Raw genomic sequence first — 230,686 nt, forward strand, 5'->3', positions numbered from 1 at the left:
TTGGTTGTCCAATATGTCTATTAGCTGATGTCTAATGCCTTAAAAAATGACAGAAGGAAATTTCGTAGATTACGTAAAAATATATGCAGCTTCGGGTAAAGGAGGAAAAGGATCTTCTCATTTACACCGAGAAAAATTTATTGAAAAAGGAGGCCCAGATGGAGGAGATGGAGGTCGTGGAGGACATGTTATACTAGTCGGTAATAAGAATCTATGGACGTTGTTTCATTTGAAATTTTTAAGACATATTAAAGCGGGACACGGAGGAGATGGAGGCTCATCACGCTCGACAGGTCATGATGGAGAAGATAAGTTTGTAGAAGTGCCTCTAGGAACCGTTGTAAAAGACAAAGATACGGATGAAGTATTGTTTGAAATTACAGAAGATGGACAAAAAGAAATTTTAGTAAAAGGGGGTAAAGGAGGATTAGGTAACTGGCATTTTAGAAGTGCAACGAATCAAACACCCAGATATGCGCAACCAGGCATGCCTGGTAACGAAATAGATATTATTTTAGAATTAAAAGTATTAGCAGATGTAGGCTTAGTTGGTTTTCCGAATGCTGGCAAATCTACCTTATTGTCTGTATTAACTTCTGCTAAACCCAAAATTGCGGATTACCCTTTTACTACACTAAAACCTAATTTAGGAATTGTGGCATATCGTGATTTTCAGTCTTTTGTTATAGCGGATATTCCAGGAATCATTGAAGGAGCAGCAGAAGGACGTGGATTAGGGCATTATTTCTTACGTCATATAGAACGTAATTCAACATTGTTATTTTTAATACCAGCAGATACAACAGATATTAAAGCGCAATATGATATATTGATTGATGAATTACGTAGGTATAATCCAGAACTTTTAGACAAAGATCGTTTGGTAGTAATATCGAAATGTGATATGCTGGATGATGAATTAAAATCAGAAATGAAAATACAATTAGATAAAGATTTTAAAGGGATCGAATATTTATTTATTTCTTCTGTAGCTCAACAAGGTATGATGGAGTTAAAAGATAGATTATGGAGTATTCTTAACGCTGCGAATTAAATTTTTTAAAAACTAATATATTATTTAAGTGATGAAAATAATTTTTAAGTTGTTTTTAGTAATTTCTGTCTTAGGATTTGCTCAAGATAGAAAATGTGGTACACAATCCTATATGGAGGAATATTTAAAAGATCCAAAAAATAAAGCCATTCATTATGATCTACAAGAGAAATTTAAGGCAAGACTTTTAAAAGGTACAATAAACAAAGAAGAAGCAAATAAATTAGCTGATCCAATAAGAATTCCTGTAGCAGCTCACTTTCCTGCTTTAACCTCAGTTAGTAATGAAGTAAAAAAATGTATAATAAGTTTGGTACAAAGTCAATTGGATGTGTTAAATGCAGATTATAATGCTTCTAATAAAGATATTTCTAAATGGAATGAAAATGCAGGATTGTATCGGGATGTCTTTAGTGGGAAAATGGAAGTTGAATTTGTTTTAGCTACTAAAAATCATCCTAAAGAATCAGGATTAGTAGACGGAGCTCCAGCCGTTACATTTGGTACAGATTTTTTGAATAATTCGGATTCAGATCTTACATGGAAAGGGTATATGAATTTAGTAGTTCGTCAAATTCCTAAAAAAGATCCTTCTCAAGCATTTGAAACATTAGGTTATTCTGTTTTGGGAGGAAGACCTTCACAAGGTCATACTGTAGTTATAAATACTTTTTGCTTTGGTAGTGGTGTAGGGTGTCCTGGATATCAACCTTTGGAAAATAATCATTTAGGTAGAACATTGACACATGAATTAGGTCATTTTTTTAACTTAGAACATACTTTTGGTAATAATGGAGGTTGTGGAACTGCTGATGATGGGATAGCTGATACACCAAAAGTGGGTAAGTTTTCTGTAGGTTGTCCTGTACCTGGTTCCGTTTCTGGTTGTGTAGCAAACGAAAAAGCTTTGACTATGAATTATATGGATTATGTGGATGATGCTTGTATGTATATGTTTACACAAGGGCAAACGGCCGCAATGAAGGCTTATTATAATGTAATATCATCTCAATTTGTTAAAGATGTATTTGATAAGGCTCCTGTAGTGGTAACTATTCCTGTACAAAAGAAAGAATTTAATATTTATCCAGTTCCATTTGGTGATGTATTAAATATTACATTTGAAAAGGTTCCTGCTTCATGTACAATTCAAGTTATAGATCGTATAGGAAGAATTGTTTATGAAGAGAATGATACTCAAGTAAAAACAGAAGAAAAGTATGATTTATCATTTTTAGAAACAGGTGTTTATTTCTTAAACTTAAAATTTGGCAACGAAGAAATAGTTAAGAAAGTGAGTAAATTATAAAAAATATCTAAATATTAGAAAAAGAGGTAATTAATGTATTAGAATTAATTACCTCTTTTCTATTTAACCCATTTATCTTTCAAGTTTAAAGTTTTCTAATATTTGAGGTTTCTTCGGTTCATTAGCTACTTTCCATGAAGTTCTGTACATCCATTCCGTCATTTTATGTAATTTTTTAAAATTGATGTTTTCTGATTCATCTTGAGGCGTGTGATATTGATGATGTAAAACAGAAGTAAAAAAGACAGCAGGAATCCCAATTCTAGCGTAAGGAGCGTGATCACTTCTAAAATAAAAAAATTCGGGATGTTCAGGTAAATCCCAATCTTTTAAAAATTTAAATTGGGTACTTTCATTATTGGCATCAATAGCCATTTTAACTAAATCATCAGAGTTCTTGTGAGGACTTTCAGCACCCAGTAAAGCGGCTTCGTCTAAATTATTACGCCCGATCATGTCGCCATTCAGTACCGCTACTATTTGATCTTTAGGAATCATTAGGTGTTGTGTATGATAACGAGAACCTAGTAAACCGCGTTCTTCTGCCCCATGAAAAACAAATAAAAGACTGCGTTTAGAAGGTTGTTTTTTATATGCTCTGGCTATTGCAAGCATGGCAACACAAGTGCTCGCATTATCGTCAGCTCCATTATAAATGCTATCATTCATTACGACATGTCGAATACCATCGTGATCCTGATGTCCGCTAATTAAGACATATTCGTTTTTTAGTTTAGGATCTGTTCCTTCTATTTTTCCTATTAGGTTAACAGATGGATAGCGATAAGTGTTTGTTTCTAAACGAATTTGAATGGATGGATTTTGAGTTAACCATTCTTTGTTGGATTTTTTAATCCAAAACAAAGGTAAGGTGTTTTCAATTTTATCACGTAAACCTTCTATTCCGTAGACTCCTCGTGTCATTTGTGGAAGTACTTCGGACCAACTTTTTTCTGAAATATCATCTGTTATAAAAATGATACCTTTGCCACCTAATTTTTTTACTTCATTGTAATATTTAATTTTGATGAAACCAGGATAGCGACGTTCAAATAAGGTCATTTCTTTTTCAATATTAGTGTCTGAGACTTCAATTGCAACTATCTTGTCTTGAATGTTTTTTGTAGCTAATTCGTTTGGTTCCGTTTTGCCAACATATAAGATTGTTGTTTTTAAATCAGCATTAACTACATCGGCTACCAATATATCTTTCCAAAGTTTAAGATTTTTCTCTCCTATTTTTATGTAACTATTAGGACTTATTTGATGACGATACATATCGAAAAACTGATAATAAGTACCAAACTCTCCAGCAGGTTGCATACCTGTTTCTTTCATTTTATTAGTAAACCAAGTAGATACTTTTAGTTCATCTAAAGTACCTGCTTCTCTACCTAAAAATAGATCACCAGCTAATTGATACATATCAGTACGGAGATCCTTTTCTTTAATTGCTTCAATCAAAGGAGGTGAATAGTTTTGAGCTTGTGCAGTTAGAGTAGCTAAATAAAACCATAAAATTTTTTTCATTTCTGTTTGTAATTAAATTATAATACGAATTTGATATAATTATGTTTAAGTTTTTGAATATCGAAATTAAAAAATAACTTTATATAATTAGGGAAGATTTTGTAAAAGAATTTTTTACAGCAGGTACATAACAAATAATTATCACGACTTTGTTTTAAATCCAGATTATGCGCTTGAAATTTATTATAAAAGAAAAGAATTTTGAATTTTAAAAACGTCATTTTTTCTCCTTAATTAAGTTATGCTAAAAATTTGAAATCTTCTTACTTCATTAAAAAACTTATAGGGATAATCAGGGTTAAATCACTTCCGTTTAATATGTTGGAAACAAATGATTTTAAAATAATAAAACAGATTGGTTTAGTATTTTATGAATTGCTTAAAAAAGGAGTACGTATGTTGATTTTTTAGGTGAATTTACTTTTAAATAAAACTATTTGTATTTTTTTATGATTAATAATTTTTTTTGTTGGTTTTTATATTTTCTGTATAAAAAAAATCTATAACTTTTATTAATTTGTTTTTTTATTTAATTATAACTTTATGTTGTTATGTTAAAAAAAATATAAAATGAATCAAATTTTACCTAAATCTACACTACCCTTGTTTCTAGGGACTGTTTTTTCCCTTTTTGCATTCAAAAATGATTGTAAAAAAGAGATAGTTGATCCAGAGGTTCAACGTGATATACGTATTTTAAAGAACCATATTTCTGCGGTTTCAAATCCGTATTTAGCTATCGCTATTAAAGATGCTTTACTAAATATTGAATTAGTTACAACCTTAAATAGAGAAGATACAAGACAAGGAGGATCAACAATTTGTAAGTATGATACTGAAATTGGATTACCTAAAAGTTATACTATTGGTTATTCTAAAAACAGCGCAGGTACTCTTTTGCATGAATTAATTCATGTTTCAGTAAACCAAAACTTACTTCAAGATTTTGTTAATTATAAATCGCTAATAAAAGAAAATCCTGTTGTTCCACAATATGTTGCTGATGGCGTAAGATCAAATGAAAATTTGAGGCAAGCTAAATGGATGGATCCAGGCGAAAATGCAAAACGAACAGAGCAGATGCAAAAAATTGTGAGTTTAACGGATATCTGTACTAAGCTAAGACCCGAAGTTAAAATGTATATAAAAGATAAATGTAGTTACGCCTCTATAAATCCTCATATAGAATATTCGACGACTATAGTTCAACTAGCTTATTATATGTTTCTACAAGGTTTCCCTGTAAAAAATGCTCCCGTAAATACTCCAGAAAATAACTTGTATTTAGAAATTGATAAAGCATTAATAGAAGATTTAAAAGCGCGTAATGTAATAACCACTTGTCTTCTAAACTATCCCAATTAACCTAAATTTAACCTAATTTGTATGCGATTATTTTTTTATTTATTGATATCCCTTACAGGGATTTGTTTACAAGCTCAATCTAAAGTTCCAGTAGTTTATGCAACTGCTACTGTTGAAGGAGAGTCTGTTCAATCCTCCAATAATTTAGATTATGCTTATGATGATGATATAAACTCCGCGTATCATTCTAAATGGTCCGTTAGTGGAGTGCCTAATACTCTACAATTTTATTTGAGTAACACATGCTCTAGTGTTAGTAAAGTAATTTATAGACCTAGGCGTTTAGGATTAAATGGAATTTTTACCAAAGTTAATATATCCTATAGTCTTGCCAATGCTCCCACCGTTTTTATCCCTTTACCAGGCGGAAATAACGGAGAATTTACTTGGATTGCAGATAATATGGATAAAGTTATTAATTTATCACAACCTATTAATAACCCCGCCATTTTTAAATTTGAAGTAACTCAAGCATTCGGCAACTTTACAAGTTGTGGTGAAATGGAATTTCAAGGAGTAGTTATTGGTTCAGGGATTAAAACATGTAATTAAATATGAAACATAAAATTTTATTTTTTTTACTGTTTAATGGAGCTCTTTTTTCTCAAATTCAGACAAATACTTTAGAAACAGGTTTTTTCGGTCCATTCATGCCACAACAAAATGTTTTGTGGAATTCAATTCAATCTAAAAAAGAGGCTTTTGATAAAAAAATACAAAAAGAATACGATCTAATAAAAGAGGCTCCCAATAAAGCTAATTTGGATACGCTTAATGGGAAAATCATTTATGAAGAACTAATTAATAATACAATAAAAGCTAATAAAGCATCACGATTTGACGCATTAGGACACGATTATATTAATGAGCAAATAGCTAAATATATTAATGGTGTTAAATCATTTGGTTCTGTTATTATTTCTGAAATAGGTGGTTTTGCCGATATGACGCGGGATTATTTTAAAAATTTTAAAGATAATTTTCGTGAAGTAGGAGGTGTTCATGCTATAGATGAACACGCAGAGGATGTTACGGCCGTAATGATGGGTGGTGACCTTACAAAATTTCAACGAGGTGTTTTCGTTGGTAAAAACACTAATAATAATGTAATAGGTCAATATTCAATTAGTGGAGGAATAGGTTCATTAAAAGATTATAAAGATGAATTAAAAAAAGATCCAACTAAATTTTTTACTATTAATTGTTCATGGGGAGCTCCTTTTCAATGGACAGTTTCAAAAGGAATACCCTATTGGCGAGGAGGTTTTAATGGAGATGATTATCTAGATAGACTAAAAGATATTTCTTATAAAGAAAAAGAATATAATGAATTTTCTTATCTAAACAACAACAAAGCGGTTCTATTATTTGCAGCTGGAAATCACGGTCATAGAGGGGCTGATGAAATTGACTCAAAAATACAGTTGGGCTCCGATATTTATGTAGATGATCAAAAGGGGAAAAAAATTAAAATTCCCTACGGAAGTAATGGTGTTTTATATCCAAAACCTTCCCAAATAAACGGTTCTATTAATTCCTATGCAGGAGGGAAAAACCTCATAACTGTTGGTGCAACTCGTATATTGAATGATGTCGGATACTATTCTGTAACAGAATATTCTTCTATTGGGCCCACTACAGATGGACGTATTAAGCCAGATATTTGTGCAGAAGGCGAAACGATTGATTTTAATTTTCAAAAAGAAGAGGGAACATCATTTGCCACGCCATTAGTAAGTTCTATTGTTTCTGCTTTTTCAGAAGAATATAAAATAAATAATGGTCAATATCCCACGGCTACAACAATTAAAGCCGCTTTAATAAATAGCGCATTAGATATAGGCGATCCAGGCCCTGATTATATATCAGGTTGGGGGCAATGTAATGGAGAAGAATTATTTAGATACGCTGCTAAAAACGCCTTAGTTATTCAAGACATAAAAACATTAAGAGCTAGTTCTGAAACTATATATAAAATTCCTTTATACTACCCAGGTGGTGATATACCTAAAATAACAGCAGCATGGATGGATGAAGATTTTGGGTTTGGGTTGAATGCAAATATAGATTTAAGTTTACAATCCCAGCAAGGAGACATTTATCAGCCTTATATATTAGATGCTAAAAATCCTAAAAAACCAGCCGCTAATGGTGTAGATAAAATAAATACGGTAGAGCAAATTTCTCCCGAGTTTTTATCAAGAGGATATTATACACTTATTGTTAAAGGAGAATCGCTAAAAGGAAATCAGTTAGCTTGTCCTTTAAGTATTGTTATGTCTGGTTTTATTCCTTATGTTACGATTGATATGGATGTGGCCAATTTACAAGGTAATGTGGGAGACTTATTTAAAATAGGTTTTATACAAGAAGCCAACCCTCTGGACAATAAAGTACAAACGGTAGAATTTGTAAAAGCAGTTTTGACAAATAAAAAATCAGGTAATACTTATGAACTAAGTAAAGATTCAGGTTTATGCCTTTTAGGAGATGTTTGTTTTTCTAAAGGATTAAATGAAATTGGTCAATATGATGCAGAGGTCTTTGTGAAAATTATTAATACAGATGGTTTGGTAGTTGAATCTTCTCAAAAATTTAGAAGCGTATATGACGTCATTGGAAAATTTATCATGCCTACCGTAGATTTTGATGTTCCTGACTTGGAGTTAGTACCAGGGCAATTTGAACCCGCTTATATAAACATTCAAGCAGAAGATACAGCCCCCAATAATTATCCTCAAAAGTTTGATTTGGTTTTAAACTATAATGGCAAAGAAATCACATTAGGAAGTCAGGAACTAAAATGCAAAGGAGATTTTATAAGTAAAAAGATAGAAATAAACTTTCCTGGGACTTTTTATTTTACAATAAAAGATAAATTAAATAATAGAACTTTAGATTCAAATAAAGAAACTTTATCTTATGCTTTTACAGTAGCTGATAAAAAGATCTCTTTAGATTTTACACAACCTGACTGTGAGGATAACTTTAACGTTATAATTAAAAATCCTTCGCCTGATATTACGGATTATGAATGGACTAAATTTACTACTTCCGGAAGTGCTGTTACGGAGAAGACTATTGCCACAGAATTATCTCTTAAAAACAGCGACTACAAAGCCATAAAGGTTAAAGAAAATTCAAAGAATAATTATTTCATTATATCAGATCAAACTTTTAAAAAATTTTTGCGTTACAATGATAATAATGCAACAAACTTTAAACCAACTGTAGAAGAATACAAACAAGACCCAGCCGTTTTGTTACCAGGAGATTTCGCTTTTTATTATGACACAGCTAGCCGAAAAATTATATCTAAGTCTAATAAAAAATACGCTTTGAAGTTTGTTGGAAGTTCTGTTCTTTGTTCCGTAATTGATCAAGCAGATCTTTTTGAACTCACTAGAGATAGTAATAAAAATATACTATATACAGTAAAAAATGTTACAACAAATAGTTATTTAAATATAACCAAAGAAGGAACAATAGAAATATCCTCCGCCGAAAAAAAAATAATGTTATCTATGGGGTTAAAATCGACTCCTAGTAATTCAGATAAAGTAGATTTACCCAACTCAGAAATACCCGCTATTAGTTTATCAGAAAGTGTTGCAGAAGTTTGTCCTACTAAAGGAGTAGCCTCTTTTACCTTAACAGCACAAGCTACTGATCCTAGTAAACAAAATGTGCTTCAGAATTTATTGTCTTCAAATCCTAATGCTAGTATTCAATTTATAAAAGATGGAGTTGTTCAGCAAAATAGCAAATCTTTAACGGCTACAGGAACCAGTTCAGGTATCTATCAAGCAATTGTAACGACAGGAACTTGTTATAAACGTTCGGAAGCTGATTTTATAAAATCATGTAATCAAGAAGAAAATGAATCCTATGATAACACACCTAAACCAGGTCCTGGTGGTGGAGCATTGGTTGCTATTGGAGGCGCTATTGGAGGTGCAATAGGTGGAGCAGGTCAGTTTGTAGTTGGAGTATTAGGAGGTTTGGGAGGCTTATTTGCTATACCAAGTGGTTTTGTACCCATATCCAGTAATAGTGCTCTAAAAACACGTTTTAACAATGTAAGAATTGAAGAAAACACGAATATAATATTTACTAATTCATACACCGAATATAAAGATTATGATTTGGGATCTACTTCACAAATGACCTTAACCTCAGGGATAGATTACTATTTTTCAGCTGCTCAAACGAATAATGATGGAACAAATATTTACAATAAACCTAAATTTTTTATCGATTTAAATAATGATGGTGTTTTGGCAGCTAGTGAGGATGTATTGTTTAGATCGCTATTAGTTTCAGGTCGATATAAATTTACATTACCAACTAATTTTGTAGGAAATGCCTCTACTAAAGCCCTTTTTTATGCTTCATCTAATAGTGCAAAGCAAGAGATCTTATTTAAATTAAAATTAGAAGTAAAAACTAAGTTTACAAAGATAGAAGTAAAAGATGCAACAAGTGCAACATTATTTACATATAACTTCCCAACCCCGTATAATGGATATGCAAATTATGATATTAGTACAGTAGCACCCGTAGCAATTTATACAGCAGGTCAAACGTATCAATTTGTACCAAATCAAATAAATAGTGACTCCAGTACGTCCTACGGGAAACCTAGTTTTTTTATTGATTTAAACGGAGATGGTATTTTACAAAATTCTGAAGATCTATTGTTAAATAGTAATTTGATAGCAGGACGTTACGAATTCCAATTACCATTATGTTATGTAAGCAATAATAATGTTTTAGCCAAATATGTAGCAATAGCAGGTAATGCAAAACAAGAAATTTTGTTTCGAGTAAGTTTATTAAAAACTCGATTTAATCAAATTACGATTGCGGATTCTTCAGGTTTAAAAATATATGATAAACGTTTTGTTGGAACTTATGGAGAATATTCAGATTATGATTTATCAAGTCAAGGAACGTACAGTTTTTATAAAGTAGGAGAAACTTATAAGTTTGTTTCTACCCAACAAAACGGAGATGGAACTAATGCTTATGGTAAACCTAAATTCTTTATGGATTTGAATGGAGATGGTGTTTTACAAAATAATGAAGATGTTTTGCTAAATAGTAATTTTCAAAATGGAGGATATAATTTTGAACTACCTTCATCAATAACTTATGGCAATATAGTATTAGCTAAATATATAGCTATTTCAGGAAGTGCTAAACAGGAAATCAAATTGCGTGTACAGCTAGGTCTTAAAACACGATTTAATTCCGTTCGGATAAATGATTCAAATGGAATCTCTCTATTTAATTATAATTTTCCAAGTCCTTACAATGATTATGCTAATTATGATATAAGCACAGTTATTCCAATTGTAAATTACACAGCAAGTCAAACCTATCAATTTATATCAAATCAAGTTAATAATGATGGAAGTCAAGTATTTGGTAAACCTAAATTTTATATAGATCTAAACGGAGATGGTATTTTACAAAATGATGAAGATGTCTTATTGAATAGTAGTTTGGAAAACGGTCGCTATGATTTTCGATTACCAGAATGTTTTGTAGTTGGTAATTCCGTTTTGTCAAAATTTGTAGGGACATCTAGTTTAGCTAAACAAGAAATAACATTCCAAATAGGCCTTTTTAAAACTCGATTTAATCAAATTTTAATTACGGATTCTTCTGGCTCGAAAATTTATGACAAACGTTTTGTAGGGGCTTATGGATCATACTCTGATTATGATATAATGTCTAAATCTAATTACACCACATTTAAATCAGGAGAAACGTATACATTTAGTTCAACCCAAATAAATAGTAATGGATCATCTGTTTTTGGTAAACCAAAATTTTATTTAGATTTTAATAAGGATGGTAATTTTACAGAAAATGAAAATGTATTAAATAATGCAACGTTTAGAAATGGTAATTATGATTTTGTTATCAATTCAAAAAGTGCAACAGGCAATTATAATGCTATGTATGTAGCAATAAGTGGTCAAGAACAACAAAAAATCAAGTTTAATGTTGATTATAAGTTTGTACCAAATTTTTCCATTGCAATATCAGGTAATCCAAAATTATGTGTTAATGATACTCAAAGATATTTAGCTAATATTATAGGAGATACCGCTATTAATTATCAATATATATGGTATCTTAATAATATCCGTCAATCAGTCAATATTCCAGATATTACTTTTACAGGAACCGTTTTAAATAATGGTGATGTAATAAAATTAATTGTTTCCACGGATCTAGACCCTGCTACAACAAGAGAGGCATCAATAGTAATAGAAAAACAAACTCCACCTTCAGATATAACGATTAGCGGATTACGTTCTTTCTGTTCTAATGATGATAATTTAACTTTAAGTATGAATATTACAGGAGGTAGTGGAACATTTATATATAAATGGTATAAAAATGGTGTTAAATTAGTAGAAGGTACAGATATGTCGGCTTTTGCCTTGATTCCTAGAGAATGGTCAAATGGAGATCGTATTAAAGCTTCAGTATCTTATGAATGCGCATCCGGTACTCGAATAGAATTTTTTTCACAAGAACATACCGTTCTTAAAAACAGTTCACCAAATACAGTTGCAGTAAACGGTTTAAGAGCATTTTGTAATTCAGATTCTATTTCTTTATCGGCTAATGTAACAGGAGGTTCAGGAAGATTTTTTTATTATTGGACTAAAAATGGCACACGTGTATCAGAAGGATATGATAAGTCTACCTATAATTTACAAGGAAACCAATGGACTAATGGTGATAAACTAAAATTGGTTGTGAGTTATCAATGTTTGTCTGGAAATTGGATAGAAACCGCATCACAAGAGTATACGATAGACAAATATACTTCACCAAGTTCATTAGTCGTAAATGGTTTAAATCCTCTTTTAGATAGTGATAGCTTAAATTTGAGTTTGACACTAACAGGAGGTACAGGACGTTATTACTATTATTGGATTAAAAATGGAACGCGAGTTTATGAAGGTTATGATCGTGCAACCTACACACTACAAGGAACTCAATGGTCTAATGGCGATAAATTGCGAGTAGGTATAGCTTACGAATGTGTAGCAGGTAATTGGGTAGATGTCCTATCTCCAGAATATACAATAGATAAACGTAGCTATCCAACAACTACTTCTATTAATGGACTAGGCATATTAAGTGAATGTGAAACTTCCTATCGTGTATCCGCAAACACAATAGGAGGAGTAGGTTTAGATCGTTTATACTATATATGGTATAAAAATGGTCAGCGTGTTACCGAAGGATTTGATAAGATAAATTATACGGTAGATAATACAAATTGGTCTCATGGTGATAAATTAAAGTTACAAGTAGATTATTTAACTCGTATAGGAGGATCATGGGCTAACCTATATTCACAAGAATCAACAATAATAAAAAACAGTTCGCCAAGTTCCGTTATAGTGACAGGGTTAAAACCTATTTGTGACTCAGAAACTATTAATTTATCTATGAGTACAACAGGAGGATCAGGTAATTTATATTATTATTGGACTAAAAATGGAGTAAAAGTATCATCGGATAACGCATTACAATATGTCTTAAAAGGTAATGAGTGCTCTTCTGGAGATAAATTAAAAGCAGTGGTTACATACCAATGTGCTAATGGAATGTGGAAAGATGTATTTTCACAAGAGTATTTAGTTATTAAAAATCAATCGCCAAGCGTTGTTGCAGTAAATGGATTAAGGACATTCTGTAATTCAGATTCTATTTCTTTATCGGCTAATGTAACAGGAGGTTCAGGGAAATTCTTTTATTATTGGACTAAAAATGGAACGCGTGTATCCGAAGGATACGAAAATTCGACTTATACGTTACAAGGTAACCAATGGGATAATGGTGATAAACTAAAAATGATTGTGAGTTACCAATGTTTGTCTGGAAATTGGATAGAAACCGCATCGCAAGAATATACCATAAATAAAAATATTCGTCCGTCAAGTATTTTTGTAAATGGTTTGAGAACTTTAGGAAGTTGTGAATCAGGACTTGATTTGAATGTTACGACAGAAGGAGGAAACGGATCGTTTTATTATGTATGGTTAAAAAATGATGCTCGCATTGCTGAAGGATATGATAAGAGAAATTATAGATTAAATAGAAATGATTGGACTCATGGTGATAAACTAAAAGTATTAGTTCAAGTTCAGTGTGCAACAGGTTTTTTTGATGGAATTATTACCTATGATTTACCAATAACGATATCGAATATTCCGAGTACCCCTATAGTAAATAATGAAACAATACAGTTTTGTTCAAATGAACAATCTTCTGTTACAACTTCAGGTTTTGATCAAGGAGATCAAATAAGATGGTATAGAAATAATGTAATTACTCAGGAAACCAGTAAAGATTTTAATTTGCAATCTAATAATTGGAATAATGGAGATGTTCTTAGTGTTGAATTTGTACGAAATAATTGTGCCAGCCCAAGAAAAAACATCACTATTTATAAAAACAGTTCACCAAATACAGTTGCAGTAAACGGTTTAAGAGCATTTTGTAATTCAGATTCTATTTCTTTATCGGCTAATGTAACAGGAGGTTCAGGAAGATTTTTTTATTATTGGACTAAAAACGGCACACGTGTATCAGAAGGATATGATAAGTCTACCTATAATTTACAAGGAAACCAATGGACTAATGGTGATAAACTAAAATTGGTTGTGAGTTATCAATGTTTGTCTGGAAATTGGATAGAAACCGCATCACAAGAGTATACGATAGACAAATATACTTCACCAAGTTCATTAGTGGTAAATGGTTTAAATCCTCTTTTAGATAGTGATAGCTTAAATTTGAGTTTGACACTAACAGGAGGTACAGGACGTTATTACTATTATTGGATTAAAAACGGAACGCGAGTTTATGAAGGTTATGATCGTGCAACCTACACACTACAAGGAACTCAATGGTCTAATGGCGATAAATTGCGAGTAGGTATAGCTTACCAATGTGTAGCAGGTAATTGGGTAGATGTCCTATCTCCAGAATATACAATAGATGAACGAACAGCCCCTACCGCTATCACTATCTCAGGATTAGGAACTCTAAGCGGTTGTGAAACTTCGTATCGAATATCTGCAAATGTAGTAGGAGGAGTAGGTTTAGATCGTTTATACTATATATGGTATAAAAATGGTCAGCGTGTTACAGAAGGATTTGATAAATCAATTTATACAGTAGATAATACAGGCTGGTCTCATGGTGATAAATTAAAGTTACAAGTAGATTATTTAACTCGTATAGGAGGATCATGGGCTAACCTATATTCACAAGAATCAACAATAGTAAAAAACAGTTCGCCAAGTTCAATTGCTATTTCAGGATTAATACCTTTTTGTGATTCAGATGCTATTTCTTTATCTGCTAATACAACAGGAGGTTCAGGAAGATTTTTTTATTATTGGACAAAAAATGGCACACGAGTATCAGAAGGATATGATAAATCGACCTATACCTTACAAGGAAACCAATGGAGTAATGGCGATAAATTAAAAATGGTTGTGAGTTATCAATGCGCATCAGGTAATTGGATTGAAACATCCTCACAAGAATACACCATTGTTAAAAATCAATCACCAAGTATTGTTGCAGTAAATGGTTTAAGAGCATTTTGTGATTCAGAAAATATTTCTTTATCAGCTAATGTGACAGGCGGTTCAGGAAGATTTTATTATTACTGGACTAAAAATGGCACACGTGTGTCAGAAGGATATGATAAATCAGCCTATATATTACAAGGTAATCAATGGAGTAATGGTGATAAATTAAAAATGGTAGTAAGTTATCAATGCGCATCAGGTAATTGGATTGAAACGACCTCACAAGAATACACATTAAATAAATATACTTCACCAAGTTCTGTTACAATTGTAGGATTACGTTCATTATGTAGTTCAGAAGAGCTACTTCTAAGAGCTAATCTTACAGGTGGATCTGCTAACTTTTATTACTACTGGACTAAAAATGATATACGAGTTTATGAAGGATATGGAAGATCTACGTATACTCTAAAAGGATCAGAGTGGTCAAATGGAGATAATATAAGAGTAGTAGCGAGTTATCAATGTTTGTCAGGTTCTTGGATTGAAACATCTTCTCAAAATTATATTATAGAAGAGAATACCTCGCCAAGTTCAGTTGGAATATCAGGATTTCGTACACTGTATGGCTCTGGCGATTCAACAACATTAAATGCTAACTTAATAGGAGGAACAAGTAATTTTTACTATTACTGGACAAAAAACGGGGCGCGAGTTTATGAAGGATATGGGAGATCTAGTTATACCCTAAAAGGATCTGAGTGGGCTAATGGTGATAAAATAAAATTAGTAGCCAGTTACCAATGTATATCAGGAGCATGGATTGAAACTTCTTCTCAGGAATATACAATACAAAAAAGAGAAATCCCATATTTAATTTATGATTATAGCTATAATTGGCCAGGCTTTCATCAGTTTTTGTGGAAATACAACAATGGTGAAGTAGTTAAAGGAAAAGATGTATCAGAAGTAACTTGGAGTTGGGATCAAATGGGATTCCCAGATCAAAATTATGCAAGAACCTATTATCCTGGTGAAACAGATGGAATAATAGAAAGTAGAAGCACCCTTTTAATGAATTGCCTTTTTAATAAGAGAGGGAATGTAACTTCCACATTAAAAATGAGAGATGGCAGAACATACGTTACTCGAATTTATATCCCATGTTATGCTGGAGATAGTCCTATTACAACAGCATCGGCCAGATTAGATCTAAATCAACCAATTAGTACTAACGAAAAATGTAAAGTATATCCAACTTATATTTCACAAAATGAAGAAATAATTAATTTAGAATGTGAAAATTATGAGGAAATAAAAACAATTGTTTTAGTTAATACTATTGGTCAACGATTCGAATTGAAATTTGATAAAACCGCTAAGAAAATTTATTTACCAACCAATATGAAAAATGGAATGTATTATATTAATCTAGAAAAATATCAGACAGAAAATTCAGTTTACAAAATATTAGTTAAATAATTTTTTTGGAATCAGGCTTGAAATTTTTCAAGCCTGATTTGTTTTAAACCCAGATTTCAAAAAAGTATTGATTTATTCTTAAAAATATCCTTTATATTCGCAACGAAAAGATTATAATTAATATTATGAAAAAATTAGTTCTATCTCTAATTACTGCAATTATGCTTGTGCCAGCAAGTGTAAAAGCTGATGAAGGGATGTGGTTCTTAATGTTTATAGAACGTTTAAACCACCGCGATATGCAAAAAATGGGACTTCAGTTAACTTCTGAAGAAATTTACAGTATCAATAATAATAGCTTAAAAAATGCTATTGTTCAGTTTAACGGAGGTTGTACAGCAGAAATGATTTCTAAAGAAGGTTTGGTGTTAACAAACCACCATTGTGGATATGATGCTATTGCTGAATTATCCTCTTCTGAAAAAAATTACTTAAAAAATGGTTTCTGGGCTAGATCTAAAAAAGAAGAATTAAAACCTTCTAATTTATTTGTCCGCTTTTTTGTTCGTATGGATGACTGTACAAAAAGAGTTTTATCCGTTGTAAATGATAAAATGACGGAAATGGAACGTGAAAAAGCGATTAATATAGAAATTGCTAAAATTGAAAAAGAAAATAATGAAGGAGGAAAATACGTTGTATCTGTACGTCCTTTTTTTCAAGGAAATGAATACTACTATTTCGTTTATCAGGATTATAAAGATGTTCGTTTAGTAGGTACACCTCCTGAAAGCTTAGGTAAATTTGGTGGTGATACAGACAACTGGGAGTGGCCTCGTCATACAGCTGATTTTTCAATGTTTCGCGTATATGGAGATGCTAACGGAAATCCAGCCGAATATGCTGAAAATAATATCCCTTTAAAACCAAAACACTATTTACCAGTAAATTTAGGTGGTGTTAAAGAAGGTGATTTTGCAATGATTTTAGGATACCCAGGTCGTACAAATCGTTGGATGCCAGCTGGAGGAATTGAACAAAATGTAAAATTTGCTTATCCAGCTTGGGTTGAAGGAGCTAAGGTAGGTATGGATAATATGAAGAAATATATGAACCAAAGCGATGCTTTGAATTTAGTATATGCTTCTAAATTTGCTTCGACTGCTAACTACTGGAAAAACCGTCAAGGTATGATTGATGCTTTGACTAAATTTGGTACTGCCAAAACCAAAGCGGCTCAAGAAGCTAAATTCAATGCTTGGGCAAACAAAGCTGAAAACAAAGCGCAATACGGGAATGTTGTTGAAACTATCAACAATTTCTACAAAATGACGAATGAAAAATCGCGTCATGATAACTATATGATGCAAATGTTCCGTACGTCTAACTTTGCATCTATCGGTAGATCTATTGGAAAACAATTAGAAGCTTATGCAAAAGCAGATGCTACTAAACGTGCTCGAATGGCTCCTGCTATTTTAGAAATGACTGAGGAATTATACAAAGAAGTGCATATTCCTGCTGAAAAAGATATCTTAACAGCTCAATTAAAATTATATGCAACAAAATCGGTTGGTTATGCAATTGCTCCAGCTGTAGAAAAAATTAGCAAAGAGTACAACGGTGATTTTGCTAAGTATGTAAATGCAGCTTTCGAATTAAGTATCTTCACTTCTAAAGAAAGAATCAAAGCTTTCCTAGATTTACCAACAGAATCAGTATTGACTAACGACCCATTATATACGTTGTCAAACGATATGTTAACACACTATGCGTCTAAATCAGATGCTATTGCTAAAGCACAAAACGATTTTGGTGTGGCATTCCGTAAATTAGTACAAGGATTACGTGATTCACAAATTGGAGAGATAAAATATCCAGATGCTAATTCAACTTTGCGTTTAACGTATGGAAAAGTACGTGCATTACCAGCCGATAAACGAAATGATGCCATTATTAACAATTATACGACCTTAACAGGACAAGTAAAAAAATATAAAAAAGGAGATGCTGAATTCGATTTACCAACTCGTATTCTAGATATGGATAAAAATAAAGAATTCGGTCGTTATGCTGATAAAGACGGAACTTTACACGTAAATTTCTTATCTGATAATGATATTACAGGAGGTAATTCAGGTTCGCCAGTACTAAATGGTAAAGGAGAGTTAATCGGTTTAGCTTTTGACGGTAATATTGAAGCTATGGCAGGTGATGTAATCTTTGATAAAAAATTACAAAGAACTATTAATTGTGATATTCGTTATGTTTTATGGGTAATCGAGAATTTCTCAGGAGCGAAACATATTGTGGATGAAATGACATTAGTAAAATAATAAATTTAGATAAAATATTATCTAACCAGAAAAGTCGAACTTCTTGAAGTTCGACTTTTTTATTTACAATATTGTTATATTTTCAACTCAAATTCCCTATTAGACTTTATTTTGAAGAAAAATAAAGTTGAATAGATTGACTTCGTCAATTCACTTCGTTAGAGTTCAATGCAGAATTTTGATTAAAAATAAAAAGAGTATACTTTTTTAGATTCAAAATCATTTTTATTTGTTATAAATTTGCTTAGCCCGTTTACTTCATCTGGATCTAACACTTAATTGGAGTTAAAATAATTGTTTACCTATCTTAATGAATAGAAGTAATTTAATGTGGCGACTCATGATCAATAAAATGTATATAAATGAAGATATTTCAAATACTATTATTCTTTTTTTGCTGTTCATTGAATGCTCAACAACCGTTAGAGCAAGCATTGGAATTATATAAACAAAAAAAGTATTTACAAGCCAAATCCCTTTTTGAAAATATACTTAAGACCGATTCTAAAAATATAGAAGCAATTACAAAATTAGGCGAAATAGCGTTTTATTATCAAAATTGGGATTACATGGTACGTTATGGAGAAGAATTAGTCACGTTAGAACCCCAAAAAGCAGATAATTGGTTTAAATACGGAAGTGCATTAGCCATGAAAGCCAAAAATTCCAATAAGTTAAAAGCATTTACTATGATAGGAACAATAGAAGAAGCTTTTATAAAAACGTTAACTATAGAACCTAAACATATAGGAGCTCACTGGGCATTAATTATACTATACTGTGAATTGCCTAAATTTTTAGGAGGAGGACAAGAAAAAGCAAGTGAATATGCTAAAGACTTAATCTCTTTTTCCCCAGTAGACGGTTATTTAGCACAAGGATACATTGCCGTTCAGTTTGATGCTTATAAATCAGCCGAGTTTTGGTTAAAAAAAGCGTATCAATTAGGACATTCTAAGATAACGTTTGAAAAATTATATGATTTATATGTAAATAAAATTAAAGATTATAAAAAGGCAGAACAATTGAAAAATGATTTTAAGAAATAATCTTATTTAAGCTTAAGTATTGTGCCATCTTTTTTTACTTGATATTTTTCTAATATTTTTTTTGTAAATGTGTTATATTTAATATCATAAATAATTATAGATAAATCTTTTTCAAAAATAAAAGATTGATAACTCTCATTGTCAGGCATAGCGTAACCAATAGATGCACTTGAAATTATTTTGTCATTTCTTACAGATATTAATGTTTGTGAATCAGAATCACCATAGATGCAATATATGTAGTTTTTAAAGTCTAAATTTCCATTGTTGATTTTAAAAATTTTATCAGGACTATCTTCTGAATTTTCTGAAATCAACCTTTTTATGTTATCTAATTCATTACCCTCCAAAAATGGATATTTTTCTTTGCACTTTTTTTCATTGTTCCCGCATAATTTAGTCATTTCTTCAAAATCAAAAGGAAGATTTACCATTTCTGAAGCACTCATTGTATTATTTTGAATATTGTTTTCAGATTTATTTAACTCTCTCCATTCAGATAATGAAATCATATTTCCTTCTACAGGTTCTAATACTTTTATATTTTCGCAATTCCCTTTTTCAACATTAAAAGTGAAATATGTTTCAAATCTAATATCTGAATTATAACCAGCTTTAATTTGATAAAATGTTTTATTTTCTACAATTAAACTGTCAGATATTAGCGATATACCTTTTTTATGATTAGATATAGAATCAATAAAATGATTTTGTTTTATAATCTCGTCTAATCCTAAGATTTCATTTTGTACTTGATTTAAATTGCAATTATTTGAAACGGAAACTTTATTAATATTGCTTTGGTTTTTCTTTTCCGTCTTTTTGCAGTTTATGAAAAGAAGTAAAAATGAACTTAGGATAAATAGTTTTTTCATATTTTATTTTAACTTATTTAATAATTCAATGTCTTTTTTGATTTCTTCAATTTTTGATGAATATGACTGGCATTTAAGTTTGCACTCCAGCCATTTTTGATAGTCACGCACTACATTGGATTGTTGTTTGGAACTTCTTTATTAAAGCCATTTTCTTGACATCTTTGAGCGACCATATATAAGCCTTTAAATTTATTTGACTTCCCAATATTTTTTACTGTATTTATGGCTGTACTCCCAAATTCATCGTAAAATTCATATCGCTCTTTTTCAAATACTTTATATATTGTACAATTTGAATTGTTCACTTGAGGTTTATTTGTTGTGAATGAAGAAAAACAGTCACATGTGTTTTTAAAACCTAACTCTTGAGCTAAAATCATTATATTTTTCCCATTTAGTCCGTTGGAATCTTTACAAAAGTATTTATTCTCAAAATAAATAGCTTTAAATTCTCTTACATCAATATGTATCCAGCTAAATGTATGATCATATCTAACATTCCCTTTTTTATCATAAAGTAAATCAATTGACTCTATAGAAAATTTATCATCGTCTGGCCAATTTTTTTGAGCTCCCAAATATTTTATATAAAATTCATTTCTTATATCTCTTAATATTGGTAAGTTACTTTTTTTTCATATCTGATTGGGTCAGAATCTTTACTAAACTGAATATCAATTGCTTTTCCTTGATGATTTGTTGTGTTATAATTTTTGAAACGACATCTATATCCTGAAGATATTAAATCAATAGTGTAAGTTGTTTGTTTACTAAAATAAAATTTTAACGCCTTTATTCCAAATAGTAAGCTTGCTTCTATGTATACCTGGATATTCATAATTATGATTCGCTTCAACATGAGGTGTGTCTTTATAAGTGCCTTTTCCAGTATGATCTCCAAAATCATTACATTTATTTTTTTCTTTTATTTTTCTTAGTTTAGAGGTTGTCTCCTGACCTTTGGTCTTACAGCTACATTTTAATTGATTCCAAAATGTAGTTCCAATATCAAATTTTATTGAAAAATCATCAATCGCTCTCAAAACATTCCCACAAAACTTACCCGTCTCAGGAACTTTTATATAATCCCGTTGAAACTGTTTAATCATTTTTTCGGTGCGGTCTGTAAATTCATCAGTCGGGACATTTCCGCCAAAACCCGCTAAACGAATATTAATTTCTCGTATGAGTTCACTTTTATCTCCTTTTTTAAGGCAATATCTTTCACCACAGCTTGTACCTGTAGAGGAAGCCTTCTCACTCTTCGTTTTCCCCACAATAGCGGGGCTTTTTTCCTCCGGGATTTCAATGGTGTGGGGTTTGTCTCTTAGGGCGGTTCCTTGGGTTTCTACCCAATCCCATATTTCGCCTAAGGTTTCGGAAATAGGGTTTAATAAGCCACTTTCCTCTTTCTTGCTTTTTGGTTTTTCTTCAGCTGGAGAACCTTTGGCTTTTTTATTTCTATGTTTACTGTTGCGTATTTTTGTTTTGTAATATTACTTCCTTTTTTTGTACAAATCCTTGTCTTGTTTTTTGGGTTATATATAAGTGGGGCAAGGGAAATGGCAACATTTCCCTTCTTTTATATCAGATATGCCTCGTTATATATCATAGCACAACCAGAATCACAATCTATAGTAAAAGATTTATTAGAATTTGTGGTTGTTTCGTTTGATAAGATAGAATTGTTAGATGTAATACTATCATTAATAGTGCTAGTATTTATGTTTTTTATACTGCTTATTGCGTTTTCTTTTTTACAACTTATTAACAAGAAACCGGAGCTAAGAATTATCCAGTTTATTTGTTTCATTTTGTTGGAATGGTTTTACTAAGGGTTTAAAAAATGGGATTGAGTCGTTTTTTGATATTTATTTATAATGTGTTTTAATTCTCATTTTCGAAATTATTAAAATCTCTTAAAAATGTTAATTGAATTTTTCATCTTGAGGATTAAAATCACTAAAATTGATTTTTCCAATTTTGGTTAAGTCTTTTTCGGCTTTATTGCCATTTAAATTTTCTTCATATTTGATTAAAACTACTTGATTTTGTTTACATTCAAATGAATAATTTTTCTCTATAAAAGATTCATTAGGTACTTCATTAAACAATTTTATTTTTATCGTATTTTTATTTATTTCAATTGTGTCAAACAAATCATTTAAAGAATTTGGAAATATTGATGTGTTTATTAGCTTTTTAAAATTATTTTTATCGCTCAAGAAAAGAATAATTTTTGATTTTTGAGTCTCGATATTTTCAGGATTAAAATCTAATTTGTTTTTTAGAACAAAGATTTTGTCTTTAATTCCATCTGAATTTAAATCCGTTTCTTTATTAAATACTAATTCAAAACCATCGATTTTTGTTTTACTGTCATTTAGTAATTTATAATCATTGTCATCATTGTTACAATTTTCTTTTTCAAGATTCGCATTTGATAAATTCGTTTTCTCAATAGCATAAAATGAAAAATCTGTATCGATTTTATTGGTGTTAGAGTCATAGTTTTGCCAGTAACTAATTTTTTTATTTTCATCTACTGTCTTGACTAAATAATAAAAAGTCTCATTTTTTAAAAAGATCTTTATTTCATTTTGAGAAACATTGTCAATTTTCTCAATCTCATAATTAATTGGTTCAACGATTTCTAAATAAAGTGTTTTATCTGTGAGTTTTATATTGTTTGATTTTGTAGCACAGCTCAATTTAAAGATGTTATCTTGTTGTACAATTTCAGTGTATTCTTTATTCGTGAAACTAGTTTGAATTTCAGTTGTTGTATTAGTAGAATTTTTGTTTTCTTTATTCTCTTTGCAATTTGTAAATAAAAAGAGATTTAAAATAATCAGTAATAATGTTTTATTTTTCATAATTTATTTGTTTAATCTTACTTGTGCGACTTGATATGTTTTTGATGAATTATACGCGGTTTTTCCTTCGATCTTATCTGTTAAAATATATAGTTTGTTTTCATCACTAGTTCCAAGGTTTCTATGTGAAGTACCTACTTCATAAAATATGTAGTAAGCACCTTTTGTATCACATGATCTTCCAACTATGACAACAAAATGGTCACTTGTGTGATCTATATTTTTTTCACCTCTATAATTCAAATCATGATTAACACCAATTAATACTGGATGTTTACTTTCAAGTTGAGAATCAATATATTGGATACCCTTTTTTAAACCTTCTGATAAAAGTGAAAGTTTAGTATGATTTTCAATCTCTTTAGCAAGTTGAATTGCGTTTGCTGGGTATCCTGATAAGGACCCCAAACCTGATTTAGTAAGTATTTGTTGAGCTGTTTTCCAACATGCAACGTTTTGTGCATTTCTATTTCCCCACTGTGGGTCGAACTGAGTTTGCCAATTAACAGTTGCTCTTAAATCAATATGATTTTTTTTGCAAATACAATTTGAATTATTAACATTTTCCGCTTTACCTAACTTACATTCATCAATTTTAAAAACTTTTGATGTTGAGTTATCAAACACTTTCTTTTTCTCTTTATGATTCGTAGACGATTTTCCACTTTCATCTATCACCTGCGTATCACTCCCAACTTTTGGACAAATTTTTCTGACGACATCTTTAGTAAGATTTGCTTTTGTATTAAGGTTTTTCCATTTCCAAAATGCCATAGATGATAAAACAGCTATGGAAACATCACTTATTACTAAATCTGGATTTGCAATAATATCAGCTCCTTCTTTTTTTGTATAGGTATTAGCATAAGTATAAGCATTTCTACCTGTGAGTTGCAATAATCCTTTACCTCTAAAATTCCATCCGTCATTAGGTTGTGTGTTTTCAAGTTCTTTTGCTTTTTCAGCTGGTGGTGAATAGGCGTAATTAGCAATTTTTCTTTGATTTTCTTGTGTTACATCTACACATTTTGGGTCTCTCCTGTTTTTAATAGCTCTTCCCCATAGTTTTGCTTTTTGTTTTCCTTCAGATGTTTGAAATGCTCCAAATTTTTCTATGAGAATTTCCCAATAATAATTAAAATTTTCGCCGTCTTTTACATGTAATTTTGAACCTGATTCTACACGAGCTTGAGCAAAGAAATGAGCTTTGTTCCAACAAGTATTCATACCAAGCTCTTTCATATATTTATTATAGGTAGCAGCGACTTTAGTTAAAGTTGTTAAATCTGCATGCTCGAAAATTTGTCTAAGTTCAGCTACGGTTATGTCCTTGTCACAATTAGGACATTTACCTGTGGTTTTCTTTTCCTCTTTTTTCACCTCCTTCGTTTTCCCCACAATAGCGGGGCTTTTTCCCTCCGGGATTTCAATGGTGTGGGGTTTGTCTCTTAGGGCAGTTCCTTGGGTTTCTACCCAATCCCATATTTCACCTAAGGTTTCGGAAATAGGGTTTAATAAGCCACTTTCCTCTTTCTTGCTTTTTGGTTTTTCTTCAGCTGGAGAACCTTTGGCTTTTTTATTTTTACGCTTATTGTTGCATATTTTTGTTTTGTAATATTGCTTCCTTTTTTTGTACAAATCCTTGTCTTGTTTTTTGGGTTATATATAAGTGGGGCAAGGGAAATGGTAACATTTCCCTTCTTTTATAACAGATATGCCTCATTGTTTTTTAGTTTGTCAAGGAACGTGGAATATAAAACGGTTTTATGCTATTTTAAATTTGATTATTGTATTTAAAATAATTTATGTTTAACCCTTAATTTCTTGAATTTTTATAATTATTTTTTAGTTAATTTTTGCCAATCAGTATTCAAGAATCGATTACTATGTATTGAATATTTATTGCTATTTTCAATTTTTATATAAATATTACTATCTTCTTCGTTTTCCGAACAAATACCTTCATCTTTATATTCAAGTTTAAAAATATTGTTTTTCAATCTCTCTATCTTGTATTTTCCTTCACAATAAGCATCTAAAATATCTTCAGTTGAAATACTTAACAAAGCTTCGTTGTCATTTATGTTAATTATACAAGTTATATTTGTTTCTGTTTGGTCCTTAACTTTTTCTATTTTTGTTTTTATTTCATATGTACCTGAAGCTAATTTGTAATTCTCGTTCACAATTTCTTCATTTATACCTAAATCCATTTTGTTTTTAACAATGTTATTATCCAAATTCAAAAAACAATAATTATCAGTTTGTTGATAGTTTTTTGGATTTGAAGAATAATTTGCGATTAATTTTTTTTCAAACTTTAATATATAATGCTTATTTACATTTAATATACTTAAAAAATTCTTAAGTAAAGTGGTATCATTTGCTCTAGGATCTTTAATAATTGTATTCTTAATTAATTTGTTGTTTTCAAAAACCACAATATTATACCAAGCAGTACCTATTTCTGCTAAAGCCTCAAAGAGAATAATATTTACATTTTTATATTTGTCTGTTTTGTACATATATACATTAAATCCATCACCATCAAATCCATTTGAGTTAAATGTTATATCATTAGATTGATTTATCTTTTTATTTAATAAATTAAAAGAATTGTTTTCATTATTATATTTTAAATAAAATTCATTTAAAGTAAAGACATCACCACTTGTATCTGTATTAAATTGTTCTATTTTATCAAAAACTATTGTGTCCTTGATATTAGCGTTTTCAATAACTTGATTATTTTTCTTAGAAATATTTTTAGTATTTTCTTTACATTTTACAGTATTTATAACTATTAAGAGTTAAAAAAATAATTTTATTGATTTTTTCATATTTTTATCTTTTATCTTTTATCTTTTTTTGTAATTTCATATCTATTGGTTCTAATCTTACAAAACACGTAGGATTACATCGATTCGTTAAACCTTTGCCATTATTATTTTTTTTCATGGCTATTTCGAAATGAAGATGTGGATTGGGTACTCCTTTAGCATTACCTGAATCTCCAGTATAGGCAATAGTTTCACCAGCCATTACTTCACCTTTAGTTTTTACTGCGCTTTTTAGATGTGCATATCTTAAATAAAATTTATCTGCATCCAAATCAAATCCATCTCCTTTTTCTTTTTCATTTACAAATTCAAGTTTATATTCTTTTTTTGCTTTTCTTAATTCTTCTCCATTGACTTCTAACACCAATACATTACCATATCCATCATTACCTTCGTTCGTATAACTTACAATATTTCCATTTAAACACGCTTTGCAGGGAGTTCCAATATCAGCAAATAAATCTAAACCTTGATGGTTTTTTGGCAAGATTTTACCATTAACAATTTTGGTTCTTACTGGACCAAATGCTCCATTGGAAGACTTGATAACACCATTTGAATTATAATAGGTTCTTTGCGAATTATCTAATGGATTATGCCATAAAGAATTTGAAATAGTTTCCTCTTTTTTTATTTTTCCACAAGCAAAATCATTTTCTTTTTCTTTTTCTCCATTTGTCTTACTATCTTCATATCTTTTTAAAATTTCTTTTCTTTGAATCTTATCATCGTTATTTCCATCTTTTGTATCTACGCTTTCATTCGATTTGTAAGCCTTGTCACTAGCTTTTTCTTTTTTTGTAATTGGAAATAAATATTCTTCATATAAAACATAATCGGGTTGTTTCCCAATTCCTATAGGTGCAAATACTTGTAAATAAATATCCTCTGGTGATTTTATTTTTTTATGCCATTTGTAAAGCTCAAAATATTTCTTAACATAATCTAATTGTTCTATGTTAGTCATCAGAGCTAATTTTCTTTTCGTTAGAATTAATGAGTTTTCTTTATTTAATGCTTTTATAGCATCTTCAGTAAATTGAATTAAACCAACAGGACCACTAAAGTTCTCATTTAGTTTTAATATATTTTCTTTGGAAATTCCTTGATATTTCCTTTTTCTTTTTCCATTTTCATCAATATAACTAACTAGGCCTATTTTAGAAGCCGAAAATGTTTCAGCAGATTCAACAGCCATCACCGCCATTAACCCATTAGCCATTTCAATTTTTTTGCTTTCTCCCCATAATTCTGCGCAAATTTGAACCACTTTTTTCCTAAAATCACAATTTACTTTATTACCCCATATTAAATCATACTGTTTACAGATACAATTAGTTTCTGTATTGTTTTTCGGATGCTCCACTTTCGTTTTCCCCACAATAGCGGGGCTTTTTCCCTCCGGGATTTCAATGGTGTGGGGTTTGTCTCTTAGGGCGGTTCCTTGGGTTTCTACCCAATCCCATATTTCACCTAAGGTTTCGGAAATAGGGTTTAATAAGCCACTTTCCTCTTTCTTGCTTTTTGGTTTTTCTTCAGCTGGAGAACCTTTGGCTTTTATTTCTACGTTTACTGTTGCATATTTTTGTTTTGTAATATTGCTTCCTTTTTTTGTACAAATCCTTGTCTTGTTTTTTGGGTTATATATAAGTGAGGCAAGGGAAATGGCAACATTTCCCTTCTTTTATATCAGATATGCCTCGTTATATATCATAGCACAACCAGAATCACAATCTATAGTAAAAGATTTATTAGAATTTGTGGTTGTTTCGTTCGATAAGATAGAATTGTTAGATGTAATGCTTTCATTTACAATACTTTTATTTATATCTTTTTCATTGTTTGGTGTGTTTTCTTTACAACTAAATAGAAAAAGGAATAAAACTGTGGTAAAAATTATTTTTACTAACTTAAATTTTATTTTGAATTTATTATTCCATTAGAATCAATTTTGTATTTTTTAAATAGAATTCTTTTTTCCAGTAAATTTTTATGTTTAAATAGTTCTATAGAATAATCTTTCTGGATAATGAAATCTAATAACATATTGTTTTCGTTAGAAGATATTTTTAAACTAGATATAATCTTATTATCTTTTATAGTTATTAAATCAATGGTTGATAAATCATCTGATTCGTCAAAATACAAAACAGTTGGCTGAATTTCTCCAATCTTTGTTAAATAACTATAGCTACTGGGAAGTTTATATTTATTTGTAGATAAAATGTTTGTCAAAATTTTATTAGTATTCAACATTTCAACTTGGAAATGTTCTTTACAATAAGTTTCTTCAGGTTCAAAAATACACTTCTTATAATAATCGGAGTAATCAAAAGGTAGAAGAGCTAATTTAGATGAGTTCTGATTATTGTTACTTTGTTCTATTTCACAATTCTTAAAAAAAGCATCATTTAAAAAAACATTATTGAATTTTACCTCTGTTGGATTTTCAGGATCTGAGGTTATGTTTTGTAATTTTTTATCATTTGGATATAATTCAAGCCAAGCAATGGTGCTTTCTACTATTTGTTTGTTTTTAGGGTCTTCAGAAATATCATTCTCAACATAAACTTGGATTTTAATTTTTTGACCATCGTTACTTTCTATCCTTGTAAAATAATTTTTATAATCTTTAATTAAATTGGTTGATGAAACAATGTCATAGATGAGCTGTCCACAATCCGAAACTACCTTTTGATTGTTTTGGTTTTTATGAACTAGTTTTGTTGAATCTCTTTGTGTTTTTTGATCTAAATCATCATTCAGATTCTCTCCTTTTTTACAGCTTATCGAAAATGTGAATAGCGCAATAAATAAAATCAGATTTTGCATTAGCATTTAGTTAATAAATGTTTGAATTAAAAATAAATTCCTACTTTGATTTTAAAAAAATTCCGCTAGAATCAATTTTATAGTTTGTTAATTCTGTTGCTGTGATTTTCTCATTATCAAGATTTTTTTTAGTTATGGTGATTTTGTAATTTTTATCAATTGAAAAATGGGTCAATTCTTTATAAGTTTCATCACCAGGTTCATACCATTCTCCTTCGACATAAAGCTTATCAAGAAGTTTGTTTTCAAAAATTGTAGCCATGTAGAATCTATAGTTAAAGTCTCCACAATCCATAGGTATTAATATAACTTTTTTATTTTCAAAATTTGGAAGTGCTATATAACGTAAATTTGGACTGTCACATAGTAATTCATCAATACCTTCTATTTTACATTCACAGGTTTCGTAATTAATTTTTCTTACATCAATTTTCTGATTGTACGGAAGTTCTAATTCAGATTTTTTAAAACACTCTTTGTTTTCATTTGGTGTTTCAATGGAATCTTTTTGAGTAGCTATTTTTGATGGTAATATTGAAACTGTATCGGCCGTAGGTATTATAGCTTCATTATTATTTGTTTCGTTCTTTTTACAATTTGATAAAAATATAAAAGAAATTAATGTTATTGTTTTAAAAGTTTGCTTTAGAAATTTCATTGTTGTGATTTTACAAAAGATAAATATTTTTCTTGACACTGAGTAAAATGAATATATTCGTTCATAGAATTTCCATAATTCTGTATTTGAATTTTATCGTCTTCATATAGTCCTTCTATTTTTCCAAATGTCAAATAAGTTGAACCTTCAATTGTTTGTTTCTTTACTTTTCCTTTTGAAATTATTTTATTTTTATCGTAAATTAAAAATGAATAAATCCCTGATTTTTTTTCAATTTTTATTTGAAATCTTGAATTTTCACAAGATTTCAAAATATATGTTCCTATAATTTCTTGCTTAATGGTTTTAGAAATAATAGTAAACCATTTTTTTTCAATTCGTTTTTCATCTTTAAAACTTGTCAAAGACAAGAAGATTACTAAAATTATTGAACTAAACACTAATTTTTTACTTAACTTTTTCATTGGCAATTTTTCTTTTGTTTTCCATATTTTCTCTTTTTTTCTTATTTACATTACCTTTCATTGAATTCCATGTAAGATAATCATCCGTTAATTCTAAAAATCTTTTATAGGATTCTTTGGATTCAGATGTATTTAATTTTGCGTATTTATAAACTGCGTCGTATGCATCCCATGATTTACTTTTTTTAATAGAATATGAATCATAATTTTCAAATTTAGTCTTTTCACAATTGATTGATTTTATCATCTCAATTAATTTAGGTTTTCTATCGTCTAAATACCCATTATAGCCACCATTAATTCTATATGTGATATAAATAATATCATCTTTATCAGCATAGTCATTCAAATCGATAGAAAGATTTTTACTCCAATACCAACCAGCTGAATCAACACAATATGGTAATTCTCCTAATTTCTTATTGTTTGGAGTAGTAGTAAAATTTTCACCTTTATAACTACCATAATTAGTATAATTCTTTCTACCTGTTATTTGTATTAAACCTCTTCCTTTGAATTTTATACCATCACCTTTTTCTGTATTTCCTAAATCTTCTCTTCCTTCATAAGCGCTACCTGAAGCAATTTCTTCTTGATAAACAAATTCTCCTGATTCATGGCGAACTTGTGCTAAGAAATGCAGTTTTCTTTTACAACTGTTAATATTATAATTTTGCAAAGTTGAATTAATTGATTCTAAAAATTTATCTGCATTTTTTTTACTTATACCCAGTGAAACAAGGTCTTCGGTAGTAAAGTCTCTACCACAAAAGCATCCTTCCTTTTTAGTTTCATTTTTAGGAGTTGCTGTTTCCAATGTTGCGATACAATTACAAGTATTTTGAAAACCAAGCTCTTTAGCTAACTGAACAATTCCTTTTCCATTAAAATCATTGAGCGTTTTTGCAAAATATTTATCTAAAAGATATTTTGTTGGAGTAAATTCTCTAACATCGTAATGAATCCATGTAGTTGCTCCTACTGATGTAGATTCTAAGTAGAAAATATCTTTTTCATTTTTCCAATCCCATTTTGCTCCCAAATATTTATTAAAAATATCGCTCCTTATTTTTTCAATATCAGAAACAATTCTAGTCCTAGCTCCATTTTTATTAAAATGTAAATCTAATGCTTTGCCCATATGATTAGTTGTAGGTTTTTTCAGATATTCTTCATGATTTCTACATCTATAACCTGAACTAATTTTATCGAAAGTATATTTACCCTCTTTCTCCAAATAAAAAAGTACAGATCTCAATGACCATAATAATGATCTATGAATACCAGGATATTCGTATCGATGATGAGCTTCTAAATTACCTTTTAAATATTTTTCTTTATTACTATTATCTCCAAAACCAGAGCATTTACCACATTTACACTTTAATGAAGAAAAATCAAAATTATATTTAACTTGAAATTGATCTATCGCTAACAATACATTACCACAAACCTTACCCGTCTCAGGAACTTTCATATAATCCCGTTGAAACTGTTTAATCATTTTTTCGGTGCGGTCTGTAAATTCATCAGTCGGGACATTTCCACCAAAACCCGCTAAACGAATATTAATTTCTCGTATGAGTTCACTTTTATCTCCTTTTTTAAGGCAATATCTTTCACCACAGCTTGTACCTGTAGTGGAAGCCTTCTCACTCTTCGTTTTCCCCACAATAGCGGGGCTTTTTCCCTCCGGGATTTCAATGGTGTGGGGTTTGTCTCTTAGGGCAGTTCCTTGAGTTTCTACCCAATCCCATATTTCACCTAAGGTTTCGGAAATAGGGGTTAATAAGCCACTTTCCTCTTTCTTGCTTTTCGGTTTTTCTTCAGCTGGAGAACCTTTGGCTTTTTTTATTCCCGTAGACTGAGAAGGAGGGGTATTTTCTGTAGGTAATGGATTTTGTATATCTACGTTTGCTGTTGTGTGCTTTTTATTTCTGTAATATTCTACTGTTACATAAAACTCTAGTTCTCGTATATCTGCTTCTCCTTGCATGGCTTTCTTCATCAAGGCTTTGGTTAGCATAAAGTCTACTACAACATTACCATATAGATCTACTTTTGCCTTCTTTGTATCAATGAGTTTGTTAGAGGCATTGTGTCCGCTGCCTTTTGCGTCGTCTTCCCATAAGGTAAATAAAATTTCTTTGTTAAACATATTTACACAATGCGCTTTGGCTCGTAGTTTTTCTGTAAAACTAAAAACACTTCCTTTACTATCGTCTACATAGGTTAGGTCTACTTTGCATATTTTGGGGATTCTGCTGGCTTTGGGGGTTATGATTAATCCGCCTCCTTCGGGTTGGTATAAATAGGCTTCTAATCGATAGGTTTCTCCTGCCGAAGATTCGCCAAAGGTAAAACTGCTGTCTCCTTTTTTCTTAACATGGGTGGTGGTAAATCTTCCATCGCTTCTTTTTTTGAATAGTTCCCAAGTAACGTTGGCTTTTTCTCTTTCGGATAAGGGGGTATTGGGGTACCATTCGGATATGTGGTAGGTCATTTTTTCGCCTACTGTGGGCGAGGTTACGCCTGATATTACAGATATCCCTTTTTTCATTATAAATCTGTTTTTTAGTTAGTTTTCAATGTTTAAAAATATTTTGTTAAACATTTGGTTGTTTTGTCAAATTTAAATATTCTTATCAATTTTTGTACTTTTTATTTATTATTATTTTGATATTTGTGTTATTGTGTAGAAAATCAATCTCATTTTAATTGATAAGGAATCGAAGAAAATAAAATAGTGGAGGCTTTTTTTATTCATAGAATAGGAACGAGGGCCCATCATATAAATAATGCGACACCTTCCTTTGTCGGAGTGACAAACTAGCGGGGATTGTTGAAGAATAAATAATTTGACGCCCTTGTCATCCCAACCCCATAAAGAGCGTAACACATAGTTTTTAAAATGTAATACTGATTATGCGTTAGAGATTAAAAAACACAGACATTAGTGAAGAGGTAATAGTGAAGAGGTAATAGTGAAGAGGTAATAGTGAAGAGGTAATAGTGAAGAGGTAATAGTGAAGAGGTAATAGTGGAGAGGCAATAGTGAAGAGGGAATAGTGAAGAGGGAATAGTGAAGAGGGAATAGTGAAGAGGGAATAGTGAAGAGGGAATAGTGAAGAGGGAATAGTGAAGAGGGAATAGTGAAGAAGCAATAAATGACAAAATTGTGAACTTTTAAGACAGCCTAATTTAATAAAAAAGTACGCTTCTTAGATTTAGAGTTCTTCTTTGTTTGGAATAAATTTCTACCACATAATTTGCGATTAAGAAGAAATCATAGATCAAGTTTTTATTTTTTTTAGATTTTTTTATAAAAAAGCAAGCCCTATTTTTCAAATATAATTTAACGATTCCTATTTCGAATGAAAAACTGATACCTTATATTTGAACAAAAATAGGTTAAGACTTATTAAAGTAGAGTTTTAAACCGTTAACCTTCATACTTGCAGATGAGAACACACTTTATAGCCATAGGTGGTGCAGCCATGCACAATTTAGCATTAGCTTTACATAATAAAGGATACCAAGTAACAGGTAGTGATGATGCTATTTTTGAACCCTCTAAATCACGATTAGAGGCCAAAGGATTATTACCCGTTGAATTAGGATGGTTTCCTGAAAAAATTACAGCAGATATACAGGCCGTTATTTTAGGAATGCATGCTAAAGCGGATAACCCAGAATTATTAAAAGCGCAAGAATTAGGATTGAAAATATATTCTTACCCAGAGTTTTTATATGAACAATCTAAAAATAAAACACGTGTTGTAATAGGAGGGAGCCATGGAAAAACTACCATTACCTCTATGATTTTACACGTAATGAATTATCATAATATTAAGGTAGATTATATGGTAGGAGCTCTTTTAGAAGGATTTGATACCATGGTGCATTTAACAGAAGAAAATGAATTTATCGTTTTAGAAGGAGATGAATATCTAACATCTCCTATTGATTTACGTCCAAAATTTCATTTATATAACCCTAATATTGCACTAATTTCAGGTATAGCTTGGGATCATATTAATGTATTTCCAACTTATGAAAATTATGTGAATCAATTTGATATTTTTATAAAAAAGATTACTAATGGAGGGATTTTAATCTATAATGAAAATGATTTAGAAGTAAAAGAAGTAGCTGAAAAGGCAGAAAATCCAATTCGTAAGATACCTTATTCTACTCCAGAATATACAGTAGAAAATGGTATAACTTTATTGAATACTCCAGAAGGTGAAATGCCTATAGAAATTTTTGGAGCCCATAATTTAAATAACTTAGCAGGAGCTAAATGGGTTTGTCAATGTATGGGAGTAGATGAAGTAGCGTTTTATGAGGCGATAGCCTCCTTTAAAGGAGCGTCTAAACGCTTAGAAAAAATAGCAGAATCCAAAGACAAAGTAGCTTATAAAGATTTTGCCCATTCACCAAGTAAAGTGTCAGCCACAACAAAAGCTGTAAAAGCACAATATCCTAACCGTAAATTAATAGCCTGTTTAGAATTACATACCTATAGTAGTTTGAATGCTGAATTCTTAAAACAGTACGAAGGCGCTTTAGATGCAGCCGATATAGCGGTTGTATTTTATTCACCAGATGCAGTAAAAATAAAAAAATTAGAAGAAGTAACGTATGATCAAATAGCACAGTCTTTTAAACGTGATGATTTGATTATTTATACCAATCCAATGGATTTTAAAAATTATTTATTTAGCCAGCAGCTTAATGATTCCGCTTTGCTTTTGATGAGTTCTGGAAACTATGGCGGATTAAACTTTGATGAGGTTAAAGGATTGATTCAGTAATAAATCACAAAATCAATCTTTTTAAGACATTATTTCAAAAATCAAAAAAAACATTTAGTTTATTCATTCCGATAAAAGGAGGAATTTCATAATTTGTATTGTGTGATTTCTCCTTCTGATCGAAAGGAGAGGGCATGCCTTTTAACTTAAAATATACTGGGTTAAAAAGAAAATTCAAAGTTTAAATGGTATTAAATCCTTGATGTTCTGTATTATTATATTTTATTGCTCCTAAGCATAAAAGTTCCATAGATTAGTTTTTTTGGTTCAACGAAGAACCTTTTTGGTTCAAAGAAGACTCTTTTTGGTTCAAAGAAGACTCTTTTTGGTTCAAAGAAGACCCTTTTTGGTTCAAAGAAGACCCTTTTTGGTTCAAAGAAGACTCTTTTTGGTTCAAAGAAGACTCTTTTTGGTTCAAAGAAGACCCTTTTTGGTTCAAAGAAGACCCTTTTTGGTTCAAAGAAGACTCTTTTTGGTTCAAAGAAGAACCTTTTTGGTTCAATGAAGACCCTTTTTGGTTCAAAGAAGAACCTTTTTGGTTCAATGAAGAACCTTTTTGGTTCAAATAAGGACCTTTTTGGTTCTATTTTTAGTCTCTTGTTTGTCACTACGTAAGGAGGTGTCACATAATCAATATCAAAAAAAAGAATCACAATTAGAAACATTTCATAAAATAATATCATTTAAACTTAAAATATGCTGGATTAAAAAAGGAAGTTCTCGATACGCTTTTTTTTATTTTAAAAAGAACTCGAACAGAGGGTTGAGTCTATAATTGAAATCACCGCTAGTTCGAGCGCGAAGCGCATCGAGAACGAACACTCATTTTTGTTGTTTTTGTAGAGGTACTATTTTTAAAAAGAAAATTCAAATTTTAAACCCAGATTCCACATTAGACTTGGTTGTGAAACAAAATTTTTCAATAAATTCAAGTGCTCACGGAAAATTTTAGAAGAAGAAATAATGAACTATTTTGATGATTAAAATTTGAGTACGTGCTTGAATTTGAAGAAAAATAAACTGGAATAGATTTACTTCGTCTATTCGCTACGCTCGGGTCTAATGCGTAATCTGGGTTAAATGGTATTAGGTCACTTTTCAGACGGTCGCTTTAATAAATAATAACGCAAGTTTCTTTTACAAATCAATCCTGTGTTGTTATGCTATTTGCTAAATTTTTCCACAAGGCACTATAAAGCAAGCAAAGTATTGTTTCGGTAATAGGAATCAATCCAATAACATAAAAATAATTACTTTTTTGTATATCAATTAGATAATACGCAAGCGGTATCTGAAAAATCCAAAATCCAATAAAATTAACGATTGTAGGGATTTTTGTATTACCTGCACCATTAAATAAATTATTTAAAATCATTGAAATTCCATAGGAGATATAACCTAAACTGATAATTTTCATAGATTCCTTTGCTTGTGCTATAGTTTGTATGTCATTAGTGAAAAATAAGCTAATACCTTCTGCAAAAAAAATATTGATTAGTGTAATTCCTAAGCAAAGTATAATAGTATATTTAAGTACAATTTTAGTTAACACTTTTACTCTTATACTATGTTGGGCTCCTAAATATTGACCTGTAAGAGTGGCAACAGCATTACTTAAACCCCAAATAGGGAGTATAAAAAACATCATAACTCTAACCGCTATCTGAAAACCTGCTGAGCCATATTCGCCACCACTTTTAGCAATTAATTGAGCTAAATAAATCCAACTTAAAGAGGCTAATACATATTGTAATATACCAGGTATAGCAATAGAAGTAATAGATCTTATGATAGGGTAGTGAAATTGTATACCGTTCTTTTGAAAACCTATAGATTTTCGGATTCTGAAAATAGAATATAATTGATAAAAAACGCCTATTGCTCTACCGCTGACTGTTGCCCAAGCTGCTCCCTCAATCCCCATAGCAGGAAAAATTCCCCAGCCATTTATGAGTAAAGGACATAATATGAGATTAAAACCATTTGCTATCCAAAGACTTTTCATAGCGAGTAAAGGATTACCTATACCTCGAAATATTCCATTAATTAAAAACAATAAGAGTATAAAAATACTATTGCTGAAGATAATTTTAGGATAACTTATACCATAAGCAATAGCCTTTTGAGAAACATTTAAAGAAGCAAAAATATCAATAGCATAAAAATAACCTAGTATACTAATTATTAAAGAAAGTAAGCAAGAGATGATTAATGCTTGCATGATAATTTTTCCTGTTTTTTCTATTTTTTTTTCACCAATAGAAATAGAAATTAGAGCAGTAACAGCTACGCTAAAACCTACCGCTATTGAATATATTATAGTGTTGATAGATTCTGTAAAACCTATAATTTGAATGGCTAAATGACTATCTGGCAAATGCCCTACGAAGTACAAATCTACCAAAGAAAAGACTGATTCAAGGATTAACTCTAAAATCATAGGGATAGCTAATAACCAGATTCCTTCTTTAAGTCCAATAGAATTAAAATCAACAATATCATGATGCTGAAGAAATTTTAATTTTGCTTTAATAGTTTTTACCATACAGGTTTATATTGATGAATGGGATTTTCTAATGTTCCTACAAATTGTAAACTAGAAGCTGGATCAGCTAGATCTAACATTTGCTTATTGTTTTTAAGTTGTAAACGATTTAAACAACAAGAGTCAAATGTTTTGCTAAATATGTCATGTTGTATAAAAGATTCCTTAAGTTGAGGATTTTGTAGCTGATATTCAGCAATAGAAGTTCCAACACTTTTCCAAAAATCATGCTCACTTAAAATATTATATTGATCTAAAATAGCCGATAGAAAGCGAAAGAAGTGTTGGAAAATGTCATTTTGAATACTCAATATTTTTAAATTGTCTGGTAAATTCATACGTATTCTTTCTGCTTTTTCTGGTAAGGAGATTGTATGATTAAAGAGCATGATTTCTTCTGTAATGTCTTTTATTAAAACACGTTCAATAATATGGTCTTTTATTACTAGAATAAGATTTTCTCCATGTGGCATAAATACTAGTTCATGGGTATAAAAACAGTGAATGAGAGGAATTAAATAGGCTTGTAGATATTGATCAATCCATTGTTTTGAATTGATTTTAGAGGATTCAATAAGATGTTTAATAAAAGGTTGGCCTTCATAGTCTAAATGAAGTAATGCAGCCATGGTAAAACAATCTTCATCTTTTTGAAGTTTTGTAGCAGGGCTTTCTCTCCAAAGCGTAGCTAACATTTTGTTATGTGGAATGGTTTTGCCAAGATTTTCCCATAAAATATTACGATATCCTAAAGTGGCTACTTCTCCTAAAACGGTAAAACCTTTGGATTGTAAAAAAGGATCTGTTTGTACAAGATTTTCTAACCAAGTAGTAATAACGGGAGTACTTTCCATGTAATAAGGAGAAAGACCTCGCATAAATCCCATGTTAATTACAGATAAAGCCGTTTTTGTAAAATGTTTGCTTGTATTAGAAAGATTATAAAAAGTACGTATAGATTGTTGAGCCGAGTGTTTGTCAGGGGCAAATCCTAAAGGAATTAATTTTTTTTGGGCAATATCATGAGTAAAAATCAAGGTCAGTTTATTATCCCATTGCCATGGATGTACAGGAAACCAAAGGTATTCGTTAGGATCTACTTTTTCGGTTTCTAGTACTTTTTGAAATATAATTTGAGTTTCGTTATCTAATTCCGTTTTGATTAATAAGTCATAACTGAGAGAATCAATACAAGAAAATTGAGCACTACTTTTATGACCTGCCACCCATAATAATTGAATAGGACTATTGGCTTCTGGTGAAAATAAAATAAAATCAAGACTACTAAAACCATTTTTTCCGCTATTTGCTAAAAAGCAAGGATGTCCTTCGGTAACACTGTGTTCAATAGTTTGATAATCTGTATGAGGAAGTTCATTTGCGCTGAATTTTTCCTTTGAAATTTTATAAGTAGTGCTATAAAGAGTCGCATTAATTTCTTCTAGATAGGTAGGAAGTAAATCAGTTGGAATTTCAAGGAGGTCTTTAAATTCAAGAATAAAGCTAATGAGACATAGAGGAATTGTATTACCGTTAGTATCTTCTTTTATAATACTTTCATAAGGAATATGCCAGTTATTAAGAGCTTTTATATGCGCAGGAAAGGTATACGTGTACTGTTTATCTATTGTATTTAGTTGGTATTTATTTATTTTTTCATTATAAATTGGGCTAATAAGTGTTTCATGTGAAAATTCTGAAATAGCTTTTCGGGTAAGAAGTCTGTTAGCTTTTTCCCAATGGGCTAATTTTAGATGTTTTATATTTTCTGCAAGAATAGGAGCAGTAGATGTTTTTGTATCCATAAAATAGTATTTTACAAAGAGCTGTATTAAAAAGTTAAAAATGGAAGGTTAGTATTGAAAGGGGACGAAAAGAAGGGGGATCTGGTTATTTCGACTACTGGAAGAAATTACATAATATTAATAATGTAACTTCTCCAATCGTCGAACGGCTAAACTAGACGTTCATTTACGGTTTATCAGACAGCCTTATTTTAGAAAATCGAATGTTAGTTACTGTTCATAATGGCATGGTAGTACTGCTGTCTTGTGCAAAATTCTAATCGTGCTTTTTTATGTGGTAAGTCAATGAATTTTTGAAAAACAAACCCTGCTTTTTCGTTTAAAATATGTATTTTTTCATTTTTTGCATCAGGTTCTACCACTACACGATTAATGGTTGAATTGCTAAAAATAAAGTCTAATATAAATTTGAAAATTTGCCAAGTAAAACCATTTATTTTTTTGTCTGGAGGGGCAACCAAAATATGCATGCCTATATCTCCTTTTTTTACTTCATAATGTTCTTTAATGATATCTTCTTGAGGATCATAGCATTCTAATAAAAAAGCTATTTTTCCTTGAAATAAACCAATATAGATATGAGTGTTTTCTACTAGTTTTTGATAAATGGTTTTTACTTCATTGTATTGTAAACCCATCATACCCCAATAGATAGCATATTCTTTTTGAACCCATTGATAAATTATAGGTAAATCTTGGGTTAGGTTAAATTTTCTCAGTTCAAAAAAACCTATAGACTCTATTTTTTTACTAAAACAGATTTGGTTTTCTATATTTTGATTGGATTGCTGTGTACTGTTCATACTTTCTTAGATTTAAGCTATTACTTTTTTGTACGGAGCAATAGGGTTAGAAATTTTACCTTGGAATTGTAATAAAGCAACGGGATCATCTAGATCTATCATAGTTTTATTATTGTTTAGTTGTAATCTGTTTAAACAAGACAATTCAAAATCAGCAGTAAATAAATCATATTTTTCAAATTTTGTTTCTAAGTGAGGTTGTGTTTGTTGGTATTCTTGAATACTTTCGGCTACTAACTCCCAAAAGCGATTTTCGTCGTACTGTATTTGAGATACTAAAATGGCTGACATAAAACGGAAGAAACCATCAAAAATATCGATAAAGATCGAAAGTAGTTTTACGTCTTCTGGTACTTCTGCATACATTCTTTCTAAATTTGTAGGGAGCTTAATTTCTGGATTCAGAATAACGGCTTCTTCTGTAATATCTTTCATAAATGAACGTACAGGAACGTGATCTTTTAATCCTAAAATTAAGTTTTCGCCATGTGGCATAAACACTAAATCATATTCATAAAAACAATGAAGAAGAGGGGTGAGATAAATGGAGAAATAAGATTTTAACCATTTGTCGGTGGTCATTTTTGATGCTTTAATCATTTCGGTTAAAAAAGCATTTCCTTCTTTATCTATGTGTAATAATGCCGCCATAGTCATTAATTGTTCTCCTTTTTGAAGGTACTTTACAGGGCTTTCACGCCATAGTGAGGCAATCATTTTGTTGTATGGATTATGTTTTCCATAGCTCTCAAAATAAGGATTAATGTAACTAATAGATGCTACTTCGCCAAGCATACCAAATCGAACTTGTTGTAGATAATGGTCTTTTTTTAGTAAATCTTCTAGCCATTTTGCCATTTCAGGGGCACTACCTAAATAATACACAGGAAGTCCTCGCATGAATCCCATGTTTAAAATAGATAAAGAGGTTTTTGTATATAATTTTTTGGGATGGCTTATATTAAAAAGAGTTCGAATAGATTGTTGAGCTTGATGATAGTCTGTTCCATAACCTAAACAGATTAGATTTCCTTGAGCTATTTCGGGAGAAAAAATAATAGCAAGTTTATTAAACCATTGCCAAGGATGGGTTGGCATAAAGAAATAATCAGAAGGATTTTTTCCTTGTTCTTTGATCATGATGTTGAATATTTCAATGGTTTCATCTCCCAATTCCTGACGAATTAGAGTGTCATAATCGAGTTCTTGTGTGCCTGCATAAACTGTTCGGTCTTTTTTACCTGCTAACCATACGAGTTGAAAAGGATTTCCTGTTTCAGGAGTATAAGTCTTATAATCGGTACTATTGAATCCTATTCTTCCATTATTAGCAACAAAACCGGGGTGACCTTCATTCATAGATTGTTCAATGGTTTGGAAATCAGCGTATACTAGTTGATGTGAATTTAAATTATCTTTCTTTAATTTAAACATACTGCTTTGTAACGTACTAATTATTTCTTCTATATAGGAAGGAAATAATTCATCGGATATCCCTATGGTGTTCTTGTACTCATTGAAAAATAAAACAGCGTCTATTTTTTCTTCGGGATTGTAGTTTTTAATGATAGAATTTTCATTAATTAACCAGTGGTTAAGTGCTAGCTTTTTTGCTTTAAAGGAATATGATACTTCACTATTGTCACTAATGATTTGATAAATGTCTTCTTCGTTTTCTTTACTAATAAGAGTAGGAGTAAAGATGCTTTCGTGGGAAAACTCACTAATAGCTTTTTTTACCAATAATTTATTAGCCAGTCCCCAAGTATCTTCGTTTATATGGCTAGTGGCTATTTCAGGATTTTTTATTTGCGAAAATACTTCGGATAAATTTAATGTAATAGTGTTTTCTGAATCTATTTTTTTAATAAATTGTCTTCTTGTACAAAAAGATAAACGAGCCGTTTTGTGAGGTAATTCTACTATTTTGTCATCTTTGAAACCAATTCGATGGCATATTTTAAACATTTTTTCGTTTCGAATATCGGGTTCTACTACGATTCTTTCAATAGTAAGATCTGAAAAAACAAATTTCATTATTGAGGTAAAGATATTCCAAGTAAATTGATGAATAGGATTGTTTGTAGGAGCTACAATTACATGAATACCGCAATCATGATCTTTTACTTTATAATAATCAGAAATGGGATCATTTTTTGGATTGTATTTTTCTAAAAGAAAGGAAATTTCGCCATTTACTTGTCCTAAAAAAACCTCAGAATGTTGTATGATTTTTTCATATTCGTTTTTTATTTCATTACAACTTTTACCTATCATGCCCCAATATTGCGCATACTCCCTGTTTACCCAATCGTGGATAATAGGAATATGAGTTTGGATATTGAGAGGTATAAAATCGATGGTTCCTAATCCTTTTATTAAGGTAGAAAAGACAATTTCTGATGCTATATTGGTGCTGTTTTTTTTCATTTTTTAAGTGTTTATAGATTATTTTCAAATGAAATAATTCTTAGTAATTTTAATTTTCTATATAGAATATTTGTTATAAGGGTTAGTACTGTAAACAAAACTATTAATGCTAAAACACTCCACTGATGCAAGCTCCAAAATCCGAAAACATACATACCCCAGTTAATTAAGGTCCATTGAATAAAATAAATACTAGTAGTATTTTTACTTAGATAGATTATAATATTAAAAAAAGGGGAGTTAGGATTAAAGAGTTTAACTAATTGATTTGCTATCCAAAAGCAGAGCATCATAATTCCTAGTAGAATAATACTTCCTCCAGGACCTAAATGATAATAATCACCAAAATGATATTTATAATTTGTAAGAACAAGTGAAAGACCTAGTACAATTAGTCCCAAACTCTGTAATGCCAAGTTCTTAAAGAAGATTTGAGTATCATTATTGATTTCTTTTAATTGTTTACCCAAAAAGACCCCCATAAAAATAAAGGCACTCCAAGGGAATACGGGAAAATAAACATTGTACTGATTACTAAAGAATAAATGGCATATATATTCTAATCCTATGATGTTTGTTTTAAACCCACTTAGCTCCTTAGATAGGATCATAATAGAGAGTCCTAAAAGAAAGTATAGCCATTTATTATTTGATATTTGATTTATAAAAGCTATTAATAACAAACTTATTCCTGCCAATTGCAAGATGTCTCCAAGGCCTAAAAAAAATAGTGAAGTTTCAAGGGATTGTGTTTTTAAATGATAAGCATTTAAAAAACGATAAGGTAATCCACCGAATATAAATTCGGGGATTATGAATTTTACAAAATTTAATGAATATCCTATAAATAATAGATAGAAGGCTCTTTTAATGATGGTATAAAAGGATTGTCTTCTGGAAAATGTAAATGATATTCCCATAGCAATAAGGTACATAGCAGCTCCACGTCCTAGCCAAATAATAATTTGACCTATCGTTGTTTCTGTTTGAGTTTCGAGTGTTCCGTATATGAGCATGGTATGCACAATAATTAAAAAGAAAACACTTATACCTCTAGTAAAATCTATTGCAGCAATTCTATTGTTTGTCAATCCCATTATGCTTTTAGGTTTGATTTTTGTTTTTCCGTTTCGGTAATACCAAATTGTTGGAAAGCAATTTGTTTTTCAATAGGATAAATTTCTTTACCTACCATTTCTTTAATGATATAAGAGTTTCTATAACAAGCCATTCCTAAGTCAGGAGTTACAAAACCATGTGTGTGTAGCTCTGCATTTTGAACAAAAATTTCAGAACTTTCTATATCAATTGTATAGTTGCGATTCGTTGCATAACGCCCTTTCTTATCCCAGTTAATTCGGTGGTTAATGTCTTGGATAAAAGAAGGAATTGTGCTAGAATATCCAGTTGCTAGTACTAAAGCCTCAGTAGTATGTTTAAAGTGTTCGTCTTGTTCAACGTGATGTAGTTCTAATTCAAAATTTTGAGTAATTTCATTATATGTTGAATTAATGCAAGCGGCATTTGTTCTTAAATTTACATCAATAGGATGAAGGACTTTTTTGTAATATATAGTATCAAAAATGCTACCTATTAAATCTTTGTTGATTCCTTTGTATAATTCTTTTTGATTATGAATTAAATGATCTCGTTTGGCTTCTGGTAAATTATAAAAATAATCAACATACTCAGGAGAGGTCATTTCAAGCGTTAATTTACTGTAATCCATCGGGAAAAAACGAGGAGAACGTGTAATCCAGTTAAGTTGATAGCCATGAATGTCTATTTCCTGCAATAGGTCATTAAAAACTTCTGCTGCGCTCTGACCGCTTCCTAAAACAGTTATAGATTTTTTGGATTGAAGTTGTTCTTTATTAGTTAAGTATTCTGAAGAGTGAATGGCCTTGTTTTTGAGTGAATTACATGATTTAGGAATATAAGGAGTCGTTCCTGTACCTAAAACAAGTTTGCGACAAGCGTAAACATTTACTTTTTTACTTTTTGTATCTTGTACGGTAACTAAATAAATCTTTTCTTGTTCATTATAATCTATTGTTGTAACCTCTTTGCCAAAATGAACATTAGAGAGTTTACTTATAGCCCATTGGCAGTATTGATTGTATTCATTACGTAGTAGTAAGAAATTTTCACGAATGTAGAAAGAATAAATTTTTCCTTTTTCTTTAATATAGTTTAAAAAACTAAAAGAGCTTGTAGGGTCAGCTAGTGTAACTAAATCAGCTAGAAAAGGAATTTGTAAAGTAGTGTCCTGTAATAACATACCTGGATGCCAATCAAATGTGTCATTCTTATCAAAAAACAAACCATTTAATTCTTTAATAGGATTAGTTAAACAAGCTAATCCAAGATTAAATGGACCTACTCCAATTGCAATGAAGTCATATATCTTATTATTTTCCATAAAGTTTTAATTTTTAATTGAATATTGTTGACCGTGATAGATGATTAAATCAATTATTTCATCAATGTCATTTGTAGTTGTTAAAGGATTTAAAAGCGTGAATTTTAAGAAAACCTTTTCGTTTACTTTTGTGCTTGTTATGATAGCCTTACCTTCATTAAAAATGGCTTTTCTTATATAAGAGTTTAGATTACAATAAGAATTGTATTTGTCTTCAAAAGGAGTATATCTAAAAACAATTGCGCTAATTTCGGGTTGATGAATGATTTCAAAATCATTTCTGTTTTTTAATATATGAGCTGTATAAAGCGCATTTTCGATAGAAGTTTCTAAGTAAGAACTTAATCCTTTTACCCCTATACAACGAAGAGTAAACCATAGTTTAAGGGCATCAAATCGTCTGGTTGTTTGGATTGATTTTTTTACCATATTGGGAATACCTTCATCTTCTTGTTCTTTAGAATTTAGATAGTCAGCATGGTATTTTATATAATCAACAAATGATTTGTCTCGCATAAAAAAACCACTAGAACTCACTGGTTGATAAAAGGTTTTATGATAATCTATCGTAACAGAATCAGAAAATTCAATTCCTTTTAATTTGTTTTTATGAATATCACTTATTAGTAAACCACCTCCATAAGCTGCATCCACATGAAACCAAATATCGTTTTCTTTGGCTATAGCAGCTATTTCTACTAATGGATCTATAGAGCCAAAATCAGTGGTGCCTGCTGTTCCAACAATAGCTATAGGAATATCACCATTAGCTTTTAATTGAGCTATTTTGTTTTTGAGTTCGTTGATATTCATTTTAAAATTTTTATCAACAGGAACTTGAATTACAGCATTTTGGCCTAATCCTAATAAACTAAGATTCTTTTTTAAACTAAAATGACTTACTTCAGAGCAAAGTACCTTAAATTTTGAGGCTTCTGCTGGTAAACCTTCCATAACAGGATTTATATTATATCTTGTTTTGATATAATGATCTCTAGCTAATAAAAGGCCCATTAAATTGGATTGAGTACCTCCACTTGTAAAAATACCTTCCCCATTTTTAGGATAATTTAATAGTTGAAGCGTCCATTCAATTAGTTTTAATTCAATGTAAGTACCTCCTGTACTTTGATCCCAAGTATCCATAGAAGAATTTAAAGAAGAAATGAAGGCTTCAGCTACAAGGGTAGGAGTAAGGATCGGACAGTTTAGATGTGCAACATATTTTGGATGATGAAAAAGAATACAGTCATCAAGGTATATTTTTTGAATTTCGTTTAATACCTCTTTTAAAGGTAAACCATTTTCGTTATCATATAGATCTATTTGACTTATTAAATGATGTAATGACGAAATGCTTTTTCCTGTATAAGGAGTTGTTCTTTTTTCATTATTCTTAATAATTTGTTTTATAGCCCTTTTCATGCTTTTTTTGTAAAGGCTTAAGTTCTTTTTTTTATCAGAAAATATATGTATGTCATTGTTTAACAAGTGTTTATTTTCTTCTTTAGGTTTAGTTTTGATAGTTGAAACCACTTCGCTCATGATTTATTTAGATTAAATAAAAATTACAAGACAAAGTAATACTTACAAATTGGATTAATCAATACCATAAATAGGGGCTTTTTTTTAATATTATAATGGTATTGAAATACCTTATATTGGGTATTTTTAAACTTTATGATTTAAACCATATTATGCGATAGAAATTGATCATAAATATAAAAGACTTTGAATTTTAAAAAATACATCATTTTTTGTCTTTAATTAGGTTGTTTTAAAAGATCACAATTTTTCATTTCTACTAAAAAAGCGAGTTTAGAACGAAATAAGTAAGAGCAAAAAATAGATAAGGTTGATCATTTGTTTTCTCTTTTAGATATTGTTTTTATTATAAATGACTAAAGCCCTCTTATTTATATTAAGAAGGCTTTAGTTAAAAATAGATAGTTCTATTTTTTAGTTATTTGTAATATTGTTTTTTAGGCTATATAAAATTAGATCAGTAGTGGTGTTAACGCCTACTTTCTTCATGATATTTTTTCTATGTGTGCGAAAAGTATGAATACTGATACAAAGGTCATTTGAAATTTGTTCATTACTCTTACCTTCCGTAAGCATTTTTAAAATGCAACGTTCTTGTTTCGTTAAATTGAAATCAATTTGTTTGAAAATACTTTTTGAAGGGAAAAAGAATTCATTTTTGTCAATATAATGAAATAATTCAATGATTTGAGATTCAGAACAATCTTTACTAATAATAGAATCAATAAAGGTTAGAATCTTGGACTCTAGTCCTAAATTATTTCTAATATAAGTTTCGTTAGATGTTATGATAATGAGTTTTAGGATTTTATTTTCTTTTTTTAGATTAATAATTTGATTCAGTAAATCTTCATTAAAATTAGTAGGATCAAAAAAAAGGTAGTTTATTGTTGTTTTTTGTAATAAGTTTTCTAGTTGATAAAAAGTATCTAGTTCATAATTTTTAGATTTAATTAATAATTTGAGCATAAAAGAATTCAATGCCTTTCTGAATAGTGTTGGAGAATCTAGTATAGCGGTTGTTTTCAAACATTAAAGAAGTTTATAGTCTGTTTATAAAATACTTAATTCCAATTGATAGATAAAATTTGATTTTCAACTATTTTAAAAATTTGATTTTTATTCGGTTTTGTTAAAATTTGTAATTCAAATAATTCTACTCTATTGATCATAATAATAAAATTATCTTGAAGTGTTGGAATAGGAATCTTTTTTTCGTACACGGAATATTCATATTCTTTTTCCCAATATACGGGGTTCATTCTTCTTAAATATTTATAAAAAGCATTTAATTCTTCAGTAGACATGCTAAAGTTTAAATTGTTAAAAGTTAGTTGATATTTTTGGCAACCTCTTAAAAAGATAAGCATACCATTGTTTGTTTTGTTAACGATTGAATAGTTGCAACACATAATTATTTGTTTTTACGTCCCCACCAAATTAATATACCAGTAATAGGTAATGATGCTATTAAAAGACTTATTAAAAAAGCAAAAATTTTCCCTGCTAATCCAGCAATAGCACCTGTATGTATATCATAATTCATACGTAGGAGTTTATCTGCATTATCAGCATCTTTAAATTGACTCCATAAATGGTCAACTTTTTTTTCTTCCAGAGTATACTGATCAAAATAGCGATAATCTGTTTTCCAAAGAGTATAGTCGTCTGGATTTGAATTACAAGCTATAGAAGTACTGTCATTTGTTGGAGGATGAATTTCAATTGATTTAGCTTTTGGATACTCTGATTTCATAATGAACCAAGCGTTGTCTATAGGAAACAAATTGTTTTTAGTCTTAATCTTTTTATAAGAAGATAAAGGTTCTTGATAAATCATTGATTTTTCTCCTCCAACTGCTTTGTAGTACAAATAGCCAAGCAAAGGAAATCCCCAAACTAATCCTGTAATAATAAAAATTAAGGCAAATAGAGAAGTATAGAGACCTATTATATTGTGTAAATCAAAATTTTTTCTTTTCCATTTTATTCCTTCTTTCCATTGAAACCATATCCTTTTTTTTATTTCTTTACTTCTTTTAGGTAACCAAAGTACAAGGCCTGTGATAATCATAAATAAGAATACTAACGTGGCTGTTGCAACTACAATTTGACCAATAGAATGTGGCAACCATAAATACATGTGACCTTCAAATATGAAATGGAAAAAACCAGTATTAAGATCACTTATTTTAATGATTTTACCGCTATAAGGATTTAAATATAAGGTAATATGATAGTTAGGAGCGTTTTTATAGAATATGATTTCAACCGCTTTATCATTTCCATTATATTTTATAGCATGTAATTCTTTATTAGGAAATTTTTTTTTAGCTATATTTTTTAGTACGGTAGGTACTAGCAGTGGTTTGTTTTGTGTTTTAATTACAGGATGTTCTTGATTCCATGTTTGAATTTCTTCTTTAAATGTATATAGAGCACCTGTAATGGCTACTATGAAAACAATGAGACCTGAGGTTAACCCCAGCCAAAGATGTATTTTTCGCGCTTTTTGTTTAATGTCTTTTATTTTCATTTTATTTAATAAAGCTTTAAGAAACTTATGTTGATAAATTTCTTAAAGCTTTTGAAAATTTTAAAATTTATAGGTTAGCATAGTTCTCCAGTTTCTACCTGGTTCACTTTGCCAGTAAGCAACAGTTCCAGCTATTCCTCCAGAATAAAGATATTTATTTAATAAATTATTTACATTTAATGCTAAATTTAATCCTTTATATCTCCAATTAATGCCAGCATCTAATCTTAAATAATCAGGTAATATAGTTTTGTTGTCTACTCCCCAATTAGATGTAGAACGGTCTATCAAATATTGATATCCTAACATAGTTCCAAAACCTTTTAAAAAAGAATCCTCTTTAAAATTGTAGTTAATCCAACCATTGGTTGTATGTTTAGAATGGCCTTCAATTCTTTTACCAATATTTAATGGATTTATGTCTTCAATTGTTTTTACTTCTGTGAAGGCATAATTTAAAACAATATTTAACTCAGGTGATAATTGACCTTGAATGTCAAATTCTACCCCTTCTGATCGTACTTTACCCAATTGTAATTTGTTAAGAATATCATTAGGGTCAGCTACTAATACATTCTTTTTTGTAATTTGATAAACAGATAATGTTGTTTTTAATTTGTCTCTTAAAAAAGATTTTTTTAATCCTGTTTCAATATTATTAGCATATTCTGGATCAAATAATTTGCCTTCTTTATTTGTACCGTAATTAGGTATAATTGAATTGTCATATTGGGAATATATGCTAAAGTTTTTAGTAATATCAAAACTTATTCCGACCCTTGGACTTATTCTTTTTATGGTAACACTATTTTTATAATCATCATTGGTTTTTCCATTAAAATAACGTCCTGCCAGAGTTACTCTAAGGCGATCCTTTAGAAACCATATTTCATCTTGTGCATAGATAGAAGTATATTCAGTTCCACTACCAATATTTGTTAATCCCGACTCTCTGTTAAATACAGGATAGACTGCTTTGCCATAAACAGGTTGAAAAAGATTGAAAGGAATTACATCATAAGTAGCGGTATGGGACCAGTCGTATTTACTGTTGAGTTTTTTATAATCAATACCTGTTAATAATTTATGAGTTGTGCCTAAAAAAGATATTTCCCCATTTATATATACCTGAGCTAATTCATTTAATGCTTTTGTATCAAAATTATTAAGCATTCTTTGAGTATATCCTGAAGGATGTATGCCATAAACCCAATTTGTATATCCCAATTGGTTATATTGCATAATCATATATTGAGTATTGATAGACCATTTACTACTAAAGTTATGGTTAAAATCTACAAATAAATTAACTTCTTCTATATCAGAGCTAGGGTAGTTTTGATCTATATGAGAAATGTCCCTGTCTAAACTACCTAATCCCTTTTCTACGGGAGCAAATACGTATGATGCACTTAACATTTGTTTTGCTTTTTGATAAGTGAATTCTGTTGTCAAGGACGTATTATCATTAAATTCATATTTAAGAGAAGGAACAATACTGTATCTTGAATTGTTTTCAAATTGCCTATTAGTTTCTGAAAATTGATACATAGCATTAAAACGATATTGTAGTTTGCCATTTTCGGTTAATGCTCCGCCAGAATCTAAATTTCCTCTGTAAAAATTAAAACTTCCACCTGAAAAACCTATTTCATTGATTGATCTTTTAGTTGGCTTTTTAGTTACTACATTATAAATACCACTTGGAGCTCCTGCTGAAGTCATAAATCCAGATGGTCCTTTTACAAATTCAATGTTTTCTACCATTGATAAGTCGGTTGCCAACGGACCATATCCGATATCTATGTTCATACCATTTCTAAATGAAGGAAGTTTAAATCCTCTCATGTTGATATTAGCGTAATTACCAAAATGTTCGTTCATTTGAGCTCCGCTTATGTTACGTGTTACATTTTCCATCATCGTGGTAATGTTTTGACTTTTTAAGAGTTCATTTGTTACGATTTGAATATTTTGAGGGATTTTAGCAATTTCTGTTTTCAATCTTAAACTACTTGAAACCTTATTAGAGGCAAATTTGTTTGCAGTTCCAGATACCGAAATTTCTTTTAAACTATTAATAGAATCTCTTTTGATTCTCTTTTTTTGTCCGTATAGATGTATAGACATCGTGGTTAATAGAATAATAAAAATAGACTTATTCATATTTATTTAGATTTATTAAAAATAATGACAAAGTAATCTATAAAAAGTTTGATAACCAAATTTATTTAGAATAAATAAAAATAAATATTTTTTGGGTGATTTTTTTTAAAAAAGCTGTAAATTGTAAGTTATTAAAAGCCAATCAATTATGTATACGCCAATTAATAAATGGGCCAAAGATGATCGCCCACGTGAAAAATTCTTGACAAAAGGGAAAATGACACTATCTGATTCCGAACTACTTGCTATTCTTATAGGTTCAGGATCTCGTAATGAAAGTGCAGTACAATTATGTAGACGCATTTTAGCTTCCACAAACAATAATCTTCATCAATTAGGGAAGTTATCTATCCAACAACTTAGAGAGTTTAAAGGAGTTGGAGAAGCAAAGGCATTGTCTATAGCTGCCGCTTTAGAGTTAGGACGTAGGCGGAAAGAAGAAGAAGTAAGAGAATTTTTTAAAATAACAACGAGTTCACAAGTTTATTTTTTAATGCATCCCTTAATAGGGGAATTGCCACACGAAGAATTTTGGGTGCTATTTTTAAATAACTCTAATAAATTAATTTATAAAACACAAATTAGCAAAGGCGGTATTACAGGAACCATTGTAGATACTCGGTTAGTTTATAAATTAGCATTTGATTACTTTGCTACAGGTATTATTCTAATTCATAATCATCCATCAGGGAAACTAAAACCCAGTGATGCTGATATACAACTAACGAAAAAGTTGATAGAAGCAGGAAAGCATTTGGATATTTTAGTATTAGATCATTTGATAATAACAGAAAAGGCGTATTTTAGCTTTGCTGATGAAAACTTGTTATAAATGATACAAATTAAAGCGTTAGAGTATAGTTATTCTGATCATAAAATATTTCAATTTCCTGATTTTACTTGTTTAGCTTCTCAAGTATTATTACTAACAGGAAATTCAGGAGTTGGAAAAACCACTTTATTGCATTTATTAGGAGGAATGTTACTCCCTCGGTCAGGTGAAATTTTGATTGATAATTATGCTTTACAATCTCTAAGTGAAAGTGAAAGGGATCGTTTTAGAGGGAAATATATAGGTGTTGTTTTGCAACAAAATTATTTTATAGAATCCTTTAATGTATTAGAAAATGTATTGATGGCTTCCTATTTTGGAAAGGGAAAAACGGATATTATTAGAGCTAAGGAAATTTTGAAATATTTAGGTTTAGAAGATTATATTTATAAAAAAACGTATGAATTGAGTATAGGACAACAACAACGAGTGTCTATTGCAAGAGCTCTAATAAACAGACCTAAAGTAGTTTTGGCAGACGAGCCTACTTCAAGTTTGGATGATGAAAATACAATGATAGTGGCCAATCTATTAGAAAGTATTGCTAAAGAGTATCAAACAGCTATGATTGTAGTAACACATGATGTACGTTTAAAAGAACGTTTTCAAAATCAAATTCGATTGATATGATAGTAAAATTAGCTTGGCGAAATATTTGGTTTAAGCCTTTAAATACTTTTTTAAGTGTTGTGCTTTTGGCTAGTAGTGTGGCAATTATAACTCTTTTAATATTATTAGAAAAACAGTTTGAGGAACAATTTTCATCTAATGCAGATCATGTAGATTTGGTTTTAGGGGCTCAAGGTAGTCCTTTGCAATTAGTTTTGTCTTCGGTTTATCAAATAGATACCCCTACAGGGAATATAAATTATGATTCGGCTAAAGTATGGATGCAGCACCCCTTTGTAAAAAAAGCAATTCCGTTGGCTTTTGGAGATAATTATAGAGGTTATAAGATTGTAGGAACTAGTATAGATTATTTGAAAAAGTTTGATGCTGAAATAATTCAAGGGGAAATTTTTTTAAAGGATTTTGAGGTCGTTATAGGTTCTGTTGTTGCCCAAAAAATGAATTTAAAAATAGGACAAAATTTTTATAGTGTACATGGTGATGCAAAAGAAGGGGAAAAACATGAAACAAAACCTTTTAAAGTTGTGGGACTATTAAAGCCTACTGGTAAAATGATTGACAATCTAATAGTGTGCTCTATTAAAAGTATTTGGAGTGTACATGATGAATCAAACCATGAACTAAAAGAAGACCACCATCATAATGAATCTAGAGAAATTACCTCGGTGTTGTTAAAACTCAGAAATAAGATGGCTATTATGACATGGCCACGGTTGATTACATCCAATACAAAAATGCAAGCCGTTTCTCCTGCAATTGAGATTAATAGATTATTTACTCTCTTTGGAGTTGGAATTAAAACATTATCTTATTTAGGATATGGTATTATGACAATTTCAGGGCTTAGTATTTTTATAGTACTTTATAATAGACTGAAAGAACGTAGATATGAGTTTGCTTTATTACGCTTGCAAGGAGCAACAAGAAAACAGTTAATGTTGTTAGTTTTATTAGAAAGCCTACTTTTATGTTTAGTTGGCTTTTGTTTTGGAACCATAATTGGTAGATTTGCCTTGGAAATGATTTCTCAATTTTCAGAGGAAGATTTTAAAATAAGATTTAATACTTTTGAAATTATTTGGGAAAAAGAAAGTATTTTGTTACTAATGATTTTATTGTTAGGTATAATTTCTGCTTTAATTCCAGCACTTAAAGCCTACAAAATGAATTTATCAAAAATATTAGCAAATGCGTAGATGGATTATATTTATCACTTTGGTAAGTTTTACCTTCGTGAGTTTTAATAAAAAAGATAGAAAAAAAGAGAAAGTTTTTCAAAGAATAGCGATATCGAATGATACCTTGACTTGGAAAAAATTAGGGTATATTAAATTCATTAAAAAGCAGCATAAAGATTACGGTATGATTGATTATCCAGTAATCAGTCCTGAAATTAAAATGAGAAATAATAAGAAAATCATTATTTCAGGATTTATCGTACCAATTGATAATATTAATTATGCAATTAGTAAAAATGTGTTTGCCTCTTGTTTTTTTTGTGGAAAAGCAGGTCCTGAAACGATTGCAGGTTTAAAATTTAAAGAAGCCAAAAAGAAGCTTCGTACAGATCAATATGTAACGATATCTGGAACACTTAAAATAAATGAAACAGATGTTGATAATTGGATGTATAATTTAGTGGATGTAGTGATATTGAAAGGAGAATGAAGAAGTATTTTCTTTTATGAGCAATTTAATAAATCAACATTTTTAATGGGCTAAAGAAAGAATCATTAATTACTATAAGTATTTATAAAAAACGATTATAATTTTGAAATACAATCATATCCAGCATATATTTTTTGATTTAGATCATACTCTTTGGGATTTTGATCGAAATTCAGAAAAAACATTTGAAGTAATTTTAAAATCTTTATTTCCAGCATTATATATTCATGATTTTATGAAAATATATAATCCAATCAATCAAGAATGTTGGAAATTGTATCAAGTAGATACGATAACCCATAAAGAATTGCGTTATAGAAGATTAAAAGAAACCTTTGATAAATTAGAAATATTGATTTCAGATCAAATGATTGATAAAATTTCGGAAGATTATATGAATCAGTTATCTAACAATAATTATTTAATAGAAGGATGTATTGAAGTACTTCAATATCTTTATTCAAAATATAGTTTGCATATTATAACAAATGGATTTGCGGATGTACAGTTAAAGAAAATGCACAATTCAAATCTATACCCTTTTTTTAACACAATTACTAATTCAGAATTAGCAGGTGTAAAAAAACCGCATAAGATGATTTATCAATACGCGTTAGATAAAGCAAAAGCTACAAAAAGAGGAAGTATTATGATAGGAGATTGTATAGAAGCAGATGTTAAAGGTGCTCTAAATTTTGGTATTGAAGCTATTTTTTTTAATCCAAATTGTCAACAGGTCGAAAAGGAAATCAGTCAGATTAATACCTTAACTGAATTAAAAAATATATTTTAAAAATGAATAAGAAATTAATTATGGGGTTAATGAGCTTGTTTTCATTAACCAGTTTAGGACAGTCTTTAAATGACTATAAAATAGCATTAATACCATCAAAGTTTTCCTTTCAAAATGAAGATAATCAATATCGAATCAACACAACCGTTAAGATGTATTTAAAACAAAAAGGTATTGAAGCGTATCTATCTAATGAAAAATTGCCAGAAGACTTTTTAGATTATAATTGCGATAAACTTTTTATAAATGGAGTTGAGGAAAATACGATTTTTTCAACAAAGATTAAATTTGAGTTTAAAGACTGTAAGGGAAATATTTTATTTACAACAGATTTAGGAGAAAGTAGAGAAAAGGATGTTGCTACGGGATATAATTTAGCGACCATTCAATCTTTAGGTTCTTTTAACAAAGCGAATTATAAATTTTCAGGCAAAAGTTTTGATGATGAAATTATTCAAGCCAAGTTAAAAGAAATGAATAAAGAAGAAATTACTGAAACAAAAATAGTTACGGTAAAAACAGAACTTTCTTATGAATTAATTGATAAAATAACAGGAGAGAATTTAGTTTTATATAAAACGTCTACACCTTTCGTTTTTTTAACTTCGTTTAAAAATCGTAATGGTATGGTAGTTAAAAAGGATAATACTTGGTTTTTTGAATATTTAGAAGAAGGAAAAGTTAATTCAGATAGGTTAGATATTAATTTTTAAAAAAGAGTAAGAAATTATTTTTATTCAAGGATTAAATAATAAGGAGAAACTTCACTCATGATAGGTGTATGATGTTTCTCCTTTTAGGAAGCGGTATAATAAAGATAAGAATAAATAGTAATGAAATAAAATAATTCATTTTTAATAATCATATTTGTTTTTCCATCTGTTTTTTAAAAATTGACGAAGTTCACGTTCCCTAACATTTTCACCTGGTTCAAAAAATTTAGTTTCACTAATTTCGTGTGGTAAATATTCCTGTTCTGAAAAATTATTCGTGTAATCGTGTGAATATTTATATTCTTCCCCATATCCTAATTCCTTCATGAGTTTAGTAGGAGCGTTTCTTAGATGTAGAGGAACTGGTAAATTACCAGTTTGTTTTACTATTTGTTGCGCTTTACCTATAGCTATGTAACTAGCGTTACTTTTTGCTGAGGAAGCTAGATAAATGGCACATTGACTTAATATGATTCGACTTTCTGGATATCCAATAGTAGTAACTGCTTGAAATGTATTATTAGCCATAATTAATGCAGTTGGATTAGCATTGCCAATGTCTTCACTAGCTAAAATTAGCATACGTCTTGCAATAAATTTAACATCTTCACCTCCTTCAATCATTCTTGCTAACCAATATACAGCCCCGTTAGGATCACTTCCTCTTATAGATTTTATAAAAGCAGAAACTATATCATAATGTTGTTCTCCTGTTTTATCATATAAAATAGTATTCTTTTGAACTAATTGCATTACTTTTTTATTGGTGATTTCAATAGGCGATTCATCAGAAGCATTAATGACTAATTCAAATGTATTAAGGAGTTTTCTTCCGTCACCACCGGAAAGTTTTAAAAGAGCTTCTGTTTCCTTTAAAATGATGTTTTTCTTCGTTAAGATTGTGTCGGTTACCAAAGCACGTTGGAGTAAATTATCTAAATCTTCTTTGTTAAAAGCGTTTAGTATATATACCTGACAACGTGACAAAAGAGCAGGGATTACTTCAAAACTGGGATTTTCAGTAGTTGCGCCAATGAGTGTTACCCATCCTTTTTCTACAGCTCCAAGTAAAGAATCTTGTTGTGATTTGCTAAAACGATGGATCTCATCAATGAATAATATGGGATTTCTGGAGGTAAATAAACCATTACTTTGTTTTGCTTTATCTATAACATCTCGTATTTCTTTTACTCCCGAGTTTATGGCACTTAATTCATAAAAGGGACGATTACTACTTTGGGCAATAATTTGTGCTAAAGTGGTTTTTCCTGTACCTGGAGGTCCCCATAAAATAAGAGAAGGAATAATACCATTTTTTATTTGATGAGTCAAAGAGCCTTGATTGCCAACCAAATGAGATTGACTAATATATTCTTCTAATGATTTGGGGCGTATTCTTTCTGCTAGTGGTATTTCCATAGGGAGTAAAATTAATTATTTCTGACAAAAAATCATTAAAACAGTTTTGGATCTTTTTTTGATATTAAATGTTGAATGATTTTTGTTTCGAATTACAAATTTAACAATATTAAGATTGCTATTAATGATGGTTTTATAATAACCTCTATACTTAAATAGGTAATATTATGTATTACCGTTGAAAAATAAATTTTATACAAATGAAAGAAAATGAATTTAAATTTACACCATCTGTAATATTATTGCCTTTATATTTTGTTTTATGTCTTTGGATTGTTTTTTGGGTCGAGCAACAATTTAAGATTAGTTTTACAGTTTATGGGATTTATCCAAGAGTGTTATCAGGAATAAAAGGCGTTTTTTTTAGTCCTTTTTTGCATGGTGATATAGGACATTTGTTTAATAATTCATTACCATTATTATTTTTGTTAGCTAGTTTACGTTTTTTTTATAGAGAATATTCACTTAAAGTATTGTTTTATGGGATTTTGTTATCAGGTATAGGAACGTGGATGATAGGAAGAGAAAGTTATCATATAGGAGCTAGTGGTTTAGTGTATGTCTTGGCTTCTTTTATTTTTTTTAAAGGAATTCAAACGCGTTATTATCGTTTGGTAGCGTTATCTTTTACTGTTATTTTATTGTATGGAGGTATGATTTGGTATATATTTCCAAGTGCAGAAGAACATATTTCATGGGAAGCTCATTTATCAGGTTTTGTAGTAGGATTGTTTTTTAGCTGGTTATATGATACACCAATATATCAAAAACCTGTGATATACGATTGGCAAGAACAAAATTATGATTTTAAAAAAGATCCTTTTATGAAGCATTTTGATGAGGAAGGTAATTTTATTTCGAGTTCTAAAATGCGTCAGATAGAATTAGAAAAATGGATTTATTTCATTTCAAATCTTCCTGTTATTTATGAAATAAAAAAGCCCGATGAAACATCAGGCAATGATTTATAATTTAAATAAAACTTTTAAATAGGGGATTCCTAGATAATGAATATCTTAGATTTCCTTTCTTTGTCTTACTGTTTCATATAAGAAAGCACCACATGCTACAGAAACGTTCAATGAAGAGATGGTGCCAAACATAGGTAATTTAGCTTTTTCATCAATAATTTTTAGAACAGATGGGTTAACTCCTTTATCCTCGCTTCCCATAATAATTGCAAGTGGTTCTTTTAAGTCAATATCGTAAATATTATTATTAGTTTTTTCGGTAGCCGCTACTGTTTTGATACCAGAACCTTGAAGGTAGAAGACAGCATCCTTAATATGATCAACTTTGCAAATAGGAATATTGAAAACAGCACCAGCAGATGTTTTTACGGTGTCGCCATTTACAGGAGCAGAACCTTGTTTTTGAACAATAATGCCATCTACGCCAGTGCATTCTGCAGTTCGTATAATAGCACCAAAGTTACGAGCATCGCTTAATTGGTCTAAGATTAGAAAAAGAGGAGTTTTTTTATTTTCTGTTACTCTTTCTACCAAATTTTCTAAGCTAACAAAAGAAATAGGGGCAATGGTGGCAACAACGCCTTGGTGATTATTAGAAGTTAAACGATTTAATTTTTCAACGGGAACATAACTGAAATTAATATTGTTTTTTTTAAAAGCTTTAAGTAATTCTTGCATTAACTCTCCTTGTGCGTCTTTTTGTATAAAGACTTTATCGATTTCTTTTTTTGCTTGAATAGCTTCTAAAACGGCTCTAATTCCGAAAATTTGGTTATCTTTTTCCATGGGGTAAAGATAAAAAAAATCCATCAAATTCTAAATTTGATGGATTTTATTATAGATTAAAAGTTTTAATTTTTATCCCAGAAAATCTTAGTATATAATTTATCACCTCCAATAGCTTCTGCTGCTGCTGTGTAATTTGATCCATTTATGGTTGATTCTGATATCGGATAAGTATATCTGACTGGAACTTTTTTGTCAGCTGCTGCTACCGCTTTTGTAGGAGCTTTTAAAATAGGATAATCTAATCTTCTGTAAAAAGTCCAAGATTCAAAACCTCTATTATACATTGCTATCCAAGCTTGCATTCCAATTTTTTCTTTCCAATTGCCACTAGCAGTTGTATAATTAATGTTGGGTTGCGCCAAGTAATTGTTAATATCATTTGATGGGATATTCCAATAGTTCATGGATGAGGTAATAGCAGTATTGTAGTAATATTGAGCATTGTTTCCAACTGAATAACCTCGTTCAGCAGCTTCTGCTAATAAAAAGTTTATTTCTGATGCGTCAACGAGTACACCAAAAGCATCTGATTTTTTTATTGCATCTCCAACATGTGAGTAAGATGTTGCATACGGATTAGCATTTTGTGCGCCATAAACACCTCCAGTATAAGCACCTTCTAGTTTGGTAAAGAAAATACCTCTTCTAGGATCACTAAGGGAATTCATGTAATCAACAATTGTTTTTGCTGGTACAAAGTCATTTCGATTGCTGGCTACTAAATTGTCAAAAATCGGATTATAAGTAGGAGCAGATGTAGAATATCTAAAAAGAGCATTGTCTGTATTAGATGTAATTATTCCTCCTGCTACGGCTGTTTCTACTGTTTGTTTAGATAAAGCAGGATTGAAATCACTTAGATTTATACCTAATTTAACTTTTAATGAATTTGCAAATTTTAACCATTTTTCAACGTTTCCAGCGTATATTAAATCGCCACTTTTAAAACTTTCAGAATGCAGATCTAATTTGCTGATAGCATTATTTAATCTAACGATTAAATCAGAATAAATTGTTGCAGCATCATCATATTTGGGTAAAATATTAGTTTGGTTTTTTAATGATTCGCTGTATGGTATATTTCCAAAAGTGTCAACTAAATTCTGATAAGTGTAAATTTTTAAAATTTCAATTATGGCTTTTTTATTGGTTTGAATTTTTGCCCAATCAGTAGCTGAAATCCTATCTGGTCTAATTTCATTTTGAATGACTTCTTCTGCAGATTGTAAGTTGCCTAGTACATCTCTATACAAGTTATTCCAGTGAAAACCAGGAATGTTTCGATTGATTAGATTATATCGAGATTCAGCAGTATACAACGTAGCGGCCCAATATTGTGAAAAATATCTAAAAACATTTTCATTGACACTAGGGGAAGTTAATTGATCAGATATACCTTTTTGAGAGTTGCTTAGTAATGATTCGGCAGAAACATCATAAGCTTTTTTTGTGTCATCATTAAATTTTATGTCTTCGCTGATACAGCTTGTTACTAATAATGATGATATTGCTGTTAATTTTATAATTGTTTTTTTCATTTCTTAGAAGTTAATTTTCATGTTAAATGAATATGTTTTAATAGCAGGCATTACACCTGATTGAAATCCTTGGATATTTCCTGCAGAAGAACCAGCTTCAGGATCACTATACGGTGTGTTTTTATGTATTATCCACAAATTGCTTCCTAATAAACTAAAGCTAATACTTGATAAATCTAATTTTTCAATATATTTATTAGGTAAGTTGTATGTCAAGCCAACTTCTCTAAGTTTGATATATGAAGCATCATAAATATAAGCTTTATTAGGATTAGTATCAGTGCTAAAAGCAGTTCCTCCTGATGAGGAAGCATCTACTACAATGTTATTAGGTTGCCCATTTTCTAGAACGCCAGGTAATATTACCCCTCCTTTGTTTGCATCTCTGACAGGTACTCCTAAATGATTTAATCCTGTTGTTTCAGGATATATTCCTGTTTCTTTTCCGTAAGCTTGATCTAATGAATAAAGATTGCCTCCTTTTTTTACATCAATTAAGAAGTTTAAAGAGAAATCATTATAACGAATTTTGTTATTTAAACCACCTATCCAGTCAGCTTGTATTGTTCCAAGTACTTTGTTATTTTGTGTCAAATAAAATCCGTTTGATCCAACAACTTTGTTTCCATTTGCGTCATATACGTAATCTGTACCTCTTAATGTGCCATAAGCTTCACCTACAGTTGCATTTAGAGAGACTCCTCCTTGGAAGTTTGCCAAGAGTAAGTTGTCTCTTCCTTGATTTAAAGATTTAACAGTATTGATGTTTTTTGACCAGTTGATACCAATTTCCCAAGAAAATTTTTGAGTTTTTATAGGACTTCCAGATAAGGCTACTTCAATACCTTTGTTTTCCATTTCTCCAGCATTAACGCGCGCAGATGTAAAACCTGTTGCTCCAGTTTGCGGTACGTTAAATATTTGGTTGGTTATGTTGGTTTTGTAAACTGATAAGTCTAAGTTTAAACGATCGTATAATCCTAGTTCTAAACCTGCTTCTATTGATTTTTGAACTTCTGGTTTTAATTTTCCTTGTTCATAATAAGTTGAAGGATTTCCAAATAATGGATTTCCATCTATAATCCCGTTGAAAGCACGTGAACCTAATCTCCCAAAAGCCAAATCATTGCCTACCTCTGCGTAATTAACTCTTAGTTTAGCTAGGTTTAACCAGTCTTTTTTGATTACTTCTGATAATATTAAACTTGTCCCTACAGAAAAATAATTATATTTATTTTCGGCTCCAAGTAAAGCTGTACTTTCATCATGACGTACAGTTCCTTCTAAGTAAATAATTTTCTTATAATCTAATGTGCCTTGAGCGTAAATTCCACTTTTTTCGTATTTTATTTCTGATTGAAGTGGAGCAAGGAATACGTTAGAGTTTTGTAAAGAGTATAGATATGGTTTAGCAAGACCTCCTGTTGTTGATCCAAATAAACTTCTTGAGTTAGCTTTTTTAAATGTATAACCACCTAAAATTCTTGTACCAAAATCTTTACTTAAATTGAATTTATAAGTAGCTATTAAATCATAAGTTTGCTGTAAAAAATCTCTTGTAAAAATACTATAGCCAGAAGAAGCATTACCTCCTGTTGTACCAAAATTTTCAGCATGACTTCCTATTGCTTTTCTTAATTCTTGATTATCATATGAATATTCTAGTGTAGCTCTTCCTAAAATGTTTAAATTTTTTGAAATATCATAGCTAAGACTACTCCCTGTTAAAACTCTTGTTCTTGTGTCAGTTTCATAGTTTTCATATCGATCCCAATAAGGATTATTCCAGAAGTTAGGTTTTAAATCGCCATTTGTAGGATCTATTTGGTTCCAAGTAACGTTTTGTTTGGTTCTGAAATATTCATTTTCTAATTCTTTAACGTCTACGTTAACTGGCCACCATTGTCTAAATCCTGTTATAATGTTATCGCCATAGCCTGTAGCATTTCTACCTTTTGTGCTTTGATCTGTAAAAGTGATGAAAGTGTTTGATTTTAATTTACTTGTAAAATCTCTTGTGAAACTACCATTAATGGAGTTTTTGTTTAAAGTACTGTTTGGTAAGATTCCTGTTTCGTTATTATTTGTGTAAGAGAAGTTGTAAGCAGATTTTTCATCTCCACCATTAAAATTGATATTATTAACAGTAGAAAAAGCTGTTTTGAAAAAGCTATTGGGATCGTTTGAAGCTGCAACCCATGGTGTTGCTTTACCGTAATTAGGGTTTCCTATTACAAACGAGTTCCATTGATATACTAATTGATTAGGATTAAATGCGTTTCCGTAAGAAGCATCATCTCCTGTAGAGCTTACTACCGCATTCGGGTTGCCAAAAATATTAGCTGTATAGTTGCTGTTTTCGCCTGCATAACCTCCTCCATATTCTTTTTGATATGTTGGTAATGTTTGTTTATTTGCATTTGAAATGGATAGAGTTGAACTTAAACTAATTCCTAAAGCTGTTCTCTTCTTTCCTTTTTTTGTAGTAATAATAATAGCCCCATTCGCTGCTTCACTTCCGTATAGAGCAGTTGCTGAAGTACCTTTAAGCACATTTATTGATTCAATGTTATTAGGGTCTATGTCAGAAGCAGAATTACCAAAATCAAAACCTTGTCTTCCGCTTGCTGTATCTGCGTCATTTAAGTTAGCATTGTTTACAGGTACTCCGTCTATTATGATTAGAGCTTGGTTGTTACCAGTTAAGCTTTTTGTTCCTCTTAGAACAATATTACTAGAGCCTCCGAAGTTAGAATTGTTTCTAATTTCCAAACCAGCAACTTTACCAGATAAATTATTAATGAAATTACTAGTTGGAACCTGATTAATTGTTGCTGCATCAAGTTTTTGAGTTGAATAACCTAACGATTTTTTTTCTCTTGATATACCCTGAGCAGTTACAACTACCTCCCCTAATACTTTAGAGTCATTTTGCATGACTGTATTCATTACAGGAGAAGTTCCAACAACTTTTGAAATTTCTTTCATTCCCATAAATGAGAATATTAAAGTCTCTCCTTCTTTTGCTTTGATATTATATTTTCCATCAAAACCAGTTGAAGCTCCTCGTTGTGTACCCTTCACTAAAACATTTACCCCAGGCAATGGTCCAGAAGCATCTGTTACCACTCCTGTAATCGTTTTCTCTTGTGCAAAAGAAAACTGAACCGTCAACACTATTAGAAGTGTATAAATCCATTTAAATTTTGATCTCATAAAAATAATTAATTGATTAGTTCATGCAAATATGTAAAATAAATTTTAAAATTTCTTTTTTTTATTTGTTTTTTTAAAGGGTTTTATAAAATAAAAGAAATATTTATATGAAAAATAGAATTTTTAAAATCTAAATTTCGATTATTGGTCGTTCCATTGCTGTATTGTATATGTATAAGGCTTGTTTTGTTAATTAAATAAAAGCCCAGTCCAAGACTTTTTAGGTTATTTTTTGTTTTGAGTGTAGTGTCTTCGCTATAAGCATAATCTATAATGCTGTGTAGGTAAAAATTACTGTTAATTTTGTATCTGTATTCTGAAATAATTGAAGTTAGAAAGTTTGTTTGCAAACTATTTTCGTTAAAACCTCTGATTGAATTAATACCTCCAAATCGAAATAATTCGTTAGTTAGGTAGTGATTGCTGTTTAGATAGTAATTTTGACTTTTAATGAATAAGCTGTTTTGATTGTTTAAGTAGAATAAGTGCGATAACTCCGTTAATGTAAAAAATTGCGATATGTTTGTGGTGCTGTTATTTCTTTTTCCTATTCCTATTTTAAAACTAAGATTTGTTTTTTCGCTAAATAGAGTTTCGTTGGAATTGTGATTTAGATGTTGAAAACTTAAAGTGTAAAAGTGGTTCTGGTAATCCATTAAAGTTCCTGAATTTGATTTTTGGATATCACTTGATTCGGTTTCTTGATAGCCTAAGTAACAACGCGTTTTGTAGTTTAGTAAGTAACCTAATTCTATTTCTGATTTTGTTTTTTGAAAAGTCGTATCTTGTTTAAAAATATTTAATTCCCCTTTTAAAGCTAATGGTGTTTTGAAAATATAAGGAGTTTCAATATTTAGGTTAAAAGCAGTTTGGTTTTCTCCATTTTTTTTCCAGTATATATTGACTTTTTCGCCTGAGTTTAAAACGTTTGATAATTTTAAGTCTAAATAACCATTCAATTTTAGGTTGTTTTTTTGATTGCTAAAGCCAATATATCCGTCAAACGTATTTCTTTTTTGTTTTTCTAGGTAAACGTAAATTATTGTTGAGTCTTTCTTGAAAAGAATCTCAGCGTCTTTTGTGGTCTTGCAAAAAGGAAGGTTTTTAAAATCGCGATTAATTTTTTTTAATTGGGTTTCGTTAAAAGTCTTTTTCTTATACTCTATGAGTATGTTGTGTAAAAAGTTTTTTGGGAAATTGGAATAACCATTTATGTTGATTTGATCTATAGTCCTTTTTCTATCTTTACAAATAGTGATTTCTGATAGTAAAATTTGTTTGTTTCTTTTGATGTTAGAGAGGCTTATTTCTGTTAGAGAAAATCCTTTTTTTTCTAGTGTTTTGGTGAAATCAGAAAGTTGTTTATTTATGTTTTTGAAGTCTATTTTGATGGTGTCTTGTTTTTTTTCTAATAAAATTTTGTGTGAGCCCAAAAAAATATGAATTTCTTTAATGCAATCTCCAAGTTCGTATTTGATAAGATGTGTGCTGTCGTTAATCTTTTTGTTAATTAATATTTTTTGTTCTATATAGCCTTTTTGAGAGATAGTTTCGGATAATTTGTTTATTTCTTTCTGAAGAGAAATTAAGTTAATATGTTTTTTGGAAACAGAAATAGAATCTAAGACTTTATTCTGATAGTTTGAATTTCCTTCAATTTTTAAAAATAAATATTGTCCCCAGTTTTTGTGAGGTAAAATGAGAAAAAGAATGGAATAGAAGAGATGTTTCAAAAGTTTGTGATTTTTGGTAAAATTAACGTAAAAAAAAGAACTTTAAAAGGTAAGAAAATAAGAGTGCTGAAAATTAATAATTTACAGTTTGTTTTTTGAAAATTTATACATACATTTGCAACCCCGTAAATTGCGGGATTTTATAAACAAGTAAATAATTTAGTATTAATTATGCCAACAATTCAACAATTAGTAAGAACTGGAAGAGCCAAATTAACTAAGAAGAGTAAATCGGCTGCTTTAGATTCTTGTCCTCAAAGAAGAGGGGTTTGTACGCGTGTGTATACTACTACACCTAAAAAGCCAAACTCAGCAATGCGTAAAGTTGCGCGTGTGCGTTTGACTAATGGTAATGAAGTAAATGCTTACATCCCAGGTGAAGGACACAATCTACAAGAGCACTCGATAGTATTAGTTAGAGGTGGAAGGGTAAAAGATTTACCAGGAGTTAGATACCACATCGTACGTGGTGCTTTGGATACTGCCGGAGTTAACGGTCGTTTACAAAGAAGATCTAAATATGGTGCTAAACGCCCTAAAGATAAAAAGTAATTTTTAATTAAGTGATTAGTGATTAGTGATAAGTGAATAGTGATAGGCTCAAGGGCGTAAATGCTTAAACTTAAACTTTAAACTTTAAACTTTAAAAAAGTAACAAAAAGAAATGAGAAAAAGACAGGCCAAAAAAAGACCTCTTTTACCAGATCCAAAATTTAACGATCAATTAGTTACACGTTTCGTGAATAACTTAATGTGGGATGGTAAAAAATCGACAGCTTTTGCAGTATTCTACGATGCTTTAGAAATCGTTGAGAATAAAAAACAAGATGCTGAAAAAACATCATTAGAAATTTGGAAAGACGCTTTAACAAATGTTATGCCTCACGTAGAAGTTCGTTCTCGTCGTGTAGGAGGTGCTACCTTTCAAATTCCAATGCCTATTCGTCCAGATAGAAAAATTTCTATGTCGATGAAATGGTTGATTCTTTATGCTAGAAGAAGAAATGAGAAATCTATGGCGGCTCGTTTAGCGTCTGAAATTTTAGCTGCGGCTAAAGAAGAGGGTGCGGCTGTTAAGAAAAGAATGGATACTCATAAAATGGCGGAAGCTAATAAGGCATTCTCTCACTTTAGATTTTAATTCGTAAAGAAATGGCAAGAGATTTAAAATATACTAGAAATATTGGTATTGCTGCTCATATCGATGCAGGTAAAACGACCACTACAGAGCGTATCTTATTCTATACAGGTAAGTCTCACAAAATTGGTGAGGTGCACGATGGTGCTGCTACTATGGATTGGATGGCTCAGGAGCAAGAAAGAGGGATTACTATTACTTCGGCAGCTACTACTTGTACTTGGAATTTTCCAACGGAACAAGGAAAAAACATTGCAGATTCTAAGCCTTACCACTTCAATATTATCGATACTCCAGGTCACGTTGACTTTACAGTAGAGGTAAACCGTTCATTACGTGTATTAGATGGTTTAGTATTCTTGTTCTCTGCGGTTGATGGTGTTGAACCTCAATCTGAAACGAACTGGAGATTAGCTGACCAGTACAGAGTTCCTCGTATGGGATTCGTAAACAAAATGGATCGTCAAGGTTCTAACTTCCTTAATGTGTGTCAACAAGTTAAGGATATGTTACGTTCTAATGCGGTAGCTATTACTTTGCCAATTGGTGAGGAAAATGATTTTAAAGGGGTAGTTGATTTAGTGAAAAATCAAGCTATTGTATGGCATGATGAAACGCAAGGAGCTACTTTTGATATTATCGATATTCCTGCTGATATGGTGGATGAGGTAAAACAATACCGTTCTATATTAATTGAAGAAATCGCTTCTTACGATGAAAACTTACTAGATAAGTATATGGAAGATGAGAATTCAATTACTGAAGAAGAAATTAATACGGCATTACGTGCGGCTACAATTGATATGGCTATTATTCCTATGTTATGTGGATCATCATTCAAAAACAAAGGAGTTCAATTCATGTTAGATGCTGTTTGTAAATATTTGCCATCTCCTTTGGATAAAGAAGGTATCGAAGGTATTCATCCTGATGATGCTGATTTGTTAGAAGAAGATCAAAAGAAAATCTTGCGTCGTCCAGATGTAAAAGAGCCGTTTGCGGCTTTAGCATTTAAAATTGCTACGGATCCTTATGTAGGTCGTTTAGCTTTCTTCCGTGCTTATTCTGGTCGTTTAGATGCAGGTTCTTATATCTTGAACACGCGTTCAGGAAACAAAGAGCGTATTTCTCGTATCTACCAAATGCACGCTAACAAGCAAAACCCAATCGAATATATCGAGGCTGGTGATATTGGAGCTGCTGTAGGTTTTAAAGATATCAAGACGGGTGATACAATGTGTGATGAGAAAAATCCTATCATCCTTGAATCAATGAAATTCCCTGATCCGGTAATCGGTATCGCTATTGAGCCTAAAACTAAGGCTGACGTAGATAAAATGGGTATGGCTTTAGCTAAATTAGCTGAAGAAGATCCAACGTTTACAGTTAGAACTGATGAGGCTTCTGGTCAAACGATTATTTCTGGTATGGGTGAGCTTCACTTAGATATCTTAGTTGACCGTATGAAACGTGAGTTTAAGGTTGAAGTAGATCAAGGTGAGCCTCAAGTAGAATACAAAGAAGCTTTCACTAAAACTGCACAACACCGTGAGGTTTATAAAAAACAATCGGGTGGACGTGGTAAATTCGGTGATATCGTTTTCCGTTTAGAGCCTGCTGAAGCTGGTACTGTAGGATTAACGTTTGTTAACGAAGTAAAAGGTGGTAACGTTCCTAAGGAATATATCCCAGCTGTTGAAAAAGGTTTCAGGGAAGCTATGAAGCAAGGTCCTTTAGCAGGATATGTTGTAGATAGCTTAAAAGTAACTTTATTAGACGGTTCATACCACGCGGTGGATTCAGATGCTTTATCTTTCGAATTAGCTGCTAAGTTAGGGTACAAAGAAGTAGCTAAAGCTGCTGGTGCTGTAATCCTTGAACCAATCATGAAAATTGAAGTTATTACTCCAGAAGAAAACATGGGTGATATCGTAGGTGACTTAAACCGTCGTCGTGGTCAAGTAAATGATATGGGTGATAGAAACGGTGCTAAGACTATTAAAGCAAACGTTCCATTATCAGAAATGTTTGGTTATGTAACTACTTTAAGAACTTTATCTTCAGGTCGTGCTACATCAACTATGGAATTCTCTCACTACGAAGAAACTCCATCTAACATTTCAGAGGCAGTAATTAAGAAAGCTAAAGGTAACGCTTAATTTTTAAGAAAATGAGTCAAAAAATCAGAATAAAATTAAAATCTTACGATCATATGTTGGTTGATAAATCAGCAGAAAAAATCGTAAAAACTGTAAAAAGTACAGGTGCAGTAGTTACGGGTCCAATTCCATTACCTACTAACAAAAAGATTTTCACTGTGTTACGTTCTCCGCACGTAAACAAAAAATCAAGAGAGCAATTTGAAGTTAGTTCATACAAAAGATTGTTAGACATCTATTCTTCATCTTCAAAAACTATCGATGCTTTAATGAAATTAGAGCTTCCAAGTGGAGTAGAAGTTGAGATTAAAGTGTGATAAATTACTCAAATTAAAATATTTAAGCATTATGTTTTGAAATTCAAAACATAATGCTTACTTTTGCGCACTCAAAATTAGAGTTTTATATATTATTAATAATTAATTATTTAAGTATGTCTGGGTTAATCGGAAAGAAAATCGGAATGACTAGCATCTTCGACGAGAACGGGAAAAACATCCCTTGTACTGTTATTGAAGTTGGTCCTTGCGTTGTTACCCAAGTCAGAACCAATGAGGTTGACGGGTATGAGGCTCTTCAACTTGGTTTCGATGACAAATCTGCAAAGCACACAAATAAAGCTGCTGAAGGTCACTTCAAAAAAGCTGGAACGGTTGCGAAAAAGAAAGTTGTTGAATTCCAAGGATTTGAAAATGAGCACAAATTAGGTGATGTAATCACTGTAGACTTATTCGCAGAAGGTGAATTTGTAGATGTTCAAGGTGTTTCTAAAGGTAAAGGTTTTCAAGGGGTTGTAAAACGTCACGGTTTTGGTGGTGTTGGACAAGTTACTCACGGTCAACATAACCGTTTAAGAGCGCCAGGTTCAGTAGGTGCTTCATCTTATCCTTCTAGAGTATTCAAAGGAATGCGCATGGCAGGAAGAATGGGTGGAGACAATGTTAAAGTTCAAAATCTTAGAGTTTTAAAAGTAGTAGCTGAAAAGAACCTACTTGTTGTTAAAGGATGTATTCCTGGGCATAAAGACTCTTATGTAATCGTTCAGAAGTAATGGAAGTAAAAGTATTAGATATCAACGGAAAAGATACTGGAAGAAAAGTACAGCTTTCTGATTCAGTTTTCGCAATTGAGCCTAATAACCATGCTCTTTACTTAGATGTGAAACAATATTTGGCTAATCAACGTCAAGGTACACATAAAGCAAAAGAAAGAGCAGAAGTTACTGGAAGTACTCGTAAAATTAAAAAACAAAAGGGTACAGGTACCGCTCGTGCAGGAAGTGTTAAGTCTCCATTGTTTAAAGGAGGAGGGACAGTTTTCGGTCCAAGACCAAGAAATTATTCTTTTAAATTGAATAAAGCTTTAAAACGTTTAGCTCGTAAATCAGCTTTAACTTTAAAAGCGAAAGAATCTAACTTAATCGTATTAGAAGACTTCGGTTTCGAAGCTCCAAGTACTAAAAATTTTATTAACGTTTTAAAAGCGTTAGGGTTAGAAAACAAAAAATCATTGTTCGTTTTGGGAGGTGAAAACAAAAATGTTTACTTATCATCTCGTAACTTACAAAAATCTTCTGTGGTTCTTAACTCAGAATTAAGTACTTATGCGATATTAAACGCAAATAATTTAGTTCTTTTAGAGGGATCTTTAGAAGGAATCGAACAAAATTTAAGCAAATAATAGGCCATGAGTATTATTATAAAACCTATCGTTACAGAAAAAGTAACTAAAGACGGTGAAGTATTCAATCGTTTTGGTTTCGTTGTATCTAAAAAAGCAAACAAAGTAGAAATTAAGAAAGCTGTTGAGGCTGCTTATGGTGTTACTGTTGTTAATGTTAATACAATGAATGTACGTCCAGATCGCACTACTAAATATACAAAAAGTGGTATGATAGCTGGTAAAACTAATGCTTACAAAAAAGCAATCGTACAAGTTAAAGAAGGAGAAACAATTGATTTTTACAACAACTAAGTAAAGTAAGATGTCAGTAAGAAAATTAAAACCTATTACCCCAGGTCAGCGTTTTAGAGTTGTTAATGGTTTTGACGCTATTACAACTGATAAGCCGGAGCGTTCATTAATCGCACCGAAAAAATCATCTGGAGGTAGAAATAGTCAAGGAAAGATGACTATGCGCTATACAGGCGGTGGTCACAAGCAAAGATATCGTATCATCGATTTCAAAAGAACTAAAGATGGAATTCCAGCTACAGTTAAATCAATCGAATACGATCCAAACAGAACTGCTTTTATCGCGTTATTAGCTTATGCTGATGGTGAAAAAAGATATATCATTGCTCAAAATGGTTTAAAAGTAGGACAAACTGTTATTTCAGGTGCTGATGTGGCTCCAGAAATCGGGAACACTATGCCATTAAGCAAAATTCCTCTAGGAACAGTAATTTCTTGTATTGAGTTACGTCCAGGTCAAGGTGCTACTATCGCTCGTTCGGCTGGTACATTTGCTCAGTTAATGGCTCGTGATGGTAAATATGCTACTATTAAAATGCCTTCTGGAGAAACGAGATTGATCTTGTTAACTTGTACTGCAACTATCGGTGCAGTTTCTAACTCTGATCACCAGTTAATCGTTTCTGGTAAAGCGGGTAGATCAAGATGGTTAGGTAGAAGACCAAGAACAAGACCAGTAGCAATGAACCCAGTTGATCACCCAATGGGTGGTGGTGAAGGACGTTCGTCTGGAGGTCACCCACGTTCAAGAAAAGGTTTACCAGCTAAAGGTTATAGAACCCGTTCTAAACAAAACCCGAGCAACAAGTATATTGTAGAACGTAGAAAGAAATAATAAGATATGGCACGTTCATTAAAAAAAGGACCTTTCGTACACTATAAGTTAGAAAAGAAAGTATTGGAGAATGCTGAGGCAGGAAACAAGAATGTTGTTAAAACTTGGTCTAGAGCTTCAATGATTACTCCAGATTTCGTAGGACAAACAATCGCAGTTCACAACGGTCGTCAATTTGTTCCAGTATATGTTACTGAAAACATGGTAGGACACAAGTTAGGTGAGTTTTCACCAACTAGATCTTTTAGAGGTCACGCTGGAGCTAAAAATAAAGGTAAAAAATAAAAGAAGACATGGGAGTTCGTAAAAGAGAAACGGCAGAAGCAAGAAAAGAGGCTAACAAGTCTATCGCGTTTGCTAAGTTAAATAACTGCCCTACTTCACCTAGAAAAATGCGCTTAGTAGCAGACTTGGTAAGAGGTCAGAAAGTAGAATATGCACTAAATATATTAAGATTTAGTCAAAAAGAAGCTTCAAGAAAATTAGAAAAACTATTATTATCCGCAATTAATAACTGGGAGCAAAAAAATAGTGAAGGTAATGTAGCTGAAGCAGGCTTATTCGTAAAAGAGATCAGAGTGGATGGTGGTATGATGTTAAAAAGATTACGCCCAGCACCACAAGGTCGTGCACACAGAATTAGAAAACGTTCTAATCACGTAACTATCGTATTAGGATCAATTAATAACACACAAAGCAATTAATAAAGATGGGACAAAAGACTAATCCAATCGGAAATCGCCTTGGTATCATCAGAGGATGGGATTCTAACTGGTATGGTGGTAATGACTACGGTGATAAAATCGCTGAAGATTACAAAATCAGAAAGTATATCCACGCTCGTTTATCAAAAGCTAGTGTGTCTAAAGTAATTATTGAAAGAACTTTAAAACTTGTAACCGTTACTATCACTACGGCTCGTCCTGGTATCATTATTGGTAAAGGCGGTCAAGAGGTAGACAAGTTGAAAGAAGAACTTAAGAAAATTACTGACAAAGAGGTTCAAATCAACATCTTTGAAATTAAAAGACCTGAATTAGATGCTTATTTAGTAGCTAATAGTATTTGTCGTCAAATTGAAGGGCGTATTTCTTATAGAAGAGCAATCAAAATGGCTATTGCAGCTTCTATGAGAATGAATGCTGAAGGTATCAAAGTAATGATTTCTGGTCGTTTAAACGGTGCTGAAATGGCACGTTCAGAAAGTTTCAAAGAAGGACGTATTCCTCTATCAACTTTCAGAGCTGACATCGATTATGCTTTAGCAGAGGCTCACACTACTTACGGTAGAATGGGTGTTAAAGTATGGATCATGAAAGGTGAAGTTTACGGTAAAAGAGATCTTTCTCCACTTGTAGGTATGGATAAAAAAGCTGCACAAGGTGGTAAAGGTGGTGATGCTCCACGTGGTGGAAAATCAAACGGTAAACAAGGAGCTCGTAAAAGAAAGTAATTTTTAAATTAAAGAAAAATGTTACAGCCTAAAAGAACAAAATACCGTAAGGTACAGAAAGGTAGAATGAAAGGGAACTCTAATAGAGGTCACGAACTTTCAAATGGAATGTTTGGAATTAAATCTGTTCACGAAACAGGTGCTTTCTTAACTTCACGCCAAATCGAAGCGGCTCGTATTGCAGCAACTCGTTTTATGAAACGTGAAGGGCAATTATGGATCAAAATTTTCCCAGACAAACCTATCACTAAGAAGCCTCTTGAAGTACGTATGGGTAAAGGTAAAGGTGCAGTTGAATACTGGGCTGCTGTTGTTAAACCAGGAAGAATTATGTTTGAGGTAGGTGGTGTGCCACTAGCTGTTGCAAAAGAGGCCTTACGTCTTGCAGCACAAAAATTACCAGTAAAAACTAAATTCGTCGTTGCTAGAGATTTCGAAGCATAATATATAAAATTATGAAACAGTCAGAAATTAAAAATCTATCTGCAGCTGAGTTACAAGAAAAGCTAGTTCAATTAAAAAAGACCTATGCCGACTTAACAATTGCTCATGCTATTTCTCCAATCGAGAATCCACTTCAAATTAGAAGTTTAAGACGTTCAGTGGCAAGAATTGCAACTGAATTAAGCAAAAGAGAGCTTCAATAAAATTCAGCTGAAAAGATGGAAAAAAGAAATTTAAGAAAAGAAAGAATCGGTGTAGTTACGTCTAACAAAATGGATAAGTCTATTGTTGTTTCTCAAGTAACAAGAGTAAAACACCCATTATATGGTAAGTTCGTGTTAAAAACTAAAAAATATGTTGCACACGACGAAACAAACGACTGTAACATTGGTGATACAGTAAAGATCATGGAAACAAGACCTTTGTCTAAATCTAAATGTTGGAGATTAGTTGAAATTATTGAAAGAGCGAAATAATTATGGTACAACAGGAATCAAGACTAAAAGTAGCAGATAATACGGGAGCTAAAGAAGTTTTAACTATCCGTGTTTTAGGTGGAACAAAAAGACGTTACGCCTCAGTTGGTGACAAAATTGTAGTAGCTATCAAAGATGCAACTCCTAACGGAAACGTTAAGAAAGGTGCGGTTTCAACTGCAGTGGTTGTTAGAACCAAAAAAGAAGTAAGAAGAGCTGATGGATCTTATATTCGTTTCGATGATAATGCTTGTGTGTTATTAAATGCAGCAGGTGAGATGAGAGGAACTCGTGTTTTCGGTCCAGTAGCTAGAGAACTTCGTGAAAAACAATTCATGAAAATTGTATCATTAGCACCAGAAGTGCTTTAATTATTATTATGATGATGAAGCTAAAATTAAAATCAGGAGATACAGTAAAAGTTATCGCTGGTGACCACAAAGGTGCTGAAGGTAAAGTTTTACGTGTTATTCGTGAAAAAAACAAAGCGGTAGTTGAGGGTGTAAATATGGTGTCTAAGCACACTAAGCCAAGTGCTAAAAATCCTCAAGGTGGAATCGTTAAAATGGAAGCTCCTATCCACGTTTCTAACTTAATGTTAGTAGATGCTAAAGGTAATGCTACTAAAGTTGGTTTTAAAGTAGAGGGAGATAAGAAAGTAAGATTTTCAAAAAAATCTAATCAAGTATTATAGTAATGGCTTATATACCTAGACTAAAAGAAGAATATAAGAGCAGAGTAATTGCTGCTCTTACAGCTGAATACGGTTACAAAAACGTAATGCAAGTTCCTAAATTGGAAAAAATCGTTTTAAGTAAAGGAGTAGGAGCTGCAGTGTCAGATAAAAAACTTATCGATTACGCTGTTGAAGAGTTAACGAAAATTACTGGGCAAAAAGCGGTTGCTACTATCTCTAAAAAAGACGTTGCGTCTTTCAAATTGAGAAAAGGTATGCCAATCGGTGCTAAGGTAACTTTACGTGGAGAAAGAATGTATGAATTTTTAGATCGTTTAATTACGGCTTCTTTACCGCGTGTAAGAGATTTCGGTGGTATCAAATCTACAGGTTTTGACGGTAGAGGAAACTACAACCTTGGAGTTCTTGAGCAAATTATCTTCCCTGAAATTGATATTGATAAAGTAAATAAAATTACGGGTATGGATATCACTTTCGTAACATCTGCACAAACAGATAAGGAAGCAAAATCATTATTAGCTGAATTAGGTTTACCTTTTAAAAAGAATTAAGACATGGCTAAAGAATCAATGAAAGCCCGCGAGGTGAAAAGACAAAAAACGGTAGAAAAATACGCAGAGAAAAGAAAAGCTTTGTTAGAAGCTGGAGATTATGTATCTTTGCAGAAATTACCAAAAAATGCTTCGCCAGTTCGTTTACATAATCGTTGTAAATTAACAGGTAGACCAAGAGGGTATATGCGTCAATTCGGTATTTCACGTGTAACTTTCCGTGAAATGGCAAACCAAGGATTGATACCAGGAGTTAGAAAAGCTAGCTGGTAAAATTATAAAAGAGATTATTAACAGGTTATAGGTTCAACCCACGAGTGTGGGTTGAAAACCATAACCGCAATTTTGTTTATATGTATACAGATCCAATTGCGGATTTCTTAACAAGAATTAGAAATGCATCGAAGGCAAGCCATAAAGTGGTGGAAATTCCTGCGTCTAATTTAAAGAAAGAAATCACAAAAATCTTATTCGATCAAGGTTATATCCTTAGCTACAAATTCGAAAATGAGACTGTTCAAGGAACAATCAAAATCGCTTTAAAGTACGACAAAGAAACTAGAGAAGCGGTAATCAAGAACATTCAAAGAATTAGTAAACCAGGTTTACGTAAGTATGCAGGTGCCACTAAATTACCTAGAATTTTAAATGGTTTGGGTATTGCTATCGTTTCTACTTCTAAAGGAGTAATGACTGATAAGCAAGCTAGACAATTAAATGTAGGTGGTGAGGTAATTTGTTACGTATACTAAAAAAGAGTTAAGAGATGTCAAGAATAGGAAAAAGTCCAATCGCCATTCCAGCTGGTGTGACTGTTGAATTGAAAGATTCGGTTATCACTGTAAAAGGAAAATTAGGGCAACTTTCTCAAGAGATTACTGACAACGTAACAGTAACTGTTGAAGAAAATCAAGTTCTTGTTTCAAGAGCTGCCGATAGTAAAGAAGAAAGAGCTCAACATGGTTTATTTAGAGCTTTAATTAATAACATGATTACTGGTGTATCTACTGGTTTTACAAAAGAATTAGAATTAGTGGGTGTTGGATACCGTGCTTCTAATCAAGGAAATAAACTTGATTTAGCTTTAGGGTATTCTCATAATATCATTTTAGAAGTAGCTCCAGAGGTAACTGTGGAAACGGTTTCTGAAAAAGGTAAAAACCCTATTGTAAAGCTAACTTCTTTCGACAAACAATTAGTAGGGCAAGTAGCGGCTAAAATCCGTTCTTTCCGTAAGCCTGAACCTTACAAAGGAAAAGGTATCAAGTTTGTAGGTGAAATATTAAGAAGAAAAGCAGGTAAATCAGCTTAAAAAATAAGATTATGTCATTAACAAAATCTGAAAGAAGACAAAGAATACAGTACAGAATCAGAAAAATTGTAAGCGGTACAGCTGCAAGACCTCGTTTATCTGTATTCAGAAGTAACAAAGAAATCTATGCTCAGCTTATAGATGATGTAAATGGTGTTACGTTATTAGCAGCTTCTTCTCGTGAAAAAGAAGTAGATACTAAAGGTACCAAAATTGAAGTAGCAGCAGTAGTAGGTAAATTACTTGCTGAAAGAGCTTTAAAAGCAGGTATCGATACAGTAACATTTGATAGAGGTGGTTATTTATACCATGGTCGTGTTCAATCATTAGCAGAAGGCGCTAGAGCAGCTGGATTAAAATTCTAAGAAATTATGTATCATAATTATAAAAACGTAGAACTAGTAAAGCCAGGAGGTCTTGAATTGAAAGATCGTTTGGTTAGTGTAAATCGTGTTACTAAAGTTACTAAAGGTGGTAGAGCATTCGGTTTCTCTGCTATTGTAGTAGTAGGTGACGAGCACGGTGTTGTAGGACACGGATTAGGAAAATCTAAAGACGTTTCTGAAGCAATCGCAAAAGCAGTTGAGGATGCTAAGAAAAATTTAGTGCGTATTCCTTTGAGTGGACAATCAGTACCTCACGAACAAAAAGGTAAATTTGGTGGAGCTAGAGTATTATTAATGCCTGCTTCTCATGGTACTGGAGTTATTGCTGGTGGTGCTGTTCGTGCCGTACTAGAATCAGTAGGTGTACACGATGTATTGTCTAAATCTCAAGGTTCTTCTAACCCTCACAATGTGGTAAAAGCAACTTTTGATGCTTTATTGCAGATGAGAAGTGCGACTACTGTTGCTAAACAAAGAGGAGTTTCTCTAGAGAAAGTATTCAAAGGTTAATTCAAGGAAATTATGGCTAAGATATTAGTAAAACAAGTAAAAAGCGTTATTAATTGTTCTCAGGATCAAAAGAGAACAATGCAAGCTTTAGGACTTCGTAAAATAGGGCAAGTAGTTGAGCATGAGGTAAATCCTGCTATCCTTGGAATGGTAAATAAAGTTAAACACTTAGTTTCTTCTGAAGAAGCTAAATAACAAATGACTGTTATGAATTTAAGTAATTTACAGCCAGCTGAAGGTTCAACACATAACCAAAATAAAAGAGTAGGTAGAGGAGAAGGTTCTGGTAAAGGTGGTACCGCTGCACGTGGTCACAAAGGAGCTAAATCTCGTTCAGGTTATTCTAAAAAGATTGGTTTTGAAGGAGGTCAAATGCCACTTCAAAGACGTGTTCCTAAGTTTGGATTCAAAAATATCAACAGAGTGGAATATCAAGGTGTAAATTTAGACACTTTACAAGCTCTAGTTGATAATGGTGTTGTGGCAGATACAGTAGATTTTGCTACTTTGGTTGCAAACCGTTTAGCTACTAAAACTGAAGTTGTTAAAATTTTAGGTAGAGGTGAGCTTAAAGCTAAATTAAAAGTTAGTGCACATAAATTCACAGCATCTGCTAAAGCCGCTATAGAGGCAGCTGGAGGGGAAGCTATAGAATTATAAATTTTCTAGACACGATGAAAAAATTTATTGAATCGTTACAAAACGTTTGGAAAATTGAGGAACTAAGAAACAGAGTCCTATTTACTTTAGGACTCCTGTTAGTTTATCGTTTTGGAGCTCACGTAACATTACCGGGAATTGATGCAACTAAGTTGCAAGGATTAACTAATCAAACCGATAAAGGTATTGGTTGGTTAATTAACGTATTTACGGGAGGTGCTTTTTCACAAGCATCTGTTTTTGCGTTGGGTATAATGCCTTACATTTCAGCTTCTATTGTAGTGCAGTTAATGGGAATTGCTATTCCTTATTTACAAAAATTACAAAAAGAAGGTGAAAGTGGAAGAAAGAAAATGAACCAAATTACAAGATGGTTAACTATTGGTATAACGTTAATTCAGGGGCCAGGTTATATTTATAACTTGTACCGAACGTTGCCAAGTGAAGCATTTTTATTAGGGTTTAATTCATTTGCTTTCTTGTTTTCGTCTGTGTTAATACTAGCTACTGGTACTCTTTTTGCGATGTGGTTAGGTGAAAAAATAACAGATAAAGGTATTGGAAACGGTATTTCGTTGTTAATCTTAGTAGGTATTGTTGCTCGTTTACCACAAGCATTTGCTCAGGAGTTTTCATCTGCTGTTTCTCAAAACAACGGAGGTTTAATGAAGATTGTTGTAGAAATCATCGTGTGGTTACTTGTAATTATTGCCTGTGTTTTAATGACTATGGCAGTTAGAAAAGTAGCAGTGCAGTATGCACGTCGTACTGTTTCTGGAGACTTAGAACAAGACTTAATGGGAGGTAATCGTCAGTTTATTCCTTTAAAGTTAAATGCTTCAGGTGTTATGCCTATCATTTTTGCACAAGCTATTATGTTTATACCTGCTGCTGTAGCTGGTTTATCATCTTCTGAAACAGCTCAATCAATCAGTACAAGATTCCAAAATATATTTGGTTGGGAGTATAACTTGGTGTTTGCTACGTTAATTGTAATTTTTACGTATTTTTACACCGCTATTACTATGCCAACTACAAGAATGGCTGATGATTTAAAAAGGAGTGGTGGTTTTATTCCAGGTGTTAAACCAGGTTTAGAAACAGCAGACTTTTTAGATCATGTGATGTCTTTAATTACATTTCCAGGAGCTATTTTCCTAGCATTGTTAGCTGTGTTCCCAGCTATTGTTATGAATGTTTTAGGAGTGCAACAGCAATGGGCTTTGTTCTTTGGAGGTACATCACTCTTGATTTTGGTTGGGGTTGCAATCGATACAATTCAACAAATCAATTCATACTTGTTAAATCAGCATTATGATGGTTTGATGAAAACGGGTAAAAACAGAAAGGCAGTAGCTTAATATGGCAAAACAATCAGCAATTGAACAAGACGGAACCATAATTGAAGCATTATCAAATGCAATGTTCCGTGTAGAATTAGAAAACGGGCATGTTGTAATTGCTCACATTTCTGGAAAAATGCGTATGCACTACATCAAATTGTTACCTGGTGACAAAGTGAAACTAGAAATGAGCCCTTACGATTTGTCTAAAGCAAGAATTACTTATAGATACTAAAATGAAAGTAAGAGCATCAATTAAGAAAAGAAGTGCAGAATGCATTATCGTTCGCAGAAAAGGAAGATTATACGTTATTAACAAAAAGAATCCTAGATTTAAACAAAGACAAGGATAATTATGGCAAGAATAGCAGGGGTAGATATACCTAAAAACAAAAGAGGTGTCATAGCTTTGACATATATCTTTGGAATTGGAAAAAGTAGAGCTATTGAAATTTTAGAAAAAGCTCAAGTAAGCCAAGATAAAAAAGTGTCTGAATGGAATGACGATGAAATCGGTGCAATCCGTGAAGCGGTTTCTTATTACAAAATTGAAGGAGAATTACGTTCAGAAACTTCGTTAAACATCAAACGTTTAATGGATATCGGATGCTACAGAGGAATCCGTCATAGATCGGGTCTTCCTTTAAGAGGGCAAAGAACTAAGAACAATTCTAGAACAAGAAAAGGTAAAAGAAAAACTGTTGCTAATAAGAAGAAAGCAACTAAATAATAAGTAGTAATATGGCGAAAGCAAATACAAAAAAACGTAAAGTTGTTGTTGAGTCTACTGGTGAAGCACATGTAAGTTCAACTTTTAACAACATCATCATTTCTTTAACTAACAAGAAAGGTGAAGTTGTAGCTTGGTCATCTGCTGGTAAAATGGGCTTTAGAGGTTCTAAAAAGAACACTCCGTATGCAGCTCAAATGGCAGCAGAAGATTGTGCGAAAGTTGCTTTAGAAGCTGGTCTTAAAAAAGTAAAAGTGTTCGTTAAAGGACCTGGAAACGGAAGAGAATCAGCAATCCGCTCAATCCATAACTCAGGTATTGAAGTAACTGAAATTATCGACGTTACTCCACTTCCACACAACGGATGTCGTCCTCCAAAAAGACGTAGAGTTTAAGGATGTCTGAATTTTCAGCATCTTTATAATTTGATTTAATTAAGTATAACTTAGGTTGATCATAGATTATCGGAGGATAATTAGACCTGAATTCATAATCTCAACCTTTAAAAAAAATATAATGGCAAGATATACTGGTCCAAAAACTAAAATTGCTCGTAAGTTTGGCGAAGCAATATTCGGAGATGACAGAGCCTTCGAAAAAAGAAACTACCCTCCAGGGCAACACGGTTTAGCTAAAAAAAGAGGTAAAAAATCTGAATATGCTATCCAGTTAATGGAAAAGCAAAAAGCTAAATATACTTATGGTATTTTAGAAAAACAATTCAGAAATTTATTCGAAAAAGCTTCTGCTGCTTCTGGTGTAACAGGTGAAATCCTTTTACAATTATGTGAAGCTCGTTTAGATAACGTAGTTTACAGAATGGGGGTAGCACCTTCAAGAAGAGCTGCTAGACAAATTGTAACTCATAGACATATTACAGTAAATGGTGAAGTGGTTAACGTTCCTTCTTACCATTTAAAACCAGGTGACAAAGTTGCTGTTCGTGAAAAATCTAAATCTTTAGAGTCAATCGAACGTTCTTTAGCTGCTGCTTCTCAAGTATACGAGTGGATCGTATGGAATAATGATACTAAAGAAGGTACTTTTGTATCAGTTCCTCAAAGATTACAAATCCCTGAGAACATCAAAGAACAACTAATTGTCGAATTGTACAACAAATAATAATAATTGACATCAGTCGAAATTTATGGCAATATTTAATTTTCAGAAGCCCGATAAAGTTATCATGATCGATTCTACTGATTTCGAAGGTAAATTCGAATTCAGACCTCTTGAACCAGGTTACGGATTGACTGTTGGTAACGCTTTAAGAAGAGTTTTACTTTCTGCTCTTGAGGGTTATGCTATCACTTCTATTCGTATTGAAGGAGTGGATCATGAGTTCTCTACTATACCTGGTGTTGTAGAAGACGTAACTGAAATTATCCTTAACTTAAAACAAGCACGTTTTAAACGTCAAATTGAAGATATCGATAACGAATCAGTTTCTATTTCTTTATCAGGTAAAGATCAAATTACTGCTGGTGATTTTCAAAAATTTATTTCAGGTTTCCAAGTGTTAAATCCTGAATTAGTAATTTGTAATTTGGACAGCAATGTAAATTTGAACATGGAAATGACCATCGAAAAAGGTCGTGGTTATGTTCCAGCAGAGGAAAACAAAAAACAAAATGCTGCAATCGGTACTATATTTACTGATTCTATCTTTACTCCTGTAAAGAATGTGAAGTACGCTATCGAAAACTTCCGTGTTGAGCAAAAAACGGATTATGAAAAATTAGTTTTTGAAATTAAAACAGATGGTTCTATCCATCCTAAAGATGCTCTAACTGAAGCGGCTAAGGTATTAATTCACCATTTTATGTTATTCTCTGATGAGAGAATTACTCTTGAGGCTGATGAAATTGCTCAAACAGAATCATATGATGAAGAATCATTGCATATGAGACAGCTGTTGAAAACTAAGTTAGTTGATATGGACTTATCTGTAAGAGCATTAAACTGCTTAAAAGCTGCTGAAGTTGATACATTAGGAGACTTAGTATCGTTCAACAAACATGACTTAATGAAATTCCGTAATTTTGGTAAAAAATCATTAACTGAACTTGATGAGTTGGTTGCCAATAAGAACTTAACGTTCGGAATGGATTTGTCAAAATATAAGTTAGATAAAGAATAATTATATCTTCATATTTTGCTCTCCAAAGCGGATTGATGCAAGATGAAGTTTAAAAAGCAACGTCATGAGACACGGAAAAAAAGTAAACCATTTAAGCAGACAGGCTGGACATAGAAAAGCTATGTTAGCTAATATGGCATGTTCATTAATCGAACATAAACGTATTAATACAACTGTTGCTAAAGCTAAAGCGCTTAAACAATTCGTTGAGCCATTAGTAACAAAATCTAAAGAAGATACAACTCACAATCGTCGTACAGTTTTCGCTTATTTAAGAAATAAATATGCTGTAACGGAATTATTCAGAGATGTAGCTGCTAAAGTGGGTGACCGTCCAGGAGGATACACACGTATCATCAAGTTAGGTAACCGTTTAGGAGATAACGCTGATATGGCAATGATTGAATTTGTAGACTTCAACGAAATCTACAACGGTGGTAAAAAAGAAGTTAAAAAAGCAAAAAGCCGTCGTGGTGGTAAAGCTAAAAAAGCTGAAACTGCTACTGAAGCTCCTGCAACTGAAGAATCTTCTGAATCTGCTGAATAATATGATGCTCAATTCATAAATATAAAAAAGGATAAACTTTTTGGTTTATCCTTTTTTTTTTGAATAAATTTGCCAAACTTTTTTAAACAATGCAACACACAACAAAACAGTCAGCTATTTTACTCCTTGCAGACGGAACCATTTTTTACGGGAAATCAATCGGAATTTCAGGTAAAACTTTTGGAGAAGTTTGTTTTAATACAGGAACTACAGGTTATCAAGAAATTTTCACAGACCCTTCTTATTTTGGTCAGATCATGGTTACCACCAATGCACACATTGGTAACTATGGAGTAAATGCAGAAGAAATAGAATCTGATAAAATAATGATTTCAGGTCTAGTTTGTAAAAACTTCTCAACTTTTCATTCACGTCCTGATTCTGAAAGTAACCTTTTGAATTATTTCAAAAAAGAAAATCTTATTTGTATTTCTGATGTAGATACACGTGCATTGGTGAGTTATATCCGTGACAACGGAGCACAAAACGCTGTGATTTGTACAGATGGCACTTCTGTCGAAGAGTTAAAAAAAGAATTAGGGGCAATACCAGATATGAAAGGTTTGGAATTAGCTTCTAAAGTTTCAACTAAAGAACCTTATTTTTTCGGTGATGAAAATGCTACTTACAAAATTTCTGTTTTAGATTTAGGAATTAAGAAAAATATTTTACGCAATTTAGCAAAACGCGATTGTTATATAAAAGTTTATCCCTATAATACTTCTTTTGAAGACTTAAAAGAGTTTAATCCAGATGGTTATTTCTTGTCAAACGGACCTGGTGATCCAGATCCATTGCATACTGCACAAGAAGTAGCACGTCAAATTTTAGCAGCAAATAAACCACTATTTGGAATTTGTTTAGGACACCAAGTAATAGCTTTAGCTAATGGTGTGTCTACTTATAAAATGTTTAATGGACATCGGGGAATTAATCATCCTGTTAAAAATTTATTAACTGGTCGTGGAGAAATAACTTCTCAAAACCATGGTTTTGCAGTGAACAGAGAAGAGTTAGAAAAACATGCTGATTTTGAAATTACACATGTACATTTAAATGATGGTACTGTAGCAGGTATGCAAATGAAAAGTAAAAACTGTTTTTCAGTACAATACCATCCTGAGGCTAGTCCAGGTCCACATGATGCTTCCTATTTATTTGATCAATTTATTGAAAATATAAAGAATAATAATTAAATAATAACTATTTTAGAAAATTCATGATTGAATTCTAAAAATAAAAACTTAAACAAAATGGGTGTTATAATAAAAGTTCACGCAAGACAAATCCTTGATTCAAGAGGAAATCCTACAGTAGAAGTAGATGTAGTTACAGAAAATGGTATTTTAGGTCGTGCAGCGGTTCCATCAGGAGCCTCTACAGGAGAACATGAAGCAGTTGAGCTACGTGATGGAGGGAATAGTTTCTTGGGGAAAGGAGTTTTGAAAGCCGTTGAAAATGTAAATATAACAATAGCAGAAGCCTTAGTAGGTATTTCAGTATTTGAACAAAATATGATAGATAAAATCATGATCGATTTAGATGCTACACCTAATAAATCCAAATTAGGAGCTAATGCTATTTTGGGTGTTTCTTTGGCAGTAGCTAAAGCAGCAGCTAATGAATTAGGTTTGCCTTTATATCGTTATGTAGGTGGTGTGTCTGGAAATACTTTACCAGTGCCGATGATGAATATTATTAATGGAGGTTCACACTCAGATGCACCCATTGCTTTTCAAGAATTTATGATTATGCCTGTAAAAGCTACTTCATTTACACATGCAATGCAAATGGGAACTGAAATTTTCCATAACTTAAAGAAGGTATTACATGATAGAAATTTATCTACTGCTGTAGGTGATGAAGGTGGTTTTGCTCCTAACTTAGCTGGAGGTACAGAAGATGCTTTAGATTCAATCAAATTGGCTGTTGAAAAAGCAGGTTATGTGTTTGGTGAAGATATTATGATTGCTTTAGACTGTGCAGCATCTGAATTTTATGTTAACGGAAACTACGATTACACGAAGTTTGAAGGAGCTACTGGTAAAGTGAGATCATCTGAAGAACAAGCAGTCTATTTAGCTGAATTATGTGCCAAATATCCTATTGTTTCTATCGAAGACGGTATGTATGAAGACGATTGGAACGGTTGGAAATTGTTGACCGATAAAATAGGAAACAAAGTACAGTTAGTAGGTGACGATTTATTTGTAACCAATGTAGAACGTTTATCAACAGGAATTGAAAAAGGAATTGCAAATTCGATTTTGATCAAAGTAAATCAAATTGGAACTTTAACAGAGACAATTGCGGCTGTAAATATGGCACATAATGCGGGATATACTTCGGTAATGTCACACCGTTCAGGAGAAACAGAAGATAATACGATTGCGGATTTAGCAGTAGCATTAAACTGTGGTCAAATCAAAACAGGTTCGGCATCTCGTTCTGATCGTATGGCAAAATACAATCAATTATTACGTATAGAAGAAGAATTAGGAGATGTAGCTTATTTTCCAGGAAAAAATGCTTTTAAAGTAAAATAAAAAATATTTTTTAATCAATTTAAAAAAACGATTCCCTTTTTTAGGTAATCGTTTTTTTTATAAAAAGAAATTTAAAATATAAAATATTGGTTTTTGTAAAAAAATAGGTGGAATTGTGAATAAAAAACAATTTTAAGGGTGGAAATTTGTTTGATTGTTTGAAATAGTATTACTTTTGTTTTAAAAAACAAACACTATCTCATGCGATTTAAAATAGCAGTTCTTATTTTATTTACATCCCTTTTATCCTATTCCAATGTTACTTTAATAGAAAAAGATACATTAAAAATTTCCAAAATAGCGTCTAATTTTTCTAAGCTAGATTCCAAAATTGCGATCCAACAAATATTAGAATCAAGTGTTCAAAGACAATGGATTTCACCTTTTTTTTCTAGATTAGACAAAAACACACCAGAATATATAAAACAGTTTTTTAAAACAGATCAATTCGCATTCGAGGATAAGTTTTTAGATAAAATTGGGAAATTATTCAATGATAAAAATCTAAAATACGTCCAAAATATATCAAAAGAAGAACTAATCAAGTTACCCATAGGTTTAAAAGGTTTGACAAATGATGGTTTTAAAGCTGAAATGGTTATAGTGAATGCAAAGGTTACTGCAGAATATTTACAATTAACAGCCTTTGCACGTTTGGAGACCCAATTTTTAAATACCCATTTATATTTTGCTGCCGAAGATTTAAAACTTTCTCATGATGGTGGAATTATCGGCGATTGGAAGTTATATTCACTTGGTAATACCACATTACCTCAGTTGGGTAGTAAAGCATTATTAACGATTTTAGGAGGAGATATAGAGCGAAAAAATGGTGCAATAAAAGGAGATTCTTATATAGAATTTGATTGTAACGGATTTAAAAGTATGTCTTTTAAACTAGATATTCGTTTAGCACGTTCTATTATTGTGCCAGTTGATGCAAATGGAAAACGGAAAGTATATAGCTCCGATTTAGCTCAAGATAAAGAAAAAGCAGTTGGAAATGAACACTATGTAGGAACTACCTTAGGGATAAAAGGGAGTGGTTGGAATGATCTGTTATTAGATCTAGACTTGCCTGCTTTTGAAATTACTAGTTTAAAAAACTGGAGTTTTAAACTTAAAAAAGTAACGATGGATTTAAGCGATACCAAAAATAATCCTGAGGTTACTAAAAATTTTCCTAAAGTATACGAAACGGGAGGTTTTTTCCCAGGAGGGAATAAAAATATTTGGAAAGGCTTTTTTGCAGAAGAAGTAGAAATAACAATGCCAAAACAATTTTCTAATAAAAGTACAGGAGAAAAGACAAAAATAGAAAGTACCAATTTACTGATAGATAATTTTGGAGTAAGCGGAATTTTTGCAGGTTATAAGCTTTTAGATAAAGGAAGCGCTTCAGGATGGCAATATAAATTAGATTACGTAGGTGTTGGTTTAGAATTAGGTAAAATTAAATCAGCAAAAATATTGGGATATATAAAACCATCTGCTACGGATTCTTTTTTAGAAATTTTAGGAACATTTAATGAAGATAAATATCTTTTTCAAGCTTCGGTTACTGAGTCTGATTTAAAAATGTTTAAAGGAAAATTGGTTTTTGAAAAAAATTCTTGGATCAAATTAGAATTTGATGATACCTCTGATGAATTTAAAGCTTCTGCTCTGCTCAATGGTAAGATGGCTTTTAAAGGTGGATTAGAAAAAAATAATACCAGTCAGAACGTTAATAACACTACTATTGAAGTCTTTAGTAGTTCTGATAGTAATGTAGGTCACGTTTTGACAGATGTTCAAACAGGAAGTGAAGTTGTTGTTACGAAAGTGAATAATTATTTGAATGATAATTTTTCATTCATTAAAGCAGATCCCAAGAAAAAAGCTGTTGAGCAACTTAAAGAATATGTTGATAAAGGATATAAAGAGTTGAGTGATTTTGTTCAAGCCCAGGTTTTTTCTTATGCAGCGGATATAGCAAGTGAAAAAAATATAGAAGCAAAAAGAGAAGACATTCAGAAAGAGAAGGATAAAGAATTCTATAGCTTCAAAGGGATTGCATTTCAAAATTTGAAATTACAATCACACGCCTTACCATATGTTCAAGCCGATTATTTTGGTTATCCCTCTTCAGTAGAACAAAAATTTGGTAATTTTTCGGTTGGAATAAGCAATATTCGTTTAATAACTCCGTCAAAAGATGAATTAGGATTAGCATTCAACATGAAAGTAAATTTAATGGGCGGTGATTCGTCTTCTTCGGATAGTAATGGTTTTATATCGGCAGAAGCGGGACTTCAAATTATAGGTAAATTTCAAAATGATACTTTTCATTCCTATAAATTTAAAGAGGTAGCGGTTGATGAAATTAAAGTAGACGTTGAAAAGAGTGGTTTTACTCTGAAAGGTGGGCTAAAAGTATTTAATGAAGATGCTATTTATGGTAAAGGCTTTCAGGGAAAATTAGCCGTTGAGCTAAAACAACTAGAAGTGAAAGGTATGGCTAAAGCTATTTTTGCTAAAAAGGACTTTTCTTACTGGTTTGTCGATTTTCAGATTGATAATAACGGTTCTTCAAGTAAGTTTGGATTACAACGTGTAGAGGGCGGTTTATCTTACAGAATGAAACGTGTAGACGGGAATATGATGGCGAATTTAGGAACCAATGTTTACAAACCTGATGCGAAATCGGGTTTAGGTTTCCGTGCGGGGGTTAAAGTAAAATTTGGAGAATCAACCTCCTTTAAAGCCAAAGTATTTTTGGAAATGGAATACAACAATACGGGCGGTTTAAACCGTATTTATTTCCTAGGAGAAGGGGCAATGATGTCTGGTAATGGCGATACCGAAGGTAATTTAAGAGATACATGGGCTAGCTATGATAAGATATTTTCTGGGGACGAAGCTGCCGAAATGAATCAATATCTTGCCAATGGGAACATGTTAGCTATTTCGAAACGGACACATCCCGTATCTGAAATTGCAAAAGATGGAAAAATTGGATTATTTGTAAGTATCGAAAAAGATTTTGTGCATAATTCTTTTGATGGGCTTTTTGAACTGTATCTAAATTTAGAAGGAATCAAAGGTTCTGGCCAAAATAATAAGTTTGGTATGGTACATATGTACTCTAGTCCAAATAAAAATTATTTACATGTAGGAACCCCTATGGATAAGCTTGGTGCTATTTTCAAAATAGGATCGTATGATATTAACGTTGGAGCGTATTTCATGACAGGTGATGTAATCCCTTCACAAGTACCACCACACCCTAGGGTTTTAGAAATTCTTGGGCCTGATATCATGAATGATAATCGGAACTTAAGTTTGCTGAATGATGCTAAAGGGTTCGCTTTTGGACTTAATTTCAGTCTTGCCATCCCCTATGATGGAGGTTGGTTTTATGCCCTTTTGGAAGCAGGTGGAGGTTTTGATATTACCCATCGAAAATTAAATGGTGTGAGTTGTGCTGGTCGTCCTGGATTAGTAGGAAATGATGGATGGTATTCCATGGGGCAGGTATATGCCTATATCTATGGAGAGGCAGGCTTGCGTATTAAAGTATTTGGTATCAAAAAAGAGATAAAGATTTTAGCGGTAGGTATAGCGGCCATGCTACGAGGTGAATTTCCGAATCCAACACACATGGAAGGTTATGTAGGAGTTTATTATAACGTACTTGGAGGTATGATAAAAGGGCGCTTTAAGTACAAAGCCGAAATAGGTGAAAAGTGCGAATTTATAGGTATGACGCAACCACTTTCCATACCGCTTATTGCGAGTGTGAGTCCTGATAGTGAAAGCAACGTAGATGTGTTTAAAAAGCCTCAGGTAGCCTTTAATTACAGTATGTTGCAACCTTTTTCGGCAGAGGATGCTAATGGAAATAGGAAATTGGTACGCATCAATTTGAAAAAGTATGTGCTTAAAGTGGATGGAAATCCGTTGACAGGTGATTTGCAATGGACAGACCATAATACCAAAGTAAATTTTGTTTCCTTTGAAGTACTACCTCCACAAAAAGATATTGTAGGAGAAGTAGAAGTAGGGGTTGAAGAACAATATGGGGCATCTTGGATACCGCTCCAAGGAGGGAATACCGATACAGAGAAAAAAACATTCACGTTTAAAACGGGTAATGCGCCCGAGTATATTCCGTTAGAGAACATCAGTTACAGTTACCCTGTCGTGGCGGCAACTAATTTTTATCCTGAGGAACATAAAAATGTATATATCAAATTAAAGCAAGGACAAAAATATTTGTTTGATGGCTCGGTGCAAAATTGGGTGCTTAAAGGCGAAATGAAACAAGGAGAACAAATTCTGTTTCAAACCGATTTGAAATACGACGCCTCTGCTAAAAAAGTAAGCTTTGCTTATGATAAGGTAGCGACTGAAAAAGCCTACCAATTACAGTTGACGGCTTATCCGCCAGGAATGGTTTTAACTACTTCACAAAGCATGGATATTACGCAAAGCAGTGGTACAGCTAGTACAGTATCGGATGCTAACTTTACCAATCAGCAAACCATCAGTCAAAACACAGCTATGGCCGATAATAATACTAAATTAACCAAATCATTTTTGGCTTATGAGTTTAAAACGAGTAAACATGCAACGTTTACGGAGAAGATGATGAGTATCGTAAAAAGGGCTGATATTTTTGAAATTTTAAGTGCAGATACTGATGCTTTACATATAAGAACTAAACCGTATGAAGTATTTAATTTAGAAGAATTGGAAGGGAATCAGTATACCGATGGAAAACCGTTAATTACTGTTGAAGCGGTACTTGAAGATAATTATTTTAAAAACTATATTAACCCTTTATTATATCAAAAATATCCTCTAGATGGGAATATTTGGATTACGCAACGTGATACCAAGGTGTTAGGGTTGCCGCCTGTACGTGCTATAGAAACGCCTGCTTATTATTTAGAATGGCTTAAAACGCCTGCTGGATTGCAAGAAGCATCTAGGCGTTTACCTTTTGTGTATCAATTGCCAAGAGTGTATCGTGCTGATTATGGGGAGTTGAAATATAAAGTGGTAAATAAGTTTATGAGTCCAAATGTGAATTTTGAAAAATATGAGATATATAAAAGTTTAATTGATAATATGTATATCCCTATTGCAATAGGAAATTACACGATTAAGATAAAATACTCTTTAAACGAAAAGGAGTTTAGTAAAGAAGTAGGGAGAACTTTTGAAAGAAAATTTTAGGGAGTTAAAGTTTTTTAAAAAGTTATATAAAGATTAAATTTTTAAAAATGAAGAAATATTTAGTAATGCTTTTCTTGTTGTCAAATTTAATGTTTTCTCAACAAAAAATAAAAGTCTTATTTGTAGTTGGAAATTTAAGTATTAAAAACAAATGTATAGTTAATTCTAATAGTGTATATTATGAGGGAGGTTTTTTAAATAATGAAATGTTATTTTCTGGTAATGTTATTTTTAATAAAACTAATTGGGTTTTAGAACAATATCATGTAATTACTTATGATAAAGAAAATGTTCCTAAAGAATTGTATTTTTCTTCAAAGAATCATTACAGTGGATTAGATGATAAAGGACAATGTGTTCCTGAGTTTTGTAATTCTGATTTTAAAATAACTTTAGATGTAAGTCTAGAAAAATCTTTTTATAAAAGTTTGGAAGTGCTAAAAGAGGAAAATTATGATGTTTCTAATCCTAATGGAGGAGGAGTCTGTCAGCAATTTCCTGAATTAGTTATTTTAACTACAACAGATGCTCAAATATTAGAGAAGGGAAGTTGTGATTATTTTAGGATTCCTGATGTATATGATTTACGAACGACTACTCCAAGAACTGTAGGTCTAGTTAATAAAATGGCCTATAAGACATCTGCAACAGGTGGTTGGAATGAATTTATACCAATTGTATATGACCCGTATAAAGATGGGCACAAATATTTTAAATTGTCAGACTTGGGGTTGGAAAATTATGTTGGTAATTTTATATATAAAGTAAAAATTGTTAATACCAAATTTGTTGGTAATATTGGAACTATCGATAGTGATTATATTGAAACTTCAGAAGTTCAAACTGAAGTAAAATCTTGTTCCCCTCATATAATATCTCAAAATGTTCAGGGTAATAATAATTGTTATGGGGATAGTAAAGGTTCTATACTTTTTGAGTTTGATAAATCACCTGATGCCTCCTTAAAACAATACTTAGTTGCAACATTAGAAAAAAAGGTCAATGATAAATATATAGCAGATAAGACATTGCAAATTTTACCTTCAATGTTGACATTTGATCCTGTCAAAAAAACATATAAGTATTTATTAGAAAATTTATTTAAAGGGGAATACAAATTAACCTATAAATTGTTTGATGGGACATCAAATTTCACTACTCCTGAAACTTCTGGAGAGTTTAGTATTACAGAAAATTCAAAGATCACCTTTAGTGTCATGGCTACACCCGTATTATGTTATGGTGCAAAGACAGGAACAATAAGAATTAATGCTGTAGGAGGAGTAGGGAATTATCAGTACAGTCAAGATGCAGGAAATACTTGGGGAAATACAAATGTGTTGAGTGGATTACAAGCAGGTAGTTATACTGTTTTGGTAAAAGATAGTAATGGTTGTATAGCACCTGATGGATCTCAAAATATAGTAGTAAGTCAACCTAGTGAATCATTAACAATAGAGCTAGTTAAGTTGATTACCCCTTCAACAAATGTATCAGCGGATGGTGAAATAGATATACGTGTTAGAGGAGGAGTAGCCCCTTATAGCTATTCATGGCAATCTACAAGCAATAATCTCAATGGTCAAATGCACAATGAAGATTTATCTAATTTATCAGGAAATGCAATTTATACTTTAACCGTTACAGATGGAAATAATTGCACTATAACTTTTAGCCAAAAAATAGAAGCCCCAGAACCAATAGTTATAAAGTTTGATAATCCACTCATCCAATGTTATGGAGGAAGAGTCAACCTAACAGCCACGGTAACGGGAGGAAATTTACCTTATAAAACCTTAGAATGGGTACCCAATAATTTTCAATCAACCAATACGGCCAATACATCGAGTATAAGCAATTTATTAGCAGGAGACTACCAGTTCCGAGTAGTAGATCAGAGAAATGTTATTCGAACAGCTATTTACACAGTAGCCTCAGAACCGTCACAACTAAATATTAAAGGATTAAATACTTCTATTATAGGAGGTATCCCTACCGTTTATCAAAAATGTTATAATGATACCCAAACCAGTTTAAACGTAATGATTCAAGGAGGAACTACTCCCTATACTTATGCTTGGGTAAATCTAAATACACCCAATATCATATTAAGTACCAATAAAGATTTGATTTCAGTGAGTCCTGGGGCTTATAGACTAACCCTTACCGATGCTAATGGATGTACAGCTATCCAACCATTTAATGTAGTAGAGGCTTCTCCTCTTGAATTTACACTATTAACCGAAACACCGATCGTTGATCCAGGAACAAATAGTGGAGCAATTAAAATAAAAGCTACGGGAGGAACAGGTATTTTTAGCTATAGTATAGATGGTACTAATTGGCAATTATCCAATATCTTTGCTCATTTAAAAGCAGGGAATTATAATTTTTATACAAAAGATACAAATGCTTGTATAATAGGTCCTAAGTCAATCAGTCTTACAGAACCAGCACCATTTCAAGTAAGTATTCAGTCCATTAAAAGTATTAAATGTCACGGAGACTCAACAGCAAGCCTTAAAGCAATCGCTACAGGAGGTACTCCACAAATCAATCCTCCTTATTATGACTATATATGGACTAATACCACCACAGGTGTGCTATATACTGGTGAAAATATATCCAATATACCAGTAGGTATTTATAATTTAGTAGTAACAGATAAAAATGGCGTTACTCGTACCGCAACCTATGAGTTAAAAGCACCAGATCCGCTTATTTTGTCACCTTCGTTTACTCCCGTAAAATGTTTTAATGCAAATGATGGAGAGATCGTATTAGATGCTAAAGGCGGAACGATGCCTTATACATATTACCTAAATGATGTGGTTTATCCAGATAAAAAAATTACAGGCTTGAAAACAGGTGTTTACCTACCAAAGGTTACAGATGCACAAGGATGTAGTATTGAAGGAACTCCAATTGAAATTAAGCAACCTTTAGTCCTAAGTGCTACACATACCATTTACCCTGTTTCGTTTGTAGGGGCTAATGATGGTGCTATAGAAGTGACTGTAAGTGGTGGAACCCTGCCTTATTCGTATAAATGGACACCCGATTTAGGTAATACTAATTATCCTAAAAATCTTAGCAAAAATGATTACACACTTACCATAACGGATGCCAATGGATGTCATTTAGATAAAAGATATGCCGTTGGACTTATAGAACCCCTAAGAGTTAATTTAGATGCCCCTAATAGTATAGTAGAGTTGAACTGTTTTGGCGATAAAATTGCCAAAATAGGAATATTAATCAGCGGAGGACGACCGGCAACCAAAGAACCATCTTATAACATTGCATGGTATAATGATCAGAATCAATTCTTAGGCAATACGCCCACTATCAGTAACTTACCAGCAGGAAATTATAAAGTAACGGTTACAGATTTTAACACACCAAAAGGACAAATAACTCAAACTTTTACAGTCAAACAACCTCTTGCTCCATTAAATTTACAACTTACGCTATCTAAAAAAGTATTGTGTAATAAGCAAACTACAGCTGAGTTACAGACTATGGTTCAAGGAGGTACGTCTCCTTATGATTATCAATGGAAAAATGCGACCAATCAATTAGTAGGTACAGCGGCTAATTTGTCCAATATAGGAGCAGGAGTTTATACTTGTTCAGTAATTGATGCCAAGGGATGTAAAATCAATCAAAGTTTTACGGTAACAGAACCCACCATTTTAACGGCTACACTAACCGCTACTGATGTTAGGATTAATGGACAAAAAACTGGAAGTATAGTTGTAAATCAAATTTTGGGAGGGACTTCTCCTTATCGTTTTGCTCTGGATAATGGAAATTGGCAAACTTCTACTTTGTTTTCAGGCTTAGGAAAAGGAAGTTATAAAGTAACCGTTGAGGATGCAAATGGTTGTACGTTAGTTCTAAACACCAATATTCTTGAACCAGAAGTGTTAAAAACAACGATACTAAATGTAAATCAAACAATTATTAAATGTAATGGGGATAAAACAATAAACCTTGAATCCGTTACCACAGGGGGGATCAAACCTTACTTTTTTCAATGGAAACAAAATGGTCAGCTAATGGTGAATGCACAATTAGATAAATTGAATTTGGTAGGAGCAGGAGTTTACGAAGTTATGATTAAAGATAATGCAGGAGCTACAACTTCGGCCATACTAACAGTGAATGAACCTCAAAAACTAAGTGCGACTTATACAACAGTAGACGCTTCTTGTGACGCACCTTTAGGAGGTAAAATAGCTGTACAAGTTAGTGGAGGAACTCCTCCTTATACGTATGAGTGGAATAAAGGTGTTAAAGGCACAAACTCTGTATTAGAGAATATAAGTATTGGTAATTACAATGTTATAATAACGGATGCCAATAATTGTGTTTTAGATGATCCTCAATTGAAAAATATAAATATAAAAACTACAGGAGGATTACAATTAAATGAGAAAATTACAGCTGTTAGTTGTGGGGAGTTAAATAATGGGAAAATAGATTTATCACCTTCTGGTGGTACAGGGAACTATAGTATTGTTTGGGATGACAAAACTTTACAAGGCTTCCATCTACAAGACCTAATGGCAAAAACGTACACAGGCACGCTAACCGATACAGGAAGTAATTGTAGTTTACCAATTGCGTTGACCGTTGGAGGATCAACACCTTTGGTAGTCAATTTAGGTTCTGACATGGTATTATGTAAAGGGCAAACACATACTATAGATGTAGAAATAAAATTACCAGGCTTAATTTATTTATGGACATCAGATAAAGGTTTTAGATCAACCAACCCTAAAGTTACCCTAAAAGAAAGTGGCGTGTATACCCTTAAAGTAACAAATGGAGACTGCCAGTATACCGATCAAATAGCCATTCAAGTTTTAAACGAAACCATTGAAGCAAACTTTATGATTGCTACACAAACCTACAAAGATGAAGAAATCGTTTTAGTTAATATTAGTAACAATTCGACAAGTAATACGTACGAATGGATATTACCCGTTGGAGCAGAAATTGTAGCACAAAATCAAGATAATATGATTATCAAATTCAAGGAAAATGGTAAATATCAAGTAGGAATTAAATGTAAAAATGCTTTGGGATGTGAAACACAACAACTAAATGAAATAATAGTAGAAGAAAATACAAAAGGTACTACAGCAGATACAAGCGCCCTATTTGTTAAGAATTACAAAATATATCCTAATCCATTAGAATCGAATGATGATCAGATAAATGTAGAGGTAGAACTAGCTTTTGAATTACCCGTTACACTATCAATATACAGGATGGAACTAGGAGCCTTGATTTTAGAATTAGAAAAACCAGCCAGCAAAAAACATATAGAAAAAATTCCATTTCATCATGCCGCAGGAGTTTACTATATAATTATGAAAACAAAAGGAGCCGTACAAGCCAAAAAAATAATTAGAAAATAAAGAACAAACAAAAGGAATAAAGTAAAAATAACAAGTAATTATAAATCTTAAAAAAACAATTTAAGAAACTAAATTACCTTTTGATATAATAAAAAAATAAAAATGAATAAAAGCTTAAAGAATTGCTCACGTATTGTATTGTTTACAATGCTACTGATTTATTCTTATACTATTGGTCAAGTTGATACAACAATCGTTAAACCTGCTATTTTTGGAAAAGCAAAAATAATAGATAACAAAATCTTATTAAAATGGAACGTTAATGACCCTTATTATTGGAAAAAATCATTAAAAAATGGGTACAAACTCCAACGTGTTACCGTACTTCGTGATGGTAAACCTATAAATAAAGACGAGGTAGTAATCCTAAAAGAAACCTTAAAACCCTTGCCTTTAGCACAATGGGAACCATTAGTAAAACAAGATTCATTAGCAGCCGTATTAGCACAAGCTATTTATGGCGAAGATTTCGAAACCTCTACGCAAGAGAAAGGTCTTGCGAAAATGATGATGTTAAACGATCAAAATCAACAACGCTATGCGTTTTCCATGTTAGCGGCTGAACAATCATTTTTAGCCACCAAAGCCGCAGGCTGGGGGTTTGAAGATACGACCGCTAAAATTAACGAAAAATATGTATACACCATTACTTTATTGGGCGTAAAAGAAGATGAAGTAGCCCACGGAAGTATTTATATAGGCTTAGCTGATAAAAATGATACACCCCCCCCTGTAACGCCTGAGGCTGTTTTTGGGAACCAAACCGTTATGTTATTTTGGGATTTTGGAGCACAAAAAGAATTGTTTTCTTGTTATAACATAGAAAGATCAACCGATGGAAAAACATTTTATAAACTAAACAATGTGCCTGTTTTTCCAACAATAAGCAAATCTACTTATACCACCTTTACCGACAATTTGCCAGAAAACAACACCAGGTATTATTATCGAATACGTGGGATAGACACCTTTGGTTATTTGAGCGAACCCTCTAAAGTGGTTTCGGGTATGGGAGCTGATTTTTTAGAGTTTTCACCTCAAATTATAGCAAAAGCCGCTTTAGATGATGAAACTGTAAATTTAGAATGGGATTTCCCTCAAGAAGGAGAAGAAAAAATTAAGGGATTTAATATTTTACAAGCAGATCACGATAACGGTCCTTTCGAAATCGTAAAAAAAGAGGTTGCTGCTACCACACGTAAATTAGTTTTTAAAGCAAAGTTAAAACCTTCCAATTATTTTAAGATACAAGCAATCGCTAAAAAAGGAGGATTCAGAGAATCCTATGCTATGTTAGTTCAACCCATAGATTCTATCCCTCCCATAGCTCCAGTAGGATTAGAAGGCGTAATAGATAGTGTAGGAATTGTAAAACTAAAATGGAAAAACAATACAGAACCCGATTTGTATGGATATAAAGTTTTTCGTAGTTACGACAAAACAGGGATGTATGTAGAGTTATCATCAAAAGTTTTGCATAAAACCAGCTATCAAGACACCATTACGATGAAATCTTTGAATAGAAAAGTATTTTACAAATTAAAAGCTCTCGATATAAGATATAATGAATCCTCTTTTTCAACAGCATTTGAAATTATAAAAAAAGACAAAATAGCCCCATCAATCCCTGTTCTATCCAATTATGAAATAGAAGAAAAAAAAATAAAAATTTATTTTCTTCAAAGTCAGTCAGAAGATGTTAAAAAACATAGTCTCTATAGAAGAAGAGAAGATCAAAAAGAATGGAAAGTTATTTTTGAAACCACAGATCAAGAAATAGACTTTTACGAAGACAAAACAGTAGAAGAAAAAAGAAAATATTATTATGCCATGACCGCAACAGATCAAGACGGTAATGAAACAGCGCCTTCTGAACCCTTAATTTTAGAAACAATTCCAACCGTTTTAAGACCTGGAATCACAACCTTTAGTGGCATGGCAGATCCTAATTCTAAAGCAATAGAACTATATTGGAATGCAAAATCTAATGATATAGAAGAATACCATTTGTACAAAAGAATAAATGAAAGTCAAAATGTTTTATTCAAAATACTACCACCTAACAAAAAAAATCAATTTATAGATACCACTTTACATGTAGGTAATGTGTATTACTACAATATTAGAGCGGTATTTAAAGATGGAAGTTTAAGCGCTTTTAAAGAAGTTAAAGTGGTGTATTAGAATTCAGAATTCAGAACTTTTAGATTTTAGAAAATAAGATGTAGAAAAAAATTAGCGTGCTTTGTGCTTTCGTTGTGTGCTTTGTGCTTTCGTTGTGTGCTTTGCGGTTAAGTAAGAATTTAGAAAAAACTTAGTGTGCTTCGTGCCTTTTTTAAAGGCTCAGTGATTAAGTTAGAATTTGTAATTAAAATTGATTTTCTTATTGCATTTAAATTCTAATAAAAATACAAATAATAAATAGTGCAAATTGTTGCAAAATATAATAAAGTGAGTTTTAGATTACATATTTTAAAAAAACTATTATTAGTGTTGAGTATAAATGTCACCGCTCAAACTATAGATTTAGGATCCTTTCATGGAAAACCTTTTAAAATTGGAGGCGGTTTATCAATAGGTTCCACCTTCTTCAATTCAAATAGAGATGCAAGAGCCCCCTTTGTATACAATTTTACAGGAAATTTGAATGTTTCATTCTATTCCTTTTCAATGCCCATTTCCTATAATTTTTCCAATATGGGAGGCAAACTGAGTTATCAAGTACCTTTTAATTTCAATCGTTTAAGCCTTAATCCCAGATATAAATGGATTTCAGCTTATATAGGCGATGCCTCAATGAACTTCTCTCCCTATTCCCTAGCAGGCCACATGTTTACAGGAGCAGGTATTGAACTTACACCCGATGGCCCTATCAAAATTTCAGCGATGTACGGGCGATTATTAAAAGAAGTAAATGATATTTACAATCCTAATAGTTTTCCCGTATTTGAACGTTGGGGGTACGGAACAAAAATAGAATTAATAAAAAATAAATATAAAGTAGGATTAATAAGCTTTTATGCAAAAGACAAAGAAAATCCATTATTATATCAATCAGTTGCACCCAATATACAAAACTTAAGTCCTAAAGAAAACCTTGTTATAGCATTTAATTTTGAATCACAAGTTTCAAATAATACCAAAATCTATGGTGATTATACCCATTCCTCTTTAGTGCAAGATAAAAGAGCCATAGGCCATCATACTGTGGATGGAATTGCCTCTTTATTACTAAGAGGAAATGAATCCACACAAAATTTTAAAGCCATCAAATTAGGATTTGATTACAAACTTCAAAAAATGGTTTTAGGAGCCAGTTTTGAGCGTGTTGATCCTGGTTATCAAACATTAGGAGCCTATTTTTTTTCCAATGACTTACAAAATATCATGATCAATGCCGCCAGACCCTTATTTAAAGATAAAGTACAGCTAAGCCTAAATCTTGGAGTTCAAAAAGATAATTTAGATCATAAAAAAGCACAAACCACTAATCGACTAGTAGGAACCGTTAACACAAACATTAAAATAAATGAAAAACTATCTACTAACCTTAGTTTTACCAATCAATCCACCACGACTAACGTAAATCCTGACCAATTTGTACAAATCAATCAAACCAATCCAGCTATTAACGCTATAAATCAGTTGAATTATCGTCAATTGTCCAATAGCTTAATGTGGAATACCAATTATCAATTACCAGAATCCAAACAAGCAAAACGCAATTGCAGCTTTAATTATAACTATAATCAAGTTGAAAATGAGCAAGGAGGACAGGTTAATCCGAATCAAAAAACAGCCTTTCATAATCTGAATGCCCTGTATACCCATTTTTTAATAAAAAGTAAATGGGCCTTTAATACCTCTTTGAACTATACAATAAGCCAAATGGGAGGGCAGGATTCCTATACTTTTGGTCCCGTGATAGGCATTAGTAAAAAATATTTTAAAGACAAATTAACCACACAATGGTCTACCTCCTATAACACAAGTAAAAATTCAAGCAACAAAGCAACCAACTTTAATTGCCGTTTTAATGCAAGTTATAAATTGTTTGAAGAACATAACTTTAACTTTATGATATCGCAATTAATAGCCAATTCAATAAATACTTCAACATCCAATAAAATCAATGATCTAACCATTACCCTTGGTTATAATTTTAATTTTGCAGGTACTAAAAAGAAAGAAAAACTAGAAAATGCTAAAAAAACAACTATAGAATCAGTAACAAAACAAAAAATAAGCCTTCATCTATCAGAAACCCATTATGAACTAGATGCTAAATCAATAAACCAATTAATAGACGATAAAATTAATACAACAGATTTTGAAGGACTAGAAGAAGAAAAACAAATCGTATCCAATCAAAAAAATACAATACAACAAAACCTTGATAAACTAGATACAACCCAAGAAGAAAAAGAAAAAACAACCCTAGCAAAAACAATTCAAAAAGACGTTGAAAATGTATACCAAACACTCAAAAAAATAAATGAATTTACAATATTTTATAAAAAATCAGAAGAAGAAGCCTTGGCGAAAATGCGAAAAGACATTAACCGTGATTTAGTTTTTAATAAAAAAGATTTAACAACTAAATATAAACTCAATGCTTCCGCCGACGATCTTCAAAACCAAGAAGAATTCTTGATTTTTGAACAACAAATGTTAAGCGAAAAGATAAAACTATCAAAAAAAGATATTTTTACTATGGCACAAATGAGCTGCTATTTCCAATTAGACAATCCAGATTGGAACACTCGTTTTCATAATTCGGTGACAGCCATAAAAAAACAATATTACGAGAAATTTAAAAAATCAAAAAAAACACTTAACATAGTCGATGAACTGGAAGTAAAAGGAATGGATGCCTATGTTAAAAAGTATAAAGAAAAATTTAGATTTTAGAATTTTTAGATTATTTGGATTCTTTTGATTTTGAAAAATCTTTGCGCCCTTTGCGATTAAGGTTTCACAGAGTCACACGAAGTTTCCACAGAGTCACACAAAGTAAAAAAACTTTGCGATCCTAGTGCCTTCATTGCGCTCTTTGTGGTTAAGAAGAATTTAAAATTTAGAATTTTTAGATTATTTGGATTCTTTTGATTTTGAAAAATCTTTGCGCCCTTTGCGATTAAGGTTTCACAGAGTCGCACGAAGTTTCCACAGAGTCACACAAAGTAAAAAAACTTTGCGATCCTAGTGCCTTCATTGCGCTCTTTTCGGTTAAGAAGAATTAAAAATATACAAGAAACTTGAGTGTGCTTTGTGCCTTTTTTGTGCTCTTTCTGGTTAAAAAAATCACCCTTATTAGTTAAATAAAAAAACAATTAAATGATAAAGTTAAGACATCTTTTTAGTATCCTATTTTTGTTCCTAAGCAGTTTAGGATGGGCACAACTCTATCCCGTACAGGTTAATAGTACCGTTTTGCCTCCTTATTTATCTACCTTGTCTAGTTATGCCACTACGGCAAATCAAAAATATTTAGTCAATATTTATACCTCCGATTTGAATGTCGTGCACCGTCAAGTGCGCTTAAAACTCTATATTGAAGGCAATGGAATTCAAGCACAATCAGTACCTGTAGTATTGGGAGCTAATAATTTGTTTATTAACGGAGGTGAAACCTTACAACTTTCTAATATTGATCTAGCACCTTATTTTCAATTAGAAAATCTCACAGGCATCAATCAAAACCAGTATAGTGGCACACTCCCACAAGGCAACTATAAGTACTGCGTTGAGGTGTATGATTTTATAACCAACCAGCGAATTTCTCAAAAATCGTGTACCTTTTATTATTTTGTATATAATGAACCCCCATTACTCAATACACCTACTCAGCATCAAGTGGTTACTTTTCAAGAACCACAAAATTTGTTTTTTACTTGGACCCCCCGTCATATCAACGCTGTAAATATTGAATATGAATTTGAATTGGTCGAAATACTTGATCAGCAAGTCCCATCCAATCATGCTTTTTTAACCCAAATTCCTTTATATAAAACCACCACACCTACAACGGCATTACTTTATGGTCCTACTGAACCCCAACTTATAGCAGGACGTAAATACGCTTGGCGTGTCAAAGCACTTAGTCAACCTGGTTTTGGTGACAAAGCCGTTTTTAATAACGAGGGCTATAGCGAAATTTTCGATTTCGTTTATCCAGGCAATTGTCAACCACCTAAGTTTGTACTTGCCGTTTCTTTAAACGCTACCCAAACTAAAATTACTTGGCAATCCGACCCTAGTTATCTAGATTATAAAATAGAATACCGAAAAAAAGGAAGTACCACTTGGTATCCTACGGCATATTATAACAACGAAGCCAAAATATACGACCTTGAAGCGGGTGCTACCTACGAATATCGTGTGGGTGGCGAATGTATTGGAGGACTGGTTAATTATACCCCTGTTGACGAATTTACGCAACCGACTAAAGATGCTATTGCCATAAAATGTGGTATGAAACCCAATGTGGATCTGAGTAATGTAGCCCTTTTTCAAGGGGAATTACCAAACGATCAGGTTATTATGGCAGGCGATTTTGCCATCAAGCTGACCGAAGTAAGTGGAAAAGGAGCCTATACAGGCAAAGGTTACGTAAGCGTACCTTATTTGTCCTTTGTAAAAATAGGTGTTGAATTTAAAGATATTAGCATCAATACCGATTTTAAATTGGTAAAAGGTGATATAAAAGCTCTATATGATCCCTCATGGAAAAATATTATAGATGTTGGAAAAATATACGACCAAATAGAGAATGTTTTTGACTACTTCTCTCCCGATATCGAAGAACACCAATTTGAGACTAACTTCGAAATTCCCGATTTGTCACATATTTCGGTAAGTAGCAATGCTATAGTAGTAACTGGTGCCGATGGACAAACGCAAAGCTTTGACCACGATCCCGGCGAATTGGTTGTTATTCGAGATCCTAAAGGGAATGTATATGCTATACCCCAAGGAGGTGATAAGCCTGTAGCGTTAAACGAAGGACAAGCCGCTGGATTTATCCCCAATGCCGAAAATACACAAGGCGTAAGCTCCTCAGGTACCGTTACCAGTTTAGCAGCAATAGCCGCACGGGTTACATTTGAAAGAGCAAAAGAAAGCAAATATGCCGATGATCAAATGCCAACAAAGGCACATCCTGCTATCCAAAAACTATACAAAACCATCCCTGACGGAGCTACTTCATACAACTTATACCACAAAGGAATTCAAAATGATGGTAAAGGAAGTCGTAGTTTTGACTATGTAGAGGCGGTTATAGAAGTTAAAGGTTCAGGTATTAAACCCGAGGAGATTCAATTTAATATCAAAGGAAGTACCGCCAAAAAGATAGGTACTATGGTAATGAAAAACGGCAAGGCTTATCAAACCCTTGAAGTTCCTGTGTATGATAGTTCCGCACCCGTAGAGCTTATGGCATTGTTACCAGGTAAAGACGGTGCCAAAAATCAAGTGCTAGGTGTGGCCAAAATAATTCCTATTAAAATACTTCCTGAGGTCAATTTGACTCTTATACCTGTTAATGATGCGGTACTGCCAACAGGATTACAAGACCAATTGAACGGCATTTATAAAGATGCTGCAGTGCAGTTTAAAGTGACCGTAGCCGCTAATTATACTGTTGCCAAAACCGAAATGGAATGCGGAAAGGATGCCTTATTAGACAAGCTTTCAGAAGACCAAGCCACATTTGTAGAAACCTATCAAAAAACACATCCCGCCGATAAAAATCAGTACTATATTTTTGTGACCTCGGGTATTACACCTAGTCGACCTATATCTGGTTTTATGCCGCGCCATTCGCAATGCGGTTTTGTTTTTGGAGCTCAAAAAGGCGACGATGCTAAAGCAGTATCTAATATAACCGATATCATTGCCCATGAACTCGGACACGGTGTGTTTGAACTCCAACACCCATGGGAGGAGTTTAACACGGGAAGTAAGAATAGTAACACCCCTTGGTTAATGGATTATACCTCGGGGACTAAACTAGCCTATGTACACTGGCAACGTATCAGCCATCCTAAGTTTGGAGTGTATGCTTTGGATAGTAGCGAGCAGGGGGAGTTGGCAGGTGGCTATGCGATTGCTCCTGATTTAACTTTTATTAAAAGTCAATTGAACACTGTTATTTCATCATCAAGATATACTGCGCCACTAGCTACTCTTGGTGGATTTGAGGATAAGTTTAATAATAGAGAAGTCAATTATTTTTGGGATGAAGCCAAAGGTAAGTATATCGCAAAAGTTGATGGGAAAGAAATTGAATATTCTATAAAAATAAAGCCTACAAATGATAAAGATGTCATTTGGTTGTTTTATGATAACGAGCTGAATTGTAATGAGAGAAAGTATATCAAAACAACATATGAATTAATTAAAAATAAAATTAATAGTTTACAAGCATTACAAGCATATGTAGGCACTATAAAAGGCAAAGCTGAATTTAAGAAGAAAGAGGATGACGATAGAAATGTTTATTGGGGCGTTTTACCATGCAATAGTGATTCTAATTCAGGTTCTGAAACAGGTTCAGGTTATGCTAATTATATAAATAATCTTGGAAAAAATGCGAATCAAACTTATTCGCCAGACAATAAACCAGTAAATACTTCAGAAAATCATTTGTTTGATTATACTAAGGTGATTTCTGATGCTGAAAAGCAAAAAGTTTTTTCTGAATTGCAAACTATAAATACTTCTAGTAAGTTGGTTTGCAAAATTTATTTGACAGACACTAAAACACCAGAACAAAAAAAGACTGAAATAGCATCTTATGTTAATGATTTGCCTGGTAAACAAATTGCACTTTGGATTGATTTTGATGCACAAGGTAAAGCGTCTATAAAAACGTTTTTAGGAAAAGAAATTAAAGGAAGAGATGCGGAAGGAACAGGGATATATATAAAATATCTTTCAGCTGTTTTAGCAACTCTTGATTTACCAGAACTCAAATTCAATCCTTTAACAGCATTATTGGACGGAATTGCAGGACTAATTGAAGAAGCAAAAATACCTGAGCGTTTTTATAACCCTGATCATGCACAATACAACCCATTACCCTCAATGGTGTATTCTGTAGCTAGCTTGTCTATTATAAATGACGAAATGGATAAGTTTATGAATACAGGCAATACAGATGTAGTAAAGTATTCACAAAGTCGTATGCAGTTTGCTTTATTATGTGGTGTTTGGAATGGTTTTGTTGAGTTAGTAGCTGGTGTTCCTCAAGGTTTATCTCTTGTGGTTAAAGCAGATGAAGGGCTCATGAATTTGATAACCAATAAAGATAATGCAAGGGCTAAATTTAAAGAAGCATTAAATAAATTCAGTTGGTCTGCATTAGGTAATATGATTGACCAAGAATGGAAAAAGGCAACTGCAAATCCATGTATGGTAAGTCATTTGAGCGGTAAAGTTGTTTTTGTTGTAGCTTCTTGTTTTATTGGAGCAGGTGAAGCCAATATAGCCTCTAAGTTTTTACAAACAGTCGAACGATTGGATGTCATAGGACAAGCAATGGGTAAGTTCGCTAAATTATCGAGTCCAATCGTAAAAGCAGCCTTTAATAAGGCGGGGAAACTAGTAATATTACCACTTGCAAAATTAGAACCACAAATTAGTATTCGTTTGCGAACATTATTTAAAGAAAATGTTCGTCAATTATTGAATCGTACCTCAGATCAAGTAGCATTAAGTTTACATGCTTTAGATGATGGAAATTTTTTATGGGATAATATTGAAGTAAGCCCAGAAGAATTAGCGGAATATTTAACTAAAAAACTGGATCCAAAAATAAAAGGAATTGTACTTTTGTCATGTAATGATTTAGCTAGCGCCAAAGCGCTTGCCCAAGCTACTGGCAAAAAAGTTTATACCACTGATGGTGCTATAACGATCTTTGAAAATGGTATAAAACGTGCTGATAATACCAAATGGTATGAAGTGTCACCAGACGGTACAGCAACAGAACTATCTTCTCCGCCTGTTAAAGAATGTTCGACTTGTACAGGTGAAGGGGTTGAGATGGGGAAACCAAAAGAGTTCATACTAAATACTCCTGAGGATCTATACAAGAAAATAGAATACTATAGACATACTGTTCGTGATGTTTTAGAGACAGAAGAAGCAGTTATTTATGCAAGAAAATACTTTGACAAATATGTTAAAAACCAAAGTTTTGAAGAGTGGTGGGTTTATGCAAAAAAATACAATGTTGCCGATGATCTAAATTTTGAAGTACATCATGTTATTCCTATTAAAGTATTAGAAAAAAATCAAAAATTAAAAGATTTACTTTTCTGGGCTGAAAACAATGGAAAAAGTTTTGAGTTTAATGGATTAGATAATGCAATGCCTTTGCAAAAGAAAAAAGCTGCTATTGATTTGAACGGGCATACAAACCATCCTAAATACGATCAAGCTATGACTGTAAAATTAAATGAGATTCTAGGTAACGATTCTTATTCAGAAATAAGAAAGTTTAACGAAATAAAGAAATTAATAAATAACACTAAAATGAAGCTAGAAAATGATGTTTTATTAGGGAGTAAAGATGTAAATGAAATAATTAATTTATAAAATGAAATATTACAAAATTGCAATTAGAAGTTTTTATGGAGACAGGATAGTTTCAAGCGCAAATTTTATTAATAATCTAAATGAAAATTATTTTAAAAAAATTGGTGATGGAGAAATAATTATTAATGCACCAATTTTTGATTACTTTTTTTTAGAAAGCTTTGATAAAAAAAAATATTGGGATTGGAAATTATTTGATGTTCATCCATTTATTGGTGAATCGAGTAGTATGTTGGGGTCTTTACTTATATCTAAAAGGGCTAAAACAATATTTGATAGATTTAATATCTCAAATCCACATTATTTTTATAGTAGTAACCTAATTTTTGAAAATGATAAATATGATTATTTTATTTTTCAATTTACAGGAAAATTATTATTTAAAGAATTGGCAAAATATATTAGTTTTTCAAAATCAGAGTTTTTAAATCCTGCTTTAAAAACCTTAGTTTCATTTAAAAATATTGATGATTATATTGAAAAAAGTGAAGAGTTATATTTTGAAAAAGATATAGATTTTATAAAAAAAAAAATAGTATTGAATGAGAAGCTAGATTATTTTCCTATGCAAAGTTTTTTTATGGACAATATAGTTTCGGAAAATCTAAAAGAAGCCATTGAAGAAAATAATATTACAGGCTTTGAATTTTCAGAATTAGATTACGAGATAATTATAGATCCATCTCAATAAAAGCAAGCATAACTGTTTTTTTACCTTGTAAAGTATTATTTTTGATTTATGAGTCGTAATTATAAGTTTCCCCTGTCTCGTCCTAAAATAAGTTTACATGTTTATACTTAATCCTAAAATATATTTACAACTCATTTTTAGTCCTACTATTGGTTTACAATAATAGGACTTTTTATATAATAATTCTTCCATAATTTTTCTGTTTTTATACCGTTTAAACTTTGAAAACACTGTAAAAAGCATTCATGTAAAACGGATAGCCTGTTATTGATTTAATTGTTTTATCATCAGATATTTTAATCAATTCTTCCATTTTTTGGTTTAAGTCGTCTAAAGTATCATAAATTTTCATTGCAATTTTATCTTTCATCCATTGCCACATTTTCTCAGCAGGGTTAAGTTCTGGGCAATATGGTGGAATTGGCAAAAGAAATATATTGTCAGGAATTATCACATCCTTTGTGGAATGAAATGCGGCATTATCAATTATCATAATCTTTAACTCTGTTGGCTTGTGATTGCTGAAATCTTCCAGATATTTTACAAATAATTCTTTGCAAACACTTTGTGTTGTCATACAAAAACTCTCACCTGTTATGGGGGAAAAACTTCGGGTCAGAGACATTTTCAGGGGATTTGATTAAATTTGTTTTTTTAATTAATAGCAATCTAATCGATGGATTTGGAATTTATAAAGCATTTTTTACCTGAGGGTTTACTTGATTATTTTGATATTGTAGATTTTAAAGAGTTAGGCGATTTGTCAACTCAAAAAGAGTGTTTCTTTATTTATTTAGACGAAAAGAATACTCTACATTCAGTTGATAATCCTGTTCAATATGAATCAAAAGGTTTTAATGAGAGAACGCTAGTTCAAGATTTCCCCCGCTCCCGCGCGAATCCTTTCGCGTGGCAGTAATAAATGATAAAAATAATCAACTAGCAACTTGAAGTAATCAAACAAAAAATTGATTACATTCACAATAATCCAGTTGCAGAAGAGATAGTGTTTAGACCTGAAGATTACAAATATAGTAGTGCAGTCGATTATTCTGGAGAAAGAGGATTACTGGGAGATATTTGTGTTTTTCAGTTTTTTAAATTGTAAATACCACGCGAAAGGATTCGCGCGGGAGCGGGGTAGGTCAATCCTGGTTTCCGTCCTCTTGGACAAAGCAGGAAATTGATTTAGCTTCAAAATATGTTATTCAAAAAAATCAATCTGCTTATAATAAATTGGCTGATGGTATAGCTATATACGATACATATAAAGGTGTAAGAGTAGGGATTATAAAAACAGATGGTAAATTTGCAACAGTTTTTCCTGATAGTGAATTTCAACCAAATGCTTTAGGACAATTAATAAAGAACCCAAAATATTAATAAAATGAATTTTGATACTAAATCAAAAAATTGTATATTCTCTTTTCGAGATACTGAATTGTTATATTTAGTTCACAATAAACAGAAGCTGCATCCTAATGATTATGCTCACGTGTTGTATTCAAATATTATTGAGACATTATTAATGATAAATGAAATTAAAACGATTGAATTTATTGAAAGCCTAGATAACGAAGATGACTTTGAAGCTGTGTCAAATCATTTTGCTAGATTGAGCGGTGTTTTTCAGAGTACAAATTTTATAAATAAAATCGAAGAGGCTACTGAAAAATATAAAACTAGTAAATATTATAAGTGGATTTTAGATAACATAGTTGAAGCAAAAAATGCTCTTGATGATAACGGAGGATCCCCCAGATACGAAGTGTTCCCATAAAATGCTGCTATGCATTCTATGATAAAAAACAAGTTAGAAATGTTAAAATTAAGATGCAAATTTATAAGTATTTATATATGGAGTTTCTCTGTTGATTACAGCAAAAACTCTGCTTATAAGTTTGCATCTAATGTTATTTAAAACAAGCATCGAGTTTTTACCTTCCATCTTTTTCTTATTATAATATTCTTTCAGTTGTGGGTCATATTTTAAAGCTGTCATAGCCCCTGCGGCTCTAGCGTCTTGTCTAATTTAAACAAAGGCTAGCGCGAGCTTCTAGCTCGTGAACACAAAGAAAATCATTTTTTTACTATTTTTGAAAAATGAGCAGGAAATATAAATTTGGTGATATGACAGGATTAGTTGTGGGTACGAGCTAGAAGCTCGCACTAGCGAACGTAAAAGATTCTTGCGCCAGGGGGGATGATGTCTTACAGAATCTTGAAAATACTTTAGGTGGCAGTAAGCTTGCTGAATTACTTGAAATTACCAAACAATTACCAAGTACTTGGACAATTAAAAGAATAGAAGGAAAATTAGTTTTAGTTGATAAAGAAGGAAAACAATGGGCAGAGATTCTGAATAATGAAATACGCGCTACAGCGGGGGATGCTGGACAGGGATGGAATAAATTTCTTAACGTTGCACCGCCATTGATGAAGAACTTCCGATATGTAGTTGATAATGGTAGATATGTTTTTGAAACTGATGAATTGGGAAGAGTTAATAAAGCTATAATGGAAGACATAGACTTCACTACTAGAGCAAGAAATGAAACCTATCAGCAAGAGACTAAATTAGTAAAAGATGGTTATTCAAATGATGATGGTGGGCATATTTTTAGAAATGAGTGGGGAGGACCAAGTGAGCAGATAAACTATTTTTCTCAAAGTCCTACGCAAAATAGAGCTGGAGGAGATTGGTATAATATGGAACAGGAAATATCTTCACTTAAGAGAAATAATCCTAGTTCAATATATAAAGCAGAAATGGTTTTCGTTTTTGCAGGTAGCTCAAAACGACCTATAAGTATGCGTGTAAGATTATCAGAAAATGGAGCTGTTAAGAAAAACTATTTAATTTCAAATTAATTATGGAAGAAGTATTAGTTATTATAAATAAATTTTTCAAAGAAAAAGTTTGGGATAAAATTTTAATTGAAATAAATTTTACTGAAGCAGGTGGTTATGAACCAAAACTTACAGTAATTAAATGCGGTGAAAAATATTTATGGGGAGAGTTTGAATTGTTTGACATAGCTGATATAATACATAAAAAGCAAAAAGAAATATTAGATACATCAGAAAAATTTAACAAGGCAAAAATTGAGATTTATCCCGATGGAAAATTTTTAGAACATTACTGGTGGGATTCTGGTCTACAAAAGCAAAACCTTTTAAGTTATGCACAAGTATTTTATCAATGGGCAAATGACAGAATGATGTCTATGATATTTGAGTATGAGAAAGATAATAATTTGTTACCAACACAATATGATAATGATGGAGATTTAGAATACTTGAGTTCTTGGGATGGTGGAGTGTTTACTTTTTACATTAATAAAAATAATGAATTGGAGTATAAAATAGTCCTTATCAAAGATGGAGTTGAAAGAGTCTCGGAAATGCCATTGAAAGATTATTTTATCGAAGGTGTTTTAGAGCATCATAAAATAACAAATACTGAACTTTTAGATGTTTGGAAGCCTTGGAATACGTTAATAATTAGGTCTCCTCATACAAGTATACCGTATGATACAGTGGGCAAATATGTGGAGTATAAAACTGTCTAGATGCCCCGCTCCCGCGCGAATCCTTTCGCGTGGCAGTAATTGTCTCGTCCTAAAATAAGTTTACACAAAAGTGTAAAATTATGGAAAGATATTCAGTAGAATATTCTACAAAGTGGCAATCAAGATATTCAGAAGAATTTAAAAGATTTGTTTGTAATGATTATCTAACTGGTTCAATGACCAAAAAAGAAGTTGAGTTAAAGCATAATCTTGGTAATGGTCGACTTACTTATTGGTTAAGAGAAAGAGGTTTTGATCTTTTAAAAACAAGAATTGTATCTTTACCTGATATGAAATCAGTTAAAATCAACACAAACGAAAAAGACTCTCAAAAGTCGATTACTGAACTTGAAAAAGAACTTCAAGAAGCAAAACTTTTAGCTGAGGCTTATCGTAGAATGATAGAAATTGCTGAAAAAGAGTTTAAAATCAATATTGTAAAAAAGTCCAATACCAAGTAATTCAGGAGATGAAAAACCGCACTTGCCCAAGCTACTGGTAAAAAAGTTTATACCACTGATGGTGCTATAACGATCTTTGAAAATGGTATAAAACGTGCTGATAATACCAAATGGTATGAAGTATCACCAGAAGGTACAGCAACAGAACTATCTTCTCCGCCTGTTAAAGAATGTTCGACTTGTACAGGTGAAGGGGTTGAGATGGGGAAACCAACTAGCTTAATGGAAGGGAAAAACGTATTTAGAGGTTTTAGTTCTGATTATGCAAAAGCTAAAATAACTTTTAAGCAATTTAGAGAAGGAAGATTATATGAATTAAAAAAGCAATTCTCGGGACAACAGCTTTTAGAGCAAATTCAACAGTTTGATAAAAGAAATTTAGCTTATTTTGAAGGCAAGATTGATAATGTGAATTTAGATTCAAATGATATTAAAATAAGTGGGTCTAAGTATGAAGGAGAATCTATTTTTGATGCATATAAAGTAGATAAAGACGGTGGAATAGGAACAGATGGAGCTTGGAGTAGAGAGTTTGATACAGAATATGTAGGTTTGAGTGAAATTGCTGGCAAGTTAGGAGGTAAAAAAGGACAAAAGTTTCCTAGTGTTAAAGGGCAGATTATAATTTCTTCTGAGCTCCCATATTGTATTTCTTGTCAAGGAGTAATTCAGGATTTTGCAACCATGTTTCCAAATGTAAAAGTTTATCTTGTTGATGGAATAAAAGCCGTAAAATGACATGACATATATAGATAAGGATACAGTGCCAAACTGTAAGATAGAAGAGAAAAAGTTTGAATGGGGAGAACCTTATAATATTTATACACCTATTTTTAACTTAATAGATTTATCAAGTTCTAGATTAGAAAACTCTATAAAATTATTTGGAGAAAATAATTTTAAACATCAGCTTTTATTAATGTATAATACAATTAATAATTATGATGAATTTGAGAAGATTGTAAACTATGGAGGAGAACAGTTTAATAGAAATGCGATATTAGAATTAATTAATTCATATTTAAAAAAAAATGAAAATCTGGTATCTCCTTGGGATAAATATAACATAGGTTTAGATGAGAATGACTATTTGAGATTTATTGAAGGGGAAATACAAGATAGGTTATATTATATAGCCCCCGATAGTCAAAGCATTAAGTAGTCTTAGGCTAGAGCGTGCTTCAAGCTCGGCCCCATAATATTGCGCAGTCAAGTTAAGAACCACAATCAGTAGAAAGCTTGTGGTTTTTGTTTGTCTAAAATCTAATGAGTCGGGAATATAAATTCCATAAAAAAAGTGTTTATTGTGTAAGTTTAACTACTATTAATTGGCTAGATGTATTTTCAAGAGTTTTGTATTTTGCAATAATAAAGGCTCCCCGCTCCCGCGCGAATCCTTTCGCGTGGCAGTAATAAATGATAAAAATAATCAACTAGCAACTTGAAGTAATCAAACAAAAAATTGATTACATTCATAACAATCCAGTTGCGGAAGGAATAGTGTTTAGACCTGAAGATTACAAATATAGTAGTGCAGTCGATTATTCTGGTGAAAGAGGATTACTGGAAGATATATGTGTTTTTCAGTTTTTTAAGTTGTAATTACCACGCGAAAGGATTCGCGCGGGAGCGGGGGGGTGAGTTTTAGTTTCTTTTGAATAAGGTAAGTCGAAAAAAACTTCAATAATGTCTCCTTTATTAAAGCTCATTAACAAGAAAGTAAATTATGAATATTTGATGAGCTCATTTTAACAACTCCCTTTTTTAATTCTTCATCAGTTTTTATTACTGGGACTGATTGGTATACTTTTTTATGAAGTTTACTTTCTATTTTGTACAAGCATTTAAGCATATACTTGAAATTATCTTTAAGTTCAGTGTTATCGTAAAAATTTTTAGAACTCATTTTTTCAGAAAGCACTTCAAATTTTGATATGATTTTTTTTGTATCCTTAAGAATTTTTTCTGATTCAGATATGTTTAAAGCATCTAAATGCATAATTGCACCTTCCATTGATAAAATAAAAGTGATAATATCTTTGTTAAAGTTACTAATTACTCTCTTTTTAAGGAATTGTAAAAATCGTGTAATTAAAGACACCCTGTTCGCTTCGTTAACGACAGTCTGTGCCATGTTTTCTATGTTAATTGTCAAATACATAATTACAATTTATACAACTAATTACGTTTCAAAAATAAACAATTTTATCTAAAAAATGAGTTAAATTGTTTTAATCCTTTTTAGTGTCTCAGTTTGGACAAGCTGTTGTGCAACTCACAAATAGTCAAGTCCAATCATAAGTTTATTTATTTGCTAAAAAACATTTCTGTATTGTTCTTATCAAAAATAGAAAAATTTATTTAGAGCGTGTTCGATGGAGTGATGATTTTCCATAAGCTTTGGTCGGTTTATGAGTGAATGAAAGTAATACTTGTGCGATTAGAGGTAAAAGCACATTATTAGTACTATATGGTTCTCGAATTACTTTCCTTAAGTGTCTATTCTTTGGTCGATAATAAGATTGCGACTTTTTATAATAACTGAATTGAATACAGAAAAAGAATACTTTTTAGATTCCAATAGTATTCTTTCTTTCGAATAAATTACGAAATCGAAATCTATATTTTAGATGTTTGTAAGTAAATTCTGTTTTTTTTAACTCTAAAATCAATTGTAAAGTTAAAAAATGAAAAAAAACATTGTATAATTAGGATTCCTAACTATATTTGTACAGCAATAATGCAAAAAAATAAAAATGAATAAAATGGAAAAATCAATTTTTTATCATGCAGGTTGTCCTGTTTGTGTTAGTGTAGAGCACGATATTGTAAATCTTATAGGAGAAAATAATGTCGAAATTGTACATCTAGGAGAAGATCGTAATCGTATTGAAGAAGCAGAAAAAGCAGGCGTAAAGTCAGTACCTGCTTTACTTACAGTAAATGGAAATGTGCTTCATATAAACTTTGGGGCTACTTTAGCTGATGTAAAAGGCTAATTCTTTCGCCTTAATAATTTAGGATTCCTAATTATTAAGGCTTTTTTAACCCAGATTTCAAGAAAGTATTGTTCTTTGACAAATGAGAGCTAACTTGCACTTGCGAGCGAAGCCTATGTATAAAATGGTGAATTTATCCCCTCCCAGATTTTGGCTGAAATGTAAAAAGGCTTCCATTTGGAAGCCCTTTGAGACAATCAATGATGAAACACCATGTTATCTCGTATAGAATAATTTAAGCAAAGATATTACATTTCCTCGCATTTTAATAAAAAGATATTTTATGAAAAGTTTCGAAAAAATGCAAATTGTAAATCCCAATGCTGCAGGAATTGATGTTGGGTCACGTTCTCATTTTGTAGCCATAGGACAGGATGAAAATCAAATCAGAGAATTTAATGTTTATCAATCAGGATTATGCGCTTTGGTAGCTTATCTTCAAGAGAACAAGATTCGTAGTGTTGCTTTGGAGTCCACAGGGAGTTATTGGCAATCTTTGTTTATGATCTTGCAGGGAAATGGTTTTGAAGTTCTTTTGGTTCAAGGGACTCAAACAAAAAACCTCAAAGCAAAGACAGATGTGAAAGATGCACAATGGATACAGAAACTTCATTCTTTAGGGTTATTACGAGGTTCTTTTTTGCCCTCTGAAACCACTTTGCAGATAAGAACACTTCATAGACATCGTTCTAGTTTGATTGAACAAAGTTCAGGCTTTGTAAACAAAATGCAAAAAGCATTACGTTTAATGAACTTCAGACTCGACGTTGTGATAAGTGACATCACAGGAGTTTCTGGAATAAGAGTAATTGAGATGATACTATCAGGTGAAACTTCAGGTGAAAAATTAGCTGAATATTGCGACAAACGAGTTAAAAAAAGCAAAGAAGAAATAGCCGACGCTTTACAAGGTAAAATAAACAATGAATACCTACATGAGCTTTCCGATTGTTATGATATTTACAGACTTATTCAAGATAAAATAAAAAACACCGATACTCGTATTGATCAAGTGCTGAAAAATCAAACCAGAGAAATTGTTTTATCAGAAGATATCGAATTGGTAAAGAAACAGAATAAAGGGAAAAACCAACCCAAATTTGATGTACAGAAATATAGTTTAAAACTTTTTGGAGTAGATATCTTTGCTATAGAATCAGTTTGCTCAGGAACCGTTACTAGTTTTTTAGCCGAAATAGGCACCGATATATATAAATTCAAGACCTCCAAGCAATTTGTGAATTGGCTCAGGTTAGCTCCAAATAATAAAATTAGTGGAGGTAAGGTTTTGAGTAGCAGAACTCCAAAAGGGAAAAATAAATTTGCATTGACATTAAGAAATGCGGCAAATACAATTGAAAGAAAAAAAGAAGGTTACCTCGTTATGTTCTTTAAAAGGATTTCTTTTAAAAAAGGAAGAGGTGCTGCAATTACAGCAACAGCAAGAAAAATAGCAGTTATAATTTGGAATATGATAGTCAAAAAACAACATTATATACCAATAAATACAGACCAATATATTCAAGAAATGAAGAATAAAAAAACGATACAAATTAAAAAAATGATTAAAAAATACGGAATCGAAACTACTTCTTTATCAATTCCTTAAATTAAGTTAGATAGAATTACGCATTAGACTTGGTTGTGAAACAAAAATTTTCAATAAATTCAAGTGCTCACGGAAAATTTTAGAAGAAGAAATAATGAACTATTTTGATGATTAAAATTTGAGTAGGTGCTTGAATTTGAAGAAAAATAAAGTGGAATAGATTTACTTCGTCTATTTGCTACGCTCGGGTCTAATGCGTAATCTGGGTTTAAAGTAAAGTAGTTACTTACTTTGTAAAAAAAGTAATCTTGTTCTTGTAAAATTTTAAATGATAAGTAATAACTCATTTATTTTTTATCATTTGATGAAATTAACTAACATAAAAAAGAATGTAAATGAAAGTAGCAGTTTGGGATACCTATGTAACAAAAAAAGAAGGAAGTATTATGCACTTTGATATAATCGTGCCGCAAGAGATGATAACAGATACAACGACCATTTATAATTATGGTAAAGAATATTTAAAGAGTAAAGGTCAAGAAGGACAAAGTTTAACTTCAAAAGAATGTAAATTTTGTCATGTAGAATATCTTCAACCTATATGGGAAGAAGAAATAAATAAAAAAGGATATTTTATAATAGAAATAGAAAATTGTTAATGAAAAATACTACGCATTTACTTTTTTCTTATGGTACTTTACAATTAGAAAAAGTTCAACTTGAAAATTATGGAAGACTTTTAGTTGGAACACAAGATGTATTAAAAGGTTATAAAATTGAAAATTTACAAATAACAGATACAGATGTTTTAGTAAAAAGTGATTTAGAATATCATCCTATAGCTCTAAAGACAGGCGTTGAAACCGATTGTATTAAAGGGATAATTTATGAAATATCGAATATTGAATTAGAGGAAACAGATAAATATGAAGTAGCTGAGTATCATAGGATATTAGAAACTTTTGAATCGGGTAAAAAGGCTTGGGTATATGTGGCATGTCATAATAAAAGATAATATAAAAGTATTTTTAAAAATTTATATAGAGATTAAATGGTATATTCAGTATTTAATCCAAATTCTACATTAGAAAGGATCAAGAACAAAAGTTGAGGATTAAGGAAAGATTGGATAATCTGAATAATAAGAAATCTATATTTCTTACCTCTCTAAACTGATTTTTAAAGGCTTTTATTTTTGCATTAAACCCAGATTCCGCATTAGACTTCGTTGTGAAACAAAATTTTTCAATAAATTCAAGTGCTCACGGAAAATTTTATAAGAAGAAATGGTGAACTATTTTGATGATTAAAATTTGAGTACGTGCTTGAATTTGAAGAAAAATAAAGTGGAATAGATTTACTTTGTCTATTCGCTACGCTCGGGTCTAATGCGTAATCTGGATTAAATATATAGTTCTATTTGATCAATTCCATAAGCAATAGAAATTTCTAAAATTTATTGATTTTACAAAAGTCAAATTTTAGACATAAAAACGGGTCAGAGATATTTTCAGGGGATTTGATTAAATTTGTTTTTTAATTAATAGCAATCTAATCGATGGATTTGGAATTTATAAAGCATTTTTTACCTGAGGGTTTACTTGATTATTTTGATATTGTAGATTTTAAAGAGTTAGGCGATTTGTCAACTCAAAAAGAGTGTTTCTTTATTTATTTAGACGAAAAGAATACTCTACATTCAGTTGATAATCCTGTTCAATATGAATCAAAAGGTTTTAATGAGAGAACGCTAGTTCAAGATTTCCCTATTCGTGGAAAGGCAGTGTATTTAGGAATTCGAACCAGACGTTGGCGAGAAAAAGTGAATAAATCTAAAGAGGTGAAAAACGATTATTCTTTTGTAGCTGAGGGTTCAAAATTAACTACTGAACTCTCCGTTTTTTTAAAAGGTACAGGTCGAGACCCGAGAAGATACGATAAGTAATATAGCTAGTTACTATGGTGTAAAGAGCTACATCCTTCAACGGCACTATAAGAAAAAAGTGAGCGGATTTAATGAATGGGAGCAAAAAAATCATGCTGAGGATTATTTGATTTATCCTCAAAATATTGGTCAACATATCAGTATAGATGAAGTTAGTTTGTCAAAAGGAGAACTCTATACTTACTTAACCAATAAAAAAGGAAGAGGTAAAAAAGGAACTCTTATTGCTTCGATATCAGGCACAAAAAGTCAGGATATTATAGATGTCATTCTTAAAATCCCATTAGAAAAAAGACAGTTAGTTAAGGAAATAACTTTGGATATGGCTAGTAATATGAATCTCGTTGTAAAAATCTGTTTTCCTAATGTCAATATCGTTACAGACCGTTTTCATGTGGTAAAATTAGTAACCCAAGCATTACAACACATTAGAATAGAGTATCGTTGGGAGGAAATAAAGAAAGAAAATCAAGCTATAAAAGAGGCGAAAGATAAAGGTGAAAAATACAAACCATTTACCTTTGAAAATGGAGATAGTCCAAAACAACTTTTGGCAAGAAGTAGGTATATAATAACCAAATTGCCAACAGACTGGACAAAAAATCAAAGAGCGAGAGCTAAGTTGTTATTTGAATCTTATCCAAAATTAGAAGAGGCTTACAAGCATTGTATGGAGTTTAGAGCGATATATGAAACAACTTCAAAAATCATAGCAAAGGAAAAAATAGAACAATGGATTGGAAAAACTAAATCACTGAATTTTACTCATTTTAATATTGCTTCAAATAGTATTAAAAACCATCTAGAAACAATTATAAACTTCTTTAACAATAGAAGCACTAATGCAAATGCAGAATCTTTTAATTCTAAAATAAAACTCTTTAGAGCGAATCTTAGAGGTGTTACAGATATTAAATTTTTCTTGTTTAGACTGGAAAAATTATTTGCTTAAATCAAACTAATCCCCAAAAAAATATGTGAGCCAAAAAAATATGTGAGCCGTAATTTATATTCCCGACTCATTAGATTTTAGACAAACAAAAAACCACAAGCTTTCTACTGATTGTGGTTCTTAACTTGGTTGTGCAATATTATGGGTACGAGCTTAAAGCTCGCACGAGCCTAAGATTACTTAATACTCGGACTATCTGGGCTTTTTACTATCTTATTATATCTTTCTAAAACAAAATCTGTAAAACTATCATTTAGTTTTCTAATAACTGGTGTATCGTTTATATCAAACGCATATACAGGTGGATTCTCGTTGCCTTCCTCTATTGGAACATAAAAAAATGTATCTTGAAAATTAAAAAACGGTAGTATATTTTTCAACTCTGATAATTCAATGCCTTCACTTCTGTATTTTTCTATCCACTCGTAAATCCATTCTTTCAATTTTACTAATTCTTTCGTGCCATGTTCATCCGAATATTCATAAAAATTCGTCTTCTCACCCATTAATAATAAATATTCTCTTAATGCCAAAGGAATTTTAAACCCCAAGTCATTTTCAGCTAAATGAATAGACTCATTATTAGAACCTTCTATTACCAAATTAGTATTTGCGCTATCTATAAAATTTATAAACTTCATTTCTACTTAAATGATTTTGATGTTGTAGTGATAATTTCCAAATCTACTTTAGGAACATTTTTTTAAATTCTTTAATAACATTAGCACATGAACCACAAGGGCATAGTTGCGTATACAGTTTAATCTCACCTTCAATACTATTAAATACCTGATTGGCTGTGTTTGGTTTTGCTCCATTTTTCAAAGCAAACTCTTCCAAAAGTTTTACTTCTGTATCGTTCACTCTATTTAATCCATCAACGATTGAAGTATGTTGTTCAAAAACAGAACTGCCTTGTTTTGGATGTACAGCACCTGGAAGAGAAATTATCTGATAACCTCTAAAAGTTTTTATGATCAGATTTAAATATCTTGTAAACGTTTTAAAATTTCCAATTTACTTTCTAAATATAAAATATTTATCTCTTCAATAAAATACTTTTCTAAACTACAATTAAGGCATTCATATATTAATGATTTAAGCCTATAAAAATAAAAATCCTTAATTTTTCTAACATCTTTGTATGAATTAATATTCCTTTTCGTCAAGTACAAATAAGCTTTTAGTTTTGTTATTTGTATACTTTTTTTGGGTGAAAGGTTTAGTTTATGCGAACAATTAATAACTGCTTCATATAAATCAATTACACATTCTTCATACCTAAAAAAATCAATAGTATAATTTGTGGATTTTCTAATAATTTTTGAACGTAATAAACGTTTTATTTGCTTTTCCATTTCTGTAAGACTATTCCAACTAATGTCATCATCTAAATCACTATTATTAAATTGTTCTTTTAACCATAGAAGTTCACTTTTGTCAATTAAATTCTTCATATTCTAATAGTATAATATCAAATTCATTCATATTATAACTCTTTTATTTTATATATATAAACATTATGATTTTTAGTACTTGAAACAATATCAATAAGTTCATATTGAGTGTAAGGTTTAAATAAAACTTCAGATTCTGAACTATTAATCATTTTTAAATCGACACCTGTTTTTGATTCTATTTGCCAAATTACATCTCCATTTCCAACTCTTCTAAAATCATCAGCAATAAAATCATCAATTGAACTTGAAGTAAAATGCCCTTTAAAATTAAATTTCTGTCCTTTTATTAATGTTTTCTCAAAATTAGATTCTGTTAATCCTGCACCTCTAAAAACGGTTACATTTAATTGTTTGGGTAATTTTGAACAGGCTAACATCATTAAATCTTTCATTGCTGAGTATTCCGCAGTCATAGATATTTCTCCTGCTAAAGCTTTATTGAAATTAGCGTAATAATTATCTTGAATAAATAACTTTAGAGAAGCATCTAGGGATTTTTTTAATAAATCACTTATTTTGATTTTTAATGAAAATGCAAAAATGTAAAATAGTTTTACATTACTATTTTAACAAAGTCAGGAGACATTGCCCAGCATGTGAATCTTAAATTATAGCTCAGACTTCGGGCAGCTGGGGGTCAACCTTAAAAATCGTAGAATTAATAAACTTAACTTTCAAATCACTTACAGTCTTTTTCCAAGAATCTAAATGTGGATCAGGAAAATTCACTTTCTCTAAATAAGCAAAATACTGTTCTGAACAGATAATGGTTTGTTCAATAAAGTCCTTTTTGGGAACCATTATTTCTTGAATCATATAATTTGTATATGACCAAAAAATCCCTTCTTCTTTATCATTTTCATAAGTTTTACAACCAAAATGTCTTATTCGAACACCAATATCATAACAATCAATAAAATCAAACTCTAAATAGTCTTTATACAGTACTTCTAGTTGATATCTATAAATATTTTCATCCAAAATACTATTAGCTGCACATACATAACAAGTAAGTATAACTCTTGCAATATATTCATCTTTAATAATAAATGTATGTTTATAAAACTGAATTGTTACTCTACCTATTTCAGACCTTGAATTTTTGTATTTGGGTTTAGATAATTTATCTTTTAGTTCTGCATCATAATCCACCTTTTCCATTAAGTCTTCAAAACCTATATAAGAGTTTTCTGCAAGCTCTACCTCAAAAAAAATCTTTGTCATTGTATTTCGTTTATTATTTTTAATATAGATGATTTTATTGTTATTCCGCCAGTTCTTGATTTTGGATAAAACTGACCTATTATGTTCGCGTTGTCAGGAAATACTCCAGGTGCAGTTCCAATATTTTTACCAAGATCAGAGCCTATAAATACTTCCATACCATTTGATAACTTTACAAGCTCTGGATTACTATTCAAAGGAAAGTTAGCTCCTTTAGTATTTTTCAATATAGTCAATGCTTCATCAATGTATGCAGAAACTTCTTGTTGTGTTGTTCCAATTGGAAACATATCAATATTACTTGAAATTCCATTTACATTAAAATCGAAGCATTCTGCACTATGCTTGTCCATAATGTGTTTCATATTTATATCATCAAAAACTTTGTTAGCTTGAGTAAAATAATTTGGCTTTACATTGGAAACAGGCATTTTTTTAAAAGCTGGTAAGTATATATCTACTAATTCTACAAATTGATTGTATCCTCCTGATAGCAAATTTTTGTTAAACAAATTATTTATTTTCTGAACATCATTTTTAGCATAAGAAATCATTTTCTCAAGCCTAACAATATCGTCATTAATCTGAGTTTTTTGAAGAAGTCCTCTTACATCAAATCCTGCATTCTCAATTCTTCTATATGCTCTTATGAAATCGGCATCAGACAGTAACGTAAATTTACTCTTAAATCGTTGCAGATATTGAGCTTCTTTTGACGCAATAACAACCCCGCTCCCGCGCGAATCCTTTCGCGTGGTATTTACAATTTAAAAAACTGAAGAACACAAATATCTTCCAGTAATCCTCTTTCTCCAGAATAATCGACTGCACTACTATTTTTGTAATCTTCAGGTCTAAACACTATTCCTTCCGCAACTGGATTGTTATGAATGTAATCAATTTTTTGTTTGATTACTTCAAGTTGCTAGTTGATTATTTTTATCATTTATTACTGCCACGCGAAAGGATTCGCGCGGGAGCGGGGGTAATCTTTAAATTATAGCTTAGACTTCGAGCATCAAGAATTTTCTTCAATTTTCCATTAATAGTTTTTATTATTCCAACAGCTTCAACATCACTGGTTATTTCCTTTTTATAACACAATTCGATGATGTGGTTCTAAAAGATCAACTATATCTTCATAGTAAATAACTTCTCCATTAAACATTACTCCATCTTCACAAAAATCATTTAATCCTAAATTTTCAAACTCAAATTCTGTAGCACCATATTCAAAACACAACTTTTTCAAATCTCGAAGAAAGCTATTTAATCGAGGTGTATTTAGATAAGCTAATTCTGAGTTATCTACAGGATATTCAAATTCACGACACTTATTATTCTCTAAGCCTAAATTAAATACGTCATTATCTAAATAACACAATAGTTCCAACTTATCTTCACGCTTTAACAACTCTACTCTAATGGGAATTGACCCATGAGAACTTGATTTTTCAAAACTATTTTCTATTGGAATTAATGGGTTAATAGAAATTATTTTTTGAGCTATTTTATCGTTTGGATTAATAAATAAATATGTTGGATAGTAATAATTATTATTGTCTTTTTGATACAATGGATACAACGACATTGATTGTATGACTAAATCATTCAAGTCATTGACTGGTACTGCTATTTTATATTTTACTGCGATCTCAATATAGCCTTTAATAAAATTTATAATTTCACGATGAGACCCCAATTCATCCCATATAAAATGGTAGTACACAGATAAATCTCCTTCAAAATCTGTCCAATAAATTGATGAATTAGAAAACTTAATATCTAATCTTTTCATTACCATTCAGTATTTTTTATTGCAAACCTACCTTGTGCATTTTCTACATGTAATTCAGAGATAGAGTTTGTTAGGTTATTTTTATTTATTCCTCCTGCTTGATCGAGCAAATCAGCTTTAATTTTATTTATAAACTGTTGCTTATTGAGGTTATAATATGGATTTGAGGCATTACTAATATTTAACTTGCCATAATGATTTGGGTATTGATTTTTGATACTTGATGATAACTTAGATTCATCAGTAAATTTCTTTATAATATCATCAAGTCTATCTCTAACAGCATCAGCTCCACCTGTTACATTTTTACATTCTACTAATGCTTTTTTTGTAGTTATAGTAACATCAACCTCATTAACATTTGCAGTCCATTTCCTAGAAATATATACTTCATTGCCTTGATTCATCCAATATTTACCTTCATTTAGCTCGTTAAGTAAATCGTTAGCACTTGATGTATTTACATTTCCAGAAACAACAGGTTTTCTAAATGCACTATTTAAATTTTCTAATAAATCTTCAGGATTTTTAAATTTAGTTGAGCTTACTAATTCATCAATCATTGATTGCATTTTATTAGCTCCAATCACATCATCAATATACATAGCTCGCAAAGCAATATCGTCAGCAATTGAACTTGAAATTCCTCTACTTATAAGCCTACTTGATAAGTTCCCCGCCCCTGTAACCTTCTTCCCAATCACATATCCCTTCCATTTTTTTATCAATTCAGCATTACCGTTAGGAATATCTTTGATGGTTATTCTTACTTTGCCTTCTTCGGCTAATTTATTCCAAGTTTTAGGTCGGCCTGTCACGGGGTCTTTAGGAATATTCCATTTGACTTGCTTGCCTTGCCCTTTTTGATTAAACCAAGGGATTACATCAGCAAGTTCTCCATCAAAACCTAAATCTTCTAATATTTCGATTTCATAATAAAAAGTATAATTTGATTCTGGAATATTTAGTGCTCTTGAAGAAAAATCAAAAGGCTTATCGTCAATAATAGGGCTGGTAAAATTACCTCCTAATAAGGGTTCGTTTATTCCATCCCAACTCCCTATAGGATTCGCATAACGGTCATATTTTTTGAACTTTTGAAGTGATATTCCACTTTCAATATTGTATCCGCCATTGTATGGAGGCCAATTTCCATTGATTTTATATTCCTTAAAAATCTCTTCTAACCGTTGCCATAAATGCAATTTGTTTTCATTATTAGCTTTTTTATAGTATTGATAGGCTAACGATCTTAAATGTTTAGGAAGATTTGATACATCAACCGTTTGTTCAAATTTTTGCTGACTATCTAAAAACGGAATAGGAACATTTCTTTCTTCACTTGTAAGCTTGTCAATCCATTTTTGATACCCACCAGCATTTTTTACTTCTTGAAAATTTTCGGCTACTATTTTAACTTCAGGAAGACTATTTCTTAAAGAAGGCTTTTCTTTATTCAACAAATACCAAGCGTCAAATGCTTTAGAATCGCTTTTTACAAAATCTTTTAAAGCGGTATTACGAGAAAAATCTTTTGCTAATTCAGAAAATGTACATTGTGCAAATCCTGATGTTACAAAAAACAAACTCCAAAAGGCTATAACATAAAAATATATTTTTTTCATATTTATTTTATTTTTCTTCATAACTCCAAACTCCAGCTATTTTGCATACAAAACGATTCGGATTAGGTTCACCCAAACCAAAAATAATTAGATTTTTTTGTGAACAAAATTCACATTCTTTAGTGATATAACGAGAGGAATACAACGTTATATCCACAACTAATTCACCTGTAGCATTCTTAATTAACATTTTATGATTCAAAATATCCTCTTCTGTTAGTATCTGCTTTTTTACAAGTTCATTAACATCGCTTGAGATTTGAAAAAAATCAATACTTACTTTGTTTGATGAATTACAATTGGAACAATAATAATTAAAAACGGCAGGTTTTTGATTGTGATTTTCAAACAATTTGATATTTGTTTCAAGTTTTTTTAGGATTCTTATTTTCATTTTCATCTAAAAATCTATTTTGTACAAATTGGTAATTTTCTTTCAGTTAATAACAACCAAGAGTCTATAACATCATCTGCATCTGTTTTAATTAATTTAAGCATTTCGGTATTCCCTGCTACATCTTTCACAAACAATTTGATTTCATCCTCAGAAATTCCTTTTGCTTTCAATTTAGATAAAACTTCAGAAGAAAGTTCAAAAACCCCTGCTCCCGCGCGAATCCTTTCGCGTGGTATTTACAATTTAAAAAACTGAAGAACACAAATATCTTCCAGTAATCCTCTTTCTCCAGAATAATCGACTGCACTACTATTTTTGTAATCTTCAGGTCTAAACACTATTCCTTCCGCAACTGGATTGTTATGAATGTAATCAATTTTTTGTTTGATCACTTCAAGTTGCTAGTTGATTATTTTTATCATTTATTACTGCCACGCGAAAGGATTCGCGCGGGAGCGGGGATTGAAAAAAGCCCGATTAAGTCGGGTTTTCGTTATACTTTAAATATCCTATTTCTCGGTCTTTACCTTCAATATACTTCTGTATAATTCTTTTTTTGACAAAGGGTAATTTCCAAAGATTATAATATTCCAACTGTTTATATTGTTGATGCTTTTTTAATTCTTCAAATACATCATAAGCAAGCATCCATTCATTTATTGAACTATTGGCTTTTAAAACATTTTCAACAGATAAATTTAATTCCTCTATTTCTTGCTCAGTCAATCTTCTTTCAGGAAATAAATAATCTTGCAACAAAAACTTAACATAGTTTTTGATGTCCTCATTTGAATAACTTTCTGGACTTATTAATAATTGGCTTTCTGTCGCTAAACTAATCCAATCAAAATTTTTATCAAACATTACGGATGAATATTCTGATATCAAATTTTCTTTACTAATTGTACCACCATTGATACAATAGTTTATACTTCCTATACTATCCTCATATGGAAACCAATTTGCTTCCATAAAGGAAGCTAAAGCGCTTATTAAATTCCTTAAGTCATTCATAATTAAAAATCAGGAAACATAGTTAATAACTGCCAATCACCCGAAGAAGTTTGCTGATATACAGCTCTAACTTTAGTTGATTGCTGAAATATTTGTCCATCTTTTGGAACTCCTTTGCCATAAGCACTACCATCAGTCAATGTATGATAAACAACTTTGGTATTACTTCCAGTTACTGGAGTTGAATTAAAAGCAGAAGTTCCAGGTTTTGTATTATTTAAGGCCTTTTGTAGTTGTTGCGGATTTTCAAATTTTGAACTATACGGAGGTTTGGTATACGGCATAGTATTCCCAATATGAGAACCCCCGCTCCCGCGCGAATCCTTTCGCGTGGTATTTACAACTTAAAAAACCGAAAAACACATATATCTTCCAGTAATCCTCTTTCACCAGAATAATCGACTGCACTACTATATTTTTAATCTTCAGGTCTAAACACTATTCCTTCCGCAACTGGATTATTGTGAATGTAATCATTTTTTTGTTTGATTACTTCAAGTTGCTAGTTGATTATTTTTATCTTTTATTACTGCCACGCGAAAGGATTCGCGCGGGAGCGGGGGAAAGACACCCTCTCAAACGCTCTTAATTTTGCTAAGTAGCTTATAGTACTTATAAAAAACTAGAAGAACCTTTGTACAAGTCTAAATTTACCTCTTTGATGGAATTAATGTCCTTAACGTACTCACCGATACTAAAATCAAAAATATTATCAATTTTCCCATTAGTATCATATTCAAATGCATAAAGTAAAGCACCACTTTTATAAAAAAATTTTTGAACCATCGAGTTGTTGTTCTCTACAAAGTTGGTTTTTATATAAACAGCATTATTATCAATATATTCGATTTCTCCGAAAGAATTTAAAGAACCTTTAATATATGTTTTAAAATTTTCTTTTTTTAAACCACCCAGTATTCTTTTATCATAGTGAAAAGTGGTAATTTCTGCCAAAAAAACATTATGCCTACTAATTACTGATTCATTTTCAATTTCGTACTCTATACATACCAACTTATTATCATCGTACTTTTTGGTTTCTATAAAATCATCTCCAATATTAACTTCTTTAAAATTTGCATGCTCTTTAATTTTATCGAACGCAATTTCATTCCCGTTAGTATCTATATATTTTTTTATCATTTTAGATCTAGATAAGGTTTAATATCGAAGCCCTTTCCTTTGATTATTATGGAAACATCAGCAGTAGTAGCAGTTGAACTACCAAGTACTTTTCTAGCTTCATAAAAATCATTCATAAATGAAGTATAGGGTTCTATTCTATCAAAATAAAACGCATTAACCTTCCCTTTACTTATTTCCGTCTCTAAATTCTTTATAAGATTATCTCCTGCTAACCCTGGGGATCTTTTTCTTATTGCATCTTTCATTTTATTAGTTAACACAGCAAAATCATTTTCATTCATAAATATTGCCACATCAATATCTTTAGCATTAGGAGTTCTTAAAGCAGAACCTTGAATTTTTATATCATTACTAATTATGCCGTAATCTGAAAGCTGCTTCTTTAGTTTAGAACTAAACTCAGTAAAATTCTCTAAAGAGTTAAAAGTATAAGGATGTCCGTTTTTCAAAACAACATTTACGTAGTTATCCATTTGTTGCATTAACTCTACAGCATCAATACGTTTTGCATCCCTACAACTAATAAATAACATATCATCAATAATATCATCTGTAAGATTTAGTGATTTACCCTTATTTATTATTTGTGTTATTTCTGCGTCAGTATGTTTCAATGCAAATCCTGTAGAACCTTGAACCCTTGTAACAAGCTTATTTTTAAAGGTAGATAGCCAGTTCCCCGCCCCAGTAACATTTTTCCATTTGCTATACCCCCCAGCATTTTTTATAGCCTGATAATTATCTTCTACTTCTTTTAAAACTTTCGCATTAGTTTTTTCTAATGATTTCTCTTCTAAAAGCAAGTGCCAAGCATCAAAGACTTTATCTGTATCATCAGCTTTTGAAGCATAATCTCGCAACTCTTTTGAGGCATACAAATCATTTTCAAAAAGACTTTTTACTGTTTCACATTGAGTAAAGCCATAAAAAGAATTTAAGAAAACAAATAATAATATAATATTTTTTAAATATTTCATTTTAAAATTCTCCTTTTATTTTTTTCATAATATTTTCAGGTAATTCAGGGTTTTCCCAAATTCCATGAATATAGGTTACATCTTCCCCTCTCGCATCTTCTCCTGCACTACGTGGTTGATAATCAAATTGCCAACGTTTTGACTTAATTATAATGTATTCCTTTTCTAAATGTGACAGCACCCATGATAAATATACAATTGAAAATCTATCATCATTTGAAATTTTAGCGAGTTTATATCCTGAAGATTCTCTTTTAATAATTTCAAAACTGAAAATATTAGAAAGATAAACTAATTCTTCTTCTGTAAAATTTAATTCCAAATTCCCACTAGGATTAAACGTTAATAACTTAGATCTTTGCTTTTTTGCATTCTCATACAAAGAATAATTATCAATAAATATTTCTGGTCTAATCAATTCCTGTTTTATAGTACAAAACCCTCTAATTTGATTTTCAACAGAGGAATGTGCATCATTTGTTTGAATACAATAAAATTCTTCAATTTTTTTCATTAATTACAATCTATATTTTTATTCATTACTTTTTTAACTGATTCCCTAGTATCCTCAATCAAATGTGTCCAATTCTTACCCGAACCCAATCTTGATTGTTGAATAATATCTATTTTATCCTCTATTGCACTAAATTTCATTCCTTTCAAACGAACTTGTGTAGCACCACCCATTACCTTTTTACCTGCTTTTGTTTTCCATGGAATAGCCGGACCTACATCAAAAGTGACTCCTTCAGAATTTTTCAATCTAAATTTAAAATAATATGTTCCTTCTTCCAAATCATCCATCAAAGCCCTTGCGTCGTAGGTAAAAACATTATCAATTTGATTATATGCAGAATTCTTTACAGGACTTGCAAATCCTCCACCTAGCATATCTTGTTCTTCACCTCTTAACTTAGTTTGAAATCTATCAAAAAAAACAGTGCCAATTTCTGTTTTTATTTGTTCTCCAGTAACCGTTTTCTCTATTTTGTAAAATCCATCATATGGAGGCCATCCACCATTAATTAACTTATTAGGATTCGCGTGAAAATAATCAAACAAATCATCCCACTTCTCAGCACCCCATAATTCAAAAGCTTTTGCTCTTTGTGCAATAGTTGAATTATATTGCATAGTTCCTTCAAATGTATCAAAATCGACCGTATTACCTCTAAATTTCTGCTTCCAAACTTTTTTAATTTGCATTAAATCATCAATTGATAATTTTTCTGAAGCTCCATATTTTTTCCAAATTTCTAATACATTTTCATCTTGAATTTTCCTTATGATTTCTTCTGTTGCATTTGCAAAATCGTCTAAAAATTTTACTTTTAAATCTCCTAGTTCATCAATCCCATCTTTTAAAACTTTAAATTCAGGCTTAGATAAAATTTTAACAATTGAGTTATTCCCAACTACTATATCACCCTTTTTTATCTTATCAATTGCCTTTTCAATTTTATTAGCCAAAACAACATTATCCATTTTGGAGAAAGCTGATAAATCTTTTTCTAATAATTTCACAATAACCGTACGAGTCTCCTTAGATAATAAACTAAGCTGTTCCGTACTCAAATTTTTCAATACAAAATCAGCATATTCCTCGGTAGCTTTTTCAACTTTCCCTGCGTCAGCAAGATATTCACTTTTAATAATATCATTAATGGGTGATTTAATAAGATTTTTTGAATTAATAACTAAATCTGTAGCTGATATACCTCCAGTAATTAAACTAGTTTTATTGAAAAACTCGGCCAAAGCAGGATTATCTTCTCTAAATGCAGTACCTGCCATACTACTTACCGAACTGATTTTATCAGCATAAAATAAAACCCTACCCAGTTTAGTAAATTGGGTAGCTGGAATAGCAAGCGACAAAACATCAAGACTTGTTTGAATAATATCCGATTGTGTTTGCAAGCTACCTACATCGCTACCGTAAAGCATTAAAATAGCAGGAACTGGGAGCGGGGGAAAGGATTCGCTCGTAGTTACAATTTAAAAACTGAAAAAAACAAATATATTTCAGAAATCCTGACCACGCGAAAGGATTCGCGCGGGAGCGGGGGAATAAATAAAAATAACCTAACAAACTCTATCTCTGAATTACATGTAGAAAATGCACAAGGTAGGTTTGCAATAAAAAATACTGAATGGTAATGAAAAGATTAGATATTAAGTTTTCTAATTCATCAATTTATTGGACAGATTTTGAAGGAAATTTATCTGTGTACTACCATTTTATATGGGATGAATTGGGGTCTCATCGTGAAATTATAAATTTTATTAAAGGCTATATTGAGATCGCAGTAAAATATAAAATAGCAGTACCAGTCAATGACTTGAATGATTTAGTCATACAATCAATGTCGTTGTATCCATTGTATCAAAAAGACAATAATAATTATTACTATCCAACATATTTATTTATTAATCCAAACGATAAAATAGCTCAAAAAATAATTTCTATTAACCCATTAATTCCAATAGAAAATAGTTTTGAAAAATCAAGTTCTCATGGGTCAATTCCCATTAGAGTAGAGTTGTTAAAGCGTGAAGATAAGTTGGAACTATTGTGTTATTTAGATAATGACGTATTTAATTTAGGCTTAGAGAATAATAAGTGTCGTGAATTTGAATATCCTGTAGATAACTCAGAATTAGCTTATCTAAATACACCTCGATTAAATAGCTTTCTTCGAGATTTGAAAAAGTTGTGTTTTGAATATGGTGCTACAGAATTTGAGTTTGAAAATTTAGGATTAAATGATTTTTGTGAAGATGGAGTAATGTTTAATGGAGAAGTTATTTACTATGAAGATATAGTTGATCTTTTAGAACCACATCATCGAATTGTGTTATAAAAAGGAAATAACCAGTGATGTTGAAGCTGTTGGAATAATAAAAACTATTAATGGAAAATTGAAGAAAATTCTTGATGCTCGAAGTCTAAGCTATAATTTAAAGATTACCCCCGCTCCCGCGCGAATCCTTTCGCGTGGCAGTAATAAATGATAAAAATAATCAACTAGCAACTTGAAGTAATCAAACAAAAAATTGATTACATTCATAACAATCCAGTTGCGGAAGGAATAGTGTTTAGACCTGAAGATTACAAATATAGTAGTGCAGTCGATTATTCTGGAGAAAGAGGATTACTGGAAGATATTTGTGTTCTTCAGTTTTTTAAATTGTAAATACCACGCGAAAGGATTCGCGTGGGAGCGGGGTACAAAATAAGCTATGTCAAAAGAAGAAATTATACAATATGCAAATTTTCCAGAAGGGAGTTGGCAAAAGAAAAAATATGATTATGTATTATTACCATTTCAGGATTATTTAGACAAGTATTACCATGATTTTGAGGTCAAAATGGATATTATACCTGAAGGGAAATTAGTTCCCCATAGATGGGTACAAATACAAAAGAATTGTTTAGATAAAGCATTTCAGTTTAATGATGTAGAGTTTGAAACTTATTTAAAGCAAATAAGATGGTCATTGCCAATTGGGAAAGCCTCTTGTATGAAAAAAAAAGTAAAAGAATATGAGGAGCAAGAACTAATATATGATACTGATATTTTACGTTTTTTCTCTATGTTGGAATGCTCCAATTTTTTGATAAAAAATGATATCAAAAGTATTCAAAATTGGTTGGAAATTCAAAATTGGTTTGCCCCTCAAAAAGCTATCAAACAAGATAGAACTATCAAAGAAATTTTAAGTTATAGATATGGTAATCATTGGTTAAGGGATAAATTAGTTGATTTGCCGTGGTTAAAGATATTTAAAAAAAAAAAACAATTATGAAACAGAAAAATATTATGAATAGGTTATTAATACTAACTTTATTATTATTTTCAAGTGTTTGTTTCTCTCAGTGTTGGTTTACATCACTCGCACAAGATATAGAAAACGGATCAACAGAGTTTAAAAATTTTATCAGTACTAATGATCAGGCTTTTGCTTCTTATGAAATTTTATATGCTGAGGCTTCTGCATTAAAAAACAATGTTGATGAGTTAACTCTTGTTTCTAGTAAAATTGAAGAAATAAAAAATGCAGGAGGGTATATTAAATGGAAAAATGCTACAGGATCAGGGAGTTTGGATGAAATGCTTAAAAACTCTTCATTCAAAACTATTTATGAGCCTTTAGAAAATGGTAGTCTTATTAGAAAATTTGCACAATTCAATGTTACATCTGCAGAAGAGGCTTCTCTAAAGTTATTTATTCAAGATAATTATTACGCTAATTTCAATAAAGCTTTAGCAGGAGAAATATCTATGACTACGGAATACTCAGCAATGAAAGATTTAATGATGTCTGCCTGTTCAAAATTACCTAAACAATTAAATGTAACCGTTTTTAGAGGTGCAGGATTAACAGAATCTAATTTTGCGAAAACATTAATAAAAGGACAGAAATTTAATTTTAATGGTCGTTTTACCTCAAGTTCAATTGATGATTCAACAGCAGATATTTTCAGAAGAGGAGGTAATGGATATGTAATATGGCAAATAGAATCAAATGATGATTCAACAGCAGATATTTTCAGAAGAGGAGGTAATGGATATGTAATATGGCAAATAGAATCAAAAACAGGTGTTGATTTAAAAGTGATTAATGGTTCAGAATCTGAAGTTTTATTTAAACCTTTCACTCAATATGAACTCATTGATATTATACCAAGTACTAAAACTCAAAATGTCTTGATTTATAAAATAAAAGAGCTATAATATGAACGAATGTGAAAAGATACTATTAGAATATGAAGAATTCAATTTAATTGATAAAACTGAACTTTTATGGTTAAAAGAACAACTTATTAATAGTGATTTAGATGAAGATAGTAATTGGAATGTTCTTTCAGATAATAAAAAGCAAATTAAAAGAATATTTAGATCTAAAATGGCAAAAAAAACAATAAATTATACTATTGATTTTTTTAGGTATGAAGAGAGTGTAATTGATTTGTATGAAGCTATTATTTCATGTTTGAAAGTATTAGATATGACTAATAAAAAAGATATTCAAATAACAAGACTAAAAGCATATTTATGTTTAACTAAAAAGAACATTAATAGATATAAGGATTCTAGAGAAATTAAAAATTTTCATTTTGAAAAATTTAAATCAGTAATATATAATTGTCTAAATTGTAGTTTAGAACAATATTTTATTGAAGATGTTAATATTTTATATTTAGAAAGTAAATTAGAAATTTTAAAGCGTTTACAAGATATTTAAATATGATCATAAAAACTTTAATATACCCCGCTCCCGCGCGAATCCTTTCGCGTGGCAGTAATAAATGATAAAAATAATCAACTAGCAACTTGAAGTAATCAAACAAAAAATTGATTACATTCATAACAATCCAGTTGCGGAAGGAATAGTGTTTAGACCTGAAGATTACAAATATAGTAGTGCAGTCGATTATTCTGGAGAAAGAGGATTACTGGAAGATATATGTGTTTTTCAGTTTTTTAAGTTGTAATTACCACGCGAAAGGATTCGCGCGGGAGCGGGGAAGATGTAACCTATATTCATGGAATTTGGGAAAACCCTGAACTACCTGAAAATATTATGAAAAAAATAAAAGGAGAATTTTAAAATGAAATATTTAAAAAATATTATATTATTATTTGTTTTCTTAAATTCTTTTTATGGCTTTACTCAATGTGAAACAGTAAAAAGTCTTTTTGAAAATGACTTGTATGCCTCAAAAGAGTTGCGAGATTATGCTTCAAAAGCTGATGATCCTGATAAAGTTTTTGATGCTTGGCACTTGCTTTTAGAAGAGAAATCATTAGAAAAAACTAATGCGAAAGTTTTAAAAGAAGTAGAAGATAATTATCAGGCTATAAAAAATGCTGGGGGGTATAGCAAATGGAAAAATGTTACTGGGGCGGGGAGAACTCTTTCTGAAATGCGAAATTCAGTTGATGAATGGGTTAGACTTCAACGACATTTGACTACTTCTAACAACCAATTAAGAGAATTTAATACTGCAACAATTCTATACAATAAAGCAACAGGCAAATATTACTATGGAGCTAACAGAGGAATATTTGTAAGCGGTGCAGAAATCCATCCAACTTTAGCTGGAAAACTTCCCGAAACTTCAACTAATAATGCCTACAAACTTGGGAATTGTGCGGAATGCGATGCGGTGAATCAAGCATTACATGACGGTGCAAATTGGGGAGATTTACAAATGCATACAATAGGTGTTCAATGGAATACTGGGGCCACTTTTCCAAAACCTTTGTGCTCAAATTGTGAAGTGACTTTTGTAGGAATTGAAATAATACAATAAAATGAAAGAAATAATAGAGAAAATATCGCTTAGAGCAAGAGTTGCATTCATTATTTTATGCATGGAAAAATCTGTTAAAAATATTGGCTACAATGTTTCATGGGATAAGGTATTTAAAATTTTTTGGTTACAAACAAACATTAAATTTGTTGATGAGTGGCTTTATGAAGTTTCGAAAATTATGCCTGAAAGTATATTAGAAGATGAATACGAAGAGAATATTACAATCACTTTAGAGGACTACTTTGAACTTAAAAAATTATACAAGAATACTCCTAAATTTATATTTGATTTAATGGAATTAGCATTTGAGTGTGGTACAATTGATTTGTATGGAGAAATTGAAAATAATTCAGATAAAACTATGCAATCTGTGTTGCGTTGTATTGAAATTATGTACAATAACAATATTGAATTGCCCAATATTGATTTATTGAAAAAGTATTCAATTAGTGAAAATCGTGGTTGGGGGAGAGAATTTACAAAAGAGCAAATTTTCAATGAAAGCAATTAGATTAATATTTCTTGCTTTAGTTCTTAAGTTACAATCTTGGACAGTTGCTATAGGAGCAGGGAGGTTAGGTGTAATAGACGATGCCATTAAATCTGTCGCCCCTTATCTTGATGGATTAAAGAATGTTGGAGTATCGGTTCGTAAAATGGCAACTGCCGAAAACAGAGGCGTTAGACTTAATAAAATCCAGTAATAATATAAAACCTGAAGTAAATATTGCTAAAGCAGAAGTTAATTTGAAGAATGGACAATCTTATACAAGCCATGCTACAAGTGGTTATCCTGATCCTAAATCAGGAAATATTTTAACAAATCCACCTGGCTCTCCAAATCCAGCAAGAGGCAATTCTGTTTTTGAGCAACATACTTCAAATTGGGAAGGAAGAAGTAGAGTAAATGACACGGAAGTAAAACTTTTAGAAGAATTTGCTTTGAAGAACGGTGTAAAACCAAATACGGCTAATCAAGTATTTAACGGTGTGGAAGGAGAGATTAAACTGTACACACAATTATGCCCTTGCGGTTCATGTGCAAATGTTATTAAGGAGTTTAAAAAAATGTTCCCGAAAGTAGATTTAGAAATTATTACTACAACTTTAAAATCATTTCGTTAGATGAAGTTTATGAATTTTATAAAAATTGATAACATTACTTTAGAAATAGAAGGTTCAAAAATTCAAGCTATCGAACTTTTAGAGGCTGACTTAGGGGTTAAAATCCCTCTATCGTTAAAAGAGTATTTGTTATTAATGGGAGAGAAAACGATTTATGATGAATATGATTATCATGGAACAAAAGATATGAAATATATTCATGATTGGATTTATGAGTGGATTGATAGATACAAGCGTGAAGGCATTAAGTTATCTGAGATAGATAAAATTTTACCTTTTGATAAATTTCAAGATACATTTTTTTATGTTCCAATAGAGGAAGGTAACGAGAATCCACCTGTATATGCGTTTGATATAAACGATACACCAGTTATTAGAAAACTAAATGATAGTTTTACAGATTTTGTTTTAGAAAGATATAATAAGATAGTAAAAAGCCCAGATAGTCCGAGTATTAAGTAATCTTAGGCTCGTGCGAGCTTCAAGCTCGTACCTATAATGTTGCACAACCAAATTAAGAACCACAATCAGTAGAAAGTTTGTGGTTTTTTGTTTGCCTAAAATCTAATGAGTCGGGAATATAAATTCCGGCTCACATATTTTTTTTGGGGATTAGTTTGATTTAAGCAAATAATTTTTCCAGTCTAAACAAGAAAAATTTAATATCTGTAACACCTCTAAGATTCGCTCTAAAGAGTTTTATTTTAGAATTAAAAGATTCTGCATTTGCATTAGTGCTTCTATTGTTAAAGAAGTTTATAATTGTTTCTAGATGGTTTTTAATACTATTTGAAGCAATAGTAAAATGACTAAAATTTAGAGTTCTAGTCTTTTGAATCCATTGTTCTATTTTTTCCTTTGCTATGATTTTTGAAGTTGTTTCATATATCGCTCTAAACCCCCGCTCCCGCGCGAATCCTTTCGCGTGATCAATAAAAGCAAGCATAACTGTTTTTTTACCTTGTAAAGTATTATTTTTGATTTATGAGTCGTAATTATAAGTTTCACAACCCAGAAGGTTTATATTTTGTCAGTTTTGCAGTAATAGATTGGCTAGATGTCTTTACTAGGAATGAGTATAAAGACATAATAATAAATAGTCTTACATTTTGTCAGAAACAAAAGGGAATGGAAATAATTGCTTGGTGTATTATGACAAGTCATGTGCATTTGATTTTTAGAAGTGTAAATGGAGAGGAACCATGATCTTTACTTGGAGACTTTAAAAGATTTACAAGTAATGCTGTTGTAAAAGCAATCAAAGAAAATCCAAGAGAGAGCAGACGAGAGTTTTTATTAGAAAGTTTTAGAAAAGCTGCCAACAATTCAAGCAATGTAAAACACAGCCAGTTTTGGCGACACGATAACAAGCCCATAGAATTATGGAGTAATGAAGTAATCAAACAAAAAATTGATTACATTCATAACAATCCAGTTGCGGAAGGAATAGTGTTTAGACCTGAAGATTACAAATATAGTAGTGCAGTCGATTATTCTGGTGAAAGAGGATTGCTGGAAGATATTTGTGTTTTTCAGTTTTTTAAATTGTAAATACCACGCGAAAGGATTCGCGCGGGAGCGGGAGGTCTTTTTCTAATAATTTGAGTGATGATGTCTTACAGAATCTTGAAAATACTTTAGGAGGCACTAAGCTTGCTGAATTACTTGAAATTACCAAACAATTACCAAGTACTTGGACAATTAAAAGAATAGAAGGAAAATTAGTTTTAGTTGATAAAGAAGGAAAACAATGGGCAGAGATTCTGAATAATGAAATACGCGCTACAGCGGGGGATGCTGGACAGGGATGGAATAAATTTCTTAACGTTGCACCGCCATTGATGAAGAACTTCCGATATGTAGTTGATAATGGTAGATATGTTTTTGAAACTGATGAATTGGGAAGAGTTAATAAAGCTATAATGGAAGACATAGACTTCACTACTAGAGCAAGAAATGAAACCTATCAGCAAGAGACTAAATTAGTAAAAGATGGTTATTCAAATGATGATGGTGGGCATATTTTTAGAAATGAGTGGGGAGGACCAAGTGAGCAGATAAACTATTTTTCTCAAAGTCCTACGCAAAATAGAGCTGGAGGAGATTGGTATAATATAGAACAGGAAATATCTTCACTTAAGAGAAATAATCCTAGTTCAATATATAAAGCAGAAATGGTTTTCGTTTTTGCAGGTAGCTCAAAACGACCTATAAGTATGCGTGTAAGATTATCAGAAAATGGAGCTGTTAAGAAAAACTATTTAATTTCAAATTAATTATGGAAGAAGTATTAGTTATTATAAATAAATTTTTCAAAGAAAAAGTTTGGGATAAAATTTTAATTGAAATAAATTTTACTGAAGCAGGTGGTTATGAACCAAAACTTACAGTAATTAAATGCGGTGAAAAATATTTATGGGGAGAGTTTGAATTGTTTGACATAGCTGATATAATACATAAAAAGCAAAAAGAAATATTAGATACATCAGAAAAATTTAACAAGGCAAAAATTGAGATTTATCCCGATGGAAAATTTTTAGAACATTACTGGTGGGATTCTGGTCTACAAAAGCAAAACCTTTTAAGTTATGCACAAGTATTTTATCAATGGGCAAATGACAGAATGATGTCTATGATATTTGAGTATGAGAAAGATAATAATTTGTTACCAACACAATATGATAATGATGGAGATTTAGAATACTTGAGTTCTTGGGATGGTGGAGTGTTTACTTTTTACATTAATAAAAATAATGAATTGGAGTATAAAATAGTCCTTATCAAAGATGGAGTTGAAAGAGTCTCGGAAATGCCATTGAAAGATTATTTTATCGAAGGTGTTTTAGAGCATCATAAAATAACAAATACTGAACTTTTAGATGTTTGGAAGCCTTGGAATACGTTAATAATTAGGTCTCCTCATACAAGTATACCGTATGATACAGTGGGCGAATATGTGGAGTATAAAACTGTCTAGATGCCCCGCTCCCGCGCGAATCCTTTCGCGTGGCAGTAATTGTCTCGTCCTAAAATAATTTTACACAAAAGTGTAAAATTATGGAAAGATATTCAGTAGAATATTCTACAAAGTGGCAATCAAGATATTCAGAAGAATTTAAAAGATTTGTTTGTAATGATTATCTAACTGGTTCAATGACCAAAAAAGAAGTTGAGTTAAAGCATAATCTTGGAAATGGTCGACTTACTTATTGGTTAAGAGAAAGAGGTTTTGATGTTTTAAAAACAAGAATTGTATCTTTACCTGATATGAAATCAGTTAAAATCAACACAAACGAAAAAGACTCTCAAAAGTCGATTACTGAACTTGAAAAAGAACTTCAAGAAGCAAAACTTTTAGCTGAGGCTTATCGTAGAATGATAGAAATTGCTGAAAAAGAGTTTAAAATCAATATTGTAAAAAAGTCCAATACCAAGTAATTCAGGAGATGAAAAACCACCACCCTAAGATTGGTTTAGGCATATTTTGCCGATTACTTGGTGTAATACGACAAGCATATTATCAACACTTTTGGCATCAAGAGCAATACGTTTTTGAAGATGAACTAATTGTTTCTGAGGTTTTAAAAATAAGAAAAAATCATCGTCATATGGGAGGTAGAAAACTATATGAGTTATTACAACCATTTCTACTAGAACATCAAATAAAAATGGGTAGAGACAGGCTTTTTGATGTGTTATCAGCTAATTATCTACTAGTTAAACGCAGAAAAAAACAAACAATAACCACAAATTCCTCCCATAGATTTAAGAGGTATCCAAATCTTATAAAAGAGTATGTTCTTAATGCTCCTAATCAATTATGGGTAAGCGCCATAACTTATTGGAAGATTAAAGGAGTTTTTGTTTATATAAGTTTTATTACTGATGCATATTCTAGAAAAATTATAGGATTTCATTTAGGAGATAGTTTACAAACATCACAAACAATCGAAGCTTTAAAAATGGCAATATCAGGTATTTCAATTGAAAAAAAAGAATTAGAATTAATACATCACTCTGATAGAGGAACTCAGTATTGTAGCAGTGAATATGTAAAACTTTTAGAAAATAATAATATAGCAATAAGTATGACAGAAAATGGAGATCCATTAGAAAATGCCATTGCAGAAAGAATTAACGGAATTATAAAAGAAGAATATCTAAATGATTATCAAGTTCATAGCATAGAAGAAGCTAGCGATTTATTGGAAGCTGTTGTTGATTTATATAATAATGAAAGACCTCATATGAGTATAGGAAATCTAACTCCAAATCAAGTACACCATAACAATATAAAAACAGAAAAATTATGGAAGAATTATTATATAAAAAGTCCTATTATTGTAAACCAATAGTAGGACTAAAAATGAGTTGTAAATATATTTTAGGATTAAGTATAAACATGTAAACTTATTTTAGGACGAGACAGGGGATTTTTGATGGTAATAAAGTTTCATCAGGTAATTTACCAAATGAGAACATAGTTATAAAGTACAATAGAAAGAAATATAATGGAGATGTTTTAGAAAATTCTGATACAGCATATGATGACTTTATAAGTACATTACACCCCTTTTTACAAAAACACATAGAATATATGGATTTTATAAGAAAAGACTGTTCTGGAAATAGCGATGGTAAATTGTATGAAAAGTTATATGGTGGTAAAATTACATTAGGTAAGATGAATGATGCTCAACGACCAGGGATTCATACGGAGGTGTTAGTTTTGAACGAATTAATCAAAGATAAAAGCATTAACAGTGTGTCAGATATTAGAGCACTTGATATAAAAATTGTTATAAGATGGAAAGTAAAAGATCAAGTTTTTAAGCAGATGGTTACTTGTCCTCATTGTTTTTATATAACGGAAGGGGTTTTCTTTCCAAATAGTAAATAAAATGATAAAATATTTTGAGCAACAGAATTGGGAAAATTTAAAAGCCTACATTAACGTAAATGATAAACGTGAATTGTTTACTGGAATAGAAGAAAAGTTAGACCTAGATAAAAATTTATATTTTAGAATTTCATATGTGAATAATTTTGAACATGGATTAATTTATGATTTTTGTTTTAGAGAGTATAAATGGTATGCATACATATATATATATGGTGTGAAAAGGTTTACATTAGGTTTAGATTGTATAAAAAATACTAATGTTAGTCATTATAATTTGAGTTACGATTTTATTTCTTTTGATGATTTTCGTTTTAAAAACGGAGAAAATATTGAACAATTGAACTTTAAAGTACTTTTAAATCGTGAAGATTTGGATTATGAAAAGTTAATTGCAAATAATCAAGATATAATAGATAAGTATCATTCTTATGATGAAAAAGGGTATATTGAAATAGATCTAGATACATTTGTTTATGTACATGGAGATGTTGAAAGATATTCAAAAGTTATTGTCGCTTATGCCATTCATAATCAAATGAAAGAATATCTAGGAAAGACAATTCCTGATACTTTCATGGAAAAATTTGTGTGGCAAGAAGAGCAAATTGAAAAAATAATACACGAGGATAGATTGCCAACTGATATACAATTTATTGGAGGAGTAACAGTAGCCTATCATGATATTACCCAAAAAATAGTGGCAGTCGTTACTGTTATGGATGTAAATAGTCAAGAAATTGTAGATCAAGCAATTTATACTGAAGATAGGATTAATATGCACATACCTGATGTTTTTGGTTTTAATGAAACGATATGGGCAATCAAAGCTTTTGAAAAATTAACTATAAAACCCCAGCTTATTTTTTGTGATGGACATGGCATTGAGCATCCCAAAAATATGGGCTTCGCAACTTTTTTAGGTATTCAACTGGATATACCTACTATTGGTTGCGCCAAAAAACGTCTTGTAGGCTATTATAAAAAGGAAGATTTAGGGGATAAAAGAGCAGATAATTTAGAACTTATATTTGACCAAAAAGTAGTTGGAAAAGCCCTTCGTACAAAAGAAAATTCAAATCCAATATATGTTTCTTTAGGACATAAGATTTCATTAAAAACGGGCATTGATTGGGTGCTAAAAACAACGCAATCAACAAGACTTCCTTTTGTACTTGAAAAAGCAATTGCGATTGCTCGCCAACAGATGCCTGAGCAATTCAGAATAGATTTTATGAACGATGAACCTAATGAATATGGAATTATAAAATGATACTCGCCGATAGTCCAAGCATTAAGTAATTTTAGACTAGTACATGCTTGAAGTTCGTACCCATAAAATTGTACAATAGTCTCTTTTGGCGAGTGTTTTTTTCTTTTCTAAAATTGTTAACAAATTACAAAACATTTATTAAATTTGGAGAAAAGCATTAGGTAAGTTTTTGAAATTAATATCAAATTCCTATTTTTGTTAAACCAATTGTAAAAGATAAATACCATAAACTTAATTATGTCAAAAACTGCGATATTAGAATTTGATGGCAACAAATATGAGTTCCCTGTAATGGTGGGTTCTGAGAATGAAACGGCTATCGATATTGAAAAATTACGCGCCCTAACAGGAGCGATCACGATAGATCCTGGGTATAAAAATTCAGGTTCTTGCACAAGTGAAATTACTTTCTTAGATGGTGAAGAAGGAATCTTAAGATATAGAGGATATGCTATTGAAGATTTAGCCGCAAATGCAACATTCTTAGAAGTGTCTTATTTAATTATTTTCGGAGAATTACCAACAAAGACTCAATTGGAAAAATTTGAAAATGATATTCGTAAATATACTTTGGTAAACGAAGAAATGAAGAATATTATAGATGGATTTCCCAAAACAGCTCACCCAATGGGAGTCTTGTCTTCATTAACATCTGCTTTAACTGCTTTTAATCCTAAAGTAGTCAATGTAGAAAATGAAACCGAAATGTACGAGGCAATCTGTAAAACGATGGGTAAGTTTTTAGTTATTGCCACATGGACATATCGTAAAATGATGGGGTTCCCATTGAATTATTATGATAATACAAAAGGATATGTAGAAAATTTCATGCGATTAATGTTTGAGTTGCCTACAGGACCTTATGCCACCAATAAAACCATTATAGACGCTTTAGATAAATTATTTACATTACATGCTGATCACGAACAAAACTGTTCAACGTCTACAGTAAGAATTGTTGGTTCCTCTCACGCTGGTTTATTTGCTTCTATTTCTGCAGGTGTTTCTGCTTTATGGGGACCATTACACGGTGGCGCTAACCAAGCGGTGTTGGAAATGTTAGAGCAAATCCAAAAAGATGGTGGCGATGCACAAAAAGCATTAGAAAGAGCCAAAGATAAAAATGACGATTTTCGTTTAATGGGATTCGGACACAGAGTATACAAAAACTTCGATCCTCGTGCAAAAATCATCAAAAAAGCAGCAGACGAAGTGTTAGCAGAATTAGGTGTTAACGATCCTATTCTAAATATTGCAAAACAATTAGAAGAAGCAGCGCTAGTAGATCCTTATTTTGTAGACAGAAAATTATATCCAAATGTAGATTTTTACTCAGGAATCATTTATAGAGCATTAGGAATTCCAACCGATATGTTTACTGTGTTATTTGCTATTGGTCGTCTTCCAGGATGGATTGCGCAATGGAAAGAAATGCGTTTAAACAAAGAACCTATTGGACGCCCTCGTCAAGTATATACTGGTTATCCTTTAAGACCATTCGTTTCTATGGACAAGAGATAAATTAATGATGAATAAAAGAAAAAAAGCTTCTTCTCTCAAGAGGCTTTTTTTATATTTGCTATCGAAACAGATGAAATACATGTTATTTAATGATATAACAATCATCATCCAATCTAAAAAATTATGAGTAAGTCAATTACTTTTCTAATAAACCAATCAGAAATTGCAGCAGGTACGCGTGGAGCATCTTTAGGTCCAGAAGCTATTATGGCTGCTGCTAGGAAAAAGGAGAGCTATATTTTTGGTGAAAATACTCTCGAAACAATTAAAAATGTCAATACTTATTTAGATAAGCCTACAAAGTTCCCTTTTGCAAAGCGTATAGATGGTTTGCTTTCTATTTATGAAGAACTCAACGCAAAAGTATCTTCTCTTTTACAGAATAAACAATTTCCTATTATTTTAGCTGCAGATCATGGCTCGGCAGGAGGAACCATAGCAGGTGTTAAATCAGCTTATCCCGATAAAAGAATTGGAGTGGTTTGGATTGATGCACACGCAGATATCCATACACCTTATACAACACCTTCAGGTAATATGCACGGAATGCCGTTAGCATCTGTAATGAATATTGATAACATAGAATGTCAAATAAATAAAGTAGATGAAAAAACAGTTGATTATTGGAATCAATTGAAAAATGTTGGAGGTATAACGAACAAAATAAATCCTGAAGATCTAGTTTATATTGCAGTACGAGATACGGAACCAGAAGAAGAAGCCGTTATAGAAAGATTAGGGCTAAAATGGTATACAGTACAAGATGTTCGTAATTTAGGTATATGGACCCTCGTTAATAATATTAATACACAATTACATCAATGTGACATCATTTATATATCCTTTGATGTAGATTCTATGGATCCTATTTTAACATCGCATGGAACGGGAACACCTGTTCCTCATGGAATTACACCACAAGAAGCAAAAGATTTATTAGTCCATTTAACATCTAATCCCAAAACAGCTTGCGTAGAAGTTGTAGAAGTAAACCCATGTTTAGATGAAAAAATAAATGCGATGGCTGAAATAACTTTAGATATAGTAGATTCAATTGTGAATGTGGTAAAAAATAGATAATCAAATTTTACAAATATAAAATCCTCTCAATCACTGAAATTTAGTAAAATGAGTAGAGTGTTTGAGAGGTTTTTTACTAAATTAGATATGCAACAAATAACAAATTCCATTCTAATGATACGACCTGTTTCATTTAGAATGAATGAACAAACAGCAGTAAATAATTACTATCAAAAAAAAGAAGATACTGTATTACCAGCGACTATTAGAGCTAAAGCACAACAGGAATTTGATGCCTTAGTTCGTAAATTACGTCAAGTAGGAGTTCATGTTACAGTAGTAGAAGATACCACTGATACAGATACGCCAGACGCTGTATTTCCTAATAATTGGATTTCATTTCATGAAAATGGAGAGGTCGTGCTATATCCGATGTTTGCTGAAAATCGTCGTTTAGAACGTCGTGAAGATATTTTAGATATACTAGAAGAACAAGGCTTTTTAATTCAAGATGTAATGGATTATACACTTGCAGAAGAAGATAATGTTTTTTTAGAAGGAACAGGAAGTATGATCTTGGATCGTGTACACCAAAAAGCATATTGCGCCTTATCACCTCGTGCTGATGAAGAGTTGTTTATTGAATTTTGTGAAGATTTTGAATTTACTCCAGTTTTGTTCAATGCTTTTCAAACAGTTAATGATAAAAGAGAATTAATTTATCATACAAATGTAATGATGGCTATAGGAGAAACGTTTGCAATTCTCTGCTCAGAGTGTATAGATGATAAAGCAGAAAAGAAAAACCTAGTTGAAAATTTAAAGAAAGATGGAAAGGAAATTATTTATATTTCCGAAAGTCAAGTAAATGCTTTTGCAGGTAATATGTTACAAGTAAAAGGAGATAATGATAAAACATATTTAGTTATGAGTGAATCAGCTTATGACGGATTAAATAAAATGCAGATAGCACAAATAGAAAAACATACCACCATTTTATATTCAAATTTAGAAACGATAGAGATGTATGGAGGTGGAAGTGCCCGTTGTATGATGGCAGAGATTTTTTTGCCTAAAGAATAAAAACATTTACATATAAAAAGAAGGTGTCCGAAAGGGGGACAAATTTTGTCATTTCAGCGATGGCTCCCTGAGAGTTTTACTCGAATAGGCGAAGCAATAGCAAGATGCTGATACTATGACATCCCCTGTCGTTGAAGTGAGAGATTAGATGTTGAATTTTGACTTTTCAGACACCCACTTTTTAAGATCTTAAAAATAGTTTATTATTACTTGATAAGATGACTGTTTTCAATGATTTTTAAAATAGCATTTACAATATACTGTACGCCAATAGCAATTACAAAAAAACCAACAATTCTTGAAATGGCTACAATGCCTGCTTCTCCAAGAAAACGTACCAGATAATGAGCACTATTTAAAACCAAGAAAATAGAAATAGCTACGGCTAATACAGCTCCTATAGCTATACTAATAGCCATCCAGTTATTATGTTCTTGGTAAAAAGCAATTAATAAAGAAATAGAACCAGGTCCTGCTAATAAGGGCATAGCTAAAGGTGTGAGTGCTATAGCATGTTTTTGTTGTGCTTCATCTTCTACTTTTTTGTTTATTCCTTTGCGTCTTTTTACTTTTCCAGATAGTAACCCAAAACCAGAATTTGCAATAATCATACCTCCAGCAATGCGCAAAGCTTCTAAGCTAATGCCGAAAAAATGTAAAACGTATTCACCCAAAAAATAAGCTACTATCATGATAATAAATACGTTAATTGCAGTCCATTTAGAGGTTTTTGTTAATTCTTCACGAGTGTATCCATTGGTTAATCCTACAAAAACAGGAATAGCACCTATGGGATTAAGTACAGAAAATAAAGCAGCGAAAATGTAAAAAAATAAATCCATAGTTTTTTTGTAAAATTAAATTTCTAAAACTCTATACGCGTAAAGAAAATGTTAAGTTGTGGTTTCCTAAATTTAAAAATAGTAAATTTATTCTTTTAAAAAAGAATAAAAATGAAAACTTTAGTTTTAGGAGCTTCTACTAGCCCAGAAAGATACTCATTTATAGCTATGAGTAGATTATTACAGAATGATCACGAGGTAGTTGCTATAGGTTTAAAAAATGAAAGTGTTTTTGGAATAGAAATTCAAAAAGGATTTCCAAGTTTAGAAAATATTCACACAGTTACTCTATATTTGAATCCAGAACGTCAAAAAGAATATTATAAATATATAATAGATTTAAAGCCGAATCGGGTTATTTTTAATCCAGGTACCGAAAATCCTGAATTTTATGATTTGTTAAAGGAAAATAATATCCTAGTAGAAGAAGCTTGTACATTAGTTCTTTTGGGAACAAAAGAGTATTGAAAGAAAAACTAACATTGGATCTAGTTGTTTTAAAAATTAAACTTTTAAAAATAACAAAGGTTTAGCTTTTTTGAAAGGCTTTTAAAACCAAAATTGCATTAGACTCGAAGGTGAATTGATAAATCTATTCTATTTGTTTTATTTTGTTTTAAATCAGGGATGTACTCAAATTTTAAGGATCAAAATAATTTCCTGTTTTTTCTTTTAAATTCTTTCTGAATACTTGAAATTATTCAAAAATTTTGTTTCACAAAGTAGTTTATGCGAAATAGGGGTTAAAACAATATTTTAAAAAATGAATCAACCCCGTTTTTAGAGCAAAAGCTTTGAAAACGGGGATTAATATTTTTTACGACATTTTAAGGATGCTATTTCAAAAATAAAAATAAAAAAAACGAGTACAGCTTTATTTGAATGTTTGATAATTTATCTTAAAAACGAGTACTGTTTGTAGTGGGTTTACTAATACATAATAATCCAACAAAAGTAATCATCCCATTAATAATAATTAATTCTTCTGCTATGGTATAACCATCAAACCATTCTATAGAATAAGTTGATAATAAATAACAAATAGCAGGAGATATTAAGCAAATAAAAGGAACAAATTTATCATGTACAGTTTTGTTTTTTATAAATAAACCAAAACCATATAATCCTAATAGAGGACCATAAGTATACGAGGCAATTTTAAAAATCATCTTAACTACAGAAGCATCGTTTACAGTATTAAAAAAAACAATGACTAAAAAAATTAAAAAAGAAAAAGCTAAATGTACAATATGACGTATGTTCGTTAATTTTGTTTCATCATTTAGTTTTTTATACTTATCTTCAGATTGTTTTTTTTCCATTCCAAGAAAATCAATGCAAAATGAGGTAGTTAAAGCTGTAAGAGCAGAATCAGTAGTAGCAAATGTAGCAGCCGTAAGCCCTAAAAGAAATACAATTGCAGGAATTAAGCCTAATGATTTTAACGCTATTTCAGGAAACAGGAAATCTGTACGGACAACATCGCCAACCATAGGAACAGCAATACTATTTTTTTCAGCATACATATACAATAAAGCACCTACACTTAAAAAGAAAATGTTAATAATTATAAATATCCCTGTAAACGTAAACATATTTTTTTGTGCTTCTCTTATGTTGGGACAGCTTAAGTTTTTTTGCATTAAATCTTGATCAAGACCTACCATAGCAATGGTTACAAAAATACCTCCCAAAATTTGTTTCCAAAAATAATTCCCCTTTAAATAATCATCAAAGAAAAATATTTGAGAATAGGTGCTGTTTTTTACTTTCTCAAAAGCTTGAAATGCAGATAAATCTAAACTTTGACAAATAAAATAAATGGTTAGAAAAACAGAAAACACTAAGAAAAAAGTCTGTAATGTGTCCGTAATAATAATGGTCTTAAGCCCTCCCTTATAAGTATAGGCAAAAATCAAAAATAAAGATAAAAATACTGTAACTGTAAAAGGAATTTCATAATAATCAAAAACATATCGTTGTAAAACGATAACCACTAGATAAAGACGAAATGCAGAACCAATAGTACGACTAATCAAAAAAATGGAGGCCGCAGTTAAATAACTAATTTTTCCTAATCGTTGTTCGATGTAACCATAAATAGAAGTTAAATTCATTCGGTAGTACAAAGGTAATAGTACTGTAGCAACAATAATAAACCCCAAAGCATTACCTATTACAAATTGGAAATATTTGAATTGTAATTCAGGATTTCCCACTTCACCAGGTACAGAAATAAAAGTCACACCTGATAATGCAGTACCTATCATTCCAAATGCAACTAAATACCATTTAGAATTTTTATTAGCCTTGAAGAACGCATCATTATCACTATTATTTTTACTCATAAAATATGAAATGAGAAATAATATTCCAAAATAAATAATGATTAATGAAAGAATTGCAAATGGAGTCATAAATTAAAAGAATGAATTTAGTTTTGTTTTGCAAGATAGAAAAAACTTAATTTAAGTTCTAATAAGTCGCTTTTTTTTCAAAAAAAGACTTTTATAAACCATTTATTTATATTTAACCCAGATTCCGTATTAGACTTCGTTGTGAAACAAAATTTTCAATAAATTCAAGTGCTCACAGAAAATTTTAGAAGAAGAAATCGTGAACTATTTTGATGATTAAAATTTGAGTACGTGCTTGAATTTGAAGAAAAACAAAGTGGAATAGATTTTTAATGCGGAATTCTATCTAACTTAATTTAAGGAATTGATAAAGAAGTAGTTTCGATTCCGTATTTTTTAATCATTTTTTTAATTTGTATCGTTTTTTTATTCTTCATTTCTTGAATATATTGGTCTGTATTTATTGGTATATAATGTTGTTTTTTGACTATCATATTCCAAATTATAACTGCTATTTTTCTTGCTGTTGCTGTAATTGCAGCACCTCTTCCTTTTTTAAAAGAAATCCTTTTAAAGAACATAACGAGGTAACCTTCTTTTTTTCTTTCAATTGTATTTGCCGCATTTCTTAATGTCAATGCAAATTTATTTTTCCCTTTTGGAGTTCTGCTACTCAAAACCTTACCTCCACTAATTTTATTATTTGGAGCTAACCTGAGCCAATTCACAAATTGCTTGGAGGTCTTGAATTTATATATATCGGTGCCTATTTCGGCTAAAAAACTAGTAACGGTTCCTGAGCAAACTGATTCTATAGCAAAGAGATCTACTCCAAAAAGTTTTAAACTATATTTCTGTACATCAAATTTGGGTTGGTTTTTCCCTTTATTCTGTTTCTTTACCAATTCGATATCTTCTGATAAAACAATTTCTCTGGTTTGATTTTTCAGCACTTGATCAATACGAGTATCGGTGTTTTTTATTTTATCTTGAATAAGTCTGTAAATATCATAACAATCGGAAAGCTCATGTAGGTATTCATTGTTTATTTTACCTTGTAAAGCGTCGGCTATTTCTTCTTTGCTTTTTTTAACTCGTTTGTCGCAATATTCAGCTAATTTTTCACCTGAAGTTTCACCTGATAGTATCATCTCAATTACTCTTATTCCAGAAACTCCTGTGATGTCACTTATCACAACGTCGAGTCTGAAGTTCATTAAAGGTAATGCTTTTTGCATTTTGTTTACAAAGCCTGAACTTTGTTCAATCAAACTAGAACGATGTCTATGAAGTGTTCTTATCTGCAAAGTGCTTTCAGAGGGCAAAAAAGAACCTCGTAATAACCCTAAAGAATGAAGTTTCTGTATCCATTGTGCATCTTTCACATCTGTCTTTGCTTTGAGGTTTTTTGTTTGAGTCCCTTGAACCAAAAGAACTTCAAAACCATTTCCCTGCAAGATCATAAACAAAGATTGCCAATAACTCCCTGTGGACTCCAAAGCAACACTACGAATCTTGTTCTCTTGAAGATAAGCTACCAAAGCGCATAATCCTGATTGATAAACATTAAATTCTCTGATTTGATTTTCATCCTGTCCTATGGCTACAAAATGAGAACGTGACCCAACATCAATTCCTGCAGCATTGGGATTTACAATTTGCATTTTTTCGAAACTTTTCATAAAATATCTTTTTATTAAAATGCGAGGAAATGTAATATCTTTGCTTAAATTATTCTATACGAGATAACATGGTGTTTCATCATTGATTGTCTCAAAGGGCTTCCAAATGGAAGCCTTTTTACATTTCAGCCAAAATCTGGGAGGGGATAAATTCACCATTTTATACATAGGCTTCGCTCGCAAGTGCAAGTTAGCTCTCATTTGTCAAAGAACAATACTTTCTTGAAATCTGGGTTTAAAGAATGTACACGTACTACTGTTTCAGTTTGTAGAACTTTTTCATTTCGCTTTCTAAATGAAAACTTCTGTATACATTTGCAGTATAAATAATATTTTAAAGATGAAAAAGAAATATAAAATAGGGTTTGTAATATTGTTCTTGTTTAGCACCGTATTTTATGCTAAAAATATAGAATCACATTTGTTTATAATAAAATTTTTCTTCAATGGAGCTACTTATGCTACTACTGAAGGAAGTTCTATTACCTTTATGAAAAAAGGAACTGAAAAGTATGAAATATCAGGGTTGTCAGGATGTCAGTTTAAAGTAAAAGATCTAATTCTAGAATTGGTTGAGGAAACAGGAACAGTAAAAAAATATAGTTTTTCAAAATGTAAAATAGATTTTTTAGGAGGAACCATTAATAATGAGTTTGCAGAATTGAGCTATTTGTTTAAAAAAGGGGGGATGATTTACATAGATGAAGCAGGGAATTTAGATATTATTTATGAAGGAATAGAGGGAGAGCGAAAAATGAAGTTTAAAAAGAAATAGTTTTTTAATATTTTTGTTGATTGTTTGTGAAATCCAAATATGAAAGTATTTGGATTTTTCTTTTTTTAAACCGTAATTTTGCTCCATGGATTTTTCTTCAAAAATATTAGAAAATGCAGTTGAAGAGATTGCACAATTACCAGGAATTGGTAAAAGAACAGCATTGCGGTTGGCTTTACATTTACTCAAACAACCCACAGAGCAAACACGTTTTTTAGCAGAAGCATTGCTAAAAATGCGAACCGAAATTAAATTTTGTAAATCATGTCATAACATTTCAGACGTAGACCTTTGTGAAATATGCTCTAATGATAATAGGAATCAAGCATTGGTTTGTGTAGTAGAGGATGTTCGTGATGTAATGGCTATTGAAAATACAGGTCAATACAAAGGAATATATCATGTGTTAGGTGGTAAAATTTCCCCTATAGAAGGAATAGGACCTACTCAGTTAAAAATTAATTCTCTAGTAGAAAAAGTAAAATTAGGAATGGTTAAAGAAGTTATATTTGCTTTAAGTTCTACCATGGAAGGAGATACCACCAATTTTTATATTTACAAACAAATAAAAGATTGTCCGCTAATAGTTTCTTCATTAGCAAGAGGTATTTCTGTGGGAGATGAACTAGAATATGCAGACGAAATAACTTTAGGACGTAGTATTTTAAATCGAATTCCTTTTGAAAATTCATTGCGAAATCCTTAAGAATTTAATTTTTAAAGTTTTTCTATTTACAAAATGAAAAACTATATTTGTTTTTTGAAGTGAATATTGTTAAAGAATTTAACTGAAAATAAAATTAACATTTGTTAAAGAACCGTTACTGTAAATAAAATATAAACAGATATTACAAACAAAAATGAATAAACCATCCCTATATTTACTAATATTGATTTTGTTTACGGTTTCATCTTGTATATCAAACAAAGATGTAGTTTACTTGCAAGGAAATGAAAAAATAGAGACTTTAGAGCCAGTCGTATTAAAACCATATCGACTTCAGATATCGGATGTGTTGTCTATTAAGATTAAAGCCCTAGATTCTAAATTAGTAGAAATATTTAATGTTTCAAATGCGCCACAAGGAGGAACTTCTGTTGATGATTTGTATTTTGATGGTTATCCCATAAATGATCATGGATATATCAGAATACCAGTTTTAGGAGATTTGCAAGTAGTAGGGTTGACATTAGAAGAATTGAGAATTAAGATAGAAAAACAACTTTTAAAAGATTATTTTCATAAAGAAGCTGATATCTTTGTAGTGGTAAAACTAGGAGGACTTCGTTATACAATTAATGGAGAAATAAAATCACCAGGAACAAAAGTATTATTGCAAGAAAAAGTAACAATTTTAGAAGCAATAGCTAATAATGGAGATGTTCTTATAACAGGAAATAAAAAAGAAGTTATGTTGATTCGTCAGCAACCTCAAGGAACCGAAATACATACGTTAGATCTGACAAGTATTGATTTGTTAAAATCACCCTATTATTATATTCAACCCAATGATTATATATATGTAAAACCTATAAAACAAAAGAATTGGGGATTAGGAACAAATGTTTTACAGTCATTTACTACAATTGTAAGTGCATTGTCATTAGTACTTACTACTTTTTTATTAGTCAAAAATGTTAAGTGATGTTAGATATTAAAGATTTTAACTTTTTGGAATCTCAAAATACTTTTGATGTTAAATCTTTTTTTAATAGAGTTTTAGGTTATTGGTATTGGTTTCTAATTACATTATTAATTACTTTTTTTATAGCTTATCAGATAAATATTAGAAAAGAAAAAATTTATAGTATGACCACTACTGTGGCCTATAAAGAAGAAAGTAATCCTTTCTTTACTTCTAATACAAGTTTAGTATTCAATTGGGGAGGCACCTCTGATCAAGTACAAACTTTAATGAGTACTATAAAATCACGATCTCATAATGAAAAAGTAGTAAAAGAATTACGTTTTTATATTCAATATCTAAGAGAAGGAAAATATAATTTAGAAGATGTTTACGGAATGACCCCATTTGTTGTTGATGCTAATGTAAATTATCCTCAACTATTAGGGAGAAATTTAACTATACAATTTGTTTCAAAACAAGATTTCATACTGTCAATTCAATTTGATGAAAATACAACAGCATTATATAACTACTCAACAGACGAGCTAACCACAATACCTGTAAAAAAAGGCATCTTTTCGAAAAAATATAAAATAGGAGAAGCTGTCATTTTACCTTTTTTAAATTTAAAATTGAAATGGACTAAAAATCCTGGATTTTACGAAGGAGCTAAATATATAGTTACATTCGCTGATTTTAATAGTGCAGTTGCCTCTTATCAAGGAATAGAGGTTGAAAATGATTCGAAATCATCAGCTATTGTTAGATTAAGCATGCAAGGAACCAATAAATTAAGATTGGTAGATTATCTGAACGGAACAGTTAAATATTTAATTAAAAGCCAATTATTGGCTAAAAATCAATTTGCTCAAAATACAATTGATTTCATAGATAGCACTTTAGTGGCTATGGAAGGAGATTTAAAGAATACCGAAAATGAGCTAAAAACGTTTTCTAAAGGAAAAAATATTTTTGAATTAGAAGAAGGAGCAGGAACAAAATATTCAGACAAATTAACGGAGTATGATGTAGAAAAAGAGTTGTTAAATAGAAAGTATACTTTTTATAACTCATTAAAAAGCTATTTAATTAAAAACGCTGATTTTTCTAAACTACCAGCTCCCTCTGTTGCAGGTATTGATGATCCTAATATATTGACGAATGTAAGTAAGCTAACCCAATTATCAGCGGAACGAGCAGCACTATCTTATACTTTAAAAAATGATAAGAAATTTAAAGATTTTGATGCTCAGATGGAAGCACTAAAAGTTGTTTTATTAGAAAATATAGAATCAGCCAAACGTTCCATAAATTCTGATTTAGTTGCTGTTGATAAAAAGATAGGGACAGCCGAATATCAGATTAAAAAACTACCCGAACAACAACAAGAACTAGTAAAGATAAATCGTAAATATGATTTAAATAAAAATATTTACAATTCTTTTCTAGAAAAACGTAGCGAGGCCAATATTGTAAAAGCAGCAAATCTTTCCGATATTCAGTTCATAGATCCTGCAAAAGATGTAGGAGGTGGACTGATAGGACCTAAAACAAGTACAAATTATGTCTTAGCTTTTTTAATAGGTTTTTTATTTCCTTTAAGTATTATCTTTATCTTAACCGTTTTAGATAACTCAGTTAATAAGGTGGAAGACATTGAAAGACTAACCCAAATTCCTGTTTTAGGAATAGTAGGAATTAAGAATATACCATCTAATTTAGCTGTTTTTGAAAAACCAAAATCACCATTAGCCGAAAGTTTTAGAGGAATACGTTCTTCATTGCAATTTTTGTATAAAAAACAAGTACAAACAGGCGCTAAAGTTTTGATGATTACATCCTCAGTTGGTGGAGAAGGAAAAACATTTTGTTCTCTTAATATAGCTTCCGTATTTGCTTTAAGTGAAAAAAAGACAGTAGTGGTTGGACTTGATTTAAGAAAACCAAAATTATTTCAGGATTTTAGTCTTGAAAATACAGAAGGAGTAGTTAATTATTTAATAGGACAAAAAAAATTAGATGAAATAATTAAAAATACACACATCCCTTATTTAGATTTGATTAGCTCAGGACCTATACCTCCCAATCCATCAGAGTTAATTCTTAGTGAAAATATGGAAAGTTTAATAAATGAGTTAAAACTCTATTATGACTACATAATACTAGATACACCTCCTATAGGATTAGTAGCAGACGCATTAGAATTAACTCCTTTTTGTGATGCTTCAATGTACGTTGTGAGGCAAGGAGTGACCAAAAAAGAAATGTTACGTATTGTAAATGAAAAACACAAATCAGGAACATTAAAAAATATTAGTATAGTTTTTAATGGATATCATAATAAATCAAAATACGGATACGGATATGGAGATGGATACGGATACGGATATGGAACGTATGGAAACGGATATTTAGAAATGGATATAAAGGTATCAGTTGTAAAAAAACTCTTAAATAAAATTATAAATTTTTTTAAAAAACCTTAACATGAAGATTGTAATTACAGGTTGTGCGGGTTTTATCGGTTCTAATCTAACAGAACATTTTTTAAATAAAGGTTGTCAAGTAGTTGGATTAGATAATTTTGCAACAGGACATTTAAAAAATATTAAAGACCTGATGTTGAATGAGAATTTTGAATTCATTGAAGGCGATATTAGAGATGCTAAAATATGTAAGAAAGTATGTGATGGAGCAGATTATGTGTTGCATCAGGCAGCATTAGGATCTGTTCCTCGATCTATAAAAGATCCCTTAACATCTAACGATGTAAATGTAAATGGTTTTTTAAATATGTTATGGGCCGCAAAGGAAGCAGATGTAAAGAGATTTGTGTATGCAGCAAGTTCCTCTACTTATGGAGATTCGGAAAATTTGCCAAAAATTGAAGAAGTTGTAGGAAAACCATTATCACCGTATGCCATTACAAAATATGTAAATGAACTCTATGCGGAGATTTTTGGAAAAATCTACGGAATAGAAACAATAGGGTTGCGTTATTTTAATGTATTCGGGAGAAAACAAGACCCAAATGGGGCTTATGCCGCAGTAATACCGAAATTTGTAATGCAGCTTATGAAATATGAAAGCCCAGTTGTGAATGGAGATGGTAATTACTCTAGAGACTTTACCTATATAGATAATGTGATTCAAATGAATGAATTAGCAATGTTAACCCAAGATTCCAGAGCAATAAACAGCGTCTTTAACACTGCATTTGGAGAAAGAACAACATTGAATGATATGATTCATATCTTAAAAGAAGAATTGATAAAAAAAGATCCTAAAATAGCAGATGTAGAAATTGTTTATGGAGCTACCAGAGCTGGAGATATTCCGCATTCTCTAGCCTCTATTGATAAAGCAAAAATAATATTAGGTTATATACCTAAATTCTCTTTACGAAAAGGATTAGAAGAGGCGGTTCATTGGTATTGGGAAAATTTAGAATAAATTAATGATGAAAATAGGTGTAATTGGGTTAGGATATGTTGGTTTGCCATTAGCTAGATTATTAGCTACTAAATATGATGTAGTAGGATATGATATAAATAAAACGAGAGTTACTGAGTTAAATGAAGGAAAAGATTCTACATTAGAAGTAAGTCCTGAACTTTTAAATGCAGTGCTAAAATCTGATAATAATGATGAATTGGGGCTTTTTTGTGCATCAGAAATACAAGAAATTACTACTTGTAATTACTATATAGTAACGGTGCCAACACCAGTAGATAAGCATAATAAACCGGATTTGACACCTTTGTATAAAGCCAGTGAAACGGTTGGGAAAGTGCTTAAAAAAGGCGATATCGTAATATATGAATCGACAGTATATCCTGGGGTAACAGAAGAAGAATGTGTGCCTATTTTGGAAAAAACAAGTGGATTGAAATTTAATCAAGATTTCTTTGCAGGCTATTCTCCTGAGCGAATTAATCCAGGGGATAAAGAGCATACAGTAGAAAAGATTTTAAAAGTAACCTCTGGTTCAACCCCTGAAATAGGGCAAAAAGTGGATGCACTTTATAGATCAGTTATTACAGCGGGGACACATTTAGCTCCTACGATAAAAGTTGCAGAAGCAGCTAAAGTTATAGAAAATTCACAACGAGATATTAATATTGCTTTTGTTAATGAATTGGCTAAAATTTTTAATTTGTTAAATATTAGTACGCAAGATGTTTTAAAAGCTGCAGGGACGAAATGGAATTTCTTGCCTTTTAAACCTGGTTTAGTAGGAGGGCACTGTATAGGGGTTGATCCTTATTATTTAGCACAAAAAGCCCAAGAAAAAGGGTATCATCCAGAAATAATTTTGGCAGGCCGTCGTTTAAATGATAGTATGGGAGAATACATAGCCTCGCAAGTGATCAAATTGATGATAAAAAAAGGGATTTCTGTTAATGAAGCTAAAGTTTTAATGCTTGGAATTGCATTTAAAGAAAATTGTCCTGATGTTCGTAATACAAAAATTGTAGACGTAATTACTGCTTTAAAAGAGTATGGAGTAGAAATAGTTATTTATGATCCTTGGGTTAGTGTTGCAGAAGTTAAACATGAATATAATTTAGAAGCATTAAGAGAGTTGTCTTCTGATAAATTTGATGCAATAGTTTTAGGAGTTGCTCATGAGCAATTTTTAAGTCTTGATTTTTCTAGTTTGCAAAAAGAAAAATCAATTATTTATGATGTAAAAGGAATATTATATTGTAAAGTAGATGGAAAGTTGTAACTTTGTAAACTTTGTCATAATATTACATGAATGAAGGTAAGAAATATATGTTGTATAGGAGCGGGTTATGTTGGAGGGCCTACTATGGCAGTAATAGCTCAAAAATGTCCTGAAATAAATGTAACGGTCGTTGATTTAAATGAAATGAGGATTGCTGGTTGGAATGATTCAGATTTTTCAAATTTGCCAGTGTATGAGCCAGGATTAGATAAGGTTGTAGCAGAAGCTAGAGGAAGAAACTTATTTTTTTCAACAGAAGTAGATAAGGCAATTGATGAAGCCGATATGATTTTTATATCCGTAAATACTCCAACCAAAACGTATGGTGAAGGGAAGGGGATGGCTGCGGATTTAAAGTATATAGAACTTTGCGCACGCCAGATTGCACGAGTATCTAAAACAGACAAAATCGTAGTCGAAAAGTCAACACTTCCAGTAAGGACAGCTGAAGCGCTTAAGAATATTTTAGATCATACAGGAAATGGTGTTACTTTTCATATATTATCAAATCCTGAGTTTTTGGCAGAAGGAACGGCTGTTCAAGATTTGCATGCTCCTGACCGTGTGTTAATTGGAGGTGAAAATGAAACAGCTATTCAAGCTTTAGTAGATATTTACGGTACATGGGTTCCGAGAGAACGTATTTTAACAACCAATGTTTGGTCTTCGGAATTGTCTAAATTGACGGCAAATGCTTTTTTAGCACAACGCGTTTCTTCTATTAATGCAATTTCAGAACTTTGTGAAAAAACAGGAGCTGATGTAAACGAAGTGGCAAGAGCAATAGGAATGGATTCTCGTATAGGATCTAAATTTCTTAAATCATCAGTAGGATTTGGTGGATCTTGTTTTCAAAAAGATATTTTAAACTTAGTATATATTGCTAAATCGTATGGTTTAAATGAAGTAGCAGATTATTGGGAGCAAGTAGTTATTATGAATAACCACCAAAAGCATCGTTTTGCAAAAAATATTGTAAAAACACTATATAATACGGTTGCTTCTAAAAAGATCGCCATGTTAGGTTGGGCTTTTAAAAAAGATACCAATGATACCCGTGAATCAGCTGCTATTGATGTAGCAAAGGATTTAGTGGCAGAACAAGCCAATGTGGCAGTTTATGATCCAAAAGTAGATTTAAAGCAGATTGAATTGGATATGAATTATGAAATGAGTGAAATAAGTGTTTTTAATGAACCTTATGAAGCTTGTCAAAATGCTCACGCTATTGCGATTTTAACCGAATGGGAGGAATTTAAAACTTACAATTGGCAAAAAATTTATGATAATATGTTAAAACCAGCTTTTGTTTTTGATGGTAGAAATATATTAGATCGTAGTGAAATGCAAAAAATAGGTTTTATATATTCAGCTGTAGGATCTTCTAATGAAAATAATTAAAGAATAATGAAAAATATTTTAATTACAGGAGGAGCGGGTTTTATCGGCTCTCATGTAGTAAGGCAATTTGTAACTAAATATCCAGAATATTCAATTTATAACTTAGACGCATTGACCTATGCAGGTAATTTGGAAAATATTAAGGATATCGAAAATGCACCAAATTATACTTTCTTAAAAGGAGATATAGTTGATGAAAATTTTATCAATCAAATTTTTCAAAAATATCAATTTGATGGTGTTTTGCATTTAGCAGCCGAATCTCATGTGGATCGTTCCATTACTGATCCGTTGGCATTTGTGAAAACAAATGTTATCGGAACAATGAATTTATTAAATGCAGCTAAAAATCTTTGGAAAGAGAATTTTGAAGGGAAACGATTTTATCATATTTCTACCGATGAGGTGTATGGTTCATTAGGAGATACAGGTTTGTTTACTGAAACCACTTCTTACGATCCTAATTCGCCATATTCAGCTTCAAAAGCAAGTTCTGATCACTTTGTTCGTGCATATGGAGAAACTTATGGTTTACCGTATGTGTTAACTAATTGTTCAAACAATTACGGACCTTATCATTTTCCAGAAAAATTAATTCCTCTTTTTATTAATAATATTATCAATAAAAAGCCTCTTCCTGTTTATGGAGATGGAAATTATACGCGGGATTGGTTATTTGTAAAAGATCATGCAGTAGCTATCGATTTAGTATTCCATGAAGGAAAAAATCATGAAACGTATAATATTGGAGGTTTTAACGAATGGAAAAATATCGATTTAGTACGTTTGTTATGCGATCGTATGGATGAGAAACTAGGGCGTTCAAAAGGAGAATCTTCTGAGTTGATTACTTATGTTAAAGATCGTCCAGGTCACGACTTGCGTTATGCAATTGATGCTTCTAAAATTAATAAAGAATTAGGATGGAAGCCATCAGTAACGTTTGAGGAAGGTTTGGAAGAAACGATTAACTGGTATTTAGAAAATACGGAATGGTTGAATAATGTAACTTCAGGAGAATACGCAAAATATTACGAAAAACAATATCAATAGCAATATGCAGAAAGCAATATGCAGAAAGCTTTTTTAAAAGCATTACCTATTGCTTAGAGGCTAAAGCTTAATGCTTAAAAAGATGAAAGGAATTATATTAGCGGGTGGATCAGGTACAAGATTGCATCCACTTACACAAGTGGTTTCAAAGCAATTGTTACCCATATATGATAAACCGATGATTTATTACCCATTGTCAGTGTTGATGTTGGCGGGTATTAAAGAGGTTTTGATTATTTCAACCCCACATGATTTACCAAACTTCGAACGATTATTTGGAGATGGAAGTCAATTAGGAATGCAATTATCTTATGTGGAACAACCCTCACCAGATGGTTTAGCGCAAGCTTTTATTTTAGGAGAAGAGTTTATAGGTGATGACGATGTATGTTTGATTTTAGGCGATAATATTTTCTACGGAGCAGGATTGCAAAATTTATTGAACAATGCGGTTAATACCGTGAAAGAGAAGAATGAAGCTACCGTATTTGGATATTATGTAGATGATCCAGAGCGTTATGGTGTGGCTGAATTTGATGAGAATGGTAAAGTTTTGTCAATTGAAGAAAAACCTTTGGAGCCAAAATCTAGTTTTGCGGTCGTTGGTTTGTATTTTTATCCCAATTCAGTAGTTGAAATTGCTAAAAATGTTACACCATCTCATCGTGGAGAATTGGAAATAACAAGCGTTAATCAAACCTACTTAGAACAAGGAGAATTGAATTTACAGTTAATGAGTCGTGGATTTGCTTGGCTAGATACAGGAACGCATGAATCACTGACTGAAGCAACGGAATTTGTAAAAGCAGTCGAAAAGCGTACAGGGTTAAAAATAGCTTGTATTGAAGAAGTGGCCTATAGAAAAGGGTTTATTTCTAAAGAAGAATTTGCTAAGTGTGCTGAAGGACTTGGTAAGAGTACGTATGCGGAGTATTTGAGGAAGATTGTTAGGTGATAATTTCTTGTTTTTTAATTTAAAATTCTATTAAAAAAAGTATGAAAAAAAACTTAATTGTTTTTGGTACACGTCCTGAAGCAATAAAAATGGCTCCTTTATTTAAAGAGTTTAAAAAATATACTAATTTATTTGAGACAAGAATTTGTGTTACAGGTCAGCACCGAAAAATGTTAGATCAAGTACTTGAGTTTTTCGAAATCATCCCTGATTATGATTTAAATTTGATGAAGCCAAACCAAGATCTATTTTCAATTACATCTAATATAATTTTGGAGTTAAAGGATGTATTAGATGATTTTAATCCTGATTATGTTTACGTTCATGGTGATACAACAACTACTATGGCGACTAGTATTGCTGCTTTTTATTCAGGTGCTAAGATTTGTCATATTGAGGCGGGTTTAAGAACTAATAATAAACTATCTCCATTCCCTGAAGAAATTAATAGACAGATAACAGGTAGAATTGCGGATTATCACTTTGCTCCTACGGCAATATCTTTTAATAACTTGAGGTTAGAAGGAATAAATGAAAATGATATTGTGATTACAGGTAATACTGTTATTGATGCTTTATTGTATTCTGCGGAAAAAGTAAAGGATATTGATAATGATGATATCTTACAATTACAGAATCTAATAAATACTGAGAAAAAAGTGATTTTGGTTACGGGTCATCGAAGAGAAAATCACGGTAAAGGTTTTATTAGTATATGCGAAGCATTAAAAGAAATTGCATTAACAAATAAAGATGTTCAAATAATTTACCCCGTGCATTTAAATCCAAATGTTAAAGGGCCGGTATATGAGTTATTATTAGGGATAGATAATATTCATTTGATTGAACCTCTAGCTTATCCAGCTTTTGTTTGGTTAATGACTCAAACACATATAATTATTACGGATTCGGGAGGTGTTCAAGAAGAAGCTCCAAGTTTAGGGAAGCCTGTTTTGGTTTTACGTGATACTACTGAACGACCAGAAGCAGTCGAAGCAGGAACTGTAATTTTAGTAGGAACCAATAAAGATGTTATCATAAAAGAGACTCAAAGGCTTTTAACAGATATTGCTTCATATGAAAATATGAGCAAATTGCATAATCCTTATGGAGACGGTAAAGCATGTAAGAAAATTGTAGATTTTATTAAGGGGTTATAATCATTGATTAATGAATAGTATATATAGTAAATTAAAATCGACAGTATTTTCATCTGAAATAAATAGAAAGATTATTACTCATGGTTTTTGGATTGTTAGCGGGAATATTGTTTCCAAATTTTTTTTATTAATCGCTACTATTTTAATGGCAAAATTTCTTAATAAGGAAGAATACGGTCAATTTGGAATAATCAAATCTACAATTTTAATGTTTGCCCTTTTTGCAGGAATGGAGTTGGGAATAACAGCTACAAAATATATTTCTCAATATAAAACATTAAACCCAAAGAAAATTGAAAAAATAATAGGGTTGTCTAATTTTTTTGCACTACTAATTAGTATCATTATAACATTACTAGTTTTTCTTTTTGCAGAAGAAATAGCAAAGCAAATTAACGCCCCACATTTGTCTCTGGAAATAAAAATAAGTTCATTTGTTTTGTTCTTTTCATCTTTAAATGGAATTCAGAATGGGATTCTGGCTGGGGTAGAAAAATTTAGGGATTTGTCTGTAAATACGACAGTAGCAGGGGTACTATCTTCCCTAGCAATGGTGGTAGCTTCAAAGTATAATAATCTAAATTGGGTTGTTATTGCTTTTGGAAGTAATTTTTTTATATTATTTATTTTAAATTTTTTCTCTTTGAAAAAGTATTTTTATCCTTTTTATAAAGTAAGTGTATTTGATAAAAGTAATTTTGAAGAGATTACTATTTTATGGAAATTCAGTCTTCCAGCAATTTTGGCGGGATTAATGGTAGGCCCTGTGACATGGTTTTGTAACTATCTTTTAGTGAATCAAGTAAATGGTTATCAACAAATGGCAAACTTTGATATTGCTAATCAATGGAGAAATACAATATTGTTTATTCCAGGGGCTTTATGTCAAATCGCTTTACCTCTTTTATCTTCAACTTTAGATAACAAAGAGGAATATAAATCGATTTATATAAAAAATATTAAAATAAATTTTTATATAACATTAGTTCTAGTGATTTTTTTAGTTGCTATCTCTCCAATTATTATTAATATGTATGGAGAAAAATACTCCGATGCGATTGTTCCTATTATTTTAATGTTCGTTACATCAGGCTTTATAGCTGTTAATAATGTAATTGGTCAAGCAATTGCAAGTAAAAATATGATGTGGTTAGGCTTTTACGTTAACCTTCTTTGGGCATTTGTGCTTATAGTGTGTAGTTACTTTTTTGTCGTATATTTTAATTACGGAGCAATTGGTCTTTCTATTGCATATTTGATTAGTTATATTATTCACACGATAGTACAGTTTCTTTTTATTAATAAAAAAATTTAATTGAAATATGAAAGTAGCTTTTTGTATTAGAGAGGATTATGATACACGTGGTGGTGGAGACGTAGTCCAAATGTTGAAAACAAAATTTTTTTTAGAAAAAGATTTTAATGATGTTCAGATTGAAATTGTTAATTCTCCCGAAAAATTGAATTCATCTTTTGATATATGTCATATTTTTAATTACTCAACATATAAAATAACAAATGATTACTTTGTAAAAGCGAAAAACTTGAACTTAAAGATTGCTTCTTCTCCAATATATTGGGATTATAAAATATTAGCATATGCTTTATTTTCTAAACTTGGTTTTCATAAATTAAATAAATTTATACTTGGTTTTGAAATAAAAGTAGTAGCAATTTTTAATTTTTTATTCGCTACAAATGTTTTAACTACAAATAAATTTAAAAAGAGAATAATATTTTTTCTTTCCAATAGTAATGTTGTATTGCCAAATTCTGAAGAAGAAATGGATTTGTTATGTCAATTTGTTAGAAAAAATAAAGAAAATATAAATTATAAAGTTGCCCTCAATGCTTCTGATAGTAAGCAAAGTATTAATACCAATATAGATATTTTTTCAACATATAAAATACCGAATGATTTTATTTTACAGGTAGGAAGGATAGAGCCTATTAAGAATCAATTGAGTATTGTAAAAGCTTTATTTGATCGAAAAGAGATTCCAATTGTTTTTATTGGGGCTTTTTCCCATAAAGAATATACAAAAGAATTGAAGAAACAAGCGAGTAAGAGAGGGAATGTGTTTTTTATTAATGAAATTCCTCATTCGGATATTTATGAATTTTATAAAAAAGCAAAATTACATATTTTACCTTCTCTTAGAGAATCACCAGGATTGGTTTCATTGGAAGCAATTTCCATGGGATGTGAAGTAATTGTTTCAAAGTTTCCTTATTCACCATATGAGACATATTTTAGAAAATATGCTTATGTAATAGATCCTTTGGATGTAGATTCTATAAAGAAAAAGATTTTAGAGGTGTTAGAGAATAAGTTTTTAAGAAATAAAGAGTACTCTGATGAATTTAGCTGGGAAGTAACAGCTTGTCAAACGTATGAAGCATATAAGTCCTTGATGAATTATGATAGTTAATAAAAAAAATGATTTTGTTTTTTTCTTATGGACATTTTTCTTTGTCTTTATTTTTGCATTCCCGAGAGTTTTTCAAACTGAAAAAATAATAATAATGGGACTGTTAATTGGAATTGGTTTGTTGAAAAATATAATATATATAAAACAAATCAATCATTATATTCTTTATTCTTTTTTTGTTTTTTTTTCATTTACAGTAGGAACTTTTTTATCAAATGATATTACAGAAATCTTTGGAAGTTTAAGATTATATTTATTTTTTCCTTTTTTACAACTTTTTCTTTTAGGTTTTATCGCAAATAAAGACTTGGAAGCTAGTTTTAGTAAGGCTGTATTTTTGGGTATTATAATTATCGATTTGTTCGCATTGAGTACTCTTTTAAATGGTCTAGGGCTTTTTTCCGTCAATTTAAATGGTTTAGTCTACACAGAGGAAGATAGAATTGGGATTAATGAAGGTTATATACACATTATTAATACTAATTTATCATTCTTATTATATTTAGTCCCAATTTATTATTATTTAAATAAAGACAGACTTAATTATAAAATGTTCGGATTTTATTTGTTACTATTTACTTTAATCATCTGTCTAGTCTCAGGAAGAAGAATCTTGGTTTTACCTTTTATTATTATTGTTCTTCTGAATATAAGAAAGTTGAAGTGGGTAGTTGTTTCAGTTGTGTTTTTGTTTGTTTTACTAATGTATTTAGGATACATAAATCCCGTTTTTATCACCACTTTTTTTGAAAGAATGAATGAAGCTGTGAGTATGACAGGTGATTCGGAGGTAAAAGATGTACAATCTCAAATGTTTTTAAATTACATTTCTAATTCTCCTTTTTTTGGATATGGACTAGGAGCTTACATGCCTGATTATTTAAGAAATGAAGATTTTAAATCGGCTTATGAGTCGTCTTTTCATTATTTAATTTTTGTATTAGGTGTTCCAGCTGCATTATTATTAATTGCATACTATATAAAGTTGTTTAGGATAATTTTAAAAAACATTTTATTTACTCCTTTTTTTAGATATGCAATAGTTATAGGTAGTATAACATTGTTATTATCATCATATACAAATCCTTACTGGTTGAGTAGTTTTGATTTTTGTTTACCTTTAGCAATTTTATTTAGACTTTCACAAGATGACAAATGATAAGATATTAGGGATAATAGTAACATATAATCCGTTAATTTCCGAACTAGAAAGGAATATTGAAAACATTTTAGATCAAGTATCTAAACTCTATATTTTTGATAATAATTCTAAAAATTTTTCAGAAATAAAAGATTTAAACAAAGGGAGGTTTCATATTATAGCTAGTAATGAAAATGTAGGTTTAGGAAAAGCATACAATATAATTCTTGAAATAGAAAAGAATCATTTTGAAAGTTTTGTTACTTTCGATCAAGACACCCTTATCCCAAATAAAGCGATTAAACATTTACACGAACTCTTGTTTAAATTTCCGCAAATAGGAGTCATTGGACCTTTGTTTTCTCGAGATACAAATTCTTTTAATCAGGCTGGAATTATTGAGTATAAGGACGCATTAATTCAAAGTTGTGCTTTGTTTAAAATGGAAATCTACAAAATTCTAGGAGGTTTTAATGAAGATTATTTTATAGATTCGGTTGATTTTGAGTATTGCCTTAGAATTTTAGAAAAGAAATATTTAATTGCAATTTGCAATGATATTGTAATCAAGCATGATTTAGGCGAATTAAAAAGTAAATTTGGAATTAAGTTTTATTCTCATAGTGCTAATAGAAATTATTATATAGCAAGAAATCACGTGGATATCTCAAAAAGATTTTTCAAAAAATTTCCACTTTTTATATTAAAAAAAAATGTATTCTTTTTGATTCATTTTTTAAAGCTTTTATTTCTTGAATCTAATAGAGGTAAGATTAGTTCTTTTCTTAAAGGTTTTTTTAACAGATGATACTATGAAAAGAGGAGTGTTTTTAAAATATGTTTCTTTAGGTGCTTTTGCTCCTTTGTTTTTTAAAAAAAATGAATCAGATTTTAAATTTGAAAGTGACCGAGTTATGCCTTCATATTTCAAAAAAGCTATTAAGAATGATGATGGAGGTGAAATAAACGATGATTTTGTTGATGGTGTAGTATATATAAAAAAATACAATAATTATTATTATAACACTTTAGGAAGAATAGATGTTAAGGAATTTGGAGCTGTAGGGGATGGAATAAATGATGATACCGTATTTATTCAAAAAGCGATTGATATTTGTGTAAAAAGCAAAAAAACATTATACATTTCCAAACCTGTTAAATCATATTTGTGTACAAGTAAAATTGTTATTTCTGGGCAGATATATATATGTGGAGATGGTATTAATGTAAGTGGTTTTAATTTTGTAAATTCTGATGGGTTTGAAATTAAAGAGGGTGTTCTAAACGTTATCATAGAAAAAATTTCAATTAATCAGTCTATAAGATATTCAAATAGAGTGAATAAATTTGTTGCTATTAATGTTTTAGGAAATAGAGAACAAAGACCCTACACACATGTATATCGCGATATTTTGATAGATGGTTTTAATACAGCGTTTTTATTAGATTGGATTTGGGATTCTCATTTTGATAATATAAAAATTCTCTTTGGACAGATTGGATTTAACATAAAGGGAACTTCGGTTAATAATAATGTATGTAATGTTAGTATTTCTGTGGAAGGTAAAAACTCAAAAGGAATTTTTTTTAGTGATGGTTTAAATCCAACAGAAGGATGGAGGTTTTCAAATTTATTAACTTTCGGAGCTGAAATTGGAATTCATTCAATTTATACTTCTAATGTTTTTATAACGACTCCAATACTTGATTTTTGTAAAAAAATAGGGGTTTTACTAGAATCAAGTGCAGGTCCTTCTACAAATTGGCAAATAATAGGAGGTTACATAGCTATGGAAGGGAAATCTGAAGCTGGAATTTTTTTAGAAAATAATTGTGATAATAATCAAAATAGAGGATCCAGATTTATTGGATTAGATATAATTGCTTATCCCAATACAACTGCCCAATTCGGAATTGTTTTTAAAGGTAACTATGATAAATTAGATATAATAAAAGGAGTCACATTTAACAATTTTAGAAAAAAAATTGAATATAAGAATAAATCAAAATAAAAATCAAAACAATTAAACTATGAATATTTCTTTTATTTGTGTAAACTATGATTCACATGAAGAAACAAAAAAATACATTAAAAATGTTTTTGAACTTTCAGATTATTCTTTTACAATAGTTGTTGATAATTCACCTACTAATGAGAGTTGTTCTATTTTAGAGAGTTTTTTGAAAGAAGAAAATTTTTTATCAAGAGCAAAAATATTGAAAAGAGAAAACAGAGGATATTTTCAAGGCTTAAACGATGGTTTAGAAGTTATAAATAAAAGTGATTCATTGAATTCATTTGTAGTTGTAGGAAACAATGATATAATATTTGAGAGTAATTTTATAGATCAACTTAGCAAATTGAAAATTGAAGAAGATATACTAATAATAGCTCCAGATGTAATTACAAGAGATGGGATTCATGAAAATCCACACGTTATAAATAAGATGTCTTTTTTGAGAAAATTGAAGTATGAAATTTATTTTAGCAATTATTATATAGCTAAATTAATTACATTGTTTTATTCAGCAGAAAGAAAGGCGAAACCATTTGACCCTGAAGCTAAATCTATTTATATGGGAATTGGGGCACTTTATATATTGACACCTAACTTTTTTAAATATTTTGATAAACTTAGAGAAGATGTTTTTTTATATGGTGAAGAAGCTGTTCTGGCTGATCAAATTAATAGTGTTGGTGGAAAAATATGGTATGAACCTTCATTAAAATGCTATCATAATGAATCTTCGACTACCTCAAAGATGGATTCAAAATATAAATACAATATTATTCAAAAATCATACAAAATATATAAAAAATATTTATAATGAAAATTCAAAATAAAATACTTTTAATAACCGGAGGTACAGGATCTTTTGGTACGGCGGTACTTAATCGTTTTTTACATACAAATCATTTTAAAGAGATACGTATTTTTTCTCGTGATGAGAAAAAGCAAGACGATATGCGTAATCTTTATAAAAATGATAAGCTGAAATTTTATATTGGTGATGTGCGAAATGCGCATAGTATTGATTATGCAATGCGCGGTGTAGATTATGTTTTTCATGCCGCTGCTTTAAAACAAGTTCCGTCATGCGAGTTCTTTCCAATGGAAGCTGTGAAAACTAATGTAATAGGAACACAAAACGTAATAGATGCTGCTGTAAAAAACGAAGTGAAAAAAGTAATCTGTTTAAGCACAGATAAAGCTGCCTATCCTATAAATGCTATGGGGATTTCTAAAGCTATGATGGAAAAAGTTGCTGTGGCAGCTTCTCGAAATCTTGAAAAAACTACTGTTTGTCTTACCCGTTATGGTAATGTAATGGCATCTAGAGGTTCTGTTATTCCCTTGTTTGTAAAACAAATTAAAAATAATGAACCATTAACTATCACTGATCCTTTAATGACACGTTTTTTAATGTCGCTTGAAGAAGCTGTTGAGCTTGTGTTATTTGCTTTTGAGCATGGTAATTCGGGTGATTTGTTCGTAAATAAAGCCCCTGCAGGAACCATTGGAGATTTAGCCCAAGCACTCAAAGAACTATTTAAAGTAGATAATACTATAAAAGTAATAGGAACTCGTCATGGCGAAAAACTATATGAAACTTTATGTACCAGAGAAGAAATGATTAAAGCCGAAGATATGGGTGATTTCTATAGAATTCCTGCTGATAATAGAGATTTAAATTATGCTCAATATTTTTCGGAAGGAGAAATAGATATTTCAACTATTGAAGACTATCATTCGCACAATACAATTCAACAAGATGTCGAAGGAATGAAAAAATTATTGCTTAAGCTTCCATTAATAAGAAAAGAAGTTTTAGGAGAAGATAATTTGTTGAAATATCTAGAATAATGAATCCAATATTAATAAAAGGGAATTGTTATCAAGATTTTAGAGGTGATCTTAAGTATAATAATAATTTTGATGCTTCTGGTGTAAAAAGAATATACATAATAGAAAATCAAAAACTTGGTTTTAAAAGAGGATGGCAAGGTCATAAGATAGAGCAAAGATGGTTTTCTGTTATAAACGGAAGTTTTAAAATCATGTTAATTGAAGTTGATGATTGGGAAAATCCAAATTCAAATTTAGAACCCATAATCTTTAATTTAGATTCACAAACCTTTGATGTTCTTCATACACCTTCTGGATATATTACTTGTATAGAAGCATTAGAAGAAAATTCTAAATTATTAGTCTTAGCCGATTATCTGTTGGGTGAATTAGATGATGAATACAAGTTTGCATTAGATTTTTTTAACTGTACAAAATAAAATATGATAAAAGTAGGTATTACTGGGCAAAATGGGTTTGTTGGCAATCATTTGTATAATACACTCGGATTATATCCGGAAAATTATGTTAGAATAGATTTCAATAAAGAGTGTTTTAATGATAATTCACTATTAGATAATTTTGTTTCTCAATGTGATGTGATTGTTCATCTAGCAGCGATGAACCGCCATGAAAGTCAGGAATTTATTTATAAAATTAATGTTGAATTAACTCAAAAATTGATAGATTCTCTGGAAAGAACTAACTCTAAAGCTCATGTTTTATTTTCTTCATCATCTCAAGAAGAAAGAGATAATTTGTACGGAAAATCAAAAAAAGAGGGGAGAGAATTATTAGTAAACTGGGCAAACAAATCTGGTGGAAAAGTAACAGGAATGATAATTCCAAATGTATTTGGCCCTTTTGGGAAACCTAACTATAATTCATTTATTGCTACTTTTTGTTATAAACTTACACATAACGAAGCTCCTGTTATAGATAATGACGGAGAGGTAAAATTGATTTATGTAGGAGAATTAGTTATAGAAATTATCAATAAAATTAAAGAAGGAAAATCAGAAGCAATTTCCGAAATAAGCCATACTTCAACATACAAAGTTTCAGAAGTTTTGCAAAAGCTTAATTATTATAAAACAACTTATTTTGATAATGGAGAAATTCCAGAGTTAAACTCGACTTTCGATTTGAATTTATTTAATACTTTCCGTTGTTATTTTGATATTGCTAATCATTATCCGGTAAAATTCACGCAACATAAAGATCCTCGAGGTGCCTTTGTTGAGATTATTAGACTTGGTATAGGAGGACAGTGTTCTTTTTCAACAACAGTTCCAGGTATCACAAGAGGAAATCATTTTCATACTCGCAAAATTGAACGTTTCGCTGTAATTAAGGGGAAAGCATTAATTCAATTGCGAAAAATAGGGACAAACGAAGTACTTGATTTTTATCTTGATGGAGATGAACCTGCCTATGTAGATATGCCTATTTGGTACACACATAATATAAGAAATATAGGTGAAGAAGATTTATATACAAACTTTTGGATAAATGAACCTTATAATCAAGATGATGCAGACACCTATTTTTTAGAAGTTTGATGAGTTTGTTTGACATAGACATTATAACACAATATACATGTGTTTTTTACCTAAGTATATTACTTCCCTTATTGAATATTGTTTTAGTAACTTTTAACTTCAATGTGGTAAAAAAAGCTAAATTGTTTTATATGCAAATAGGGTATGTGATTTTTATAATTATGTTAATTGCTTTTCGACCCATTGGGGAAAATGGATTTACGGATACTTTGATGTATATGAAATGGTTTGATAATTCTAGAGAAGGATTTGTTTTGCATAAAGATATAGGGTTTGATTTTTTAATCTATTGTTGTGCTCAAACTGGATCTTATAGAGCCCTTTTTTTTATGTGTAGTTTAATTTCTTTTGTTTTTTTAATTTGGATTTGCTACACGATTGCCAATGATAAGTGGTTTTTAATGTTTTTGGTATTTCTTGTGTCCATTTATTTCTGGAATCACCAAGTCTTCACTATTCGTCAAGGTATGGCTTCCATTTTTTTTATTGCAGGTGTTCTACATAGAAATAACTTGCTAAAAATATTCTTAATATTATTAGCAGTCAGTTTTCATATTTCTTTTTTAATGCCACTTATAGTTTATGTATTGGTTTTGTTGTTTCAAAATACCATAGTATATCTCATATTTTGGTTTTTAGTTATTATATTATCTATGCTAGGTAAAATGTTTTTTTTTGGAGAAATTGTAAATTTTTTTTTATCAGAAAGAATATCCTATTATATTAAACCATTATATGATTCAGATAAAGAAGTTATTTTTAGATGGGATGTTATTATTTACAGTTTTGTTTTTATAGTCATTGGGATTTTTTATAATTATAAATTTTATCATAATCAAGAAAAGGAATATGGAATTTTTTTAAATATTTTCTTACTTACTAATTCAATATTTTTATTAGTAGTGCCATTTAGTAGTGATTTTGCTCATAGATTTGCTTACTTATCTTGGTTTATTATTCCGTTGATTGTTTTTTTTCCATTGTTTAAAAGTGGAATTAGATTTAATTTTAAGTTATATTTGTATCTTTTTATCTTGTTTTATGGAAGTATAACATCGTATGTTTTTTTAAAAATTCATAAACAAGGAGGGAAATATGTTGTTGAGCAAAATAGGCTTTAATTGAAATATGAAAAAAATGAAAGTAATGACGGTTGTGGGAACACGACCAGAAATAATAAGATTATCAAGAGTTTTATGTGCTTTAGATACTTCAGACTCTATAGAACATGTAATTGTGCATACAGGGCAAAATTATGATTACGAATTGAATCAGATTTTTTTTGATGATTTGGGATTGCGTAAACCTGACTTTTTTTTGGAAGCAGCAGGTGCAACAGCCACTGAAACTGTCGGTAATATCTTGATTAAAGTTGATCCTCTTCTTGAGAAAATTCAACCTGACGCTTTTTTGGTTCTAGGTGATACAAATAGCTGTTTATGTGCGATTCCAGCAAAAAAAAGACAAATCCCAATTTTCCATATGGAAGCTGGAAATCGTTGCTTCGACCAACGAGTGCCTGAAGAGACGAATCGAAAAATTGTAGACCATACATCAGATATAAATTTAACTTATAGCGATATAGCTCGTGAATATTTACTTCGTGAAGGATTACCTGCTGATAGGATTATCAAAACAGGTTCGCCAATGTTCGAAGTCTTACATCATTATTTGCCAAACATTGAAAAATCAGATGTGTTATCCAGATTGAATTTGGAAGAAGGAAAATATTTTGTTGTTTCTTCACACCGAGAAGAAAATATAAATTCAGAAAAGAACTTCAAAGATTTAATGAATAGTTTAAATCTCATAGCCGAAAAATATGGTTATCCAATCATCTTTTCAACTCATCCGAGGACTAGAAATATGATTGATAAAATGAAAATTGAAGTAAGACAGGAAGTTCAATTTTTAAAACCTTTGGGGTTTCATGATTATAATGCTTTGCAGATGCGTTCGTATGCCGTTTTATCTGATAGTGGGACCATTTCTGAAGAAAGTTCAATTCTAAATTTTAGAGCATTGAATATTCGTGATGCACATGAACGACCAGAAGCAATGGAAGAAACAAGTGTTATGATGGTTGGTCTTTCTCCAGAGCGAATCATGCAAGGATTAGTGCAACTACAGCAACAAAAAACAGGTAAAAATGAGCGTAATTATCGTCCAGTTGTTGATTATTCTATGCCAAATGTTTCTGAAAAAATGGTAAGAATTATTCTAAGCTATACAGATTATGTGAATAGAGTAGTATGGCGTAAATTTTTGTAAATGAAAGTATTGTTTTTAACATTAATAGAAATTAATTCTGTTGAAGAAAGAGGAATTTACCAAGATTTACTTCGTCAATTTATAAATAATAGGCACGAAGTGGTCGTAGTTTCTCCTGTAGAAAGAAGAAAAAAGCAGAAAACAAATTTAAAGATTTCTAATAATGCTAAAATCCTTCAAGTAAAAACTTTAAATATTCAAAAAACAAATATTTTAGAAAAAGGAATTGGTACGCTTGCAATCGAATATCAATACCTAAACGCAATTAAAAAACATTTAAATGATATAAAGTTTGATTTGGTGTTGTACTCAACACCGCCTATTACATTTTCAAAAGTAATTAGTTTTATCAAAAAGCGTGACAATGCATTTGCATATTTACTTCTAAAAGATATTTTTCCTCAAAATGCAATTGATATGAAAATGATCAAGAAAAATGGCTTTCTACACAAATTGTTTGTAAAAAAAGAAAAGAAATTATATGCAATATCAGATGTTATAGGTTGTATGTCAAATGCAAATGTTAATTTCGTTCTAAAGCATAATCCAGAGTTAAAAGCGTCAAAGCTTGAAGTAAATCCTAACTCGATAGAGCCTAAATTTATTGAATATTCAGTGGAAGAAAAGGAAACTATAAGACAAAAATATAATCTGCCATTAGATAAGAAAATTTTAATTTATGGTGGTAATTTAGGAAAGCCACAAGGTTTAGACTTTTTATTAGAAACAATTAAAAAAAATGCTATTATAGATGTTTTCTTTTTAATTGTAGGTGATGGTACTGAATATTTGAGAATCCAGAAATGGTTTGAAGTCAATAATCCAATAAATGCAAAATTGTTTCAATATTTGCCTAAAAATGATTACGACTTGTTGTTAGCAGCATGTGATATTGGATTGATTTTTTTAGATAAAAATTTTACTATACCTAATTTTCCATCTCGCTTATTGTCATATTTAGAAATGAAAATTCCAGTCATTGCGGCCACTGATATTTCAACCGATATTGGTAAAGTAATTGAAGAAGCAAATTGTGGTGTTTGGGTTCACACAGGAGATAATTTAGCTATGAAAAAAGCTATAGAAATTTGTTTGAATAATCTGCAAATTATGAGTGAGAGTTCAAAAAAATTATTAGAAGAAAAATTTACAGTAAATAAATCATATAAACTTATTATTGAAAAACTTGTCAATGTATAAATTATATTTAAAACGATTATTAGATTTTCTAGCAGCTCTTATAGGGATTGTAATGCTAAGTCCTTTTTTTATACTTGTTTTTATTGGCTTGTCTATTGCAAATAAAGGGAGTGTGTTTTTCGTGCAACCAAGACCAGGGAAAAATGGTAAAGTTTTCAAAATTTATAAATTTAAAACCATGACCGATGAACGTGATGCGAATGGTATACTTTTGTCAGATGCAGATCGATTAACTATTATAGGGAATCTAGTAAGAAAAACATCATTAGACGAAATACCTCAATTGTTTAATGTTTTAAAAGGGGATATGAGTCTAATTGGTCCAAGACCATTATTAACTCAATATCTGCATTTGTATAATGATTTTCAGAACAGAAGGCATGAGGTTAAACCAGGAATTACTGGTTGGGCTCAAGTAAACGGACGTAATGCCATATCATGGGATCAGAAATTTCAATATGATGTTTGGTATGTTGATAATATTTCGTTTTTAGTTGATATGAAAATTTTATTTTTGACATTTTTGAAAGTAATTAAAAAAGAAGGAATAAATGCCGTTGACTCGGCGACAATAGAACCATTTAATGGACAATAAGATAATATTATACGGAGCTAGTGGGCATTGTAAAGTAATAATAGATATTTTATTTGAAAACAAAATTCAAATAAAAACTATTATTGATGATTTGGAAAGATTAAAAACTATTTTTGATTTTCCAATTATTAATTCTAGAAAATTTAAATTTCATCCTTCTGATAACTGCATAATAGCGATTGGTAATAATCTGACAAGAAAAAAAATTGCGGATACTCTAAATGTTAACTTTGTTATTGCTATTCATCCAAAAGCTATAATATCTAAATTTTCTAGTGTAGGTGAAGGGACGGTTATAATGGCTGGTGTAGTTTTAAATGCTCATGTTAAGGCTGGTAAACATTGTATTATAAATACTTCAGCATCTGTTGATCATGATTGTTGGATTGAAAATTATGTGCATATCTCACCAAATGCTTCACTGGCAGGAAATGTTTTTGTAGGAGAAGGAAGTCATATTGGTATTGGTGCTACCATTATACAAGGGATAAAAATAGGGAAATGGTCAACTATTGGTGCTGGAGCAGTTATTATAGAGGATGTTCCAGATTATGCTGTTGTTGTAGGAAATCCTGGAAAAGTAATAAAATATAATTCAAATGAATAATACAAAAATATGGCTTTCTTCTCCTCATATGGGAGGGAATGAACAAAAGTATGTGAATGAAGCTTTTGAAACCAATTGGGTGGCGCCACTAGGGCCTAATGTGAATGGTTTTGAGCAAGACTTAGAAAAATACTTAGGTAAAAATTTGAGCGTTGCTGCCTTAAGTTCAGGAACAGCCGCTTTACATTTAGCTCTAATTCTTTTAGATATTAAAGCAGGTGATGAAGTAATCTGTCAGAGTATGACCTTTTCAGCTTCAGCAAATCCAATTGTGTACCAAGGAGCTACTCCTATTTTTGTGGACAGTGAATCAGAAACGTGGAATATGTGTCCAATTGCTTTAGAAGAAGCTATAAAAGATAGAATTTCTAAAGGAAAAAAACCAAAAGCAATTATTGCAGTTCATCTATATGGGATGCCATACAAGCACGATCAAATAAAAGAAATTTCTCAAAAATATCAAATTCCTGTTGTAGAAGATAGTGCAGAAGCATTAGGAAGTTCCTATAAAAAACAAAAATGTGGAACATTAGGAGATATTAGTATACTGTCTTTTAATGGGAATAAAATTATTACAACCTCTGGGGGGGGAGCATTGGTAACAAATGATATGAATATTAAACAAAAAGCAGTGTTTCTTTCAACTCAAGCTCGTGATGATGCACCTCATTATCAGCATAGTCATATAGGTTATAATTATAGAATGAGTAATATCTGTGCAGGTATAGGACGTGGACAAATGGAAGTTTTAAACAAACATGTTGAGTTAAGGAGAGATATGAACCAGTTCTATAAGTCATTCTTTGTAAATATTCCAAATGTAATTGTTTTAAGTGAGCCAACGGACGATTTTTATTCCAATCATTGGTTAAGTGCGATTGTATTAGAGTCTTATGAACAAAGAGAAGCACTCCGTTTAGCATTTGAAAAAGCGGATATAGAAACTCGACCTTTATGGAAGCCTATGCACCTTCAGCCAATATTTAAATCTTATCCTTATTACGGAGCGAGAATATCAGAGGATTTATTTGAAAGAGGTTTGTGTTTGCCTTCAGGATCTAATTTGACAGAAAGCGAAAAAGCAAGAATTTACTCGGAACTTCAATTATTTTTTCGGTAATTTGCAAGGTGAAAAAACTAAATAAAAATAATGTTCTTTAAAAGTGAGAAAATATCTAAATAAAAAAATTAACCATAAAATTTTATCTAAAATAAACTTAAGCAATATAGGTTATTTGCCTAGGTGGTTTGTTCTTTTTTTAGATATTTTAGTTATTAGTTTTGCTACAGGATTGACTTACTATTTGTTTAAAGGGATCAATCTTAAATTTATAACAACTCAATATGAAGGAATCAAAATTCCGTTGTATTTTTTCGTTAATATTTTCTTTTTTTGGATATTTAAAACCTATTCGGGAATTATTAGACACTCTTCCATTGTGGATGCGGTTAAAATTTTTTTCGCTCAATTTTTTTCCTTTTCCACATTAGTAATAATAGATGCTTTTAGTAAAACTTTCCTATATGTAGATCTCTATTTTACAACAGCCTTATTAGTAAACTCATTCATTGTTTTTTGTTTGCTTTTTTTTTACAGAGTTTTAGTTAAAAAAATATTTGAAATCTATTTTTCTAATATTTTAGTAGGAAAACAAGAGGTGTTGCTTATTTATGGCTCAGATGCCAATGCTATCGCAGTAGCTAATGCCCTTTTGTCAGAAATACCGAAACGTTTTCATATAAAAGGTTTTATAGATAAATATCAATCTAATGATTCTAAAAGAGCATTAGGTCTACCTATATTCTGTGTTAAAGAAAATCTAGTAGAATTATTTGAAGAAAATGTAGTATCAGGATTGGTTATTGCAGATAAAAGTCTAACCAGAGAAGAACAAATTCAACTAGTAGATGAATGTTTAGAAATAGGTATAAAAGTGTTTACTGTACCTTTGGTTTCTGATTGGGAAGATCAAAAAGAAATTTCAAAAAAAATTAAGAATTTTGAGATAGAAGATCTATTAGATAGAAAACCTATAATTCTAAATAATAATGCTATTTCTTTAACCCATAAAAATAAGACAGTTTTAATAACAGGGGCTGCGGGTTCCATAGGAAGTGAGATTGTTAGACAAGTAATAGATTTTAAACCAAATGTGTTGCTATTGATAGATCAAGCGGAGAGTCCTTTACATAATTTATTGATTGAGTTAGATAAGTATGATACGTCTTCTATTGAAATCATTGCTAAGGTAGCAGATATTAGAGATAAAGAACGGTTAGATATTATTTTTAAAAGATATTTACCTAATATTATTTATCATGCAGCGGCATATAAACATGTTCCATTAATGGAAGAGAATCCTTCACAAGCAATCTTTGTTAATGTTATGGGAACTAGTAATTTAGCTGATTTGGCAGTCCAATATAAAGTAGAACGTTTTGTAATGGTTTCAACAGATAAAGCTGTGAATCCAAGTAATGTAATGGGAGCAAGTAAAAGAATTGCAGAAAAGTATGTTCAATCATTACATTTTGAACTATTAAAAAAGAATATTAAAACTACTAAATTCATAACAACCCGTTTTGGGAATGTTTTAGGGTCTAATGGATCGGTCGTTCCATTATTTACAAAACAAATTTCAGAAGGAGGTCCCGTGACCATTACGCACAAAGATATAATTCGATATTTTATGACTATTCCTGAAGCTTGTCAACTTGTCTTGGAGGCAGGAACTATGGGAAGTGGAGGTGAAATTTATATATTTGATATGGGGAAACCGGTTAAAATTTACAATCTAGCAGAAAAAATGATACGTTTAGCAGGTTTAATTCCAAATGTGGATGTACAAATAAAAGAAATAGGGCTAAGACCTGGTGAAAAATTGTACGAAGAATTATTGAAAGACGATTCAAAAACCTTGCCTACTCATCATGAAAAAATATTAGTAGCACAAGACGTAATAGAAGATTATGAAAGAGTAAAAGAAAATATTCAATTGTTAATTGATACTACTTTTAAATATTCTAATCACAATATCGTTAAATATATGAAAATGATTGTGCCAGAATTTAAAAGTTTAAATTCTGATTATGAAATTTTAGATAAAAATTGATATATGAGAGGTAAAATTTATTTAATTATTTTTGGAATAATTTCTTTTTTTGTATTAGGATGTTCACAACAAAAAAAGATAGCGTATTATTCGGATTTATCTAATAATTCGAATTTTGAAAGTGTAGTGTTTTTTGAGCCTAAAATACAACCAGATGATTTGTTACTAATTACAGTTTCTGCTCCAGATACTGAGGCAGCAGCTCCATTCAATTTAGAAAGTACCACGGCACCAAATGTTGGTAATCAAAGTGCACCTGGCCAGAGACAGCAACAATTGTATTTGGTAGATCAAAAAAATCAAATAGAATTTCCAGTTATAGGAACTTTAACTTTTGGAGGGTTAAAAAAAGAAGAGGCAATTAATTTGTTGAAAAATAAATTAAAAGTATATATTAAGAATCCTATTGTGAACGTTCGTATAATGAATTTTAAGGTAAGCGTGATAGGAGAGGTAGCAAAACCAGGAACTTTCAATGTAGTTAGTGAGCGTATTACATTGCCTGAAGCATTAAGTTTAGCGGGTGATTTGACTATTTATGGTAAAAGAAATAATGTTTTGTTAATTAGAGAAAATGAAGGAAAAAAAACATATCATAGAATTGATTTGACAAAGTCTGATTTTATGAATTCACCCTATTATTATTTAAAACAGAATGATTTAATTTATATAGAACCTAATAGAGCAAGAGCGAATGCGTCCACATTTAATCAAAATATACCCGTTTGGATTTCGTTGAGTTCTGTTCTTATATCACTAGTACTATTGTTTAAAAAATAATGATAAAATGCAAAATAATTTCATGCCCCAAGAAGAAAATGTTGATGAAATAAATATAAAACTAATATTAAATAAATTTTTAAGAAATTGGTATTGGTTTGTTTTTTTAGTTATAGTTTCTTTGTTTTTAGCAAAAATTTACTTACGTTATGAAACCTCTACATATAAAGCATCTACTACGGTATTAATAAAAGATAAAGAGTCAGGAGGGTTGGCATCTGAGCTTTCTGTTTTGGAGGACATCAGTAGCTTCGGAGGAGCTAAGAATAAAATTGATGACGAGATTGAAATTTTAAAATCTAGAAATATCATAAAAAAAACCTTATTGTCAGGAGGTTTCAATATTAATTACTATGCTGTAGGTAGAATTAAATCAACTAATGTTTATGGGAAAAGTCCCATAAAAATTCTTTTTGAGAACAAAGAGAAGATAGATTTAGATACAAGTCTTGTAGTATCATTGAAAGGAACTCATAAATTTTTATTATACAATCAAAATAAAGATTTAATAGGAGAATATCGTTATAATCAAATCATTAAAAGTGAAAAATTAGGCAGTTTTATTATAGAGAGATTGTCTTTGTTAGAAGATGCTTTTGGGAAAGTAAAGTATTGTGATAAAGGAACTTATCGAATAGATATAAGAAATATTGATAAAGAAACTAATTCTCTTCAAAATAAGATAGTAGTTCAGCCACTGAATAAAAAAACGAATGTGGTAGAAATTACTTTTACTGATCCAGTACCACAAAGAGCTGTTGATTTCTTAGATAAACTAGTAGTAAACTATAATCAAGATGCTATCAATGATAAGAATTTGATATCAGAAAAAACGGCAAAATTCATTAATGATCGTCTAGCTATCGTTACAGAAGAATTACAAGGGGTTGAGAAAAATATAGAAAAATATAAAAAAAATAACGATCTGACTGATATTACTGCTGAAGTAGAATTGGATTTGAAAACAGCATCTGCATTTAATACAGAACAAGTTTCTGTTGGTACTCAGCTTACTGTAATAAATATGATGATCGCTCAATTGAAGAGTGATAAGACAGATGTTCTACCTATAAATTTAATCCCTTCTGATAATGCGTCAGCGGCTGGTTTAATCAATGAGTTTAATATGTTAGTTATTGAACGTAATAGATTATTAAAAAGTGCAACATCTGATAATCCGAATATAGAAAAATTAAATGATCGTATTTTAACTCTAAAAGGTTCTATTGCTCAAAGTTTATCAAAACAAAAATCAGCTTTAGAATTTAAAAATAATGATTTACTAGGAGAACGCAATTCATTAAATTCAAAATTAAATAAGATTCCAAAGTTAGAAAGAGAATATAGAGGTATATTTCGTCAACAACAGATAAAAGAGGAGTTGTATCTGTATTTATTTAAGAAAAGAGAAGAAACAGCCATTACCTTGGCAGCTACTGCACCCAATTCGAAAATAATAGATAAAGCTTATGCTTTAGAAAATCCTATTTCACCAAAACCCTTGATTATTTATTTTGTTGCAATTTTAGTTGGTTTATTCATCCCATTTGTAATTATTTATCTAAAAGATTTATTAAATACAAAGGTTCAAACAAAAGCAGATTTAGATAAATTAGGAATTCCATTCCTTGGGGATGTACCTCATTCTGACTCTCATCAAGAAATTATTCAATTAGAGAGTCGAACAAGTGCGGCCGAAGCAATGCGTATTGTACGAACTAATCTTGAATTTATTCTAAATTCAAAAGTAGAAACCAATGCTAAAACTATTTTCTTAACTTCTACGTTGCCAGCAGAAGGGAAAACTTTCATTACTGTAAACCTTGCGGGTACTGTAGCCTTGACAGGGAAAAAAGTTTTATTGATAGGCTTAGATATTAGAAATCCACGATTAGATGATTATTTACAATTGCCAAACAGAGGAGTGACAAATTATCTTACAACGCCTAATCAAGCAATTGAGGATTATATAATCAAATTGCCTAATTACGATTGTTTTGATGTTCTTCCTGCGGGTGTTATTCCGCCTAATCCAGCAGAATTATTAATGAGTCGGAAATTAGAGGAAATGTTTGATTATTTGAAAGAAAAATATGAGTATATAATAGTTGATACAGCTCCTGTAAGTTTAGTAACTGATACTTTGCTTATTGCAAAAAATGCCGATGCCTTTATTTATGTAGTTAGAGCTAAATATTTAGAAAAAGAATTGTTAAAAATTCCAAGTTCTATTTATAGAGAGGGTAAATTGCCTAATATGTCTATGGTCTTGAATGATACTGATGTAATAAATGGATATGGATATGGATATGGATATGGACAAGAGGTAAAAGAGAAAACTTTTTGGGAAAAAATTAGAGATTTATTTATTCTGAAATAGAATCAAAAGTATTTTTTTTAGTATTAATAGTTTGACAGAAATATTAATTGAATTAAAAAAATAATGACCGATTTTTTAATCTTATTAGATGTAAGGTTAAATGGAATAAAAAAATGATGATTATTGATGAATTATAAATAAGTTTGATGATATGTGAAAATGATCAATGATTAGACTATATCTAAAAATATCAATAGATTTAAACTTAAATTTGATAAAAATGAGCTCAACAAGACATTGAGCTCATTTTTTTTAATCTTAAAAACTTTTTGTATATTCAATAAGGGAAGTGTACTTAGGTATATTTAGAATAATACAAATACTTTTTTTTCAAAAAAATAAAGACTTGTATTTAAAGAAACGAACCTCGAAATAGATCAAAAAGAGCCAAAAATGAGGTTTTCATTTGAAAATATGTCTAATACCATTTAATCTTTGAATTTTCTTTTTAAAAATAGTACATCTACAAAAGCAACAAAAATTAGTGTTGGTTCTCGATGCGCTTCGCGCTCGAACTAGCGGTGATTTCAATTATATACTCGATCGTCTGTTCGATTTCTTTTGAAAATGAAAAAAGCGTATCGAGAACTTCATTTTTTTATCCAATATATTATAATACCATTTAAGGTTTAAATTTACTCTAATAATATTGCGTAATATCTCTTGATTCATGTATTCTGTAGTGCGTTTTGGTTTAGGTAATTTCAAAACTAAAATGGTATAAGTTTAAATGGTATAAAATAACATATTTAAGTAGCTTTTAATGGCAAATGTCACTTTTTAGTATCCATGATGATTTTGATAGTTTTACAAGGAACGGGTGTCTTATCGTGACGCTTTCAACCCTGTTTTCGAACTAAATAGATTCAAAAAAGATCAAAATTGATTTTCAATTTCGGTCTTTTTATCCATTTTTGGGTTGATGTGGTTTTACTTCTGAATGTGCCTTAAATACCGATATTAAAAAGGATGGATTTTTAGTCATCCTTTTATATCGTATAAATTATAAAATTATTGCTACTTGGTTGCTCCTCGGTAGAGGAAACCTTCTCTTTAATTTTACAGGGCAATATAAGTGTTAAAAAGTGAAAAATTACCAACTATTTTTGAATACATTACCTCAAATTTAATGTCTAATTTTTATAATGTAATTCTTTATTTGGTCATAGTTAATTTTTTTTGAATAATCTATAAAAGGTTTTTCTATAATTTTATAAGATAAAAAACTAATTAAAACGACAATAGGAGTTATAAAGAAAATGATGCTGTAAAATTTTATAGGAGACATTTTTTCGGCTTCTTCTAGACCATAATAAAAAAACATTACGATAAAAATGATGATTCCATGAATTAAATAGGTACTATATGAAATATCACCTAAAAACTTTAATGTAGTATTTTTTAAAATTCCAAAAATATTATTACCTAAAGCAATTAAATTGAAAACTATTATTATTAGAAATTTGCAAATATAGTTGTTAGAAGTATCAAAAAGTAAAATTAATCCTAGACATACTAGAATTATTAAACTGAAAAAAGAGGAATTAAAATTTACTTTTTTTGTATTATACTTAATGATGAAAGGGGGGATTATACCGCCTAAGAAAGAAAGTAAATGCGGAATGTTCAAACAGTGAATTTTAAAGAAAGATAGGACGAACAAGAAGCTAATTGCAGTATAAAAAAAAGAAGTCCTTTTTCTGAATATTAAAATAGAAATGAGTGGAAGACTAAAATAAAAGAGCCACTCGTAAGGAAGAGACCAGACAACCCCCGCGTTTATTATATGTGTATATGATAAATTATTGATGATTGGACTCTCTAAAATGGTGAAAGTTATCCATTCCAGTAATTCTCTTATAAGATGAAAAGGAGAAACATTGAGTTGCCAATTACTTATTATGAATATAATTAAGACTAATGGAAAGATAGATACTAGATACATTGGAACTAGTCTAAAAAAACGAGATATGAATATGATGTTCCAGTTAATTTTTTGATTTTTTGAATTTAATAATTTCGTCACAAATAAAAAGGAGGTGATCATAAAGAATAAAGAAACGCTTGTTTGGCCCAATTGATTATATAAGTTTGATTTTGGGGCTTCCCAAGATTTTATTTGTAAATATTGAAACCATATTGATGAATGATGTATAAAAACACCTATAGCTAGAAAGCCTCTTATTCCATCTATTGTTTCATATCTTGTGTTGTCATTTGTTATTTTATAATTTAAATTTATTAAATAAGCTGTTGCAAAGGCAATGAGGAAGATTATAATGGCAAAAAAAGGATTCAAAGGATTCATTTTATCATAAGTAGGTTTTGAGAAACAGGATACAGTTTATGTTATACGTATATTTTGTTAATAGTAATAAATATGGTTTAATTTATTTTTACTTAAGAAAATGCAAAAAAAATGATTCTCAATAATAAAAATAAATGCATTAGGGGAAATAGGAATTGCTGAATATTATATTTTAAAGAAATTATTATTTCGAATGGCCTCTTTAAGAGCATCCGTATTTTTTATTTCTATTTTTGATTGAAAAGCAGTTAAATGTCTTTCGTGATGTACATCACTTCCTGCAAAATCAATTAATCCCTCTTTTAATAATTGATCCGCTATATTTTTTACCTCTTTTCCATAATATCCAACTGTAGATAATAGGTTTAATTGAAACTTACATCCAGCATTTTTTAGCTTTTTGTAGGAATCAAATTGCTGATGATAAAATAAATAACGTTCAGGATGTGCTAATATGGGAGTGTATCCTGCCACTTGTAGGTCAAATAAAATATCATATAAGTTGATAGGAGCATTTAAATAAGACATTTCGACTAAAACATATTGCTCCTTTAGAGTATGAACTTCCTTTTTTTTGAAAAGAGAAACAAAATGATCATCCATTAAGTATTCTGAAGCAAAATTCATAGTAACAAATAACTCTTTTTTATTCAATTCTTTAATGGTATTGTTATAATTGGTAGCTATAGATTCATAAGTATTATCATAATAACCAGCAAAAGTATGGGGTGTTGCCATAAATTGTACAAATCCATAATCAGACAAAGTAGTTATTAACTGTATGGTATCCTCTATATTCTTGGCTCCGTCATCAATTCCAGGTAGTATATGGGAATGTAGATCAATAAAATTTTCTGTAAATTCTTTTAAATAAGGCTTTGATTTGGTAAAAAACAGCATAGATTTTTTAATTTCTTTATGTTTTACAAAGGTACGTATTTAGATAGTCTTTACATAATGATAATTTTTCTTTTTATTGTATTTAATAGTATATTTTATTAAGTTGCGCTTTTTAAATAAAATGTATGAATACTCCTAAAGACGATAATTGGAATCAGATTATTACAGCAAAATCTTCATTTTTTGATTTGAATTTAAAAGAAGTTTGGGCGTATCGTGATTTATTAATTTTATTTGTGAAACGGGATGTGGTTACAGTTTACAAACAAACGATATTAGGTCCTTTATGGTACTTGATTCAGCCATTGTTTACAGCTGTAACGTTTACTGTTATTTTTAATAATGTAGCGGGGATAAAAACAGGTGAAACTCCTCCTTTTTTGTTTAATTTGGCGGGTATTATAATTTGGAACTATTTCACGACTTGTTTGACGGAAACGTCAGACACCTTTAAGAAAAACGCAGCTATATTTGGTAAAGTTTATTTTCCTAGAGTGATTATGCCTCTGTCTACAGTAGTGACTAATTTATTAAAATTAGGTATTCAATTATTAATTTTTTTAGGATTCTATTTCTATTATGTATTCAATGGAATGTCATTAACACTAAGTAGAACTTTGTTGTTATTCCCTTTTTTAGTAGCTTTAATGGGCTTTTTAGGATTGGCATTAGGAATGATTATTTCTTCATTGGTGACTAAATATAGAGATTTATCTTTTTTAGTAAACTTTGGAACTCAACTACTCATGTACGTTTCAGCTGTAATTTATCCTATAGAGTTAATTCAACAAAAGTTTCCACAATATGCTTGGCTGGTAGCATACAATCCTTTAGCATACATCGTAGAAGCTTCTCGTTTCATTTTACTAGATGAAGGGAGTATTTCAATAGAGGGAATGCTTTATACAATCCTTATAACTTTAATGCTTTTTTTATTCGGATTGTTGATTTTTAATAAAACAGAAAAGAATTTTATAGATACAGTTTGAATCATAAATTTTGTTTATAATTAGAAGATTTTCACTCATAAATTATTTTAATCCATGGGTTCACATAACGTAATATTAAAAATAGAGAATTTGTCAAAACAATATCGATTAGGGACTGTTGGGACAGGTACGATTAGTCATGATTTGAATCGTTGGTGGTATAAAATTCGTGGTAAAGAAGACCCTTATTTAAAAGTGGGGGAAACCAATGATCGAAAGTCTAAAGGAACCAGTGATTATGTTTGGGCTTTGAAGGATATAAATTTTGAAGTACAGAAAGGGGAGGTGTTAGGTATTATAGGTAAAAATGGAGCAGGGAAATCAACTCTTTTGAAAATATTATCCAAAGTAACAGCTCCATCTACAGGAGTAATAAAGTCAAGAGGAAGAATTGCTTCTTTGTTGGAAGTAGGAACGGGATTTAATCCAGAACTCACAGGTCGTGAAAATATTTATTTGAACGGTGCTATTTTAGGAATGACCAAAGCAGAAATTACCTCTAAGTTAGATGAAATTATTGCTTTTAGTGGGTGTGAGCGTTATATTGATACACCAACCAAGCGCTATAGTAGTGGAATGACCGTTCGATTAGCTTTTGCTGTAGCCGCTTTCTTAGAACCTGAAATATTGGTAGTTGATGAAGTTTTAGCTGTAGGAGATGCAGAATTTCAGCAAAAAGCCATCGGTAAAATGCAAGATATAGCTCAAGGACAAGGAAGAACTGTTTTGTTTGTAAGTCATGATATGTCTGCGATAAAAAAATTATGTAAAAAAGTAATTTTATTAGAACAAGGAACTGTTAAAATGATTGGTGATACTGATACAATCATTTCAGAATATTTAAAAGTAAGCTTTGATTCAAAAATTAATTTTCCACTACTTACTTTTGATAAACGTTTGATACTTAAAAATGCTTATATATCTAATTCTGTATTTGAAAATATAGATTTAGTAGATTTTAATACAGGATTTAAAATAGTTACTCATTTAGAAACGTTTGGATTTAGAGGGTCATTAATAGTAGAATATAAATTATATAATTATGAAGACAAGATTTTAACTACTGGTTCTACTTATCTTATGGCAGAAGAAGTTGTTTTAAATGAAGATGGTTGTTTTCAGATTACCTGTGACTTTTCAGATATTAATTATGTTCCAAGTAAATATTTTGTTTCTGTAATTGTGATGGATGCAATTGCTGAATCGAAGTATACTATTTTTGATAAATTATTATATTTTGAAGTAATTAAAAGTGAAGCCTATAAGATTAAGCAAGAATTCAAGCCAAGACTTCATGGATTACATATATTACCTCAACGTTGGACTATTCAAAAAATATAGTTAGAAGCATGAAAAAAAAAATATTGCTTTTTTCTCCAGTTAGAAAATCACATGAAATAGTAGCATTACATCTCCGTTCTTTATTAGATTTAGATGTTGCGGAATTTAATTTTACATATTCTTTTTTTGATGATAATTTAGATCCAAAAAGTAGTGTTTTGTTACAAGAATTTGTTTCTCAACAAGACAACGCTTTATTGTTGAACACTATTTTTGAAATAGAACCCGATATAGAAGAACGAAAGGAAAGATGGGAATTAGATTTATATAATAGAATTACTCTGATAAAAGACAGAGCTATCCAATACTTTTTAAGAGAGGATTATGATTTTTTATTTTTTGTAGATGCTGATTTAGTTTTGCATCCACAAACGATAAACCATTTATTTCATGCTAAGAAAGATTTTATAGCAGAGATATTTTGGACACATTTTTCGTACGCAGCCTCTTATATGCCCAATTGTTGGGATAAAGATGGTAATCCATTAGATAGAATGATGAGTTATAGAATACCAGGCACCTACGAAGTAGGGTTTACAGGAGCTTGTACTTTATTAACTCGTAAAATTTTATCTTCAGGTGTTCGATTTCAAAGCATAAAAAACATGACTTGGTTAGGTGAAGATAAACATTTTTGTACTCGTGCAGCTGTAATGGATTTTGATATTTTTATTAATACAGAATCTCCAGCATTTCATATTTATAGCCCCAGATTAGTTTTTCAAGCCAAACAGTTTATAGATTCTGGTTATTCTTTAGTCTATCTACAAGATTGGTTAAATGATAACTGGATTCAAAAAATAGAAACTTGGTATAAAGCAAATGCTTATAAAAAACCATTAATTGCTAAGATTAAAACTCGTATAAAAAAATGGATAAAATACAAGAATTAACTTTTCGAGGTTTATGACCACATTTGCAATAGCTATTTATTATTTTGATTGAAAAACGAGTTTGTATCTTAGATTTCATTTTTGAAAATGCTAATGTAGTCGTATCTGCTTTTATGCTTTATACAGTTTTGTTTTTTTTTAGACTTTTAAAAGAATTCATTTAGCCTATTTATTAGATCTATCAATAACCTTATTTGTAAAAAAAAATATTAAGATGATTTTTTACAGTGTCTTGATGATTCAAATTTGGATTATAGGAAAATTATTGATTTTTAATAATCTAATTATAGACTATTTTTAATGGATCTTTTATGCTTTTTTTAAAGAGTTCGTTAGTAATGTTTTTGAAAATGAAGTAGTTGTCGTTTTTTGGGATACTGAGCTAGTTGTTTTTTTTATTTAAAAGATGAATTATAGATTTTTTTAATATTCACATCTATTTAAAAATGTTAATGAAGACATAAGTTTTTTGGTTCAATTTTTACTTGTAGTTTACTTTTCATTGTATTTCATTATCTAGTAGAAAGATTTATTAGATTTTATTGATGAAAATAATAATAGAAATAGAAAAGTTAGATTTGATTAATGGATTTAATAAAATATAAGTATACTTGTAGTGTATAAAAAAGGGTTGATGAAAATTTTACTTTGTTTCGGAACTAGACCAGAAGCTATAAAAATGGCACCATTGTATCATAAATTAAAAGAAAAAGCATTTGAAGTAAAAGTTTGTGTTACAGCACAACACAGACAAATGTTAGATCAGGTCTTAGATTTTTTTGAAATTATTCCAGACTATGATTTGAATCTAATGGTACCCAATCAAAGTTTAAACCAATTATGTGCTAACATATTGCAATATATTGATCCTGTTTTAGAAAAGGAAGCCCCTAATATGGTGTTAGTCCATGGAGATACAACTACTTCAACCATGGTAGCATTAGCTGCTTTCAATAGACAGATAAAAATTGGACATGTAGAAGCAGGTTTAAGAACATATCATAAATATTCTCCATTTCCAGAGGAATTAAATAGACAAATAACAGCTAAGTTAGCTGATTATCATTTTGCTCCAACACCACAATCAGTTTCTAATTTACATTTAGAAATGGTTCATCAAGAAAATGTTTTTGAGGTAGGTAATTCTATAATCGACGCATTAAAATGGGCGGTGAATAAAATTAAGATAGGCTACGAAAATGAAGCCATATTTGAATTAAAAAAACAACTAGATTTAACTAAAAAAATATTGTTGGTTACTGGACATAGAAGGGAAAATTTTGGAGAAGGATTAGTTCAGATTTGCCAAGCGTTGTTAGTACTGGCTCAAAGATCTGATGTACAAATTGTTTATTCCGTTCATTTAAACCCTAATGTTTTGGAACCCGTTACTTCTATGTTAGGAAACCAGCCTAATATTTTATTAATAAAGCCTGCGGAATATCCTTTATTTATTTGGTTGATGGAACAATCATTTATGATAATATCAGATTCAGGAGGAGTTCAAGAAGAAGCACTAACATTAGGAAAACCTATTCTTGTTACAAGAACTTTTACAGAACGAGTAGAAGGGGTGGCAGCGGGGATGTCATTTTTAGTAGGAACAAATACAGATTTAATAATAGAACAAGCTACTAAAATATTAGATACTTTTCAAAAATTTTCCTCCTCAATAAATCCATATGGAGATGGAGCTACGGCCTGTAGAATAGTGAAACAATTACAAAAAATAAATGAATAAATTAAGGATATATGACTCTTTATAAATGAATATAAGCCTTATGGATAAATTAGTTTTAATTCTATTCTTATAGTTTTTGAAAGTTAACCATTTAAAATAATTATAAAAAAAATATTCATGTCAATTATATTAGTTACCGGAGGAGCAGGAAATGTTGCAAGTGCTTTAGTAGACAAGCTTGCAGAAGACAGTTCAAATTATATAGTTGTTGTAGATAACTTGTCAACAGGATCTTTAAACAAAATTCCGAAAAAAGACAATATAAAATTTATAAAAGCAAATTGTAATGTTTATAACGATATTGTACCCATTTTCGGACGCTACAATTTTAATTATGTCTTTCATTATGCAGCTGTAGTAGGCGTAAAGAGAACATTAGCAAATCCCATTTCCGTTTTAGATGACATAGAAGGAATTAAAAATATTTTGAGTTTGTCTAAAAACTCAGGAGTTGAGCGTGTGTTTTTTTCAAGTTCTTCAGAGGTATATGGAGAGCCTATTGAAATTCCCCAAAATGAAAAGACAACACCGTTGAATTCAAGATTACCTTATGCGATAGTGAAAAATGTAGGAGAAGCATTTTTTAAATCATATCAACAAGAATATGGTTTAAATTATACCATTTTTAGATTTTTTAATACTTATGGTCCCAATCAGAGCGAAGATTTTGTAGTTGCTCGTTTTTTGAAAGCAGCATTAAAAAATGAAACCATTTACATCTATGGCGATGGTATGCAAACCCGTTCTTTTTGTTATGTAGAAGACAATATAGAAACATGTGTGAAAATATTAAATCAAGGTCTTTGTCTGAACGATGTAATTAATATTGGAAGTCATAAAGAACAAACAATCCTATCATTAGCACAAGAAATTATTCAATATACTCAATCTTCTAGCGAAATAGTGTTTTTACCCGCGTTACCTGAAGGCGATATGGCCAGAAGATGTCCAGATAATTCAAAGATGCTATCTATATTAAATAAAGATTTAATTACCCTAGAAGAAGGAGTGGCTAAATTAATAGCCTTTTATAAAAAATCTAATGAGTATGCGTTTAGGAAATAATCCCACAAAAATAGGAAAACTAGTAGAACGAACTGTTTGTGATCATCGTGTCATAATTCCTTTACATATTCCAAATGAAGAGGACTATTACAAAGATACATATCGCATTTTTGAACTTTGTTTATATTCCGTTCGTAAAACAACACATTCACCGTTAAAAATTTCAGTAGTCAGTAATGGAAGCTCAGTAACGATTAATCAACGTTTGAACATCCTATATTCTAAAGGTTATATAGATGAATTGATTATTGAACGTGAAGGAATAGGCAAAGTGAATAGTATTTTAAAATCACTGCGTACTGCAGAAGAACGTTTAATAACTATTACAGATGCTGATGTTCTATTCAAAAACGGTTGGGAAGACAAGGTTTTACAAATTTTTGAATCCTTCCCAAAAGCAGGAGCAGTAAGTCCAGTTCCTGTTTTTAGAAAGCATTTTGAACTTACCCATAATATTTGGTTTGATTATTTCTTTAATTCAAAATTACAATTCGAACCTGTGACTAATGAAGAAGAATTAGAAATGTTTGCTAAAAGTTTAGGATGGTTATGGCTAGAACCCACATGGAAAGACACTATTTTAAAATTACAGGCAACAAATGGAATAAAAGCGGTAGTAGGTTGCCCTCATTTTTGCGCTACCTACAAAAGAGAAGTATTTGAAAATTTGCCCAAAGAAAACAGTATTTACAAAATCTTGGGCGATAGTGAATATAAATATACAGACTTACCCGTTTTAAAAAATGACGGATATCGTTTGTCTACAGATGATAATTTTGCCTTTCATTTAGGTAATATATTTGAACCCTGGATGCAAGAGCGTTTTAATGCTTTATATGAAGAAGTTCCTATTTATCGTTCCTATACTCATCTACCATTACTCAAAAGAAATAAAGTAGCTTTTTATGTTAAACAAATTCTATTTAAACGAATTTTAAAAAAAACAATATTTACTCGATATGCTTTTCAAAAAAAAGGATTAACTCAAGAACAAATACTTAATTTTATGGGAAATGATTATGATTAACGAATTAAAAAAACTATACAAAAAAATCTTTGTTAAAGAATTACCTATATATCAAAAAATTGATAGTTTTTGGGTGCAGTATGTTGATAAAAAGAGTATAAAAAACCGATTTGAATTTTTTAAGCAAATATGTGATGGAAAAGATATAATTCATTTTGGATGTAATGATTGGCCCATTTTTAAACCGGACTATAATTTACATATTTTTCTGTCAAAAGTAACTCGATCCATTCACGGTTTTGATGTAGATGTAGATGGTATTGAGCATTTAAAAGCTTACGTAGATCAACCTTATTTTTCGAATTTTAACGATTTAAAAGAGAATCGTTACGATATATGTATAGTCCCAGAAACTATTGAGCATGTGGATAATGTTCGAACTTTTTTAGAAGGAATAGAAAGTGTAAACGCTCAAACGTTTTATATTACCGCACCAAATTGTTTTTCTAAACGTCATATACATCGTAATCATTATGAAGAGGATTCTTTTATAGAGATAGTACACCCTGATCATAATTATTGGTTTAGCCCATTTACACTAAAAAATGTTATTCAGAAGTATACCTCATTAGAAGTAGAAGAAGTAATCTTATTAGAAGGAGATACTATGGTTTGTTGTAAAGCAATAAAAAAGAATGGTTAAAATAAAAAAAATAGTAAAACTTTTTATAGGTTATTACCATTTATTATCATTTAACTTTAAATTGATTCGAGTCTTACCTGATGTTGAAGTTATTTTCTTTTTTCCGTATTATCATACTGGTGGTGCTGAAAGAGTACATGCGGCTATATTAGAGGCAATACATCCTAAGAAATGTATTGTTTTTTTTACCAAGGCTTCAGCAACTTCTAATATGCTTCCTTCTTTTACCCAATTTGCTTGTTGTTTAGAACTTAATGATATACTAAATAAAAAAAATACTAGGTTAATACGGTTATTAACTTCATGTATTGCAAATAAAATAAATTCAAGTAAAAGCATTACAAAAGTTTTTGGTTCCAATTCGGATTATTACTATGAAGTCTTGCCATTTATAAGTTCCAATATCAAAAAGTTTGATTTATTTCATGCTTTTAGTAAAGATGATTATCGAGAAAAAATGATTATTGATAGTGCTCGTTCTATTACAACAAGAGTTGTAATTAATGAGGTCGCTAAAACTGTTATTACGAATTATTATTTGAGAGCTGGAATATCCTCTTGTACTTCCCATATTCAGGTTATTTCTAATGGCGTTGCTATTCCATCTGAAGTTGCAGTAAAGTCTATAAATAAAATACGAGTTGGTTTTATTGGTAGATGGTCTGACGAAAAACGACCCGAACTTTTTTTGAAAGCCTCTCAACTTGTTAAACAAAAATATCCTGAAACTATATTTTATATGGCAGGTAGTGGTGTTAGTCTAAAAAAAGATTTGGTTTTGTCTTATGGAGTTGAACCTTTAGGAGATATTCGTGATATTGAAGTATTAAAAACATTATATCTATCTACCTCTTTTTTGGTTTTAACATCTGTTTATGAAGGTTTTCCAATGGTTTTTATGGAAGGGATGAGTTTTGGCTGTATTCCTATTACTACAAATGTAGGGGGTATAAAAATTCATGTTATAGAGGGTGTTACAGGATATTTAATAGAAGAATTAGAAGAAGAAAAAATTATAAATACCCTAGTAGCTCATTTGTTCCACTTACTTGAACATCCTGAATTAATAGCCGAATTAAGCGCTAATTGTAGACACTATGCAGCTGAGCATTTTTCGATTGAACAATTTAATGAAACATATAAATTACTTTTCAATTAAATGAAAATCCTACTAGTTTCCATACCCAACCATCATTTTTTTCAATGGGCAAACCAGTTAAAAAACAGTGGATACCAAGTACACTGGTTTGATATTACAGATGGTGCAGGATTTGCAGATAAAATTAGTTGGGTAAAACAATATCCAGGTTGGAAAATCAAATGGAACTATCCATTTCGACAAAAAATTAAAAAATATTTACCAAGTATTTATTCCACTATTCAAAAAAATAATGAGCGATCTGTAATTACTGTTTTTTCACAACTAATCAATCAAATACAACCAGATATTATTCATATATTTGAAATGCAATTAGCAGGGTACCCTATCTTTTCCGTATTAAAAAAAAATAATACCATTCCTTTAGTGTATTCCTCATGGGGTAGTGATTTATTTCAGTATGAACGTCTAGGGCTTGAGACTTCTTTTGTACAGCAATTCTTAAATCGAGTAGATTATTTAATCACAGATTGTGGTAGAGATTATGAAAAAGCATTACAACTAGGCTTTAAATCCAATTTTTTAGGTGTTTATCCAGGTAATGGAGGAATTGATTATCCTAAAGAATCAATCTTGGCTGTTGAAACTCGAACAACTATAATGATCAAAGGTTACCAAGATGGAGTAGGGAAAGCTCTAGTTATATTGAAAGCTATTGAAAAATATATTCCAACTCTATTCAAAAAATATGATTTGTTAGTATATAGTGCAGATGCCGTTGTTGTAGATTATTTACACTCAAAACCTTTATTTAATCAAGAAAAAGTACAAATTTTCGCTAGAAAAAAATACATACCTAATGCCGTTTTGTTAGATTTTATGGGTAAAAGTGCACTACATTTAGCCAATAGTTTATCTGATGGAATGCCTAATGCTCTCTTAGAAGCAATGGGGATGGGAGCTTTTCCTATTCAGTCTAACCCTGGTGGCGCAACAGAAGAAGTAATTCAAAATGGACAAAATGGATTTTTAATTCAAGATCCAGAGAATGAGGAAGAAATAGCTAATTTAATTTTAAAAGCACTACAAGATCTTCAGTTGCGTAAAAATGCCCAAGAAGTAAATATAATTAATGCTAATTGCCGTTATGATAGAGCCTTTCTTCAACCAAAAATAGTAGATTTGTATCTTCAAATATCGAATGAATGGAGTTCTCGTACCTCATAGTAACACATAATCGAACAGATGATTTAAACAAAACGTTATCAGTTTTAAAACAAACTATTGATTTGAAAATTGAAGAAGTTTTAGTTTATATTGACGCTTGTCCTGAAACAGAAATCTTAAAAAAAGAATTCGAATGGGTAAAGTGGTACTCTGGTAAAAAACGAATATCCGCCTCACCCGCTAGAGCTTTTTTATACCCCCATGCTACGGGGAAATATTTAATTGGATTAGACGATGATGCTCATTTAATTTCAACAAATTACAAGGAACAAATACGAACTTTGTTTGCAACTTCAGTTATTGGAATATTGGCATTTAAGGAAATAAAAGGGATTTTTAAAACAGATCAAGTTGCCCTAGATTCTTATCAAGAACCTGTTCAAATGTATGAAACAAATGAATTTATAGGATGCGGATTTGCTATAAAAAAAACAGTTTATGAAAAAACGAAAGGATTTCCTGTATGGGTCGATATTTATGGAGAAGAAACCTGTCTATCCTTAGAAGTATTAAATTTAGGCTATGAAATATGGTATACCAATCAAATCATAGTAAATCATCGGGTAGATTTCATTAAGAGAAAAAAACAAGGAAAAAATTATTATCGTTTTCAAAAACAGTTGCAAAACTCTTTCTTTATTTTTTTAAACTATTATCCGCAACCCATCGTACCTATTTTAAAGTTATTATTTCATAATTTTAAAAAATATGCACTACATGACGTGATGTTTTTTAAGCTTTATTGTAAAGCATTAAAACATATTTTTATAAATTATAAAAAGAAGAAACAATTTAGAAAACCGATGGCTGTTTCTACAATCCGAAAAATAAGAGAAGTTAAATCTTTAACGTATTAATTATACTATTCAATCGTTGTTTTAACGAGTTTATTTTATAAGTTTTAGCGTGCATTGGCTTCACTAAAAAAGATATTTGGAGAGATAAAATGGAGATGTTAACTTAATACTTACAAAAGCCAACATTCTGTTTTTATTTGTAAGTATTAATTTAAAAAATAGAACGATCCTCAACTTGTCTTGAATGTAAAAAAATATTACATTTCGTAAATTCTTTGAAAATATTGTTTAATTAACCTCTATCCTAAAAAGAAACATAGTTTATACCATTTAGATAAGAGGATTATTGTTATAGAGGAGTCTCATAAAATAAATAAAATTATGATTAGTATTGTTATCCGAAATAAAAATGAAGCTAAGTTACTTGAACGAACTTTGAAAATTTTGACAAAGTTTTATCATGATGATATAGATGAAATTATTTTAGTTGATAATTATTCGAATGATAATAGTGTTGAAATAGCAAAAAGTTATAAATGTAAAATCATTTTTATAGACAAATTTACTTATGGAAAAGCAATTAATATGGGGATTGAGTCAGCAAAAAATAACGTTGTTTTGTTATTAAGTACTCATGTAATTCCTATGGGGAATAGCTTTTTTAAAAATTCTCTTTCTTTTGTTCAAAATAAAAAAAAGTGGGCAGGCGTTCGTTTTATTAATTCTGCAAAAAATTTTGAACGTGCATTAGAATATGATTTTGAAGTTAAGAAGCCATTGGATTTTGGATTGATGGCGGCATGTTGTTTGGTTTCTAAAGAAGTTTGGGAAGAAGTAAAATTTGACGATTCTTTACCATTTAGTGAAGATAAAGAATGGTCAAGTCGTGTTACCCAATTAGGTTATAGTATTTATGATATAAATGAAACCTTTTTTTATGATATAAAAAGAGATGAAATGTCTGAGTTAAATAGAATTAAAAATGAAACTTTAGCTCATTTTAAATTACATTCAGAATTGAAATTTCCTAATAAGTTGAAGTTGCTTCTGTCCTTTATTAAAAAGATTTCTATATTAAATACAATTTCATATTTTAAAACTATGAAAAGAGATTTTATGATTTTAAAAATTAAATTTTGGATTGCTAATCAATTAAATAAAAAAGATGCTTAAATTAAAAAATTTACACAGAATTGATTTTAAAAATAAAGTAATCTTATTTTTTTATTATTTGCTGAAAATTTTTAGATTAAGACCAACTCGGAAACAAAAATTAATAAATGAACTTTATCATCATTTAATTTTTTCAAATGGTGTTTTAGTTTCTGAAGATTCAGAAAAATATAAAGTAAGGTTATTTGATTCAAAAGTTGATTTGTATATAAGAAAATTACCGTCTAGTGATGTGAAAGTTTTTGGACAAGTCTTTAGAGGAAATGAATATAAGAAAGTAGTAGATTTATACCGTGATTTTTTCGGAACTACACCCCAATACATAATTGATGCAGGAGGAAACGTTGGATATACTTCTGTTTATTTTAAAAGTATTTTCCCTAAAGTTAATTTAGCTATCATTGAACCAAGTAGCACGAATTTTTGTATGATCAAAAAAAATTTTACACTAAATAATACAGAGGCTTATTTGTTTAAAGGAGGGTTGTGGAATAAAAATACCAGTTTGAAAATAGTACGTGATTTTAGAGATCGCTCTGATTGGGCTGTTCGTGTTGAAGAATCTTGTTATGAGACTGATATAAAAGCTTTTACGGTTGATTTTGTTTTGGAAAAATCTAAATTTGAAAATATAGATATTTTTAAAATTGATATTGAAGGTTCAGAAAAGCAAATTTTTAGTAAAAAAGCATCAATAGATTTTTTAAAAAAGACGAAATGTATTGCAATTGAAATTCATAAAGAGTTTGATTGTAGTAAAGATATCATAACAATATTAGAAAATTATGGTTTTGAATTAACCTATTTTGGAGAGTTGACAATAGGTATAAATCAAAAATTAATAGAAAATAAGTTATGAATAGATTGAGAGAACTAGATTTTCTTAGAGGGATCGCAATTTTATTGGTTTTACTTCGCCATCAATTTTTATTTTATTGGACAGAAAAAATGGGATGGATTGGAGTTGATTTATTTTTTGTTTTGAGTGGATTTTTAGTTTCGGGATTGCTTTTTAAGGAATATCAAAAACATAATAAAATTGATGGTAAACGTTTTTTAATAAGAAGAGGATTTAAAATTTATCCAATTTTTTATTTGTTTTATATTTTGTATCTAATACCATTTTATTCGAATAATAAAATATTAGATTTTAGAAAAATAGCTACAGATTTACTGTTTTTACAAAATTATGCAACAGGTTGGGGATACGCTTACCCAGCAAGTTGGTCATTAGCAGTTGAGGAACATTTTTATTTTGGATTGGTTTTAAGCTTTTATTTAGTTTTGAATAATAAAAGATTAGATAAGATTTTTTTTTCCTACACTAATTTTTTTACAGAAAAAATTTTAGTTTTTATATTAGTATTAATCCTATTATTTCGTGTCATTTCAAATTTTTGTTTTGAAGAACAATCCATACGCAATTTTACAATGACACATTTGAGAGTCGATGCTTTGTTATTTGGTGTTTTGATTTCTTATTTGTACCATTTTAAACAAGATTTTTTTAGAAAAAAATTTAATGAATTAAGGAATTGTTTACTTTTTTTAGCTGTATTATTTTTAACCTTTACCCCATTTATAGAGCCATTAAATTCTTTCTTTGTAAAAACAATAGGCTTTACGTTGGTCTATATTGCATTTGGAATTTTCTTATGCTTTATTTTATTTATTCCTAATGTTAATAAAATTTTAGATCAAAGTTTATCAAAGTTTATTGTTGATATTATAGCCAAGATAGGTTTCTGTTCATATTCAATTTATGTAATTCATACATTTGTTATATTTGAGGTTAAACAATTAAATGTTGAAAATCATTACATTCACTTTATTCTTGTCTTGTTTTTTAGCTGTTTTTTTGGTTATTTCATGACCTATTATGTAGAAAAATATTTTTTAAAAATTAGAGAACATTATTTTCAAAGTAAATAAATGAAACAAGTCGCACTTATTCCGTTACGAAAAGGATCCAAAGGAATTCAAGGAAAAAATAAAAAAAAAATGCTAGGACGTCCTCTCTTTTGTTGGATATTAACAGAAGCAATTTTTTCCGAATTAGATCAAATTTTTGTTTTTACAGATGATGAAGAAATACTAAAATTCATCGAAAAAGAATATACTTGGACAAACAAGGTACACCCTCTTTTAAGAAGTGCTGAAAATGCAAACGATACAGCATCAACAGAAAGTGCCATGAAAGAATTTGTAGAAAAAATTAATTATGATTTTGATGTATTGTGCTTATTACAAGCAACATCTCCATTTACAACATCTAATGATATCAATAAGGTATTAAATAAACTCGATGAAAATTATGATGCCGCTTTAAGTGTGGTTAAAACACACCGATTTATTTGGTCAAATGAAGGGAAAGCACAAAATTATGATATATTTAAACGACCTAGAAGACAAGATTTTGATGGACTCTTAATAGAAAATGGTGCAATTTATGCCACTACAAAAAAAGAATTTGTACAATCCAATAATAGAATAAGTGGAAAGATAGCAGTAGTTGAAATGCCAGAAGAATCATTAACAGAGATCGACAGTTTAACAGATTGGGAAATAACAGAAAAGCTATTAGCTAAAAGACAAAAACAATTAAAAGAGCAAAAAAGAATAGATTATTTAGTGCTAGATGTTGACGGAGTATTCACCGATGGATGTGTTTACTACGGAAAAGAAGGAGAACTAATGAAAAAATTCGATATGCGTGATGGAATGGGATTAGAAATTCTCAGACAAAATGGCGTTGAGGTTGTTGTAATAACCTCTGAAAATTCCAAACTAGTAGAAGAAAGAATGAAAAAATTGCAAATTAAAAATCTTTTTTTAGGAGTAAAAGATAAATTTTCATTGTTAAAATCTTTTGTTTTAAATAAAAATACTAGTTTTGGAAATATAGCTTATGTAGGAGATGATGTAAATGATTTAACCTGTATTTGTTCCGTTGGTTGGTCTTTTACACCACAAAACGCCACAGTAACGCTGAAAAACAACGCAGATATCATTTTAAATCAGAATTCTTCAGAAGGAGCTATAAGAGAAACATGTGAATGGATAATGAAATACAATAAAAGATATGACATTTAAAAAACCCTATGTAATTGCTGAAATAGGATGTAACCATAAAGGAAAAATGGAAATTGCCAAAGAATTGATAAAAATGGCAAAAGTATATTGTAATGCAGATGCTGTCAAATTTCAAAAAAGGAACAATAAAGAGTTGCTAACAGAAGAACAATATAATGCGCCACATCCTAATCCTGTAAATTCGTATGGAGATACTTATGGGGCGCACAGAGAATTTTTAGAATTTGATGCTAATCAACATGCCGAACTAAAAAAATATTGCGAAGAATTAGGAATTGTATATTCCACATCAGTTTGGGATACCACATCCGCTAAAGAAATAGCTTCTCTAGAGCCAGATTTTATAAAAATACCATCCGCATGCAATAATAATTTTGAAATGCTACAGTGGTTGTGTGACAATTACAAAGGAGAAATTCATATTTCAACAGGAATGACCACAAAAGATGAGGTAGATTCTTTAGTTAATTATTTTATAGAAAAAGGAAGAAACAAAGATCTAGTGTTATACAATTGTACATCAGGATATCCTGTTCCATTTGAAGATGTTTGTCTTTTAGATATCAACTTACTAATTCAAAAATACGGAGATAAAGTCAAACATATTGGTTTTTCAGGACATCATTTAGGTATTGCTGTAGATGTGGCCGCTTTTACTCTAGGAGCAAATGTTATTGAGCGTCATTATACATTAGATAGAACATGGAAAGGGACGGATCATGCGGCATCTTTAGAACCAGAAGGAATGCGAAAATTAGCAAGAGATTTAAAAGCCGTTTACAAAGCATTGTCTTATAAAGAGCAAGATATTTTACCAATCGAACAAATCCAAAGAGACAAATTAAAATTTAAAAAAGTTTAAAAAAGACATTTATGTCATCAAAAAAAATATTTATTTTCCTACCAGATGGAGTCGGCTTGAGGAATTTTGCGCTTACAAATTTTAACCAAATAGGGAAAAAATTAGGATTTGAGATTGTTTATTGGAACAATACCCCTTTTGAAATTGAGGCAGAGATTGGATACCAAGAATTAAAAATTACCAATAATAAATTACATCCACTAACAACTGTTTTTACCAGAGCCAGAAAAAGATCAGAATTAAATTTATTTGACAAAAAATTTAAAGAAACAGTATACAATACCTATAATTTTCCACAATCCTATAAAGGATTCAAAAACGCATTTAAAAGTTTGTATGTTGATTTTCTCGTAGCCACTAAATCCAATGAGAAAGGAGTAAAAGTAATTCGAGAAAAAATAAAAAAAGCAGAACGATCAACCGAAAAATACCATTATTGTAAAAGACAATTAGAAGAACAAAAACCAGATTTTGTTTTTTGTACCAATCCAAGACCTACGCAAGCCATAGCGCCTATTTTAGCAGCGCAAGATTTAGGAATACCTACAGCAACTTTTATATTTTCATGGGATAATTTACCCAAGGCAACAACCTTAATAGAAACAGATTATTATTTTGTTTGGAGTGAATATATGAAAAATGAATTGTTGCAATATTGTCCGTATGTGATTCCGGAAAATATTTTTGTAACAGGTACTCCTCAATTCGAAAGCCATTTTGATCCAGATTTGTTACAAAGTAAAGAGGACTTTTACGCACAACATGAATTAGAAATTGAAAAAAAATACATTTGTTTTTCTGGAGATGATATCGTAACCTCTCCTTTGGATCAATATTATTTAGAAGACTTGGCAATATCGGTAAGAGAATTGAATCGTCAAGGATATAATTTAGGAATAATTTATCGTAAATGTCCAGTAGATTTTACAGATAGATATCAAATTATATTAAATAAATATAAAGATGTCATCGTTTCCATAGATCCTTTATGGCGTCCTATAGGAAAAACATGGAATGAAATTATGCCAACAAAAGAAGACTTTGCGTTGCAATCTAACATTTGTGAACATACTGAATTTGTAGGAAATATTGCCTCGTCTATGGTATTTGATTTTGTAGCACATAATAAATCATGTTTGTTTTTTGATTACGAACAGCCACAATTAAAAAAAGGAATTAGAGATATTGGACAAAATTATAAATACATCCATTTTCGTTCAATGCCTTCTCAACAAGCAGCCTTGTTTGTACATGATAAAGCAGCCTTGACTTCTATCGTAAAAGCCATTTTAGATGGAAGAAAATCGAATGTTTCTGACGGAAAAAAATGGTTTGATATTGTAGTTGGAGAAGAACCAACTTTGGCATCAGAAAAAATTTGGAAAGAAATTAATCTACTTTTAAATAAATGAGAGATTTTTTTTACTTTATTTCTAAGATATTATTTATATTCATTTCAACTTCGTTTTTGCTAGAGTCAATTTACACCTTTTGTTATACTGAAAAAACAAACTATTCTAAATTTCAATTTATAAAAAATAAGCAAAATAAAAAATATAACTATATATTTTACGGTTCGTCGAGGGTTGTAAATCATATTAATCCAAAAATTATAGATTCTTGTTTGAATAGGACAAGTATAAATTTTGGCGTAATGGATGCAAAACCTAAAGACATTTTAACATTATTGAAACTTACTAAATTTTACAATATAAAATCGGATTCAATTTTTGTTCAAACGGATTATTATTATAATTCAACTGATAAATCTAATTTTTTATATTTAGATATGTTGCCATATATACAAGAAAATAGCATAATAAAATCTTATTATTATGATGAAAAGGATTATCTCTTTTTAGTTTATTTCCCCTTTTATAAATATTTAAAAAATAGTTCCAAATTAGGTATGAGAGACCTGTTAGCTGCTTTGTTCCGAAAAAACAAATTTGACACCACAATTGGATATGAGCCTTTATATGGAAATGGTAATACTTGGCAAAGAATATTACCAACAAGCGTTTTAAATAATGAAATCAATAAAGAAACATTACAATTTATGAAAACTAATGGCATGAATTATGTTTTTTTTACAGCACCGTTCAGGAGGGATACTAAAAATCTTAATTTTGTTTCACAATTAAGGAATCATTATCCTGTTTTTTGGGATTTTTCTACTTCAATTACCGAATCTAATTTATTTAAAAATGGTTATCATCTGAATCATACTGGTGCAAAAGAATTTTCAATAATATTTTCAAATAAAATAAAGGATTAATAATCAGATGTTTTTCAATTCGTTATCTTTCGCAATATTTTTACCTATTGTTTTTATCTTATACTGGTTTATCTTTGGAAAAAACAAGAACACTCAAAATATAGTGCTCATTGTAGCAAGTTATTATTTCTATTCTTGTTGGGATTGGCGTTTTTTGTTTTTATTAGTGTTTTCCACTTTTCTAGATTACTTCAGTGCTATTATGATGGAAAAGAGTACAACTGGCAAAATGAGAAAACGTTGGTTGTGGTTAACTATTGGAATAAACTTAGGCTTTTTGGGTATTTTTAAATACTACAATTTTTTTGTCCAATCGTTTACTGATTTGTTAAAAGATTTCGGATTTCAAATGAATCCTACATTATTGCAGTTAATTCTTCCTGTCGGGATCTCTTTTTATACGTTTCATGGGTTGTCGTATGTGCTTGATATTTATTATAAACGAATTAAAGCAGAACATAATTTTATAGATTATTCATTATTTGTAAGTTATTTTCCACTTTTAGTAGCAGGACCAATAGAAAGAGCTACGCACTTATTACCACAAGTAAAAACCAAACGATATTTTAATGCTGAAAAGGCAAAAGAAGGTGTTTATCAAATTATTTGGGGATTATTTAAAAAAATAGTGATTGCTGATAATTGTGCAACTTATGCTGATGCTGTTTTTGATAATTATCAATCTATGAACTCATTATCATTAATTTTAGGAGCAGTATATTTTGCATTTCAGATTTATGGTGATTTTTCAGGCTATTCTGATATTGCCTTGGGGACATCTAAGTTGTTTGGGATTGATTTGTTAAAGAATTTTAATTATCCCTATTTTTCTAGAGATATTGCCGAGTTTTGGCGTCGTTGGCACATTTCGTTGTCGTCTTGGTTTCGTGATTATTTATATATTCCATTAGGAGGAAGTAAAGGTAGTATGTGGACGAAAATAAGAAATACATTTATCATTTTCTTGGTAAGTGGTTTTTGGCATGGAGCTAATTGGACGTTCATTTTTTGGGGTTTGTTGAATGCGATTTACTTCTTACCGTTGTTGTTACAAAATAAAAATCGCTCTAATATGGGTGAAATCGAAATGGGTTGGAATGTGAATAGCATAAAAACTATTTTAAATATTCTGTGTACATTTGTCTTAACTACAATCGCATGGATTTTCTTTAGATCTAATACTATTACAGAATCTATTAGATATATCCAAAAAATGGTAACGAATTTCCATTTTAACACTCAGTATTTGAGTAATGAACGATACAGCTTTGAATTACTATTTTTACTACTGGCTTTTGTATTGGTAGAATGGTTTAATCGTTCAAAAATAGAACCTTTATCAGGAAAAAGAACTTGGCTAAAAGTTACTTTAGTTATTATAGCTTTATTAACTTTAGGCGTTTATTCTGATTATAAAGAATTTATTTACTTCCAATTCTAATGAAACAGTTTTTAATTTTTATTGGGAAAATAGTTTTAATAATTTTATTGTCAAGTTTTACTCTAGATTTGCTCTATTCAAATGTATATTCAAAATCGGATAAAAGGAATAAAATTCAAAAGGTTATCAATTCTGAACCCAAAATGTATGATGTAATTATGTTGGGTTCTTCTAGAGCTAATAATCATTTTATACCAGATCTTTTTATTGAAAAAGGGTATACATCTTATAATTATGGGATGAGTGGTGCTAGATTACAAGAATCAGCATTGTTGTTACGATTGATGATTGATAAAGGGTATCATTTTAAAAATATTATTTTAGAAATTGATCTGAATATCAATTCTGAGGGGTATTCAGAGGGGGTAAGGGCTTTTTTTATGCCATATTTAAAGTCAAATACAAGTGTTTCAAATTATTATAAAGCTATTATTCCAGAATTTAATTTATTATATTACATACCGTTTTATCGCTATATTCAGTATGATTCTCAAATTGGTTTTAGAGAAATGATTTTTTCTTTAATAGATAAACCCTCAAAAAGTGTTTTAAATCATGGATTTTATGCTTTACATGGAGTGGGAGAAAATATGAGTTATGATTTAACGAAGTATTATCCAAAGAAAAATAAAGATTATGAATTTATTAAAGATATTTGTAGAAAAAATAAGATCAATCTTATAGTTGTCAGTACACCAATGTGTTCTAATGTAAAAAAGATTGAATATTTTGATATGATTAAAAAAGTATATCCAGAAGTTCATAACTATGAAAACAGCATAAATGAAGATAAATATTTTTCTTCTTGTGGTCACATGAATGAAGCTGGAGCGAGAATGTTTACTGTAAAAATTATTAAAGATTTTTTTTAAAATTAAATTATGCATATAGCTTTTTTAACTCCAGAATATCCACATTTAAAAATAAAACATTCGGGGGGTCTAGGTACCAGTATTCAAAACTTGGTACTCGCTTTGATTGCTAAAGAAGTAAAGGTGACTATTTTTATATATGGACAACCAAAATTTGAAGTTTTTCAAGAAAACGGGATTGTTTTTCATCTAATTTATGATAAAAAATACCCATTTGGAAAATGGTTTTTTTATAGAAGATATATTCAAAAATACATAAACAAAGTAATACAATCAGAAAAAATTGATTTGATAGAAGCACCCGATTGGACAGGAATTACCGCATTTATGCGTTTTAAATCGCCATTAGTAATTCGTTTTCATGGGAGTGATACCTATTTTTGTCATGTAGAAAAAAGAAAACAGAAAATTAAAAATCGGTTATTTGAAACTTTGGCAATAAGAAAAGCAAATGGCTATATCGCCCCCACAAAATATGCAGGTGAAATTTCAGCTAAACTTTTTGGACTGCACAAAAAGAAGATAAAAACGATACATTACGGTTTAGATTTAACCCAATTTAATAATAAACATCCAGAACGTTTTGATAAAGGCTTACTTTTATATATAGGTACAATCATAAGAAAAAAAGGCGTTTTTGAATTACCTGGAATTTTCCATAGAGTAAGAAAAGAATTTCCAGAAGTCAAATTAATTTTAATAGGTAATGATTCTGGTGATATAACTACAGGAAATAAATCTACTTGGGAGTTAGTTCAACAACAGTTTCACGAAAATGATTTGAAGCAAGTTTTCTATTTAGGTAAAATGCCTTATACAGAAGTACAAAATTATATTCAAAAAGCAAATGTTTGTATTTTTCCTACTTATGCAGAGACTTTGGGTATGGTAACCATAGAATCAATGGCCATGCAAAAAGCCGTGGTAAATAGTAATATTGGTTGGGCTCAAGAATTGATGGAAGATGGGAAAAGCGGTTTTTTAGTGTATCCATCACATCATGAAGAATATGCTAATCGAATAATAACGTTACTACATGATGAAGTTTTGTGTAAATCAATAGGTAATGAAGCATTTCAATTTGTTTCCAATCATTTTGATATTCAGCATGTAGTAGACCTAAATATTCAATTTTATAAAGATTTGTTATGATTGTATTGGTTCATGATTTTCACAAAGTAAAAAAAATCGAGGGAGTTAGTGAAGTCGAGTACAAGATTATAATTCAAGAGGAGTCAATAGCGAAATCCATTTGTTTACTGGCTTCCAACTATCCAAGTGAAGTGATAGTTTGGTGTAATGAATCGTATTATTCTAAATTAAATCGCGCATTTATTGAAAATGCATTTCCACATAATCGCTATATGTATTCTTATAATCCAATGGGTAATTTTTTTTCAGGTGCCATTGGTTATGTAGAAGAATCACCTTTCATAAATATTAATAAACAAGTTTGCTATCCCACATGGCAAATGAGTAGTGTGGTGGGGGCAATGCAATCTAGTACAATTCTTTTACTATCTAAATCCTGTTGGGGAATTAGTAATAATTTAGATTATGTTTTAAATACTGTTGCGAAATTATATCAACCCTTAGGTCTATTTTGTTATTCAGAACCCATGTTGTTAGTGGATTCCAGATTTCAGATAGCCTATCCCAAGGCTACATCAAAGGAATTGTTTTCTTTTGTAGCACAACAATACAAGTGGGTATGGAAACACTTTTTGTTATTTTGTTTTTTCATTTTTGAAAAGCGATTTTGTTTTTTATCATGGTTATTATCCCTTTTTCAAAGACAATTAGAGTATCAAAAAGAAACAATTGTTTTTGAGGAACCACAAAAGACAATCGATTGGGAATTGGAAACCATCGATGTAATCATTCCTACCATTGGAAGAAAAAAGTATCTTTATGACGTTTTAAAGGATTTAAGTGGGCAAATCCATTTGCCTAAAAATGTTATAATTGTAGAGCAAAATCCGAATCCCGATAGTAATTCAGAATTGGATTATTTAACTACTGAACAATGGCCATTTCAAATTAAACATGTTTTTATCCATCAAACGGGTGCATGTCAGGCTAGAAATAAAGCGTTGGATTTGTTAGAGAGTAAATGGTGTTTTTTTAATGATGATGATAATAGATTTGATGAGAATTTAATAAAAGAGGCACTTAAATTTTTAATTGATTATCATTTAAGCGTTTTTTCGACTAATTATCTATTAAGAGACGAAACTCAATTGTATAATTCTATCAGTCAAACTACGATATTTGGTTCTGGTAATTCATTTATCAAAAGTGAAATTACAAAAACGATTGGGTTTGAACTAAAGTTGGAATTTGGTTATGGAGAAGATACAGAGTATGGTTTGAAATTAAGAAATAATGGTTTTGATATTATATATAATCCTATTATCAAGATAATTCATTTAAAAGCACCAATGGGCGGGTTTAGAACTAAATTTGTTCATCCATGGGAAAAGGAACCAATACAGCCAAAACCATCACCTACTATAATGTATGTGAAAAAAAAATATAGCACTAAGGAACAAATGTTAGGGTATAGATTACGCTTGTTTTTAAAAACATATAAATATCAATTTTGGAAAGTAAAAGGGTTTGAAAAGCAATGGAAACAAAGTAAATATTGGTCAGCAAAACTTTAGAAATGATAATAAAAAAAATAAAGAAAAGGTTTTTAAAATTTAAGAGCCATCCAGTAACAAAAAGCAATCCTTATGGAGCGCTTTTTAGGTATTTGTTATTTAATTTGGGGGCTATAATTAATAATAAACCAAAGGTTTATCGCTGGGTTAATGGACTTAAATTTTATGCTCAAAAAGGAGATGCAGGAATTGTTCCTAATATTTATTTTAAACTTTTCGATTACGAAGATTCGATGTTTGTTATAAATAATATTTCTTCACAAGATGTTTTTGTTGATATAGGAGCCAATGTTGGACATTTTTCTTTATTAGCAGCAAATAATGGGGCTCAAGTGTATGCTTTTGAGCCTATTAAAGAAACTTTTGAAAAACTTAAACGAAATGTTGAGTTGAATATTCTGGAAAACGTTGAACTTTATAATGTAGGGGTGGGAAATAAAAATGAATTTTTAAATTTTACAACAAACAAAGATGTTATGAATTCAGTGGCACTAGATAATGAAGCAGAAGTTAGAAAAATTAAAGTACTAGTGTTAGATGAAGTTTTGATAAATGTTAACCCCACTATGCTAAAAATTGATGTTGAAGGTTATGAGTTATTTGTTTTGCAAGGAGCTGATCAAATTTTGAAAGCCCCCTCTTTGAAATATATTCTAATTGAAATTAATAATTCATCCACTAAATTCAATGTTGAAGATGAAGTCATACATGATACATTGTTGCTATACGGATTTAAACCTTGTAAATATGATGTTGTTATGAATAAAATGATTCTTATAGAAACATTCAGAAAGGATAAGTTTAATACTTTATATATAAGATAATTGATCACGTTTTATACCAATACAAAAACATTAATACCCGCTAATAGGAAAATAGTTTTTCCTTTATTATTTGATGTCTTTTATTTAAAAAATCCAGTTGCTATTAGTAATTTTTATTTTCAGGATGAACCCGATAGAGCTGATATACATATTTTCCCTTTAGAATTGACATCAATTTATAATTCAGGAAAAAGAAAGGATTGGTTTGATTTTTTAGATGAAGCAAGAAAGTTAAATAAGATTGTTTGGGTTTATACAGGGGGAGATTTTGGGATAACTTTACCTTTTAATAATAATTTATATACATTTCGTCTTGGTGGATTTAATTCAAAATTAGATACAAATACGCATGTTATTCCTTCGTTTATAAATGATCCCATAAGTGTATTGGGATTGAAATGGTTTATTATTGAGAAAAATATTAAACCTTCAGTAGGTTTTGTAGGTCATTCAAATGGTTCTTTTTCCAAAATAATTAAAGAATTTTTGATATATACTAAACATCAAATTAAAAGATCTCTGAAGATTGATAAAACTGATTATCAGTTTTTTTATCCCTCAAGTAATAAAAGATTTCATTTGTTAGAAGTACTTAAAAATGCAAGTAATATAGATACTAAATTTATTTATCGAGCTAAATATAGAGCAGGAGCTAATTCTCAATTAGATAAAGTAAATACAACTCTTGAGTTTTTTAAGAATATTCAAGAAAATTTATATACTTTTTGTATGCGTGGTTCTGGTAATTTTTCTGTACGATTTTATGAAACACTTATTATGGGGAGAATTCCAATTATATTGGATACAGATATAAGATTACCACTCCATGATAAAATAAATTGGGAAAAACACTGTATAATAGTCAAGGAAAATGATTGTATTCAAAAAATAATAGAATTTCATGAATCTAAAACTAATGAAGAATTAAAAAATATACAATATGCTAATCGTCAGCTTATGTTGAATAAATTAAATAGGATAGATTATTTTTTTCAAATTTTAGACTAGTATTAGATATGAATTTTTCTCTTATTATTTGTACCTATAAAAGGAAAAACGCTTTAACTAGTTTGTTAGAGTCTGTAATAAAACAAAGTGTATATCCTAACCAAATAATTATTGTAGATGGATCTCCTGATAGAGAAACAAAAGAAACACTTTTAAAAAACAATTATAAAAATCTTATATATTATCAAGTTTCTGAAGCAGAAAGAGGTCTTACAAAACAAAGAAATTTCGGTATTACAAAAGTAAATAAAGAAACAGATGTCGTTTGTTTTTTAGATGATGACGTTATTCTGGAAACGAATTATTTTGAAGAAATACTAAATACATATCTTGTTTTTCCAAAAGCATTAGGAGTAGGAGGTTATATTACTAATGAGGTAAAGTGGGAAAAGAGTCAAAAGGAAAACATTGATTTAAATTACTTTTATTGGGATGGATTTATACGAAAAGAACCCAGTCGATTCAAATTTCGTAAAATTTTTAAATTAGATACAGATAGTCCTCCAGGATATTTTCCCTTGTTTTCTCATGGAAGAAGTTTGAGCTTTTTACCTCCAAGCGGTAAAACGTATCCTGTAGAACAGTTAATGGGAGGAGTTTCGTCTTTTAAAAAAGATTTGTTTGAAAAAATCCAGTTTTCAACTTATTTTCAAGGATATGGTTTGTATGAAGATGCAGATTTTTCCATTAGAGCTTCCCAATTAGGGGAATTATATTGTAATACTGCTGCAAGATTAGAACATCATCATGCTCCTTCAGGACGCCCTAATAGATTTAAATATGGGAAAATGATTGTAAGAAATGGATGGTATGTTTGGCGAGTTAAAAATCCTAATCCTAAATTGATAGACCGTTATAAATGGCATGTAATAATAGGTGTATTACTTATAATTAGAATGACAAATATTCTTAAGGGAAATAAAAAGAAAGAAGCTTTTCAAGAATCTTTAGGAAGAATTTGGGGTTGGATTAGTATATTTGCCAAAAAACCTCAATAAATAAGATATTGATGCGGTTTGTAATAATTACCCACGTACAACATATAAACAAAGATAATCAGATATTTGGTTATGCTCCTTATATTAGGGAAATGAATTTATGGTTGAAAAACGTAGATGAATTAATCTTAGTTGCACCTAAATCAAAAGGAATCATAGATCCTATTTGGTTACCTTATGAACATCAAAAAAAGAATTGGTTACAAGTACCTAGTTTTAGTATTACAAATCGTAGTGCTTTTTTTTCTTTTATAAAGAATTTGCCAATTTTGATTTTTCAAATTATTAAAGCCTTCCAACAAGCAGATCACATACATTTGCGTTGTCCAGGAAATATGGGATTACTGGGAGCTATTATACAGATATTTTTTCCAAAAAAGAAAAAAACAGCAAAATATGCTGGAAATTGGGATCCCAAAGCTAAGCAACCATGGTCTTATAAATTGCAAAAATGGATTTTATCAAATACTATTCTTACAAAAAATATGCAAGTTTTAGTATATGGAGAATGGCCAAATCAAACCAAAAATATCAAACCTTTTTTTACAGCAACGTACTCTGAAGAGGAAATAAGAAGACTACTTTTAGAAAATGTATTTGAAAAAGGAAAAATAAATTTAGAAGCTAATTTTTTATTCGTTGGAACTTTATCAAGAGGGAAAAGACCTTTATATGCGTTGAAATTAGTTGGAAAATTAATAGAAATAGGGATTAATGCTAGAATGGAGTTTTATGGACAAGGAGAATTGAGTAATGAAATTATTCAATGGATAAAAAAGAATAACTTATCTGAAAAAATTTTTTTAAAAGGGAACCAATCAAAAGAAGAAATAATTAGAGCGTATCAAAGAAGTCATTTTTTAATTTTACCATCTAAAAGTGAGGGATGGCCTAAAGTTGTAGCAGAAGCTATGATTTTTAAATGTATTCCCATAGTTACCTCTATATCTTGTATTCCTTTTATGATTGCTAAGGGAGAGAGAGGTATTATATTATCTCTAAATTTAGATGAAGATGTAAAAACTATTATGAATATTATAAATAATGAAATTATGTTGGAAAATATAACTTTTAAAGGAGCTGAGTGGTCTAGAAAAATTACTATTGATCAATTTGAAAACGAAATTGAGAAATTAATAAACTAGAAAAATATTATGAAAAAAAGTTTTTTGGGAGTTTCTGCATTTTTTGTAATTATAGGATTTCTATTAGTTTGTGTTATAAATTATAAAACCCCTTTTTTTGTATCTAAACGTTCTGGATGGTCTATTGGTTTTGGTATATCCAATCATTTTCCTGAAAAAATGAATATTAATAAATGGAACTTGATATTTAAAAATGCTGTTTCTAAAGATTCAACAAGTTTTATAGCGGATCCCTTTTGGATTGAATTTAATGATTCTATTTATATTTTTTTTGAAAATCAAAGTAAATATGATAACGGAACAATTGGTGTTTTTGCCTCAAAGGATGGAAAAAAATTCCGTTATGTAAAAAATGCCATCAAAGAGACTTTTCATATGTCTTATCCACAAGTATTTAAAAAAGATAAAAAGTTTTATATGTTACCAGAAACACAAGCTTCAGGACATGTTTTATTGTATGAAGCTGTGAAATTTCCATATAAATGGAAAATATGTGATACATTAATTAAAAATTGCCAGTTAAAAGATCCTACAATTTATCTTTCAGATTCTATTAATTTAATTTTTGGAGGAGGTAAGAATTTAGATTTAAATTTATATGTATCGAACTCATTATTTGGTAAATGGAAACTGAAACAAAAGGGAATACTTAGAGGTACAGAATATAGACCAGGAGGAAGAATTATAAGAGATAAAGGGAAATTATTATTACCAGTTCAAAATTGTTCTGAAGCGTATGGCTATGGGCTTTCTTTATATAGTATTTCCAAAGTTAAAAATAAATATAAATTGCATAGGGTTAGCCCTTTTTATTTAGAACAACAGAAAAATATAAAAGAATTTAATGCAGGGATGCACCATTTAGATTTGCATAAACTAGGTAATAATTTTTTTTATGTTTATGATGGAAATACTTTTGAAGAACCTGAAAAAAAGATTTTTAATTATAGAGGTCCCTTAAAAAAGACATATATTGATTCAAAACAATTTATAAGTAGTCTATGCGAATAGTACAATTAATAGATAGTCTTGAAGTAGGAGGAGCAGAAAAAATGGCTGTGAGTTATGCTAATGCTCTATCAAGAAGTATTTTATTTTCGGGAATTATAACTAGCCGAAAAGAAGGACTTTTGCGCAAAAAAATCAATGAAAAAGTAGACTATTTTTTTTTAGAAAGGAAAAGCGTTTTAGACATAAAAGCACTTTTAAAATTCTATAAATACTTAAAAAAGAATAAAATTAATTACATCCAGGCACATGGATCCTCTTTTTTTCTAGCATTATGTGTTAAAATGTTTCTTCCTAACATAAAAATTATTTGGCATGATCATTATGGTTTTAGATACAAGAATACTTTTTTTCAGAATTTACCTTTAATATTATGTTCTTTTTTTTTAGACAGAATAATTGTTGTGAATAAATTACTATTAAATTGGTCTTTAAAAAATCTTTTTTGTAAAAATGTTAAATATTTGCCTAATTTTATCGATTTCTCTTCTGAGAATGATTTTCAATTAAAATTAAAAGGAAAGGAAGGAAAAAAGATTATTTGCTTAGCAAATTTAAGGCCTCAAAAAAATCATTTTATGCTTATAGAAGTTGCTAAAATGATTAGAGAAGAATTTGCAGATTGGACTTTTCATTTAGTAGGTAAAGATTTTAATGATGATTACTCGAAATTGCTTAAAGAAAAAATTATAGACTATAAATTAGAAGGAAATGTTTTTCTTTATGGAAGTATTTCCAATACTTTTTCTGTTCTAAAAGAATCACAAATAGGAATTTTAACATCTATTTCAGAAGGGTTTCCTGTCGCTTTGTTAGAATATGGTTATCATAGTTTAGGGGTAGTGGTTACAGATGTCGGTGAAATTCCGTTCATTATTAATTCTAATAATGGTTTTTGTGTAAAATCCAATGATCATCAATCATTTTTTGTAGCATTAAAAAGTCTGATAAAAGACGAGAATTTAAGAAGGGAGAAAGGTATGATTTTAAAGGAAAAAATAAATAATGAGTTTGATGAAAGAAAAATAATTTCAGATTTTATTAGTTTTATATACAATGGAAACACAGTTGACTAATAATTATTTAAGATATTATGCCCTTCATTTAGTTTTAGGTCTACTGATATTTATAGTGCCCTTTATAGCTAATTTTTATAGTGCATTTGTTTTCTTTTTTGGCATTTTTGTTATTTATCTGAAAAAGAATAAAAATGATGAAGCCCTCTTGTTTTCTGGATATGTGATAGGTCTAGAAGTATTGTTAAGAATGACGAATGCAATGCACATTAATGAATATGGTAAATATGTCGTAATTGTTTTTTTAATTTTTGGAATGTATTACAAAGGAGTTTCAAAGACTGCCTATTGGTATTTACTTTATTTGTTACTATTGATTCCTTCATTAATTATTGGTTTTTTAACTTTAAATATTGATACAGAAATAAGAAAAGCTATTTCATTTAACATATCAGGGCCAATTTGCTTAGCTATAGCATCATTGTATTGTTATGATTATAAAATTAGGTATGAATTATTATTAAAATTGTTATTGTACATAAGTTACCCCCTTTTATCTATAATAATTTACCTAATATTATTTAATCCATCTGTTAAAAATGTAATTGTTGATACAAGTTCTAATTTTGCTACTTCCGGAGGGTTTGGACCTAATCAAGTTTCAACTGTTTTAGGATTAGGAATGTTTCTCTTTTTTGTACAATTTCTTTTAAATTCTAAATCAAAAATTCAAATCCTTGTGAACTTTTTTTTAGCATCCTTGTTCTCTTATAGATGTTTGTTGACTTTTTCTAGAGGAGGAATGTACTGTGGTTTGGTTATGATTTTGGTATTTATGATATATGTTTTTAGTAGGGCTAAAAATGAAATAAAACTTAAAATAGTAATAGTAAGTTTGTTTTTAATGTCTACAGGAGGAATAGTGTGGTATTATAGTTCCTTTGAAACAGATGGTTTGATAGAAAAACGTTATGCTAATCAAGATGCAATTGGTAGAATAAAAAAATCTCGATTTAGTGGCAGAGAAGATATCGCTAAAACGGAGCTAAATATGTTTTTTGAGAACCCAATTTTTGGAGTAGGAGTAGGTAAGAACAAAGAATTTAGGCAAGAATTGACAGGGATGGATGTTCCTACACATAGCGAGTTTACTAGATCCTTAGCAGAACATGGGATGCTTGGCGTGATCAGTTTATTAATGTTGTTTTTTGTGCCTCTTTTTTCTTATATGAATAATAAAGAACATTTGTTTTTTTTATCTTTTTTTTTGTTTTGGTTTATTACCGTAAACCATGCTGCAATGCGTTTAGCAGCACCAGCTCTGATTTATGCTTTATCTTTGTTAAAAGTAAAATTTTATAATTATAATGAAGAAGATACAAGTACTTTATCTAGGTAACAACCTGTCAGCCAAAGGATATAACGCGACCACAATTGATACTTTAAGTTCCCAACTAAAATCAATAGGATATGAAGTATCGGTAGCATCCTCTTTTAAAAATCCTTTTTTTAGGTTGATAGATATGTTCTTTGCAGTTGTAAAGCATAGAAAAACAAATTACTTGTTAATAGATACTTATAGTACCTCCGCTTTTTGGTATACGTTTTTTATAAGTCAAATAGCTAGAATCCTAAATATTCCATACATTCCCATATTACACGGAGGAAACCTACCACATCGGTTAAATAAAAACCCTAAATTAAGCCAATTAATTTTTAAGAATGCTTATAAAAATGTAGCTCCTTCAAATTATTTATTAAAGTGTTTTACAGAAAAAGGATTTAACAACACGCTCTATATTCCTAATACAATTGAGATAGAAAAATACCAATTTAAATCAAGAACCAATTTACATCCCAAGTTACTTTGGGTAAGAGCTTTTGCTTCTATTTATAATCCTAAAATGGCAATAGATGTTTTATATGAACTAAAGAAAAAATATCCTTTAGCAGAATTATGCATGGTAGGGCCTGATAAAGATGGTAGTTTAGAACAAACAAAAAAATATGCAGATGAAAAAGAGATGAAGGTGGTTTTTACAGGAAAACTATCTAAAGAAGAATGGATAAAAATAGCTCAATATTATGATGTTTTTATAAATACAACGCATTTTGACAATACACCTGTTAGCATATTAGAAGCTATGGCATTAGGACTGCCAATAATTAGTACTAGAGTTGGAGGAATCCCTTTTTTACTTTTAGATCAACAAGAAGCTTTGTTAATACCCGATAATGCGGTTGAGGAAATGGTGTCTGCTATTCAAATTCTACTAACAGAACCGAATAAAAGTCTTGAAATATCCAATCAAGCTAGAAAAAAAGTAGAAAGTTTTGACTGGCAACAAGTACAAATATATTGGAAGGATTTGTTGGTTTAATAATTTAAAACCAAATTCCGAATTAGATTTTGTTGTAAAACAAAAAAATAAATTGAAATGCTTATAGAAAATTTTAGAAGGAGAGATAGGACACTTTTGATTATTAAAATTTTATTAAGTACTTGAATTTTATTATAATAAGGCGAATTAGATCTCCGCAATTCACTTCATTCGAATCTAATGCGAAAATTTGGGTTTCTCACAAAGATTGTATAATACGGAATAAAATTTGACTTCTTAAAACACATAATTAAGTAGGTAATTAAACTTTATGATGACCCTTTTTTTTTTCCTCTTATTTGTCTAATTTGCAGGCCAGAGCCCCAAAGATATGACAGATAAGAAACATTTGCATTTTGAAATTTCAGAAAGAAAAATATTACTTCGATTTTTTGATATCTTCGTTGTTTTTGTTTTTCTCTATTTTATAGGAAACTATTTTAATTTTGGCTACATCACATTTTTAAATCAAAATATTTATTCAATTCTTATTTTATCGGTATACTTATTGTTTTTTGGAACTATTTTTGAAATGTACGATTTACCTACAGCAAGTAGTCAAACAAATATTTCAAAGAGTATAGTACTGACTAGTTCAATGACTGTTTTGATCTATTTGCTAACCCCTTTTTTAACCCCTCCTTTACCTGAAAATAGAATGCAAATTCTCTTGTTTTATCTAGCAATCACTACAGCTTTGATGCTATGGAGATTGATATATGCCAATTATTTAGCATCACATAGGTTTGTTAAAAAAGCATTACTAATTTGTGAAGAAAAAGAAGTAGCAGAGTTAGTAAATGGACTTAGAAAAAATGATCCTCATTACATCATATTAGGATATGTCAATTTATCTCAAAACGAATCAAAAGATAATGAAGAATTTGTGACGAAAGTTATAACAAATGACCTGATAGATTATATAAAAACAAAGCAAATTTCAGAAGTAGTAGTGGCTTCTTCAAGAACAATAGGAATGCCTGTAGAACTTTATGAAAAGTTATTATACCTTGTAGAAAATGGTTTTTCTGTAAGAGAATATTCACAAGTTTATGAAGCTATTACTCAACGAATCCCTGTTCAATTTGCGGAAAGAGATTTTTATCGTTATTTTCCGTTTTCTCGAAATAATCAAAATCGATTGTATTTGATTTATGTTCGTATTATGGAAGTCTTAATTTCTTCTATAGGTTTATTAGTAGGTGGGCTTATTTTACCTTTTATATTTTTAGGAAATCTAATAGCTAATAGAGGCCCTTTGTTATACAAGCAAGAGCGTGTAGGTAAAAATGGAAAAATATTTAATATTTATAAATTACGATCTATGTTAGTAAATGCTGAGGTTAATGGTGCCGTTTTTGCTACTTCTAATGATATTCGTATAACTTCTTTTGGTAGATTTTTAAGAAAATCACGTTTAGATGAAATTCCTCAATTTCTGAATGTATTAAAAAATGAAATGGGAATTATAGGACCTAGACCTGAACGTCCCATTTTTGTAGATCAGATTAATGAAATGATGCCTTTTTATCAAACAAGACATGTTATCAAACCTGGATTGACAGGCTGGGCTCAAGTTAATTATTCTTATGGTGAATCGTTAAAAGATAGTTTGATAAAGTTACAATATGATTTATATTATATAAAACATAGAGGCGTTTTTATCGATTTAAATATTATGATAAAAACCATTAGTACCATTTTGTTTTATCGTGGACAATAATCATTTTATTTTATGGAAATATTTCAAGAAGTAAAAAAATAAAAACAGATCATAACTTTAATTTTTCTTTTGAGTGTTTTAAAGTTTATTTTGAAAATTATTTTTCTCAATAGATAGTAAAAGACTTAAGTCGTTACTTTATAAAACGTACTTGAAAAATAAAGGAGTAAGCAAATCTTTTTTATTTTTTTTGTAAATGAATATTGTAGACCCTAAAAGTAAGAACAAAACTAGTGACAACTAAAGGAATCATAAGAAATAAGTGCGGTTTGTTAAGCATATATAATAAATAGCAACTGATGCAAATAAGACATATAAAGGCGGTTTTAGAAGCTGTTTGAACTCGTTTTTTTAATAAGAAATAAGTTATTATTAAATAAAGAGGGTTAAATAAAAGGATATTGTAGTTCCATAATACTTCTTGATGAAGTGAATATAAACTGACTATTATAAAAAATAAGCCAATAGATCCCATTAAAATCCAATAAATCATATTTAAAGACTTTTTATTAATATAAATAAGTAAGCTTAATATAAAAATTAAAGGGATGCAACTATTTAAAAAAGAGAAACTTTTGTCTAGTGTAGTAGAAGCATTATATAATGTTTGAGTTTTTTTAACCAAAGGTTTTCCATTATATTTGGTTTTTTCCAGTACTTTCATTAAGTCTAGAGGTAAAAATAAAACGTTTGCTTGTTCATCAGGACGATGACCAAATATTATATTAATCCCTAAATTTAACCAATATTGTTTACTTTGGTAGTTATATAAGACTTCTCGATAACTTTCTTTTAAATGCAGTGTATTTACAATGGGATGATTTTTTAAAACGGAGTTAACGATGTCAATTACTTTTGTTGTGCAGTTCCGATCAATAAATTTATAAGTATAATATTTATTATCCGAAAATACAGATTTATTTAATGCTTCAAAAAGTTTGTTTTTTTCATTAATGGAAAGATTTAGAATTTGTTCATAAATACTTCTATTTTCCTCTCTGTAATTATACTCAAAATCAGCATAAGAGTACACAGCAGCATAGTATTGTAAATCACCTTTTGTGAATTTTAAAATAAAATGAGGTGTTCCAAAATCAAACATTCCATAATTATATACGACATCAATTCCTGTAATAGGGTCTTTAACACGTAGAGCAGTATGTCCGTATAAAGTATGTGATTCAGCTGCTACGTCCACAGTTAGTATACTAAATACTGCTTGTTCTGAAAGAGAAATTGTTTGTGAATAAGAAAAAAAAGATAGTTGTATAAAAACTAATAATAGGATGATTTTTTTATTCATTGCTTAGTTTTTTAGTTAAAACTTATTCTATTCAATGTTGTATAAATAACGTCTTTTTATCGGAAAATAGATAAATCTACTTTTAAAGAAAAGACATTGGAATATAGTGCAGCACTTTGATTTCCTATGTCAGTTAAAGCATAATCAACAGAAATGCCTTTATAGTGAAAACCCAGTCCAAAATTAGGTTGAAAACCTACACTTTTTTTACCATCTATTTCCAATGTATTCTGAAAATTGCCAACTCCAGTTCTTAAAAAAGCTAAATTGTCATATCCTAATTCAAAACCAATAGCAGGAGAAAAACTCAATAAATCAGACGAAAAGAGGTCTTTGGTACGTTGAAATTCCATATTCAAATTAGTAGCAACTAGAAGACTCATATCATTGTGAAAATCATATTTTTTAGCTACACCTAATTGAGCTTTTGGTAATGTAATTTCAGAGGTTGCAGGTAATTCTTGATTTTGTAGCGGAATTTGAGTTTGTGCATCTTGAATTTTTTTAAACTCCTTTTCATTAATATTCCATATATTATAAGTGGTTGTAATATCACGTATTAAAAACCCTAATTTCCAATTGTTTTTTTCAAACTGCATACCTACATCAAAACCAAATCCCCATGAACTAGCAAAATTACCAATAATTCTCCGAATAATTTTTGTGTTAATACCATATTTTAATCCCTGAATAGGTAAATCACGAGCATAGGAAAAGGTTACTCCATAATCCGCAGCAGAAAATAAGCTGATTCTGTTATAATCTATTGTGCCATTTGCATCAATGAGTTGGGTAGTATTTAAAATATTATCAACACCAAAACGTATAATAGAAACACCCCAAGCACTTTGAAAATCTATTTTTTTAGCATAGGCTAGATAATCATATTGTGCAATGTTAGCAAAATAACTAGCATGCATAAAAGCTGCCTGCGCATCTTCAATTTTTAGCAAGCCAGTTGGATTCCAATAGCCAGAATTTACATCATTAGTATGGGCTACCATGGTATTAGCCATTCCAAAAGCCCTAGCATCAACCCCAATATTCATAAATTCATTAGAATATTTACGAGCCGTTTGTGCTTGTAAAAAGTTAAGGATAACTAAAAAACTAAAAGTTAATATCTTTTTCAAAGGAACTGTTTTGGCAAAGATCAAATAAAAATCTGACATATTAAACTCTAGAACTTATAAACTTATTGTATTACCTTTGTACGTTTAGAACCAAGAATTACAAAATTATTTTTATGTTAATAAAATCGCAAATTCCAAATTTAATCACATTATTAAACTTGTTTTCAGGTTGTATAGCTATTGTTTTTGTTTCACAATTACAATTTGAGTGGGCCTTTTTCTTTGTGTGTTTAGGAATATTCCTTGATTTTTTTGATGGTTTTTTTGCTCGACTTTTTAAAGTTCAAAGCCCTTTAGGCTTGCAATTAGACTCATTAGCAGATATGGTAACTAGTGGAGTAGCTCCAGGGTATGTCATGTTTCAAATGCTATTAAAAGCAACAGAAGGGCATCAAGAAACAAATCTTAATACTTGGGATAATGCCTTTATGTTTCTTCCTTTTTTAGGTTTTATTATTACATTAGGATCTTGTTTTCGATTAGCTAATTTTAATATCGATACTCGTCAAACAGATTCTTTTATTGGGGTGCCTACACCCGCTAATTCTTTGTTTGTTATGAGTTTGCCTTTAGTTATTCAATACGCCAATATTCCTGTATTTATAAATATCTTACAGAATACTTATGTACTTCTTTTTATTACCGCTTTAAGTGCTTATGTGATGAATGCTGAAATCCCCTTATTTTCTCTTAAAATAAAACAATTTACATGGTCTAAAAATGCGTTACAAATTTTCTTTTTAACATTAAGCATTATCCTATTATTCGTTTTTAAATATTTAGGGATTCCTTTTGTCATTATAAGCTATATATTACTTTCAGTTATTAATAATATGTTTTTGAAAAAGAGTTAAATGGCTCAAAGAAAATATTCTAAAACAGTAAAAAAAGGAGCGAATACACGTACAAAGAAAAACACACCAAATCAAATTTCCTTTTTTTCAAGTTCCCTCTTTTTTAAGTTAGTAATGCTATTGAGTATTATCGTGCTAATTTATAGTCAAAAAAAAATCATTGCGCGTTATTTAGGCTTTACTACTGACAAAATTATTTATGCAGAAGCTCGTTCTATGCCTATTGATAAAGTATTAGATACTCATATTGAAAAGTCTTTCGGTATTGATCTTTCAGAATATCAAGATAAGATAGATTGGGCAAAAGTGAAAGAAATAGAAGGAGGCTATCCAATAGAATTTATTTTTATTAGAGCTACCGCAGGGAGTAATAAAGTAGATAAAAAATTTAAAAAATATTGGTTACGAGCAAAAGAAAAAGGTTTTGTAGTAGGGGCCTATCATTATTACAGACCCAATGAAAATTCAATAGAGCAAGCGGAAAATTTTATCAAACAAGTTACTTTAATTGAAGGCGATTTCCCTCCTGTGTTAGATATAGAAAAATTACCCAAAACTCAGTCGATAAAACGTTTAAAAGTAGGTTTAAAACGATGGTTAGAAAAAGTGGAAGCACATTATGGAGTAAAACCTATTATTTATAGTAGTGAAAGTTATTATGAAGATTTTTTAAAAGATGATTTTGAAGATTATCCCTTTTGGATTGCTAATTACACCGCTTTTTATAAACAAATAGATTCAGAATGGTCAATATGGCAATTAACTGAAAATGGAAAAATACCAGGGATTAAAGGTACCGTAGATATTAATATCTATAACGGAACTTCTATAACCATGAAGGATTTATTGATTAAATAAATTTGGATTTATTTTATGAGAAAGACCCATTTTGAAAATACAAAATGGGCCTTTTGATAAAAAGAATCTATTTAAGTTATCCCCCGCTTATACTAGACTTTGTTGAAAATGAAGTAGAATACATCAGCTTCGTCAATTCACTTTAGGTCTAATGCGAAATTTAGCTTAAGGATAACTCATACATATATATTATTTCTTTAATCCTAATTTTTGATGAGGCTTTCCATCTTGAAAAGTAAAAAACATTTTGTTAGCTTGTCCTTTTGTAAACATTGTTCTTTGCTCGTCAGCAGCATAATCCATATAATTAACAAACATTTGAGGATATTCTACACCATGACAAACTTCTTTCAAAGGATGTTTTTGAAAACCATAATGTTCTTTTGGTGCTGGAGGCGTATCGGATACTAAATCATCCCCACAATTTCCTTTAGGGCCTGAAAGATGATATAAACCAAAATAATGACCTACCTCATGAACCAGTATTTTTCCTTTGGTATGTCCAACTTTAATAAGATTTTGGCTACTTGGGCTAGGATCATAAAAATACAATGAATTTAAAGCAATTCCCCAATAATTTCTATCGCCTGATAAAGGAGAAGCATATCCAGCAAAATCATCTCCATCTTCATCATATAAACTGTCTAATATCCATATATTTAATGTTTTTTCAGTATTTTCAGCAAGAAAACCATATTCTTTCGTTTTAAACCATTCTTGTTGACCTAATGCAGCATCAAATTCAGTTTCTTTTCTGTTTATCCCTTTTAGAACAAAAGATATTTTTGTATCTCCAGAAGCAAGTTTAGAAAATTCTTGTGGTGTATTTCTAAAATCACCGTCTTTTCCTTGAAAAGATTCATTCAAAATTTGGATTTGCTTTTGAACATCTTGATCTGTTATTCTGTTTCCTCTCTTTCCTTTTTTGTATAAAATGTTAAACTGAACTGGAATTTCTCTTTTTTCTGTAAGAGTATAAGTCTTTTTAGAGTCATAAGAGTCATCATACCTGTTTTTCAGGTTGTTAAAAGCGGTGTTTTCCGGATAATTTACAGTTTTATCTTCTGTTATATTTTCTTTTTGACAAGAAAGTACTGATAAAGATGCAATTAGCATCGTAATAGATAACTTTTTCATAAGATATTATTTAATTTAGTTTAATTCTAGATTAATTGCTTACGTTTTATTATGAAGAGGTTAATTTCTTAAAATAATAAAAAGTATAAAAAATAGAGGTTAGTAATTTTTAATTACTGAGTTATTGGATATAATTCTCATTTTCTTAAGAATTATTTTAGTGATAAAGCGACCTGGATTTACACAAAGGTAAGATGTTTTATTTTTTGCTGCTTGTTAAAATAAAGTAGCTATTTATGCTTTAAGTTTTCAAGTGTTTGTTTTTTAGTTATTTGTGAATTTTTTTTATATTTTTTTTATGCTTTATTTAACTTTTATTTTGTAAATAATTATTAATAATTTAACAAAAATGACAGATAGACTTTGTGATGAAAATTAAAAGAAAAGAGAGGAAAAGTCAAAATATAACATCTAATCTGTTACTTCAATGGTAAGAGAAACCATATTATCAGTATTATGTGATTTCTCCAGCTGGTCGAAAAGAACAAGATTATGATTTTTTAGACACCTTAATAGATGTGTTTTTACTGCATTGAAGAAAAAAATAAGTACTTTTTAATTCAATTCATATTTCGTATCAGATAGTATTATAAAACAAAATTTTACTACAAATTCAATTGCTCACGGAAAATTTTAAAATAAAATAATAAATAATTTTTAAAAATTATATTTAAATGTCGGCCTGAATTTGAAGAGAATAAAGTAGAGTTTTGATATTAAATTTACGCTCACAGTTACTTTATCTATAAAAAGTTTTATCCTATAATTTGGATGATTTTCCCATTTCAAAATTAATTAGAGTTTCGTTTTTTGAAACATTTTATCATTTATTTAGAATAATTAAAAATAATATTTTCTTTTTAAAATTCTAATCTTATATTTGCAGTCCAAAAACAATTTAAAATTAGTCTAAATAAAATGAAGATATATTGGTTAGCATGCCTATTATTTTTGTCAGGGCAAAGTTTCGGACAAGATAAGTTTCAAGAAGAAACAGTTGAAAATGATACTGTAAGAAAAAAAAGATATTCATTAAAAGAAATAGAAATAAGACAACATAAACAAAAGAAGTTTGTTTCTACCGTTCGTACAGGATTAAAACCTTTTGATAATCCTCAGAGTTTACAATCTATAGGAGGCGAAGTAATTGCTCAACAACAATCAGTACGTTTGAGTGATGTAGTAAAAAATGCAAATGGCGTTTATGTTGGATCAGCACGTGGTGGAGCGCAAGAATCTTTTTGGTCAAGAGGGTATGATATGGGGACGAATAATATTTTTAAAAATGGTTTTCGTCAAAATGGAGGATCAATGCCAGAGGTTATTTCTTTAGAAAAAGTAGAATTTTTAAAAGGAAATAGTGCTTTGTTATACGGAAATGTAGCACCAGGTGGAATTTTAAATTTAGTTACCAAGACCCCTTTGTTTGAAAGAGGAGGTGAGCTCTCTTTTCAAACAGGAAGTTATGATTTTTACAAACCTGTTATTGATTTTTATGGGCCGCTTAGTAAATCAATTGCTTACCGAGTAATTGGTAGTTTTGAAAAATCAAAAAGTTTTAGAGATGTAGTAAATAGAGAACGTTATTATGTGAACCCTTCTTTCTTATTTAAAGCAACTCAAAAAACGGATGTACTTCTTCAAATGGATTATTTGCACGATAATTGGACACCTGATTTTGGAACGGGCGCTTTTGGGAAAACTATTTTGGATGTACCAATTAGCCGTTATTTAGGAGCTAATTGGTCTAATGGACAAACACGTCAAGGATCATTATCCGCTCTCTTAAAACATCAAATCAATGATTCTTGGAAGTTTATTGCGAACATGTCATTTCAAAATTATTCAAGGCAATTTGAAGGAACTGACAGAGTTCAGCCTTCTAACTTAATAGGCGATTTGACGAGAAAACTAGGTAAGAATAAAAATGTTGAAACATTATTAGGAGAACAATTAGGATTACAAGGTAGCTTTAAAACTTTTGGGTTAAAACATGAATTATTTACAGGGATAGATGGCGAAACCAGTTATTCTGATAATTACTCTTATTCATTTTATACAAAACAGCCAGATGGTAAACTAGTTTCTATAACGGATTATGATAAAATTAATATTTTTTATCCTATTAGCCTCTTAAATGAAAAAGGATTGCAACCTAGTTATAATTCAGCAATAACAAAAAATCAAGGAAAACGTTTTGGTTTTTTTGCTCAAGATTTAATATCTATTCATGAAAAATTAAAGGTCTTAGCGGGCTTGCGTTGGTCTTGGCAAGAAATTCAGAGTACTGTTTATAATGCTAAATTAGATGATGGTAAAATGACAAGCCCTAAGGGACAAACTCCTTTCATCCTTAATAATGAAGCTGATAAAGATGACAATCCAGTTGAAGGAGCTATACAAGTAGATAAGGCTTTTTCGCCTAAATTCGGTTTGGTTTTTCAACCGATACAAACTATAGCAATTTTTGGTAGTTATTCTAATTCATTTGCACCTAATACAGGTATTGATATTTATAATAATCCAATAAAACCTTCTATTATTAATCAATATGAAGCAGGGATAAAAGCCGATTTTTTTAAAGGAAATCTAACAACAGGAGTAACTGTTTATAGCATTGAAAACAATAATTTAGTTCAGATGGCAGCTACAACATTAGATGGTAAATTGAACTCTAACACAAATATTAAAGAATTATCAGGTAAAACAAGAAGTAAGGGGATTGAAGTAGATGTTACAGTTAAACCTACAGAAGGATTTAAAATTAATGCAGGATATAGTTATAACGATATGCGATTTGTAAAGACATCAGGATTAGTAGGAAGTTCAGTAGAAGGAGATCGTCTAGCTCGTACACCCGATCAAACAGCTAATTTAAGTTTCTTTTATACAGTGCAAGATGGATTTTTTAAAAATGTTTCGATAGGCGCTATAGGTAATTATATAGGAAATCGAATAGGAGGTTGGAACAACCGCTATGCTAAAGATAAAAACGGAACATTATTTATAGAAGAACGTGAAATTCCAGTTAGTGGTTATACAGCTGTAGATGCAACTGTAGGATATGCTTATAAAAATATAAGTTTATTATGTAAATTGTCTAATGTGGCTAATACTTTAAATTATACAGTACATGAAAATTATAGTATTAACCCAATACCGCCAAGACAATTTATGGCAACACTAAAATATCAATTTTAAAAGGTTTTGTTTTTGTGAAAGGCAAATAGTATAGTTTTAAAACTATACTTTTGCCTTTATATTTTATTGTTACCCGCCTACAATAAGTAAAAAAACGAAAAGCCATAATGATTAAATAGTTCGTGAAACAAATGAATAGAATAACTATAATAGTAGCAATCTTATTTAATTTCGTATCGATTGCTCAACAAAAAAATACATTGCTAGAAACAAGTTTTTGGAAAAAAAATCCTGATCTAGCAACAGTTCAAGCTGAAATAGCGACAGGAAATAATCCTTCAGAGTTTAACCCCTCAGCCTTTGATCCCGTTGCCTTAGCTATTAACAATGGGGTTTCCAATCAAGTTGTATATTATTTGTTACAACAAAAAGGAAATGAAATAAATAAGCTCACACACGATGAAAGAACCTATTTACATTGGGCAGCTGCAAAAGGTAATATAGAGCTAGTAGAATATCTTATAAATATAGGAGCTAACATCAATCAAGAAGATTCCCATAATACAACACCATTAGTGTATGCGTTAACAAGTGGGAATGCCAGCGTGCAATTATTTGAAACTTTTTTAAAAGCAGGATTAGATCCTAAAAAAAAGTATAAAGACAAAGCAACCCTATTAATGTTAGCCGTACCTTATGATAAAGATTTAGCGATTACACAATTTTTAGAAACAAAAGGATTAAGTATAAAAGATCAAGACGCTTTAGGAAAAACAGTTTTTGATTATGCTGCCAGAACAGGTAATATTACAAATTTAAAAAAGCTTATCGAAAAAGGAAGTAAATTTACATCGAATGCTCTATTAATAGCGGCAGAAGGTACCAGACGTTCATCTAATTCCCTAGAAGTTTATCAATACCTTATAGAAGATTTAAAATTAAAGCCTACAATTACAACATCAAATGATGAAACCCTTTTCCATTTGATAGCTAAAAAAGAAAATCAAACACCAATTGCCGAATATCTATTTAATAAAGGCGTTTTATTAAATACAGTAGATAAAGAAGGGAATACAGTCTTACACAAAGTAGCAGGAACGCGTGATTTAGCGTTTACGAAATTTATATTAGAAAAAGGGATAGTAGATGTAAATAAAATAAATCAAAAAGGAGAATCCGCCTTAATGCAAGCAATTAAAACAGGTTTGTTAGAAACAATGAATAAACTAGTTAAGAACGGAGCCGATATTAATTTATTAGATAAAGAAAGACAAGGTTTAGTTTATCATTTGGTTCAAAATTATAGAGCACCTCGAAATGGAAATGATGATTTTTTAGATAAACTAAGATGGTTAAGAGATAACGGAATGAATTTGAAAAAACCGTTATTAAAAGGTCATACCTTATATCATATCGCAGTGGTTAAAAATAATCTAGAGTACTTAAAAAAATTAGAAGGATTTGGAATAGATATAAATGCTAAAAATGAAGAAGGATTAACCGCTTTACATAAAGCAGTTATGGTAGCCAAAGATGAAAATATAATAAATTATTTACTCACGCAAGGAGCAGATAAAAATATAAAAACAGATTTAGAAGAAAGCGTTTATTCATTAGCTCGTGAAAATGAAGTATTAGCCAAAAAACAAATAAATTTAGAATTTTTAAAATAAAATATGAATAATTATACCAAATATCTAGCACTCATTATTTTATCGTTATTCTTTAATAACGTAACAGCTCAAACCTCTAAATATAAATGTATGCTGCAAATGACAAATTATGTAGGAGAAGGAGCATATATAGTAGTATCATTAATCAATCCTAAAGGGCAGTATGAAAAAACACTGCATGTAATGGGGGATGACAAAAAATGGTATAAAGACATTAAAGAATGGTATAAATTTTACAGTAAAAGAAATAAGGTAGATGCTAAAACAGGGGCTTCTATAGCAGGAGGAGACAGAAGTGTAACGGTTTTAGAAATAGAAGATACTAAAATAAATTCAGGATATAAAATTCGTTTTGAATCAGCTGTAGAAAATCAAAAATATCATGTTACAGATGTAGAGGTTCCGTTAACTACAGAAGCACTGTTAGAGAAAATAGACGGAAAAGGCTATATACGCTTTGTTAAATTAAATAAAATTTAGACCGTTAATGACCTTATCTATTTGGCGATTGGCTCACTTTGCCTTGGCTCTTATAACTTCTGTATTTCTAATATTAGCCTCTTTAACAGGAGCAATTTTAGCAGTGGATGCTATAAAACAAAAAAATACACCTTATAAAGTTGATAATTTTGAAAAAATTAAACTAGCAAAAGTCCTAGCCGTTGTAAAAAAAGAATTTATAGAAGTAACAGAGTTAACAGTCAGTCCTAATCAACATGTAAAAATAAAAGGATTAGACACAGACACTAATGAAGTAGAAGCTATTATTAATCCTAATACAGGAAAAATAATAGGAACTCCCCAAAAACAAACACAATGGATTCAATGGGTAACATCATTACACCGATCACTTTTTTTACACAAGACAGGAAGGATTATTTTAGGGATTAACGCCTTTCTTTTAACCATTATAGCCTGTACAGGAATCCTATTATTATTAAAGCGTCAAAAAGGATTTATTGGTTTAATTAAAAAAATAAAAAAGGATCATTGGGCATCCTATCTTCATGTATTACTAAGTAGATGGATGATTATTCCTATTTTAGTTATGAGTTCAACAGGAACTTATTTAACACTATATAATTTCAAAACTTTTGAAAAAGATTCTATAATAAACCATAAAAAAATCATTTTTAAAAAACCACCTTTACAAAAAAAAATAGAAGAATTTCCTGTTTTTAACATGATTTTGTTATCAGAAGTTCAAAAATTAGAATTTCCATTTACAGATGAAGTAGAAGAACACTTTATCCTAAAATTAAAAGATCGCGAAATATTAATTAATCAATGGGACGGAAGTATTCTTAGTGAAGTTTCAATATCAAAATGGATTAAATTAGAAAACCTTAGTTTAGACTTGCATACAGGTAGAATATCTATTATTTGGTCGTTCATCTTATTACTTGCTGTATTAAGTATTCTATTCTTTATTATTTCAGGATTTGTTATCTCATACAAACGTTTACGTTATAAACCAACTAATATTTATACATTAGAAAAAAGCGAGTTAATTATATTAGTCGGATCAGAAAATGGTAATACCATGAAGTTTGCCAATACTGTCCATACTCAATTTTTGGAACAAGGAGTTAAAAGTTTTATAATTCCTATGAATCAATACCAAATATTTCCGAATGCACATACCATCCTATTCTTAACCTCCACTTATGGTGAAGGAGAAGCTCCTGATAATGCTCGTTATCTAGAACAATCAATACGGAAGTACAAACAATCAAAAAACATACAAACAGCAGTAGTAGGATTTGGATCATCTCAATACCCTAATTTTTGTGGATATGCAAAAAAAATAGAAAGAT

The 230,686-nt window shown here is 30.5% G+C and carries 210 protein-coding genes (1 of these 210 only partly in view); 152 read left to right on the forward strand and 58 right to left on the reverse strand.

Translation table 11 applies throughout. The features are described 5' to 3' along the window. The first annotated feature begins 46 nt into the window (after positions 1-46). Together obgE and NAB20_RS07445 are read left to right on the forward strand one after the other, a co-directional pair. Positions 47-1,054, forward strand: coding sequence for a GTPase ObgE (gene obgE / locus NAB20_RS07440; RefSeq protein WP_088393130.1), 1,008 nt, complete (start codon positions 47-49; stop codon positions 1,052-1,054). A 31-nt stretch (positions 1,055-1,085) separates the two neighbouring features. Continuing rightward, on the forward strand, positions 1,086-2,363 hold the full coding sequence (locus NAB20_RS07445; RefSeq protein WP_375604883.1) for a zinc-dependent metalloprotease: 1,278 nt from the start codon (positions 1,086-1,088) through the stop codon (positions 2,361-2,363). Positions 2,364-2,435: 72 nt separating this feature from the next. On the opposite strand, the gene NAB20_RS07450 is transcribed toward NAB20_RS07445, so the two are convergent. Continuing rightward, positions 2,436-3,893 (reverse strand): M28 family metallopeptidase, encoded by a 1,458-nt coding sequence (locus tag NAB20_RS07450; protein ID WP_105195488.1) that lies wholly within the window; start codon positions 3,891-3,893, stop codon positions 2,436-2,438. Between the two features lie 570 nt (positions 3,894-4,463). Here NAB20_RS07450 and NAB20_RS07455 point away from each other — a divergent pair. The 5 genes from NAB20_RS07455 (at position 4,464) to NAB20_RS07475 (ending at position 19,643) form a co-directional block, all read left to right on the forward strand. Next, positions 4,464-5,258 carry a hypothetical protein gene (locus NAB20_RS07455; RefSeq protein ID WP_105195489.1) on the forward strand — a complete coding sequence of 265 codons (795 nt, stop codon included), beginning with the start codon at positions 4,464-4,466 and terminating at the stop codon, positions 5,256-5,258. A gap of 21 nt (positions 5,259-5,279) precedes the next feature. Further along, positions 5,280-5,810 carry a hypothetical protein gene (locus NAB20_RS07460; protein ID WP_127823710.1) on the forward strand — a complete coding sequence of 177 codons (531 nt, stop codon included), beginning with the start codon at positions 5,280-5,282 and terminating at the stop codon, positions 5,808-5,810. Between the two features lie 2 nt (positions 5,811-5,812). Then, positions 5,813-16,318, forward strand: coding sequence for a S8 family serine peptidase (locus NAB20_RS07465; protein WP_375604884.1), 10,506 nt, complete (start codon positions 5,813-5,815; stop codon positions 16,316-16,318). A 125-nt stretch (positions 16,319-16,443) separates the two neighbouring features. Further along, on the forward strand, positions 16,444-18,594 hold the full coding sequence (locus NAB20_RS07470) for a S46 family peptidase (protein ID WP_088394802.1): 2,151 nt from the start codon (positions 16,444-16,446) through the stop codon (positions 18,592-18,594). A 362-nt stretch (positions 18,595-18,956) separates the two neighbouring features. Beyond that, complete coding sequence (locus tag NAB20_RS07475) at positions 18,957-19,643, forward strand: lipopolysaccharide assembly protein LapB (RefSeq protein WP_088394767.1); 687 nt, start codon at positions 18,957-18,959, stop codon at positions 19,641-19,643. A gap of 2 nt (positions 19,644-19,645) precedes the next feature. Here the strand turns inward: NAB20_RS07475 and NAB20_RS07480 are convergent, their stop codons facing one another. The 12 genes from NAB20_RS07480 to NAB20_RS07535 all read right to left on the reverse strand — a co-directional run bounded on the left by NAB20_RS07480 (position 19,646) and on the right by NAB20_RS07535 (position 32,712). Then, complete coding sequence (locus NAB20_RS07480; RefSeq protein ID WP_105195492.1) at positions 19,646-20,518, reverse strand: hypothetical protein; 873 nt, start codon at positions 20,516-20,518, stop codon at positions 19,646-19,648. A gap of 110 nt (positions 20,519-20,628) precedes the next feature. After that, a complete protein-coding gene (locus NAB20_RS07485; protein WP_375604885.1) occupies positions 20,629-21,099 on the reverse strand; it encodes a hypothetical protein in 471 nt (156 codons plus the stop codon). Between the two features lie 192 nt (positions 21,100-21,291). After that, positions 21,292-21,798: a peptidoglycan-binding protein gene (locus tag NAB20_RS07490; protein WP_375604886.1), complete on the reverse strand. Its 507-nt coding sequence runs from the start codon at positions 21,796-21,798 to the stop codon at positions 21,292-21,294. A gap of 305 nt (positions 21,799-22,103) precedes the next feature. Next, positions 22,104-22,334, reverse strand: coding sequence for a hypothetical protein (locus NAB20_RS07495; protein ID WP_375604887.1), 231 nt, complete (start codon positions 22,332-22,334; stop codon positions 22,104-22,106). 115 nt (positions 22,335-22,449) lie between these two features. Next, entirely contained in the window at positions 22,450-23,397 is a 948-nt protein-coding gene (locus NAB20_RS07500) for a hypothetical protein (RefSeq protein WP_375604888.1), read from the reverse strand. A gap of 3 nt (positions 23,398-23,400) precedes the next feature. Next, complete coding sequence (locus NAB20_RS07505; protein WP_375604889.1) at positions 23,401-25,035, reverse strand: glycoside hydrolase family 19 protein; 1,635 nt, start codon at positions 25,033-25,035, stop codon at positions 23,401-23,403. 200 nt (positions 25,036-25,235) lie between these two features. After that, positions 25,236-25,922 (reverse strand): hypothetical protein, encoded by a 687-nt coding sequence (locus tag NAB20_RS07510; RefSeq protein WP_375604890.1) that lies wholly within the window; start codon positions 25,920-25,922, stop codon positions 25,236-25,238. 319 nt (positions 25,923-26,241) lie between these two features. Continuing rightward, the gene (locus tag NAB20_RS07515) at positions 26,242-27,618 is read right to left on the reverse strand and encodes a M23 family metallopeptidase (RefSeq protein WP_375604891.1); all 1,377 of its coding nucleotides are present in this window, start codon (positions 27,616-27,618) and stop codon (positions 26,242-26,244) included. Between the two features lie 536 nt (positions 27,619-28,154). Beyond that, positions 28,155-29,069 carry a hypothetical protein gene (locus tag NAB20_RS07520; RefSeq protein WP_235878361.1) on the reverse strand — a complete coding sequence of 305 codons (915 nt, stop codon included), beginning with the start codon at positions 29,067-29,069 and terminating at the stop codon, positions 28,155-28,157. 40 nt (positions 29,070-29,109) lie between these two features. After that, positions 29,110-29,727 (reverse strand): hypothetical protein, encoded by a 618-nt coding sequence (locus tag NAB20_RS07525; protein WP_235878359.1) that lies wholly within the window; start codon positions 29,725-29,727, stop codon positions 29,110-29,112. Beyond that, complete coding sequence (locus NAB20_RS07530; RefSeq protein WP_375604892.1) at positions 29,724-30,152, reverse strand: hypothetical protein; 429 nt, start codon at positions 30,150-30,152, stop codon at positions 29,724-29,726. The genes NAB20_RS07525 and NAB20_RS07530 overlap by 4 nt, the downstream gene beginning before the upstream one ends. Further along, complete coding sequence (locus tag NAB20_RS07535) at positions 30,136-32,712, reverse strand: hypothetical protein (protein ID WP_375604893.1); 2,577 nt, start codon at positions 32,710-32,712, stop codon at positions 30,136-30,138. The genes NAB20_RS07530 and NAB20_RS07535 overlap by 17 nt, the downstream gene beginning before the upstream one ends. Before the next feature lie 901 nt (positions 32,713-33,613). On the opposite strand from NAB20_RS07535, the gene murC reads away from it, so the two are divergent. Then, positions 33,614-34,969: a UDP-N-acetylmuramate--L-alanine ligase gene (murC, locus tag NAB20_RS07540; RefSeq protein WP_235878354.1), complete on the forward strand. Its 1,356-nt coding sequence runs from the start codon at positions 33,614-33,616 to the stop codon at positions 34,967-34,969. Between the two features lie 215 nt (positions 34,970-35,184). On the opposite strand, the gene NAB20_RS07545 is transcribed toward murC, so the two are convergent. From NAB20_RS07545 to NAB20_RS07600, 12 genes are all read right to left on the reverse strand, one after another. Then, positions 35,185-35,652, reverse strand: a complete 468-nt coding sequence (locus NAB20_RS07545; protein WP_375604894.1) for a hypothetical protein — start codon at positions 35,650-35,652, stop codon at positions 35,185-35,187. A 461-nt stretch (positions 35,653-36,113) separates the two neighbouring features. Next, positions 36,114-37,514, reverse strand: a complete 1,401-nt coding sequence (locus NAB20_RS07550) for an MATE family efflux transporter (RefSeq protein ID WP_105195761.1) — start codon at positions 37,512-37,514, stop codon at positions 36,114-36,116. Beyond that, positions 37,508-39,319: an IucA/IucC family siderophore biosynthesis protein gene (locus NAB20_RS07555; RefSeq protein ID WP_105195760.1), complete on the reverse strand. Its 1,812-nt coding sequence runs from the start codon at positions 39,317-39,319 to the stop codon at positions 37,508-37,510. The genes NAB20_RS07550 and NAB20_RS07555 overlap by 7 nt, the downstream gene beginning before the upstream one ends. Before the next feature lie 206 nt (positions 39,320-39,525). Then, positions 39,526-40,122 carry a GNAT family N-acetyltransferase gene (locus NAB20_RS07560; RefSeq protein ID WP_105195759.1) on the reverse strand — a complete coding sequence of 199 codons (597 nt, stop codon included), beginning with the start codon at positions 40,120-40,122 and terminating at the stop codon, positions 39,526-39,528. A gap of 12 nt (positions 40,123-40,134) precedes the next feature. Continuing rightward, entirely contained in the window at positions 40,135-42,552 is a 2,418-nt protein-coding gene (locus tag NAB20_RS07565; RefSeq protein WP_375604895.1) for a GNAT family N-acetyltransferase, read from the reverse strand. An 11-nt stretch (positions 42,553-42,563) separates the two neighbouring features. Next, positions 42,564-43,649, reverse strand: a complete 1,086-nt coding sequence (locus NAB20_RS07570; protein ID WP_375604896.1) for a heparan-alpha-glucosaminide N-acetyltransferase domain-containing protein — start codon at positions 43,647-43,649, stop codon at positions 42,564-42,566. Further along, complete coding sequence (locus NAB20_RS07575) at positions 43,649-44,974, reverse strand: lysine N(6)-hydroxylase/L-ornithine N(5)-oxygenase family protein (RefSeq protein ID WP_088391904.1); 1,326 nt, start codon at positions 44,972-44,974, stop codon at positions 43,649-43,651. Before NAB20_RS07575 ends, NAB20_RS07570 begins: the two co-directional genes overlap by 1 nt. A 6-nt stretch (positions 44,975-44,980) precedes the next feature. Beyond that, positions 44,981-46,519 carry an aspartate aminotransferase family protein gene (locus NAB20_RS07580; RefSeq protein WP_105195755.1) on the reverse strand — a complete coding sequence of 513 codons (1,539 nt, stop codon included), beginning with the start codon at positions 46,517-46,519 and terminating at the stop codon, positions 44,981-44,983. Between the two features lie 414 nt (positions 46,520-46,933). Next, entirely contained in the window at positions 46,934-47,548 is a 615-nt protein-coding gene (locus NAB20_RS07585) for a LuxR C-terminal-related transcriptional regulator (RefSeq protein ID WP_088391908.1), read from the reverse strand. Between the two features lie 35 nt (positions 47,549-47,583). Then, on the reverse strand, positions 47,584-47,889 hold the full coding sequence (locus NAB20_RS07590; protein WP_146105902.1) for a DUF6686 family protein: 306 nt from the start codon (positions 47,887-47,889) through the stop codon (positions 47,584-47,586). Positions 47,890-47,933: 44 nt separating this feature from the next. Further along, the gene (locus NAB20_RS07595) at positions 47,934-49,055 is read right to left on the reverse strand and encodes a PepSY domain-containing protein (RefSeq protein ID WP_105195753.1); all 1,122 of its coding nucleotides are present in this window, start codon (positions 49,053-49,055) and stop codon (positions 47,934-47,936) included. Positions 49,056-49,115: 60 nt separating this feature from the next. Further along, a complete protein-coding gene (locus tag NAB20_RS07600; protein WP_105195752.1) occupies positions 49,116-51,221 on the reverse strand; it encodes a TonB-dependent siderophore receptor in 2,106 nt (701 codons plus the stop codon). Between the two features lie 148 nt (positions 51,222-51,369). Between NAB20_RS07600 and radC the strand changes: the two genes are divergently transcribed. The 6 genes from radC to NAB20_RS07630 all read left to right on the forward strand — a co-directional run bounded on the left by radC (position 51,370) and on the right by NAB20_RS07630 (position 55,857). Then, entirely contained in the window at positions 51,370-52,053 is a 684-nt protein-coding gene (radC, locus tag NAB20_RS07605) for a DNA repair protein RadC (RefSeq protein WP_375604897.1), read from the forward strand. Continuing rightward, positions 52,054-52,683 (forward strand): ABC transporter ATP-binding protein, encoded by a 630-nt coding sequence (locus tag NAB20_RS07610; RefSeq protein ID WP_375604898.1) that lies wholly within the window; start codon positions 52,054-52,056, stop codon positions 52,681-52,683. It abuts the gene before it with no gap. Continuing rightward, on the forward strand, positions 52,680-53,879 hold the full coding sequence (locus tag NAB20_RS07615) for an FtsX-like permease family protein (RefSeq protein ID WP_105195749.1): 1,200 nt from the start codon (positions 52,680-52,682) through the stop codon (positions 53,877-53,879). The genes NAB20_RS07610 and NAB20_RS07615 overlap by 4 nt, the downstream gene beginning before the upstream one ends. Further along, positions 53,872-54,351: a hypothetical protein gene (locus NAB20_RS07620; protein ID WP_088391922.1), complete on the forward strand. Its 480-nt coding sequence runs from the start codon at positions 53,872-53,874 to the stop codon at positions 54,349-54,351. Before NAB20_RS07615 ends, NAB20_RS07620 begins: the two co-directional genes overlap by 8 nt. Positions 54,352-54,454: 103 nt before the next feature. After that, complete coding sequence (locus NAB20_RS07625) at positions 54,455-55,144, forward strand: YjjG family noncanonical pyrimidine nucleotidase (protein ID WP_105195748.1); 690 nt, start codon at positions 54,455-54,457, stop codon at positions 55,142-55,144. A 2-nt stretch (positions 55,145-55,146) separates the two neighbouring features. After that, complete coding sequence (locus NAB20_RS07630; protein WP_240668924.1) at positions 55,147-55,857, forward strand: hypothetical protein; 711 nt, start codon at positions 55,147-55,149, stop codon at positions 55,855-55,857. Between the two features lie 141 nt (positions 55,858-55,998). On the opposite strand, the gene NAB20_RS07635 is transcribed toward NAB20_RS07630, so the two are convergent. Continuing rightward, positions 55,999-57,276 (reverse strand): replication-associated recombination protein A, encoded by a 1,278-nt coding sequence (locus tag NAB20_RS07635; RefSeq protein ID WP_105195747.1) that lies wholly within the window; start codon positions 57,274-57,276, stop codon positions 55,999-56,001. A gap of 200 nt (positions 57,277-57,476) precedes the next feature. Here NAB20_RS07635 and NAB20_RS07640 point away from each other — a divergent pair, with 200 nt between their 5' ends. Further along, positions 57,477-58,247 (forward strand): rhomboid family intramembrane serine protease, encoded by a 771-nt coding sequence (locus tag NAB20_RS07640; protein WP_105195746.1) that lies wholly within the window; start codon positions 57,477-57,479, stop codon positions 58,245-58,247. Between the two features lie 45 nt (positions 58,248-58,292). Here the strand turns inward: NAB20_RS07640 and rlmB are convergent, their stop codons facing one another. The 4 genes from rlmB to NAB20_RS07660 all read right to left on the reverse strand — a co-directional run bounded on the left by rlmB (position 58,293) and on the right by NAB20_RS07660 (position 65,523). Next, positions 58,293-59,033: a 23S rRNA (guanosine(2251)-2'-O)-methyltransferase RlmB gene (rlmB, locus tag NAB20_RS07645; protein WP_375604899.1), complete on the reverse strand. Its 741-nt coding sequence runs from the start codon at positions 59,031-59,033 to the stop codon at positions 58,293-58,295. 65 nt (positions 59,034-59,098) lie between these two features. Beyond that, positions 59,099-60,574: a SusD/RagB family nutrient-binding outer membrane lipoprotein gene (locus NAB20_RS07650; RefSeq protein WP_235878330.1), complete on the reverse strand. Its 1,476-nt coding sequence runs from the start codon at positions 60,572-60,574 to the stop codon at positions 59,099-59,101. A gap of 3 nt (positions 60,575-60,577) precedes the next feature. Beyond that, complete coding sequence (locus NAB20_RS07655) at positions 60,578-63,790, reverse strand: SusC/RagA family TonB-linked outer membrane protein (protein ID WP_375604900.1); 3,213 nt, start codon at positions 63,788-63,790, stop codon at positions 60,578-60,580. An 83-nt stretch (positions 63,791-63,873) separates the two neighbouring features. Then, positions 63,874-65,523 (reverse strand): BamA/TamA family outer membrane protein, encoded by a 1,650-nt coding sequence (locus tag NAB20_RS07660; protein WP_105195742.1) that lies wholly within the window; start codon positions 65,521-65,523, stop codon positions 63,874-63,876. A 171-nt stretch (positions 65,524-65,694) separates the two neighbouring features. Between NAB20_RS07660 and rpsL the strand changes: the two genes are divergently transcribed. The 40 genes from rpsL (at position 65,695) to NAB20_RS07860 (ending at position 107,372) form a co-directional block, all read left to right on the forward strand. Continuing rightward, positions 65,695-66,075 (forward strand): 30S ribosomal protein S12, encoded by a 381-nt coding sequence (gene rpsL / locus NAB20_RS07665; protein WP_014166289.1) that lies wholly within the window; start codon positions 65,695-65,697, stop codon positions 66,073-66,075. 112 nt (positions 66,076-66,187) lie between these two features. Further along, the gene (gene rpsG / locus NAB20_RS07670) at positions 66,188-66,664 is read left to right on the forward strand and encodes a 30S ribosomal protein S7 (RefSeq protein ID WP_088390167.1); all 477 of its coding nucleotides are present in this window, start codon (positions 66,188-66,190) and stop codon (positions 66,662-66,664) included. 11 nt (positions 66,665-66,675) lie between these two features. Then, positions 66,676-68,820: an elongation factor G gene (gene fusA, locus NAB20_RS07675; protein WP_105195741.1), complete on the forward strand. Its 2,145-nt coding sequence runs from the start codon at positions 66,676-66,678 to the stop codon at positions 68,818-68,820. A gap of 11 nt (positions 68,821-68,831) precedes the next feature. Next, a complete protein-coding gene (gene rpsJ / locus NAB20_RS07680) occupies positions 68,832-69,137 on the forward strand; it encodes a 30S ribosomal protein S10 (protein ID WP_014166286.1) in 306 nt (101 codons plus the stop codon). A gap of 116 nt (positions 69,138-69,253) precedes the next feature. Then, positions 69,254-69,871, forward strand: coding sequence for a 50S ribosomal protein L3 (gene rplC / locus NAB20_RS07685; RefSeq protein ID WP_105195774.1), 618 nt, complete (start codon positions 69,254-69,256; stop codon positions 69,869-69,871). Continuing rightward, a complete protein-coding gene (gene rplD / locus NAB20_RS07690) occupies positions 69,871-70,500 on the forward strand; it encodes a 50S ribosomal protein L4 (protein WP_088390171.1) in 630 nt (209 codons plus the stop codon). The genes rplC and rplD overlap by 1 nt, the downstream gene beginning before the upstream one ends. A gap of 6 nt (positions 70,501-70,506) precedes the next feature. Continuing rightward, positions 70,507-70,794, forward strand: coding sequence for a 50S ribosomal protein L23 (rplW, locus tag NAB20_RS07695; RefSeq protein WP_088390173.1), 288 nt, complete (start codon positions 70,507-70,509; stop codon positions 70,792-70,794). Between the two features lie 10 nt (positions 70,795-70,804). Continuing rightward, a complete protein-coding gene (gene rplB, locus NAB20_RS07700; protein WP_088390175.1) occupies positions 70,805-71,629 on the forward strand; it encodes a 50S ribosomal protein L2 in 825 nt (274 codons plus the stop codon). Positions 71,630-71,635: 6 nt separating this feature from the next. Then, positions 71,636-71,914: a 30S ribosomal protein S19 gene (gene rpsS, locus NAB20_RS07705; RefSeq protein ID WP_014166281.1), complete on the forward strand. Its 279-nt coding sequence runs from the start codon at positions 71,636-71,638 to the stop codon at positions 71,912-71,914. Between the two features lie 8 nt (positions 71,915-71,922). Next, positions 71,923-72,333 carry a 50S ribosomal protein L22 gene (gene rplV, locus NAB20_RS07710; protein WP_105195740.1) on the forward strand — a complete coding sequence of 137 codons (411 nt, stop codon included), beginning with the start codon at positions 71,923-71,925 and terminating at the stop codon, positions 72,331-72,333. Positions 72,334-72,338: 5 nt separating this feature from the next. Next, positions 72,339-73,082 (forward strand): 30S ribosomal protein S3, encoded by a 744-nt coding sequence (rpsC, locus tag NAB20_RS07715; RefSeq protein WP_060383162.1) that lies wholly within the window; start codon positions 72,339-72,341, stop codon positions 73,080-73,082. 18 nt (positions 73,083-73,100) lie between these two features. Then, complete coding sequence (rplP, locus tag NAB20_RS07720; protein ID WP_088390179.1) at positions 73,101-73,526, forward strand: 50S ribosomal protein L16; 426 nt, start codon at positions 73,101-73,103, stop codon at positions 73,524-73,526. An 11-nt stretch (positions 73,527-73,537) separates the two neighbouring features. Further along, positions 73,538-73,729, forward strand: coding sequence for a 50S ribosomal protein L29 (rpmC, locus tag NAB20_RS07725; RefSeq protein ID WP_088390181.1), 192 nt, complete (start codon positions 73,538-73,540; stop codon positions 73,727-73,729). Between the two features lie 15 nt (positions 73,730-73,744). Beyond that, on the forward strand, positions 73,745-74,002 hold the full coding sequence (gene rpsQ / locus NAB20_RS07730) for a 30S ribosomal protein S17 (protein ID WP_073311703.1): 258 nt from the start codon (positions 73,745-73,747) through the stop codon (positions 74,000-74,002). Positions 74,003-74,004: 2 nt separating this feature from the next. Further along, complete coding sequence (gene rplN / locus NAB20_RS07735) at positions 74,005-74,373, forward strand: 50S ribosomal protein L14 (RefSeq protein WP_014166275.1); 369 nt, start codon at positions 74,005-74,007, stop codon at positions 74,371-74,373. A gap of 11 nt (positions 74,374-74,384) precedes the next feature. Further along, positions 74,385-74,696, forward strand: coding sequence for a 50S ribosomal protein L24 (rplX, locus tag NAB20_RS07740; RefSeq protein ID WP_088390183.1), 312 nt, complete (start codon positions 74,385-74,387; stop codon positions 74,694-74,696). 2 nt (positions 74,697-74,698) lie between these two features. Beyond that, complete coding sequence (gene rplE, locus NAB20_RS07745; protein WP_088390185.1) at positions 74,699-75,250, forward strand: 50S ribosomal protein L5; 552 nt, start codon at positions 74,699-74,701, stop codon at positions 75,248-75,250. A 3-nt stretch (positions 75,251-75,253) separates the two neighbouring features. Next, positions 75,254-75,523 carry a 30S ribosomal protein S14 gene (gene rpsN / locus NAB20_RS07750; protein WP_014166272.1) on the forward strand — a complete coding sequence of 90 codons (270 nt, stop codon included), beginning with the start codon at positions 75,254-75,256 and terminating at the stop codon, positions 75,521-75,523. Positions 75,524-75,603: 80 nt separating this feature from the next. Beyond that, on the forward strand, positions 75,604-76,002 hold the full coding sequence (gene rpsH / locus NAB20_RS07755; protein WP_088390187.1) for a 30S ribosomal protein S8: 399 nt from the start codon (positions 75,604-75,606) through the stop codon (positions 76,000-76,002). A gap of 14 nt (positions 76,003-76,016) precedes the next feature. Then, positions 76,017-76,562, forward strand: coding sequence for a 50S ribosomal protein L6 (gene rplF, locus NAB20_RS07760; protein ID WP_088390189.1), 546 nt, complete (start codon positions 76,017-76,019; stop codon positions 76,560-76,562). Positions 76,563-76,573: 11 nt separating this feature from the next. Further along, entirely contained in the window at positions 76,574-76,927 is a 354-nt protein-coding gene (rplR, locus tag NAB20_RS07765) for a 50S ribosomal protein L18 (protein ID WP_088390191.1), read from the forward strand. A 6-nt stretch (positions 76,928-76,933) separates the two neighbouring features. After that, positions 76,934-77,458 carry a 30S ribosomal protein S5 gene (rpsE, locus tag NAB20_RS07770; RefSeq protein WP_127822890.1) on the forward strand — a complete coding sequence of 175 codons (525 nt, stop codon included), beginning with the start codon at positions 76,934-76,936 and terminating at the stop codon, positions 77,456-77,458. 12 nt (positions 77,459-77,470) lie between these two features. Beyond that, a complete protein-coding gene (rpmD, locus tag NAB20_RS07775) occupies positions 77,471-77,653 on the forward strand; it encodes a 50S ribosomal protein L30 (RefSeq protein WP_088390195.1) in 183 nt (60 codons plus the stop codon). 12 nt (positions 77,654-77,665) lie between these two features. Beyond that, positions 77,666-78,118, forward strand: coding sequence for a 50S ribosomal protein L15 (gene rplO, locus NAB20_RS07780; RefSeq protein ID WP_105195773.1), 453 nt, complete (start codon positions 77,666-77,668; stop codon positions 78,116-78,118). 14 nt (positions 78,119-78,132) lie between these two features. Beyond that, positions 78,133-79,479, forward strand: coding sequence for a preprotein translocase subunit SecY (secY, locus tag NAB20_RS07785; RefSeq protein ID WP_088390199.1), 1,347 nt, complete (start codon positions 78,133-78,135; stop codon positions 79,477-79,479). A gap of 1 nt (position 79,480) precedes the next feature. Then, positions 79,481-79,696, forward strand: a complete 216-nt coding sequence (gene infA, locus NAB20_RS07790) for a translation initiation factor IF-1 (protein ID WP_026725626.1) — start codon at positions 79,481-79,483, stop codon at positions 79,694-79,696. Between the two features lies 1 nt (position 79,697). Beyond that, a complete protein-coding gene (ykgO, locus tag NAB20_RS07795) occupies positions 79,698-79,814 on the forward strand; it encodes a type B 50S ribosomal protein L36 (RefSeq protein ID WP_014166264.1) in 117 nt (38 codons plus the stop codon). A gap of 2 nt (positions 79,815-79,816) precedes the next feature. Continuing rightward, positions 79,817-80,191: a 30S ribosomal protein S13 gene (rpsM, locus tag NAB20_RS07800; protein ID WP_088390201.1), complete on the forward strand. Its 375-nt coding sequence runs from the start codon at positions 79,817-79,819 to the stop codon at positions 80,189-80,191. An 11-nt stretch (positions 80,192-80,202) separates the two neighbouring features. Further along, positions 80,203-80,586, forward strand: coding sequence for a 30S ribosomal protein S11 (gene rpsK / locus NAB20_RS07805; protein ID WP_088390203.1), 384 nt, complete (start codon positions 80,203-80,205; stop codon positions 80,584-80,586). A 121-nt stretch (positions 80,587-80,707) separates the two neighbouring features. Then, on the forward strand, positions 80,708-81,313 hold the full coding sequence (gene rpsD / locus NAB20_RS07810) for a 30S ribosomal protein S4 (protein WP_014166261.1): 606 nt from the start codon (positions 80,708-80,710) through the stop codon (positions 81,311-81,313). A gap of 25 nt (positions 81,314-81,338) precedes the next feature. Then, positions 81,339-82,331 (forward strand): DNA-directed RNA polymerase subunit alpha, encoded by a 993-nt coding sequence (locus NAB20_RS07815; RefSeq protein ID WP_088390205.1) that lies wholly within the window; start codon positions 81,339-81,341, stop codon positions 82,329-82,331. A 64-nt stretch (positions 82,332-82,395) separates the two neighbouring features. Beyond that, on the forward strand, positions 82,396-82,878 hold the full coding sequence (gene rplQ / locus NAB20_RS07820) for a 50S ribosomal protein L17 (RefSeq protein WP_088390207.1): 483 nt from the start codon (positions 82,396-82,398) through the stop codon (positions 82,876-82,878). Positions 82,879-82,967: 89 nt separating this feature from the next. Then, entirely contained in the window at positions 82,968-84,074 is a 1,107-nt protein-coding gene (carA, locus tag NAB20_RS07825; RefSeq protein WP_105195739.1) for a glutamine-hydrolyzing carbamoyl-phosphate synthase small subunit, read from the forward strand. A 57-nt stretch (positions 84,075-84,131) separates the two neighbouring features. Beyond that, complete coding sequence (eno, locus tag NAB20_RS07830) at positions 84,132-85,424, forward strand: phosphopyruvate hydratase (protein ID WP_105195772.1); 1,293 nt, start codon at positions 84,132-84,134, stop codon at positions 85,422-85,424. A gap of 201 nt (positions 85,425-85,625) precedes the next feature. Then, on the forward strand, positions 85,626-90,647 hold the full coding sequence (locus tag NAB20_RS07835; protein WP_375604901.1) for a hypothetical protein: 5,022 nt from the start codon (positions 85,626-85,628) through the stop codon (positions 90,645-90,647). Positions 90,648-90,694: 47 nt separating this feature from the next. Continuing rightward, complete coding sequence (locus NAB20_RS07840) at positions 90,695-96,076, forward strand: T9SS type A sorting domain-containing protein (protein WP_375604902.1); 5,382 nt, start codon at positions 90,695-90,697, stop codon at positions 96,074-96,076. A 102-nt stretch (positions 96,077-96,178) separates the two neighbouring features. Beyond that, positions 96,179-98,260, forward strand: coding sequence for a fibronectin type III domain-containing protein (locus tag NAB20_RS07845; RefSeq protein ID WP_375604903.1), 2,082 nt, complete (start codon positions 96,179-96,181; stop codon positions 98,258-98,260). Between the two features lie 309 nt (positions 98,261-98,569). Beyond that, complete coding sequence (locus NAB20_RS07850; RefSeq protein ID WP_375604904.1) at positions 98,570-100,987, forward strand: hypothetical protein; 2,418 nt, start codon at positions 98,570-98,572, stop codon at positions 100,985-100,987. 426 nt (positions 100,988-101,413) lie between these two features. After that, positions 101,414-106,681, forward strand: a complete 5,268-nt coding sequence (locus NAB20_RS07855; protein ID WP_375604905.1) for an AHH domain-containing protein — start codon at positions 101,414-101,416, stop codon at positions 106,679-106,681. 1 nt (position 106,682) lies between these two features. Next, positions 106,683-107,372 carry a hypothetical protein gene (locus NAB20_RS07860; RefSeq protein ID WP_375604906.1) on the forward strand — a complete coding sequence of 230 codons (690 nt, stop codon included), beginning with the start codon at positions 106,683-106,685 and terminating at the stop codon, positions 107,370-107,372. Positions 107,373-107,586: 214 nt separating this feature from the next. Here NAB20_RS07860 and NAB20_RS07865 read toward each other — a convergent pair whose 3' ends face one another. Beyond that, a complete protein-coding gene (locus NAB20_RS07865) occupies positions 107,587-107,997 on the reverse strand; it encodes a transposase (RefSeq protein ID WP_375604907.1) in 411 nt (136 codons plus the stop codon). Positions 107,998-108,048: 51 nt separating this feature from the next. Between NAB20_RS07865 and NAB20_RS07870 the strand changes: the two genes are divergently transcribed. The 8 genes from NAB20_RS07870 (at position 108,049) to NAB20_RS07905 (ending at position 112,567) form a co-directional block, all read left to right on the forward strand. After that, positions 108,049-108,291, forward strand: a complete 243-nt coding sequence (locus NAB20_RS07870; protein WP_235878313.1) for a hypothetical protein — start codon at positions 108,049-108,051, stop codon at positions 108,289-108,291. Between the two features lie 263 nt (positions 108,292-108,554). Then, a complete protein-coding gene (locus tag NAB20_RS07875) occupies positions 108,555-108,755 on the forward strand; it encodes a hypothetical protein (RefSeq protein WP_375605778.1) in 201 nt (66 codons plus the stop codon). A gap of 4 nt (positions 108,756-108,759) precedes the next feature. After that, positions 108,760-109,152, forward strand: coding sequence for a hypothetical protein (locus tag NAB20_RS07880; protein WP_375604908.1), 393 nt, complete (start codon positions 108,760-108,762; stop codon positions 109,150-109,152). A gap of 656 nt (positions 109,153-109,808) precedes the next feature. Beyond that, a complete protein-coding gene (locus tag NAB20_RS07885; RefSeq protein WP_375604909.1) occupies positions 109,809-110,243 on the forward strand; it encodes a DNA/RNA non-specific endonuclease in 435 nt (144 codons plus the stop codon). A gap of 2 nt (positions 110,244-110,245) precedes the next feature. Then, positions 110,246-110,944 (forward strand): hypothetical protein, encoded by a 699-nt coding sequence (locus tag NAB20_RS07890; RefSeq protein WP_375604910.1) that lies wholly within the window; start codon positions 110,246-110,248, stop codon positions 110,942-110,944. 80 nt (positions 110,945-111,024) lie between these two features. Continuing rightward, a complete protein-coding gene (locus NAB20_RS07895; RefSeq protein WP_375604911.1) occupies positions 111,025-111,405 on the forward strand; it encodes a hypothetical protein in 381 nt (126 codons plus the stop codon). A 201-nt stretch (positions 111,406-111,606) separates the two neighbouring features. After that, the gene (locus NAB20_RS07900; RefSeq protein ID WP_375604912.1) at positions 111,607-112,143 is read left to right on the forward strand and encodes a deaminase domain-containing protein; all 537 of its coding nucleotides are present in this window, start codon (positions 111,607-111,609) and stop codon (positions 112,141-112,143) included. A gap of 1 nt (position 112,144) precedes the next feature. Further along, on the forward strand, positions 112,145-112,567 hold the full coding sequence (locus NAB20_RS07905; RefSeq protein WP_375604913.1) for a hypothetical protein: 423 nt from the start codon (positions 112,145-112,147) through the stop codon (positions 112,565-112,567). A 546-nt stretch (positions 112,568-113,113) separates the two neighbouring features. On the opposite strand, the gene NAB20_RS07910 is transcribed toward NAB20_RS07905, so the two are convergent. Further along, entirely contained in the window at positions 113,114-113,566 is a 453-nt protein-coding gene (locus tag NAB20_RS07910; RefSeq protein ID WP_375604914.1) for a hypothetical protein, read from the reverse strand. 604 nt (positions 113,567-114,170) lie between these two features. On the opposite strand from NAB20_RS07910, the gene NAB20_RS07915 reads away from it, so the two are divergent. The 6 genes from NAB20_RS07915 (at position 114,171) to NAB20_RS07940 (ending at position 118,850) form a co-directional block, all read left to right on the forward strand. Continuing rightward, positions 114,171-114,404: a thioredoxin family protein gene (locus tag NAB20_RS07915; RefSeq protein WP_127823629.1), complete on the forward strand. Its 234-nt coding sequence runs from the start codon at positions 114,171-114,173 to the stop codon at positions 114,402-114,404. A gap of 283 nt (positions 114,405-114,687) precedes the next feature. After that, positions 114,688-116,013 (forward strand): IS110 family transposase, encoded by a 1,326-nt coding sequence (locus NAB20_RS07920; protein ID WP_375604915.1) that lies wholly within the window; start codon positions 114,688-114,690, stop codon positions 116,011-116,013. A gap of 335 nt (positions 116,014-116,348) precedes the next feature. Then, on the forward strand, positions 116,349-116,612 hold the full coding sequence (locus NAB20_RS07925; RefSeq protein WP_105195238.1) for a DUF2024 family protein: 264 nt from the start codon (positions 116,349-116,351) through the stop codon (positions 116,610-116,612). After that, complete coding sequence (locus NAB20_RS07930; protein WP_105195237.1) at positions 116,612-116,968, forward strand: gamma-glutamylcyclotransferase family protein; 357 nt, start codon at positions 116,612-116,614, stop codon at positions 116,966-116,968. Before NAB20_RS07925 ends, NAB20_RS07930 begins: the two co-directional genes overlap by 1 nt. A gap of 543 nt (positions 116,969-117,511) precedes the next feature. Next, entirely contained in the window at positions 117,512-117,898 is a 387-nt protein-coding gene (locus tag NAB20_RS07935; protein WP_375604916.1) for a hypothetical protein, read from the forward strand. 58 nt (positions 117,899-117,956) lie between these two features. Further along, complete coding sequence (locus NAB20_RS07940) at positions 117,957-118,850, forward strand: transposase (RefSeq protein WP_375604917.1); 894 nt, start codon at positions 117,957-117,959, stop codon at positions 118,848-118,850. Between the two features lie 176 nt (positions 118,851-119,026). On the opposite strand, the gene NAB20_RS07945 is transcribed toward NAB20_RS07940, so the two are convergent. From NAB20_RS07945 to NAB20_RS08025, 17 genes are all read right to left on the reverse strand, one after another. Further along, positions 119,027-119,491: an SMI1/KNR4 family protein gene (locus NAB20_RS07945; RefSeq protein ID WP_375604918.1), complete on the reverse strand. Its 465-nt coding sequence runs from the start codon at positions 119,489-119,491 to the stop codon at positions 119,027-119,029. Positions 119,492-119,534: 43 nt separating this feature from the next. After that, on the reverse strand, positions 119,535-119,714 hold the full coding sequence (locus tag NAB20_RS07950) for a deaminase domain-containing protein (RefSeq protein ID WP_375604919.1): 180 nt from the start codon (positions 119,712-119,714) through the stop codon (positions 119,535-119,537). A gap of 119 nt (positions 119,715-119,833) precedes the next feature. Continuing rightward, positions 119,834-120,307, reverse strand: a complete 474-nt coding sequence (locus NAB20_RS07955; protein WP_375604920.1) for a hypothetical protein — start codon at positions 120,305-120,307, stop codon at positions 119,834-119,836. A 32-nt stretch (positions 120,308-120,339) separates the two neighbouring features. Beyond that, entirely contained in the window at positions 120,340-120,723 is a 384-nt protein-coding gene (locus tag NAB20_RS07960) for an ADP-ribosyltransferase domain-containing protein (RefSeq protein ID WP_235878802.1), read from the reverse strand. A gap of 202 nt (positions 120,724-120,925) precedes the next feature. Beyond that, positions 120,926-121,534, reverse strand: coding sequence for a hypothetical protein (locus tag NAB20_RS07965; protein WP_375604921.1), 609 nt, complete (start codon positions 121,532-121,534; stop codon positions 120,926-120,928). Next, positions 121,531-122,088 carry a hypothetical protein gene (locus NAB20_RS07970; RefSeq protein WP_375604922.1) on the reverse strand — a complete coding sequence of 186 codons (558 nt, stop codon included), beginning with the start codon at positions 122,086-122,088 and terminating at the stop codon, positions 121,531-121,533. Before NAB20_RS07970 ends, NAB20_RS07965 begins: the two co-directional genes overlap by 4 nt. Positions 122,089-122,627: 539 nt before the next feature. After that, on the reverse strand, positions 122,628-123,332 hold the full coding sequence (locus NAB20_RS07975) for a hypothetical protein (protein ID WP_375604923.1): 705 nt from the start codon (positions 123,330-123,332) through the stop codon (positions 122,628-122,630). Further along, a complete protein-coding gene (locus NAB20_RS07980; RefSeq protein ID WP_375604924.1) occupies positions 123,332-124,957 on the reverse strand; it encodes a hypothetical protein in 1,626 nt (541 codons plus the stop codon). The genes NAB20_RS07975 and NAB20_RS07980 overlap by 1 nt, the downstream gene beginning before the upstream one ends. A gap of 7 nt (positions 124,958-124,964) precedes the next feature. Next, positions 124,965-125,357 (reverse strand): hypothetical protein, encoded by a 393-nt coding sequence (locus NAB20_RS07985; protein ID WP_375604925.1) that lies wholly within the window; start codon positions 125,355-125,357, stop codon positions 124,965-124,967. A gap of 8 nt (positions 125,358-125,365) precedes the next feature. Further along, positions 125,366-125,524: a hypothetical protein gene (locus NAB20_RS07990; protein ID WP_375604926.1), complete on the reverse strand. Its 159-nt coding sequence runs from the start codon at positions 125,522-125,524 to the stop codon at positions 125,366-125,368. A gap of 66 nt (positions 125,525-125,590) precedes the next feature. Further along, on the reverse strand, positions 125,591-125,746 hold the full coding sequence (locus NAB20_RS07995) for a hypothetical protein (protein ID WP_375604927.1): 156 nt from the start codon (positions 125,744-125,746) through the stop codon (positions 125,591-125,593). 85 nt (positions 125,747-125,831) lie between these two features. Next, complete coding sequence (locus NAB20_RS08000; protein WP_375604928.1) at positions 125,832-126,368, reverse strand: hypothetical protein; 537 nt, start codon at positions 126,366-126,368, stop codon at positions 125,832-125,834. A gap of 2 nt (positions 126,369-126,370) precedes the next feature. Next, positions 126,371-126,652: a hypothetical protein gene (locus NAB20_RS08005; protein WP_375604929.1), complete on the reverse strand. Its 282-nt coding sequence runs from the start codon at positions 126,650-126,652 to the stop codon at positions 126,371-126,373. Between the two features lie 328 nt (positions 126,653-126,980). Next, positions 126,981-127,511, reverse strand: a complete 531-nt coding sequence (locus NAB20_RS08010) for a hypothetical protein (RefSeq protein WP_235878303.1) — start codon at positions 127,509-127,511, stop codon at positions 126,981-126,983. Then, positions 127,508-128,491, reverse strand: a complete 984-nt coding sequence (locus tag NAB20_RS08015; protein WP_375604930.1) for a hypothetical protein — start codon at positions 128,489-128,491, stop codon at positions 127,508-127,510. Before NAB20_RS08015 ends, NAB20_RS08010 begins: the two co-directional genes overlap by 4 nt. A gap of 1 nt (position 128,492) precedes the next feature. Beyond that, positions 128,493-129,005: a hypothetical protein gene (locus tag NAB20_RS08020; RefSeq protein WP_375604931.1), complete on the reverse strand. Its 513-nt coding sequence runs from the start codon at positions 129,003-129,005 to the stop codon at positions 128,493-128,495. Then, positions 129,005-130,438 carry a hypothetical protein gene (locus NAB20_RS08025; RefSeq protein ID WP_375604932.1) on the reverse strand — a complete coding sequence of 478 codons (1,434 nt, stop codon included), beginning with the start codon at positions 130,436-130,438 and terminating at the stop codon, positions 129,005-129,007. The genes NAB20_RS08020 and NAB20_RS08025 overlap by 1 nt, the downstream gene beginning before the upstream one ends. A 212-nt stretch (positions 130,439-130,650) precedes the next feature. Between NAB20_RS08025 and NAB20_RS08030 the strand changes: the two genes are divergently transcribed. The 9 genes from NAB20_RS08030 (at position 130,651) to NAB20_RS08070 (ending at position 136,403) form a co-directional block, all read left to right on the forward strand. Continuing rightward, a complete protein-coding gene (locus NAB20_RS08030) occupies positions 130,651-131,355 on the forward strand; it encodes a hypothetical protein (protein WP_375604933.1) in 705 nt (234 codons plus the stop codon). 379 nt (positions 131,356-131,734) lie between these two features. Continuing rightward, positions 131,735-132,301 carry a hypothetical protein gene (locus NAB20_RS08035; protein WP_375604934.1) on the forward strand — a complete coding sequence of 189 codons (567 nt, stop codon included), beginning with the start codon at positions 131,735-131,737 and terminating at the stop codon, positions 132,299-132,301. Then, positions 132,298-133,230, forward strand: coding sequence for a hypothetical protein (locus NAB20_RS08040; RefSeq protein ID WP_375604935.1), 933 nt, complete (start codon positions 132,298-132,300; stop codon positions 133,228-133,230). Before NAB20_RS08035 ends, NAB20_RS08040 begins: the two co-directional genes overlap by 4 nt. A 1-nt stretch (position 133,231) precedes the next feature. Continuing rightward, positions 133,232-133,741 (forward strand): hypothetical protein, encoded by a 510-nt coding sequence (locus NAB20_RS08045; protein ID WP_088419105.1) that lies wholly within the window; start codon positions 133,232-133,234, stop codon positions 133,739-133,741. A gap of 367 nt (positions 133,742-134,108) precedes the next feature. Next, positions 134,109-134,813, forward strand: a complete 705-nt coding sequence (locus tag NAB20_RS08050; protein ID WP_375604936.1) for a hypothetical protein — start codon at positions 134,109-134,111, stop codon at positions 134,811-134,813. A gap of 1 nt (position 134,814) precedes the next feature. Beyond that, positions 134,815-135,327: a hypothetical protein gene (locus NAB20_RS08055; RefSeq protein WP_235878288.1), complete on the forward strand. Its 513-nt coding sequence runs from the start codon at positions 134,815-134,817 to the stop codon at positions 135,325-135,327. Continuing rightward, on the forward strand, positions 135,314-135,520 hold the full coding sequence (locus tag NAB20_RS08060; protein WP_235878285.1) for a hypothetical protein: 207 nt from the start codon (positions 135,314-135,316) through the stop codon (positions 135,518-135,520). The genes NAB20_RS08055 and NAB20_RS08060 overlap by 14 nt, the downstream gene beginning before the upstream one ends. Further along, the gene (locus NAB20_RS08065; protein ID WP_375604937.1) at positions 135,450-135,941 is read left to right on the forward strand and encodes a deaminase domain-containing protein; all 492 of its coding nucleotides are present in this window, start codon (positions 135,450-135,452) and stop codon (positions 135,939-135,941) included. The genes NAB20_RS08060 and NAB20_RS08065 overlap by 71 nt, the downstream gene beginning before the upstream one ends. 9 nt (positions 135,942-135,950) lie before the next feature. Continuing rightward, on the forward strand, positions 135,951-136,403 hold the full coding sequence (locus NAB20_RS08070; protein WP_235878279.1) for an SMI1/KNR4 family protein: 453 nt from the start codon (positions 135,951-135,953) through the stop codon (positions 136,401-136,403). Positions 136,404-136,563: 160 nt separating this feature from the next. On the opposite strand, the gene NAB20_RS08075 is transcribed toward NAB20_RS08070, so the two are convergent. After that, the gene (locus tag NAB20_RS08075) at positions 136,564-136,887 is read right to left on the reverse strand and encodes a transposase (protein WP_375604938.1); all 324 of its coding nucleotides are present in this window, start codon (positions 136,885-136,887) and stop codon (positions 136,564-136,566) included. Between the two features lie 655 nt (positions 136,888-137,542). Here NAB20_RS08075 and NAB20_RS08080 point away from each other — a divergent pair. From NAB20_RS08080 to ctlX, 9 genes are all read left to right on the forward strand, one after another. Continuing rightward, complete coding sequence (locus NAB20_RS08080) at positions 137,543-138,217, forward strand: DNA/RNA non-specific endonuclease (protein WP_375604939.1); 675 nt, start codon at positions 137,543-137,545, stop codon at positions 138,215-138,217. A 2-nt stretch (positions 138,218-138,219) separates the two neighbouring features. Further along, the gene (locus NAB20_RS08085; RefSeq protein ID WP_235878273.1) at positions 138,220-138,918 is read left to right on the forward strand and encodes a hypothetical protein; all 699 of its coding nucleotides are present in this window, start codon (positions 138,220-138,222) and stop codon (positions 138,916-138,918) included. 80 nt (positions 138,919-138,998) lie between these two features. Beyond that, on the forward strand, positions 138,999-139,379 hold the full coding sequence (locus NAB20_RS08090; RefSeq protein WP_127823440.1) for a hypothetical protein: 381 nt from the start codon (positions 138,999-139,001) through the stop codon (positions 139,377-139,379). Positions 139,380-139,387: 8 nt separating this feature from the next. Then, positions 139,388-140,296 (forward strand): IS3 family transposase, encoded by a 909-nt coding sequence (locus NAB20_RS08095; RefSeq protein WP_375604940.1) that lies wholly within the window; start codon positions 139,388-139,390, stop codon positions 140,294-140,296. Between the two features lie 242 nt (positions 140,297-140,538). Next, the gene (locus NAB20_RS08100; protein ID WP_375604941.1) at positions 140,539-140,841 is read left to right on the forward strand and encodes a hypothetical protein; all 303 of its coding nucleotides are present in this window, start codon (positions 140,539-140,541) and stop codon (positions 140,839-140,841) included. A gap of 1 nt (position 140,842) precedes the next feature. After that, positions 140,843-142,114 carry an endonuclease V gene (locus NAB20_RS08105; RefSeq protein ID WP_375604942.1) on the forward strand — a complete coding sequence of 424 codons (1,272 nt, stop codon included), beginning with the start codon at positions 140,843-140,845 and terminating at the stop codon, positions 142,112-142,114. Positions 142,115-142,351: 237 nt separating this feature from the next. Continuing rightward, positions 142,352-143,635: a citrate synthase gene (locus tag NAB20_RS08110; protein ID WP_105195732.1), complete on the forward strand. Its 1,284-nt coding sequence runs from the start codon at positions 142,352-142,354 to the stop codon at positions 143,633-143,635. A gap of 123 nt (positions 143,636-143,758) precedes the next feature. Continuing rightward, positions 143,759-144,715 (forward strand): arginase, encoded by a 957-nt coding sequence (gene rocF / locus NAB20_RS08115; RefSeq protein ID WP_375604943.1) that lies wholly within the window; start codon positions 143,759-143,761, stop codon positions 144,713-144,715. A gap of 87 nt (positions 144,716-144,802) precedes the next feature. Beyond that, positions 144,803-145,738, forward strand: a complete 936-nt coding sequence (gene ctlX, locus NAB20_RS08120) for a citrulline utilization hydrolase CtlX (RefSeq protein ID WP_375604944.1) — start codon at positions 144,803-144,805, stop codon at positions 145,736-145,738. 206 nt (positions 145,739-145,944) lie between these two features. On the opposite strand, the gene NAB20_RS08125 is transcribed toward ctlX, so the two are convergent. After that, entirely contained in the window at positions 145,945-146,580 is a 636-nt protein-coding gene (locus tag NAB20_RS08125) for a MarC family NAAT transporter (RefSeq protein ID WP_088390233.1), read from the reverse strand. Positions 146,581-146,691: 111 nt separating this feature from the next. Between NAB20_RS08125 and NAB20_RS08130 the strand changes: the two genes are divergently transcribed. Further along, positions 146,692-147,048 carry a CoA-binding protein gene (locus NAB20_RS08130; RefSeq protein WP_088390235.1) on the forward strand — a complete coding sequence of 119 codons (357 nt, stop codon included), beginning with the start codon at positions 146,692-146,694 and terminating at the stop codon, positions 147,046-147,048. 431 nt (positions 147,049-147,479) lie between these two features. On the opposite strand, the gene NAB20_RS08135 is transcribed toward NAB20_RS08130, so the two are convergent. Continuing rightward, on the reverse strand, positions 147,480-148,997 hold the full coding sequence (locus tag NAB20_RS08135; RefSeq protein ID WP_375604945.1) for a sodium:solute symporter: 1,518 nt from the start codon (positions 148,995-148,997) through the stop codon (positions 147,480-147,482). Positions 148,998-149,293: 296 nt separating this feature from the next. Continuing rightward, a complete protein-coding gene (locus NAB20_RS08140; protein WP_375604946.1) occupies positions 149,294-150,619 on the reverse strand; it encodes an IS110 family transposase in 1,326 nt (441 codons plus the stop codon). A gap of 340 nt (positions 150,620-150,959) precedes the next feature. On the opposite strand from NAB20_RS08140, the gene NAB20_RS08145 reads away from it, so the two are divergent. The 28 genes from NAB20_RS08145 to NAB20_RS08280 all read left to right on the forward strand — a co-directional run bounded on the left by NAB20_RS08145 (position 150,960) and on the right by NAB20_RS08280 (position 182,252). Further along, entirely contained in the window at positions 150,960-151,394 is a 435-nt protein-coding gene (locus tag NAB20_RS08145) for a hypothetical protein (RefSeq protein ID WP_105195728.1), read from the forward strand. A gap of 85 nt (positions 151,395-151,479) precedes the next feature. Then, positions 151,480-152,100, forward strand: a complete 621-nt coding sequence (recR, locus tag NAB20_RS08150; protein ID WP_088390243.1) for a recombination mediator RecR — start codon at positions 151,480-151,482, stop codon at positions 152,098-152,100. Between the two features lie 154 nt (positions 152,101-152,254). Further along, positions 152,255-153,040, forward strand: coding sequence for a polysaccharide biosynthesis/export family protein (locus NAB20_RS08155; protein WP_127822899.1), 786 nt, complete (start codon positions 152,255-152,257; stop codon positions 153,038-153,040). Next, positions 153,040-155,508 carry a polysaccharide biosynthesis tyrosine autokinase gene (locus NAB20_RS08160; protein WP_375604947.1) on the forward strand — a complete coding sequence of 823 codons (2,469 nt, stop codon included), beginning with the start codon at positions 153,040-153,042 and terminating at the stop codon, positions 155,506-155,508. Before NAB20_RS08155 ends, NAB20_RS08160 begins: the two co-directional genes overlap by 1 nt. Position 155,509: 1 nt before the next feature. Next, entirely contained in the window at positions 155,510-156,475 is a 966-nt protein-coding gene (locus NAB20_RS08165) for an SDR family oxidoreductase (RefSeq protein WP_375604948.1), read from the forward strand. A 7-nt stretch (positions 156,476-156,482) separates the two neighbouring features. Next, positions 156,483-157,754 carry a nucleotide sugar dehydrogenase gene (locus tag NAB20_RS08170; protein WP_375605779.1) on the forward strand — a complete coding sequence of 424 codons (1,272 nt, stop codon included), beginning with the start codon at positions 156,483-156,485 and terminating at the stop codon, positions 157,752-157,754. 30 nt (positions 157,755-157,784) lie between these two features. After that, the gene (locus tag NAB20_RS08175; protein WP_375604949.1) at positions 157,785-159,155 is read left to right on the forward strand and encodes a UDP-glucose 6-dehydrogenase; all 1,371 of its coding nucleotides are present in this window, start codon (positions 157,785-157,787) and stop codon (positions 159,153-159,155) included. Positions 159,156-159,161: 6 nt separating this feature from the next. After that, entirely contained in the window at positions 159,162-160,208 is a 1,047-nt protein-coding gene (rfbB, locus tag NAB20_RS08180) for a dTDP-glucose 4,6-dehydratase (protein ID WP_088390255.1), read from the forward strand. 82 nt (positions 160,209-160,290) lie between these two features. Then, complete coding sequence (gene rfbA, locus NAB20_RS08185) at positions 160,291-161,163, forward strand: glucose-1-phosphate thymidylyltransferase RfbA (protein ID WP_375604950.1); 873 nt, start codon at positions 160,291-160,293, stop codon at positions 161,161-161,163. Between the two features lie 41 nt (positions 161,164-161,204). Beyond that, positions 161,205-162,323 (forward strand): non-hydrolyzing UDP-N-acetylglucosamine 2-epimerase, encoded by a 1,119-nt coding sequence (gene wecB / locus NAB20_RS08190; protein WP_375604951.1) that lies wholly within the window; start codon positions 161,205-161,207, stop codon positions 162,321-162,323. Between the two features lie 10 nt (positions 162,324-162,333). Next, complete coding sequence (locus NAB20_RS08195; RefSeq protein ID WP_375604952.1) at positions 162,334-163,638, forward strand: oligosaccharide flippase family protein; 1,305 nt, start codon at positions 162,334-162,336, stop codon at positions 163,636-163,638. Positions 163,639-163,645: 7 nt separating this feature from the next. Next, positions 163,646-164,755, forward strand: coding sequence for a glycosyltransferase (locus NAB20_RS08200; RefSeq protein WP_375604953.1), 1,110 nt, complete (start codon positions 163,646-163,648; stop codon positions 164,753-164,755). Positions 164,756-164,849: 94 nt separating this feature from the next. Continuing rightward, positions 164,850-165,914 (forward strand): hypothetical protein, encoded by a 1,065-nt coding sequence (locus NAB20_RS08205; RefSeq protein ID WP_375604954.1) that lies wholly within the window; start codon positions 164,850-164,852, stop codon positions 165,912-165,914. Next, the gene (locus NAB20_RS08210; RefSeq protein WP_375604955.1) at positions 165,904-166,704 is read left to right on the forward strand and encodes a glycosyltransferase; all 801 of its coding nucleotides are present in this window, start codon (positions 165,904-165,906) and stop codon (positions 166,702-166,704) included. The genes NAB20_RS08205 and NAB20_RS08210 overlap by 11 nt, the downstream gene beginning before the upstream one ends. A 4-nt stretch (positions 166,705-166,708) precedes the next feature. Further along, positions 166,709-167,908 (forward strand): glycosyl hydrolase family 28-related protein, encoded by a 1,200-nt coding sequence (locus tag NAB20_RS08215; RefSeq protein ID WP_375604956.1) that lies wholly within the window; start codon positions 166,709-166,711, stop codon positions 167,906-167,908. A 19-nt stretch (positions 167,909-167,927) separates the two neighbouring features. Continuing rightward, positions 167,928-168,725, forward strand: coding sequence for a glycosyltransferase family 2 protein (locus NAB20_RS08220; protein ID WP_375604957.1), 798 nt, complete (start codon positions 167,928-167,930; stop codon positions 168,723-168,725). Beyond that, positions 168,725-169,762 carry a polysaccharide biosynthesis protein gene (locus tag NAB20_RS08225; protein ID WP_375604958.1) on the forward strand — a complete coding sequence of 346 codons (1,038 nt, stop codon included), beginning with the start codon at positions 168,725-168,727 and terminating at the stop codon, positions 169,760-169,762. Before NAB20_RS08220 ends, NAB20_RS08225 begins: the two co-directional genes overlap by 1 nt. Beyond that, complete coding sequence (locus NAB20_RS08230) at positions 169,762-170,184, forward strand: WxcM-like domain-containing protein (RefSeq protein ID WP_375604959.1); 423 nt, start codon at positions 169,762-169,764, stop codon at positions 170,182-170,184. Before NAB20_RS08225 ends, NAB20_RS08230 begins: the two co-directional genes overlap by 1 nt. Before the next feature lie 3 nt (positions 170,185-170,187). Then, entirely contained in the window at positions 170,188-171,306 is a 1,119-nt protein-coding gene (locus tag NAB20_RS08235; RefSeq protein WP_375604960.1) for an NAD-dependent epimerase/dehydratase family protein, read from the forward strand. Between the two features lie 131 nt (positions 171,307-171,437). Next, positions 171,438-172,427 carry an EpsG family protein gene (locus tag NAB20_RS08240; protein WP_375604961.1) on the forward strand — a complete coding sequence of 330 codons (990 nt, stop codon included), beginning with the start codon at positions 171,438-171,440 and terminating at the stop codon, positions 172,425-172,427. Positions 172,428-172,434: 7 nt separating this feature from the next. Then, a complete protein-coding gene (gene wecB / locus NAB20_RS08245) occupies positions 172,435-173,577 on the forward strand; it encodes a non-hydrolyzing UDP-N-acetylglucosamine 2-epimerase (protein ID WP_375604962.1) in 1,143 nt (380 codons plus the stop codon). Continuing rightward, complete coding sequence (locus tag NAB20_RS08250) at positions 173,578-174,777, forward strand: glycosyltransferase family 4 protein (RefSeq protein ID WP_375604963.1); 1,200 nt, start codon at positions 173,578-173,580, stop codon at positions 174,775-174,777. Next, entirely contained in the window at positions 174,770-175,372 is a 603-nt protein-coding gene (locus tag NAB20_RS08255; RefSeq protein WP_375604964.1) for a sugar transferase, read from the forward strand. The genes NAB20_RS08250 and NAB20_RS08255 overlap by 8 nt, the downstream gene beginning before the upstream one ends. Next, positions 175,362-175,979: an acetyltransferase gene (locus NAB20_RS08260; protein WP_375604965.1), complete on the forward strand. Its 618-nt coding sequence runs from the start codon at positions 175,362-175,364 to the stop codon at positions 175,977-175,979. The genes NAB20_RS08255 and NAB20_RS08260 overlap by 11 nt, the downstream gene beginning before the upstream one ends. Then, positions 175,972-177,099: an aminotransferase class I/II-fold pyridoxal phosphate-dependent enzyme gene (locus NAB20_RS08265; RefSeq protein WP_375604966.1), complete on the forward strand. Its 1,128-nt coding sequence runs from the start codon at positions 175,972-175,974 to the stop codon at positions 177,097-177,099. Before NAB20_RS08260 ends, NAB20_RS08265 begins: the two co-directional genes overlap by 8 nt. A 43-nt stretch (positions 177,100-177,142) precedes the next feature. Continuing rightward, the gene (locus tag NAB20_RS08270; protein ID WP_375604967.1) at positions 177,143-179,092 is read left to right on the forward strand and encodes a polysaccharide biosynthesis protein; all 1,950 of its coding nucleotides are present in this window, start codon (positions 177,143-177,145) and stop codon (positions 179,090-179,092) included. Between the two features lie 3 nt (positions 179,093-179,095). Further along, on the forward strand, positions 179,096-179,872 hold the full coding sequence (locus tag NAB20_RS08275; protein WP_127822913.1) for a polysaccharide biosynthesis/export family protein: 777 nt from the start codon (positions 179,096-179,098) through the stop codon (positions 179,870-179,872). 7 nt (positions 179,873-179,879) lie between these two features. Then, a complete protein-coding gene (locus tag NAB20_RS08280; RefSeq protein WP_375604968.1) occupies positions 179,880-182,252 on the forward strand; it encodes a GumC family protein in 2,373 nt (790 codons plus the stop codon). A gap of 1,126 nt (positions 182,253-183,378) precedes the next feature. Here the strand turns inward: NAB20_RS08280 and NAB20_RS08285 are convergent. Both NAB20_RS08285 and NAB20_RS08290 read right to left on the reverse strand, forming a co-directional pair. After that, the gene (locus NAB20_RS08285) at positions 183,379-184,560 is read right to left on the reverse strand and encodes an acyltransferase (RefSeq protein ID WP_127822915.1); all 1,182 of its coding nucleotides are present in this window, start codon (positions 184,558-184,560) and stop codon (positions 183,379-183,381) included. A gap of 165 nt (positions 184,561-184,725) precedes the next feature. Further along, complete coding sequence (locus NAB20_RS08290; protein ID WP_088390297.1) at positions 184,726-185,460, reverse strand: tyrosine-protein phosphatase; 735 nt, start codon at positions 185,458-185,460, stop codon at positions 184,726-184,728. A gap of 125 nt (positions 185,461-185,585) precedes the next feature. Here NAB20_RS08290 and NAB20_RS08295 point away from each other — a divergent pair, with 125 nt between their 5' ends. The 30 genes from NAB20_RS08295 (at position 185,586) to NAB20_RS08440 (ending at position 218,770) form a co-directional block, all read left to right on the forward strand. Then, on the forward strand, positions 185,586-186,449 hold the full coding sequence (locus tag NAB20_RS08295; RefSeq protein ID WP_088390299.1) for an ABC transporter permease: 864 nt from the start codon (positions 185,586-185,588) through the stop codon (positions 186,447-186,449). Positions 186,450-186,503: 54 nt separating this feature from the next. Then, positions 186,504-187,790 carry an ABC transporter ATP-binding protein gene (locus NAB20_RS08300; RefSeq protein WP_105196981.1) on the forward strand — a complete coding sequence of 429 codons (1,287 nt, stop codon included), beginning with the start codon at positions 186,504-186,506 and terminating at the stop codon, positions 187,788-187,790. An 8-nt stretch (positions 187,791-187,798) separates the two neighbouring features. Then, positions 187,799-188,683: a hypothetical protein gene (locus NAB20_RS08305; protein ID WP_105196982.1), complete on the forward strand. Its 885-nt coding sequence runs from the start codon at positions 187,799-187,801 to the stop codon at positions 188,681-188,683. A 634-nt stretch (positions 188,684-189,317) separates the two neighbouring features. Then, complete coding sequence (gene wecB, locus NAB20_RS08310; protein ID WP_105196983.1) at positions 189,318-190,424, forward strand: non-hydrolyzing UDP-N-acetylglucosamine 2-epimerase; 1,107 nt, start codon at positions 189,318-189,320, stop codon at positions 190,422-190,424. Positions 190,425-190,541: 117 nt separating this feature from the next. Then, positions 190,542-191,489, forward strand: coding sequence for an NAD-dependent epimerase/dehydratase family protein (locus NAB20_RS08315; RefSeq protein WP_105196984.1), 948 nt, complete (start codon positions 190,542-190,544; stop codon positions 191,487-191,489). After that, complete coding sequence (locus NAB20_RS08320) at positions 191,473-192,516, forward strand: glycosyltransferase (protein ID WP_164849061.1); 1,044 nt, start codon at positions 191,473-191,475, stop codon at positions 192,514-192,516. Before NAB20_RS08315 ends, NAB20_RS08320 begins: the two co-directional genes overlap by 17 nt. Further along, positions 192,503-193,159: a hypothetical protein gene (locus NAB20_RS08325; RefSeq protein WP_105196986.1), complete on the forward strand. Its 657-nt coding sequence runs from the start codon at positions 192,503-192,505 to the stop codon at positions 193,157-193,159. The genes NAB20_RS08320 and NAB20_RS08325 overlap by 14 nt, the downstream gene beginning before the upstream one ends. Continuing rightward, a complete protein-coding gene (locus NAB20_RS08330) occupies positions 193,152-194,318 on the forward strand; it encodes a glycosyltransferase family 4 protein (RefSeq protein ID WP_375604969.1) in 1,167 nt (388 codons plus the stop codon). Before NAB20_RS08325 ends, NAB20_RS08330 begins: the two co-directional genes overlap by 8 nt. Continuing rightward, positions 194,319-195,485, forward strand: coding sequence for a glycosyltransferase family 4 protein (locus tag NAB20_RS08335; RefSeq protein WP_375604970.1), 1,167 nt, complete (start codon positions 194,319-194,321; stop codon positions 195,483-195,485). After that, positions 195,464-196,342 carry a glycosyltransferase family 2 protein gene (locus NAB20_RS08340; protein ID WP_105196989.1) on the forward strand — a complete coding sequence of 293 codons (879 nt, stop codon included), beginning with the start codon at positions 195,464-195,466 and terminating at the stop codon, positions 196,340-196,342. The genes NAB20_RS08335 and NAB20_RS08340 overlap by 22 nt, the downstream gene beginning before the upstream one ends. 321 nt (positions 196,343-196,663) lie before the next feature. Further along, positions 196,664-197,455 (forward strand): glycosyltransferase family 2 protein, encoded by a 792-nt coding sequence (locus NAB20_RS08345; RefSeq protein WP_375604971.1) that lies wholly within the window; start codon positions 196,664-196,666, stop codon positions 197,453-197,455. After that, positions 197,448-198,314, forward strand: coding sequence for an FkbM family methyltransferase (locus NAB20_RS08350; protein WP_127822920.1), 867 nt, complete (start codon positions 197,448-197,450; stop codon positions 198,312-198,314). The genes NAB20_RS08345 and NAB20_RS08350 overlap by 8 nt, the downstream gene beginning before the upstream one ends. Then, on the forward strand, positions 198,311-199,387 hold the full coding sequence (locus tag NAB20_RS08355) for an acyltransferase family protein (RefSeq protein ID WP_375604972.1): 1,077 nt from the start codon (positions 198,311-198,313) through the stop codon (positions 199,385-199,387). Before NAB20_RS08350 ends, NAB20_RS08355 begins: the two co-directional genes overlap by 4 nt. Further along, positions 199,388-200,548 carry an acylneuraminate cytidylyltransferase gene (locus tag NAB20_RS08360; protein ID WP_127822921.1) on the forward strand — a complete coding sequence of 387 codons (1,161 nt, stop codon included), beginning with the start codon at positions 199,388-199,390 and terminating at the stop codon, positions 200,546-200,548. Beyond that, a complete protein-coding gene (locus tag NAB20_RS08365; RefSeq protein WP_105196993.1) occupies positions 200,538-201,410 on the forward strand; it encodes an N-acetylneuraminate synthase family protein in 873 nt (290 codons plus the stop codon). Before NAB20_RS08360 ends, NAB20_RS08365 begins: the two co-directional genes overlap by 11 nt. An 11-nt stretch (positions 201,411-201,421) precedes the next feature. Continuing rightward, complete coding sequence (locus NAB20_RS08370) at positions 201,422-202,822, forward strand: UDP-glycosyltransferase (RefSeq protein WP_105196994.1); 1,401 nt, start codon at positions 201,422-201,424, stop codon at positions 202,820-202,822. Positions 202,823-203,064: 242 nt separating this feature from the next. Next, positions 203,065-203,688: a hypothetical protein gene (locus tag NAB20_RS08375; protein ID WP_127822923.1), complete on the forward strand. Its 624-nt coding sequence runs from the start codon at positions 203,065-203,067 to the stop codon at positions 203,686-203,688. A gap of 7 nt (positions 203,689-203,695) precedes the next feature. Beyond that, positions 203,696-205,129 (forward strand): MBOAT family protein, encoded by a 1,434-nt coding sequence (locus NAB20_RS08380; RefSeq protein WP_105196996.1) that lies wholly within the window; start codon positions 203,696-203,698, stop codon positions 205,127-205,129. After that, positions 205,129-206,001, forward strand: a complete 873-nt coding sequence (locus NAB20_RS08385; RefSeq protein ID WP_375604973.1) for a hypothetical protein — start codon at positions 205,129-205,131, stop codon at positions 205,999-206,001. The genes NAB20_RS08380 and NAB20_RS08385 overlap by 1 nt, the downstream gene beginning before the upstream one ends. A gap of 9 nt (positions 206,002-206,010) precedes the next feature. Next, on the forward strand, positions 206,011-207,153 hold the full coding sequence (locus NAB20_RS08390; RefSeq protein ID WP_105196998.1) for a glycosyltransferase family 4 protein: 1,143 nt from the start codon (positions 206,011-206,013) through the stop codon (positions 207,151-207,153). Next, a complete protein-coding gene (locus NAB20_RS08395; RefSeq protein ID WP_375604974.1) occupies positions 207,150-208,667 on the forward strand; it encodes a glycosyltransferase family 2 protein in 1,518 nt (505 codons plus the stop codon). Before NAB20_RS08390 ends, NAB20_RS08395 begins: the two co-directional genes overlap by 4 nt. A 2-nt stretch (positions 208,668-208,669) precedes the next feature. Further along, complete coding sequence (locus NAB20_RS08400; RefSeq protein ID WP_375604975.1) at positions 208,670-209,491, forward strand: FkbM family methyltransferase; 822 nt, start codon at positions 208,670-208,672, stop codon at positions 209,489-209,491. After that, positions 209,492-210,499 (forward strand): exostosin family protein, encoded by a 1,008-nt coding sequence (locus NAB20_RS08405; protein WP_105197001.1) that lies wholly within the window; start codon positions 209,492-209,494, stop codon positions 210,497-210,499. Between the two features lie 8 nt (positions 210,500-210,507). Then, positions 210,508-211,497 carry a glycosyltransferase family 2 protein gene (locus NAB20_RS08410; RefSeq protein ID WP_105197002.1) on the forward strand — a complete coding sequence of 330 codons (990 nt, stop codon included), beginning with the start codon at positions 210,508-210,510 and terminating at the stop codon, positions 211,495-211,497. Between the two features lie 11 nt (positions 211,498-211,508). Beyond that, positions 211,509-212,642, forward strand: a complete 1,134-nt coding sequence (locus NAB20_RS08415) for a glycosyltransferase (protein ID WP_375604976.1) — start codon at positions 211,509-211,511, stop codon at positions 212,640-212,642. A gap of 9 nt (positions 212,643-212,651) precedes the next feature. Next, the gene (locus NAB20_RS08420; protein WP_127822926.1) at positions 212,652-213,653 is read left to right on the forward strand and encodes a hypothetical protein; all 1,002 of its coding nucleotides are present in this window, start codon (positions 212,652-212,654) and stop codon (positions 213,651-213,653) included. Then, positions 213,644-214,726, forward strand: a complete 1,083-nt coding sequence (locus tag NAB20_RS08425; protein WP_127822927.1) for a glycosyltransferase — start codon at positions 213,644-213,646, stop codon at positions 214,724-214,726. The genes NAB20_RS08420 and NAB20_RS08425 overlap by 10 nt, the downstream gene beginning before the upstream one ends. After that, entirely contained in the window at positions 214,707-216,065 is a 1,359-nt protein-coding gene (locus NAB20_RS08430) for an O-antigen ligase (protein ID WP_105197006.1), read from the forward strand. Before NAB20_RS08425 ends, NAB20_RS08430 begins: the two co-directional genes overlap by 20 nt. Next, the gene (locus NAB20_RS08435; protein ID WP_375604977.1) at positions 216,034-217,047 is read left to right on the forward strand and encodes a glycosyltransferase family 4 protein; all 1,014 of its coding nucleotides are present in this window, start codon (positions 216,034-216,036) and stop codon (positions 217,045-217,047) included. Before NAB20_RS08430 ends, NAB20_RS08435 begins: the two co-directional genes overlap by 32 nt. A 331-nt stretch (positions 217,048-217,378) precedes the next feature. Next, complete coding sequence (locus NAB20_RS08440; RefSeq protein ID WP_105197008.1) at positions 217,379-218,770, forward strand: exopolysaccharide biosynthesis polyprenyl glycosylphosphotransferase; 1,392 nt, start codon at positions 217,379-217,381, stop codon at positions 218,768-218,770. A gap of 181 nt (positions 218,771-218,951) precedes the next feature. Here the strand turns inward: NAB20_RS08440 and NAB20_RS08445 are convergent, their stop codons facing one another. Beyond that, positions 218,952-220,073 carry a DUF4105 domain-containing protein gene (locus NAB20_RS08445; protein WP_105197009.1) on the reverse strand — a complete coding sequence of 374 codons (1,122 nt, stop codon included), beginning with the start codon at positions 220,071-220,073 and terminating at the stop codon, positions 218,952-218,954. Positions 220,074-220,129: 56 nt separating this feature from the next. Beyond that, the gene (locus NAB20_RS08450; protein WP_164849067.1) at positions 220,130-221,122 is read right to left on the reverse strand and encodes a PorV/PorQ family protein; all 993 of its coding nucleotides are present in this window, start codon (positions 221,120-221,122) and stop codon (positions 220,130-220,132) included. 197 nt (positions 221,123-221,319) lie between these two features. Between NAB20_RS08450 and NAB20_RS08455 the strand changes: the two genes are divergently transcribed. Together NAB20_RS08455 and NAB20_RS08460 are read left to right on the forward strand one after the other, a co-directional pair. Then, on the forward strand, positions 221,320-222,060 hold the full coding sequence (locus NAB20_RS08455; protein WP_105197010.1) for a phosphatidylcholine/phosphatidylserine synthase: 741 nt from the start codon (positions 221,320-221,322) through the stop codon (positions 222,058-222,060). Further along, positions 222,061-222,918, forward strand: a complete 858-nt coding sequence (locus tag NAB20_RS08460; RefSeq protein WP_105197011.1) for a glycoside hydrolase family 25 protein — start codon at positions 222,061-222,063, stop codon at positions 222,916-222,918. Positions 222,919-223,107: 189 nt separating this feature from the next. Here NAB20_RS08460 and NAB20_RS08465 read toward each other — a convergent pair whose 3' ends face one another. Continuing rightward, positions 223,108-224,055, reverse strand: coding sequence for a M43 family zinc metalloprotease (locus NAB20_RS08465; RefSeq protein WP_375604978.1), 948 nt, complete (start codon positions 224,053-224,055; stop codon positions 223,108-223,110). Positions 224,056-224,973: 918 nt separating this feature from the next. Between NAB20_RS08465 and NAB20_RS08470 the strand changes: the two genes are divergently transcribed. The 4 genes from NAB20_RS08470 to NAB20_RS08485 form a co-directional block, all read left to right on the forward strand. Continuing rightward, the gene (locus NAB20_RS08470; protein WP_105197013.1) at positions 224,974-227,256 is read left to right on the forward strand and encodes a TonB-dependent siderophore receptor; all 2,283 of its coding nucleotides are present in this window, start codon (positions 224,974-224,976) and stop codon (positions 227,254-227,256) included. A gap of 131 nt (positions 227,257-227,387) precedes the next feature. Continuing rightward, a complete protein-coding gene (locus tag NAB20_RS08475; RefSeq protein WP_105197014.1) occupies positions 227,388-228,869 on the forward strand; it encodes an ankyrin repeat domain-containing protein in 1,482 nt (493 codons plus the stop codon). Between the two features lie 3 nt (positions 228,870-228,872). Further along, positions 228,873-229,349: a DUF2271 domain-containing protein gene (locus tag NAB20_RS08480; RefSeq protein ID WP_088391312.1), complete on the forward strand. Its 477-nt coding sequence runs from the start codon at positions 228,873-228,875 to the stop codon at positions 229,347-229,349. A 7-nt stretch (positions 229,350-229,356) separates the two neighbouring features. After that, positions 229,357-230,686, forward strand: the 5' portion of a protein-coding gene (locus tag NAB20_RS08485) for a PepSY domain-containing protein (protein ID WP_375604979.1). The gene runs 866 nt beyond the window's last position; only the first 1,330 of its 2,196 coding nucleotides appear in the window; the start codon lies at positions 229,357-229,359; its stop codon lies beyond the right edge, outside the window.

Source organism: Flavobacterium davisii (genome assembly GCF_042182265.1).
Lineage (GTDB): Bacteria > Bacteroidota > Bacteroidia > Flavobacteriales > Flavobacteriaceae > Flavobacterium > Flavobacterium davisii.

Bases quoted from the DNA above. Each gene is read 5' to 3' on its own strand.
- rpmC (WP_088390181.1), top strand. From the start codon at position 73,538: ATGAAACAGTCAGAAATTAAAAATCTATCTGCAGCTGAGTTACAAGAA.
- NAB20_RS08265 (WP_375604966.1), top strand. From the start codon at position 175,972: ATGAATAATACAAAAATATGGCTTTCTTCTCCTCATATGGGAGGGAAT.
- rpsL (WP_014166289.1), top strand. From the start codon at position 65,695: ATGCCAACAATTCAACAATTAGTAAGAACTGGAAGAGCCAAATTAACT.
- rpsD (WP_014166261.1), top strand. From the start codon at position 80,708: ATGGCAAGATATACTGGTCCAAAAACTAAAATTGCTCGTAAGTTTGGC.
- rplV (WP_105195740.1), top strand. From the start codon at position 71,923: ATGGGAGTTCGTAAAAGAGAAACGGCAGAAGCAAGAAAAGAGGCTAAC.
- NAB20_RS08015 (WP_375604930.1), bottom strand. From the start codon at position 128,491: ATGAAATATTTAAAAAATATTATATTATTATTTGTTTTCTTAAATTCT.
- NAB20_RS08385 (WP_375604973.1), top strand. From the start codon at position 205,129: ATGAAACAGTTTTTAATTTTTATTGGGAAAATAGTTTTAATAATTTTA.
- NAB20_RS08430 (WP_105197006.1), top strand. From the start codon at position 214,707: ATGGAAACACAGTTGACTAATAATTATTTAAGATATTATGCCCTTCAT.
- NAB20_RS07595 (WP_105195753.1), bottom strand. From the start codon at position 49,055: ATGAAAATAAAAGACATTAAACAAAAAGCGCGAAAAATACATCTTTGG.
- rpsS (WP_014166281.1), top strand. From the start codon at position 71,636: ATGGCACGTTCATTAAAAAAAGGACCTTTCGTACACTATAAGTTAGAA.
- rplE (WP_088390185.1), top strand. From the start codon at position 74,699: ATGGCTTATATACCTAGACTAAAAGAAGAATATAAGAGCAGAGTAATT.
- NAB20_RS08060 (WP_235878285.1), top strand. From the start codon at position 135,314: ATGAAAGCAATTAGATTAATATTTCTTGCTTTAGTTCTTAAGTTACAA.
- NAB20_RS08050 (WP_375604936.1), top strand. From the start codon at position 134,109: ATGAAATATTTAAAAAATATTATATTATTATTTGTTTTCTTAAATTCT.
- NAB20_RS07530 (WP_375604892.1), bottom strand. From the start codon at position 30,152: ATGAAAAAGTTAAGTAAAAAATTAGTGTTTAGTTCAATAATTTTAGTA.
- NAB20_RS07610 (WP_375604898.1), top strand. From the start codon at position 52,054: ATGATACAAATTAAAGCGTTAGAGTATAGTTATTCTGATCATAAAATA.
- NAB20_RS08280 (WP_375604968.1), top strand. From the start codon at position 179,880: ATGCAAAATAATTTCATGCCCCAAGAAGAAAATGTTGATGAAATAAAT.
- NAB20_RS07570 (WP_375604896.1), bottom strand. From the start codon at position 43,649: ATGGGATTGACAAACAATAGAATTGCTGCAATAGATTTTACTAGAGGT.
- NAB20_RS07890 (WP_375604910.1), top strand. From the start codon at position 110,246: ATGGAAGAAGTATTAGTTATTATAAATAAATTTTTCAAAGAAAAAGTT.
- NAB20_RS07960 (WP_235878802.1), bottom strand. From the start codon at position 120,723: ATGACTGCGGAATACTCAGCAATGAAAGATTTAATGATGTTAGCCTGT.
- NAB20_RS07975 (WP_375604923.1), bottom strand. From the start codon at position 123,332: ATGAAAAGATTAGATATTAAGTTTTCTAATTCATCAATTTATTGGACA.
- rplR (WP_088390191.1), top strand. From the start codon at position 76,574: ATGTCATTAACAAAATCTGAAAGAAGACAAAGAATACAGTACAGAATC.
- rocF (WP_375604943.1), top strand. From the start codon at position 143,759: ATGAGTAAGTCAATTACTTTTCTAATAAACCAATCAGAAATTGCAGCA.
- NAB20_RS07860 (WP_375604906.1), top strand. From the start codon at position 106,683: ATGAAATATTACAAAATTGCAATTAGAAGTTTTTATGGAGACAGGATA.
- NAB20_RS08365 (WP_105196993.1), top strand. From the start codon at position 200,538: ATGACATTTAAAAAACCCTATGTAATTGCTGAAATAGGATGTAACCAT.
- NAB20_RS07925 (WP_105195238.1), top strand. From the start codon at position 116,349: ATGAAAGTAGCAGTTTGGGATACCTATGTAACAAAAAAAGAAGGAAGT.
- NAB20_RS07535 (WP_375604893.1), bottom strand. From the start codon at position 32,712: ATGAAAAAAGGGATATCTGTAATATCAGGCGTAACCTCGCCCACAGTA.
- NAB20_RS07910 (WP_375604914.1), bottom strand. From the start codon at position 113,566: ATGTATTTGACAATTAACATAGAAAACATGGCACAGACTGTCGTTAAC.
- NAB20_RS07985 (WP_375604925.1), bottom strand. From the start codon at position 125,357: ATGAAAATGAAAATAAGAATCCTAAAAAAACTTGAAACAAATATCAAA.
- NAB20_RS07880 (WP_375604908.1), top strand. From the start codon at position 108,760: ATGAATTTTGATACTAAATCAAAAAATTGTATATTCTCTTTTCGAGAT.
- NAB20_RS08025 (WP_375604932.1), bottom strand. From the start codon at position 130,438: ATGCTTTACGGTAGCGATGTAGGTAGCTTGCAAACACAATCGGATATT.
- ctlX (WP_375604944.1), top strand. From the start codon at position 144,803: ATGCAACAAATAACAAATTCCATTCTAATGATACGACCTGTTTCATTT.
- NAB20_RS08195 (WP_375604952.1), top strand. From the start codon at position 162,334: ATGAATAGTATATATAGTAAATTAAAATCGACAGTATTTTCATCTGAA.
- NAB20_RS08315 (WP_105196984.1), top strand. From the start codon at position 190,542: ATGTCAATTATATTAGTTACCGGAGGAGCAGGAAATGTTGCAAGTGCT.
- eno (WP_105195772.1), top strand. From the start codon at position 84,132: ATGGGTGTTATAATAAAAGTTCACGCAAGACAAATCCTTGATTCAAGA.
- rfbB (WP_088390255.1), top strand. From the start codon at position 159,162: ATGAAAAATATTTTAATTACAGGAGGAGCGGGTTTTATCGGCTCTCAT.
- NAB20_RS08010 (WP_235878303.1), bottom strand. From the start codon at position 127,511: ATGATAAAAAAATATATAGATACTAACGGGAATGAAATTGCGTTCGAT.
- NAB20_RS07650 (WP_235878330.1), bottom strand. From the start codon at position 60,574: ATGAAAAAAACAATTATAAAATTAACAGCAATATCATCATTATTAGTA.
- NAB20_RS07935 (WP_375604916.1), top strand. From the start codon at position 117,512: ATGGATTTGGAATTTATAAAGCATTTTTTACCTGAGGGTTTACTTGAT.
- NAB20_RS08085 (WP_235878273.1), top strand. From the start codon at position 138,220: ATGGAAGAAGTATTAGTTATTATAAATAAATTTTTCAAAGAAAAAGTT.
- NAB20_RS07565 (WP_375604895.1), bottom strand. From the start codon at position 42,552: ATGAAAAAAAACAGCACCAATATAGCATCAGAAATTGTCTTTTCTACC.
- rpmD (WP_088390195.1), top strand. From the start codon at position 77,471: ATGGCTAAGATATTAGTAAAACAAGTAAAAAGCGTTATTAATTGTTCT.
- NAB20_RS08095 (WP_375604940.1), top strand. From the start codon at position 139,388: ATGAAAAACCACCACCCTAAGATTGGTTTAGGCATATTTTGCCGATTA.
- rpsE (WP_127822890.1), top strand. From the start codon at position 76,934: ATGTATCATAATTATAAAAACGTAGAACTAGTAAAGCCAGGAGGTCTT.
- obgE (WP_088393130.1), top strand. From the start codon at position 47: ATGACAGAAGGAAATTTCGTAGATTACGTAAAAATATATGCAGCTTCG.
- NAB20_RS08275 (WP_127822913.1), top strand. From the start codon at position 179,096: ATGAGAGGTAAAATTTATTTAATTATTTTTGGAATAATTTCTTTTTTT.
- rplN (WP_014166275.1), top strand. From the start codon at position 74,005: ATGGTACAACAGGAATCAAGACTAAAAGTAGCAGATAATACGGGAGCT.
- recR (WP_088390243.1), top strand. From the start codon at position 151,480: ATGGATTTTTCTTCAAAAATATTAGAAAATGCAGTTGAAGAGATTGCA.
- NAB20_RS07965 (WP_375604921.1), bottom strand. From the start codon at position 121,534: ATGACAAAGATTTTTTTTGAGGTAGAGCTTGCAGAAAACTCTTATATA.
- NAB20_RS08455 (WP_105197010.1), top strand. From the start codon at position 221,320: ATGTTAATAAAATCGCAAATTCCAAATTTAATCACATTATTAAACTTG.
- NAB20_RS07470 (WP_088394802.1), top strand. From the start codon at position 16,444: ATGAAAAAATTAGTTCTATCTCTAATTACTGCAATTATGCTTGTGCCA.
- NAB20_RS07580 (WP_105195755.1), bottom strand. From the start codon at position 46,519: ATGAGCGAAGTGGTTTCAACTATCAAAACTAAACCTAAAGAAGAAAAT.
- NAB20_RS07885 (WP_375604909.1), top strand. From the start codon at position 109,809: ATGAAGAACTTCCGATATGTAGTTGATAATGGTAGATATGTTTTTGAA.
- rpsK (WP_088390203.1), top strand. From the start codon at position 80,203: ATGGCGAAAGCAAATACAAAAAAACGTAAAGTTGTTGTTGAGTCTACT.
- NAB20_RS08100 (WP_375604941.1), top strand. From the start codon at position 140,539: ATGGATTTTATAAGAAAAGACTGTTCTGGAAATAGCGATGGTAAATTG.
- rpsG (WP_088390167.1), top strand. From the start codon at position 66,188: ATGAGAAAAAGACAGGCCAAAAAAAGACCTCTTTTACCAGATCCAAAA.
- NAB20_RS08230 (WP_375604959.1), top strand. From the start codon at position 169,762: ATGAATCCAATATTAATAAAAGGGAATTGTTATCAAGATTTTAGAGGT.
- NAB20_RS08420 (WP_127822926.1), top strand. From the start codon at position 212,652: ATGAAAAAAAGTTTTTTGGGAGTTTCTGCATTTTTTGTAATTATAGGA.
- NAB20_RS08235 (WP_375604960.1), top strand. From the start codon at position 170,188: ATGATAAAAGTAGGTATTACTGGGCAAAATGGGTTTGTTGGCAATCAT.
- NAB20_RS08435 (WP_375604977.1), top strand. From the start codon at position 216,034: ATGAAGAAGATACAAGTACTTTATCTAGGTAACAACCTGTCAGCCAAA.
- NAB20_RS07620 (WP_088391922.1), top strand. From the start codon at position 53,872: ATGCGTAGATGGATTATATTTATCACTTTGGTAAGTTTTACCTTCGTG.
- NAB20_RS08145 (WP_105195728.1), top strand. From the start codon at position 150,960: ATGAAAAAGAAATATAAAATAGGGTTTGTAATATTGTTCTTGTTTAGC.
- NAB20_RS07905 (WP_375604913.1), top strand. From the start codon at position 112,145: ATGACATATATAGATAAGGATACAGTGCCAAACTGTAAGATAGAAGAG.
- NAB20_RS08470 (WP_105197013.1), top strand. From the start codon at position 224,974: ATGAAGATATATTGGTTAGCATGCCTATTATTTTTGTCAGGGCAAAGT.
- NAB20_RS07870 (WP_235878313.1), top strand. From the start codon at position 108,049: ATGGATTTGGAATTTATAAAGCATTTTTTACCTGAGGGTTTACTTGAT.
- NAB20_RS07450 (WP_105195488.1), bottom strand. From the start codon at position 3,893: ATGAAAAAAATTTTATGGTTTTATTTAGCTACTCTAACTGCACAAGCT.
- NAB20_RS08170 (WP_375605779.1), top strand. From the start codon at position 156,483: ATGAAAATAGGTGTAATTGGGTTAGGATATGTTGGTTTGCCATTAGCT.
- NAB20_RS07475 (WP_088394767.1), top strand. From the start codon at position 18,957: ATGAAGATATTTCAAATACTATTATTCTTTTTTTGCTGTTCATTGAAT.
- NAB20_RS07955 (WP_375604920.1), bottom strand. From the start codon at position 120,307: ATGAAGAATTTAATTGACAAAAGTGAACTTCTATGGTTAAAAGAACAA.
- NAB20_RS07945 (WP_375604918.1), bottom strand. From the start codon at position 119,491: ATGAAGTTTATAAATTTTATAGATAGCGCAAATACTAATTTGGTAATA.
- NAB20_RS07980 (WP_375604924.1), bottom strand. From the start codon at position 124,957: ATGAAAAAAATATATTTTTATGTTATAGCCTTTTGGAGTTTGTTTTTT.
- rplX (WP_088390183.1), top strand. From the start codon at position 74,385: ATGATGAAGCTAAAATTAAAATCAGGAGATACAGTAAAAGTTATCGCT.
- NAB20_RS08130 (WP_088390235.1), top strand. From the start codon at position 146,692: ATGAAAACTTTAGTTTTAGGAGCTTCTACTAGCCCAGAAAGATACTCA.
- NAB20_RS08200 (WP_375604953.1), top strand. From the start codon at position 163,646: ATGAAAGTAGCTTTTTGTATTAGAGAGGATTATGATACACGTGGTGGT.
- NAB20_RS07630 (WP_240668924.1), top strand. From the start codon at position 55,147: ATGAATAAGAAATTAATTATGGGGTTAATGAGCTTGTTTTCATTAACC.
- rpsM (WP_088390201.1), top strand. From the start codon at position 79,817: ATGGCAAGAATAGCAGGGGTAGATATACCTAAAAACAAAAGAGGTGTC.
- rpsJ (WP_014166286.1), top strand. From the start codon at position 68,832: ATGAGTCAAAAAATCAGAATAAAATTAAAATCTTACGATCATATGTTG.
- NAB20_RS08410 (WP_105197002.1), top strand. From the start codon at position 210,508: ATGAATTTTTCTCTTATTATTTGTACCTATAAAAGGAAAAACGCTTTA.
- NAB20_RS08030 (WP_375604933.1), top strand. From the start codon at position 130,651: ATGAAAAGATTAGATATTAAGTTTTCTAATTCATCAATTTATTGGACA.
- NAB20_RS08475 (WP_105197014.1), top strand. From the start codon at position 227,388: ATGAATAGAATAACTATAATAGTAGCAATCTTATTTAATTTCGTATCG.
- murC (WP_235878354.1), top strand. From the start codon at position 33,614: ATGAGAACACACTTTATAGCCATAGGTGGTGCAGCCATGCACAATTTA.
- NAB20_RS08380 (WP_105196996.1), top strand. From the start codon at position 203,696: ATGTTTTTCAATTCGTTATCTTTCGCAATATTTTTACCTATTGTTTTT.
- NAB20_RS07930 (WP_105195237.1), top strand. From the start codon at position 116,612: ATGAAAAATACTACGCATTTACTTTTTTCTTATGGTACTTTACAATTA.
- NAB20_RS08045 (WP_088419105.1), top strand. From the start codon at position 133,232: ATGAACGAATGTGAAAAGATACTATTAGAATATGAAGAATTCAATTTA.
- NAB20_RS08460 (WP_105197011.1), top strand. From the start codon at position 222,061: ATGGCTCAAAGAAAATATTCTAAAACAGTAAAAAAAGGAGCGAATACA.
- NAB20_RS08225 (WP_375604958.1), top strand. From the start codon at position 168,725: ATGAAAATTCAAAATAAAATACTTTTAATAACCGGAGGTACAGGATCT.
- NAB20_RS08220 (WP_375604957.1), top strand. From the start codon at position 167,928: ATGAATATTTCTTTTATTTGTGTAAACTATGATTCACATGAAGAAACA.
- NAB20_RS08175 (WP_375604949.1), top strand. From the start codon at position 157,785: ATGAAGGTAAGAAATATATGTTGTATAGGAGCGGGTTATGTTGGAGGG.
- NAB20_RS08110 (WP_105195732.1), top strand. From the start codon at position 142,352: ATGTCAAAAACTGCGATATTAGAATTTGATGGCAACAAATATGAGTTC.
- NAB20_RS07845 (WP_375604903.1), top strand. From the start codon at position 96,179: ATGAATAAAAGCTTAAAGAATTGCTCACGTATTGTATTGTTTACAATG.
- NAB20_RS08370 (WP_105196994.1), top strand. From the start codon at position 201,422: ATGTCATCAAAAAAAATATTTATTTTCCTACCAGATGGAGTCGGCTTG.
- NAB20_RS07915 (WP_127823629.1), top strand. From the start codon at position 114,171: ATGGAAAAATCAATTTTTTATCATGCAGGTTGTCCTGTTTGTGTTAGT.
- NAB20_RS08140 (WP_375604946.1), bottom strand. From the start codon at position 150,619: ATGAAAAGTTTCGAAAAAATGCAAATTGTAAATCCCAATGCTGCAGGA.
- NAB20_RS08215 (WP_375604956.1), top strand. From the start codon at position 166,709: ATGAAAAGAGGAGTGTTTTTAAAATATGTTTCTTTAGGTGCTTTTGCT.
- wecB (WP_375604951.1), top strand. From the start codon at position 161,205: ATGAAAAAAAACTTAATTGTTTTTGGTACACGTCCTGAAGCAATAAAA.
- NAB20_RS08070 (WP_235878279.1), top strand. From the start codon at position 135,951: ATGAATTTTATAAAAATTGATAACATTACTTTAGAAATAGAAGGTTCA.
- NAB20_RS08005 (WP_375604929.1), bottom strand. From the start codon at position 126,652: ATGCCGTATACCAAACCTCCGTATAGTTCAAAATTTGAAAATCCGCAA.
- NAB20_RS08090 (WP_127823440.1), top strand. From the start codon at position 138,999: ATGGAAAGATATTCAGTAGAATATTCTACAAAGTGGCAATCAAGATAT.
- NAB20_RS07460 (WP_127823710.1), top strand. From the start codon at position 5,280: ATGCGATTATTTTTTTATTTATTGATATCCCTTACAGGGATTTGTTTA.
- NAB20_RS08125 (WP_088390233.1), bottom strand. From the start codon at position 146,580: ATGGATTTATTTTTTTACATTTTCGCTGCTTTATTTTCTGTACTTAAT.
- NAB20_RS07635 (WP_105195747.1), bottom strand. From the start codon at position 57,276: ATGGAAATACCACTAGCAGAAAGAATACGCCCCAAATCATTAGAAGAA.
- NAB20_RS07900 (WP_375604912.1), top strand. From the start codon at position 111,607: ATGGGGAAACCAACTAGCTTAATGGAAGGGAAAAACGTATTTAGAGGT.
- NAB20_RS07840 (WP_375604902.1), top strand. From the start codon at position 90,695: ATGAAGAAATATTTAGTAATGCTTTTCTTGTTGTCAAATTTAATGTTT.
- NAB20_RS08375 (WP_127822923.1), top strand. From the start codon at position 203,065: ATGGATGCAAAACCTAAAGACATTTTAACATTATTGAAACTTACTAAA.
- rplW (WP_088390173.1), top strand. From the start codon at position 70,507: ATGAGTATTATTATAAAACCTATCGTTACAGAAAAAGTAACTAAAGAC.
- NAB20_RS08240 (WP_375604961.1), top strand. From the start codon at position 171,438: ATGCAAATAGGGTATGTGATTTTTATAATTATGTTAATTGCTTTTCGA.
- NAB20_RS08155 (WP_127822899.1), top strand. From the start codon at position 152,255: ATGAATAAACCATCCCTATATTTACTAATATTGATTTTGTTTACGGTT.
- rpsH (WP_088390187.1), top strand. From the start codon at position 75,604: ATGTATACAGATCCAATTGCGGATTTCTTAACAAGAATTAGAAATGCA.
- NAB20_RS07920 (WP_375604915.1), top strand. From the start codon at position 114,688: ATGAAAAGTTTCGAAAAAATGCAAATTGTAAATCCCAATGCTGCAGGA.
- NAB20_RS08300 (WP_105196981.1), top strand. From the start codon at position 186,504: ATGGGTTCACATAACGTAATATTAAAAATAGAGAATTTGTCAAAACAA.
- NAB20_RS07550 (WP_105195761.1), bottom strand. From the start codon at position 37,514: ATGGTAAAAACTATTAAAGCAAAATTAAAATTTCTTCAGCATCATGAT.
- radC (WP_375604897.1), top strand. From the start codon at position 51,370: ATGTATACGCCAATTAATAAATGGGCCAAAGATGATCGCCCACGTGAA.
- NAB20_RS08325 (WP_105196986.1), top strand. From the start codon at position 192,503: ATGATTATGATTAACGAATTAAAAAAACTATACAAAAAAATCTTTGTT.
- NAB20_RS08290 (WP_088390297.1), bottom strand. From the start codon at position 185,460: ATGCTGTTTTTTACCAAATCAAAGCCTTATTTAAAAGAATTTACAGAA.
- NAB20_RS08165 (WP_375604948.1), top strand. From the start codon at position 155,510: ATGAAGATTGTAATTACAGGTTGTGCGGGTTTTATCGGTTCTAATCTA.
- rplF (WP_088390189.1), top strand. From the start codon at position 76,017: ATGTCAAGAATAGGAAAAAGTCCAATCGCCATTCCAGCTGGTGTGACT.
- rplO (WP_105195773.1), top strand. From the start codon at position 77,666: ATGAATTTAAGTAATTTACAGCCAGCTGAAGGTTCAACACATAACCAA.
- wecB (WP_105196983.1), top strand. From the start codon at position 189,318: ATGAAAATTTTACTTTGTTTCGGAACTAGACCAGAAGCTATAAAAATG.
- NAB20_RS07970 (WP_375604922.1), bottom strand. From the start codon at position 122,088: ATGATTTCTTATGCTAAAAATGATGTTCAGAAAATAAATAATTTGTTT.
- NAB20_RS08135 (WP_375604945.1), bottom strand. From the start codon at position 148,997: ATGACTCCATTTGCAATTCTTTCATTAATCATTATTTATTTTGGAATA.
- NAB20_RS08345 (WP_375604971.1), top strand. From the start codon at position 196,664: ATGATTAGTATTGTTATCCGAAATAAAAATGAAGCTAAGTTACTTGAA.
- NAB20_RS08355 (WP_375604972.1), top strand. From the start codon at position 198,311: ATGAATAGATTGAGAGAACTAGATTTTCTTAGAGGGATCGCAATTTTA.
- NAB20_RS08040 (WP_375604935.1), top strand. From the start codon at position 132,298: ATGAAACAGAAAAATATTATGAATAGGTTATTAATACTAACTTTATTA.
- NAB20_RS07560 (WP_105195759.1), bottom strand. From the start codon at position 40,122: ATGAACAGTACACAGCAATCCAATCAAAATATAGAAAACCAAATCTGT.
- NAB20_RS08285 (WP_127822915.1), bottom strand. From the start codon at position 184,560: ATGAATCCTTTGAATCCTTTTTTTGCCATTATAATCTTCCTCATTGCC.
- NAB20_RS08400 (WP_375604975.1), top strand. From the start codon at position 208,670: ATGATAATAAAAAAAATAAAGAAAAGGTTTTTAAAATTTAAGAGCCAT.
- wecB (WP_375604962.1), top strand. From the start codon at position 172,435: ATGAAAAAAATGAAAGTAATGACGGTTGTGGGAACACGACCAGAAATA.
- NAB20_RS08255 (WP_375604964.1), top strand. From the start codon at position 174,770: ATGTATAAATTATATTTAAAACGATTATTAGATTTTCTAGCAGCTCTT.
- NAB20_RS07855 (WP_375604905.1), top strand. From the start codon at position 101,414: ATGATAAAGTTAAGACATCTTTTTAGTATCCTATTTTTGTTCCTAAGC.
- NAB20_RS07640 (WP_105195746.1), top strand. From the start codon at position 57,477: ATGAAAGAAAATGAATTTAAATTTACACCATCTGTAATATTATTGCCT.
- rpsC (WP_060383162.1), top strand. From the start codon at position 72,339: ATGGGACAAAAGACTAATCCAATCGGAAATCGCCTTGGTATCATCAGA.
- NAB20_RS07525 (WP_235878359.1), bottom strand. From the start codon at position 29,727: ATGAAATTTCTAAAGCAAACTTTTAAAACAATAACATTAATTTCTTTT.
- rplC (WP_105195774.1), top strand. From the start codon at position 69,254: ATGTCTGGGTTAATCGGAAAGAAAATCGGAATGACTAGCATCTTCGAC.
- rplQ (WP_088390207.1), top strand. From the start codon at position 82,396: ATGAGACACGGAAAAAAAGTAAACCATTTAAGCAGACAGGCTGGACAT.
- NAB20_RS08330 (WP_375604969.1), top strand. From the start codon at position 193,152: ATGGTTAAAATAAAAAAAATAGTAAAACTTTTTATAGGTTATTACCAT.
- NAB20_RS08105 (WP_375604942.1), top strand. From the start codon at position 140,843: ATGATAAAATATTTTGAGCAACAGAATTGGGAAAATTTAAAAGCCTAC.
- NAB20_RS08445 (WP_105197009.1), bottom strand. From the start codon at position 220,073: ATGAATAAAAAAATCATCCTATTATTAGTTTTTATACAACTATCTTTT.
- NAB20_RS07520 (WP_235878361.1), bottom strand. From the start codon at position 29,069: ATGCAAAATCTGATTTTATTTATTGCGCTATTCACATTTTCGATAAGC.
- NAB20_RS07480 (WP_105195492.1), bottom strand. From the start codon at position 20,518: ATGAAAAAACTATTTATCCTAAGTTCATTTTTACTTCTTTTCATAAAC.
- NAB20_RS07465 (WP_375604884.1), top strand. From the start codon at position 5,813: ATGAAACATAAAATTTTATTTTTTTTACTGTTTAATGGAGCTCTTTTT.
- NAB20_RS08360 (WP_127822921.1), top strand. From the start codon at position 199,388: ATGAAACAAGTCGCACTTATTCCGTTACGAAAAGGATCCAAAGGAATT.
- NAB20_RS08350 (WP_127822920.1), top strand. From the start codon at position 197,448: ATGCTTAAATTAAAAAATTTACACAGAATTGATTTTAAAAATAAAGTA.
- NAB20_RS08390 (WP_105196998.1), top strand. From the start codon at position 206,011: ATGCATATAGCTTTTTTAACTCCAGAATATCCACATTTAAAAATAAAA.
- NAB20_RS08415 (WP_375604976.1), top strand. From the start codon at position 211,509: ATGCGGTTTGTAATAATTACCCACGTACAACATATAAACAAAGATAAT.
- NAB20_RS08480 (WP_088391312.1), top strand. From the start codon at position 228,873: ATGAATAATTATACCAAATATCTAGCACTCATTATTTTATCGTTATTC.
- NAB20_RS08160 (WP_375604947.1), top strand. From the start codon at position 153,040: ATGTTAGATATTAAAGATTTTAACTTTTTGGAATCTCAAAATACTTTT.
- NAB20_RS07865 (WP_375604907.1), bottom strand. From the start codon at position 107,997: ATGTCTCTGACCCGAAGTTTTTCCCCCATAACAGGTGAGAGTTTTTGT.
- NAB20_RS07615 (WP_105195749.1), top strand. From the start codon at position 52,680: ATGATAGTAAAATTAGCTTGGCGAAATATTTGGTTTAAGCCTTTAAAT.
- NAB20_RS08295 (WP_088390299.1), top strand. From the start codon at position 185,586: ATGAATACTCCTAAAGACGATAATTGGAATCAGATTATTACAGCAAAA.
- NAB20_RS08055 (WP_235878288.1), top strand. From the start codon at position 134,815: ATGAAAGAAATAATAGAGAAAATATCGCTTAGAGCAAGAGTTGCATTC.
- rpsN (WP_014166272.1), top strand. From the start codon at position 75,254: ATGGCTAAAGAATCAATGAAAGCCCGCGAGGTGAAAAGACAAAAAACG.
- rpsQ (WP_073311703.1), top strand. From the start codon at position 73,745: ATGGAAAAAAGAAATTTAAGAAAAGAAAGAATCGGTGTAGTTACGTCT.
- NAB20_RS07895 (WP_375604911.1), top strand. From the start codon at position 111,025: ATGGAAAGATATTCAGTAGAATATTCTACAAAGTGGCAATCAAGATAT.
- NAB20_RS07590 (WP_146105902.1), bottom strand. From the start codon at position 47,889: ATGCTTATCTTTTTAAGAGGTTGCCAAAAATATCAACTAACTTTTAAC.
- rplP (WP_088390179.1), top strand. From the start codon at position 73,101: ATGTTACAGCCTAAAAGAACAAAATACCGTAAGGTACAGAAAGGTAGA.
- rplB (WP_088390175.1), top strand. From the start codon at position 70,805: ATGTCAGTAAGAAAATTAAAACCTATTACCCCAGGTCAGCGTTTTAGA.
- NAB20_RS07600 (WP_105195752.1), bottom strand. From the start codon at position 51,221: ATGAATAAGTCTATTTTTATTATTCTATTAACCACGATGTCTATACAT.
- rlmB (WP_375604899.1), bottom strand. From the start codon at position 59,033: ATGGAAAAAGATAACCAAATTTTCGGAATTAGAGCCGTTTTAGAAGCT.
- NAB20_RS08065 (WP_375604937.1), top strand. From the start codon at position 135,450: ATGTTGGAGTATCGGTTCGTAAAATGGCAACTGCCGAAAACAGAGGCG.
- NAB20_RS07835 (WP_375604901.1), top strand. From the start codon at position 85,626: ATGCGATTTAAAATAGCAGTTCTTATTTTATTTACATCCCTTTTATCC.
- NAB20_RS08340 (WP_105196989.1), top strand. From the start codon at position 195,464: ATGGAGTTCTCGTACCTCATAGTAACACATAATCGAACAGATGATTTA.
- NAB20_RS08320 (WP_164849061.1), top strand. From the start codon at position 191,473: ATGCGTTTAGGAAATAATCCCACAAAAATAGGAAAACTAGTAGAACGA.
- NAB20_RS08425 (WP_127822927.1), top strand. From the start codon at position 213,644: ATGCGAATAGTACAATTAATAGATAGTCTTGAAGTAGGAGGAGCAGAA.
- ykgO (WP_014166264.1), top strand. From the start codon at position 79,698: ATGAAAGTAAGAGCATCAATTAAGAAAAGAAGTGCAGAATGCATTATC.
- NAB20_RS07655 (WP_375604900.1), bottom strand. From the start codon at position 63,790: ATGAGATCAAAATTTAAATGGATTTATACACTTCTAATAGTGTTGACG.
- NAB20_RS07495 (WP_375604887.1), bottom strand. From the start codon at position 22,334: ATGAAACAAATAAACTGGATAATTCTTAGCTCCGGTTTCTTGTTAATA.
- NAB20_RS07445 (WP_375604883.1), top strand. From the start codon at position 1,086: ATGAAAATAATTTTTAAGTTGTTTTTAGTAATTTCTGTCTTAGGATTT.
- NAB20_RS08335 (WP_375604970.1), top strand. From the start codon at position 194,319: ATGAAAATCCTACTAGTTTCCATACCCAACCATCATTTTTTTCAATGG.
- rplD (WP_088390171.1), top strand. From the start codon at position 69,871: ATGGAAGTAAAAGTATTAGATATCAACGGAAAAGATACTGGAAGAAAA.
- NAB20_RS08210 (WP_375604955.1), top strand. From the start codon at position 165,904: ATGACAAATGATAAGATATTAGGGATAATAGTAACATATAATCCGTTA.
- carA (WP_105195739.1), top strand. From the start codon at position 82,968: ATGCAACACACAACAAAACAGTCAGCTATTTTACTCCTTGCAGACGGA.
- NAB20_RS07510 (WP_375604890.1), bottom strand. From the start codon at position 25,922: ATGTACAAAACAGACAAATATAAAAATGTAAATATTATTCTCTTTGAG.
- NAB20_RS07815 (WP_088390205.1), top strand. From the start codon at position 81,339: ATGGCAATATTTAATTTTCAGAAGCCCGATAAAGTTATCATGATCGAT.
- NAB20_RS08000 (WP_375604928.1), bottom strand. From the start codon at position 126,368: ATGAATGACTTAAGGAATTTAATAAGCGCTTTAGCTTCCTTTATGGAA.
- NAB20_RS08395 (WP_375604974.1), top strand. From the start codon at position 207,150: ATGATTGTATTGGTTCATGATTTTCACAAAGTAAAAAAAATCGAGGGA.
- NAB20_RS07555 (WP_105195760.1), bottom strand. From the start codon at position 39,319: ATGGATACAAAAACATCTACTGCTCCTATTCTTGCAGAAAATATAAAA.
- NAB20_RS08035 (WP_375604934.1), top strand. From the start codon at position 131,735: ATGTCAAAAGAAGAAATTATACAATATGCAAATTTTCCAGAAGGGAGT.
- NAB20_RS07500 (WP_375604888.1), bottom strand. From the start codon at position 23,397: ATGAAAAATAAAACATTATTACTGATTATTTTAAATCTCTTTTTATTT.
- NAB20_RS08305 (WP_105196982.1), top strand. From the start codon at position 187,799: ATGAAAAAAAAAATATTGCTTTTTTCTCCAGTTAGAAAATCACATGAA.
- NAB20_RS08075 (WP_375604938.1), bottom strand. From the start codon at position 136,887: ATGCTTGCTTTTATTGATCACGCGAAAGGATTCGCGCGGGAGCGGGGG.
- NAB20_RS08465 (WP_375604978.1), bottom strand. From the start codon at position 224,055: ATGAAAAAGTTATCTATTACGATGCTAATTGCATCTTTATCAGTACTT.
- rfbA (WP_375604950.1), top strand. From the start codon at position 160,291: ATGAAAGGAATTATATTAGCGGGTGGATCAGGTACAAGATTGCATCCA.
- fusA (WP_105195741.1), top strand. From the start codon at position 66,676: ATGGCAAGAGATTTAAAATATACTAGAAATATTGGTATTGCTGCTCAT.
- NAB20_RS07575 (WP_088391904.1), bottom strand. From the start codon at position 44,974: ATGGAAAATAATAAGATATATGACTTCATTGCAATTGGAGTAGGTCCA.
- NAB20_RS08205 (WP_375604954.1), top strand. From the start codon at position 164,850: ATGGGACTGTTAATTGGAATTGGTTTGTTGAAAAATATAATATATATA.
- secY (WP_088390199.1), top strand. From the start codon at position 78,133: ATGAAAAAATTTATTGAATCGTTACAAAACGTTTGGAAAATTGAGGAA.
- NAB20_RS07545 (WP_375604894.1), bottom strand. From the start codon at position 35,652: ATGATATTATTTTATGAAATGTTTCTAATTGTGATTCTTTTTTTTGAT.
- NAB20_RS08020 (WP_375604931.1), bottom strand. From the start codon at position 129,005: ATGAAAAAAATTGAAGAATTTTATTGTATTCAAACAAATGATGCACAT.
- NAB20_RS08260 (WP_375604965.1), top strand. From the start codon at position 175,362: ATGGACAATAAGATAATATTATACGGAGCTAGTGGGCATTGTAAAGTA.
- infA (WP_026725626.1), top strand. From the start codon at position 79,481: ATGGCAAAACAATCAGCAATTGAACAAGACGGAACCATAATTGAAGCA.
- NAB20_RS08450 (WP_164849067.1), bottom strand. From the start codon at position 221,122: ATGAATATTGGGGTTGATGCTAGGGCTTTTGGAATGGCTAATACCATG.
- NAB20_RS08440 (WP_105197008.1), top strand. From the start codon at position 217,379: ATGACAGATAAGAAACATTTGCATTTTGAAATTTCAGAAAGAAAAATA.
- NAB20_RS08250 (WP_375604963.1), top strand. From the start codon at position 173,578: ATGAAAGTATTGTTTTTAACATTAATAGAAATTAATTCTGTTGAAGAA.
- NAB20_RS07455 (WP_105195489.1), top strand. From the start codon at position 4,464: ATGAATCAAATTTTACCTAAATCTACACTACCCTTGTTTCTAGGGACT.